165 protein-coding genes, 4 tRNA genes and 4 pseudogenes (1 of these 173 cut by a window edge) are annotated in these 166883 nt (G+C 66.4%); 126 read left to right on the forward strand and 47 right to left on the reverse strand.

Annotated elements, in window-relative coordinates:
* From AC1RIF_RS19310 to AC1RIF_RS19325, 4 genes are all read left to right on the forward strand, one after another.
* Window positions 1-1959 carry the 3' portion of a helix-turn-helix transcriptional regulator gene (locus tag AC1RIF_RS19310; RefSeq protein ID WP_492602978.1) on the forward strand. The gene continues 468 nt to the left of window position 1, outside the view, so 1959 of the gene's 2427 nt are visible here — the last part of the coding sequence; the start codon falls outside the window, past its left edge; its stop codon occupies window positions 1957-1959.
* 144 nt (window positions 1960-2103) lie between these two features.
* Entirely contained in the window at window positions 2104-2910 is an 807-nt protein-coding gene (locus tag AC1RIF_RS19315; RefSeq protein WP_492602979.1) for a phosphatidylglycerol lysyltransferase domain-containing protein, read from the forward strand.
* Between the two features lie 101 nt (window positions 2911-3011).
* Window positions 3012-3788, forward strand: a complete 777-nt coding sequence (locus AC1RIF_RS19320; protein ID WP_492602980.1) for a helix-turn-helix transcriptional regulator — start codon at window positions 3012-3014, stop codon at window positions 3786-3788.
* Between the two features lie 117 nt (window positions 3789-3905).
* Window positions 3906-4904: an ABC transporter substrate-binding protein gene (locus AC1RIF_RS19325; RefSeq protein WP_492602981.1), complete on the forward strand. Its 999-nt coding sequence runs from the start codon at window positions 3906-3908 to the stop codon at window positions 4902-4904.
* A 56-nt stretch (window positions 4905-4960) separates the two neighbouring features.
* Here the strand turns inward: AC1RIF_RS19325 and AC1RIF_RS19330 are convergent, their stop codons facing one another.
* The 6 genes and pseudogenes from AC1RIF_RS19330 to AC1RIF_RS19355 form a co-directional block, all read right to left on the reverse strand.
* A complete protein-coding gene (locus AC1RIF_RS19330; RefSeq protein ID WP_492603151.1) occupies window positions 4961-5236 on the reverse strand; it encodes a sigma-70 family RNA polymerase sigma factor family protein in 276 nt (91 codons plus the stop codon).
* A gap of 137 nt (window positions 5237-5373) precedes the next feature.
* Window positions 5374-5808: pseudogene (locus tag AC1RIF_RS19335) on the reverse strand (sigma factor); the annotation flags it as partial.
* On the reverse strand, window positions 5756-6076 hold the full coding sequence (locus tag AC1RIF_RS19340) for a carboxymuconolactone decarboxylase family protein (protein WP_492602982.1): 321 nt from the start codon (window positions 6074-6076) through the stop codon (window positions 5756-5758). The pseudogene AC1RIF_RS19335 and the gene AC1RIF_RS19340, both read right to left, overlap by 53 nt.
* A 93-nt stretch (window positions 6077-6169) precedes the next feature.
* Complete coding sequence (locus AC1RIF_RS19345; protein ID WP_492602983.1) at window positions 6170-6637, reverse strand: SRPBCC family protein; 468 nt, start codon at window positions 6635-6637, stop codon at window positions 6170-6172.
* A gap of 121 nt (window positions 6638-6758) precedes the next feature.
* Window positions 6759-7097 (reverse strand): hypothetical protein, encoded by a 339-nt coding sequence (locus AC1RIF_RS19350; RefSeq protein WP_492602984.1) that lies wholly within the window; start codon window positions 7095-7097, stop codon window positions 6759-6761.
* 157 nt (window positions 7098-7254) lie between these two features.
* Window positions 7255-8172, reverse strand: coding sequence for a poly(ethylene terephthalate) hydrolase family protein (locus AC1RIF_RS19355; RefSeq protein WP_492602985.1), 918 nt, complete (start codon window positions 8170-8172; stop codon window positions 7255-7257).
* Between the two features lie 95 nt (window positions 8173-8267).
* Here AC1RIF_RS19355 and AC1RIF_RS19360 point away from each other — a divergent pair, with 95 nt between their 5' ends.
* Complete coding sequence (locus AC1RIF_RS19360; RefSeq protein WP_492602986.1) at window positions 8268-8933, forward strand: DUF6891 domain-containing protein; 666 nt, start codon at window positions 8268-8270, stop codon at window positions 8931-8933.
* Between the two features lie 4 nt (window positions 8934-8937).
* Here the strand turns inward: AC1RIF_RS19360 and AC1RIF_RS19365 are convergent.
* Window positions 8938-9219 (reverse strand): annotated as a pseudogene (locus AC1RIF_RS19365) (6,7-dimethyl-8-ribityllumazine synthase); the annotation flags it as partial.
* 49 nt (window positions 9220-9268) lie between these two features.
* On the opposite strand from AC1RIF_RS19365, the gene AC1RIF_RS19370 reads away from it, so the two are divergent.
* Together AC1RIF_RS19370 and AC1RIF_RS19375 are read left to right on the forward strand one after the other, a co-directional pair.
* On the forward strand, window positions 9269-9571 hold the full coding sequence (locus AC1RIF_RS19370) for a hypothetical protein (protein ID WP_492602987.1): 303 nt from the start codon (window positions 9269-9271) through the stop codon (window positions 9569-9571).
* A 45-nt stretch (window positions 9572-9616) separates the two neighbouring features.
* On the forward strand, window positions 9617-10132 hold the full coding sequence (locus tag AC1RIF_RS19375) for a hypothetical protein (RefSeq protein ID WP_492602988.1): 516 nt from the start codon (window positions 9617-9619) through the stop codon (window positions 10130-10132).
* A gap of 158 nt (window positions 10133-10290) precedes the next feature.
* Here the strand turns inward: AC1RIF_RS19375 and ccsB are convergent, their stop codons facing one another.
* From ccsB to AC1RIF_RS19410, 7 genes and pseudogenes are all read right to left on the reverse strand, one after another.
* Complete coding sequence (gene ccsB / locus AC1RIF_RS19380) at window positions 10291-11259, reverse strand: c-type cytochrome biogenesis protein CcsB (RefSeq protein ID WP_492602989.1); 969 nt, start codon at window positions 11257-11259, stop codon at window positions 10291-10293.
* A gap of 333 nt (window positions 11260-11592) precedes the next feature.
* On the reverse strand, window positions 11593-12108 hold the full coding sequence (locus AC1RIF_RS19385; protein WP_492603145.1) for a GntR family transcriptional regulator: 516 nt from the start codon (window positions 12106-12108) through the stop codon (window positions 11593-11595).
* A 48-nt stretch (window positions 12109-12156) separates the two neighbouring features.
* Window positions 12157-12378 (reverse strand): annotated as a pseudogene (locus AC1RIF_RS19390) (GntR family transcriptional regulator); the annotation flags it as partial.
* Complete coding sequence (locus tag AC1RIF_RS19395; protein ID WP_492602990.1) at window positions 12375-13436, reverse strand: ABC transporter ATP-binding protein; 1062 nt, start codon at window positions 13434-13436, stop codon at window positions 12375-12377. The pseudogene AC1RIF_RS19390 and the gene AC1RIF_RS19395, both read right to left, overlap by 4 nt.
* On the reverse strand, window positions 13433-14206 hold the full coding sequence (locus AC1RIF_RS19400) for an ABC transporter permease (RefSeq protein WP_492602991.1): 774 nt from the start codon (window positions 14204-14206) through the stop codon (window positions 13433-13435). The genes AC1RIF_RS19395 and AC1RIF_RS19400 overlap by 4 nt, the downstream gene beginning before the upstream one ends.
* Before the next feature lie 110 nt (window positions 14207-14316).
* Window positions 14317-15204 carry an ABC transporter permease gene (locus tag AC1RIF_RS19405; RefSeq protein ID WP_492602992.1) on the reverse strand — a complete coding sequence of 296 codons (888 nt, stop codon included), beginning with the start codon at window positions 15202-15204 and terminating at the stop codon, window positions 14317-14319.
* Window positions 15205-16353: an ABC transporter substrate-binding protein gene (locus AC1RIF_RS19410; RefSeq protein ID WP_492602993.1), complete on the reverse strand. Its 1149-nt coding sequence runs from the start codon at window positions 16351-16353 to the stop codon at window positions 15205-15207.
* Between the two features lie 301 nt (window positions 16354-16654).
* Here AC1RIF_RS19410 and tmpA point away from each other — a divergent pair, with 301 nt between their 5' ends.
* Together tmpA and AC1RIF_RS19420 are read left to right on the forward strand one after the other, a co-directional pair.
* Window positions 16655-17758: a 2-trimethylaminoethylphosphonate dioxygenase gene (tmpA, locus tag AC1RIF_RS19415; RefSeq protein WP_492602994.1), complete on the forward strand. Its 1104-nt coding sequence runs from the start codon at window positions 16655-16657 to the stop codon at window positions 17756-17758.
* Window positions 17755-18312, forward strand: a complete 558-nt coding sequence (locus tag AC1RIF_RS19420; RefSeq protein ID WP_492602995.1) for an HD domain-containing protein — start codon at window positions 17755-17757, stop codon at window positions 18310-18312. The genes tmpA and AC1RIF_RS19420 overlap by 4 nt, the downstream gene beginning before the upstream one ends.
* Before the next feature lie 1213 nt (window positions 18313-19525).
* Here the strand turns inward: AC1RIF_RS19420 and AC1RIF_RS19425 are convergent.
* Window positions 19526-20920, reverse strand: a complete 1395-nt coding sequence (locus tag AC1RIF_RS19425; RefSeq protein ID WP_492602996.1) for a DUF6301 family protein — start codon at window positions 20918-20920, stop codon at window positions 19526-19528.
* A gap of 831 nt (window positions 20921-21751) precedes the next feature.
* Window positions 21752-21922: pseudogene (locus AC1RIF_RS19430) on the reverse strand (HNH endonuclease); the annotation flags it as partial.
* Between the two features lie 419 nt (window positions 21923-22341).
* Between AC1RIF_RS19430 and AC1RIF_RS19435 the strand changes: the two are divergent.
* On the forward strand, window positions 22342-23121 hold the full coding sequence (locus AC1RIF_RS19435; RefSeq protein ID WP_492602997.1) for a DUF4231 domain-containing protein: 780 nt from the start codon (window positions 22342-22344) through the stop codon (window positions 23119-23121).
* 706 nt (window positions 23122-23827) lie between these two features.
* Here the strand turns inward: AC1RIF_RS19435 and AC1RIF_RS19440 are convergent.
* Together AC1RIF_RS19440 and AC1RIF_RS19445 are read right to left on the reverse strand one after the other, a co-directional pair.
* Entirely contained in the window at window positions 23828-24937 is a 1110-nt protein-coding gene (locus AC1RIF_RS19440; RefSeq protein WP_492602998.1) for a transposase, read from the reverse strand.
* 897 nt (window positions 24938-25834) lie between these two features.
* Window positions 25835-25987, reverse strand: a complete 153-nt coding sequence (locus AC1RIF_RS19445; RefSeq protein WP_492602999.1) for a hypothetical protein — start codon at window positions 25985-25987, stop codon at window positions 25835-25837.
* A gap of 99 nt (window positions 25988-26086) precedes the next feature.
* On the opposite strand from AC1RIF_RS19445, the gene AC1RIF_RS19450 reads away from it, so the two are divergent.
* Window positions 26087-27040 (forward strand): hypothetical protein, encoded by a 954-nt coding sequence (locus tag AC1RIF_RS19450; protein WP_492603000.1) that lies wholly within the window; start codon window positions 26087-26089, stop codon window positions 27038-27040.
* Between the two features lie 445 nt (window positions 27041-27485).
* Entirely contained in the window at window positions 27486-28739 is a 1254-nt protein-coding gene (locus AC1RIF_RS19455; RefSeq protein WP_492603001.1) for a tyrosine-type recombinase/integrase, read from the forward strand.
* A 58-nt stretch (window positions 28740-28797) separates the two neighbouring features.
* Here AC1RIF_RS19455 and AC1RIF_RS19460 read toward each other — a convergent pair whose 3' ends face one another.
* A complete protein-coding gene (locus AC1RIF_RS19460; RefSeq protein WP_492603002.1) occupies window positions 28798-29205 on the reverse strand; it encodes a helix-turn-helix domain-containing protein in 408 nt (135 codons plus the stop codon).
* 223 nt (window positions 29206-29428) lie between these two features.
* On the opposite strand from AC1RIF_RS19460, the gene AC1RIF_RS19465 reads away from it, so the two are divergent.
* From AC1RIF_RS19465 to AC1RIF_RS19550, 18 genes are all read left to right on the forward strand, one after another.
* Window positions 29429-29701 (forward strand): helix-turn-helix domain-containing protein, encoded by a 273-nt coding sequence (locus AC1RIF_RS19465; RefSeq protein ID WP_492603003.1) that lies wholly within the window; start codon window positions 29429-29431, stop codon window positions 29699-29701.
* Between the two features lie 79 nt (window positions 29702-29780).
* A complete protein-coding gene (locus AC1RIF_RS19470) occupies window positions 29781-29942 on the forward strand; it encodes a hypothetical protein (protein WP_492603004.1) in 162 nt (53 codons plus the stop codon).
* Window positions 29939-30619: a lambda exonuclease family protein gene (locus AC1RIF_RS19475; protein WP_492603005.1), complete on the forward strand. Its 681-nt coding sequence runs from the start codon at window positions 29939-29941 to the stop codon at window positions 30617-30619. The genes AC1RIF_RS19470 and AC1RIF_RS19475 overlap by 4 nt, the downstream gene beginning before the upstream one ends.
* A gap of 2 nt (window positions 30620-30621) precedes the next feature.
* Window positions 30622-31254 carry a hypothetical protein gene (locus tag AC1RIF_RS19480; protein WP_492603006.1) on the forward strand — a complete coding sequence of 211 codons (633 nt, stop codon included), beginning with the start codon at window positions 30622-30624 and terminating at the stop codon, window positions 31252-31254.
* On the forward strand, window positions 31255-31965 hold the full coding sequence (locus tag AC1RIF_RS19485) for a 3'-5' exonuclease (RefSeq protein WP_492603007.1): 711 nt from the start codon (window positions 31255-31257) through the stop codon (window positions 31963-31965).
* Between the two features lie 73 nt (window positions 31966-32038).
* Window positions 32039-32263: a hypothetical protein gene (locus tag AC1RIF_RS19490; protein ID WP_492603008.1), complete on the forward strand. Its 225-nt coding sequence runs from the start codon at window positions 32039-32041 to the stop codon at window positions 32261-32263.
* Entirely contained in the window at window positions 32260-32484 is a 225-nt protein-coding gene (locus AC1RIF_RS19495) for a hypothetical protein (protein ID WP_492603009.1), read from the forward strand. Before AC1RIF_RS19490 ends, AC1RIF_RS19495 begins: the two co-directional genes overlap by 4 nt.
* A gap of 784 nt (window positions 32485-33268) precedes the next feature.
* Entirely contained in the window at window positions 33269-34192 is a 924-nt protein-coding gene (locus tag AC1RIF_RS19500; RefSeq protein WP_492603010.1) for a hypothetical protein, read from the forward strand.
* Window positions 34189-34503 (forward strand): hypothetical protein, encoded by a 315-nt coding sequence (locus tag AC1RIF_RS19505; RefSeq protein ID WP_492603011.1) that lies wholly within the window; start codon window positions 34189-34191, stop codon window positions 34501-34503. Before AC1RIF_RS19500 ends, AC1RIF_RS19505 begins: the two co-directional genes overlap by 4 nt.
* A gap of 256 nt (window positions 34504-34759) precedes the next feature.
* Complete coding sequence (locus AC1RIF_RS19510; RefSeq protein ID WP_492603012.1) at window positions 34760-35011, forward strand: hypothetical protein; 252 nt, start codon at window positions 34760-34762, stop codon at window positions 35009-35011.
* Between the two features lie 364 nt (window positions 35012-35375).
* Window positions 35376-35696, forward strand: a complete 321-nt coding sequence (locus AC1RIF_RS19515; protein ID WP_492603013.1) for a hypothetical protein — start codon at window positions 35376-35378, stop codon at window positions 35694-35696.
* Window positions 35693-36541 carry a hypothetical protein gene (locus AC1RIF_RS19520; RefSeq protein WP_492603014.1) on the forward strand — a complete coding sequence of 283 codons (849 nt, stop codon included), beginning with the start codon at window positions 35693-35695 and terminating at the stop codon, window positions 36539-36541. The genes AC1RIF_RS19515 and AC1RIF_RS19520 overlap by 4 nt, the downstream gene beginning before the upstream one ends.
* A complete protein-coding gene (locus AC1RIF_RS19525; protein ID WP_492603015.1) occupies window positions 36538-36690 on the forward strand; it encodes a hypothetical protein in 153 nt (50 codons plus the stop codon). Before AC1RIF_RS19520 ends, AC1RIF_RS19525 begins: the two co-directional genes overlap by 4 nt.
* Window positions 36687-37034: a hypothetical protein gene (locus AC1RIF_RS19530; RefSeq protein ID WP_492603016.1), complete on the forward strand. Its 348-nt coding sequence runs from the start codon at window positions 36687-36689 to the stop codon at window positions 37032-37034. The genes AC1RIF_RS19525 and AC1RIF_RS19530 overlap by 4 nt, the downstream gene beginning before the upstream one ends.
* A complete protein-coding gene (locus tag AC1RIF_RS19535) occupies window positions 37027-37293 on the forward strand; it encodes a hypothetical protein (RefSeq protein ID WP_492603017.1) in 267 nt (88 codons plus the stop codon). The genes AC1RIF_RS19530 and AC1RIF_RS19535 overlap by 8 nt, the downstream gene beginning before the upstream one ends.
* Before the next feature lie 480 nt (window positions 37294-37773).
* Window positions 37774-38019: a hypothetical protein gene (locus AC1RIF_RS19540; RefSeq protein ID WP_492603018.1), complete on the forward strand. Its 246-nt coding sequence runs from the start codon at window positions 37774-37776 to the stop codon at window positions 38017-38019.
* Window positions 38016-38207, forward strand: a complete 192-nt coding sequence (locus tag AC1RIF_RS19545; protein ID WP_492603019.1) for a hypothetical protein — start codon at window positions 38016-38018, stop codon at window positions 38205-38207. Before AC1RIF_RS19540 ends, AC1RIF_RS19545 begins: the two co-directional genes overlap by 4 nt.
* Before the next feature lie 16 nt (window positions 38208-38223).
* Window positions 38224-38430, forward strand: a complete 207-nt coding sequence (locus tag AC1RIF_RS19550) for a hypothetical protein (protein ID WP_492603020.1) — start codon at window positions 38224-38226, stop codon at window positions 38428-38430.
* A gap of 830 nt (window positions 38431-39260) precedes the next feature.
* Here the strand turns inward: AC1RIF_RS19550 and AC1RIF_RS19555 are convergent.
* Entirely contained in the window at window positions 39261-40187 is a 927-nt protein-coding gene (locus tag AC1RIF_RS19555; protein ID WP_492603021.1) for a DNA-processing protein DprA, read from the reverse strand.
* 292 nt (window positions 40188-40479) lie between these two features.
* On the opposite strand from AC1RIF_RS19555, the gene AC1RIF_RS19560 reads away from it, so the two are divergent.
* Together AC1RIF_RS19560 and AC1RIF_RS19565 are read left to right on the forward strand one after the other, a co-directional pair.
* Complete coding sequence (locus tag AC1RIF_RS19560; protein WP_492603022.1) at window positions 40480-40746, forward strand: hypothetical protein; 267 nt, start codon at window positions 40480-40482, stop codon at window positions 40744-40746.
* Window positions 40747-41104: 358 nt separating this feature from the next.
* The gene (locus tag AC1RIF_RS19565) at window positions 41105-41389 is read left to right on the forward strand and encodes a hypothetical protein (RefSeq protein ID WP_492603023.1); all 285 of its coding nucleotides are present in this window, start codon (window positions 41105-41107) and stop codon (window positions 41387-41389) included.
* A 51-nt stretch (window positions 41390-41440) separates the two neighbouring features.
* Here AC1RIF_RS19565 and AC1RIF_RS19570 read toward each other — a convergent pair whose 3' ends face one another.
* The gene (locus tag AC1RIF_RS19570; protein WP_492603024.1) at window positions 41441-41935 is read right to left on the reverse strand and encodes a hypothetical protein; all 495 of its coding nucleotides are present in this window, start codon (window positions 41933-41935) and stop codon (window positions 41441-41443) included.
* Between the two features lie 210 nt (window positions 41936-42145).
* Between AC1RIF_RS19570 and AC1RIF_RS19575 the strand changes: the two genes are divergently transcribed.
* Genes AC1RIF_RS19575 through AC1RIF_RS19605 form a run of 7 tightly spaced genes read left to right on the forward strand, consistent with a single transcriptional unit; the run spans window position 42146 to window position 44884 of the window.
* The gene (locus AC1RIF_RS19575; protein WP_492603025.1) at window positions 42146-42535 is read left to right on the forward strand and encodes a hypothetical protein; all 390 of its coding nucleotides are present in this window, start codon (window positions 42146-42148) and stop codon (window positions 42533-42535) included.
* Window positions 42536-42585: 50 nt separating this feature from the next.
* A complete protein-coding gene (locus AC1RIF_RS19580) occupies window positions 42586-43104 on the forward strand; it encodes a hypothetical protein (RefSeq protein ID WP_492603026.1) in 519 nt (172 codons plus the stop codon).
* Complete coding sequence (locus AC1RIF_RS19585; RefSeq protein ID WP_492603146.1) at window positions 43104-43559, forward strand: DUF4326 domain-containing protein; 456 nt, start codon at window positions 43104-43106, stop codon at window positions 43557-43559. The genes AC1RIF_RS19580 and AC1RIF_RS19585 overlap by 1 nt, the downstream gene beginning before the upstream one ends.
* Window positions 43556-43831 (forward strand): hypothetical protein, encoded by a 276-nt coding sequence (locus AC1RIF_RS19590; protein ID WP_492603027.1) that lies wholly within the window; start codon window positions 43556-43558, stop codon window positions 43829-43831. The genes AC1RIF_RS19585 and AC1RIF_RS19590 overlap by 4 nt, the downstream gene beginning before the upstream one ends.
* 26 nt (window positions 43832-43857) lie before the next feature.
* Window positions 43858-44100 (forward strand): hypothetical protein, encoded by a 243-nt coding sequence (locus AC1RIF_RS19595; RefSeq protein WP_492603028.1) that lies wholly within the window; start codon window positions 43858-43860, stop codon window positions 44098-44100.
* Window positions 44101-44117: 17 nt separating this feature from the next.
* Window positions 44118-44414, forward strand: a complete 297-nt coding sequence (locus AC1RIF_RS19600) for a hypothetical protein (protein WP_492603029.1) — start codon at window positions 44118-44120, stop codon at window positions 44412-44414.
* A gap of 2 nt (window positions 44415-44416) precedes the next feature.
* Window positions 44417-44884, forward strand: a complete 468-nt coding sequence (locus tag AC1RIF_RS19605; RefSeq protein WP_492603030.1) for a single-stranded DNA-binding protein — start codon at window positions 44417-44419, stop codon at window positions 44882-44884.
* A gap of 77 nt (window positions 44885-44961) precedes the next feature.
* On the opposite strand, the gene AC1RIF_RS19610 is transcribed toward AC1RIF_RS19605, so the two are convergent.
* Window positions 44962-45414: a hypothetical protein gene (locus AC1RIF_RS19610; RefSeq protein ID WP_492603031.1), complete on the reverse strand. Its 453-nt coding sequence runs from the start codon at window positions 45412-45414 to the stop codon at window positions 44962-44964.
* A 190-nt stretch (window positions 45415-45604) separates the two neighbouring features.
* Here AC1RIF_RS19610 and AC1RIF_RS19615 point away from each other — a divergent pair, with 190 nt between their 5' ends.
* The 45 genes from AC1RIF_RS19615 (at window position 45605) to AC1RIF_RS19835 (ending at window position 78066) form a co-directional block, all read left to right on the forward strand.
* Window positions 45605-46156 carry a hypothetical protein gene (locus AC1RIF_RS19615; RefSeq protein ID WP_492603032.1) on the forward strand — a complete coding sequence of 184 codons (552 nt, stop codon included), beginning with the start codon at window positions 45605-45607 and terminating at the stop codon, window positions 46154-46156.
* A 191-nt stretch (window positions 46157-46347) separates the two neighbouring features.
* Window positions 46348-46629 (forward strand): hypothetical protein, encoded by a 282-nt coding sequence (locus tag AC1RIF_RS19620; RefSeq protein WP_492603033.1) that lies wholly within the window; start codon window positions 46348-46350, stop codon window positions 46627-46629.
* Complete coding sequence (locus AC1RIF_RS19625; RefSeq protein ID WP_492603034.1) at window positions 46626-47429, forward strand: alpha/beta hydrolase; 804 nt, start codon at window positions 46626-46628, stop codon at window positions 47427-47429. Before AC1RIF_RS19620 ends, AC1RIF_RS19625 begins: the two co-directional genes overlap by 4 nt.
* Window positions 47426-47695: a hypothetical protein gene (locus AC1RIF_RS19630; protein ID WP_492603035.1), complete on the forward strand. Its 270-nt coding sequence runs from the start codon at window positions 47426-47428 to the stop codon at window positions 47693-47695. The genes AC1RIF_RS19625 and AC1RIF_RS19630 overlap by 4 nt, the downstream gene beginning before the upstream one ends.
* Before the next feature lie 39 nt (window positions 47696-47734).
* A complete protein-coding gene (locus AC1RIF_RS19635; RefSeq protein WP_492603036.1) occupies window positions 47735-48196 on the forward strand; it encodes a WhiB family transcriptional regulator in 462 nt (153 codons plus the stop codon).
* Complete coding sequence (locus AC1RIF_RS19640; RefSeq protein WP_492603037.1) at window positions 48193-48756, forward strand: RNA ligase family protein; 564 nt, start codon at window positions 48193-48195, stop codon at window positions 48754-48756. Before AC1RIF_RS19635 ends, AC1RIF_RS19640 begins: the two co-directional genes overlap by 4 nt.
* A complete protein-coding gene (locus tag AC1RIF_RS19645; protein WP_492603038.1) occupies window positions 48753-48923 on the forward strand; it encodes a hypothetical protein in 171 nt (56 codons plus the stop codon). The genes AC1RIF_RS19640 and AC1RIF_RS19645 overlap by 4 nt, the downstream gene beginning before the upstream one ends.
* On the forward strand, window positions 48920-49198 hold the full coding sequence (locus tag AC1RIF_RS19650) for a hypothetical protein (RefSeq protein WP_492603039.1): 279 nt from the start codon (window positions 48920-48922) through the stop codon (window positions 49196-49198). The genes AC1RIF_RS19645 and AC1RIF_RS19650 overlap by 4 nt, the downstream gene beginning before the upstream one ends.
* A complete protein-coding gene (locus tag AC1RIF_RS19655) occupies window positions 49198-49395 on the forward strand; it encodes a hypothetical protein (protein WP_492603040.1) in 198 nt (65 codons plus the stop codon). The genes AC1RIF_RS19650 and AC1RIF_RS19655 overlap by 1 nt, the downstream gene beginning before the upstream one ends.
* Entirely contained in the window at window positions 49392-49844 is a 453-nt protein-coding gene (locus AC1RIF_RS19660; protein WP_492603041.1) for a RusA family crossover junction endodeoxyribonuclease, read from the forward strand. Before AC1RIF_RS19655 ends, AC1RIF_RS19660 begins: the two co-directional genes overlap by 4 nt.
* A gap of 73 nt (window positions 49845-49917) precedes the next feature.
* On the forward strand, window positions 49918-50154 hold the full coding sequence (locus tag AC1RIF_RS19665; protein WP_492603042.1) for a hypothetical protein: 237 nt from the start codon (window positions 49918-49920) through the stop codon (window positions 50152-50154).
* Window positions 50151-50438 carry a DUF6378 domain-containing protein gene (locus tag AC1RIF_RS19670; RefSeq protein WP_492603043.1) on the forward strand — a complete coding sequence of 96 codons (288 nt, stop codon included), beginning with the start codon at window positions 50151-50153 and terminating at the stop codon, window positions 50436-50438. Before AC1RIF_RS19665 ends, AC1RIF_RS19670 begins: the two co-directional genes overlap by 4 nt.
* A complete protein-coding gene (locus tag AC1RIF_RS19675) occupies window positions 50438-50653 on the forward strand; it encodes a hypothetical protein (RefSeq protein ID WP_492603044.1) in 216 nt (71 codons plus the stop codon). Before AC1RIF_RS19670 ends, AC1RIF_RS19675 begins: the two co-directional genes overlap by 1 nt.
* 222 nt (window positions 50654-50875) lie before the next feature.
* Complete coding sequence (locus AC1RIF_RS19680) at window positions 50876-52099, forward strand: hypothetical protein (protein ID WP_492603045.1); 1224 nt, start codon at window positions 50876-50878, stop codon at window positions 52097-52099.
* Between the two features lie 76 nt (window positions 52100-52175).
* Window positions 52176-52526, forward strand: a complete 351-nt coding sequence (locus tag AC1RIF_RS19685) for a hypothetical protein (protein ID WP_492603046.1) — start codon at window positions 52176-52178, stop codon at window positions 52524-52526.
* The gene (locus AC1RIF_RS19690) at window positions 52523-52723 is read left to right on the forward strand and encodes a hypothetical protein (RefSeq protein WP_492603047.1); all 201 of its coding nucleotides are present in this window, start codon (window positions 52523-52525) and stop codon (window positions 52721-52723) included. The genes AC1RIF_RS19685 and AC1RIF_RS19690 overlap by 4 nt, the downstream gene beginning before the upstream one ends.
* 53 nt (window positions 52724-52776) lie before the next feature.
* Complete coding sequence (locus AC1RIF_RS19695) at window positions 52777-53319, forward strand: hypothetical protein (protein ID WP_492603048.1); 543 nt, start codon at window positions 52777-52779, stop codon at window positions 53317-53319.
* Between the two features lie 353 nt (window positions 53320-53672).
* Window positions 53673-53993, forward strand: coding sequence for a hypothetical protein (locus AC1RIF_RS19700; RefSeq protein ID WP_492603049.1), 321 nt, complete (start codon window positions 53673-53675; stop codon window positions 53991-53993).
* Between the two features lie 122 nt (window positions 53994-54115).
* Window positions 54116-54189 (forward strand) — tRNA-Trp (locus AC1RIF_RS19705).
* Between the two features lie 2 nt (window positions 54190-54191).
* A tRNA-Leu gene (locus AC1RIF_RS19710) sits at window positions 54192-54265 on the forward strand.
* A gap of 155 nt (window positions 54266-54420) precedes the next feature.
* Window positions 54421-54493, forward strand: a tRNA-Ile gene (locus AC1RIF_RS19715).
* Between the two features lie 276 nt (window positions 54494-54769).
* The gene (locus AC1RIF_RS19720) at window positions 54770-55276 is read left to right on the forward strand and encodes a hypothetical protein (RefSeq protein ID WP_492603050.1); all 507 of its coding nucleotides are present in this window, start codon (window positions 54770-54772) and stop codon (window positions 55274-55276) included.
* Window positions 55273-56556: a PBSX family phage terminase large subunit gene (locus tag AC1RIF_RS19725; RefSeq protein WP_492603051.1), complete on the forward strand. Its 1284-nt coding sequence runs from the start codon at window positions 55273-55275 to the stop codon at window positions 56554-56556. The genes AC1RIF_RS19720 and AC1RIF_RS19725 overlap by 4 nt, the downstream gene beginning before the upstream one ends.
* A 20-nt stretch (window positions 56557-56576) precedes the next feature.
* A complete protein-coding gene (locus tag AC1RIF_RS19730) occupies window positions 56577-58301 on the forward strand; it encodes a phage portal protein (RefSeq protein WP_492603052.1) in 1725 nt (574 codons plus the stop codon).
* A gap of 14 nt (window positions 58302-58315) precedes the next feature.
* Window positions 58316-60163, forward strand: a complete 1848-nt coding sequence (locus tag AC1RIF_RS19735) for a phage minor capsid protein (protein WP_492603147.1) — start codon at window positions 58316-58318, stop codon at window positions 60161-60163.
* Window positions 60160-60408 carry a hypothetical protein gene (locus tag AC1RIF_RS19740; protein ID WP_492603053.1) on the forward strand — a complete coding sequence of 83 codons (249 nt, stop codon included), beginning with the start codon at window positions 60160-60162 and terminating at the stop codon, window positions 60406-60408. The genes AC1RIF_RS19735 and AC1RIF_RS19740 overlap by 4 nt, the downstream gene beginning before the upstream one ends.
* A 129-nt stretch (window positions 60409-60537) precedes the next feature.
* Complete coding sequence (locus AC1RIF_RS19745) at window positions 60538-61218, forward strand: hypothetical protein (protein ID WP_492603054.1); 681 nt, start codon at window positions 60538-60540, stop codon at window positions 61216-61218.
* Between the two features lie 84 nt (window positions 61219-61302).
* The gene (locus AC1RIF_RS19750) at window positions 61303-62163 is read left to right on the forward strand and encodes a major capsid protein (RefSeq protein ID WP_492603055.1); all 861 of its coding nucleotides are present in this window, start codon (window positions 61303-61305) and stop codon (window positions 62161-62163) included.
* A gap of 71 nt (window positions 62164-62234) precedes the next feature.
* Window positions 62235-62645, forward strand: a complete 411-nt coding sequence (locus AC1RIF_RS19755; RefSeq protein ID WP_492603056.1) for a hypothetical protein — start codon at window positions 62235-62237, stop codon at window positions 62643-62645.
* A complete protein-coding gene (locus AC1RIF_RS19760) occupies window positions 62645-62971 on the forward strand; it encodes a hypothetical protein (protein WP_492603057.1) in 327 nt (108 codons plus the stop codon). The genes AC1RIF_RS19755 and AC1RIF_RS19760 overlap by 1 nt, the downstream gene beginning before the upstream one ends.
* Window positions 62972-62973: 2 nt before the next feature.
* The gene (locus tag AC1RIF_RS19765; RefSeq protein ID WP_492603058.1) at window positions 62974-63303 is read left to right on the forward strand and encodes a hypothetical protein; all 330 of its coding nucleotides are present in this window, start codon (window positions 62974-62976) and stop codon (window positions 63301-63303) included.
* On the forward strand, window positions 63300-63737 hold the full coding sequence (locus AC1RIF_RS19770; RefSeq protein ID WP_492603059.1) for a minor capsid protein: 438 nt from the start codon (window positions 63300-63302) through the stop codon (window positions 63735-63737). The genes AC1RIF_RS19765 and AC1RIF_RS19770 overlap by 4 nt, the downstream gene beginning before the upstream one ends.
* 2 nt (window positions 63738-63739) lie before the next feature.
* Window positions 63740-63949, forward strand: coding sequence for a hypothetical protein (locus AC1RIF_RS19775; protein ID WP_492603060.1), 210 nt, complete (start codon window positions 63740-63742; stop codon window positions 63947-63949).
* Between the two features lie 2 nt (window positions 63950-63951).
* Window positions 63952-64461 carry a phage tail tube protein gene (locus AC1RIF_RS19780; protein ID WP_492603061.1) on the forward strand — a complete coding sequence of 170 codons (510 nt, stop codon included), beginning with the start codon at window positions 63952-63954 and terminating at the stop codon, window positions 64459-64461.
* 81 nt (window positions 64462-64542) lie between these two features.
* A complete protein-coding gene (locus tag AC1RIF_RS19785; protein WP_492603062.1) occupies window positions 64543-65073 on the forward strand; it encodes a DUF7426 family protein in 531 nt (176 codons plus the stop codon).
* A gap of 376 nt (window positions 65074-65449) precedes the next feature.
* A complete protein-coding gene (locus tag AC1RIF_RS19790) occupies window positions 65450-70084 on the forward strand; it encodes a hypothetical protein (RefSeq protein WP_492603063.1) in 4635 nt (1544 codons plus the stop codon).
* 1 nt (window position 70085) lies between these two features.
* Window positions 70086-70898 carry a hypothetical protein gene (locus AC1RIF_RS19795; RefSeq protein WP_492603064.1) on the forward strand — a complete coding sequence of 271 codons (813 nt, stop codon included), beginning with the start codon at window positions 70086-70088 and terminating at the stop codon, window positions 70896-70898.
* Window positions 70895-72409: a Gp37-like protein gene (locus tag AC1RIF_RS19800; RefSeq protein ID WP_492603065.1), complete on the forward strand. Its 1515-nt coding sequence runs from the start codon at window positions 70895-70897 to the stop codon at window positions 72407-72409. Before AC1RIF_RS19795 ends, AC1RIF_RS19800 begins: the two co-directional genes overlap by 4 nt.
* Before the next feature lie 10 nt (window positions 72410-72419).
* Window positions 72420-73151 carry a peptidoglycan recognition protein family protein gene (locus tag AC1RIF_RS19805; RefSeq protein WP_492603066.1) on the forward strand — a complete coding sequence of 244 codons (732 nt, stop codon included), beginning with the start codon at window positions 72420-72422 and terminating at the stop codon, window positions 73149-73151.
* Window positions 73151-73339, forward strand: coding sequence for a phage holin (locus AC1RIF_RS19810; protein ID WP_492603067.1), 189 nt, complete (start codon window positions 73151-73153; stop codon window positions 73337-73339). The genes AC1RIF_RS19805 and AC1RIF_RS19810 overlap by 1 nt, the downstream gene beginning before the upstream one ends.
* A 71-nt stretch (window positions 73340-73410) precedes the next feature.
* Window positions 73411-73827, forward strand: coding sequence for a hypothetical protein (locus AC1RIF_RS19815; protein ID WP_492603068.1), 417 nt, complete (start codon window positions 73411-73413; stop codon window positions 73825-73827).
* Window positions 73828-73966: 139 nt separating this feature from the next.
* A complete protein-coding gene (locus tag AC1RIF_RS19820) occupies window positions 73967-76189 on the forward strand; it encodes a DUF7257 domain-containing protein (RefSeq protein ID WP_492603069.1) in 2223 nt (740 codons plus the stop codon).
* 2 nt (window positions 76190-76191) lie between these two features.
* Complete coding sequence (locus AC1RIF_RS19825) at window positions 76192-77208, forward strand: phage tail fiber repeat family protein (protein WP_492603070.1); 1017 nt, start codon at window positions 76192-76194, stop codon at window positions 77206-77208.
* On the forward strand, window positions 77205-77849 hold the full coding sequence (locus tag AC1RIF_RS19830) for a hypothetical protein (protein WP_492603071.1): 645 nt from the start codon (window positions 77205-77207) through the stop codon (window positions 77847-77849). The genes AC1RIF_RS19825 and AC1RIF_RS19830 overlap by 4 nt, the downstream gene beginning before the upstream one ends.
* 10 nt (window positions 77850-77859) lie before the next feature.
* Window positions 77860-78066, forward strand: a complete 207-nt coding sequence (locus tag AC1RIF_RS19835; RefSeq protein ID WP_492603072.1) for a hypothetical protein — start codon at window positions 77860-77862, stop codon at window positions 78064-78066.
* A 163-nt stretch (window positions 78067-78229) separates the two neighbouring features.
* On the opposite strand, the gene AC1RIF_RS19840 is transcribed toward AC1RIF_RS19835, so the two are convergent.
* Window positions 78230-78580: a hypothetical protein gene (locus AC1RIF_RS19840; protein ID WP_492603073.1), complete on the reverse strand. Its 351-nt coding sequence runs from the start codon at window positions 78578-78580 to the stop codon at window positions 78230-78232.
* A 144-nt stretch (window positions 78581-78724) separates the two neighbouring features.
* Between AC1RIF_RS19840 and AC1RIF_RS19845 the strand changes: the two genes are divergently transcribed.
* Together AC1RIF_RS19845 and AC1RIF_RS19850 are read left to right on the forward strand one after the other, a co-directional pair.
* Complete coding sequence (locus AC1RIF_RS19845; protein ID WP_492603074.1) at window positions 78725-78922, forward strand: hypothetical protein; 198 nt, start codon at window positions 78725-78727, stop codon at window positions 78920-78922.
* A gap of 54 nt (window positions 78923-78976) precedes the next feature.
* Complete coding sequence (locus AC1RIF_RS19850; protein WP_492603075.1) at window positions 78977-79138, forward strand: hypothetical protein; 162 nt, start codon at window positions 78977-78979, stop codon at window positions 79136-79138.
* A 16-nt stretch (window positions 79139-79154) separates the two neighbouring features.
* Here AC1RIF_RS19850 and AC1RIF_RS19855 read toward each other — a convergent pair whose 3' ends face one another.
* Window positions 79155-79994 (reverse strand): DUF2637 domain-containing protein, encoded by an 840-nt coding sequence (locus tag AC1RIF_RS19855; RefSeq protein WP_492603076.1) that lies wholly within the window; start codon window positions 79992-79994, stop codon window positions 79155-79157.
* A gap of 147 nt (window positions 79995-80141) precedes the next feature.
* Here AC1RIF_RS19855 and AC1RIF_RS19860 point away from each other — a divergent pair, with 147 nt between their 5' ends.
* Window positions 80142-80393 (forward strand): helix-turn-helix domain-containing protein, encoded by a 252-nt coding sequence (locus AC1RIF_RS19860; protein ID WP_492603077.1) that lies wholly within the window; start codon window positions 80142-80144, stop codon window positions 80391-80393.
* A gap of 28 nt (window positions 80394-80421) precedes the next feature.
* Here AC1RIF_RS19860 and AC1RIF_RS19865 read toward each other — a convergent pair whose 3' ends face one another.
* Window positions 80422-80841 carry a hypothetical protein gene (locus tag AC1RIF_RS19865; protein ID WP_492603078.1) on the reverse strand — a complete coding sequence of 140 codons (420 nt, stop codon included), beginning with the start codon at window positions 80839-80841 and terminating at the stop codon, window positions 80422-80424.
* Between the two features lie 251 nt (window positions 80842-81092).
* On the opposite strand from AC1RIF_RS19865, the gene AC1RIF_RS19870 reads away from it, so the two are divergent.
* Complete coding sequence (locus AC1RIF_RS19870) at window positions 81093-81389, forward strand: hypothetical protein (protein WP_492603079.1); 297 nt, start codon at window positions 81093-81095, stop codon at window positions 81387-81389.
* Window positions 81390-81603: 214 nt separating this feature from the next.
* Here the strand turns inward: AC1RIF_RS19870 and AC1RIF_RS19875 are convergent.
* Window positions 81604-81677, reverse strand: a tRNA-Gly gene (locus AC1RIF_RS19875).
* 160 nt (window positions 81678-81837) lie between these two features.
* Here AC1RIF_RS19875 and dcd point away from each other — a divergent pair.
* The 9 genes from dcd (at window position 81838) to AC1RIF_RS19920 (ending at window position 92641) form a co-directional block, all read left to right on the forward strand.
* Complete coding sequence (gene dcd / locus AC1RIF_RS19880) at window positions 81838-82425, forward strand: dCTP deaminase (protein ID WP_492603080.1); 588 nt, start codon at window positions 81838-81840, stop codon at window positions 82423-82425.
* Window positions 82426-83187: 762 nt separating this feature from the next.
* A complete protein-coding gene (locus tag AC1RIF_RS19885; RefSeq protein ID WP_492603081.1) occupies window positions 83188-84744 on the forward strand; it encodes a sugar transferase in 1557 nt (518 codons plus the stop codon).
* Window positions 84745-84923: 179 nt separating this feature from the next.
* Window positions 84924-85763 carry a glycosyltransferase gene (locus AC1RIF_RS19890; protein ID WP_492603082.1) on the forward strand — a complete coding sequence of 280 codons (840 nt, stop codon included), beginning with the start codon at window positions 84924-84926 and terminating at the stop codon, window positions 85761-85763.
* Window positions 85760-86725 carry a glycosyltransferase gene (locus AC1RIF_RS19895; protein ID WP_492603083.1) on the forward strand — a complete coding sequence of 322 codons (966 nt, stop codon included), beginning with the start codon at window positions 85760-85762 and terminating at the stop codon, window positions 86723-86725. Before AC1RIF_RS19890 ends, AC1RIF_RS19895 begins: the two co-directional genes overlap by 4 nt.
* Window positions 86722-87729, forward strand: coding sequence for a nitroreductase family protein (locus AC1RIF_RS19900; protein WP_492603084.1), 1008 nt, complete (start codon window positions 86722-86724; stop codon window positions 87727-87729). The genes AC1RIF_RS19895 and AC1RIF_RS19900 overlap by 4 nt, the downstream gene beginning before the upstream one ends.
* A gap of 17 nt (window positions 87730-87746) precedes the next feature.
* A complete protein-coding gene (locus AC1RIF_RS19905; protein ID WP_492603085.1) occupies window positions 87747-89078 on the forward strand; it encodes an O-antigen ligase family protein in 1332 nt (443 codons plus the stop codon).
* Window positions 89071-90315: an MATE family efflux transporter gene (locus AC1RIF_RS19910; RefSeq protein WP_492603086.1), complete on the forward strand. Its 1245-nt coding sequence runs from the start codon at window positions 89071-89073 to the stop codon at window positions 90313-90315. Before AC1RIF_RS19905 ends, AC1RIF_RS19910 begins: the two co-directional genes overlap by 8 nt.
* A complete protein-coding gene (locus AC1RIF_RS19915) occupies window positions 90312-91634 on the forward strand; it encodes a polysaccharide pyruvyl transferase family protein (RefSeq protein ID WP_492603087.1) in 1323 nt (440 codons plus the stop codon). Before AC1RIF_RS19910 ends, AC1RIF_RS19915 begins: the two co-directional genes overlap by 4 nt.
* Complete coding sequence (locus tag AC1RIF_RS19920; protein ID WP_492603088.1) at window positions 91631-92641, forward strand: acyltransferase family protein; 1011 nt, start codon at window positions 91631-91633, stop codon at window positions 92639-92641. Before AC1RIF_RS19915 ends, AC1RIF_RS19920 begins: the two co-directional genes overlap by 4 nt.
* A 74-nt stretch (window positions 92642-92715) precedes the next feature.
* On the opposite strand, the gene AC1RIF_RS19925 is transcribed toward AC1RIF_RS19920, so the two are convergent.
* On the reverse strand, window positions 92716-94476 hold the full coding sequence (locus AC1RIF_RS19925; protein WP_492603089.1) for a DUF4012 domain-containing protein: 1761 nt from the start codon (window positions 94474-94476) through the stop codon (window positions 92716-92718).
* 167 nt (window positions 94477-94643) lie between these two features.
* On the opposite strand from AC1RIF_RS19925, the gene AC1RIF_RS19930 reads away from it, so the two are divergent.
* Complete coding sequence (locus tag AC1RIF_RS19930; RefSeq protein WP_492603090.1) at window positions 94644-111017, forward strand: amino acid adenylation domain-containing protein; 16374 nt, start codon at window positions 94644-94646, stop codon at window positions 111015-111017.
* A 77-nt stretch (window positions 111018-111094) separates the two neighbouring features.
* Window positions 111095-112525 (forward strand): tyrosine-protein kinase domain-containing protein, encoded by a 1431-nt coding sequence (locus tag AC1RIF_RS19935; RefSeq protein ID WP_492603091.1) that lies wholly within the window; start codon window positions 111095-111097, stop codon window positions 112523-112525.
* Here the strand turns inward: AC1RIF_RS19935 and AC1RIF_RS19940 are convergent.
* Window positions 112493-113008, reverse strand: a complete 516-nt coding sequence (locus tag AC1RIF_RS19940; RefSeq protein WP_492603092.1) for an arsenate reductase/protein-tyrosine-phosphatase family protein — start codon at window positions 113006-113008, stop codon at window positions 112493-112495. The two genes, AC1RIF_RS19935 and AC1RIF_RS19940, sit on opposite strands and share 33 nt — an antisense overlap.
* 91 nt (window positions 113009-113099) lie before the next feature.
* On the opposite strand from AC1RIF_RS19940, the gene AC1RIF_RS19945 reads away from it, so the two are divergent.
* Window positions 113100-114296, forward strand: coding sequence for a DUF7159 family protein (locus AC1RIF_RS19945; RefSeq protein ID WP_492603093.1), 1197 nt, complete (start codon window positions 113100-113102; stop codon window positions 114294-114296).
* 17 nt (window positions 114297-114313) lie between these two features.
* Here AC1RIF_RS19945 and AC1RIF_RS19950 read toward each other — a convergent pair whose 3' ends face one another.
* The 3 genes from AC1RIF_RS19950 to AC1RIF_RS19960 all read right to left on the reverse strand — a co-directional run bounded on the left by AC1RIF_RS19950 (window position 114314) and on the right by AC1RIF_RS19960 (window position 117732).
* Window positions 114314-115597 (reverse strand): YibE/F family protein, encoded by a 1284-nt coding sequence (locus AC1RIF_RS19950; protein ID WP_492603094.1) that lies wholly within the window; start codon window positions 115595-115597, stop codon window positions 114314-114316.
* Window positions 115598-115898: 301 nt separating this feature from the next.
* A complete protein-coding gene (locus tag AC1RIF_RS19955) occupies window positions 115899-117152 on the reverse strand; it encodes a pyridoxal phosphate-dependent aminotransferase (RefSeq protein ID WP_492603095.1) in 1254 nt (417 codons plus the stop codon).
* Between the two features lie 169 nt (window positions 117153-117321).
* Window positions 117322-117732 carry a TIGR03668 family PPOX class F420-dependent oxidoreductase gene (locus AC1RIF_RS19960; RefSeq protein ID WP_492603096.1) on the reverse strand — a complete coding sequence of 137 codons (411 nt, stop codon included), beginning with the start codon at window positions 117730-117732 and terminating at the stop codon, window positions 117322-117324.
* A 58-nt stretch (window positions 117733-117790) separates the two neighbouring features.
* Between AC1RIF_RS19960 and AC1RIF_RS19965 the strand changes: the two genes are divergently transcribed.
* Window positions 117791-119740 (forward strand): prolyl oligopeptidase family serine peptidase, encoded by a 1950-nt coding sequence (locus AC1RIF_RS19965; protein WP_492603097.1) that lies wholly within the window; start codon window positions 117791-117793, stop codon window positions 119738-119740.
* A gap of 88 nt (window positions 119741-119828) precedes the next feature.
* On the opposite strand, the gene AC1RIF_RS19970 is transcribed toward AC1RIF_RS19965, so the two are convergent.
* Both AC1RIF_RS19970 and AC1RIF_RS19975 read right to left on the reverse strand, forming a co-directional pair.
* Window positions 119829-120770 (reverse strand): hypothetical protein, encoded by a 942-nt coding sequence (locus AC1RIF_RS19970; RefSeq protein ID WP_492603098.1) that lies wholly within the window; start codon window positions 120768-120770, stop codon window positions 119829-119831.
* Window positions 120771-121016: 246 nt separating this feature from the next.
* Entirely contained in the window at window positions 121017-124154 is a 3138-nt protein-coding gene (locus AC1RIF_RS19975; RefSeq protein WP_492603099.1) for a (Fe-S)-binding protein, read from the reverse strand.
* A 510-nt stretch (window positions 124155-124664) separates the two neighbouring features.
* On the opposite strand from AC1RIF_RS19975, the gene AC1RIF_RS19980 reads away from it, so the two are divergent.
* Entirely contained in the window at window positions 124665-125291 is a 627-nt protein-coding gene (locus AC1RIF_RS19980; RefSeq protein WP_492603100.1) for a DUF8020 domain-containing protein, read from the forward strand.
* A 72-nt stretch (window positions 125292-125363) separates the two neighbouring features.
* Here AC1RIF_RS19980 and AC1RIF_RS19985 read toward each other — a convergent pair whose 3' ends face one another.
* The 4 genes from AC1RIF_RS19985 to AC1RIF_RS20000 all read right to left on the reverse strand — a co-directional run bounded on the left by AC1RIF_RS19985 (window position 125364) and on the right by AC1RIF_RS20000 (window position 132525).
* Window positions 125364-126686 carry a S1 family peptidase gene (locus AC1RIF_RS19985; protein WP_492603101.1) on the reverse strand — a complete coding sequence of 441 codons (1323 nt, stop codon included), beginning with the start codon at window positions 126684-126686 and terminating at the stop codon, window positions 125364-125366.
* A 155-nt stretch (window positions 126687-126841) separates the two neighbouring features.
* Window positions 126842-128221 carry a S1 family peptidase gene (locus AC1RIF_RS19990; RefSeq protein ID WP_492603102.1) on the reverse strand — a complete coding sequence of 460 codons (1380 nt, stop codon included), beginning with the start codon at window positions 128219-128221 and terminating at the stop codon, window positions 126842-126844.
* Between the two features lie 83 nt (window positions 128222-128304).
* Complete coding sequence (locus tag AC1RIF_RS19995) at window positions 128305-130815, reverse strand: LuxR C-terminal-related transcriptional regulator (RefSeq protein ID WP_492603103.1); 2511 nt, start codon at window positions 130813-130815, stop codon at window positions 128305-128307.
* Window positions 130816-130818: 3 nt separating this feature from the next.
* A complete protein-coding gene (locus AC1RIF_RS20000) occupies window positions 130819-132525 on the reverse strand; it encodes an Hsp70 family protein (protein ID WP_492603104.1) in 1707 nt (568 codons plus the stop codon).
* Window positions 132526-132877: 352 nt separating this feature from the next.
* On the opposite strand from AC1RIF_RS20000, the gene AC1RIF_RS20005 reads away from it, so the two are divergent.
* From AC1RIF_RS20005 to AC1RIF_RS20015, 3 genes are all read left to right on the forward strand, one after another.
* The gene (locus tag AC1RIF_RS20005) at window positions 132878-135472 is read left to right on the forward strand and encodes an IniB N-terminal domain-containing protein (RefSeq protein WP_492603105.1); all 2595 of its coding nucleotides are present in this window, start codon (window positions 132878-132880) and stop codon (window positions 135470-135472) included.
* 148 nt (window positions 135473-135620) lie between these two features.
* Window positions 135621-137510 carry a dynamin family protein gene (locus tag AC1RIF_RS20010; protein WP_492603106.1) on the forward strand — a complete coding sequence of 630 codons (1890 nt, stop codon included), beginning with the start codon at window positions 135621-135623 and terminating at the stop codon, window positions 137508-137510.
* Window positions 137511-137563: 53 nt separating this feature from the next.
* Window positions 137564-139072: a dynamin family protein gene (locus tag AC1RIF_RS20015; RefSeq protein ID WP_492603148.1), complete on the forward strand. Its 1509-nt coding sequence runs from the start codon at window positions 137564-137566 to the stop codon at window positions 139070-139072.
* Here the strand turns inward: AC1RIF_RS20015 and AC1RIF_RS20020 are convergent.
* On the reverse strand, window positions 139056-140861 hold the full coding sequence (locus AC1RIF_RS20020) for a penicillin-binding transpeptidase domain-containing protein (protein ID WP_492603107.1): 1806 nt from the start codon (window positions 140859-140861) through the stop codon (window positions 139056-139058). The genes AC1RIF_RS20015 and AC1RIF_RS20020 overlap by 17 nt on opposite strands.
* 122 nt (window positions 140862-140983) lie before the next feature.
* On the opposite strand from AC1RIF_RS20020, the gene AC1RIF_RS20025 reads away from it, so the two are divergent.
* The 11 genes from AC1RIF_RS20025 to AC1RIF_RS20075 all read left to right on the forward strand — a co-directional run bounded on the left by AC1RIF_RS20025 (window position 140984) and on the right by AC1RIF_RS20075 (window position 147432).
* Window positions 140984-141880, forward strand: a complete 897-nt coding sequence (locus AC1RIF_RS20025; protein WP_492603108.1) for a LysR family transcriptional regulator — start codon at window positions 140984-140986, stop codon at window positions 141878-141880.
* A gap of 53 nt (window positions 141881-141933) precedes the next feature.
* On the forward strand, window positions 141934-142770 hold the full coding sequence (locus tag AC1RIF_RS20030; RefSeq protein WP_492603149.1) for a serine hydrolase: 837 nt from the start codon (window positions 141934-141936) through the stop codon (window positions 142768-142770).
* Window positions 142771-142868: 98 nt separating this feature from the next.
* Window positions 142869-143537 (forward strand): HemK2/MTQ2 family protein methyltransferase, encoded by a 669-nt coding sequence (locus AC1RIF_RS20035; protein ID WP_492603109.1) that lies wholly within the window; start codon window positions 142869-142871, stop codon window positions 143535-143537.
* Window positions 143530-143736 (forward strand): CDGSH iron-sulfur domain-containing protein, encoded by a 207-nt coding sequence (locus AC1RIF_RS20040; protein WP_492603110.1) that lies wholly within the window; start codon window positions 143530-143532, stop codon window positions 143734-143736. Before AC1RIF_RS20035 ends, AC1RIF_RS20040 begins: the two co-directional genes overlap by 8 nt.
* 269 nt (window positions 143737-144005) lie before the next feature.
* Window positions 144006-144155 carry a hypothetical protein gene (locus AC1RIF_RS20045; RefSeq protein ID WP_492603111.1) on the forward strand — a complete coding sequence of 50 codons (150 nt, stop codon included), beginning with the start codon at window positions 144006-144008 and terminating at the stop codon, window positions 144153-144155.
* A gap of 6 nt (window positions 144156-144161) precedes the next feature.
* The gene (locus AC1RIF_RS20050; protein ID WP_492603112.1) at window positions 144162-145184 is read left to right on the forward strand and encodes an iron-containing redox enzyme family protein; all 1023 of its coding nucleotides are present in this window, start codon (window positions 144162-144164) and stop codon (window positions 145182-145184) included.
* Between the two features lie 58 nt (window positions 145185-145242).
* On the forward strand, window positions 145243-145533 hold the full coding sequence (locus tag AC1RIF_RS20055; protein WP_492603113.1) for a DUF6191 domain-containing protein: 291 nt from the start codon (window positions 145243-145245) through the stop codon (window positions 145531-145533).
* Window positions 145534-145719: 186 nt separating this feature from the next.
* Window positions 145720-146088: a cupin domain-containing protein gene (locus AC1RIF_RS20060; RefSeq protein ID WP_492603114.1), complete on the forward strand. Its 369-nt coding sequence runs from the start codon at window positions 145720-145722 to the stop codon at window positions 146086-146088.
* A gap of 58 nt (window positions 146089-146146) precedes the next feature.
* Window positions 146147-146536, forward strand: coding sequence for a cupin domain-containing protein (locus AC1RIF_RS20065; protein ID WP_492603115.1), 390 nt, complete (start codon window positions 146147-146149; stop codon window positions 146534-146536).
* 100 nt (window positions 146537-146636) lie between these two features.
* Window positions 146637-147011 carry a cupin domain-containing protein gene (locus AC1RIF_RS20070; RefSeq protein WP_492603116.1) on the forward strand — a complete coding sequence of 125 codons (375 nt, stop codon included), beginning with the start codon at window positions 146637-146639 and terminating at the stop codon, window positions 147009-147011.
* Between the two features lie 52 nt (window positions 147012-147063).
* A complete protein-coding gene (locus AC1RIF_RS20075; RefSeq protein WP_492603117.1) occupies window positions 147064-147432 on the forward strand; it encodes a cupin domain-containing protein in 369 nt (122 codons plus the stop codon).
* Window positions 147433-147453: 21 nt separating this feature from the next.
* Here the strand turns inward: AC1RIF_RS20075 and AC1RIF_RS20080 are convergent, their stop codons facing one another.
* Together AC1RIF_RS20080 and AC1RIF_RS20085 are read right to left on the reverse strand one after the other, a co-directional pair.
* Entirely contained in the window at window positions 147454-148869 is a 1416-nt protein-coding gene (locus tag AC1RIF_RS20080; RefSeq protein ID WP_492603118.1) for a phytoene desaturase family protein, read from the reverse strand.
* On the reverse strand, window positions 148866-149459 hold the full coding sequence (locus AC1RIF_RS20085; protein ID WP_492603119.1) for a hypothetical protein: 594 nt from the start codon (window positions 149457-149459) through the stop codon (window positions 148866-148868). The genes AC1RIF_RS20080 and AC1RIF_RS20085 overlap by 4 nt, the downstream gene beginning before the upstream one ends.
* A gap of 251 nt (window positions 149460-149710) precedes the next feature.
* On the opposite strand from AC1RIF_RS20085, the gene dnaK reads away from it, so the two are divergent.
* Genes dnaK through AC1RIF_RS20105 form a run of 4 tightly spaced genes read left to right on the forward strand, consistent with a single transcriptional unit; the run spans window position 149711 to window position 153771 of the window.
* A complete protein-coding gene (gene dnaK / locus AC1RIF_RS20090) occupies window positions 149711-151552 on the forward strand; it encodes a molecular chaperone DnaK (protein ID WP_492603120.1) in 1842 nt (613 codons plus the stop codon).
* The gene (grpE, locus tag AC1RIF_RS20095) at window positions 151549-152121 is read left to right on the forward strand and encodes a nucleotide exchange factor GrpE (RefSeq protein WP_492603121.1); all 573 of its coding nucleotides are present in this window, start codon (window positions 151549-151551) and stop codon (window positions 152119-152121) included. The genes dnaK and grpE overlap by 4 nt, the downstream gene beginning before the upstream one ends.
* Window positions 152122-152155: 34 nt before the next feature.
* Window positions 152156-153331, forward strand: coding sequence for a molecular chaperone DnaJ (gene dnaJ, locus AC1RIF_RS20100; RefSeq protein WP_492603122.1), 1176 nt, complete (start codon window positions 152156-152158; stop codon window positions 153329-153331).
* 32 nt (window positions 153332-153363) lie between these two features.
* Window positions 153364-153771 (forward strand): heat shock protein transcriptional repressor HspR, encoded by a 408-nt coding sequence (locus AC1RIF_RS20105; RefSeq protein WP_492603123.1) that lies wholly within the window; start codon window positions 153364-153366, stop codon window positions 153769-153771.
* A gap of 88 nt (window positions 153772-153859) precedes the next feature.
* Here the strand turns inward: AC1RIF_RS20105 and AC1RIF_RS20110 are convergent, their stop codons facing one another.
* Window positions 153860-154114, reverse strand: coding sequence for a hypothetical protein (locus AC1RIF_RS20110; protein WP_492603124.1), 255 nt, complete (start codon window positions 154112-154114; stop codon window positions 153860-153862).
* A 637-nt stretch (window positions 154115-154751) separates the two neighbouring features.
* Here AC1RIF_RS20110 and AC1RIF_RS20115 point away from each other — a divergent pair.
* The 4 genes from AC1RIF_RS20115 to AC1RIF_RS20130 are packed head-to-tail and all read left to right on the forward strand — an operon-like array spanning window position 154752 to window position 159412.
* A complete protein-coding gene (locus AC1RIF_RS20115; protein ID WP_492603125.1) occupies window positions 154752-155966 on the forward strand; it encodes an ABC transporter substrate-binding protein in 1215 nt (404 codons plus the stop codon).
* Window positions 155967-156009: 43 nt separating this feature from the next.
* Entirely contained in the window at window positions 156010-156867 is an 858-nt protein-coding gene (locus AC1RIF_RS20120) for a branched-chain amino acid ABC transporter permease (protein WP_114721551.1), read from the forward strand.
* Window positions 156868-156869: 2 nt separating this feature from the next.
* Window positions 156870-158693, forward strand: coding sequence for a branched-chain amino acid ABC transporter ATP-binding protein/permease (locus AC1RIF_RS20125; RefSeq protein WP_492603150.1), 1824 nt, complete (start codon window positions 156870-156872; stop codon window positions 158691-158693).
* Window positions 158693-159412, forward strand: a complete 720-nt coding sequence (locus AC1RIF_RS20130) for an ABC transporter ATP-binding protein (protein ID WP_492603126.1) — start codon at window positions 158693-158695, stop codon at window positions 159410-159412. Before AC1RIF_RS20125 ends, AC1RIF_RS20130 begins: the two co-directional genes overlap by 1 nt.
* 78 nt (window positions 159413-159490) lie before the next feature.
* On the opposite strand, the gene AC1RIF_RS20135 is transcribed toward AC1RIF_RS20130, so the two are convergent.
* Window positions 159491-160366 carry a TIGR03619 family F420-dependent LLM class oxidoreductase gene (locus AC1RIF_RS20135; RefSeq protein ID WP_492603127.1) on the reverse strand — a complete coding sequence of 292 codons (876 nt, stop codon included), beginning with the start codon at window positions 160364-160366 and terminating at the stop codon, window positions 159491-159493.
* 74 nt (window positions 160367-160440) lie between these two features.
* Entirely contained in the window at window positions 160441-160692 is a 252-nt protein-coding gene (locus tag AC1RIF_RS20140; protein ID WP_492603128.1) for a hypothetical protein, read from the reverse strand.
* Window positions 160693-160841: 149 nt separating this feature from the next.
* On the opposite strand from AC1RIF_RS20140, the gene AC1RIF_RS20145 reads away from it, so the two are divergent.
* The gene (locus tag AC1RIF_RS20145) at window positions 160842-161546 is read left to right on the forward strand and encodes a PadR family transcriptional regulator (protein ID WP_492603129.1); all 705 of its coding nucleotides are present in this window, start codon (window positions 160842-160844) and stop codon (window positions 161544-161546) included.
* 54 nt (window positions 161547-161600) lie between these two features.
* On the opposite strand, the gene AC1RIF_RS20150 is transcribed toward AC1RIF_RS20145, so the two are convergent.
* The 4 genes from AC1RIF_RS20150 to AC1RIF_RS20165 all read right to left on the reverse strand — a co-directional run bounded on the left by AC1RIF_RS20150 (window position 161601) and on the right by AC1RIF_RS20165 (window position 165969).
* Complete coding sequence (locus tag AC1RIF_RS20150) at window positions 161601-162392, reverse strand: IclR family transcriptional regulator (protein WP_492603130.1); 792 nt, start codon at window positions 162390-162392, stop codon at window positions 161601-161603.
* Window positions 162393-162593: 201 nt separating this feature from the next.
* Window positions 162594-163526: a biphenyl-2,3-diol 1,2-dioxygenase gene (bphC, locus tag AC1RIF_RS20155; protein WP_492603131.1), complete on the reverse strand. Its 933-nt coding sequence runs from the start codon at window positions 163524-163526 to the stop codon at window positions 162594-162596.
* Between the two features lie 42 nt (window positions 163527-163568).
* Window positions 163569-164750: an acyl-CoA dehydrogenase family protein gene (locus AC1RIF_RS20160; protein ID WP_492603132.1), complete on the reverse strand. Its 1182-nt coding sequence runs from the start codon at window positions 164748-164750 to the stop codon at window positions 163569-163571.
* A 40-nt stretch (window positions 164751-164790) separates the two neighbouring features.
* On the reverse strand, window positions 164791-165969 hold the full coding sequence (locus AC1RIF_RS20165; RefSeq protein WP_492603133.1) for a 3-ketosteroid-9-alpha-monooxygenase, oxygenase component: 1179 nt from the start codon (window positions 165967-165969) through the stop codon (window positions 164791-164793).
* Window positions 165970-166221: 252 nt separating this feature from the next.
* Here AC1RIF_RS20165 and AC1RIF_RS20170 point away from each other — a divergent pair.
* On the forward strand, window positions 166222-166883 hold a 662-nt coding region (locus AC1RIF_RS20170), incomplete at its 3' end, for an SDR family NAD(P)-dependent oxidoreductase (protein ID WP_492603134.1).

The following is a 166883-nucleotide window of genomic DNA, read 5'->3' on the forward strand; positions in this document are numbered from 1 at the left end:
CGCGAGCGGGTCGGCTCACTTCCCGCGCTGGCGCGGATCGCAACGGTGGTCGCGAAGAACCTCCCGACGCGGTCCGATCGGCGCGAGCTGCTGGCGCATCGAATCGATACCGCGCTGGACCGGTTCGTGCAGTCGACGATTCTCGCGCACCCGGCGGTGGCCGACCCCGATTTCGTCGTCACGGTGGCCACGGCACGCGCCGTCACCATCGAGACGGCTGCCCTGCTGACCGGGGTCGACGATGCTGCGCAACAGCTTTCGTCCCTCGAGGTCGCCGGGATCGTCAAGCGGTGCGAGACGACGACGCACGATTCGTGGGAGTTCGCGCCGCCCGTCCGTGAGCGGCTCCTCGCTCTCCAGGATCGGACTGCTGCGGCCGAGCGTCTGACGTTGATGTCTCGACACGAGTCCGAGCGCGGTCGTGTCGCGGACGCGTTGATCTACGCCGGCGAGGCCCGGAACTGGGACCTGGTGGTGGACCTCATCGACAGGCACTGGGTCAGCCTGGTCGGTGGCCATTTCCGGCTTCTCCGCGAAACCCTCAGCGCGTTACCCGCCGAGTTACTCGACGCGCGTCCCACGATCAAGGCGGGACGCGACCTGTTCAGCCTGCTGGGTGCCCGACCGACGATCCCGATGGATGCACTGCCGAGTGAGCCGAGCGCGCTCGAGCAGCTCGGTGCATCCGACGAGGGGGCGAACGCCCTCAGCATCGGGTGCGTCCAGTCGCTGATGCTGAGGCTCGCCGGCGAGCACGAACGGGCGGCGGAACTGACCCGGCGTCTGGATCATCTGGTTCGGGGGGCGCTCGCGACCCGACCGGACGGCATCCTCCCGCAGCTGCCGATCATGCGGGTGCAGTGGGGAATCACGTACCAGCTCGCGGGTGCCCTCGCCGAATCGACGACCGAACTCCGACTCGCCTATCACGGCGGCCTGTCCGAGGGAGGCGGCTTCATCGCCCGCAACGCCGCCGCGAATGCGGCGATGAACTGGGCGATCATCGGCGATCCACGGCGTACCGAGGACTGGCTCACGCGGGAGGATGCGCAACCTCGCGCCGACGACTGGCTCGAGGCGATGGTGAAGGTGGGCGGTCTCGTTGCGCGCGCCCTCGTTGCGCTCGACCGGCTCGACTTCGCCGCTTGTCGTGGGCACCTCGACGAACTGGGCGAGGCGCCGGAGCGGGAGGAGCTGTGGCCGTTCATCACGTTCGCGCACTGCCGCCATGCGCTGGCGACCGGGCAGGCCTATACCGGTATGGCGATCCTGCAGCGTGCGATCGCGTCGCACGATTCGGTCCTGCACGCCGATTCGCCAGTGGCACAGGGGCTGACCTCGTTGGAGGTGGATCTGCGGCTGGCTCTCGGCGAGGGGAACCGGGCACTGTCGATCCTCGAACCGATCGTCCCCGATCGTTCGCTGCTGGTGGTCGCGGCCGCCCGTACCCACCTGTTGACCGGATCCCCGGCGGCCGCGCTGACGCTGTGCCGCTCGTTCGACCACCAGTTCCCGCGCAACCAGCTCGAGGTGCTGCTGATCGAGGCGGCCGCGCATCACGCGCTCGGCGCGAACGATGCCGCGGCGCGGGCGTGGGATCGCGCATCCGAACTGGCCGACCGAGCGGAGCTGATCGGCACCCTGGCCACGGTGCCTCGGGGGCTGCTGCGGGAGCTGGAAGCGGCGTCCTCCGCCCCGTCGACCGCGGCGGCAGCCTTCCTGGCGTCGGACGCGCCGGAGATCTTCCCGGCCGCGGTGCCTCACGTGGTGCTGACGGAACGCGAGCGGGCGGTGCTCACCGAACTGGCGTCGGAGCGTTCGATTGCCGAGATCGCCAAGAAGCTCTTCGTGTCCACCAACACCGTCAAGACCCAGCTGCGCTCGGTCTACCGGAAGATCGGCGCCCATTCGCGGGAGGAAGCGCTCGAGACCGCCTACCGGAGCGGTCTGATCACCTGAGGGTTCGCGGCGGTGTGGATGTCAGGGGTGGCTGTCACCACCCCTCGGGGCACTATTCGCGGGCAGGGGCTCGACGGACGCTGGGTATCGCGGACATCGACAACTCGTCGATGGACGCCCAGCGACCGAAAGGAACCCGCCGCCATGCCCCGAATTCTCGGCATCACCGTCCCCGACGTGCACGAACACGGGCCGCCGGGTGCAGTCTCGCCCGCCGTCGAGTCCGTCCGGGCGGAGGTCCGGCACCACTGGGCCTTCGCCCGGATCGGGATGTATCTGTTGCTCGCCTCGCTCCCGCTGCTCGCGATCTCGGCGCAGGTGTTCGGCGTCGTGCCGATGACTGCCACCGGTGCGCTGGTGATCATTCCGCTCGCGGCCGCGCTCGCCGTGTTGTGTGTGTTCGCTCCCCACCCGATCGACCGCATCGTCGGCCACGGCCTCGGCTGGGGGATGTTCGCGTGTCTGGTCTACGACGTCTTCCGCCTCGACACGGTGTATCTGCTCGGCCTCTGGGACGACTTCATCCCGAAGATGGGGACCTGGCTCCACTCGGGAACCGACGCCCAGACCGGTGCGATCGTCGGCTACCTGTGGCGCTACCTCGGCGACGGCGGCGGCATCGGCATCGCCTTCTTCCTCATCGCCCTCGCGGTGGGTCTCCAGCACCGGTCGCGCCGCACCGTCCTCCTGTCGTTCGTCGCCGGCGCGGTGTTCCCCGTCTGGGCCGGGCTGATCGGGACGGTTGCGCTGTCGCCGCACGGTCAGCACGAGATGTTTCCACTCACCCCGACGACGATCACACTGTCGCTGATCGGGCACCTGATCTTCGGCCTGGTACTCGGCCTGGGTTTCCTGCGGGCGCGGGCCAGCCTCGGCGCGCACTGGGCGTGGCGGCCGCTGTTCCCGGTGCGGGCACACGCACATACGGGTGCGGGTGCGCACGAACGGTAGCGCCCGTCGGCGGCAAGGCGTGCCCGCGCACGCCTTGCCGCCCACGTGCAGGAGGTGGCCGATCGGCCAGGATGTGCGGGGCGACACCTAATCTGGTTGATGTGACTTCTGCGGACCCTCCAACCCTCACGGCGGGAAGCATCCGCGGCTTCCTGCTGACAACGGAGCGGCACGCGACGCACAGCATCCGCTCGTGGACGATGGAGACTCACGAGTACGACGAACTGATCTGGACCACGGCGGGGGTCATGCGCGTGAGTGCCGCGGGCGCGATCTGGACGGTGCCCCCGCACCGCGCGATCTGGGTGCCGCGCCGACTGCCGCACTCGATCGACGTGGCAGCCGACACGATCCTGCACGCAACGTTCTTCGGGCGCGGCGTCGTGCGGCACCTGCCCGAGGAGGCCGTGATCGTCGAGTTGCTTCCCGCCGTCCGCGAGCTTCTCTTGTTGAACGCGGCGGAGGCGATGCCGGACGGGACCCGGATGCGATTGCAGGAGCTCGTCGTCGAGCTGCTGCGCCCGATTCCGGGCGCCCAGGTGGACCTGAAGATGCCCGAGAGTCGACGACTGCTCTTCGTCGCCGAGAGGATCCTCGCCTCGTTGGCGTCTTCGGACACGACGGAAGATTGGGCACTGCGCGTCGGAATGCCGGCTCGTCAACTCGCGCGCGCTTTCGCGCAGGAGACAGGCCTCTCGCTCACCCAGTGGCGTATCCGCGCGCGGGTTCGAGCGTCCCTGGTGATGCTCGGTTCGGGACAGCCTGTCGCGACCACGGCGCGCCGGCTCGGCTATGCGAGCACGAGCACCTTCATCGACCATTTCCGCGCGGTCGTCGGCACCACCCCGGCCGCCTGTTTCGAGGCGCGGCGAGCCTGAATCGCGGGTGGCGAAAACCGTCATCATCCGACCAGATACCGGCATTTGACTGATCTAGCCTGGAGTCAGGCAAGCCATGCCTAACTACCAGTGTCTCTCCCGGTTGAAGGAATCCTCGTGCCCTCTTCACCTCGCCTGCTTCCGCGTCCTCGCACCCAGTGGGGGCCGCTGCGCCTCGCCGCCGTCGTCGCTGCCATCGGCGTCACCGGTGCAGCCCTGACCGGCTGTGCCACGACCGGCGACGAGCCGACACGGACGGTCGGCGCGGAGACACGCGTCGTCACCGATGCTCTCGGCGAGGTCGAGATCCCCACCGACCCCCAGCGTGTCGTCGCGACCGACTTCTTCTCGTCGAGTGTTCTCGTCGACGTGGGTGTCATCCCCGTCGGCGTCATGCAGGGCATCGAAGAGCCGGGCAGTCGCCCCGAGCGCTACACGGAAGCGCTCGGCGACGTCGAACAGGTCAGCAGCTATGCCGAGATCAATGTCGAGAAGGTGCTCGACCTGGAACCGGACCTCATCATCGTCGACGCGAATTTCCCGGAGTCGGGGACGCTCGACCGTCTCGCGAAGGTGGCGCCGCTGTTCCACGTCGACCTCACAGGATCGTGGTCGGAGCGTGCGCTCAGCGTCGCCGACGCCGTCAACCGTCGCGATCGGGCCGAGGAGCAGCAAGCCGCATACGACGCACGCGCCGCGGCGATCTCGACGACGTACAGGGACCTGCTCGACTCGATGCCGCTCGCGGTCGTCTCGCTCAACACCAACGACGCCACCTGGGCGAGCTACGCGCCGGGAGGATGGCCCACCCCGGCCTGGGTCGACATCGACGCGGTCTTCCGTGAACCCACCGACGGTGAGGCGAAGTCCAGCAAGGAGTGGTCGTGGATCTCGGACGAGCAACTCGAGAAGCTCGGCAACGCCGGGTTCATCGTCGTCCTCGAGCCTCGACAGCTTTCCCGATACGCGGGCTACCGAGTCTGGGAGTCCCTGCCCGCCGTGCAGGCCGGTAACGTCGTCGAGGGCTTCGACTCGCCGGCAACGTCGTCCTTCGAGTGGGGTCAGGACAACCTCGAAGAGATCGAGGAGATCCTCCAGCGGATCACTCGGTTCTGAACGATCCCAGGACGCAGACGAACTCGCCTGCACGAGCGGTACCAGGGAGTCGGTGCTCAGCGGGCGAAGCGGCCGACGCGGATCAGCTTCTGCGGGTTGCGGACGAAGTCGATCGAGGTGACGCGATCGTCGGTGATGCCGAGGGCGACGACGCCGTCCAGGCTGTCGCCGACGAACACCAGCAGCGCCGGGTTGTGGTTGACCGTGGTGGCGCGCATGGTCTTGCGTGGCCCCTGACTTGCGACGGCGGCCAGGAATGCGGCGATCGCGTCGGCGCCGAGGATCGGTTCGAGTGCCGCACGGACGATGCCGCCACCGTCGGCGGTGAGCACGGCGTCCGGAGCGAGGATCCGCAGTAGGCCCTGGAGGTCCCCGGACGCCGCAGCGTCGGCGAAGGCACTGACGACGCAAGTTTGCGACAGGCGGCGGGGTTGCGGCCCAGCACCGTGCCGATCTCGGTGAACGACAGCCCGAACAAGTCGTGCAGTACGAATGCCGCTCGTTCCGCGGGGGCCAGGGTTTCCAGAACGACCAGCATCGCCCACGAAATCGAGTCCGCCAGACTGACGGAATCCGCCGGATCGGAGGCGGTCTCCACCGGTTCCAGCAGCCAGGGGCCGACGTAGCTTTCCCGCCGATTGCGCGCCGAACGCAGAACGTCCAGCGCGAGCCGTGAGGTGGTGGTCACCAGCCATCCGGTGAGGTCGTCGATCTCGGCAAGATCGCTGCGTTGCAGCCGAATCCAGGCGTCCTGCACGACATCCTCGGCTTCGGTCACGCTGCCGAGCAGGCCGTAGGCCACGCCGATGAGGCGTGGTCGCAGGTCGTTGAACTCCGTGGCGGCGGACATGTCAGCTCCACTGGCCGGGGGTGTAGCTGCCTGCCGGGGTGGCCGCGATGACATTCATCCGATTGGCGTCGGTGAACACCGTTGCCTCACGCCAGGCTGCGATCAGATTCAGCCGCACGGAGGTCTCGCCGGCGTGGGCGGCGTCCTTGGTGTGCATGTCGGTGCAGAACCCGCAGCCGTTGATCTGGCTGGCGCGGAGCTTGACCAGTTCCTGGGTCGCGGCAGGCAGCGTGGACTCGCTGATCACCTTGCCCGCCGAGTTGATGTACTTGGCGAACTTGGCGGCGGTTGCGTTGCCGTAGAAGTCGAGACGAGCGTTCATCGTGCGTCCTCCTGATGCGTGTTTCGCGGTCGGTGGGAGGACGAGGCCGGCTCGAAGTATGCGACCGGATGTGACGCAGGTCTCACTATTTCGCTACATGACGGCGACATGCTGCTCGAGCAGGTCGAGATTCTCTCCGCGGTCATCGCCGATCTTGGCCAGCAGGCCGGTGCCAAGAAGCAGCCACGCCAGCGGGTGCCCTCCGGGTTTGCCGGCGAACGCGGGACGGAACCGAATCGTCTCGGTCACGACGAAGCCGCCATCCTTGGGGTCCATGGTGAGTTCCACGTTCTGGCGGACTCCCCGCTGCTTGCCGGTGAACTCGAACACCTTGTTCGGCACGTGCCGAGTGATGGTCCATCGCACGACGTCGAAGTCGCATTCCTCGCCGTGCTTGCTGTCCCAGCTGTGGCCGGCAGTCATTGCGAAATCGGGCGCGAGGACGGTTTCCGTCTTGTGTTCCTCGTACTGCGCCGTCTCGCACGGGTGCGTGAACGCACGCCAGATCAGATCCGGATCGCCCTGCAGCAGTCGCCAGTTGGTGAAGGATGCGTAGCCCATGTCTGCCCCCCATGATCGGCTCGGCCCGGCCATGTACGTACGGGCCCAGGGCGAAGTGTCTCGGACAGGGTAACCGTGCGGCGCGACGGCCTCACCGACGGTAGGTGGCCCTGGGCTGCAATCAGATCGGATCGGTCGACCGATTGGTGGCCGCGGCTGCAGAGGGCTCCTGATCGGAATCGCGGCGCCGGACGAACATGTTCAGTGCTGCTCCGACATTCTCGCGCACGAACGACTCTCGCTCGGCCGCGACGACGGCGCGCATCGTCTCGAGTTCACGTTCGGCGCCGGGAAGGTCGAACACCGCGCAGCCGGCAGCGTTGCGGACAGCCCAATCGTCGTCGGCCCGGGCCAGCTCGATCAGCGTTGCGCGGCATCTGTCGGCGAGGGAATCGTCCTCGATCCGAAGGATCGCGAAGACCCGCACCGCTTCGATCCGCACCAGGTCGTCTTCAGACACGTCGGCCGCGACCGCGAGCAGAAAGGGGGCCAGCAGAGGTCCGTCGCCATCCGTGGGAACCAATGAGTGTAGTGCGGAGAAACGCGTATCCGCGTTCCACTGAGCGAAGTTCGCGGTCACGTCGCGTGCACCTGCCGATTCGGAACTCATGAGGGCCTCACCAACCCTTGACCGCAGTTCCGCCCCACAGTGGATCGGACAACAGTTCCGGTGCCGGGCCGACGAAGGCCCGTGCGGCGTCGGCGTCGTCCGTCAGGGTGAAGCGCAGCCACGCGGTGAGGTACCCGCGGAATCCGCCTCCGTCGGTGGGCCAGTTGTGGCCCACCCCCAGCAGTCGGCCGCGGGCGGCGGGCCCCGGGCTCACGGCGTGATAGGCGGCCTGCGGTATGGCCGTCGAGACCGGATCCTCGGCCCCGGTCAGGTAGAACACCGGACCCGTCAGCCGCGCCACGTCGATCACGTCGACGGGCCGGCTGGCCCACCAGGGATCGGGCAGGTCGAGCACGGCGGTGGAGGTGATCAGACCGTCGGAGTCGGTGCTGGCGTTGATCGATCCGCCGGCGCCCTGCGAATGTCCGACGGCGGCGACGTGGGCGACGTCGATCCGGTCGTGAAAGATGCTCTCCGGGTCGTCGTTCCGTGCCAGAACGTAGCGCGCGGCGGCCAGGATCTCGGTCCCGTCGCCGGTGACGCTGCTGTCGGCGACCACGACGACGAAGCCCCACGAGGCCAGGTGGCGTAGCAACTCCTCGTACTGCTCGTACGTCGCGTAGCTTCCGTTGCCGAAGGTGACCACCGGATGGCGATCGGGGCTGGTGGCGATGTCGGCGGGGTGGAACACCTGGTATCCGGGCACCGCCACCGATGTCACGGCGTGGATGCCGGTGGCCGCGTAGCGCTCGCTGACGGGTAGCCGTTCCGGTGCAGCGGGAGCCGCGGGCGCCGTGGGGCTTGCCGCAGGAACCGACGCGAGGACCGGTGCGGAGAATCCGGACGCCAGCGGCATCGCGATCATCGTCGCGAGGAGCAGTGTCCGGGTGCGTCGAGTGGCGAGGGGCGGTCGTCGTAACGTCACGAACGGACCCTACCCAGTGTCGGCGCAGGAGGAGTCGTAGTCTCCTGGCTGCCGGGTGATTTGCCTGGTTCCGTCAGCTATCCGGAGGTGGCGCCGTGAGCGCGTTGTCCGACCCGAACACGTTCCCGACCTATGCGATCCTGCCCGATCTGCCCCTCGACGAGGACGACCGCGCCGAGCTCGGCCAGCAGATCTGGGCTCAGCTGGTCACCGGTCGAGGCGACGTCGACGACTTCATCGACTTCTACAGCGAGGACTACGACCTCACCGAGGAGCAGCTCGCGGCGGCGTTCGGCGCGCTCCGTGCTGCCCGGCTGCGCCAGCAGGCGGAGATCGGGGCGTACACGTCCAGAACGGTCGCCGCGTTCGAGGAACTCAATGCCAACGGCGTGGTCGCCCGCGTGGACTTCGCCTGCTGTGGCAGCTGCGCATCCGGCGAGATCTGGGGCGAGCGTGACGACAGCCGCCACTGGCAGGGCTACGTGTACTTCCACCAGCAGGACACCGACCGTCTCGTCGAGGACGGCCAGACCTACATCGGTTACGGCGCGTTTCCGCCCGAAACACACGACGAGGCCGCCTACGACGGGCTCAGCGAAGAAGCGAAGGAAGCCCTCTACGCGGCCGATGTGAAGCGCCTACTCGACGACGTGGTGTTTCCCGTCCTGCGGCGACACGGCATCGAACCGGAATGGAATGGCGACCTGGGTACGCGGGTGCTGCTCGAGAACGCCGACTGGTACGCGCCGATCGAGGCGTAGCGCGCTAGGGGCTTTCGACCGTGTCGAGCGCTGTGAGTGTTCGCGCACAGGCCTGCGCCAACTCCCTGCCCTTCTTCTCGAAGTGCGCCCCGAAGAACTCCGCGTGGTCGCTGTGGTCGTGGAAGTGGTGAGGGGTCAGCACCCCGGAGAGCACGGGAACGTCGGTCTCGAGTTGGACGCGCATCAGGGCGTCGATCACGGACGACGACACGAAGTCGTTCCGGTAGATCCCTCCGTCCGGGACGAACCCGACCGCGACGATGGCTCGGGGCTTCCCCGTCCTCGCCCCGTGGCCGACTTTCTCGATGCCGCACATCGCTTTCTGGAGACCGCGCATGCCGGTATCGCGTACCGCGCGCTCCTGGGAGGCGCAGCACGACGCGGAGGTGATGGCGCTGGTGCGGAAGGTCGACGTGTTCGGTCCCAGTACCGATCGACTGGTCCGGTGCCTGGTCGAACGCGGCGACCTACCCACTGCCGCCGACACCGTGAGTGTGCAACGTGAGCTGATCGGTCCGGCGCTGTATGCAGTGCTCGCAGGCGCTCGGCGTCCCAGTCGGGCAGAGCTGGTTGGGCGAGCGGAGCGGCTCCTGCGCGGCTGGCAGTGTCCCGTCTCAGACGGCGACCCCGGCGGCTAGCGGTGGCCGGTCGGGGCGGCACCGACCGATCGTTACCCTTGTCGGGTGAATCATCTCGATGCCGGTTTGCTGGATGCCGATGGACAGCCGGCTCCCCGGGTCCTCGTGATTGCGCACGACGACTATCACGCGGCGCTTGTCGGGACGACGGTCGACGGCCGTCAGTTCTTTGTCACGACTCCGTTCGCCTCGCGGATCGAGGACGCGTCCGGAGCGGAGTTCGCAGCCAGATATCTGTTCGATGCGGATGGCACGCTTGTGGATTCGACGATTGTTCCACTGGGAACTCGACCCGGGGATGGCGTGCTTCCCGGTAGTGTCGTGCACTTCGACGAGCAGCAGAATGCCGTCGAGCGCCTGCTTGCGGAGATTCAACCCGTCGAGTTCGGCGACATTACCGTGGCCCCGTTCTCCGTCACCGTGCACGGGCACGAGTTCGGATTGATTCTCAACGGTCCGGACTCGGAGGACGACCCCGAGTGGTACTGGAATGTCACGGTCGAACCGGGCGACTATATGGCCTTCTACGCCCCGTGGGACGACGGAGAATACGACACCTAGCCCTATCCGCGGTAACGGCCTCGCGAGCGTGGTGAGCCGGTAGGAATCAGTCCCGGTTTCGATAGCGACCCTGGATCGTCCGCGAAATGTGCCAGGAACGAGCCCGGCGGCCGAGGGCGCTCGACGCACCCAACCGTCGTGTCCGGTAGGGACGCCCGCTAGTTGAGTCCCGCGTAGGAGTGCAGGCCCGAGACGACGAAGTTGATGGCGAACATGTTGAACAGTGTGGTGGCGAGGGCGGCGACGTTGATCCATGACGCGCGGAGGGTTCCCCATCCGCTCGTGGCTCGGGCGTGCAGGTAGGCGGCGTAGAGCACCCACGCGATGAAGGAGACGGTCTCCTTCGGGTCCCACCCCCAGAAGCGCCCCCACGCCGCCTCGGCCCAGATCGCGCCACAGATGACCCCGATGGTGTAGAGCGGGAAGCCGACGATGGTGGTGCGGTATGCGACCCGATCGAGCAGTTCCGCGGATGGGAGGCGGTTCGCGACCCATGTGAGCGGGCGGCGGGCGCTGTCGCGCCCGTGAGTGGCGATGACCTGGAGCAGGCTGGAGGTGCCGGCGAACGTGAGGATCCCACACGCGGACACGATGATTGTCACGTGAATCGCGATCCAGTAGGACCGCAACGCAGGCACGACGGGAGCGGCGTCGTTGTACATCGCGGCTGCTGCGATGAACAGCAGCACGACCACCGGTGCGAGTACGAAGACCGTCAGGTTGCGGATCGGATACCGCCGCACGGCGACTAGCCAACACGCGACAGTTGCCGCACACAGGAACAGGGCGTACTCGTAGAGGTTGCCCAGCGGCCACCGGTCGGTCGCCATGCCGCGTAGGACGATTGCCGCCACGTTCAGCGCAAGGGCAACGAGGGTGACCGCGACGGCGGCCCGGCCCGCTCTCTCGCTCCGCGGGCGGATGCTGTCCGCGGCCGGAATCCGCTCAGGCGCTTCCGGGGCGGATGCGCCGACCGCGACCATCGTCCTTGCGTCCGCTGCGACTCGGCGGCGAACGGATGTGCCCGCAAAATCGAAAGTCGAAAGAACCAGAGCGAGAACGTAGATCGTGAACGCGGACGCGGACGCGTAGTCGCTGAACTGCGCAAGTGTGGTGTTGACCGGCATGAGCCCCCCTCGTCACCTATCGGCTACTACGCCGAATAGTAGAGGGTGGCGCATTGGGCCGGGGTGGAACGGTCCGTCGCTGAGCTCACGTGACTCCGGGGTCCGGAGGTGACTGCATTTCACCGGCAGTCAAGCGGCTTCTGGACGTTGCGGTGAGGCGCCGTGGATCGGCAACACATCCCGGCTGGTGTCGAGGCATGCTGGCTATCGCGATATCGTCATCACGCTTGCCGGCGCCTTCGCGCTCGGCCTGGTCTGCGACGCCACCGGCCCCTTCCTGATGAGCCGAATCTCCGACGAGTCACGGCTCCCGCACTTTGCCTTGATCATGTATCACCGGGGTAAGTTGATCCGACTGGTGGCACCTGCCGCGATGGAGTTGCGGACAACGAATGACACCGCAGAACCGGGGTAGAGGTCGATCGAGCATTCGAGCACTGCGCCGGCTGGATCTGTGGTCCGGCGTATTGTCCGGAGCAGTGGCGCCCCGGCCTGCGTGTCGATCAACTCCGCCTCCCGCGATGTCGCTGCGACTGCGTCGATGGAATGCTCTGCATCCGCGAAGACGATGCCCCGTTCCTCCAGTCGCTCGGTGATCGATTCGGTATCGAGATCGATCTCGGCGAGCACAGTCTCGAGCCACGCCGGATAGTAGGTGCTTTCGAGCATGGCAGGGTTTCCGCTCAGCAGGCGCAGTCGCTCGACGTGAAGAGCCTTCTCACCGTCTGCCAGGCCGAGCTTCTCCTGGACCAGCGCGGAGGGGTCCACCAGTGCGGTCTGCAGCGTCCTGCTACTCGGGCGCTCGCCGACTGCAACTGCCCATCGCGAGAAGCTGAGCAGTTCGGTCATCGACTGCACCCGTGGACCATTCCGTACTTGCCGTCGGGCGCCGCGCCTCGATGAGACCACCCCAGTCGCTCGCAGGAACGCGAACGATTGTCGAATGGTTCCGCGAGAGACGTCGTACCGAGCGGCGAGGTCGTTCTCCGAAGGTAGAGCGGCATCGTCGTAGTCGCCGCGCTCGATCTCCGCCCGCAGGTCTGCTGCGATGGACCGGTACAGCGGCGTCGGAGCCGATGCGTTTGCCATCATGTGGTCCTGTCCAAATTTCTGTGTCATGCGATCAGTACGGGCCTGTCGAGTAGTGAAACCGCCACGCGCACACCGGGTTGCAGATCGAAACCTCGATGGCTCGCCACATCCGCAAGCAACTCGGTGCCGTCGGGGCGGACCAGCCGGAGGCGAGTTGTCGCGCCGTAGAACGTCGCGGCCTTGACGATGGTGTCGCCGTTCGGCGCCGCGTCGACCAGAACTGCTTCCGGCCGAGCGAGTACGGTGACCGCGCCGGTCTTCTCGACGGGACCGTCGCAGTCGAGGATCTGGTCTCCGAACCGAACGCGTTGTCCATCGACGACCGTCGCGGACACGTGGTTCATGGTGCCGACGAACTCGGCGACGAACGGTGTCGCGGGCCGTTGGTAAAGCTGGCTCGGGGGTGCGCACTGCTCCATTCGTCCGGCCCGCATCACCGCAACGCGATCCCCGACGGCCAGGGCCTCCTCCTGGTCGTGGGTGACCAGGACGGTAGTGACGCCCAACTCGAGTTGCAGCCGACGGATTTCTTCGCGCAACTGGTAGCGGACCTTGGCGTCGAGCGCGGACAACGGCTCGTCCAGCAGCAGCACTCGTGGCGCAATTGCCAATGCCCGGGCGAGAGCGACCCGCTGTTGCTGACCGCCCGACATCTGGTGCGGGAACTTCGAGGCGTGATCCGCGAGGCCCACCAAGTCGAGCAGGTCGCGGGCGCGGGCGCGGTGTTCGCGACGGTGGCGGCGGCCCCGCAGTTCGAGACCGAATGCGACGTTGTCCTCTGCGGTCATGGTGGGGAACAGGCTGTAGGCCTGGAACACCATTCCCATACCGCGACGGTTGGCGGGCAGTCCCGAGGCGTCGCGACCGTCGACGAGGATCTGACCACTGGTCGGCTGGTCGAAACCGGCCAGCATCCGCAGCGCGGTTGTCTTGCCGCATCCGGACGGACCGAGCAGGGCAATCAGTTCGCCGGGTGCGATGTCGAGGCTGAGTCCGTCCAGCGCGTGGACCGAGCCGTAGGTGCGGGTGACGTCGACGAACGAGATGGAGGAGCCCGTGTCGTCGACTCTGTTCGGGGAAATCATCTGCGTACCTTTCGGTTTCGGTCTGCAATTGCCACGACGACCAGCAGGAGTGCCCAGGTTCCGACCAGACTCAGCAGGGACAGTGCGACCTGAAGTTGGCCGTCGGCGGCGCCCGACTGTGCGAGCCAGACCGGGAAGGTAGGGAAGATCAGGATCTTGGCGAGGGTGTATTCACCCATGACGAGGGCGAAGGTCAGGCATCCGGCATTGAGAATCGACGTGCGCAGGGCCGGTAGCGCGACGCGCCACAGAATTGTCGGCCAGCGCGCTCCCAGGTTCTGTGCAGCTTCGACCAGAACCGTGAGTCGGGAGCCGCGCAAGCCGGCGTCCAGGCTGCGGTAAGTGAACGGCAGCGCCAGCACCACATACATCAGTGCCAGGATCAATGGCAGAGAGTGATCCTGTAGAGCGGTGAACACTGCGGTGATCTCCACGTAGTCACTGGTGTTTCCCCAGCCGAGGATCGAGCGGACCCCGACGACCAGTGCGACCGGCGGGATCACCATCGGTAGTAGCGTGCACACTTCGATCCAGGACCGCATCCGCGGCAGGCGGAGGTGTACCAGCAGCATGGTCGGAACCATGAGACCGAGGGTGATCGCCACGGCCAGCACCCCGAGCGTCAGGGAGGTGATCATCGCGTCGCCGAACCCGGGGGCGGACGTCAGTCGGGTGTAGGTGTCCAGCGTGGGACCGTCGGGGCCGTCGATGGTGAACCAGAATGCCACCAGTGCGGGACCGATGAAGTACAGCGCAGCAGCGCCCAGCACGAGACCGCGCCAGTACCGAATCTGCGGACGTCCGACCCGGTCACTCCGGGGCGACCGTCGTCGGGGTGGGCGCTCTGTCACCGTTCCGGGTCCCGGGATCCCCCTCTCCATCACTGCAACCACGTCGACCTCCTCTTGAGCATGTACTGGTAGAGCACCGTCAGCGGCACCACGACTGCGATCATGACCAGCGCCAACGCGGCCCCGATGTTCTCCTGGCCGACGAGGACGTTCCCGGATACGGCCGCGTCGATCTGCAACGGTGTGATGGCGAGGGTGCCGTTCGTCAGGGCCTCTGCCGTGGCATAGGAAGAGAACGCGGTACAGAAGAGCAGGGCGATGCTGGCCAGGAAGTGCGGGGCGAGCGCCGGTCCCGCGACGTAGCGCCAGTACTGCCAGCCACGAGCGCCGAGCCCTTCGGCCGCCTCTCGCCACTCCGGACGCAAGCCCTCGATTGCGGGGGTGATCACGAGCACCATGAGCGGAATCAAGAAGTACAGGTATACGAACTGAACTCCACTGCGGGTGTACAGATTCAGGTGGAGATCCTCGCTCAACGAGACTCCCCACTGCTCCTGGACGAACGTGGTGACGACGCCGGCATTGCCGATCGCAGCGACGAACAGAAACGCCAGCGGCAGACCGCCGAAGTTCGCGAGCACTGCAGAACTGGTCGATACGAGACGGCGCAGTACGCTGTGCCGGCTGGTGGCGACCGCGTATGCGAGAGCCATGCCGAGAACCGCGGCGAGTACGGCGCAGACCAGGGCGATCATCACGGTGTTCCGCAGACCGTCGAGGTAGGGGCCTTGAAGTGCCGCGACAATGTTTGCGACGCCGAAGGATTCCGCTTCGTCATGGCCTCCCACCCGGAACGCGGAGTATCCGATGACGGTGGTGGGGAGTAGGAAGAACACCGAGAGGCAGCCGAAGAAGGGAACGAGACCGAGCCAGCTCCATACCCGCCGCGAGCGTCCAACTGCCAGTTGTGCGCTCATCTATCGCACCGTGCTCGCCCAGGACTGGGTCAGCGTGGTCTTGGCCGCGACTGCCTGCGCATCGGTTGGATACTCGACAGGCACGTTGACCTCCGGGAGTAGGTCGGACAGCGCGGGGTCGACGGTTCCCGCCGTCTCCATCGCCGGCAGCCGGATCGGCCTCGCGTAGCCGGCGAGGTAGCCGTTCTGGCCTTCGTCGCTGTACAGAAACTCCTGCCAGAGGCGGGCAGCGGCGGGATGCGGAGCGGTGGCGCTGACGGCCTGCGCATAGTAGGAGCCGATCGTCGCATCGTCCGTGACCGCGACGGTCCACTGGACTCCCGACTTCGCGAGATCCTTTGCCTGAGCGGCGTTCAGGTAGTCCCAATCCACGACGATCGGTGTCTCGCCGGACTGAATGGTTGCCGCGGTCGCCTTCACCGGGACGTAGTTGCCGGCCGACTCGAGCCGGCCGAAGTAGTCGATGCCCGGACCGATGTCGTCGAGCGAGCCGCCGTTGGCGAGCCCGGCTGACCACACCGCCATCATCGCCGAGTTGCTCTTGAGCGGATCTCCGGTGAGCGCCACCTTCCCCTTGTACTCGGGCTTCGCGAGATCGGCGAACGAGGTGGGGCACACAGGAACCCGCGCGGCATCGCAACCGATGGAGATGTATCCGCCGTAGTCCGCATGCCAGGTGCCGGTCGGCGACTTGTGCGACTCGGGGATATCGTCCCAGGTCGCGACCTTGTAGGGGGCGTACAGTCCCTCCGCGTCACCGCTGATCGCGTACGCGGTGCCGACGTCGACCGCATCCGGTGCCCGGTCCTGGCCGCGAAGGGTCTTGACCGCGTTGACGACGTCGGCACTGCTGGCTTCCGGGTTGTCCATGGTGACCGTGATTCCGTACTTGGCGGCAAACTTGTCCATCAACTCGCCATAACCGGCCCAGTCGCGTGGAACCGCAATGAGATTCAGGGCACCCTCGGCTTGGGCCGCGGCGATGAGGGCTTCCATTCCACCGGCCTCGGTCGCAGAGGTTGCGGTGGCCCAGGCGGAATTCGATGCCTCGGACTTTGTGGTGCAGCCTGCGGAGGTCAGGACTACCGCTCCCACCGCGGCAACGACCAGGGCGGCTCGTGACTTCTTGTGGATAGTTGCTCTGCGCACGTGTAACTCCAAGGAAGAGAGAGGTTTTCGTTGGCCCTCACGGCCGGGTTGTACAGACTCTCCGTGCGCAAGTTGTATAGCCAAGATATCTCGCACGTATGACGGGTGAACACGTCCTGAATATGACAAGACGACGAATCCTCCTACCTCTGAACCACATGGAAGAATCGTCGGCCCACACTTCACAGTCACCGAACAGCAGGATTCGCCAATCGGAAACCGCCTGTTCACCGACGCTTCGTTGCTCGGTCTCAGTTGCCGTGCAAGGTCCTGAAACATGTATAGCCAAGTTGAGGAAGACATGCAGGTTTCAGTGTCGGTCGTCGACGGTGATCTCCGACTGAACACCCCCGTCAATCGGATCGACATCGCCGCCATCTGGCTGCGGGACACCTGTCAAGGGCCGGACAGTCGAGACTCCAGCAGTGGGCAGAGATTGTTCAACATCGTGGAACTCCCCGCGGACGTGCGTATCGCCGATGCGCAGATCCGCGGGGAGAACGTAGAGATCGAGTTCTCACCCGACGGGCATCGCTCGACATTCGGACTGCGACAGCTACTCTCGAACGCCGGCTCAGGATACGCGGACGCGCGGACCCACGATTCGAAGCAACTGTGGTTGCGTGCGGCGGACCTGCCGCCTGTCGAGCGGGTGACCTGGGAGGCCTACCTTTCCGATCCGTCGCACGCCCTGCAGTCGGTCGTCGACCGCGGCTTCGTGGTGCTCGGTGGCGTCCCGACCGAACCCGGCCAGGTTGTCTCCGTGGCCGAGAGGTTCGGGTTCGTACGAGAGACGAACTACGGCAAAGTCTTCGATGTTCGTGTCGAGGAGAACCCGGTGAACTTGGCGTTCACCGGCCGCGCAATCAGTCCTCACACGGACAACCCCTATCGCGACCCCGTGCCGACCCTCCAATTGCTGCACTGTCTACACAACGCCGCTGTCGGTGGCGAGTCCGGGCTCGTCGACGGTTTCGCCGCGGCAGCCGCACTCCGCGAAACCGACCCCGAATCGTTCGACCTCCTCGCCACCACTCAGGTCGTCTACCGCTTCGGTAGTGGGAGCACTCGCCTGGCTGCGCAGGTACCGCTCATCTCGATCGACTCCCAGCAGCGAATCCGGGAGATCCGGTTCAACAACCGATCGATCGAGGTCCCCCGGATGGCCACGGACCAGCAGCGGCGCTTCTACGCCGCCTACCGAGCCTTCGCCGAGTTGATCTGCGCCCCGGAGGCGCAGCTGGATTTCCAGCTCGACCCGGGCGACTGTCTCATTTTCGACAACACCAGGCTGCTGCACTCCCGTACGGCCTTCGCATCGGCCGGCGGACGGCATCTCCAGGGCGCGTACGCAGATCTCGATGGACTCCTCAGCACCCTCCAGCTCGCAAAGGTGAACCGATGAGCTCGGCATACGACGCGATCGTCACCCTGTTCGAGGGGGAAGGGGGCCGTGACTATCTCGGCGAGCAGGTGTCCATGGCTCAGCACATGCTGCAGACCGGGCGGGTAGCCCGCGAGGCGGGAGCGCCGATCACGGTTGTTGTCGCAGCCGTACTTCACGACGTCGGACACTTTTCCGGCGCAGCAAGCGGACGCGACCTCATGCGGGGAAGCGACAACCATCACGACACCGCGGCCGCCACGTGGCTGTCCCAATGGTTCGACGAAGCAGTGACGGAACCGATCAGGCTGCACGTTGCAGCCAAGCGTTACCTCTGTGCCGTTGACCCGACCTACTACGAGAAGCTCTCCGACGCTTCGAAATACACGATGGCAGTCCAAGGAGGCACGATGAATGCCGACGAAATTGCCGCATTCGAATCGGAACGATTCGCGGAGCAGGCGGTGCAACTGCGCAAGTTCGACGATCTCGGAAAGGACCCGAACGCGCCGGTGGTCACACTGGCCGATTTCCGGACCGACATCGACACTCTCGACAGAAGCCGGCACGGCTGAGTGGCAGTCCACATCCCAGACACCGGGACCGGACACCCGACGCCGGTCCCGGTGCGAGATCGGCCGGGCCGGCGCCGCCAATCGTCCATAGGGGTTCAGGTCGGCTGCATGTCGATCCAGTCCCGGGAACAGGTCTGGATCGACCTGGGTTGTCCACGTCCGGGCCGCCGACGCGAAGAGGGGAAACGCGAATGTGTGCACGCCGGTTCAGACCCCGCTGATGGTTCGTTGAGGGTCGCTTGGCCAGACCGGCCGAGATCGAAGGCGGCGCCATGTAGTCCTCTCGGTCGGCAGGGCTCCACCTCAGAGATCGTCGAACAGGAAACCGTCCGTGAATCACACATCTCCCGACAGATATCCCGTGCCGTCCATTGCGGGGGCCCGGCACTCGGGATTCTAGGGATCTGGGATCTGGGATCTGGGAGCTGGATGGGATTGACCCGTCGGGTCGGTCCAGCCTCGAGAGCAATTGTTGTTGCTGGGTGGTTCCGGTTCAGCGCGGACGTTGATGAGCATCGCCGGGTTGGTCGCTGCTGTCAGCTCGTAGAAAGTCCGTGAGTGCTCCGCGCTGGCGCCCGGTACAGGGAACGCACTCATCCCGTCGAGGATGAATTCCTCAGGCACGACGATCTGGAGACTGCCCATTACACGATGGTGCCTGCATTCGGTTGGCCGATGCGAAAGCGACGCACAATCCGGCCTGCCCGAGTAGATCGTCGAGGCCATCTGAGCGGTGGTTCGAGCCTGTAATCACGATGCCACGTGATTTTCCGGCCGATCGGCCCGTTTCACGGCCCCAATAAGGGAACCCGACGGACGTCCATGGGTGAACACCTAAGAGAAGAAGCGAGAGATGGAGGGATGTTCACCAATGGCGGAGCGTGGTGGGCTGCAAGCGGATTGGAATGGTCTACCGGTCGGTAATCACGCTTGAGGAGGTCTCCAGATCACGAAAGTCTGGAAGAGCTCCAGACTTTGTGAGTCCGGGTGCGCTCGAGTCCGGTATAGGCCACCTTTCCCGGACTGAATGTAGGACTGGTTACCGGGACGCCTGCGCCGGCCGCTGGTCGAGGTCGTCCCGACGCTGTGCCGCGTGGAGGGCGGCGAGGTACGCAGCGGACCTGCCAGCACAGATCACCGCCTGCGCCCAGGAAACCGAGGCACCGCGGCGTGCCGACATGGGGATCGGACAGATGATGGACCTGCGCTCGGTTCATTCTGTAAATCCCAGCCGGATCGTGTCCAGCTTCTGGGTGCCCTGTGGGGCCAGCGCCATCATTTCCAGGTCGGTGGGGGACTCTACGCCGAACTTCCGCAATGCCGCTGTGGTCTCCGCGGCGATCCGGCGGCCCGATTGGAGTGCGGGTGGATACGATCGCTCGAACGGCTCAGCTCCCGGAAGATGAATTTCCAGACCCGCACCTTCGTCGGAGAACCAACCTCGAATGAAGGTTCCGGGCTCCTCGGTCACCCGAAATCCCCACAAAACCGCGGTCGCATACGGAGCGAGCAGCGCCAGGTCATGCGCGAGCGACGGGAACAATTCAGCGATGTAGTCGTCGAGCATCGACAACGTCTCCGCTCGCCGTTCCGGGACCCACCAATCCCGGGTCCCGAAGCGAACTCCGTCGGCACCAGTCGTCACCCGCCAACTCTCCGGCGGGTTCCAGTCGTCACCCCACTTCCACTCCCAGTACTCCAACCCTTCGACGGCCTCCGTCGGCGTTGCGGCGAAGGACAGCCCACTACCGGAGTTCGACAGGGTGTAGGTGACGTTCGCTCCGCGCCAGATCGCCTGCGCGTGAGGACCTCCGACGACAGGCGGTGGACCGAGCAACTCGACGCACGACCGGAGTGCGGCAGCGTAGGCCTCCGGCCTGACTCGCCACGACAGCGACTGGCGCAGAGTCAGTCGCCAGTACTCTCCGAAACCCCACCGGTCGGGATCCATGTAGTCCTCAGTCCGACTGGCATGCAACGAGGCCCGCACTGCGTCCCCGTTCGGTTCGGCGACCAGATCCTCTCGGAACAGGCGTCCTTCCCTGATGTCGATCGGCCACCCGACTGCCTCGAACAACGGATCCAGATCGGAGCGGGACCACGACCCCAAGTGCGCGTTCGCGATGTGCGGTAGCACGGCGAGGAACGGCGCGAAATCAGTGCGCTGCTCATCCTGTTCCCGCCATGTTTCAACCGATCTGTGCGCTTCAGGGCTGAGCAGGCGGTAGTACGCGCTATCCGTCAGACAGTGCAGTTCGACAACCACCTGCGGTAACACCCAGACGAGACTTCCGGTTTCCCCGACGATATCCGAGTCAGGCTCGCTCCACGCCTCGATCAGATCCATACGAAGGGCAGCGAACCCCGTCTGCAACGCGTCGCGCTCCGCATCGTCGACCGAGTTGTTGCTGATAGCCGCGATATCAATTATCACGACATCGAGTTCGGTGGTCGTCGCCGAGTGCACCTTCGAACCACGCAACTCGATCGGGGCGAGCAGGCTCTGCAACTGCTCGATATCGCTGGCCGACCACGACCATTCGAATCGCTCCACCCCCCGCGCTACTCGCATCGCTTCAGCAACATCAAACACGGGCGATTCGCTCACGCGGCGCGACGTTACCATCAGCGACCGATACCCTGACCATGCATAGAAGGACCCCGCGCTCGGCGAATTGCTCGACCAGCAACCGTAATCCCGCGCACCTCTATGCGATGGTGTGCGGGATCTCGCAACTCGGCCTCGCTCTCAAGATGCTGGCGATAGCGCGAGTGAGCGTCAATGGCGCTGGGTGAGCGCTCCTACCTGGCCGACTCTGCGGCGCCCGGTCGTCCGCATCGGAAGAGCCCCGTGGAGTGGTGGGAATCGGTGAGGCACCGCCCAGCTGATCTTGCTGCGTGTCGCTGCCAGCTTCGGGGTGGGTCACCGCGTACTTGGTGCGTTTGCGGAGGAGAGAGATGCGCGGGCTGGCGGCGCGAGAGGTGAGAGTCGTGAGATGGATGGCGAGAGAGAAATGGACGTCCCCTGGTGTTCGTTCGGGGTGTTCACCTATGCCGTATTGCTCCGATCCGCATCCAGGCTGGCCGTGTTGACTGGCCGGTAATCACGCCGAGCGACTCCCTCCGATCACGCGGATTGGGTGGATTCTTGGGAGCGCACAGTCCGCGTGCGGCCCGGGAGATTGCCGAGGCCAACTCGGATGCATTCCGTCCCAAGACCCGGTTAGCGTCAGCTCCGGTCCGTACACCGGCATCGTCCAGGACGTCACCGATGGTGGTCGACGGGCTCGAGCGCGCGCCAGCCAGATCGAGCGTATCGCCCCGATCCCATACGCGCTGGCGGTGCTCCCTGGCCGGCAATCACGTCGAATGGCCTTCCGATCACGCGGACGTGCGATTCACAGGGTGGGGTCAGATCGCGCAAGATCGCGCGCTGCCGCTAGACATCGTCTAGGAGTGCCCGCGGCTGCCACAGCAGTGACACGCCGGCTTCCTCAGCGGTGCGGTCAGCCTTGCGGCCATTGCAGTCCGCGCAGGCGTCGACGAGGTTGCCGAAGGTGTCGCCGCCGCTACGCGGGAACACGTGGTTGACGGTGCGGTCGCCTCCGCCGCCGCAGTACTCGGACCGATAGCCGCTTCCTGGGTAGTCCCCGTACGCCTAGGGGCATGTCGCCTATTTGCGTGGTTCCAGCGATGCCGATCTGTAGAAGGACGGCCGCGTGATAGACGGCCGCGTGTTTGTCGTAGCTGGTTGCGAGGCCGCGCCGTTGTTTGAGCCTGGTGAAGGCACGCTCGATCGCACTGCGGCAGTCCTGTTCGGCGGCAAATCGGTGTTCTGAGGGCGTCGACGGACGGCCCTGGCCGAGTGCTCGAGTGGGAGTCGGTGGCGTCCCAGCCCTATTCGGACCGTACGACCTGGCCCCGTATTCGTCGGGTTGTCCCTCTAGACTGCCCTCTTTGGCCGCCACGACGTGACGTAACAACAGTTGGGCTGGCCGCTGAGATATCTGAGAAATGAAGGGACGGTTCGTGGAGGCGAACGCACAGCAGCTCTTGTCGATCAACTCTGAGATCTTTCAGACGGAGGTTGAGCTAGAGCGCGCCAAGCTGATGCGAAGATGGGTTCGGCTGGCTTATGTCCTGCTGCCGGCGGCTTTCGGATTAGGCTACGTTGCCAATTGGCTCGCTTATGGTCGCATCGACCTCCTGCCGGTAAACGTCGTGCTGGTGCCCTTCGTGTTTGCACTGGTCGTCGCGATCGTGGCGTATTTGGGCTCAGAGATGATGCCCATCTGGCAGATTGAACTGAATTTGTCGGTTCTACGCGAGCGGAAGCGCTTGCTGGCAAGCACACTTCAGCTCACACTGCATCAGATGCAGACAGCGTACAAGGACGACGCTGAGCGCGAGATCGGAATCCTGCGTTCAGCTAGTGCGCGCTATCGCAGGATCCACAACGCGTTTCAGTCGATCATCATCGTCGGCTCGTTGGCAACGACAGCAGTCGCCAGCCTCTCTTTTGGAGCGATTGACACACGCTGGGCTGCAGTTGCACTCAGCTTCTCAGTGGGGATCTCAGCTGGATTTACAGGCTACTTCAAGTTCCGGGAGCGGAGCTACTATCTCCAGGTCACGGCGGACGCGGTTGAACAGGAGTTGACAGCATTCGAACTCGGGATTGGAAGGTTCAGAAACCGCGCTCCCGAGGAGGCCCTGTCGGAATTTGTCACTGAGGTGCATCGTCTCCGCAATGAGCAGAAGCAACGAGAGCAGAATCTCGACCAACCTTCAGATGAAGGGACCGAGTAGAGGGGACTGCGCTGGGTTCGATTGACTCGCGGTGTGTAGTGGTTCCGGGCGCGAGTGGGGCCTGGTTGAGGTCAACCAAAGCCGGGGCAGCCCCCTTCTCGCCGGGTTCATGCTTGCGGCACTGAATCTGCTCCTCCTGCACGACTGGCACAGCAAACGCCGCTGTTTGGATCCGTGGGGGCGGTACCTCGGTGAACCCGAACCAGCTCACACCGCCCGCACACCTCGCCGGTCAGCGCGTGTGCGACGCGTCGCCCCTACTGCGACTATCGATGTGATGCCGGGCAGATAGCCGCATGCCCCGTTCGCGAGATCTCCGGATCTCGCCGATCCGCCTCATCCACCCTCCAGAACATGGCGGCAGACAGCCGCCGTCCACTCAGATACCGCAGCAATTGTCCGGCTGTGAACGGCCGAGCCTGAGAAGGTGACGCGACACAAGCCTGCAACCACCAACCGGGGCGGCAGAGCCGCGGTGGTACTCCAATTGGTGAACACAACGGGCATGAATGGGTGAACACCCTAGAAAGAGAGAGGTGCTTACCTATGCCGTACTGCTCCGGGTCGCAGGCAGACTGGTGGAACTGACTTGCGGGTAGTCACACCGAGTGACACTCGCCGATCACACGGATCAGAGTGAATTCGCCGTCCGCCATTCGATGCGCGAGAGCTTCGCTGTCCGGCCGTTGGTGAGCTGCGACCCCGGTCAGATCCATCGCTCGTACTGGTCTATAGGCATCAATTTTGGGAAGAGCTCGCGCCGCAGATCCCTGATGAGAGATGCGTAGTCGGAGTCGTCGGTCTTCGCAGCGATGTCCAGGCACTGGAAGGCGGCGTTCAACGGATCTTGGTTGACCGCTGTGGAGATGGCGTACATGGCTCGTACGGCGGCGGGTACATAGGCGTCCTTGACGTCGTCGCCGGTGACGGTCGCATCGATAGCCGGGTCGTCTTCGAACGCCTTGTATAGCGCCATCGACTCGTGCTCGCCGAAAGGGTGCGGTAGTGGTCCACCCTTGTCCAGGGCTGTCAGAGCGGGCCGGATCCACTCGATCTCTGCGATACCTGCAGTCGTATATGCGCGGCGGGCAGCCCAAGCCGCGATGCGACGCAGTTTCGGGGGCCGAGCTCGGGTGATTGCATCGGCCAATGGACGGTCGAGACCTGCAATGCCCATCGCGTGGAAGTTGGAGCGGAGTTTCTCCGATGGAGGCCGTCCGCCCCAGCGGATCGCCTCGTCTTTCGCCCACTGAGCCATCTGGTCATATCCGTATTTCAGATACAGGGTGGCGTCGCCGGCCGGATCTGGATCCCACCAGTTGCGTTTGGGGTGCGTGACGATGCTCTGGTCCCATGCTGCGTCGGTCTTGTACAGCCGCAGCATCTCTTGCGGTCGCGTCGTCTTCCAGATCTGGACCAGGTAATGCTCCGTCGGTTCGGTGACGGTCTGTCCGGCGTTGGTGTCGCGTCCGCGGCCGAACACCCGGAATCGGTGCAGGCCTCGTTTGATCGGCAACTTCTGAAAATCCGGAACTCTTTCGCCGTCCAAGGTGAGCACGTATGCCGGTTTGGTGAGGTTGACTGTGGCTTCCTCGATGACGCCCCATGCTCCGGTGTCGCCGACCGCGGTTGGTTCGTCGTCGAGGACATCGACGGTCAGTATGACCGGTCCGTAGGCGATGCCGGTCATGATGGTGGCGAAGTTGGGACCGACTTCGATGACGCTGCCGGTTTCCTCCGGCAGGTACGTCTCCCCGGTGGGTGAGCCCAGCACGAATTGGTGGTGGTCTGCGACGACCGTTCCGAGTTGAGACACGACGAGAACGTATCGCAGGTCTCGCAGGGACGTAGCCCCATAGAGCCAGTGTTCTCGATTCAGGATCGCGGAGAATACCGCGATGTGCGCGAGCTCCCTGCGGGATCGGGCCTGGCCGCCGACGCCGTCCGCAGGACCCCGATCCCAGGGTGTGACCTCGGCCGAATGACGGAGATCCGCTCGAGGCGACAGATCCGCCGGACTGGAGGCCCCCGATGTCGTCAAGATGAGGCGAAGGAGATATCTGAGGTTCTGAGAGTCGTTCGTAGAGAGAAGAGAGAGAGGTGATCACCAATGGTGGTTCGCACCGGGCTGCATGCGGATTGGATCGGCCGACCGGTCGGCAATCACACCTGAAGAACGGCCGGATCACGGAAATCCGGATGGGTTCCAGCCTTGCCGCAACTGTTCGTTGCACCTACTCCGCGTGGTCGGGATCGAACCCGCCACCACTCGATCTGTCCTGGCATCGCTGTCGGTGGGTGCGGAGCTGTGGAGACGGTAGGTAGCACCGTTCTGGAGTTCATCGGAGGCGAAGGACTGCTGCGCGAAGTAGTTGTTCACCCAGATCTCGTAGCCTCTCTGATTCGCAGGGACGCCCTCGAAGTGCGTGGTGTCCGTGCAGACGGCAGGGCCGACGGGATACAGGTTGATGGAGTCGACTTCCAAAGCGGTCGCGTGGATGTGCCCCGAGATCCGGGTGCGGTGCGCCGCTGGCGGCGCCTACTGTCGGCTCATCCGAGCGGGGTTCCCCTCGGCAAGCTGTTCAATGATCGGCCGTCGGAACGCGGAGGCAATGGGGCCCCGCCCGGACGCTACCTGGCACCGGTTCGGCCCTGGTTCGGGTCCAGGGAAACAGAAGCGGTGTCATCTCGTCGGCTATCGGCGGTACACCGGTCAGTCGGATTGCGCCCGTAGGGTGTTGGAGGTGAACAGTACCGAGATCACCGTCGCGACCTGGAACACAGCATGGGCGCCTGCCGACGGCCCGAGGGGGTCGATGGTCCGCCAACGGTTGGCCGCCACCGCCGCGGACGTCCTCGTGGTCACCGAAGGACGCCGGGAACTCTTGCCGGATGGCGGGCACGTTGTCGACGCCGGCGACGACTGGGGGTACCCGCGCAAGCCAGATCGCCGAAAGGTTCTGCTGTGGTCGCGCTGGCCACTCTCCGACGTCGACCGGTTCACTACAGGCGGTGCAGCCGGGCGGGTGGTGACCGCACTGACCGCCGCACAGGCTTTCAGGCGGTCCGCGCGCTCGGCAAGATCCCGAAACCGCGTCAGCTGATCGCTGACCGTGCCTACAACTACGTGCGCAACAAGCGGTTCGCCCTCCCGGTGTGGCAGCTGGGATACACGACGATCTACGACCTGCACGTGAGCCAGACCGGTCTTCACCCGGGCCAGGAGGACACCCGGACGATGTGGGTCGACGGAACTCTCTACCCGACGAGCCTGCCGGACGGCCTGATCGAGATCCCTCCGATCTCCCATGACATGGACCCAGCCGAACGCGCTCGGGCTGACCGGCGCCACAACGCGCGCCAGGCCTATGCGTTCGTGCCCCACGAAGCTCGACAACTCGACGGCACGCGCCGTTACCGGGGCCCGGCGGTTCCTCCCGTGCGTGTCCGATGCGTCAACAACGCCATCTCGATGCGCGCTTCCCACAAGAGTCCGACCACCTCCTGCGTCCGTGGCAAGCCGTGCGGCTGCGGCATCACCGTCACCCTGACCGACGAGGACTTCCCCGATCGCCGCATGCCGTTCCAACATGGCAGCCTTGCATGGGAATCGTCGTACTTTCGTCGGGTCGGAGTCGAGAGCCTGTTTGCTGAACTGAAGACCAACCGGATGGCCGTGCACCGGGGGTACTTTCGAGGCTTCGGTCTCCGCCGATACACGCTCCTCGCCGGATTCACTCTCGCGGCACTGAACCTGCTCATCCTGCACGACTGGCACAGCAAACGCCGCTGTTTGGATCCGTGGGGGCACTACCTCGGCGAACCCGAACCATCCCACACCGCCCGCACACCTCGCTGCACGGTGAGTCTGCGGCCCGTCGACCCGAGCGCGACTGTCGATGTGATGCCCGGCAGATAGCTGCATGCCCCGTCCGCGAAATCTCCGGATCTCGCCGATCCGCCTCGTCCGCCCCAAGGAACACGGCAGAAGACAGCCGCCGTCCACTCAGATACCGCGACAACTATCCGACCGTCAGCGGTCGAAACTATGCACCTAGCGAGACCTTGGCCTGAAACCACCATCTGGGGCGGCGGAGACCGCGCTGGCCCTCCAATTGGTGAACACAACGGGCATGAATGGGTGAGCACCCTATGGAGCCGATGACGGGAATCGAACCCGCGTATTCAGCTTGGGAAGCTGAGATTGCGCAGCATCACGCACCTGGTACCTTGAGAACTGCCAGCACAAGCGCCACGATCTTGGTTCCAGCTACGCAACTATCACGCAGCCGTATAGCGGTGGGGTAGCAACGATCTGCTGTAGCTGGTGCTGTACCTCGGCGCTGCCCGAAAGGAACCAGCCCATGCCCCGCGAATACCTCTCCGAAGCGAAGCCATACCAACGATCAAACGGACTCTGGGTCGCCACCTTCAACCTCGGCGACGACGCCGAAGGCAAACCCCGCCGCATCTCCGTATCCAGCAAGAACTACGCCGAATGCGTCGAGAAGCGCAACAAGCTCAGGCGCAAGATCGAAGACGGCGAAATCGTCTCTACCGGCGTCAAGCTCACCGTCGGGCAGTGGCTCGACCACTGGCTCGATGACATTGCGAAACCCCGGATCCGACCCCGAGTGTGGGAGACCTACCGCAGCTGCATCCGCAACAACATCACTCCGCACATCGGTAAACACAAACTCGACAAACTCACTCCCGCTCATGTCCGGGCAATGCACAAAGCCGTCATCGCTGACGGCAAATCGTCGCGCACTGCAGAGATCGCCCACAACATCCTCTCCAAGTCGCTCATTGACGCAGTACGCGAGGGCGTCATCGCAAAGAATGTGTGCGAGAGAGTCGACAAACCGAAGGTGCTCAGCAAGTCCCGCGGATCGCTCACCGCCGATCAAGCCCGGCGGCTGCTACTCGTTGCCGCCCAAAAGAACGACCCGATGGTCGCGCGATGGGCCGCAGCACTATTTACCGGCGCCCGTCAAGGGGAAGTGATCGGCCTCCAATGGGACCGCATCGACTTCGACCGCAACCTCATTGACCTGTCCTGGCAGCTGCAGCGGATCCCGAAACGGCATGGCTGCGGCAAGCCATCACCCACGACCGGCCTGTTCCCTTGTCGCAAGCCCGCCAACCGGCCGGCGTCATGCCCAGACTCCGAATGGAATGTCGAGCCGGGGTTCGAGATGATCGCGCTCAATGATGGCGCAAAGGCGTTGACCCGACCGAAGACGAAGACATCGATCCGCGTGATTCCGATGGTCCCGCCGCTCGCGGCAGCACTACGTCTCCACCACCAGAAGGCTGCACCGAACCCTTGGGATCTGGTGTGGATCGGCGAGTCTGGTCGACCGCTCGCGCCCCGCGCCGACTACGAAGCGTGGGATGACGCGCTCGCGGCGGCAGATCTTCCCGATGTCCCGCTTCATGCCGCCCGCCACACAACCGCGACACTGCTCCTTGAGGCGGGCGTCGACATCCACATCATCTCGCAGATCCTCGGCCACTCCGCGATCCTTGCAACGCAGGGTTACGCGCATGTCGACCAGACCCTCGCCAGGGCTGCTCTCGATAAGCTGGCTGATCACATCCAACTCGGCGCCTGACCAAACATTAGAGCCCCAACCGTCCTCCGGGATGGTTGGGGCTCTTTCTGTGTTTCGGCTACTTCTTACCCTTGCCGGACTCCTTGCGGGCGCGCAGCCCCTCGACGATCCGCACGACAGCACGCACGTCTTCCTCGTCGAGGTCGGAGACGTCGAGGCCAGCTGACGCTGTCTTCACCTCCGCGGTGATCGAATCTGCCAAGTCGGGGTCCAAGCCGATGAGCTGGAATAGCTCACGCGCTGGGGCGTCGACGGCGAGAGCGGCTTTTGTGAGTGTTGCCGGCGCGATCGCGACGGGTCGCTTCTCGCCGCCCCGCATCTCGTATCCGGCCTCAAGATAGCGCCAGGTGCCGTCGCTGAATCCTGCGCGGCGGGCTGCCTCGCGGATGCTGATGCCCTTGGCTGCCCGAGCGGCTGCGAGCCGCGCACCTAGGGGCCATTGCTCCTCGGCTGCATTCTTTTGCATTGAGGCATCATTGCGCACCTACTGCGCACCTGTCCACATGGCGATTGCGCTGATCGGATGTGCAATGCGCAGTTCAGGGCACCGTTCCTCTTGCGTTCGGATGCGTCGCTGCTACCTCACTGCGCGTCTCTTGCTTGACTGCTGCGCGACATCACGCATACACTGCGCAACATCACGCACTGTTGAAATCTATGTGATCACTGACACAGAAAAGGGGAGATCGATGGCGAAGCTGAAGGCAGTCGCAGACCAGGCCGCGAACGAGGATGCCAACGCCATTCCGCTCGAGTCCGTGAAGCCCGCAGTCATGCAGCTCATGTACTCCGATGCGCAACTCGCGGAGGCGTTCGGAATCTCCAAGTTCACTGTCGAGCGGGCTCGTAAGGCTGGTCAGTTCCCGGCCTACCGCATCGGTCAGCTCGTCCGCGTACACATCGACGATGCCCTTGAGTGGGCGAAGTCCCGCCCGTGGGAACCGAACCGCCACGCCGCATGACCTCGGAAATTAAGATGCCCGACCCACCCGTGCCAGCGGGAAAACAGGGTCGGGCGTGCACGAAAGGAACCAACCAAACATGCCCAACCAGACTACATCCGGCTACGGCCTCACCGACCGGGACATCGACGACGAGCGCGACGACATGAGCGCACTCAGCTTCACCGCAGCACTGTTCGCGATCATCGCCAGCGCCTACCTGATCCCAATGATCTGCATCAACCAGGGATGGCACGCATGACCGCCGCATTGATCAACCTTCCAGACCTCGTGCAGGGCACAGACGAGTGGCTCGACCAGCGCCGCGGAATCGTCACCGCATCCGTCATCGGGAAACTAGTCACCACCAAGACCCTTCAGCCCGCAAACAACGCGGAATCGCGGGGCCTGACTGCACTTCTCGCCGCCGAACGGATCACCGGCTGGTCGGACCCGACGTACGTCAGTGACGACATGCTCCGCGGCATGGAGGACGAGCCGATCGCACGCGCCAAGTACGCCGAGCACTACGCCCCAGTCACGGAAACCGGCCTCATGATCCGCGACGACAACGGGGTCAGGCTCGGATACTCCCCAGACGGACTGGTCGGCGACGACGGACTGATCGAGATCAAGTCGCGCCGGCAGAAGGTGCACCTAGAAACCATTCTCTCCGGGCATCCTCCGATCGAGAATATGGCGCAACTTCAATGCGGACTGCTCGTGTCAGGCCGCGACTGGATCGACTACATCTCCTACTGCGGCGGGATGCCGCTGTGGGTAAAGCGTGTCTACCCGGATCAGGGATGGTTCGACGCGATCACCGCAGCCGTCCGATCCTTCGAGGAGAACGCGGCCGAAATGATCCGACTCTACGAAGAGTCGGTCGCCGGCCTTCCCGCTACTGAACGAACCATCGAACTGGAAATGGTGATCTAGCCATGGATCTCACAGAATCAATTGCCCCGAAGTCTGACCAGCTCAATGCGGAAGACCTTCTCAGTGGTCCGCGCACCGTGCAGATCGAGAGTGTCACCAAGGGTTCTGCCGAGCAGCCAGTGAACATCCACCTCGTGGAGTTTCCGGGTCGCCCGTTTCGCCCCAGCAAGACGGTGCGGCGGATCCTCGTTGCGGCCTGGGGGGCGGAAGCTTCGGCTTATGTCGGCCGGAGGATGTCGCTCTACCGCGACGCGTCAGTCCGTTTCGGCGGCCAGGAGGTCGGTGGAATCCGCGTCAGCCACCTATCGCACATCGACAAGCGCCTCACGCTGGCACTCACGGTGACGCGAGGCAGGCGCGCACCGTACGTCGTCGAGCCGCTACCCGCGGCGCAGCAGACGGAACCTGTCACAGACGCCGACAGCCTCCTCGCTGCCATCGAGGCCGCGAAGACCAAGGAAGCGCTACAGGAGCTGTGGCGGCTGACAACACCACTGCAGGACGAGGACAAGAAGCTCGCCAGGGAGCGGATCTCGGCCCGCGTCACCGACCTTGAGGCGCCCGATCTGGAACTCGGACTAGAGCCCGCTGGAACACCCGACCCGGAACTCCCTACTGAAACGGAGGCAGTCTAAATGAGCTGGACCACCGCGCCGATGGCCGCGTTCGACCTGGAAACAACCGGCCCGATCCCGATGAACGCCCGCATCGTCACCGCACACATCTCCACGATCGACGGCAACGTCATCTCGGGCCGGAACTGGCTCCTGGACCCGCAGCAGGGTATCCCTGAAGGCGCGACAGCGGTGCACGGCATCACCACCGAGTACGCCCGCGAGCACGGCCAGGACTACGCCGAAGGCTACAGCGAGATCCGCCAGGCACTCGCGGCCGCATGGGATTCGGGTAACACCGTCGTCGTGTTCAACGCGTCGTACGACCTGACACTTCTAGACCGTGAGGGCGCCCGGCTCGGCTATCCACCGCTCGAGGTCGGGCTTGTGATCGACCCGTTCGTTATCGACCGAGCGATGGACCCGTACCGCAAGGGCAAGCGCACCCTCGGCGCGACATGCGAGGCGTACGGCGTCCGACTCGATGACGCGCACTCCGCAAGCGGCGACGCTCTCGCCGCGGCACGGCTGGCCTGGAAGATGGCACGCCGTTACCCGCACCTCGCGGGCCTCGACATCATGGCCGAACAGGCGAAGTGGCACGCCGACCGCCAGGCCGACTTCGCGGCATACCTGCGCCGCTCCGGCAAGGACGCGAGTGACGTCAACGGGGACTGGCCACTCCGCGGACAGGCCTCCACATCCGAGCCGGCACAAGCTGCCGTCGCCTAACCACCAGTCTGTCGGGTGGGTTCGTGGTGCCAGCCGCGAACCCACCCATACCCACTAGAGAAGGAGCCAACCCATGCGTGCCCCAGTGCAGGACCTCATCCCCGGTGACCGTGTCCGTCTCGCGCTGCGTGACGGCGACCAGCCCAGCGACTACACGATCGTCCGGACCCGCGAATTTTGGGGAGGCCGAACAGACCTCACACTCCGCGACCGCCGACGAGCATTCGTCCACTCCCTACCAGCACACGAAGCTGCCGCCGGTATCGACCTCATCACCGCCGAAAGGACAGCCGCATGAGTACCCGCAAGGTCCGCAGCCTCGCCGAGATCCGGTTGCCCGAAGACCCCACCTACGTCCTCGCCGAGTACCGGCACCTCCGCGAAGGTGGTGTACCGCACGAAACCGCCTGCGTACGTGTCGGATACACCGCCCTCGGCATGGAGCAGATGTGCCGGCGCAACGGCATCCCCGTCAAAGACTGCGCCCCGAACCTCGATGCTCTCGAGGAGGCAGCATGAAGGCTCACAAGGTTCGGAAGCAGACCTACCGGAACGGGCGCAACTGGAACACTTGCCAGCACTGCGGGAAGCGGAGCTACCCGACGCAGAAGATCGCCAAACACGCTGCTCGTCAGCTCCATGACACACACCGCGGCGCCTACATGTGCGAATCCGGGTCCGGCTGGCACTGCGGGCGCCTCCCTGAAGCCGTCAAAACGGGCGCAACAACCCGCGCAGAATGGTATGGATTCGCTGCATGAGCATCGAACCTCACACAACCAACATCGAACAGCTGGACTTCCAGCCCTCATGCAGCGTCGGCCACGACCACGACAACCAACTCCCCGAATGCCCGGAAACCGCAACCCACTCGGTCACCGGACACGACTGCACCCAACCCGACGCAGACAATGCCGGCTACACCAGCCGACTCATGTGCGACCGCCACACCCAGGCCGCACGAGACTTCGCGGGCCCCCTCCAATGCCGTGAATGCTGTCGCATCCTCGACGCCACAAAGTGGTTCATCCGAATAGAGCCTCTATGAGACTTGACCGCCCACTCCAATACCGGCTTGCCAGAGCCGGACGCGAACCGGCGGACGCGTTGACCACACACGACAGGGACATCCTCTTCCACAACTTGATGAGGGTGTCCCTGTCCGTGCGAGAGATGGCGGAACTGACCCGCTGCACCCCGTACGTCGTGGACCGCATCTGCACCCGCATACGCGACACAGGCGCAATCACCGCCACCGCCGCAGCCGCATAACCCAGGAACCAACCCAGAGAAGAGGCCCGCCATGGCCAAGGACGCCCGGCACTACATCCGCGTCGAAGTCGACATGCCCGACCACCCCAAGTTCGAAGAACTCTCCAAAGCCGAGAAGTTTCTGATCATCGAGGCCTGGTGCTACTGCAAGAAGTACCACACCGACGGAGTGATCCCGCTGCAAAAGTGGCGCAAAATGGCGACGAAACGCCAGCGAACCGCACTCGAAAACGTCGGCATTGTGACGGAAAACGTCGTCGAAAACGTCGCGATCTGTCACGACTTCCTCAAGCACCAGCAGTCCGCAGCCGACACCGCTGAACTGCGGGAACGCCGCCAAGAGGCCGGACGGAAGGGCGGCGAAACGAAGGCGAAACGTCTAGCAAGTGCTAGAGCAAGTGCTAGCGATATTGACGTACCAGAGAAAGAGGAAGAGAAAGAGGAAGTAACTACTGACGTAGTTACTTCGGGGGAGTCTCCTGCAGAACCAGTCACCACCGCGACAGCTCCGCGCAAGCGCTCCGCCGGCACCCGCATCCCCGAAGACTGGCTCCCCACCAAACTCGACGTCGACCGCCTCCGAACCGATGTCCCCGACGTCGACCTGAAAACCGAGACCGCGAACTTCGTCGACTACTGGCTTGGCAAACCCGGCAAGGACGGCGAGAAGGTCGACTGGACGGCCACCTGGCGGAAGTGGATGCGGAAGGCGCAGCAGGACATCACGGCCCGCTCCACCCGCACCAGCCCGAACCGAGGCAGCTACGCCGTCGACGGCCGCCAGCCCACCGCCCGCGAACGCAAAATCGCCGAGATGGAACTCCGGAAAACATCACCTAACCCGGAAATCCTGCGCCGCGGCGGCTTCCACACCGAAGCCGACCGAATCGACACCGCGCACACCGAACTCGCCCGCCCCCAGCTCGTCGCAATCGAAGGGGAACTCATCGCATGAACCGCGACCAGATCATCGAACTCCTCCAGATCGTCGCCAGCTACGACAACAGCAACAGCGACGAATACCGGGAAGCCGCCTGGCACGAAACCGCGCTCGAAGCGAACTGGACCTACCCCGAAGCCGTCCAAGCCGTCCGCAGCCACTTCGCCCGCTCCACCGACTGGCTGATGCCCGGCCACATCACCCAACACATCCGCAGCCGACGCCCCTGGCCCGCACCGCTCCGCGAAGTCCTCGCATTGCCTGCCGCCCCGCCCGCATCAGAAGAACACCGCCGCCGGCTTGTAGTTGGTTGGCGGGAACTGTGAACACACCTGTGGGGAACGCGGGCTGGGTGAGCGCCTCGGAGGGGTTTGGGGTGTGGATGGTCGGGGGAGCGGGTTTCGTGCGTGTGCGTTGAAGCTGGGCGGTAATGCGGGGTGGTTGGGTTCCGGTCGGCGGCGCTGGTTGCGCGTGTTGTGTGCGCAGTGTCGGCCGGAACCTGCATCCAGTGCCGCGTGGTGGATGCGTGACGCATTGCGCGTGATGCTTGCGTGATGATGCGCAGTGGGCTAGTTTTCTGGCATGACCACATTCGTTCCTGCGCTGCTTGCGGAGTTGCCGGCGCGTGAGGCCTTGCTGGAGGACGAAGCCCATCAGCGGAATCGGCAGTCGGCGGCGGATTTCCCGCCCGGCAGCACGGTGTTCCTGACTGGGGATGCCCGCCGCTGGACCGTGGACAGCCGGCATCTGGACGGGAGTCTCGTCCTCGCCCACGTGTTCCAGCGACTCCGTCTCGCAGCTGACCGACTCCATCTGATCGATCCCACTCGCTGAATGCCAGTTCAGCACAACCCGATTGGAACCAACCCAATGCTCGTCTGCGACTGCGGCACCACCGATAAGCGTCACGACTACGGCTGCAAAGGCTGGCGTCAACCCGAGACACCGACAGCCACCTTCCCCGCCTGGGCCCTCGAAGCCCGCACCGACACCCCTGACCCGTGGGGTTGGTCTGCCCGCGGCATCCCCAACCCCGACAAGGAGACCCGATGAGCGCCCGATGCAACGACAACGGTGGCCAGAGGTTCGGCGCGGGGCATGTCTGCCTGTGCGTTCGTGAAGCTGGACACCCACTCGACAGCGCCCGACCGCACGGCTGCGTCTGCGGTGCGCCGTGGGCCGACAAGGAGACCCAACGATGAGCGACGCAAACCGTGAGCGGCTGATCGACGTGACTGTGACCGCGATCGAGGATGCGATCGGCGACCTCACTCGCGGTCGCGAAGCCGCCGAGTACATCCTCGGCGCGATCCTCGATGCCATGTGCCCCGAGATCGCCACGACCGACCTGCCCGCTGGCGTCGTGTGGGGCCGCGACGGGCAGCACGTCGCCGGGCGTGTCCTCGTCGTCCACCCGAACGGCAACCGCGAGCACGTCGCGACGGTCCGGTACGGCACAGACGAAGACGCGGCTGTCGCCGTCGGCCACATGCTCGACGCGATCGGAGGGAAGCGATGACCGACACGATCACGCCCGAGTTGGCACACCGCGTGCTCGACGTGCTCGAGCAGTCCCCGCACATCGGCCCGGACGGCAGCCTTTCGGCGCTGTTCAAGGTCCGAGATGCCGTGAAGGCCTGGGAGGGTGAGTCTGCCCGCGAGGGACGGGATCGCATGGTCGCAGCGTTCCTATCCGCTTCGTATCACGACGACGATCAGATCCCGTTCCTCGCTGACAACTGGATTCGGGCTGGACGAGCCGCCCGTGAGACCGCCGAGTGGCTGATCGCGGAGGCGGTACACCAGGAGCGGGCCCGGCTTGCGGCTGATGGGCGTCTACTCCCCGAAGGCGGGACGGTGCTCACGGCCGACGAGGCCGACGACGTTCGCACCTTCATGCGCTGGGCCGCTGGCCGCAACAACGGCATGGAGCACCCAGACGAGGCTGCGTACCGGATCCGCGTGAAGTTCGGGCTCTACGACTCATGGGTGCCTGCCCCGGCCAGCGGAGATAGCGAGGCGACGTGCCTGCTCTGCGGTGGAGATGAGCATCCGCGAGGGCTAATGCGGTGGAGAGACGCTGACGGCGAGGCCCACTGGGTCCACCCCGAGTGTTACCCGATTCCGCCTGCTGCGTCTGTCCCGGACAGTGGGCCGGATGGCACACCCGAGAAGCCCTGGGAGACATGGCAGGACGTGCCGGAAGGCGTGCCCGTTCAAGCACCCGGTATGTCCACCGACTCGCTCACCAAGGAGGGAAGCGAGACGATCCACCGCTTCAGGAGTGGTTATGCCTGTTGCAACCGTCTCGACGCAGCGAAGTTTGATGGCCCGTTTGTGCGTGTGGACGGAGACCAGGCATGACGACCGCGGAGCTCCGACTGATCGCGTCGGAACTGAACGAGATCGCCGCATCCCTACCGCATCTGGGCGAACTGGCACGCGCAATCGAGCACATCCACGACGCCGTGACCAACGTCGAGAGCTTCATCACGTACTTGGAGGAAGAGTGAGCACCGCGAAACAGGACCCCATCGCGATCGTCACGAAGGCGCTGGGCGACAAGATCATGCACACCAACGGATCCGGCGACCGGAACCGGGCCTACGCCGCGCATGTGGTGGCTGCACTCACCAACGCCGGCAAACAGATCGTGGAGCTGCCAGAGGGGATTCCGGACGATGACGGGCAGGTGTGGTTCGACGAGTTCGACGTCCGCGTCGACTGCACCGGGACGAGCCGGCCGTACGAGGTGTGGGTCGGTGGCCGATCACGCTCCGCAGCTGGGCTCGAGCATCTGGCGGCCGAGTACCTGGCTGCTGCTCGTGTGGCGGAGGGCGGTGGACGCGGTGAGTGAGTGGACGCGCATCACCTGCCAGCAACGCGACACCATCTACTACGACTCCACTGGCTGCGCTCACCTCCACCCGCTCCGTGGGCATAGCGACCTCGGTGGCGCGTTCGGCGATCCCCGTGTCGAAACCATCTGGGGCGACCCAGAGACCGGGGCGGAGGTGCTGAAGGACGTTCGGCATCCCCGCTACGAGTGGGACTCCCAGGGAGGCGACAGGGAGCCCTGCGAGCACTACGAGCGGAAGGGTGGTGGGCAGCCGTGAGTGAGCGAACCCCTCCACCCTGGTCGCCTCGGATTGGTGAGGTCCACCGCGACTACAACGGGCACCTTTGGATCGGCACGACAGACATGGTCGCGTGGGTCGGCCGGAAACGCGGCGGACCGTGGGCATGGCTGAAGGAACGACACCAGAAAGCGCAGGCCAAGGCCGGGGTAGGCGGTGGGCAGCCGTGAGCATTCGAGCATCGGGCACCCACGGACCGCCCCGCGTCCGCATTCAAACAAGCAGGAGACCAGCCGTGAGCGTCCACATCTGCTACACCCCGATGAAAGTCACCCACCGCGAGGACATCGGTGAGCGGTGGTGCTTCCACTGCCGGGCCCGCCGCGAGTTCCAGTACACCGTCAGCACGCCGACTAGTCGGGAGTCGTACTACGACCCGACACCATCCATCCGCTGCGGAACATGCCAGCTTCCGGACGCTGATCTATTTCCGGGCCGATACCGAGAGTGGGAGTAGCCGTGAGCCAACGAGACGAATTGATCGAACTGCTCGACTCCCTACCCAACCTCACTGTCGTCATCGACGGATTCGACGATGCAGCCCAGAAGCGAGGCGGTCTGTGGTGCAGCTACGAGACCGCACCAATGACCAGCCGTCAACTGTCGAAGTACGGCCCGATCACCATCCTGCACACGCCGCCGACACCGCACATCGAGGCTGGCCCGGTCACGTTCGGCGACGAAGGATTCGAGGTGTCGGCATGAACCAGCAAGACGAAGCCCAGTCGGTCGACTGCATCGAGGCCTTCGACCAGCTCCCCGTCGGCACCATCATCTGGACCGACACCGACGCTCTGGGGCGGGTACGGGCACTCGCCGACTACTGGCGCCAACGCGACGGGGCAGCAGCACAGTTCGGGCAGACACTCGCAGATACCTTGGACGTACCATGACCACCACGGAGGACCAGTGAATAAGCAGAACCCCATCGTTGGTTACGTCGTCCTAGCGAAGCGGCCCGTCGAGGGTGGGTTCGACCACCAGGCAGTCAGCGCCGTGTGGCCGGACCGCCGGCGCGTAGACGTCACCCGCCGCGAACTGATTGCTGAAGCCACCCACGAATGCCGGACCGGCACCGAATACGTGATCGGCGAAATCAGAAGCAGGGCCAGCTGAAGGCCACAGTATCGCCATGGATGGCTATTGCAGCAGCCTGCAATAGCCATCCATGGCGGGGCACCTGGTTGGCTCGTACGGTGTTGTGCAAGTCTCCAGCAAAGCTGCATGGTCTGGCCAATCCCAGCGAAGCCAGCGTGACACCGCCAGAACGGTGACACTCGCAGCGCCCGCGCGCTTGAGCGCGACCGCAGCCGACTGCGCCTTGTTACCACTCGCCCAAGTGTCATCGACCACAAGAACGTGACCACCGTTCACGAGGCTGGAACAACTCGCCCCGACCGAGAACCGGTCGTCACGTGGATTGTGGTCGCCCATGTCGATCCCCGGGCCAATGCCTAGTAGGAACTTCGACTTGTCAGGGATGCGTGCGGCAACAGCGACGTTCTTGGCAATCTCGACAACTGGATGCTCAGCGCCGGGACGATTCTTTGACGGGACGAATGTTACTGCGTTCCACGGCCGCCCCATTTCCGCTTCAAGGCATGCGGCGTGTAGTTCGATGCCAACACGAGCAGTTAGAACCACACGCGTCTGACAATCCGGAGCAGGCGGCAGCGCCTTGTACCTCTTGAAGTCGTGCGCGGACTGGTGCAGGGAGCCCGGCTGGTTGCCTTGACTGTAGGTCAACGTAACCACACGATCTGCAAGCTCGTCGCCAAACTCTGCCCGGTGGCGGCCACACTTACCGCAAATCTCGGACTTCGCCGGACCAGTGCATACTACGCAGACCCCCTCAGAGCCCGGGCGGTAGGTGTTGCGGTAAAACGCTCCCGCCTTTGACACGAGAAGTTCACTCGCAACCTGCTGGGAGGGCGTGAGGATGGCGGCTACCACGGAGCGCTTGAGATGAGTCCGACAGCGGTCCGCTCGCCAGCGATGATCTGCTCGACATGAGCCACCGCCTGGGTTGCATTGGCTGCAACGTAGACGCCCGGTTGCCCCTGTAGTTTGCGAGCCCACGATGTGGTCTTCAGGACGGACTCGGACAAGATCACTGGTCGACCGTGGGCGATCGCTTCACGGGCCTGGATTCTGGTTCCGCTTCGCTCGCTCGCTTCAACAACCACGGTTGCAACCCCATATGCGCTCATAGTCGCGTTTCGCGCGGGGAAAGACCATCGGGTGGGTGAGAAATCAGGCATGAACTGGCTAATCAGCATGCCGGAACTGGCGATTGCGCGCTGGAGTCCGGAATTGGAACGGGGGTATTGGCGGCTGATCCCGTTTCCAAGGACGGCCACAGTCCTACCACCCGCTTCTAGGGCGGAAGTGTGGGCGGCCGTATCGATACCCTCAGCCAGACCTGCCACAACGGTGACGTCGTAATTCACCAGCATGCGCGCGACGTCCGCTGCGAACCTCAGGCCGGCAGTTGAGGCATTGCGGGAACCGACCACTGAAACAGCTAGGTCATGGTCGATCCGGAGTCCTTCGGTGAACAGGATGGGGGGCATCTGATGCACGGAGCGCAACTGCTCGGGGTATGTCGAGTCCATGAAGGTGTGGAACTCGAATTTCGCGGACTTCCACGAAAGGTACTCGCCTATCGCCTCACGCAGTGCCTGGGACGGCTCGTCGTCGTCGAAGAGCGTTCCAGGGAAGTAGGAATGCCACACTTCCGTCGCGCTTCCCCGCTCTGCAACAAGATCGCAAATCTCATGCCACTTCAGCTTCTCGGGCTGCACGCGCAGCAGTGCGACGAGTGTCGCACGCTCGTTGTCGTCCCAGCGCTCCTCGGTGCGGTCGCCTCCCATCACGACCTCCTCGCACACATCGATCCGACTATCGAACACAGGTTCGATAGTCCCATATCCGTATGACAAGTTCGAGGCTAGACAGGCGCCTCTGGGCGCAAGTACACCACCATCTGCCGCAAGTTGCATGGGTCACAGAATAGAGACCTTCGAAACCGGCAGGTCTGATTGGCTCAATTTCACCTAACGGACCGGCCTGCCTGCCGCAGCCGCGCGACCCCGCCGGGTCGGTCCGGCCGATCCTGTCGGTGCCTGCGTTTAGGTTCTCGGCACATCGATCTGGAGGTGTCGGGTGACCTATCAGTTTCGTAGTGCGGATCGAGTCGAGTTCATTCCTGACGAGGACGGGCAGCGTGAGCATCAAGGGGTGTTCTACTTCGTGACGATGGTCGACGGTGAGGCACTGTTGATCGGTACCCCTGAGGCTTGTTGCAGTGGCCCGACCGCGCCGTTGGAGAAGCTGCGGCTGGTGGAGAAGTTCGGGGAGTTCACGCGGGAACCGTTCGTGGATGAGGAATCAGTGATGGGCGACGACCGGGGCGACGACTTCTACGCCTAGCTTCTGCGCAGTGGTTGCGTGATAACGCGCAGTGGATATGATGGTGTGACGGCCTGCCAGGGTCGCAACCGAAAGGAACCATCATGCACAACAGCCTGTTTCGAGTCGTCTCATGAGTCGGCCACGCACCCCGGAACCATCCCGCCTCGACCTGCGGCGCGAACTCGCAGTGATGCGGCGGGTCGTCAACACCCAGGCCCGGCACAAGGGGGCCGCGTGAACCTGTCTGACGCTGCCACAATGCAGCTCGCCACCTCCACAGCTCTCGCTGACCCGGAACTGCCGGCGGGGGAGCGTGACCACCTCCAAGAGTTGCACGACACCGCCAGCCTCATCCTCAACGCCGAGGCTGCAAAGGGTGAGCCCGCTGCCGCGGAGGTTCGCCGACATCAGGGGTTGGCTCGGGCGCGCGCAACGGCCCGCCGGGTTGAGCACCGCCTCCACATGGAAAGGCGCGCTGATGGCTAAGCACTCATCCGAAGACCGAAACCGGCTGCACTTCTTCAACACGGGCGCCTTCTACCTCGAACTGCATCCCGAGCTGTCCTGTGGTCGAACGCCAGTCAGTCACGCGCGGCCCGGCGAGTTCGACGATCAACTCGTCGAGCATGTGCAGCAACGTCTGGATCTGATCGCGGCATAGCGAACTGCACCCCAGGGTATTTCGTCCCTGGGGTGCAGTCGACTCTGCAGCTTAGTTCACGATCTCGAACCCAACGGCCTCGTAGCAGTTCTGGAACTCGCTGCCGCCCTCGAATCCGTCGATCAGGCGGGCGAGGTCGTACTCGTACTGCGAGGTTACGATCTTGCCCTTGTGTGGGCCGCTGAACTTCTCATGTGCCCAAGGCAGCAGTGCCCGTCCGCCGTCGACCGAGGCGAGGTGAATGCGGTCGACCAGCGATCCGCGGTAGAAGATGTCGGCGATGACGATCCAGACCTTCTCGTCGGGTAGGTTCTCGGCCCAATCGAAGCTTCGTGCGGGAGTCGGATTGCTATCGCGCTCGTCGAGGTCGAGTCCCCATGCGATCGAGATGTCGATGTCAGCGTTGAAGATCGCCAGGTTGCCGTGGGCGTCGCTGTCATTCCGGCCCTTGTAGCTCGGCCCGGTGCCGGCGCCCCAGCAGGCGATGTGATTCCAGTCGTCATTCGTTGAGCTGGTGACCAAGTCGCGGAGTTCGTTCAGCTTCATTTCATTCCTTGTCGGGGAGTGGTGCCGTCCGATTGGCGACATCCAAAGACGTAACGACGCAGGTGGTCGGTTTGTTCCCGTCGTCACACCCCCCTCGGACCGAGACTGCGCGATGCTTGCGTGATTGTGCGTGATCAACTACGTTCGGTTCATGCCTCATGCCAGTGAGGCCAACCATTCTGGAACCAACCCAACCCTTTTGGAGTCCCGATGACTACTGCCACCCTTGCCCTCGACCACCGCGAAGCAACCGCACTCCGCAACCTCGGCATCCCCATCGACCACCGCGACCTGATCATCGACATCAGCTGGGGGAGTGAATGGCGTGACGTCCTCCTCGCCGACGAAGCCGATGTGCCGATCCAGTGGGAAGCCGAATACTCGACCCTCGAGACGATGCAGTCCGGGTTCGGGCGCCGGCAGCTGGAGAACGGCCCCGACGAAACCGCCACCAGCGTGCAGCAGTCCGCGACCGGACTCCTCCCCACCATCGGCGCCAACACCACCCACATCCTCGCCGACCCCGCACTCGACCGAGCCCAAGGCGTCACCCTCCACATCAACGGCTGGGCACTCCACCTGACGGGAGCACTCGCATGAGCAAGGTAGACGTCGACGACACCATCATTCAGGTCAAGCTGCCACTCCCCATGGACGTCGCGGCTTCCATCACCGCCGCGTTCGGGCACCTCTGGCCCAACGGCGGCATCGACACCACCGCCAGCAACCACGGCTACCTCACCATGCGGATCCCGCACGACGACCGCTGCCGAACCAAGCGCGCTGCCACCAAGATCCGCGCCGACAAGACCTACCTCGAATCCGCAACCGAAGCCGAAGTCCGCGGATTCGACAAGGACGGAAGCCTCCGCGCCAGCGCCACCGAGTACATCGCCAACTCCATCGGCGCAGCAGCTCGGGCGATGTTCGAGGACAACCCCGAAGCGGTCAACTACATGGAGATGACCGTTCGGGATCCCGAAACTGGGAATTCCTACGTGATCACCGCAGCGAAGTCGAAGGGCCAGCACCCGAGCGCCCTCCACAAGGCCTGCATCGCTGCCCTTGACGACCTGAAAGCCACGATCGGCCGCGTGCGTGCGCTGCTATCCACACCTGGATTCGATGACGGCGACATGCTCCGCGCCGCACTGGAAGGCAAATGCTGATGCCGATCCGGATCCAGCGCAAGCGGACGAAGGGCTGGCGGATGCCCGAAGGGGCTGTGTACGTCGGACGGCCGACGAAGTGGGGGAACCCGTATGTCGTCACCCCAGTTCACGCATCCGGACCATTCGATGTGGTCCGGGCTGACGGGGTGTTCTGCGCCCAGTCGACCGACCTCGAGGCCGCACGCCGGATCGCGACAGATCGATTCCGTCGAGCGGTCGAGGACGGCTGGGATGGGTTCCCGCGACTGAGCGAGATCCGCGCCGAACTCGCGGGCAAGGACCTTGCCTGCTGGTGCACGCTTTCATCCCCGTGCCACGCGGACGTGCTGCTCGAGATCGCGAACACGTGTCCATGCACGGACATGCAGGCACTGCATGACCGCAGTTTCGGGCCTTACATGCGCTGCAGTGATTGCGGCACCCACTACGACACCGACGGGAGCGTGCTGTGAGCGAGCAGCCGACCCTGATGCAGATTGTGGAGCATGGCTGGCTGCAGGACGACGGTTCGATCGAGTGGACCGAACACTTCCAGTGCCCGGTGCCAGCATCGAACCGCACCCGAATCCTGCGCCGCGACAGTGACTATCCCACCGGAGCCGACGGCTGGAAGATCGTCCCCCTCCACCGGGAATCCACCCACCCAACCCTGTCCCGCTACATGTCCCGCACCGCGTGGGAAGACCTCCGCGCCTACACACCCGACCACAGGAGCGCATCGTGACTCTCCGACGTGACTACAACCTCGGCATGGCATTCATCGCGAGACTGCGGGAACTCGACACTAACCGGCAGTTCTCGGCGATATGCGACCAGCAGGAACTGTTCGAGCGGCGCCGATACATGGACGGTCTCGAACACGGCCGTGAAGGCTGCATCGTCGGGCAGGGAACCAACCCTGTCGCGATAGAACTCCTCCGCCAAGACCCGGACGGCTACTTCGGCCTTGTCCGCCAGTACTTCCCAAGACACCACCACCGAAAGGCCGCATAACCATGCGATCGACGAACGTGCTCACCATCTACGGCGCCTCCGACGACCTCGTCGAACTCGAAGGTGCGATCAGCGAAGAGTTCGAGGCCTACGGGCCATGGGCTGGAGTGCTTGTCGCCCCGAACGGTGACTCCCTCATCATCCGGGCCGAGTTCTGCAAGCCAGGGTCTGATGCTGAATGGACCCTCGCCGTTGAAAACACTGACACGCAGACGGAATGGCCCATCCGATTCGGCGAACGCCCGGACCGTGAATGCGACCCCGCCATCCACATCACCATCCCCGAAGGAACCACCATCAAGGAGCTGTCCTGACCATGGCGAACGACACGATCATCACCGTCATCGGTAACCTGACCGCCGATCCCGAACTCCGCTTCACCCCGGCCGGCGCCGCGGTCGCCAACTTCACCGTCGCGTCCACGCCGCGCAGCTTCGATAAGCAGACGAACGAGTGGAAGGACGGCGAAGCCCTCTTCCTCCGCTGCAACATCTGGCGGGAAGCAGCCGAGAACGTCGCCGAATCGTTGACCCGCGGATCCCGAGTCATCGTCACCGGAGCACTCAAGCAGCGCTCCTACGAAACTCGTGAAGGTGAGAAGCGCACCGTCGTCGAACTCGAAGTCGACGAGATCGGCCCCAGCCTCCGCTACGCCACCGCGAAGGTCAACAAAGCCAACCGCGGCGGTGGGGGAGGACAGTCCAGGCAGAGTCAGCCGTCCGGCGACACCTGGGGCAGCACACCCACCTCGGGCGGGTACCGCGACGACGAGCCACCGTTCTAGTAGGCACGCGATACAGCAAACACTTACGGCGCTGCGAGGAAGCAACATCCCTCGCAGCGCCCACAAGTGTTCCCCCCCTACGTTGCGATGTAGAACTGGTAGTAGCTCCCCGGCACAAAAGTGTTGGCCAACAGGTCGGCAGCGAAGATGCCTGGCGAGCCCCAGCTGTACGCGTTGTATCCGGTAGCGCTCAACTCCAGATGCCCGCCGCTGAGAATTACCGGGTTGAATCCGGGGCCGAGAGCAAAGCAGAAGCTGCCATCTGATGCGGTTGTAGCGGACATCGTCGAGACCGCGGTAGTCCCGTTCATCAAGGTACCGACGACAACCACCCCAGGAACGCCCTCTGCGGGAGGTGGCGGCGGACCGCCTGGAACCCAGGGCGCACCAATGTAGACCGCGCCACACAACTGGGAAGACCCACTTGGGATACCACTGGCCGCCGGCACTGCGTTAGCCGTTCCTGCCCCCGCGATCATGAGCCCGACCGCAGCCACAGTGACGGCAAGCTTCGAGATAATCCTGCGCATCGATCCTCCTGGAATTACCCGACCTGAGCAGTTGGTTCCCGACGAGGTCAATATGTGTGCTGGACGATAGCGCGACGGAGCACCCTTGTTGTCCAGTTCGCGGAAGCAGGACGGATCCACCGATTTGCCCGAACCATCCTGATTGCACTGTTAGTCTCACTCGTTCTGCAACCAACAGAACGAGGGGGACATGAACACTTCGACCACCATCCGACGCGGCCTCGCCACCATGGCACTCGCAGGCGCAGCAGCAGTAGCAATGCCAGGCGCGGCGTTCGCCGTCGAGGCCCCAGCCGTCACCGTCGAGACCGGCGTGAACACTGCCACCTTCACAATTACGGCAACCGCGTCTGACAACGGCAAACAGTGCACCGGGCCGTGGATCCATACCGAGGCCAATGCAACAGCGATTCTGGACAGCCCCACACTCGACGTCGCCAACAAACCCATGAACTGGTTCGTCGGCACACCGGTATCACCGAACGGCCAGAACACCCGGAATCCTGACGGCTCGGACAACTACGTGCACCCCTACGGGGGCGAGTCAGCAGTCGCCAAGATCCCATACATCGCCGATGGCAAGTATGTTGCAGGGTCGATCTGCTTGGAGGTTGTGGACGGCGACATCACATACGCCCTAACCCAAACGGCGTTCACCATCGGCACTCCGCCGCCCGTCGATGGCGGCGGAACTGGCGCCGGCAGCCTCGGCTCACTCTCGTTCGGATCTCTCGGCTCCTAGACCACAGGTGCCGGGCCGCGATGAGAGCGGACCGGCACCAGCGCGTGAGAGGCTACCAACAGGTAGAAGGTTGTTCACAGGGTGGGCCGTAGCGTCCGAACGTGTAAGAACGTTCGGAGGCTGCGGCCTACCGTTGTTTTATGACTGAATCATGTTCTCCCACTGGGCCTCACGACACGCTGGTGCGCGGGTTGGAGCAGCTCGAGCAGCTTGGTCTGATTGAGATGCGTTCGGATCTTCAGGTGACCGCCGCACGCCTGCTGGTGGCGATCGATGATCTCGGCGACATGGTCATCGAAAAGACGGCAGTCCAGCAGCTCGAACGGGACGCTGGCACCAAGTCGGGGCTTGATGAGCTGTGTCGCCTCGTCGGCGTTGATCCTCGCGACGTAGCGTTCGCATTCCGCCAGGATGGAAACGGTGCCTGCTGGGATATGGGTGGCTTCCAGGTGGGCTGTGGTGGTGCTGCGTGACGCGGGGAACGGTCCTCTACGTTGAGGGGACCGGCGCGAACCCGCACGCCGGCCGGAACGACCTGCACCTACTCTCCGCGGTCCGTGAGGGCCTCGACTCGCGGGTGTGGCGGTCGATCAATGTCCGCTATCCGGCCACCTACGGGAACCCCAGCGCCTATGCAGACAGTGTCCGCACGGGTGAGGCGAATCTGATACGGGCGATCCGTGACGACCCGTACCCAGTCGCGCTCGTCGGGTTCTCGCAGGGTGCGACGATCGTCGGGAACGTTGCCCGCGACATCGGCCTCGGCAAGCATCCCGACCTCGACGTCCGCGCTGTCGCTCTGATCGCTGATCCGATGCGGCCCGCCGGCGCAGCATCCGGGAACGTTGTCCCTGGCTACGGCATTGGTGGGGAACGCCCGATCCCGGCAGGGAAGTTCCCTGTGTGGTGGTTGTCGAACCCGCGAGACATGATCGCGTGCGCCGACCACGACTCCCTGATTCGCAACATCGCTGACGTCACCCGGCAGATGGGTCTCGCGGATCCTGCAGCGTGGGCGCGGGACGTGGCAGCGACACTCGCAACCCGTACGTGGCAGAACGCATGGAACGCTGAGCGTTTGTTCGACATCCTCTACCAGGCGAACCGTGTCCGACGTGCCCGTGCCGAGATCCGCGGCTACCTGCCCCGAACAGCAGACAATCCAGCGGGTGGTCAGCATCTCGTGTACGGGTGGCAGCCCATCCATCCCGGCGGCCCGACCTACTGCCAGTGGGTTTCGTGGCAGCTCAAGCAGATTGGCAGTCGCCTATGAGCGAGCTGGCGCGGCATGAGGCTGCGGTCCGAAAGTGTTTGGCGGACATGTATGCCGACGATTGCGCAGCGGCGATCGAAAAGCATGGTGTCCACAACATCTGCGCATGGTGGGCTGAGCTGCTGAAGATTCAGGCGTCAATGGACGCTGCGCTCGAAGCGATGAGCCTCGCCACGTGGACGAGCGCAGCGAAACTAGCGAGACTGCGCGGCAACGAGATTCGAGAACTCCGCGCCGAAATCGAGCGGCTCCGCAACCCCGCGTGATGGTTGCGCAACAATGCGTGATAAGGCATACTTACACGCATGTCATTCGACACACCAAGAACCTCCCGAAACTGGCGCAACCAGGCGCCGTGTCGAGGCATCGCAGGATTTGAACGACCCGACGGCGACCGGCTCTGGCCCAACACCGCCGAAGGGTCCGCCGCCAAAACTGTTTGCGGCACATGCTCATTCAAGGTCGAATGCGCCACCGAGGCGCTCACCGCCGGCACTCCCGTCGACAGCTACGCGAAAACCCCCGCCGATGATGTGATCTGCGCCGGATACGTGTGCCGCGGTGACCACAACACTCGCCGCGCCCTCCTGAAGATTGCTGCGGGCGGCACCATTCGCGTGATGAAGCCCCGGCCCGACAACTGCGTCCAATGCGATGAGCGGATGCGCGGCCCGAAAGACCCTCACGATGGGCGGCCTACACATCACGGGCGCGGGATGTGCGACCGCTGTCACAACCGAAACCGACGCAAGGAGAGCGCAGCATGAGCACCCTCGATTTCAAGGCTTGGCCGAAGACTCCCCGCCTCAACCGCAGCATGGTGATTACTGAGAAGATCGACGGCACCAACGCCTGTGTCATCGTTACTGACGGCGGCAAGGTTGTTGGCGCGCAGTCCCGTAACCGGATCATCACGCCCGACGCCGACAACTACGGCTTCGCCCGCTGGGTGTACGAGAACGCCGGCGCGCTCGCTGACACGCTCGGTGAGGGATACCACTACGGCGAATGGTGGGGATCCGGCATCCAGCGCGGCTACGGCCTGAAGGGTGGCGACAAGCGGTTCTCGCTGTTCAACGTCGACCGCTGGCAGTCCCACGAGGACGAGCTGTCGGCAGTGGACGGGCTCGGCATCGTCCCCGTGCTGCACCGGGGCCCGTTCTCGACGATCGACATTGACGGCAAGGTCGACTGGCTGGCAATGAACGGATCCCAGGCCGTCGACTTCGACCGACCTGAGGGCGTGATCGTCTACCTCCCCGCCGCCCGCTCCTCGTTCAAGGTCCTCATCGAGAACGACCACCTTCCGAAGGGACTCGCAGCGTGATTTCCGCTAAGGCTCGTGGTGACGCGATCCTCGCCACCATGCAAGCCGCACGCAACCACCGAGACAGCACCCGCGCCGTCGACTACACGCCATTCGACGAAGCCCACGCCATCATCGAACGCTTGCAGGCCGACGGCTACCTCACCGAACCCGAGGAGAAGGCGTGACCACCGCGCAGGCCTACGAGCCTGACCCCGAGCTGGACACGCCCGTCCCCGGTATGACGATCGACTTCCTCGGCGGCATGGACTCCGACGCCCCGCACGAGACAGCTGGTGTCCTCCGGATGCAGCGTCACGGCATGAAGGGCCCGCAGATCGCGAAGGCGTTGGGTATCCCGCCGCTTCCGCTGCACGGGATCCTCGAACACGCCCTCGACCAGGAGCAGGCAGCCGCCGACGCGGGCCTCCCCATCCACGACGCACGAATCGAGGTCAAGTGATGGCCGCATCCACCGTGGTCCTCGCCGCGAACCTCGACGGCACGCATGCCGGGCAGTCGATCATGTGGCAGAAACGGCGCTACCGCATCGTCGAAATCGAACAGAAACTCACCTACACCCGAATCGGTGTCGACAGCGTCGCAGGATCAACCACCCTCACCTTCGCACCCAACGACCAAGTGACGGTGGAGAAATGAACTCTGTGACGATCGACCTTCCGTTTCAGCGCCCGCCGCTGTCGATGAATGACAGTGGCGTGTCACGTGGTGCAGCGATGGCGAAGGCCCGGACCATTCGGGATGTGCGTGAAGTGATGGTGCAGCTAGCACGTGCCAACAGGTTGCCGACTGGACTCGACTACGTGACCGTCCAGTTGCACTATCAGCCCCGCGACAATCGTGCACGCGACACCGATAACCTCGTCGCCACACTCAAGCCGCTGGCCGATGGCTTGACACCCACGAAGCTCGTCAAGACGAAGCGCGGCATGAACACGCACGCGGGCTACGGCATGGTGCCCGACGACTCCACCCGCCACATGTCGAAGCCTGAGCCGATCATCCACCCCGCCGTGAAGGGCGAACCGGGACGGATGTGGCTGGAACTCAGTTGGGAGGAAGCGTGCTCAACGCAGTGTGCATCGTGATCCTGTTCGCGGCGGCGTTCGTCTGCTACGGACTCATGTTCCGGGACAGCCGTCGGTTCGGTTGGAGGACAGCATGAGCGCCCCGTTCAAGTCCTCGGCCCGCCTGCGGTTGAAGCCGCGACCGAAGCCGCCCGAACACGAAACTGTCACCCTCCCCGGCAATACCGAACTGCGGTTCCTCAACCTCGACGACCTTCAACAAACCGACGACGGCCGCCTATACCTCGGAGACCCGTCGAACATCCTCGAGTCGAACCCGCAAACCCCGGAACCCGAACCCACCACCATCAACGTCAGGAGCTCACAGTGAGCATCACGGACAAGCTCGCCAACGCCGGCCTTGTGAACCCGACCGTTCTCGAGGAAGCCGAGAACATCATCGGCGGCCAACGGCAGGACGACTACGGCACCGCCGAACGGAACCTCGGCCGCATCGCGGACATGTGGGCGGCGTTCCTCGACATCGAGTTGACGGCCCGCCAGGTCGCCATGATGATGATCCTCCTCAAGGTGTCCCGCGACGCCACGAAGCAGAAGCGGGACAACGTCGTCGACATCGCCGGCTATGCGGCCCTCGCCGACGAGGTGGCCTGATGAAACGCCGGGAGGTTGGTTTCCGTGTCGCGGTAGTGGCCGTCACCGCAGCGTGGGCGCTCGTCCTCGCCACCACCGCTTGGATCATCGCCTCCGCGATCGCCGACACGGTCACAGTCACCGGCTGGCTCGCCGCAGTCGCCGTCACATTCGCGGCCCTAGTTGCCGCCACAGCATGGGAGGAAGCAGGCCGTGAGTATCGCAGCCGCCATTGATCACGCACTCACCCGCAGCAGGCGCCGATGCACCACCGGCGCATGGCTCGACAGCCGAACCGATGACGAACGGGCAGCAATCGAACGTGGCGTCGCCGCGGGACTATCCGCAGCCCAACTCAAGCAGATCTGCGCCGAGGCGGGCTTGCACGTTGGTATGACCAGCTTCCGGGAGCACATGCGCGGCATCTGCCCCTGCACTGGAACCGTAGGAGCCGCCGCGTGAGCCTTGCCGACAAGATCGACAACGCCCTCGACAGTCAGCAGCAGCCTGCGAACAAGGGCAGCATCGACGTCACGAGTGATGGTGCTGCCGTGAACAACGTGGTCGTCACCTCACCGATCCTCGACGACTGGCGCCCGGTGTTCGAGCTGTTCAACCTGGACGCCAGCGTGTTCGAGGTTGTCGATGACACAGTCCGCATGTCCACCTGGCAGCAGTCCGCCCGCACAAAGGACGGCGACCGCGACGCAATCCAGCTGTACTCGTATTCGGCGCGGTTCCGGCGGATCACCAGCGAGAAGATCCCAGACAGCACCATGCGGCAATGGCGTGCCGCCCTGCAATCGATCACCGACCGCCCCACCGCCGCAACCGAAGCGCCGGCAGTCGTCGCCGCCACATACTCGATGAAGATCGCGGACCCGCAGCTCGGGAAGAAGGGCACCGACGAAGCCGTCGAGAACTGGAAGCGAGGCGTCCTCGGGCACTGCGCGGCCATCCGCGGGATGGCTGCTGCGGGGCGGCGGCCGGAGGCGGTCCATGTCGCCTGGATGGGCGACGAAACGGAGGGTGTGTGCAACAACTATGCGAACCAGCCGTACACCGTCGAACTGAATCAGTCGAAGCAGCTTGAGCTGGACTTCGATCTGCGGGTGTGGACGCTCAAGCAGGTCGCCGAGTTGAGGCTGCCGATCTCCGCATCCTCGGTGATCTCGAACCATGGGGAGTGGACCCGCAACGGATCCAAGGATCCGGTCACCAGCCAGGGCGACAACGCCTCAACCTACATCGCCTGCCAGGTGAAGAAGCTGTTCGACGAGATGGCACCGTTCGGTGGCCCGGTGATTGACTGGACCATCGGCGACGGCGACCCCGCCGTGCTGGTGAACCTGTCAGGTGTCGACTGCTACTTCACCCACGGCTACGTCGAGAAGGGCCGTGGCGGATCAACCGAGCTGCGCGCCAAGTCTGCTGTCGAGCGTCAGATCCTCGGCCGCACAGAAACACTCGGATCGGTTCCGTTGTGGTTCTTCGCGCATTACCACCATCTGTACACGAACGAGTTCCAGAACCGCACTCTGTTCGGGACGCCGGCGTTGGAGGCTGAGCGTTCATCGGAGTACATGCTGAATCAGTATGGGGTGTGGTCGAAGCCGGGGATGCTGGGCCTGTTGGTGGGGGAGCACACGTCGCGGTGCTGGTCGGATTTATCCGTCATCTAGCCCATGGCCTTGATTGTCCGGTATCCAGGCTCCGAACTTGACGAAACCGGCACTGCGGCATGTGACGATTGAAGGCATGAGCACCTTCAAGCTTCCGGTCTACAACGTTCGAGTGTGGGACAAAGACTTCAACCTCATCGGCGATGTGACGCAAGGCTGGCGGATTGATGAGCCGACAACCATTGCGGTTCCACTGGATACGCCGATTGGCCAGGCTGTCGCCAACGTCCACAAGGCGTCCACGTACTTGACTGTGGACCACCCTGACCGGGAACACTGGCGCGGCCAGATATCGCAGGTGGAGTGCCGACGACCATTCGGTACCGAGCCGATCGCCATTGCCCAGTTCTCCGACTACGCGCCGTTGATGGCGACGCTGGAAGCCTTCGCGGATCTCACCCGCCGGATCAACGAGGCAACGGCATGACCGGCGAAAAGTTCGTGACCATCATCGTGAAGGTTGACGACGTGACAGTCGAGCAGACTGTGAAACTCCCGTACGGCAAAGGTAATCCGCTGTTCGTTCCACAGACCGTCGACGGCGGAATCGATGAGGCCGCAATGGGTGTGCGCACGATGCTGGTCGCACGGTTCGGCGACATCCGACAGAAGGCCCGACCATGACGAATATTGTTGCGTTCCCGAATGCCTCGGGTGTGCGTGCTGAGGCGTGGGAGTTGCTGCGGGAGACGCCTCTGCAGCTGTTGGAGATCCGGCAGCACATCGCGCCGACGCATAAGCGGGGCCCGGAGGACGGCAGCACGCATGCGAAGCCGTCGTCGCAGCCGCCCGTCGCTCTGGATCCGATCGACGCGATCACCGCTGAAGAGGGTCAGGTGATCATGTGGTCGCGGATCTACGGTTTGAAGCGGGGTACCGTCGGCCAACGCATCCAATACCTGGCGGCCAAGTTCCCTGACATCCCGGACTGGGATTTGGAGAACGTGCTCGAACGGTGGCGACCCATCCGCAACGTGAACCGCCGGCTATGGCCGACCGGGGCGGAACGACAGTGGCTGACCGAGCAAGAGGCCATCAAGTTCGCGAACAAGGATGCCCGCACGTTGCGGCGTTGGCGAGCCGCGCACCCAACACTCGGACGACGCACCGAATCCGGCATCGAATACCACCGCACCATCCTCCGCGACGTGATGGCCGCGATGGAAGTTGCTGCACGGGAACGCATTCAAGCAGTCACAAACGCGCAGGTCGCGGCGTAATGTCCGGTCCCGCGATAGGATAGAGGTATCGCGCTTTTCGCGGGGAAGCCCCGGTAGCGCAGTCGGATTCGCTCGACCAATCGTGTCGGCACCCACCGCCCCCGTCTCCCCAGTCAGGTCGGCCACCTGGGTAGAGACGGGGGCACTCAACGTTTCAGGGAGTGGGCAGTGGCGATGATGCGCTGGTCCTGCTCGCGCGGATGCTGCAATCGAGGAAGTCGAGCGGCAGAGAAGCGGGTCACGAAAAAGTGGCTCGACGAATACGAGAACCGCACAGCCGTTGACTGCCCCTGGAACGGGGATGTTGACGAAGAATGCCCACCATTCACCGCCTGCAACTGCTAGGAGCCCTGTTGAAGCCGTCTGTCGGAAGAATCGTCCAGTACGCGTCGAAGAACGGCGACGGCATCACCTCGCCGGCCATCGTCCTCCGTACCCGTGACACGACGAACCTCGACGTGATCGAACGTTGGGGACCGTCGCCGGATGGAACCCTGTCCAGCAAGGGGCGACCAGCCGACCTGGTCCCAGAGCTTCCGGACGACTACACGGTGGACCTGCTCGTGTGGGGACTCGGCGGCGACTACCGTGAATACGCCGTCCCACACCGCCCGCTGGCGGAAGATGGCACACCCCAGTCGCCACGAACTTGGGCATGGCCTCCGCGAGTCTGAGAGTTGCTGGGGGATGCCCGAGGTGCTGCCGCCTCTCCCGTTATGTCGGTCGGCCCCGGAACCCAGCACGAAATAATCGGTGGCGAAGCCTATTCACGCTCCGCTACCTTCTATTTCGGCAAGGGTGCGTAGCTCAACTGGAAGCAGCGGTCTCCAAAACCGCAGGTTACAGGTTCGAGTCCTGTCGCATCTGCCAATGCCCGCCTAGCCCAACTGGCAGAGGCGTCGCCTTCAGGTGGCGAAGGTTCCCGGTTCGAATCCGGGGGCGGGCACAAGGGTGGAGGCATCCGGTTGGTACCAGGGCAGGTTCCCTAAACGTGCAACCAAACAGCAAGGTCGGTGACGCGGCGATGACATCAAAGCTGAGGACTGAATCTAGCTGGATGCTTAAGAACGAGGCGACGCTACGCGCCTACTCCACCCCAACGCCGTTGTAGCTCAGTGGTTAGAGCGCGTCCCTGATAAGGACGAGGCCGCAGGTTCAACCCCTGCTGACGGCACAACGGCCGGTCGTTCGCTCCCGCACCAGGGAGGGGCGACCGGTTTTCTACTTGCCCACACTCCGGCATCACGCGGGGGTGTGGGTGATCAACTTCCCTCCCCGCTCCCGCACACAGACGCGACCTCCGGCGGACGAAGCCGGGGAGGGAACCAGCATCACCCCGCAACGGGGTTCACGGACGCCAGGAGCGCCGAACACCCCCGAGGGGACACCTATGGCACCACGACCCGGCCGCGGGAAGACCAGCAAAGTCAGCATCGACCGCCGCGAACGCATGGCACTCGCACTCAACATGCGCCGCGAAAGCCACACCTACGAACAAATCGGCGAGGCCCTCGGCATCTCCCGCACCCAGGCCTACAAAGACGTCTCCGAGGCACTGAAGGAAGTCACCGCCGAACCAGCATCCGAAACACTGCAGTTCGAGCTGGACCGCCTCGACCTCATGATGAAGCCGCTCCTCGAAGTCATCAAGGCCGTGGACGTGGTCCGCGAGTTTGAAGGCGAAGCAGTTCGAGTTGCCGATATCGACGAAGATCTGAAGGACCGGGACTTCGACCGGGCGCTCGAGAAGACCATCAAACGGACCGACGCAGCATTGGACCGCATGTTCCGGGCAGTCGACCGGTCCCTGAAGATCCAGGACCGCCGCGCCAAGTTCCTCGGCCTCGACAACGCCCCCGCCCCCGACAACAGTGGCGAGGCACGCGAAGCCCTCGACGAACTGAACGCCGCAATCCTCGGAGCAGCAACCCGACTCCTCAACGAGCAGCCGGAGTGACCGCCCCCGCACCGGGGATGAGCCGCAAACAGATCACGTCCTACGCGCAAGCAACCGGACGCGTCAACATCTTCGAAGGCTCCATCCGCGCCGGCAAAACGTTCTCCTGGCTGTTGCTGCTCCTCTTCAAGGTCGCGAAGGCAGGCAAGCACGGCGCCATCGTCATCGTCGGCAAAAATCGGGACAGCATCTACCGCAACGTCTTCGAACCCATCGAAACCATCGAGGCGTTCGCGGTCTTCGCGAAACACGTCCACTACCGCCAAGGATCACCCACCGCCCGAATCTTCGGGCGCATGGTCCACGTCATCGGCGCCAATGACGCCAAAGCGGAAAACAAGATCCGCGGCATGACCATCCAGCTCGCGTTCCTCGACGAGGTAACCGTGCTGCACATCGACTTCTTCAAACAGCTACTCGGCCGCATGTCCGTGCCCGGCGCCCAAATGTTCGGCACCACCAACCCGGACAACCCCGCGCACTGGCTGAAGAAGGAATACCTCGACCGGATCGGCACCGTCGACGAGAACGGTGAAGATGCCCTCCCCGGCTGGAAGCGCTTCCACTTCACCATCGACGACAACCCGTCACTCGAAGAGGACTACAAGGCGGCCATGCGCCGCGAGTACGTCGGCCTCTGGTACCGACGCTTCATCCTCGGCGAATGGGTATCGGCTGACGGCGCGATCTACGACATGTTCGACGACAACCAGCACGTCGTCCCGCACGATCAGCTTCCGCAGATCCGGGAACTCGTCGCGATCGGAATCGACGTCGGCGCCAACCACCCCACGGCTGGAATCGTCATAGGGCTCGGCTACGACAACCGTCTGTACGCCGTAGCCGAATGGGCACCCGGCAACACCACCGACAGCAACCTTGCCGACAGCCTCGACATCTTCCTCCCGAAACAGCAGGAACATTTCGGGTCCGTCCTCGACGGCGTCTTCGTAGACCCCGCAGCCCTATCCATGAAGCTCGAACTCGGCTCCCGCGGATACACCGTCTACAACGCCAGCAACAAAGTCGTCCCCGGAATCCGCACCGTGTCATCGCTCCTCGCGAACGACCGCCTACGCATCTCGGACCACTGCACCAACCTCATCGCCGAAATCCCCGGCTACGTGTGGGACCAAACCGCCGCAGACGCAGGCGAAGACAAGCCAGTCAAGCTGAACGACGACTTCTGCGACGCCCTCCGCTACAGCATCCAGTCCTCCCGCTTCACCTGGCAGCAGTACATCAACGACCCCATCCCAGACGCTGCCGCAGCCGCGTAGAACCCACGTAGGAGCCGAGAGTGACCCTGCCCGACTCCAACACCGTGTGGCCCCCGAAGCCGTTCGACGACCTCATCGCCGACATCGCCGAGAAGCAGGTGTGGTGGGAAGGGACCGCCGACGGCCTCGCCTCCTACTACGCGCACGGCTCGCAGCACCGAAAGTCCGCAGGCTTCGACACCGGACTGTTCGGCGTCAAGGTGTTCTGGGGGAAGCGGCAGACCGAACAGCAGGTCACGGGGCGAGTGCACCTCCCGATCGCCGCTGACATCGTCGCCACCTCCGCGAACCTCCTGTTCGCTGATGGACCCAAGTTCCTCATCCCCGACGAGAACGCCGTCGACGAACCCGACACCGAAGTGCAAGCAACCAAGTCGAAGGCACAGGATCGGGTCGACCTGATCCTGAACACACCGAACATGCACGCCACCCTGCTCGTCGCGGCCGAAACGTGCGCAGCACTGGGCGGGGTGTGGCCGCGCATCGTGTGGGATGAAACCCTCACGAAGAACGCGTGGATCGACTTCGTTGACCCCGACCATGCGATCCCCGAGTTCCGTTGGGGCAGGCTGGCGGCCGTCACATTCTGGTCTGAGCTGCCGTCGAGGGACAAGGCAGTTTGGCGGCACCTCGAACGGTACGAGCCAGGCAAGATCTGGCACGCCGTCTACAAGGGAACCGACGACAACCTCGGCCAACAGATGGCACTCGCCGACCACCCCGCAACCGAGGGCATCAAAGTCGGCGGCGAAGGCTACATCGACACCGGATCCGAGAACATCGCGGCCGGCTACATCCCGAACCAGCTACCCAACCCGATCTGGCGGACCATCCCCGAACTGAAGCATCTAGGCCGGGCCGACATCTCCGACGACCTCATCCCGCTGTTCGATCAGCTCGACGAAGCGTTCTCCTCCCTGATGCGGGACCTCCGCCTAGGTCGAGCACGAGCATTCGTGTCCGCCAACATGCTCAAGATCGGCAAGGCCGGCGACGGCGCATCGTTCGACAACGACCGCGAGTTGTACGCGGAGCTGGGGAATGTCCCCGGCAAGGACGGCGCATCCAGCCACCTGTTCGAGGTCAAGCAGTTCGCGATTCGTGTGGACGAGCACCTGCGGATAGTTGACGCCATCACGCGGGAGATTCTGCGTCGTGTCGGATACTCACCGTTGACGTTCGGTCTGTCAGAGGGCAATTCGGCGGCGACTGCAACTGAGATCACCGCGAAGACCACGGCATCGAACACGACCCGGACGGGCAAGCATCGACTGTGGGGCAACTGCCTCACCCGACTTGCCCGGACCCTCCTCGAAGTCGACGCCCACATTTTCGGATCGGGTGTAACCGTCGATGAGGATCTCGAAATCCAGTGGCCGGCGGTCCGCGAGTCTGCATACAACCGCGCACTGACCGCCAAGGCGCTCCGGGAAGCGAAGGCGGCATCGGTCAAGACGGTGGTCGCATTGGTGAACCCCGATTGGGACGACGAGTCCGTGGAGAACGAAGCCGAGCGGATCCTCAATGAAGACCGCATCGACCTGGTCGACCCGGCCATGATCGGTGGAGATCAACCGATTGTCGATGACTCCGCCTCCGACGCGGCGATGAAGATCAAGGTCGAGACCCTGGGCACTGCAGTCCGAACCGGTGTAAAGCCGGACGCCGCCGCCGACCTTGTCGGCCTGGGTGACCTCCAGTTCACCGGCGACAAGCCAGTGACTCTTCGTTCCGAGACGGCATAGTAGGGCGGTGAGTGATGCTCGACCCGAGGCAGGTGGCTGGGCTCGCTGAAGCTATCGCCGACCTTTACGCCGACGCCGAACTTGAGCTGCTGGCGACGATCGCGAAACGACTCGCCAATGGCGGGGCTGCACCGCAGTGGGCGACAACCCACCTGCAGGAAGTGCAAGCACTCCTCGCTGAAGCGCGTGGCGTGGTCGCCCGACTCGATCAGGCGGCGAAACCGGAGATTGAGGCTGCGATCCGCACCGCCTACGCGATGGGCGCCGACGCAGCCTCACTCGACGTGGAACGCGTGAGAAGGACACCAGTCACGTTCGCGTCGACCGGAGTGATCGACACCAACGCGGTGACGGCCCTCGCCTATGAGACTGTTTCGGCTTCGAAGTCAGCGCAAAGCTACATCCTCCGCGGCACATTGGATGCCTACCGGTCGGCCGTGGCGGAAGTGACGGGCCGAGTCGCGACAGGCTCGACGACGCTACAGACGGCTACACAGCAGGCACTCGACAGACTCGCATCCGGGGGCATCACTGCCTTCGTCGATAAGGCCGGCCGAAAATGGCAGGCATCTTCTTACGTTGAGATGGCAGTCCGAACAGCGAACGCCCGGTCCCTCCTACGTGGACACAGTGACCGCCTCGCAGCCACCGGCCACGACCTAGTTCTCGTGTCGTCGCATCCGAATCCGGCACCGATGTGCCAGCCGTTCGAAGGCAAAGTGCTTTCCCTGTCGGGCCAAACTGTCGGGGACGTCCTGGTCACCAACGCAGTGACCGGACAACCCATAACGGTCACCGTCACCGCATCGATGGCAGACGCCGAAGCTCGCGGCCTCCACCACCCAAACTGCCGCCACACCCACACCCTGTATGTGCCGGGCGCAAGCGTCCCGAAACCGAAACCGTATGACCCCCAGGGCTACAAGGACGAGCAGAACCAACGCCGCCTCGAACGCGGCGTGCGGGAGTGGAAGCGCCGCAAAGCGGTAGCAACCACCACGGAAGCGAAGCGGACAGCGAACGCGAAGGTCAGCGAATGGCAGACCAAGGCCAAGGAACATGCCGTGCGGACCGATGTTCGTCGCCGCAGCGATCGTGAGCAGATTCGAGTTGGTGATCCCAGCCAGCTGACGTCACCGTCGCCGCTCGGATTCAACTTCAGCCGAAAGCCGAAGAGCTCTGAGCCGTCCGTGGATGTCGTGAAGCCTGAGTTTGGTCCAGGTGTCGGCAGGTCGGCGCAAAAGCGTGCCGTTCGCGACTTCGGGGTGGTTCCTGAGGGCATGCGGGCGATGCTGCGCGATGCGGGCGTCGAGTTGCACGTCGGCAAGTCGACCACCAAGACACGCGTCGGGGCCGACTATGAAGGTCTGAAGACAGGCGACGGGCGGACACTCGACGGCACGTCATTCTTCGACCCCGTAGCGAACCGAATCATGATGGCCGCAGATTCGCCACACGGATCCGTAAACGTGTACGCCCATGAGGCTGGGCACGCGATCGACACGAACCTCCTCAAACGAGCACCAGCACGGGTCTCGTGGCAAGAACAAGGCGCAAGTGACCTCACCGCTGCCGAACGAAAGATGATGCAGAGCGAGTTCGTCATGACGGTTCGGGAGCTTGTCGAAGACCCGTACCTGACCTGGTCTCATGGAGAGATGGTCCGGACGAGCCGGGCCGTGAACGACTACTTCGTCAACGGCAGCCGCGGCACAGCCTTCAGCGGCCGGCAGGAATGGATCGCGGAAGGGATCGCAGCTATGGCGGAAGGCGACGACGTTAGACTGCTAGAGATCTCCGGCGACAGCCGGGCGGTTGACGTGTTCAAGTGGTCGATGAGACGACTGGGGGTGTTCCCATGATCCTGCCAACGCTGGCACTGGGGCGTGGCCGGTACCTGACGTCGCACGGGACGATCATCGGAGCCGTAGTAGTCACCGATCCTGACGAGGTCGCGTTACGTCGCCGTATTGACCCCGAGTACGACGCCGAGCTGAGCGCAGTCCCCGGCGGCGCGGAGCGACTCACCGCCAGCAACCGCGACTACTGGGAAACCGTCGCCACTCGAGGCGGTCACTCACTGCCTGAGCTACTGCAGCAACCATAGATTCGCCTCCGTTGATGAACCCGTAGGTCTCTACACCAACCTCTCGACCCCCGCTGCCACATGGTGCGGGGGTATTCTTATGCCCGCTGGTCGGGCACTACTTCGACTGTCCCAGGAGGACACGAACCCATGCCCGAGGCAGAGAACACCCCGCAGATGATCGAGACCACTGAGCCGGCGCCCACGCCCGTGGAGCCGGCACCGAGCACGGTCACAGCCCCTGCGCCCACACCGGTGTCCAGCGACGAGTCGAAGGTCTACGACCAGGCCTACGTCGAACGACTCCGTGCCGAGGCCGCCGCAGCCCGCGTGAAGGGCAACGAGAAGGCCCAGCAGGCAGCGGAGCAGGCCGCGAAGGACGCGCGCGACACGCTCACGAAGGAACTCGGCAAGGCGCTCGGCCTGGTCAAGGACGACGAAGTACCGAAGCCTGAAGATGTGATTGCGCAGCTCACCGCCGATCGTGAACGCGATCGGGCTGAGCTTGCGGCGCGCGACCAGCGGATCCGCGACTTCCAGGCACGCGACGCACTCAGCGACGCAGCAAAGACCAACGGCGGAGACTTCACCGCCCTCACCGATTCGGCAACCCTGCAGAAGGCCCTCGCCGACATCGACCCCACGGCAGACGACTACACGACCCAGGTGGATGTGGCAGTCAAGGAAGCCATAGCGCGAAACCCGAAGCTCAAGGCCCAGGCGGTCGTTCAGGCATCAGGGATTGAACACGGCGGAACCGTAGCCGCACCCCCGGCGGGTGTCGACGGATTCCGCAAGGACCGCCGCGAATCCCGCGGCCACAACTTCTAGCCACGGAGAACCACTATGGCGAACACCTTTCTAAATCCGAGCGTAATCGCTCAGGCCGCACTCGCAACGCTGTATGAGACCACGGTGGCGGCCCAGCTTGTCCACCGCGACTACTCCAGTGAGTTCGTCGCCAAGATCGGCGATACGGTCACGGTCCGCAAGCCAGCCGTTTTCGAGGCCAAGGAGTTTGATCCGGCCACCGGAATCGAGATCCAGAACGCCACCGAAACCGGTGTGCCGGTCAAGCTGAACCATCACGCCGACACCAGCTTCCAGATCACCTCCAAGGATCTGACGCTGAGCATCGACAACTTCCGCCAGCGCCTTCTGGACCCCGCGATGGAGTCGATCGCGCAGAAGATCGACCGCGACATTCTCGCGTTCCGCTCGGACATCACCCAGAAGATCTCGGGCGCCAAGGTCGGGCGCAAGTGGAACCATCCCGAGTCGCTGATCGACGCGAACACACTACTGAACAAGAAGAATGTTCCGCTGCTCGACCGCCACGCGATCATCGGCCCCGTAACGCAGGGCGAGTGGCTCGACTCGGACATCCTCAAGAACCACAACAGCTCCGGCGACACCGAGGCGCTCCGTGAGGCGCACCTCGGACGCCGACTGTTCGGCTTCGATCCGTACTGGACGCAGAACATCACCGAGCCGACCGGTACCGGCTCCGAGGTTGGTGTCGCATTCCACCGCACCGCTGTCGCTCTCGTTACCCGACCGCTCGAGCTGCCGATGGGCTCCGCAAATGCGGCGATCGAGAACTACAAGGGCTTCGGCATCCGCGTCGTGATCGGCTACGACCAGAAGTACAAGACCGACACCGTCTCGCTCGATGTGCTGTACGGCGTCAAGACCCTGGACCCGAACCGCGCCGTCCTTCTCCAGGGCCTCAAGGCCGACGCCGATGACCCGGCGCCTGCCGGCGGCGGTTCGTAACCCCCTTGTTCGATAGCGGCCCCACCTGACGGCATCGGTGGGGCCGCTGTCGCACCACATGAAGGAGAAGCGTGCACATCTACGCGACCGAGAATCAACTCGGCGAATGGTGCAACCCGATCCCCAGCAACGCGGTCGGACTGTTGCGTGAAGCGTCGATTCTGGTTCGGAAAGCGACCCGCGCTGACGTGTACGAAACCACCCCCGCGGGCTTGCCGGCGGATCCGTTCGTTATCGACGCATTCCGCGATGCCACCTGCAGACAGGTAGCTGAGTGGGATGCCGCAGACCTCGACCCGACTGCCGGCGCCGCTGGCCAGGAGTTGCGTGAGTCGAAGTCGTCGATTGCGGGCGGAACCATCGAGTTCGACACGGCGGGCCAGGCGGAAGCGCGGGCAAGGGCGCTGACGGAGTTGTGTCCGACCGCGGTCGACATCCTGCGCAATGAGGGTCTCGCGTCGTCGCTGCCTGTGGTGGCGTGATGGCCCGGGATCCGTTCGCCCGGTGGTGGCGGCATGAAGTGTTCGTGAAGCGGGTGAAGGGGAGTGGGGCTTACGGGCCTACCTTTCATCCTGCGGTGCCACTGATATCGGCGATCGATGACACGACCCGCATGGTCCGCAACACGGACGGCGTCGAGGTTGTGTCATCGACAACCGTCGCGTTCCCGAACGGGACCGCCCATATTCCACCGGGATCGCTCGTATACCTCCCCGCCAAGTTTGGCGGACGTGAAGCAAAGGTCATCGCCACTGTCGTCGGTGACGGCGGTCTGGCGGCCGATCACCTGCAAGTCAACCTGGAGTAGCGATGGCCCTGCAATGGAACGGCGCCGCGATCGTCGCGAGACAGAAGGCCGCGGCCCGCGAAGGCCTCATGATGGGCGGCGAGGCCCTACTAGCGAACGCTCGAGCCCGGGCTCCGTTCCGTGACGGCCCACTCCGCGCATCCGGGAAAGCCAGCACCGACGGCGACTCCGCAGCAGTGTCGTTCAACACTCCGTATGCGGCACGCCAGCATGAAGAAGTCGGCTGGGCGCATCCCGGCGGTGGTGAGGCGAAGTACCTTGAGAACGCGAAGAACGATTTCGCGGGTGAGTTCGCGCAGATCATTGCGACAGCAGTGAGGGGTGCGCTGTGAGCCTGACTCGTCGTCGCATCATCGACGGCTTAGCCCGGCATCTCGCCGCGACAGGTTTGGTGCTCTATGACCCGGATGGCGACTACCCGCCATCGAGTATGCCGGCGGTGTTCGTGGGGGAGATGCCCGCGAAACCGGATGCCGCTGTTCTGCTGAACGTCTACAACGACAGCAGAGACCGGGATCCCGACCGGGCCAACCCGGACGTGTGGATCCAGATTCGCTGTCGGACAGCAGGGCGGGATCCGCGAACCACGGATGACCTCGCGGACGCGATCTTCACGGTCCTCGACAACAAGAGCCACGTTGTCATGCCCGGCGGCCTCAACGTTGCCCGGATCTTCCGCGAAGTCACCATGACCGCCGAACCAGACGGCAACGACCGCTACAGCCGCCCCGACTCGTACAAACTCCACCTGAACCCAAGCGAGTAGCCATGCCGAACATCAAGGCACCCGACCACTTCCGCGATCCGCATGTGTGCGTCGGCGTCCACACCATCGAACTCGACAACGGTGTCGGATCCGCTGACGGCCTCAACCCCGGCGAGATCGCCAACCTCAAGGGCCGCGGCTTCACACTTTGCGAAGCCCCCACCAAGTGCAAAAGGCCCGCACCCCCCACTGAAACCTCCACAGGAGACTGACCATGAGCACTCCACTGATGCCGCCGGATTCGGCGATGCTCGGCACCACACTTGCCCGCGACTGGGCATTCCAGGTAAACACCGGAGACGTCGACACCCCGGAGTGGGTGTTCGTCAACGGCCTGTCGAAGTTCGGCCCGACGCAGGATCCGACGAAGCAGGACGACGGCGACATCGGCGCCAAGGGCGCAAAGTCCCAGCTGATCACCGCGATCGGCTTCAACATTGAGGTCGAAGGCAAGCGCAAGGGCACCCTCGCGGGCTCGGTACTCACCCCCGATCCCGGCCAGGAGTTCCTGCGGGCCAAGGGCGACGAGATCGGCTACGCCAACATCGCGCACATCCGCTACTGGCGCACCGACAGCCTCCCCGACGCGAAGGAAGGCTACGTCGTCGTCGAGTGGAAGGACGGCGCCGAGGACAAGGAAGGCCTCCAGACCTTCACCTGCACCCTCACTGGTCGTGGTCGCCCGAAGACGATTGCGAAGCCTACTACGCCTCCCGGCCCGTAACAGCTCGGGAATCTCGCCATAGACACCCGGCCACACGAGTTGTGGCCGGGTGATCCCACCTGCCTATAGGAGCCCAGCGCCGTGCGCGACCTACGAGAGCTGTTCGACCCGAACCTCCACCTCCCGATCGGGGGGAAGACGTACACCATCAAGTCCCCGAACGCGGAGGAAGGCCTCCGCCTGCGGATGCTGTTCGCGACGCCCAATGCCCGGTTCACCGACGACGATCAGGTTGCGGAGGTCGCGAAGCTGCTCGGCGCGACATGGGAACCGAACCTTGCCGAGGTGCACGCCTACGACCCCGCCACAGGGCAACCGATCACTGATGACCAGGGACGGCCGGTCACCGAAGAGCAGGACCACGGCAAGTGGGTCGGCGGAGTCTGGTCCGAAATGGTCAACGACGGTGTCGACTGGACCTCCCTTATGCACGCCGGCACCTCAGCCCTCATCTACTACGGGCAGGGCTCCTATCTCGGTGAAATCTACTGGGAGACGGGGCTGTCTGACACCCCGGGAAACTCACTTCCCCCGAAGCCCGCGACGGCGACGGGGGAGCGATCGAGCAAACCGAACCGGCGGAAGCGGGCCAAGAAGCAGCGGAACCGGTAGACGCAACGAGCCTGCCTGGCTACTACGGCAAGGGTGACACGGGCGGCGGACCCGTTGACGCCGCGACGGGACTTCGCCAGTGGTACAACCCTGCGGAAGAAGCAGCCCGTCTCACCGGCGTGAAGGCGCGGACCGTGACGGAAGAGCCTGCAGGGCAACGGATCAGCCTCTCGTGGCGCGACATTCTCGGCGCTTGGGCGTGCCTTGAGAATGACCTGCAAGACAAGGGTATCGACGTCGAGTCCGGGATCCTCCGCGAACGCTCCTGGCGGTGGCTTCACACCCGCATCGTCGATCTAATCGCCCAACCTGATTCCCGACTGCGCATCGCGCTCGCAATCCCAGCAACACACACGCCTGAATAGACGGAGGCCCAATGGCTCTCGACGTTGGAACTCTGTACGCGACACTCACGATCCGTGACGAAGACTTCCAGGCGTCCCTAGATCGTGCCCGAACCGGGATGCAGGGCGTCGGAACGTCCGCCAGCGGCGCGGCGAGCGCGGTTCAGCGCGCATCCGCAACGATGCAGTCGGCGCACGCAGCCCATCAGGCGGCAGCGCAGCGAGTCCAGGCCGCAGAAGCGGCCCTTGAGAAGCTCATGGGGCAATCGAGCCGCACCGCGGATCAGGTCGCCGCAGCAGAGGCGCGCGTCGCCCAGGCGCGAGCCCAGGTTGCGCAGACCACACTGCGGGCGAATGATGCACTCTCCAACCTGAACCGTGAGAACCAGGCTGCCACGCAAGGCACGAACGGGCTCTCCACCGCGCTCGGCAAGGCGAAGGGCGCTGCCGAGCTGATGGGTATCACTATCGGAGCCGCCGGCTCGGTCAAGTTCTTCACGGACGCCATCACGAATGCGCGAGCGCTCGGTGCGCAGACGAACCAGATGTCGGTCCTGTTCGGCGATTCTCAGGGCGCCATCATGGATTGGGGCAAGGAAGCCAACTCGACGTTGCGGATGTCGCAGCGTGAGGCGCAGGGCGCGGCGATTCAGTTCGCGACGTTCGGCAAGGCGGTCGGCAAGTCCGGCCCAGAACTGGCGACATGGTCGAAGGACCTGACCAGGCTGTCCGGCAACCTCGCATCGTTCTACGGCATGGACACCGCGACCGCGGTCGAGGCCATGTCCTCGGCGTTCGCTGGATCCGCGGAGACGATGCGCCCCTACGGCGTACTTCTCGACGACGCCACTCTCCGCAATGTCGCATTCAAAGCAGGCATCACCGAGTCGAACCGCCAGTTGACTTCTCAAGAGAAGATCATGGCGACCTATATCGGCATGAAGCAGCAGCTTGCTCATGTCGACGGCGATATTGAGCGGTCGAACGGCAAGTATGGCGCGTCGCTGAAGGAGCTGAAGTCTCGATACGAGGACAACTCGGCGGCGATCGGCGGGAAGCTGATTCCGATCGCGAATACGATCGTGCAGGCCCTTTCGGGTCCTGGCATGCAGGTGTTCAGCGGAGTGGCCGCCAAGGTCGGTGGGCTCGCTGAAGGGCTTCGTCTTCTGGGCTCGGCGTTCGGAAGTCTGCCGGGTCCGGTGCAGGCCGCGATCGCCGCGCTAGTGGCAGGAAAGCTGGCGTCGTTGGCGCTCGCTCCTGCGGTGGCCCGTGTCGCGGCCTCCGTGACCAGCATGTCTCAGACAGCACGTCTGCAGGGCATGATGGCGATGGATCGCCTCCGTGGCGCGTTTGTGAACGCGGGCCTTGGTGCCGCTGGTTTCAGCCGCACCGCGTCCAGCGCTGGTGGAGCGATGGCTGCTGTCGGTCGCGGCGCTAAGTCTGCGGTCAACGCGCTTGGTGGCCCGTGGATGCTGGGTATCACGACAGGCATTCTGCTGTTGGCGCGGCACGCTCAGAAGTCGCAGGAAGCGAGAGCCCGGCAGGACGAACTCGCGAGTGCCACATCATCCGTCGCGACCATTCTGAACAACACTGGCGGGGAGTACTCCGAGGCTGGGCAGAAGGCCGCTGCGACTGCTCTGGAGACGATCAAGCTCGCCGACGGGTCCAAGACTTTGGCTGTCGCGCTGGCGGACGCTGGCATCAGCGGGAGTCAGGCTGCGCGAGGTCTGGCGGGGATGGGCGACGCCGCGGCGAAGACCCGCGAAGAGATACAGGCGCTGCATGTCAAGCAGCGGGAAGAACTCAGTGGGGCTGCGAAGCTCTGGCAGGAGTTCACCGGCGCGTTCTCTGGTGCGCATCAGGAGCGGCAGTACTGGAATGAGAAGTCGGGGCGGTGGGAAACCGACTACGACACCGAAGCCAAGGAGATTGGTAAGCAGTATGACGCTGCGCAGGAGGCGATTAGGCTCGGCCAGGAGAAGCTGAAGCGTGAGGCGGAATCCGGTGGCGATGTAGTCATCTCGTCGAATGGCACCGCCTACGTGGGTGCGATGACGTCGGCGATGGAGGAGTTCGAGAAGGCGTCGGCGTCCGCGTCCGAGCAGGTCGATATCCTCGCGAAAGCCCTTGCAGGGCTGCGGAATGACAAGCTCACCATCCATGATGCCGAAGCGGCTGTGAATGACGCCATGCGTGGCATGGACGGACTCAAGGGCACTCTCGGTGACGTTGGGTTGGATCCGTTCGGTCAGATTGACACCAGAACGGAGAAGGGCGCGAAGGCGGACGCGGCGGCACGGTCCGCCGCTGAAGCCTATGACCAGCTCGCATCCGCGATCTTCACCGCAACCGGTTCTGCTGAGGCTGTCGAGCGGGCCATGCAGGGCACGTATGACCAGTTCGTGAACAACGCTGCCGCGATGCTCGGGTCCCGCGAACAGGCCATTCAGCTCGCCGCATCGATGGGGTTGATCCCGAAGGACGCCGCAACAGAACTGGGGATCAAGAACGGTGCCGCAACCCAGCAGCTGATCGACGCGATTCAAGGGAAAGTTACTGCTTTCGACGGCACCACATCGACGGTGACCGTTAATGCGCTCACCGAAGACGCAAAGACCGCTCTCGAGGCTGCTGGCTGGTTGATAGAGGAACTTCCGGACGGGAAGGGCTTCACCCTCACCGCCGATGCCGGAGCCGCCCTCGCGGCACTGAACGGTGCCCGCGGAGTAATCGACGGGATTCCTCCGGCTAAGGCGATCACGATCGATACGCCCGGGGCCCAGGCTGCAGTCGACAAGCTGGCCGAGGCTGGTGTTCTCACCCGGGTTGACAACGAGAAGCGCATCGTCATCACCGACAACTCAGTCGAAACGATTGTCGCGCTGGCAAAGCTGAACGTCGCGACGACGACCCTCGATGACGGCACCATTGTCATCAGCGACAACTCGGCCGCGATCGCCCAGAACATCAACAACAACCTTAGTGGGAAGCAGACCCACGGCACCCACACAGTCACGATCACCACCCAAGGCAACATCAACATCGCGGGTGCGGCTGTGTCGGGCGCCATCGCTGGGGCAAACAGCAACGCGAACGGCAGCATCACCGAGTACGCCGACGGCGGCATGCGCGGGATCAAGCCGATGGCCTCGCAAGCGCACATCCAGCGCGGCTCTGGACGGGGCCTGGTTCGGTACGCGGAAGGCGAGACAGGCTGGGAAGCCTATATTCCTGGCGCTGAATCGAAGCGTCCACGCGCATTGAACATCCTTGCTGAGACCGCGCGACGGTTCGGCATGGAAGTTGTTTCGCGTGAGACATCAGAGGTATTCAAAGGTGACCCGAAGTCTCTGACGAACCGCACTGACCCGACTGGTTGGCGGGCACTGCTGGGCGGTGACTACAACGGCAAGCTTCGAAGGTTCGGTATCGAGGAGGACCATCCTCTTGTCGATGCTGTTCTGTCCGTTCGCAATATGGTCGCGAATGGTGACTATGACGGCGGTCTGTCCCGCTTCGGGATCGAAGAGGACAGCCCGCTGGTCGACGCACTGCTCCGATACAACGGGGCTGTGTTCGCGGACGGCGGATTCGGCGGGAACGTCGGATCGATGCCGGAGCAGGCGAATGTCAAGGACTGGGCCGCCGGGCGCGACACGGGGATCCCGCTGTCACCGAAGAAGCGCAGCGCAGGTCTAGGTGGTGCTGGTGAAGCACTGTCCCGTCTCGGCGTCGGGGCGGCTGGTGGCGCGCACATGCTCGCCGCGCTACTCGGCGGCGGTGGGCTCGACACCGGATCCACATCGATCCCTGGCATGGATGCACAGGCCATCGAGGAGTGGCTGCGGCTACGACTCGCGGAGGCTGCCGGCATCGAGGCCGCGAACCCGAACGCCCTCTCCGCCGACGAACTACAGCAACTGGGCAGGGACATCGAGGATGGGCAGGCTTCCCTGGAACGGGCGCGCACTGATGTAGATCAGGCCCGCGACTCCCTCCACAAGGCGAAGACCGCAGACAAACCGGACGCTGATGCGATCCGGTCTGCTGAGATCCGGATCCGCGAAGCGGAAGCGGACCTGCGTGAAGTAGAGCGCAAGAACGCGCGCCTCGCGGAGCAGAAGGCCAAGGCGGGCGACACCCCGAAGGCTGCAGACAAGCCAGAGTTCAAGGACTGGGCGAAGGAGCAGCTGTTCGGCGCCGCTCCGATGGCCGAAGAGGATCGCACGAAGCTCCGTGAATCCATCGAGGATGGCGTGTCGGCGCAGGAGAAGGCCGACTTCGCAGTCGAGAAGGCGCAGGCGGCGTTCGACAAGGCGAACAACAACAAGGACTCGACACCCGCGGACAAGCGGGCTGCTGAGTTGGCGTTGGAGGACGCGAACCGGCAAGCGCAACGCCTCCGGGATGACAATGCCGCCCTTGCCTCGAAGTATGCCGGCGCCTCCGCACCCGCATCCGGTGGTGCCGTGGGTGATCTGCAGCAGCAGATTCTCTCCGCCCTCGGCTTGCAGCAGCAGACCGGGCAGCCGATCACCGTCCATGTCGGCTTGGTGTCCAACGGGACCGTACAGATCAACGACCCGCAGGAACTGCTGAAACCGCACTTCGGTGGCAGCCCCGGAAATTCGATCGCGGACGCGTTCAAGGCAGTAGGAGCCTAACTTGAGTGGAATCCGTTACGAGTTCCTTGGCGTAGACGGAGCCCTCTGGAAGTTCAACGATCCCACCTGCCCAATCCGGTTGGCGAAGACGCCAACCGGATTGGGTGGTGCGCCGTTCAAACATCAGAGGGTTGCGAACGCCCGCCAGCCCGGCGCCGACTGGGTTGGCCGAGATGACGAACCGAATGTTATTGGCCTGGAGGTCACTCTCGGCCCGATGGAGCCGGGCCCGCCGGCGCAGCAGGTGTTTCGTGATTGGCGGCGGTCTCTCGGCTATGGGGATGAGGTTGGGGAGTTCCGTGTCTGGGTATCGGACGATGAAATCTATCGGCAAGAGGTGCGATACGAGGAGCCGTCGCCGGATCCCGAATTGGACCTTCTGGACGATATCGGGTGGATGCGCGACCGCGTGAAGCTGTCGTCGGACCTGTCGTGGTGGCGGGGGCTGCCCTGGGAACGTGAGTTCCAGGTGGCCCAGTGGCCAACGATTGAACTGTTCAACGGCGGCGATGTGGATTCGTGGCCGTTCTTCAGGCTCGAAGGCCCCGGGCAGTTCGATGTCGGTATCGGTGAGATCGTTCGCCTACCGGCTGTCGGGCCAGGTTCCGGCTGGTTGATCGAGACCAACCCCGACAGCCCCTACATCCGCGATCTCAATGGCGTGGACAAGTGGCCCCTTGTCGGGCTGCAGCGGTTCTCGAACCCCGCACCCAGGTTCTCGAGGACGCCACTGACGTTGTCCGGCTTAGCGACTGGCCCCGGCACAAAGGCCACGATCACACTCCCGCAACTCTTCAGAAGGGGGACCGGTTGATATCAAACACGAAGAGTCCTCCCGCTTTCGATATCAACGTCTACTCAGGCGACTATTCGCAGTTTAGGCCTCTCGGCCCGTACATCCGGTCGAAGTTCCAGTGGAAACGGAACGTTGCTACCGCCGCCACGATTCAGGTGAAGATCTCCCATCCGTTGGCGCAGCGACTCATGCAGTGCAAGGTCGATGTGGTTCCGATCCGCACTTTCTACAACGGCAAGGTGTGGGACGGCCGTGTGATGTCGTGCACGGTGGAGGGCGAGCCAGGCCGCGAAATCGTGACCGCCACATGCATTTCGAACATGCGGTGGCTTCAGTCGATCCTGGGATGGCCAGCGCCACTGCTGCCAGAGTATGTGCAGTTCCCCAAGCGGGACACCATGATCGGCCCTGTCGATTTCGTGACGAAGTACTTCATCGCGAAGAACTCGGCCCGGCTGAACAAGCCGGTGTACGTGAAGGTTCCGCAGTTCGGGAACCAGATTACTTTGCCGCCGATCCCGGACCGCATCAAGAGTCTCGACGACTTCCTCGCGTTCCTCGCGGAGATCGACCTCTGCGCCATGAGTACGCGGATGACGCCGCTGGATGAGCTGTTCGAGACGAGTCTCAAGAACTCTGATTCGGAGATCATGTGCAACCTGTGGTTGCCGGGAGACCCGGATCCGGGACCGATCTTCAACACCGATTCGCTGGGCCGCCTGCAGAACATTTTCGATCTGTCCGGCGACAACTTCATGTTCTTCACGAACCCGAACAACATCCTCAACCTCGTCAAGCCTGAGACGTACGGCAAGGCGCACGATCCGTGTTACATCGTGGACTCGCGGAAGAAGCGGGACCGCAGGTGGATGCAGTGGACCACCCAGTCGGGGCAGATTGTCTCCTACACGCGGACGATCACCCATCCGACCGCGCACCAGGTCGTGACGGGCGGGCAGTCACCCCAGTGGATCAACGAGATGGTGCGGATCGTCACCGACGGCCTGATCGCGTTGGCGCTGACCGTGTTCGGTGTTCCGTTCCTAGCGCCGTCGGTGGGCGGCATGTTGGACGACATCTTCGGCGCGTTCAACAAGTACACGGACCCGGTGTTGGCGGCGCAGCTCGGCCGACACGGCTTCGGTGAGGCGTATGTGAATGCGCAGACAGCGTTCACGATCGACTCACTGACTGCAGGCCTGCAGGGGCTGAAGGATCATGCCGGGCGCGACTCGGTGAAGATCAAGGTCCGCGATGGTGGTTCCACCGGTAAGGGTTTCGAGTTCGGCGCCGACGATGGTTCTGGCCGCCGCTACGACATCGGCGACATCATGACGTTCGACGACCGCGGCACCCGGATCACCGACTATGTGTCGTCGGTTGAGATCGAGGATCAGCGGGGCGGCTTCTGCATGGCAGAGGTGACCATCGGCGATGACGAGCCGGTGAAGGATCCGTTCCTCAAGTTCGTGGACCGGTTCAAGGAGTTCGGCGCGATCAGTCGCGTCGTCGCAACATCAACACGCTAGGAGTGCGACAGTGGCGCAATACAAGGCTGACGTCGACATCTACACCAGCAACGACAGCGGACCACGTAACACTGGGTCCCTGGCATGGATCATCGTTCACACCACCGAGAACAGTCGCGACACGACGGCGCAGAACGTAGCCCGGTATCAGCAGAGCCCCAGCGCTGGTGGCTCGTACAACGTGCTCGTCGACCGATTCGGCACCTCGGTCCGCTCGAACGACGACAACTACATCCCGTGGGCCGCGGGTTCTGTCCAGGCTAATGGCCGTGGCCTGCACATCTCTGTCGTGGGCCAGGCCGCCACGTCCCGCGAGGTATGGCTCCGCGACTACGACAAGGCACTTCGCAAGGCGGGCGAGGTCATCGCAAAGTGGTCGCAGGACTACGGCATCCCACTCGCTCGCCTGAACGCCACTCAGCTCAAGGCGGGTTCGAAGGGCATCGCCGGGCACAACGAGTGCTCGCAGGTGTTCGGTGGCTCGGACCACTGGGATCCCGGGCCGGGCTTCCCCTATGACGTTGTCATCCGCCACGCGCTCGAACTGATCAATGGCACCAACCCGTCCAAGGAGGACGACATGGCATTTACCGATGAGGACCGCAGGATGCTCCGCGAGGTGTGGGACCAGCTGCGGGGACCTGGCGCGCAGGGCTGGGCGCAGCTGGGGAAGAACAAGAAGGGCGAGAATCTGTCGCTGGTCGACTCGTTCGCGAAGCACGTTGTGAAGGCGGACATCTGATGTGGACACCTTCTGAGGCTCAGCGCGCCTACTTCTATCGGATCGCGCTGGCTGTGCTGGCGGTACTGCTCGGCTATGGGCTGATCGGTTCGGGCGATGTCGCGAATCTGACGCTGCTGGTCGGCGCGGTGTTGGGCGTGCCTGTGGCGGGTCTGGCTGCCGTGAACACTCCGACGAAGCCCGAGTAGCGCCACGCGTCTGAGGGACGCCGGCCGCCTATCGATGGTGGCCGGCTTCCCGTGTTTGGAAGGGGGTCCGCATGGTTTCGGACTCGTTCACGTGGGGCCATGCTGTGACCCTGTTGTCTGCTGTGATCGCGGTCGCCGGTGTCTTGTACGGGGCTCGCGCGAACCGCAGGAACGCTGTCGACTCGAACAAGCTGGCCGATCGTCAGCAGTACACGGAAGACCTGCGGAAGGACTTCGATGCTCGGCTTGATCAGCAGCGTAAGGACTTTGACCTGCTGCTCCAGCCGATGCGGGATTCGATCGAGACGCTGACGGGAAAGGTCGCGACTCTCGAGGGGCTGTTGGACGCGAAGGAACGCGCACTTCGTGCGGCTGTCGGCTTCATCCGCGAACTACTCACATGGGTAGCAACCCATGTCCCTCATCTCACGCCGCCTGGTGTCCCCGAGCCTTTGGCTGACGAGGTTGACCCGCGGCGAGTCACCTAGAAGGACGTCTATGGCTACGCCTGCTGATTATGCGAAGGCGCTCAAAAAGTTTGAGGGTAAGGAACTCTCGTCGGATCCGAAGGAGAAGTACCGCCAGATTTTGGGGACGGATAGCGGTCTCCTGGATCAGATTCCGGGCGTGATTCCGTCGATTGAGTGGGTTGTCGAGAAGGTTGATGAGCTGATCCGCAGTCTGGTGCGTTCGTTGACGGGGATCGTGAACGGAACCCTGCAGGACATCGAGTCTTGGGTGCTTGGGCTGCCGGTGATCGGCGACATTTTCGCGGTGATCAAGAAGGTGTTGACGGGTGATGGCGATATCGAGTTGCCGCCGATCCTGCAGGGCGCCCGCAATGTCGTGGTCGGGATCGAGACGGTGCTGAACCAGATCGGCGAGATCTTCCATGGGCTGCTCGTGGTTCCGATCAACAGCATCGTCGCTCGGGTGGCGGACTGGTTCAACGGCCTGGTGGGTTGGCGGAAGTCGACGAACGAGTCTGTGGCCCAGACTGAGAACAATGTCACCAACGCGACAACGCAGATCCGTTCGCTGACCGGGGATCTGGGTGTGGTTGAGGAAGAGGTCAAGTCCCGCGCCAAGTACGTGGATGTTCCGAACAACCTCCCGATGTGGCAGTCGCTCAACCCGCTGGAGGATGTCACGTTCCCGCGGATCCTGCTCGACAGCGCACCGAAGTGGGTGCGTGATCGGACGATGGACGGCCCGAACGCAGCACTAGGCACCCACTTCCACGGGCTCGAAAAGTCCGACGCGCCGTTCCACAACACGACGAAAGATGTGCTGCACCTGGGGTTCATTCGCGCGCCACGGAGGCGCGTCTACAACCGGGTGGGGTTCATCGTCGACGCGGTCACGAACCCGTGCGCGCTGTACGTCGCCGTGTACCGGGTGACCGATGCCGGTCTCGAGATCGAGTGGACGTCCGGCAACATCTCCGGGCTGATCGGCCAGACTAAGTCGGAGGTCCGCCTGGATCTCACTGAGGTCGACACCATCAAGGACATCTCGGTGCAGGGCGGCGACTATCTGGCGGTTGGGATTCTGCAGACCGGTTCGGGGAATGTTCGGCGGCTGGCGTCGGTGGCGATGGATCCGATTGCCGTGCCGTCCGCATGGGCGATCTTCCCATCGAAGATCAATGCCACCCGTGAGACCTCGGTGATTCCGCAGACCGTGTCTGTGCAGCAGACGTCGTTCGAGTTCGACTCGGTGATGTGGATGTGTCTCGGGCAGCGGATCGACGACGGCCCCGCCGACTTCGTCAACTACAGCGATACCTTCGACCGCCCGAACTCGGATTCGTTGGGCCGGAACTGGACTGTCCGCACGGCGGCCGGCGGCAACATCGGGGTCTCGGGCGGGGCTGCTGTGGTTACGGGCGGCCAGGACGGCGAGCGGACTGCTCTGTGGGCGTACCCGCTGAACTACGACGATCAAGCCGTGTCGGCGGAGATCGGGTCTCCGGCCTCGGCGCGGATGTCGTACCTGGTCTGTCGCGCGAACGCTGGATTCACACGGGGTGTCGGGATCGAGTTCATCAAGACTGGTATCCAGTTGTCCCGACTTACTGGTGTCAACACGTGGGCGGCGATCCCGAACACATCGGTGACGGTGTCCCTGAAGGCAGGTGATGTTCTCGAGCTTCGTGCGCGGGGTTGGACGTACACGGTCCTGCTGAACGGCAACGTGATCCGCACATGGCAGGACTCGGGCACGTCGAAGCTCACGCAGCGGGGCAAGGAGTACCGCTTCGTTGGGTTGGGAATGTTCCGGGGGTTGTGGTCGAACTCGACCGCGATCCAGTCGTGGAAGGCTGCGGATATTCCCTTGCCGCAACCAATCCGGCTGTCGGCGATCCTCGCGAGCGACACCCCTGTCGCCACGAGCTCCGAGTATGTGGCGCTGACCGCGTTGAAGCGCGCACCGGGAACTCGCACCGTGGTGAACCAGTACGGGCAAATCGAGATCCCCGCACCAGGTGTCATCACCGGTATCGAGGCGGTCGTGCATACCGCGGGTAGCGAGATGGTGGCGGCGTACACGGGCACTGTTGGTGCGACGCCCGAGGTCTCGTTTCAGTCTGTGGCGCGGGCGAGTGTGTCCGGGTTGACGGAGCATTCCCTCGACAGTCGTGTCGGGCCGGGGTCGGTGGTCGAGATGGCCGCGCGTTTCCCCAACCCGAATCCGGGTGCCCGCACCGTCCTCGGCGACTCAGCAGGGGAGAAGACACATTTCACGGTGTGGTTCCAGCCCGACGAAGAACTGGACGAATGGTCGCCGCCGGCATTTCCCGGACCGGAGCTCTTCCCGGGCGCCGACCTATACCCACAGGAAGGATGATCATGACGACGTACGAACCCACGGTATGGGTGAACGGGAACGTCGGTGACACCGCGATCACCGCTGACCGACTGAACAAGATTGAGCAGGGCATCTCCTCCGCGCACGATGAGATCGAGGGGAAGTCGCCGGCCGCGCACACCCACACGACCGGACAGATCACCGGCCTGCAGGACGCGCTCGATTCCCGCGCACCCGATTCGCACACCCACACACCCGATCAGGTGACCGGGCTGCAGGCCGCGCTCGACGGGAGAGCACCGGCCACGCATGGCCATGGCATCGAACAGGTGACCGGCCTGTGGAACGAGCTGTCCGCCCGCGCGCCGACCATGCACTCCCACACGCTCGGTCAGGTGACCGGGCTGCAGCAGGCACTCGATGCACGGCCAGCGCTGGTCTCCGATGGCCAGGGCGGGATGGTGATCCCGACCGCGAACATCCCGGCGAAAGCGCTGCACACGACGAAGATCGTCGGTTCTCAGGCGGCGATGCTGGCGCTGACTCCAGAGCAGGTGCAGGAAGGTGACCTGGCCAAGCGCACCGACCTCGGCGGCGTGACGTTCGTCCTCGGCGCTGATCATCCGTCGCAGCTGTCGTCGTGGATCCAGATTAGTTCCACTGGCGGCGCGGTCGATTCGGTCAACGGTCAGGTCGGCGTCGTGGTCCTCGGCAAGGGCGATGTCGGCCTGGACCGGGTCGACAACACCAGGGATGACGAGAAGCCGGTGTCGGGGCCGCAGGCAGCGGCCCTCGCGGAGAAGGCACCTAAGGACATCTCGAACACGGACATCAGGTACACGTCGCCGTTCGGGGACTGGACGAATCACACCGCACCGAAGTACCTCGCGAGAGAAGTTGATGTCCTCTGGGACCGAAAGACGCTCCTGTGCGGCGGCGTCCCGCCTCGCACGGGCAGTGAGACGGAGGGCCCGTATCCGCGGAAGCCACGGGGAGGGGACGTGTACCTGGACCTGGCGACTAGCAAGTACTACGAGTACGTGGAGGAACCGGAATGAGTGGAACATGGGTGGAGAAGGGGACCCTCGGCAGCGGAGGCGGATCGGACGCGTTCGTCGCAGAGAACGAGCCGATAGAGGACGGCGGCCCCCTCCCACCGGCGTCCGCTACAGGTCCTGGCGGGACGGCGGCTGGATACGGAGCCGTGTCTGAAAATGGAGGCATCGCGTTCGGGATTAGGTCAAAGGCGGGACCCGGCGCTGCAGCGGTGGGCAACTCTGCGACTGCGGGGGAATACTCAGCAGTGTTCGGCCCGCACTCGAGCGCAACAGCGGTCGGATCCGGTGCGTTCGGCTACTTTGCCCGGGCCACCGGCATTTACGCGTTCGCGATGGCACCGGGCAGTCTGGTCTCTGGCATGGTATCCACTGCAGCTGGCGCGTTCGTGTATGTGCCACACGACAACTGTTTCGTGTTCGGCGCCGAACTCGACGCCGAAGGCAATCCGACGGGAGAGGGGGCTTATAGCACTGACCCGAACCAAGTCGTCCTGGGCACCGATGCGCACAGCGTGATCGTTCGCGGCGACCTTGTCCTCCGGTCCCCGAACGGATCCTTCTTCGCAGTCAAGGTAGACGACGCCGGTGCGCTGTCCACCGCGCCGGTCACGCTCGGCCCCAAACCCACTCCCCCTGAGTAGGAAGCGAATCATGGAACTGACCATCACGATTCCGACCGAATCCGAGTCCCGCGTCCTCGACACCATGTGCCGCGCAGCCGGGCACTCGCCATGCGCCGATCAGACGGCGTGCACGCAGACACAGCTGCTGTCGACGCTGACCACGCGCGTCACCGAGCACGAACGGTTCCATGCGAGGCAGGCCGCGGCCGCCGGCGTGCCGCCACTGACGCTGTAGACAATGGCCCCCACCCGCGAGGGTGGGGGCCATTTCTGCGTTCACAGGAACCACACACCCGCACGCCACGTCCAACCACACATGGACGAACTCTGGGACATCGCCCTCTGGCAAGCCGAACTCGACCAATGGTTCATCGACCAAGATGTCGAACCGCCGTGACCTAGACCTCGACGAAACGGTGCCCGAACTCCACGTCCGGAAGCGCGCACAGCTCGTCAGCCGAGGCGAACGGCGACGCTGCTGCCAACCGAAGCGCACCTTCCGCGGTCAATGCAACCACGGTGAACGACTCATCCGACTGATAGGTCGCGTGCTGACTCATCCCGCCCTGTGCGTTCACATCGAACACGAGGTGTCGCCCGAACCCGTCGATGAAGTATGTGACTCGGATCAGTCCCTCGCCGTTGCGTCGATCCTTGGGTGGCTCCACGTGCTCGACCCGCCACCCCAGTGGCAGCAACTCGCTGAACGGGCAATTCTTCACGAACTCGTGAGCCCCGAATGCATCCATGACAGCCTCCCGAATGTATGGCCGGACGCCCCACTCAAAAGGGGGGACGAGTGAGGCGTCCGGGACGGCTGCCGCCGGCTTCCCTCCGTCAGCAACCGTCCCGAGGCTAACACGGCACTCGAACACCTGTGCGAAAATAGGGGGGTGCCCAGATACGAACGCGCACCCAAGCACTGCCCACACGGGCATCGGCTAGGACCCAACCGCGTCGTCGTCGGCTGGATCAACTGCGGCTGCACCACCCGCGGCGGACACCGCACCTACGAATGCCGAACCTGCGGCGTCATCCTCTACATCCCCGACCACCACGGGCCCCTCGACTTCGGCGACAGGTGGTGCTGACCACACCCCGCCATCGACTACCGTCCCAAGTTGGCTCCACCGAGGAGAACACCCATGCAGATCGGCCACAAAGTCCGCATCAACGCACCCGGCGCAACGTCCGTCTTCACCATCACCGACGAAGACAACAGCCGCTACATCATTGAGGCGGTCGAGGATGCGCCAGGCCGCTACCCGTTCCCCATGAGACCCGAAGACCTCACGCCAGCGGAGTAGCCCCGCCCTGGATCGGTCACTTACTCATCGCCTCCACATCCCGCCGCACAGTCGTGTCCGAGCAGCCCAGCAGTCGCGCGATAGGCCGGAACTCCATCCCCGACTCCACCAGTCGCATCACCTCAGCACGACGCTCACTACGCGACAACTTCGGAGTGGACGCTGCGGCAGTCGGGCCAGGAGCTGGTGGCCCCGCATCTGCGACAGGGGAGACCTCAACATCGCCCCGCACCGCAACAGGCCGCGACACCACAACATCGCACGCCACCGCCGCGACAGGAGCGACGGGCGCTACAGGCTCGCCTTCGACTGGGCCGCGCCGCGGCACATCAACAGCAACCATCAACTCTGAGTTGACCGCTGCCTCAGCCTCCACTGCCGCGACACCAGCTTCCGCGACATCATCATCACCGCTGGTCACCGCCGATGCCGCAGGTGCAACATCCTGGTCCGCGACCACCTCATCCGCAACATCGCCACCAGTGTCGGCCACCGCTGTCAGCTGCGACCTCCGACGCATCTGCACCGCCAAATGCGGTGCAACAAGAAGGCAAAGTGGCGGCACCACCGCGACAGCAGCACCCGCAACAGAAGGCAACGGACCCGTCGGCAGAAGATGCGCAGCAGCTGCCGCGACAACAGAAACCGCCGTCGCGGCCGACAACAACGCCCACGCATACCCGCGACCACCCCGCGCGACGGCCCCAGCTGCCATCACTGCCAGGCCATCCACCGCGACAGGCCACAGCAGCGACATGACACCGCCATACCCGGCACGGCCCGCCAACGCAGCCAACTGCCCGTAGCTGAGGACGAACGCGACACCCGCGATCCCGTCGACGATCCACTCATCCATCGACCGCGACACCCTCACAACACGCCCCCTGTCACAAACAGACCACAGGTCACAGATGTAACCACGACACGGCTGAGGCTGTCTACGAAAAAGTGACCGAACGTCACACGTGTGCAAAAATCCCCGCAACACACGAGCGGGGAAGAGGTGAGAACAATCGACGCAGGCGGAACCGTCCCCGAGTTCGACCTCACCGACCGCATGAGAAAAGCGCTCCGCCACCGCGGCCAAACCGCCGGCGACATAGCCGAATACCTCGACGTCGCCCGCGAAACCGTCGCCCGCTGGCTCAACGGAACCCGCACACCATCAACCCAGACACTCCGCCTCTGGGCAATGCACACCGGAGTCGACTACGACTGGCTCGTCACCGGGACGCCATCCACGCCCGAGACGTAGAACCGCCACCGGCGAAAGCTGGAACTAATCACGCATCAACGGTGATCCCCGACCGCATCTCGTCCTCGTCGAATGTGCCGAGCTTCAGCCCGCCAACGGTCACCTCATAGAACCGCTCGCCAGCCGTCACGTCAGCGATCGTGAAGCTGTACGTGCAATTCCCGACTTTCATGAGACCGCCGTCCAGCCATTCGCGCTTTGGGATCCCGAGAGTTGTCTGGCCGATCAGCTCGCCGGAACCGTTGGTGACGCGGACTTCGTCCTGTGCCCTCAGCTGTCCATTCGCGGAAGAGCAATTCTGGCCATCGGGACTGATGTTCGAACTGGTTGTAGCGATCACACCTTGCGCGTCAAACGCCTTCGGCTGGGGATCGTTTGAGCAGCCGGCAATCGAGGCCGCGGCAACTGCCGCTGAGAGTGCTGCGACGTAGCGGGTGGTGTCGGCCATGAATGTGATCGTGCCATCGAGCAGTGACAGTCACGGCAGATTCGGGCGGATGCGACACGCTTCACACGTTTACGACACGCCGTCGTTGACTGGGAGCTTGTCCGCAATACCTACTGGTTCGAACGTTTGTGCGATACGCTGCCCAGTCACCGGGACCGAAGGCAGACCCGGAACGCAAGAAAAGCCCGGTAGGTGCTGTCACACCTACCGGGCACGGAAACCCCCTCACCTGCAGGAAAAGAGGTTTACCAGTGAACGAGTGTAACCCGCTGTCACTGTCTCCGACCGAGGTTGCCCAAGCCCACGACCTGGGCTGCGGCATCGGCAGAATCGAGTCGAACACCGGCTTGGTGATCGAGGCCACGTTGATGCACTTCCCGGCCGAATGCGGCGACCCCGCCTACTCGATGCTCGAACTCGACATCACGACTGACCAGTGCGGACGCATCGGACTTGACCCCGAGCTTGCCCGCCGGCTCCACTGGGAACTCGGCAATTGGGTCGCGAAGCTCGATGCCCTCGAAGCGCAGTCGCCGCGCCTGAATTGAGGACACGCGACCGCGTGAAGATCGGCGAATGAGGGTCCGCTATTGGTGGGCCCTCTTCGCTATGCCGTGGGGATGCAGCGCCGCAGCAGTGCTGTACCTACGCCAGTCGGAAACTGCGATTGCTGTAGTTGCTGCTGTACCAGCCGATTTCGGCGCGCTATTGTGGCGTCAGCCAGGTGCGCGTGCTGTGCAGTTCAGCGACTGTTTCGATTCGTGGAGCCGATGACGGGAATCGAACCCGCGTATTCAGCTTGGGAAGCTGATGTTCTACCATTGAACTACATCGGCATGCAGGGGTTATACCGTGATCCGAGGATCCGGCCCTTGCAAGCGGCAACTGTAGCAGAAGCGTCCGCGTGTGTGTTCGATGCGGCTCGGTGGCGTGGTGGCGAGGAGTAATCGTCGAGGTCCGCGCCCGTCACGATGGGCGCCCCGGTAGCCTCTTGCTGTGCTGCTCTCAGATCGTGACATCCGTGCCGAGATTTCCTCCGGACGACTGGGCATCGACCCGTTCGATTCCGAGATGGTGCAGCCCTCCAGTGTCGACGTCCGGCTCGACGGTCTGTTCCGCGTCTTCGACAACACCAAGTACACGCACATCGACCCTGCGCTCCGTCAGGACGAGTTGACGTCGTTGGTCGAGCCGACGGCGGGGGAGCCGTTCGTGCTCCACCCGGGGGAGTTCGTCCTCGGATCCACCCTCGAGGTGTGCACCCTGCCCGACGATCTGGCCGGCAGGCTCGAAGGCAAGTCGAGTCTCGGGCGTCTCGGCCTGCTCACTCACTCCACCGCGGGATTCATCGATCCCGGATTCAGTGGGCACATCACTCTCGAGCTGTCGAATGTCGCCAACCTGCCGATCACGCTGTGGCCGGGTATGAAGATCGGTCAGCTATGCCTGCTGCGCCTCACGAGCGCCGCGGAGAACCCCTACGGCAGCTCGACTGTCGGGTCGAAGTACCAGGGGCAGCGCGGGCCGACCCCGTCGAAGGCGTACCTGAACTTCGCCACGCATCCGGGCGGCCGTACGCGCTGATATGCGCGCCCTCGGCGGCCCCCTGCCGAGCGCCGTTGGGATAGTTGAAGATTCAGGCATAGGCGCTGGGTGTGCCGGGTGTGTGCGCGAATCCGGCAGCCAGCTCCGCCCACCTCGGTGTGAGATGCGACACATTGACATACCGTTCGGTTCGCGCTGGCGAGGGTCATTTCGGCCGCCCAGGTGAATCAATCAAGACGTCCGTCCGGGCCGGCGTGGGCCTGGTCATGTCGCCGTGCGGCGGGGGGTGGGCGCGCCGGTGGTGGCCGAAAGGGCTCCAATGAGGCACTGGGTGCGAATGGTCTTCGCAGGTCGACTCGGTTACCCGAGAGTAGTACTGCGGTACCAGTAGTTGCTAAAAGGTCAGTCTCCCCGTTAATTTCGGGTAGGGACTTTGTTCCCTGGTGCGTCGACATTGTGGACGTTCGTCCAAATCATCGAGTCCGTGAACCGGACGAATGCCCAACTCTTGCAGTCGGTCTCTACGACTTTTGGCGAGCATCGGGCCGTGCTAGAACGATTCCGTACAGCAGAGGGTGCAGGGCAGATTTGCACCCGATGCGCATCTGTACCAGGGGTGAATTCACGACCTTCGCGGGCTCTCGAGCGTGCGGAGCGGGGATGATCCCGAGCCGGTGTCGTCGCCTTCGTGCGCCGGGCCGGGGGGACTGGGCAGATGATGCGGACTGTGCGTCTCGGCGATGTCGAGCGCGCAGTTCGGGCTCGACAACAGATCGACCCGTCGGGGGTCATGTCATGTGAATGGTCGATGGAGGTGAAGGCGTGACGGCTTCGCGTTACCTGGAAACGGGAGCCGAGGTGGGGTTGGATGAGGGTCCTGTTCCGCTTCGACTGGTGGATGAAGCTTCTCCGCAACATAATTCGCGCAGCCTTTGGCAGCACTGCTACGTCAGTCGGCTGCGGATGGTCGACGCGGCCATCGTGGGACTGGCCGTAGCGGCGGCGCAGATCGTTCGATTCGGAACAACCTCCGAGTCGGTAGCTGCCGGAACCATCTCGGGGCTCAGCTACACGATGATGTCCGTGGCACTGGCCGGTCTGTGGATCGCGATGCTCGCGATCCATCGCACCCGGTCGACCCGGGTCATCGGTGCCGGTGCCGAGGAGTATCGCCGAATCGTCGCCGCGACGTTCCAGCTCTTCGGCCTGATCGGCATCGTCAGCCTGCTGTTCCGTGTCGACATCGCCCGCGGATACCTGGCGATCGCCTTTCCCGCCGGACTGGCCGGCCTGCTGGCCGGTCGGTGGGTCATGAGGAAGGTAGTCGCCTACAAGCGGGCGAAGGGCGACTGCCACACTTCGGTGCTCGTCGTCGGCAGCCAGCAGTCGGTACTGACGATGACGCGAAACTTCGAGCGTGAGTCCTCGTCCGGCTATCGCGTGGTCGGTGTCTGCATGCCGGGTTACGGCTATCGCGACGACGAGCACGTGGTGGTCGACGGCCGCGAGATCCCGGTGCTCGGCAACGAGTACTCGGTGGTCGACGCGCTGCGCGACTGCGGCGCCGACACCGTGGTCGTCACCGCCACCGAGCAACTCGGACACGACGGAATCCGCGGTCTCGTGTGGGATCTGGAGCCGCTGAACGTCGACCTGGTGGTGGCGCCCGGTGTCGTGGACGTCGCCGGACCGCGTCTGGTGATGCGCCCCGTCGCCGGCTTCCCGCTGATCCACGTCGAGAAGCCGCGGTACCACGGCGCGAAGCGCTTCGGGAAGACCGCATTCGACTTCTGCTTCGCGTTGGCTGCGCTGATCCTGATCTCTCCGGTGATGCTCGTCGCCGCGATCGCGGTCAAGGCCACCAGCAAGGGGCCGGTCCTCTACAAGTCGGAGCGCATCGGGCTCAACGGTCGACCGTTCCCGATGTTGAAGTTCCGCACCATGGTCGACGGCGCCGACAAGCAGGTCGCGGCATTGCTCGGCCAGAACGAGGGCGCCGGTGTCCTGTTCAAGATGAAGGACGATCCCCGCATCACGCCGGTCGGAAAGTTCCTGCGCAAGTACAGCCTCGACGAACTCCCACAGTTCGTGAATGTCCTGCGCCGTGAGATGAGCGTGGTCGGACCTCGTCCGCCGCTGCGCCGGGAGGTCGAGGCCTACGACGGCACCGTTCGCCGGCGGATGCTCGTCAAGCCGGGCCTGACCGGTCTGTGGCAGGTCAGTGGTCGCAGCGACCTGTCCTGGGATGAAACTGTGCGACTTGATCTTTCATACGTCGAGAACTGGTCGATGATGCAGGACATCCTCATCGTCGGGAAGACCGTCCGTGCCGTCACGGCCGGCAGCGGCGCCTACTGACGTCGAGGACCTCGAATCTCGGGACCCATCAGTTCTGAATCAAACCCGAAGCTCGAGAGGGTCGGATGAACACAACTCAGGGCTGGCCTGACGGGATCGCGGACGGACGACGTCTGCTGGTGGCAGCTTCAACCGGCGGCCATCTCGATGAAATGATCAGGCTCAGTGACAGTTTGAACATGAGTGACGACTCGGTGTGGATCACCTTCGATACACCCCAGAGTCGTTCTCTCCTGGCAGACCGGCAGGTGCACTACCTCGACTACGTTCGACCACGGGACGTGGGAGCGGTCGCGCGGGGCGCACGTTCGGTCAATACTCTCCTCCGCCGCGACAAGGCATTCGACGGCGCGATCAGCACGGGATCGGGTATCGCGTTGAGTGTGTTGCCGACGACGCGACTGCGTGGCATCCGGTCCGTGTACGTCGAGAGCGCGTGCCGGTTCGACGGGCCGTCGATGTCGGGTCGGATTCTCAGCCGGATACCGGGGCTGACATGCCTGTCCCCAGGACCGGCGTGGTCGGACCGCTGGACTGCCGGCCCCTCGGTGTTCGGCAGGTACGAGGTCCACTCCGTGGAGCGTGCACCGAATCCGCGAATGCTGGTCAGTCTCGGCACGATTCGTCCCTATCGATTCGATTCGTTGATCGATTCCGTGTCCCGGACCGGGATGGCCGGCGCGGAGACGACCTGGCAGGTCGGTGTCACCGATCGGGACGATCTGTCGGGGACCGTGGTGCCCGAGTTGTCCACCGGTGACTTCGAGCGGTTGATCGACGAGAGCGACGCCGTGATCACGCACGCTGGCATCGGCAATGTGCTGCGGATCCTCGACCGGGGCAAGCTGCCGATCGTCGTTCCCCGGCGGAAGAGTCGTGGCGAACACGTCGACGATCACCAACTGGAACTCTGTAAAGCACTGAATCAGAAAGGAATCGGAGTGGTCTGTGATCCCGAGGACCTCACGGCCGCATCGATCGAGACTGCGATGTCCAGCAAGGTTGTGAGGGTGGCGTGAACGACACGAGCGTATTCATCAGCTGGATCAAGTTCCATGGCCGTAGCGCGGAGCTCGCGACCCGGCTCGGCTCCGTCCCGGTGTTCATGGAATCCCGGTGGCCGAAGGCCCCTGCGCCCCTGCGATACCTGGAACTGGCAGTCCGCACCGCACTTCTGCTGCGGAAGGGCCAGTGGTCCGCGGTCATCGTCATGTTGCCGCCGGCGCCTCTGCTGCTGGTCGCGAAGCTGTTCAAGAAGCGTGGAACGCCTCTGGTTGCCGACATGCACACGGGCGTGTTCTCCGACCCCAAATGGAAATGGGCCCTGGGGCCCTCGATGAAGATCATCGGTCGCGACTTCGCGATCGTCACCAACTCGGAACTCGTCGACGTGTGTGCGGACCACGGCGTGCGCGCCTTCGCATTGCACGATGTCGTCGCGAGCAAGTCCGTCGACCCGGGCGGTGTCGCGGATACCGATCGCACCGTGCTGTGCCCGCTCGCGTACGCCTCGGACGAGCCGATCGCCGAGATGATGGAGGCCGCGCGGTCGCTGCCGGACGTCACGTTCCTACTGACCGGCAATGCCCCGGAGAACGTCCGCTCGGGGGCACCGTCGAACGTCGTGTTCACCGGATACCTGTCGAATGCCGACTACGACGACACGATGCGGCGTGCGGGCGTCGTGCTCGCGCTCACGACCCGGGACCACACGATGCAGCGGGCCGGCTACGAGGCGCTGATGTGGGGCGTTCCCGTCGTGACCTCCGACTTTGCGCTGTTGCGAGACTACTTCGGGGAAGCGGCACTCTACAGCGACTGCTCGGCGACCGACATCCGCGACAAGGTGATGCACGCTTTCGCCGAGAATGCAGAGTTGCGGGTCAGGTCCGCGGAGGTCCTCGAACTCCAGATTCTCGAACAGGATCGCCAGATCGGGAACGTACGAGGGATTCTCGAGCGCCCGGTGGGTACGCGGTGAAGGCCCGAGCCTGGCTGGCATCGCGTCCCGAACTGCGTCGGGCACGTGACCAGGTGTTGCTCGCCGGCTCGTACTGGAGCGACTGGGCACGCTTCCGCGCACATTCCGGGATGGCCGATCGGGGCGCCCGCGGGATCCGCGCGCAGATCGTGATGGATGCTCATCGCCTCGAGAAGGGGCTGGCGCTCCCCGAGCCACGAGTGTGGTTCGGCCGCGAGGTGATCGAGCGACTGCTCGACAACACCGAGCGCTACTGCGCGGCACACCCGGTCGACGAGGTCGACGAGTACATCGTCGACGCGGCGATCGGCGCCTTGACCGAGTACTTCCGGACGAACGACGTCTCGGGTACCACCTCGCCGGAGTGGGCCCGATCGGCGGCCGATCGGGCCGCCAAGCTGCTCGCGAACCATCCGGCGCGCTCCGAGGCCAATGTCGGCGGTGTGGTGCCGATCGGCCCGTCCGCCTTCGACGCCAGTGGCGTCACCGCGGAAGCCTTCACGCGTTTCACGCGCTCGCGCCACAGCATCCGCAACTACGCTGCGGACGGTCCGGACCGCCGGACGATCGTCGAGGCGATCGCGCTGGCGGGGACGTCCCCGTCGGTCTGCAACCGTCAGGGTTCGCGGGTGCGGATCTTCGAGCGGGGTCCCGCTGCGGACGCGGTGCTCGCGCACCAGAACGGCAACAAGGGATTCGGCCACACCGCCAGCCATGTGCTCGTCGTGACGCAGGACATCGAGGCCTTCGTCGCGCCGGGCGAACGCAACCAGGCGTTCGTGGACGGCGGGATGTTCGCCATGACGCTGATGTATGCGCTGCACGCTGCGGGTATCGGCTCGTGTGCGCTCAACTGGAGCCGGACCGCCGCCGACGACAAGAAGCTTCGATCCACCTTGGATCTTCCGGCGAACGAGGTGGTGGTCACCCTGATGGTGGTCGGTCTCCCGGCCCCGGATGCTCTCGTCGCCAAGTCCCCGTCTCGTCCCGGCATCGTCCGTTGACCGAGGTCGGCAGCGACATGAACCGCGAAGTCGTCTCCTCCGCGCCGCCACCGGCCGCGGTGGAAGCGATCACACCGCCGGCCGAACCGTCCCTCTCACGGACCGAAACGTGGGTCGTCGCCTTTGCACTGGCAGCGGTCCCGACGTCGGCGGGCAGTGCCCGCGGACTGATCGTGCCCGGACTCCGCTTGTCGGAGGTCCTGACGGTGGCACTGGGCGTCTGGTGCGTCGTGCGCCTCGGAAGCCGGATGCGGATGTCGGGGCCCGCTTTCGGCGCGGTGTTCGCGTTCACGGCGGGCAGTGTGGTGGCGGGACTGCTCGCAGCATCGCACCGATCGGATCTTCCGATGTCGCTGCTGGTGCAGGACTCCGTCGGCGTCGCGCAGTACCTGATCCTGTTCGTCGTCGCCTTCAACCTCGCGGGATTCGCCCGTGTCGTGGAACGATTCGTCGAGATCCTCATCTGGGCCGGCGGTGCGATGGGCGTCATCGCCGTGTTGCAGCTCGCCGGATTCCAGCCGAGCCGGGACCTCGGAACCTTCGTCACCGGCAACCTCCACATCGCCGACCCGCTGCTGTGGAAGGCTCCGCGCAGCTTCGGCCTGTTCTACGCCTGGCATGCGCTGGGCGGATACCTCGCGCTCGTCTTCATCCTCGGCATTGCGGTCATGGCGGGCACTCTCGGGACAGTCCGCGGTCGCCGGCTGCTGTGGTTGCCGATCGGCGCCGTTCTCGCCGGCCTGCTCACGACCCTGACCTTCGCGCCCATCGCGATCGGACTCGGCGGCGCCGCCGCGGTCACCTTGTGGCGGCACAAGCTCTCGCACCTACTCATCGCGAGCTTCGTGTTCCTGATCGTGTTCTTCGAGACCGAGGTGGGGCAGGAGCTGAACTCGCGGGTCATCGCGCAGAGTGCGAACAGTGGTGGCGAGCTACCGCAGACGATCGCGTATCGGCTCAACGTGTGGCAACGAGACTTCCTCCCCCTGATCGGGGAGAACTTCTGGACGGGCTACGGTCCGACCTCGGAGGCCGATGCGGTCTTCGCCTACCCGGAGTCGATGTACATCGCCGTGCTGCTGCGTGGCGGTGTTCTCCTGCTGCTGGCGCTCGCCGTGCTGATGATCGTTGCCGTGGTCGTCTCGTACCACGGCTCGAAGGTCGCCTCGGCGGAGTGGAGCGCCGCCGGTTCGGTCGCGACCGCGACGATGGCAGCCATTCCGTTCCTGTTGTGCGCGATGATCATCCATCCGTACCTCAACGATGCCGGGATCTCGCAGCTGTTCTTCGTGTTCCTCGGCATCTCGGCGGCCGCGGCCGCGGCACAGAAGCGCCGCCGGGATGAGTGACGTCGGAACCGCGACACGGTCCCGGATAGCCAAGGTCGTCACGCTCGGATCCTCGGTCGGTGCGCAGACCTGTGCGAGTCTGGCGTCCCTGCTGTTGGCCGTGGTGGTGGCCCGATCCCTGGACCAGGCGATGCTGGGCATCTTCTCGCTGATCAGCGCCACCCTCGTGATCATGCTCGGCGTCGTGCGGGCACTCTCCACCGAGCTGATCGTCTTTCGGGACTCGATCGCCGAGCGTGCATACGGGGACAGCCAGTACGACGGTTGCACCACCGCGAACCTGATCCTGGGCTGCGTCGGCGGAATCCTCGTCGCGGCCACGGCCGTGGTGTTCCGTGAGCACGCGCTGTCATTGCTCGTCGCAGGCGCTGTCGTACCGGCGTCGATCCTGCAGGACCACTGTCGCTTCGTCCTCATCCACGAGCGGCGTTCGACGACTGCGTTGATCGTCGACCTGGTGTTCTTCGCAGTGCAGGCAGTCGGACTCGTCGTGGTGGCCGGCTCCCCGAACCTCGCTGTCTATCTGTTGCCGTGGCTTGTCGCGAGTGTCGTGGCGGGCGGGTTGGGACTCTGGTTGTGTCCGGTTCGGATTCGGCCCGCGGCGGGCCTCCGGTGGATTCGGGTCACCTGGCCGGGTGGGCGCGCCTATCTGGCGGACTTCGTCACCACCAACGGCGTGAGCCAGTCCGCGATGTACATCGTCTCGCTCTTCGGGGGCGTGGCCGCGGCCGGTGCACTGCGGGGAGCGCAGATCCTGCTCGCGCCGCTGCAGTTGGTGCTGCGTGGCGGTCTGGTCGCGCTGGGGTCCGAAGCGTCGCTCCTCGCGAAGCAGCAGCGGTACCGAGGACTGTTCCTGCTTGCCTGCGGGTACTCGGCCGCAGGTGCGCTCGGGTCTGCTGTGGTGGTGCTCGCGATGTACCTCGCGCCGGACCGGCTCACCTCTGCCCTGCTCGGTGACACGGCCGACGCGGCGATGACGGTACTGCCGTTCGCCGGCGCAGCATCTGCCGGACTGTGTGTCGCCATGGGGGCCGGCCTCGCCCTCCGGTCCGTCGGGATGATCCGGAAAGTGGTTCGGGTCAAGCTGATTCTGGCGCCGATCTCACTGGTGCTCGTGGTCGTCGGGAGCTGGACCGCCGGGGCGGCGGGATCACAGGCCGCGCTGGCCGCGGCCGAGACCGGGCGTGCAGTCGGCAGTTGGCGGGAGTTCGCACTATGGAACAGGGGACGGAAATGATTGCCGAAACACGGAATCGGGGCGGCCGGGTCGCACGACAGCTGGCGCGGAATCTCGCGGGCAGGCTCCGCGGCTCGGGACTGTGGTACCGCGCGATCTGGAACCACGACCGAGTGGTCACCGCGCTGGTGCACCGGGCCGATCCCGCGCCGGCCGGTACGCGGGACTCGACCGTACTGATCGCCGCGACCGGGCACGGGAACATCGGGGACCAGGCCATGCTCGAGTCCTTCCTCGACAACACCCCCGGCAGCATCACCGTCGTTCTGAATTCGATCTCTGCAGCGACGATTCCGGACCGACACGTCGATCGCGTCACCGTGGAGTGCCTGCCTCGTCTGATCGACGGGAACCCGCTGTCCCGAACGCGAGACATGGTGCGGTTCGTCCGTATCGTGAGGGCCTCCGGACATGTCAGCGTTGTCGGCGCAGACCTGATGGACGGTCTGTACAACCCGACGGGTTCGATCTCGCGGAGCAGTTGCCTACGGAGCGCAGTGGATCTCGGCGCGTCGGCGCGGATCGTCGGATTCAGTTGGTCGGCCGACGCGCATCGGTCGGCGATCCGGGCACTGCGCGAAGCGGGACCCTCGGTCCAGTGCATGGCGCGCGAACCGCTCAGTGCCGAACGACTCCGTGCATGCGGGATCGCCGGCGTCGAATCGGTCGCGGACACCGTCTTCGCTCTCGGCGGTGAGGAGGCCTACGAACCCTTCACGAGGTGGGCGGATGCGCTCGGGTCGGACCGCCGGATCGCGCTGGTGAACATGAGTGCGCTCATCGGTGCCCGGTCGGACCAGGTGTCCGACTATCGCCTGATCGTCTCCGAACTCGACCGCCGTGGCTTCGCGATCGTGATGCTGCCGCACGTCATCCGCGCATCCGGCGACGACAGTGCGGAGATCTCCAAGCTTCCTGTCGCGGAGCTGGTCCCGGAGGCTCTCGTGATCGACGAACTGTTGTCGCCGTTGCAGATCCGTGGTCTGGCGGCGCGGGCCGATCTGGTGGTGACGGGCCGGATGCACCTGGCCATCATGAGTATCAGCCAGGGCGCCGTTCCGATCACCCTCGGCACGCAGGGCAAGGTGGAGGGTCTGTACCGGCTCTTGCGTATCGGCAACCTCGAGGTCGCCCCGGATCCGGGGTTCGGGAAACGGGTGGTGGCGGAGATCGGGCGGATCGATCCGCAACTCGGCGAGCTCCGTGTCCGCCTGGTGGAGGATCTGCCGGCGGTCCGCGCGCTCGCGGCGCGCAACTTCGGTTCCGGCGCGGGTCCGGCCGATTCGGTCGCCTCCCTGGATGCAGGGATGGTCCGATGACCCAGACGGTCGAGAAGGCGACCCGCGTCGGGTGGGTCGACGTCGCGAAGGGCGCCGCGATCCTCCTCGTCGTCGTGCACCACACGATCATCTTCCTCGAGGCCGTCGGCTTCCCGATGGGGCCGATCGTCAAGGCCAACAATGTGCTCGTGACGATCCGCATGCCGCTGTTCTTCATCGCGGCTGGACTGTTCGCCCTCAGCCCGATCTCGGGAACCTGGCGTGCGTTGTGGTCGCGGAAGATCTCGCTGTTGTTGTGGGTGTACGTCGTGTGGTCGGTCGTCCGCTTCGCCCTCTTCTCGGTCGTCCCCTGGCCGCTGGACTCGAGTGGCGCGGGAACCTTGTCGAGCCTGGTGTCGATCTTCGTGCTGCCCTCCGGCGGCCTGTGGTTCGTCTATGCCCTCGCCCTGTTCTTCGTGATCGCGCGTGCCACCCGGTCCCTTTCCCCGTGGATCCTGTTGACGGTCAGCGGAGTCCTCTCGGCCGTCGTCGGGTCCGGCCTGATCTCGTCCGGCGTGTACGAGTGGGACAGCATGGCCACCTACCTGGTCTTCTTCCTTGCCGGATGCCACCTCCGTGGGCGGATCGTGGCCGCCGTCGATCGCATCACGGTGCCACTGACCTGCGGGTTGGTGGCGGTCTTCGCGGGCGCATCCGTGGGTTCGTATCTGTTCGACCTGCAGGACGTCCCGGGTGTACGCCTCGCGACCAGCGTCGTCGGCGTGACAGGGGCTCTCGCGGTCGCGCGACTGGTCGCCGACTCGCAGATCGGCCGGCAGCTGCAGTACCTGGGGCGGAACACCTTGCCGATCTACCTCATCCACTACCTCGCGATCGCCGGCATCGTCGTCGTGCTCCCGACGTTCGGTGGGGGTTCGCTTGCGGTGTCCGCTGTACTCGTGCTCGTCATTTCGGCAGTTGCCGTGTCGATCTCGCTCGGCCTCTACCGCGTGACCAAGGACGTGCCCGGACTCTACGACGCTCCCGCATGGTTGAGCCGACGGTGAAGGCGTCGGCTGGGGATGCCCGCTCCGAGCAGACGAGAAGGCTCGGGGCGGGCACTGCAGTCGTCTACCGCGGACTAGTCGCACCGCGGGACGTCGGTGGTGACCGTGACCGGGGCGACGAGCGGTTGCACCGGAACGGTCGCGGGTCCCGCGACGGTGGGTTCCGTCAGCTCGAAGGTCACGGTGCGGGTCTCTCCGCGGGGGATCTGGATGTCGACCGTGTAGACCGGGTGGCCTTGCTCGCGACCGGTGAGAGCGAACAGCGATCCCTTGTCGCCGGAAGCCCGCTTCAGCGTGGATCCCTGGGTGCCATACAGCGACAACAGCATTCGGGCCGTACCGCTCTCGGCGCCGGTGTTGTTGTCGACCATGCCGGCGACGTAGTCGGGCAGCGCGGCATCGGGGGTGTCGTTGCCGAGCACGACGGTGACGGTCGACTGGCGGGTATCGCTCTCACACGACCCCGCGGTGTAGCTGATGTCGCGGGTCAGGTAGTAGTCGAGCTTGTTGCCCGCGGCGTTGTTGACGATCACGTTCGCGTAGGGCGCAGGGTCGTCGGGGACGACGTGCCCCAGCGGCGTCTGCGCGATGACCTCCTGCTCGTCGGGATGCGTGCTCCAGACAGCGATGCGACGCTCGGACACGGCACGCCCCAGTGCTTCGAGCAGAGCGGTCGGGTTCTTCACGTTGCCGGTCATCTTCGCGACCACACGTCCAGCGAGTTCCTGCAAGTAGGCCTTGCGTGCGGCGTTGTCGTCCGCGAACCGGATGTAGGCCGTGGACTCGGTCAGTTCGACGACGTTGTCCGCATCGACGATCTCGCCGTCCGCCATCGTGATCGGGCCGATGGCACCGAGCACATAGCTCAGGGCCACGGGATCGGTGGCGAGCACACCGTCGACGACAGATCCGCTTTCCTGCGCCCAGATCGACTGCCAGATCCGGCCGGCGTAGGGAAAGTGCGGGCTGAGGTTGGCGTTGCGCCAGTCCGTCGTGGGCCGGTGGCGGCCGTAGAGGTCGGCGTAGTCGGCCCCGAGATCGATCGGCTGCTGCTTCAGCGAGATCTCCTTGTTGGCGGCCAACTCGTCTACCCGCACGGCGCCGTCCTTCGCCTGCAGAACGGCGAATCCTCCCATCAGACCGCCGGTTCCACGCGCTTCGGCGTTGGTCTGGAAGGCGAGGAAGTAGCTCCGATCACCTTCGCCGCCGAGCATCCGCGGCAGAAGCTGGGCCGCGGTACGGGTATTGGACAGGATCCCGGACAGCTCCCGTACCTGATCCTGCAGCTGAGTGCGTGCGTCCTCGACTGCACCGATCGGCGACGACGCCTCGATCTCGGCGGCACTGCTCGAGATCTTTTGTGCAGCCGCGGCGGAAGCGTCGAGAGCCGGCAGGGCGGAGCTGAGCGAATCGAGGTTCACGCGCCCGCCGGACCCCACGAGCAGACGGGGTTCGAGAGCCGATCCGGCGTCGACCGCGCTCGGCAGGACGTCGCGAGTGAGGTCGCGGACGACGTCGGCGATCTGTTGCACCGATCCGAACGTTCCGCCGACGAACGGGACGGACTCGGCGACGGTCCACGGAAGCGAGTGGGTGGCGTCGGCGGCCGCCGACGCATGTTCCTGTGCCCGTCCGATGGCAGCGCGCGCGGTGGCCGTGTCACCGTCGAGCAGGGCGGTCTTCGTGATGGACGCCTGATCGCTCGCGGCGAGGAGGTCGGACCGGACCTGCACGGTCGTGTAGGCCAACCAGCCGCCGCCGACGAGAAGTACCGCCGCAGCGACGCCGGTACCGACGACGATCGGACGGCGGTGGAGGGGTCGAGGTTCGGACACCGTGTTGAGCTCCTGTCGAACATGTTGCAGGACGGGACTTGTCGCGATTCGCCGTTGAGCGAGACTGATTCGGGGTGTGGGGAACAACCTAGCCACACCCACCGATGGCCCACAACTCCAGTGGAATTCGTGAGTTCGCCGCACGCTCGTGCGCGGGGGGAGGAATTGTGACGAATCTTCCTGATTGGCAGCCTGATCGCGACGGCATGAGCGCGCGTTTTCCGCTCTCCGCCGCGCAGCGGGGTGTCTGGTACGCGCAGCAGCTGGACGCCGAAACCCCCTATGTGATGGCGCACTACGTCGAGGTGCGGGGGAAGCTGGACGTCGAGTTGCTCGAGCGGGCGACAGATCGCGCGAGCCGCGAGCTGCAGTCCCCAGTGCTTCGTCTGTGCGAAGTGGACGGCGAGCCAATGCAGTTCGTCCACCACGATCTGGACGACAGGCTCTCCTTCGTGGACCTGAGCGCGGCGGCGGACCCGGTGAGCGCGGCTCACGCGTGGATGGACCGCGATCGGTCCAGTCCGCTCGACATGGTGGCGGACCGCGTGATCTCCGCAACTGCACTTCGGTTGGGGCCCGAGCACTTCTACTGGTACGGCAAGGTTCACCACGTCGCGCTCGACGGATTCGGCGCTACCAACCTGATGAACCGGATCGCCCAGTTGTACACGCTGGGGGCGAGAGGGGAGGCAGCTCCCGCCTCCGCCGCCTCCGGTCTCGACGTGCTCTTCGAGCTGGAGCGGGACTATCCTCGGTCACGGAGATTCGCGATAGACGAGGCACACTGGGCGAGTCGACTGCTCTCGCTTCCGGAACCTGTCAGTCTGTCCGCCAGATCGTTTCGCCCACGGCCCGCCGCGATACCGCTCGTTGCGAGTACGCGGATCCGTGCCGTGCAGCCCCGCAGCGGATTCGTTGCTCCGGTCGTGATCGCCGCGTGGGCCTTCTATCTCGCTCGCATGACAGGGCGGGACGACATCGTCCTCAGTCTCCCGGTCTCCGCACGGACAACCGCGACGATGCGTCGCTCCGGTGCCATGATCGCGAATGTCGTTCCGCTCCGGGTCGTGATCGGACCCGATGCAACGGTCGACGATCTGGTGTCGACCGTGTCCGTCGAACTGACAGGGGCCATGCGGCACCAGCGGTACCGGTTCGACGGCTCTGCGGGTGCGGCGCTGCGATCCTTCGGCCCCGTCGTCAATCTCATGCTGTTCCGCCGCGAGATCGAACTCGGAGATGCGCTGGGAGAGTTCCATGTCCTGTCGACCGGCCCGGTCGAGGACCTGTCTCTGAACGTGTACGACGGGGTCCCCGGCGAAGCGGTGAGGGTCGATCTCGAGGCCAACCCGGCGTTGTACACGAGGAGCGAACTCGGTAGGCATCTCGAGCGATTCGAGGCGCTCCTCGAACGGTTCGAAACCGCGCCGGGGTCCACGCCCGCCGCAGATCTGGTCCTCGGCACCGCTGACGACCCGGTGCACGTCGCTGGGGGTGTCGCCGAGAGACCCCGCCCACTGGCCGGCCTGCTGCACGATGCTGCACGGCGCGATCCGTCCGCTGTGGCGGTCGAATCCGGATCCGTCGCACTGACATACCGAGAACTCGACGACCGGGCGGCGAGCCTCGCGCGCATGCTTGTCGATCGAGGGGCAGGGCCGGAATCATCGGTGGTGCTGGCGCTGCCGAGATCGATCGAACTCATCGTGGCGGTGTGGGCGGTGGCGAGGACCGGGGCGGCTTTCGTGCCCGTGGATCCGGAACTACCGGCCGATCGGCGGCGCCGCATCGTCGCCGACTGCGGCGCCGTGCTCGGACTCACCGTGCGATCGGTCGAGGTTGCCGAGGGCCCGGAGTGGATCCGCTTGGACGACACGGGGACCGCCGGAGGCTCGCAGGCACGGCCGGCACCGCTCGCCGCATCCGAAGACCGGCCCGGCGCCGAGGTGCGGGTCGACAATGTCGCGTACCTGATCTACACCTCCGGCACGACCGGTCGGCCCAAGGGCGTGGCGGTCACCCATCGGGGCCTGGCGAGCCTGGCGCGGGAGGTGCGTTGCCGGTATCGCGGTTCGGCACATGCCCGCGTACTGCACTCCGCTTCTCCGGGTTTCGATGCGGCGGTGCAGGAATGGCTGCTCGCATTCACCAGCGGTGCAACGCTGGTCCTGCTCCCGGCGGGTGTGATCGGCGGCCCGGAGCTCGCTGACTTCCTGCGTGAGCGAAGGATCTCGCACTTCGTCTCGTCGCCGGCGGTGCTGTCCGTGACCGATTCCTCGGATCTCGATGCGCTCGAGGTGGTCGATGCGGGCGGGGACCGCTTTCCGGTCGGGCTCACCGACGGATGGGCGGACGGGCGGTTGATGCTCAACGCCTACGGGCCGACGGAGACCACCGTTCTGGCCACGCTTTCCCGACCGCTGCAACCCGGATCGGATACGCCGATCGGCACACCGGTGCGGGGGACCTCGGTCGTGGTCCTGGACCGGCACCTGCGGGCAGTGCCCGTTGATGCGGTGGGTGAGCTCTACATCGGCGGGGTGGGGCTGGCCCGGGGATATCACGGACTTCCCGGTGCGACAGCGTCGCGGTTCGTCGCGGATCCGTGCGGAGGGCCGGGTGCCCGGTTGTATCGCACGGGTGACCTGGTCCGCTGGACCGAGGAAGGCGAACTCGAGTTCGTCGGGCGCGCCGACACACAGGTACAGATTCGGGGATTCCGGGTCGAACTGGGGGAGATCGAGGCCGTCTTCGAGAGGCACCCCGCGGTGGCACTGGCGGTGGCCGTCGCCGGCCGGGGTGCGGACGACGAAGCGGTGATCGCGGTGCACATCCTGCCGGACAGCCCCGATGCGCTCGACGTGGACGCGGTCCGCCGGCACGTGGCCGCCGAGCTGCCGTACTACATGGTCCCCAACAGGATTCACATCCTCGCCGACGTTCCCGCGACGGTGAACGGCAAGGTGGATCGGCGCGCACTTCCGTCCGGGGCGGGCCCTTCGGCCCGGGCCGGTTCCGAACCTGTCCGTACGCCCACCGAGGCGACCGTCGCCGAGGTCTTCGCAGATGTACTCGGAGCGCCGGTCGTCGGCCGCGACGACGACTTCTTCGCGTACGGCGGGCATTCCCTGGCAGCCACACGGGTCGGATCTCGCCTGGCCGCCGTGTCGGGAGTCGCGCTGAGTGTTCGCGACATCTTCGACAATCCGACGGTCCGCGCGCTGGCGGCCCGCATCGATGCTGCCGTCGACGAGGTGAGCGAGGCCCGGCCACCGCTCGAGGTGGGCGTGCGACCGGACGTGCTGCCGCTGTCGTCCGCGCAGTTGCGGATGTGGTTCCTGGCGAGGCTGGACCCGGAATCGTCGGCGTACCACGTCCCGATGGCGCTGCGGGTCCGCGGCGGCATCGACATCGGCGCGCTGCGCACCGCCTTCGCGGATGTGGCGACGCGGCACGAGGTGCTGCGAACCGTCTACCCCGAAAGCGGCACAGGACCTGTCCAGTCGCTCGTCGAGGTGGAGCGTGCCGTTCCGGAACTGCGTCCGGTCGACATCACCGCTGACGAGCTCGACACCGCCCTCCGTGACCGCACCCCGTTCGTGATCGATGTGCGAACCGATCCTCCGGTTCGCGCAGTGCTCTATCGACTGGCCTCCGACGACCACGTGCTGGCGATCGGTGTCCACCACATCGCCGCTGACGGGTGGTCGGTGGCGCCGTTGGCCGACGACCTGTTGGTTGCCTACCGCGCTCGGGTCGGTGGTGCCGCACCGCAGTGGGATGCCCCGGTGATCCAGTACGCGGACTATGCGCTGTGGCAGCACTCGATGCTGGGCTCGGCGGACGAGCCGGGAAGCCTGCGAGGGCGGCAGCTCGATTACTGGCGTGGGGCACTGTCCGGTGCCCCGGCCCGATCCGGGCTACCGTTCGATCGGCCACGGCCCACTCAGCCGACGGCGACCGGGGCGAGCGAGCGCGTCGTGGTGGGGAACGGAACCGTCTCGCGGCTACAGGCATTCGCGTCCGCGAACGGTTCGAGCCTGTTCATGGTCGTGCACGCGGCGTTCGCGGCGCTGCTGTCCCGCGTGGGCGACGGAGACGACATCGTCATCGGGACGCCGGTCGCGGGTCGTGGCGCGGCGGAGTTGGACCGTGCGGTCGGCATGTTCGTCGAGACCGTACCGCTGCGCACGAGGATCGATTCCGACGAGGCCTTCTCCGACCTGGTGATGCGTGTGCGGCGCGTGGGGCTCGACGCCTTCGCGCACACCGATCTGCCCTTCGAAGACCTGGTCGACGAGCTTGCGCCGGAGCGTGTTCCGGGTGAGCATCCGGTGTTCCAGGTGGTTCTCGCATTCCAGAACCATGTCCAACCGTCCGTCGAGGTGCCGGGCCTCGACGTGGAAGTGCTCGATGTGCCAGCCACCGCCGCACGGTTCGAGCTCGAACTTGCAGTCGACCGAGTTGCAACCGGCGAACTGGCCCTCACCTTCACCTATGCGGCCGAGTTGTTCGACGCGCGAACAGTACGTGCGTTGGCCGCTGCGATGCTCCGGATCCTGGATACCGCGGCGGCCGATCCGACTGTGCTTGTCGGCGATATCGATCTGGGCACCGATGTGCCCGGCCGGGTGTCCGATTGCGCGGAGCGGGTGAACCGCGACGCCGTGTCGCTGGTGACGCTGTTCGAGGACCGGGCGCGGCGCGCACCGGATTCGATCGCGCTCGTCGCGGGTGACGAGCGCCTCACCTATCGCGATGTCGATCTGTGCTCCAACGCGCTGGCCCGCCGGTTGATCGCGGCGGGCGCCGGTCCCGAGCAACTGGTCGCCGTCGCGACGCCCCGGGGCGCCGCGACGGTGGTGGCCCTGCTCGCGGTGCTGAAGACCGGCAGTGCCTACGTCCCCCTGGATCTCGAGCATCCCGCGGGCCGGCTCCGCTTCGTGCTGGAGGATGCGCGCCCGGTGTGTGTAGTGACGACGGTCGAGGTGTGCGGACGACTGCCCGCGAGTTCGGTTCCCGAAGTGCTGATCGATCCCGCCGCGCGGGACGCCCGCCCCGTGTCACGCCGGCCGCGGCCGGACGAGGCCGCCTACGTGCTGTACACGTCGGGAACCACCGGCCACCCCAAGGCGGTCGTCGTCAGTCATGGAAATGTCACCGCACTGCTCGACGCCGCGGGCCGCCGCATCGACGCCGGTGCGACCGACGTGTGGACGATGTTCCACTCGTACGCCTTCGACTTCGCCGTCTGGGAGATGTGGGGCGCACTCGCGCACGGCGGCACTCTCATAGTGGTCGATCCGTTCGTGGCCCGCAGTCCGGAGGATTTCCGCGCACTGCTCGAACGTGAGCGCGTCACGATCCTCGACCAGACCCCCACCGCATTCCACGAGCTGATCCGGACGACGCCGACGTTGCCGGCGTCCGTCCGATGGGTGATCTTCGGTGGCGAGGCGTCGGATGTCCCGAGGCTGCGGTCCTGGTGGCGCTCCGCCGGACCCACCCGCCCGCGGATGGCCAACATGTACGGAATCACCGAGACGACGGTGCATGCGACGTTCCACGACCTCGACGCCGAGTTGGCTGCCCACCCGACAGGTGTCGGTAGCCCCATCGGCAGTCCGCTGCCCGGGCTGGATCTGGTGATCCTCGATGCGCGTCTTCGCCCGGTCCTGCCCGGCGTCGTCGGCGAGATCTACGTGCGCGGAGCGCAACTGGCCCGAGGCTACCTGCGGCGTCCCGGCGTGACGACGTCCCGGTTCGTGGCCGATCCCTGGGGCGCGCCCGGCGACCGCATGTACCGAACCGGCGATCTGGCCCGCCGACGGTCCGACGGGGTTCTCGACTTCGTCGGCCGCAGCGACGACCAGGTGAAGGTCCGGGGTGTGCGGATCGAGCTCGGCGAGGTCGAGAGCGTGTTGCGCCGACGCCCGGAGGTGGGTGACGCAGCCGCCGTTCTGCGTCGGACGGACTCGGGCGGCGAGATCGTCGCATACGTCAGCGCGGCGGCGGACAACCGTGTCGATCCGACGTCGGTCCTGCGCGAGCTACGAACCGAGGTTCCTGCGTATCTGGTCCCGGCCGAAATCGTCGTCGTGGACCGGATGCCGGTGACCGTGAACGGCAAGCTCGATCGGAACGCCCTGCCCGCACCCCTCCCGCGGCAGAATCCGGTGCAGTCCGCCCGGTCGGCGGTGGAGCAGCAGGTCGCCGGTGTGCTCGCCGACCTTCTGGGCGGCGTTGTTCCGAGGTCGGGCGAAAGCCTGTTCGAGGTGGGCGGAAATTCCCTGATCGCGGCGCGGGTCGCGGCCCGGCTCGGCGCGATCACGGGTCGCAGGATCGAGGTCCGCGACGTGTTCGAGCATCCGACGGTGGCCGGTCTCACCCGGCTTCTGGACCGCGACGGAAATCCCTGGCCGGCACCCGTTGCCGGGCCGCGTCCCGATCGGATCCCGCTGTCCCCGGCGCAGTATCGCCTGTGGCTCGTCAACCGGATGTCACCCGGCTCGGCTGCCTACAACCTGCCGATAGCGCTGCGCCTGGGCGCGGCCGCCGACCTCGAGGCACTGCGGCTCGCCGTCGCCGACGTCGTCGCACGCCACGAGGCGCTGCGCACGATCCACCCCGTCGACGAAGCCGGACCGTACCAATCGGTTGTGCCGGTCGAGGACGTCCCGGTCGCGTTCGCGGTCCACGTGACCGACGACCCGGTCGCGGCCGCCGCGGTGGTGGCCGGCGGTGGGTTCGACCTCACGACGCAGCTGCCGTTCCGGGCCGTGCTCTGCGAGAACCGAATCCGCCGAGGGGATGACATCCTGGCGCTGGTCGTGCACCACATCGCCGCGGACGGGTGGTCCTTGCGCGTCCTCGCACAGGACCTGGCGGCCGCGTACGGCGCGAGGTCCGCCGGACGAACGCCGACCCTCACGCTTCCGGCGGTGCAGTATCCGGACTTCAGCCTGTGGCAGCACCGGGTCCTCGACGGCGACGGGACGGGAACCTCGCTCGCGGCCGAGCAACTGGCCTACTGGATGCGGGCCCTCGATGCTCTCCCCGAGGAGGTCACGTTCCCGACGGACCGGCCGCGACAGGCCACCGCATCCGGAGCCGGGGCGACCGTGACATTCGCGCTCGGCGCCGAGGTGTGGGACCGGGTCGCCGCAGTGGCCCGCGCCCACGACGCGACGGTGTTCATGGTTCTGCATGCGGCGCTGGCCCTGCTGCTCAGCCGATTCGGTGCGGGGCAGGATGTTCCGATCGGTACCCCGGTCGCCGGGCGTGGTCACGGCGACCTCGACGACGTGGTGGGGATGTTCGCGGGCACACTGGTGCTGCGGGTGCGGGTCGATGCCGGCGGCGACTTCGCGCAACTGCTCGACGGGGTGCGGTCGGCGGACACCGAGGCGTTCTCGCGCAGTGACATTCCCTTCGACCGCCTCGTCGAGGAGCTGGGGTACCCCCGGTCGCTCGCCCGGCATCCGCTGTTCCAGGTTGCGTTGTCGATGGAGGACCGGGTCGTCGCGGACGTGCCGGGCCTGGACGTCGTCGAGGAGCTGAACCTGCCGACCGTCGCCAAGTTCGATCTGCAGCTGACCGTGACGCCGACCGCGGGCTCCGGCGCCGAGTGCAGGATGGACTACGCGACGGACCTCTACGACGAGAGGACCGTTCGCGGGTTCGCGGACGTCTTCGTCCGTGTCCTGACCGCGGTCACGACCGACCCGACGTCGCCGCTCGGCGGCCTGGACCTGCTCGGTCCGGAACCTGACGTACTGCGCGGGCGGTGCGCCACCCCGAGGCGCGGTCTCGCGGAGATCCTCGAGGCCGCGGTCGCGGTGAATCCGGACGGGGTCGCGGTGCGTGGTGGCACCGACGAGCTCACCTATCGGGAACTCGACCGGCTCGCGAACCGCCTGGCGCGAGCTCTTCACGAGAGAGGCTGGGGGAGTGAGGACGTGGTGGCGGTGGCGCTGTCGCGTTCGCTCGATTCGGTGGTCGCGCTGTGGGCGTGCGCCAAGGCCGGTGTCGTGTTCGCGCCCGTCGACCCGGCGGCACCGCGGGCACGGATCGCGCGACTCCTCACCGAGGCGGGTGCGGTCGGCGGCATCACCGTCGACCGCCACCTCCCCGCCCTGCCGGAACTCGATGAGTGGATCTGCCTGGACGACACCGCCGTCCGGGTGCGACTGGACGAGTTGTCCGCTGCACCCCTAGGCGACGTGGTCGGCCGATCCCGGCTCGATCACGGGGCGTACCTGGTCTTCACGTCGGGCTCGACGGGCACGCCCAAGGGGGTCCTGGTGACCCAGCGCGGACTCTGCACGTTCGCAGAGGAGCAGCGCGAGCGCTACTCGGTCGACGTCCACAGCCGGGTACTGCATTTCGCGCCGACGACCTTCGACGGTGCCCTGTTGGAGATCCTGCTCGCGGCGCCGGCGGGCGCGACGCTCGTGGTAGCGCCGACCGAGATCTACGGTGGACCCGACCTGGCGGCGTTCCTGCGTCGTGAAGGAGTGACACACGCCTTCGTCACCACCGCGGCGTGGGCATCGGTCGGTGTCGATCCGCGGACGCTACCGGATCTGCGCACCCTGATCGTCGGCGGTGAAGTACTACCGGTGACGGTGGTGCGGGACTGGGCGTCCGGCCGCCGGATGTTCAACGCCTACGGGCCGACCGAAGCCACCATCGTGTCGACGATCAGTGATCCTCTGGCACCCGAGGGTCCGATCACCATCGGCGGTCCGGTCCGAGGCACGGAGGCGCTCGTCCTCGACACCCGACTGCGGCCGGTTCCGGTCGGGGCGACAGGCGAGTTGTACCTCGCCGGCAACCAGTTGGCGCGGGGCTACCACCGGCGAACCGCGGCCACCGCGGCCAGCTTCGTCGCTCACCCCCGGGACACCGGTGTGCGCATGTACCGGACGGGAGATCTGGTGCGCCGCAGCACCGATGGCATCGTCTTCGTCGGGCGTGCCGACCGTCAGATCAAGCTCAGAGGGCACCGCATCGACCCGGCCGAGGTGGATGCCGTGCTGACCGCCCACACGGGGGTCCGGTCGGCGGCGACGGTCACGACGCCGGGTTCGGCGGGTGAGCGGATTCTCGTCTCGTACATCGCGGCCTCGTCCGACGTCGAACTCGAGGACGTGCGCACGGCGCTGCGCCGGACGCTGCCGGCGCCGCTCGTGCCGACAACCGTGATCCGGGTGGACGCGCTGCCGTTGACGGTGAACGGGAAGGTCGACTACGCGGCGCTGCCGGCGCCGGTGCTCGACGTCGGGGCGGGCCGTGAGCCGGCAGGGCGGTGGGAGATTGCCGTCGCCGGAGCATTCACCGAGGTTCTCGGGGCACGCGTCGAGGGCGTCGACACCGACTTCTTCCTCTCGGGGGGAAGCTCTCTCGGGGCCACGCGGCTGGTCGGCCGGCTGCGTGATCAACTGCCCGTGCACATCTCGGTGCGGGATGTCTTCGAGCACCCCACGGTCGAGGCGCTCGCCGCTCGGTTGGCGGAGGCGCCGCAGGCCGGTTCCATTGCTGTGGCGCCGCCGCGGCCGGACGTCGTCCCGCTGTCACCGCCGCAGCAGCGACTGTGGCTGCTCGACCGCCTGGATCCCGGGTCTGCCGTCTACAACATCGCGTTCGGCCTGCGGATGCGTGGCAGCCTCGATACCGAGGCCCTGACGACGGCGATCGGTGACGTGTACGCGCGGCACGAGATCCTCCGGACCTCCTACCCCGCAGACACACACGGACCCAGTCAGCGTGTGCATCGTCCGGGGCCGGTGGACCTCGAGGTGCGCGAGGCGGCCGCGGACGAGTTCGAGGCCCGGGCCGGCGTCCTGGCCGCGGAAGGCTTCGACCTCGCCGCCGCACCGCCGGTCCGTACCGTACTGCTGCGCGCTGCCGCGGACGATCATCTGCTGGTGGTCGTCGTCCACCACATCGCGTTCGACGGATGGTCGCTCGCACCGCTCGCCGGGGACGTCGCGCACGCGTACTCCGCGCGCTGTGTGAACGAGGCGCCCAGGTGGGACGCCGCGCCCGCCCAGTACGCGGACCACACCCTGGGACGGATCGCCCTGCTCGGTGTGCCCGAGGATTCCGATTCGACGGCTGCCCGGGAACGGGACCACTGGCGCGGGGTCCTACGGGGGCTGCCGGCGCTTTCCACGCCACCAACCGACCGCCCACGACCCGACCGCTCGACCTTCCGGGGCGGGTTGCACCGGAAACGTCTCGCCGCGGACCGGCACCGGGCGTTGCTCGACCTGGCACACGAACACGGAGTCAGCCTGTTCATGGTCGTGCACGCAGCACTGGCCGTGGTACTCGCACGGCTCGGCGCCGCGCGGGACGTCGCGATCGGCACCTCGGTCTCGGGTCGAGGTGCACCCGAACTGGACACCGCCGTCGGCATGTTCGTGAACACCGTGGTGCTGCGCAGCCGGATCGATCCGGCGATGTCGCTGCCCCGGCTCCTCGCGGAGATTCGGGACGGCGACCTCACCGCCTTCGACCACTCGACCCTGCCGTTCGAGCAGGTGGTGGAGGCGGTCGACCCGCCGCGCGTGGAGGGTGCGCACCCGCTGTTCCAGGTGTTCCTCGCGTTCCAGAACCTGCCGGCGGTGACCGCGACACTGGACGAGGTAGCCGTGGACATGGTCGATCTGACTCCCGAGTCGGCACGGTTCGATCTGGAGTTCTCGGTGACGGACGACCGGGATGATCGAGATCGGCCGGTCGGTCTCTCTGTTGCTCTGGGCTATTCGGCGGATCTCTTCGACGAGTCGACGGCGGCGAACCTCGTGGAGACCCTCGAACAGGTTCTGGACGCGTTCGTGGCGGATCCGCACTGCGTCGTCGGCGACATCGAGTTTCCCGGCGAGATCGCCCGGAACTCGGGTGGCAGTGCGCCGACGGCCGTTCTGCTGCCCGACGTGTTCTCGGCGGGGGTCGCGGCGGGACGTCATGCGACGGCGCTTCGTGCGGACGGCTGGGAGACGAGCTACGCGCGCCTCGATTCCCTCTCCAATCGGATTGCCCGCGAACTGATCCGCCGCGGGGTGGGGCCGGAGACCGTGGTGGCGCTCGTGTTCGGGCGTTCACCGGAGTGGGTCACCGCCATGTGGGCGGTGAGCAAGGCCGGCGGCGCGTTCGTCACGATCGACCCCGAGTACCCGCCCGCCAGGATCGAGTACCTGCTGGCGGACAGCGGTGCCGCGATCGCCGTTGCGGACGTCCTGCCGGACGAACCCCTGGGCACGGCCGAGTGGGTGACGATCGACGCCCTCGTGGGGGCATCGCAGGCCCCGGTCACCGACGGCGACCGCGTCCACCCGTTGCGTGCGCAGCACCCCGCGTACATCGTCTACACGTCGGGTTCCACGGGCCGCCCCAAGGGCGTCGTGGTGTCGCATGTCGGATTGAGCGCACTGGCCGCACTCGCCGTGACGCACTACGGCGTCGGCCCGGATTCAGTGGTCCTGCAGAACTACTCGGCAAACTTCGATGCCGCGCTGTTGGAGGTGATCCTGGCTCTGGGATCGGGGGCGACGCTGGTGTTCGCCCCGCCCGGACGATTCGGTGGAACCGAGTTGACGCGGCTGGTGCGGGAGGAGCGGGTCACACACCTGCTGTCCACGCCGTCCGCGCTCGCGACCGTCGATCCCACCGGTCTGCCGGGGCTCGAGACGGTCGCGGTCGGCGGCGAGCTGTGTCCGCCCGAGCTGGTGCAGGAATGGGCTGCCGGGGACACCCGCTCGATGGTCAACGCGTACGGTCCGACCGAGGCCACCGTGGTCGCGACGGCGGCACTGGTTCGGCCCGGGCGGTCCGTGGGAATCGGGGCACCCGTTCCGGGAACCGGCGTCATGGTCCTCGACGGCCGCCTGCGACCCGTCCCGCGTGGGGTGATCGGCGAACTGTATCTGGCAGGAACCGGGCTGGCCCGCGGCTACCTCGGTGACCTCGCCGTGACCGCATCCCGGTTCGTGGCCGATCCCTACGGTGCGCCCGGCGAGCGGATGTACCGCACCGGCGATCGCGTGCGTTGGGGCCGTCGAGGCGGTCTGGAGTACATCGGGCGCACCGACAGCCAAATCAAGGTCCGGGGATATCGAGTCGAGCCGGGAGAAATCGACAGCGTGCTCGTCGGCCATTCCGGGATCGCGCTCGCGCGCACCGTACTCGAACGGGACGTCCTGGTGTCGTACGTGGCTGCGCGCACCGGCGAGAACCCGGATCCGGCGGAGGTCAGGAAGTTCGCCGCCGCGGTCCTGCCGAAGCACCTGGTGCCCTCGCGTGTGGAGGTGCTCGACGAGATCCCGCTGACCGGCAACGGGAAGCTCGACGTGTCGGCGCTACCGGGTGGACGGCGAGGAATCGAACACTGGGTCGCAGCGGGTGATGCCCTCCAGCAGACCATCGTCGAGGCCTTCTCGGACGTGCTCGCACTGCCTGCGGTCAGCGTCGACGGCGACTTCTTCGCCCTGGGCGGCAGTTCGCTGTCCGCCACTTCCGTGGTTGCCCGGATCCAGGCGGCATCGGGTCGCCGGATCGCCGTGCGGGACCTGTTCGACCATCCGACCGCGAGGGGCCTGGCGATTGCGCTGCGCGACAAGGGTACAGCGTCGGTGCATCCGATCCCACGCTCGCAACCGCGAGGTGGTGACCGGATCCCGCTGGCGCCCCAGCAGCGTCGACTGTGGCTGGTCAATCGCCTGGATCCCGGGTCGACGGAGTACAACATCAGGTTCGGTCTTCGTGTTCGGGGCCGGCTCGATCGTGCGGCACTGAACCTCGCCGTTGCCGATGTGGTGGAACGCCACGAGACCCTCCGGACGGTCTACCCCGACACTGCCGACGGCCCCCACCAGGTGATACTCGCGTCCTCGTCGGTGTCGATCGTCGATCGTGACGTAGTGCCGGCGCCGAGGGCGTTCGACCTCACCAGCGAGACACCGTTGCGGATCGCCGTGATCTCCGAGGACGTCGACGTGGCCCTGCTCGTCGTGGAGTTGCACCATATGGCAGCCGACGGGTGGTCGATGGGGCCGTTCGGCCGCGATCTGGTCGACGCGTACCGCTCTCGGTCCGCGGGGCGGGCGCCGTCGTGGACACCGCTGGTCGTGGGGTACGGCGATTACAGCGTGTGGAGTACCGAAATGCTCGGATCCGAGGACGATCCGGAATCGGTGGTCGCGCGTAGCCTCGACTACTGGGTCCGCGCCCTCGACGGCATGCCCGAGCGGCTGCCGCTGCCGTGGGATCGGCTCCGATCGGGGCCGCCGACACACCGCGGCGCCACGGAGCGTCGCGAGTTCTCCACCGACTCGGGGTCACTCATGGACCTGGCGCGGTCGCACGGCGTCAGCCAGTTCATGGTCGTGCACGCGGTATGGGTGGCCGTGCTCGCCCGGTACGCGGGCATCGCCGACGTCGCGGTCGCAACGCCGACCGCCGGTCGCGGTCCGCGTGAACTCGACGACATGGTGGGCATGTTCGTGGGCACGATCGTGCTGCGTACCGACGTCGACACCGATGCATCGTTCGGGGAGCTCCTCGCAGTGGTGCGTGACGCGGATCTGGGCGCCTTCGCTCACAGCGAGGTGCCGTTCGACCGCGTGGTCGAGGCGATGCGTCCCGGTCGCGTCACCACGCACCACCCCCTCGTGCAGGTGATGCTGACGTTCGGCGCGGAAGCCGGGGCTTATCCGGAGGGGCTGTCGGGCAGCGCAATCGAACCCGTCGAACTCGACTCCGATGCCATCCGGTTCGACCTCGAGCTCGACGTGACGCAGGGTGCGACCGGGCTCGACGTCCGGCTCGGCTACGCGACCGACGTGTTCACAGCCCGTACCGCCGCACGGCTGGTCGACGCTTTCGGCCGGATGCTCGACGCCGTCCTCGCCGATCCGACGATCGCTGTCGGCGACGTCGACCTGGGCGGCACGTCGGTGGCGGGCGGGCGATCGCTCGCTGTGACGGACTCGCCAGAGGGCACGCTCCCGGCGATGCTGCGGGCCGCGGCAGATGCGCACCGCGAGCGGGTCGCGGTGCGGTGCAACGGGGTCGACCTGTCGTACCGCGACCTCGATGATTGGTCGGACCGCGTGGCAGGGAGCCTCGTCTCGCGGGGTGCCGGTCCGGAGACCGTCGTCGCGCTGGCCTTCGACCGATCGGTCGAGTTCGTGGTCGCGATGTGGGCGGTGGCGAAGTCCGGCGCCGCCTTCCTGTCGGTGGACCCGCGCCATCCGGCTGCACGAATCGCCTTGATGCTTGCCGACTCCGGGGCGGTCGCCGGGCTGACGTCCTCCCTGCACGCGGGCGGGTTGCCCGACGAGCCGGGCTGGATCCTCCTCGACCGCGACCTGCCTCCGTCGGCCGGTCCGTGTCACCGGCCAACCGGGGTACACCTCGATCAGATGGCCTACGTCATCTACACGTCGGGCACCAGCGGAGTCCCGAAGGGCACAGCCGTCACGCACCGGGGGCTGGCGAATCTGGTGGCGGAACAGCGTGAGCGGTACGGCATCACACCGGACTCCCGTGTCCTGCAGGTCGCGTCACCCAGCTTCGATGCGTCGGTGTTCGAGCTGATCATGGCAGCGGCCAACGGGGCGACCTCGGTGATCGCCGGCGGGAACGAGTTCGGCGGTGCCGGTCTGCACCGACTGCTGGTCGAGGAGAGAGTGAGTCACGCGGTCGTCACCCCGGCTGTCCTGGAGTCGCTCGAGCCCGGCGGTCTGGAAACGTTGAAGGTCCTGATCAGTGCAGGGGACGTCTGCCCTCCGGAGCAGGTGCGACGGTGGGCTCCGGCTCGTCGATTCTTCAACGCCTACGGTCCGAGTGAGGTCACGATCATGGCGACGGGCACCGGCGCTCTGCGCGAGCTCGAAGCCGGAACCCCGGTCCCGATCGGGGCACCGATCCGCGGGGTCAGGGCAGAAGTCCTCGACAACCGACTCCGTCCGACCCCGCCCGGGGCGATCGGGGACCTGTACCTGGCCGGTCCCGGTCTCGCCCGGGGATACCGCCGGATGCCGCACCTCACCGCGAGCCGATTCGTCGCCGACCCGCACGGCACCGCGGGCGGGCGTCTGTACCGCACGGGCGACCGGGTCCGGGTGGGGACCGACGGAGATCTCCGTTTCATCGGTCGCTCGGATGATCAGGTCCAGGTCGCCGGCGTGCGGGTGGAGCCGTCGGAGATCGACGCGATGCTCGGTGGATACCGGTCCGTGGCCGCCTCGGTGACACTGTTGCGAGGTGAGCGCCTGGTTGCGTACGTGGTACTCGCCGACGGCGTCGACGAGACCGACACGATCGGGAACCTCCGGCGGCAGTTGTCACTTCGGCTACCGCGCAATCTGATTCCCGCTGCGTTCGTCGCCGTCGACGAACTTCCGCTCACCGTCAACGGCAAGGTGGATCGCGCCGCGCTCGCGGACCTGCCGCTTCCCGTCGTGGCGACAGCGGCACCTCCGATCACCGCGACGGAGCGGACCGTGGCGTCGGTGTTCGCGGAGGTACTCGGGGGCGGCTCGGTGGGACGCGACACCGGATTCTTCGACGCGGGCGGAACGTCGCTGGGCGCTCTGCAGGTGGTCACCCTGCTGTCGGCGCAACTCGATCGCCCGGTGCCGGTGTCGCTGATGTTCCCGGATGCAACTCCCGCCCGCCTTGCCGAGTCGATCGAGAGTTCGCCGCACTGGACGTCCGGCGCGTTGGGGAGCGTTCTTCCTCTGCAGACCAACGGAACACGACCTCCGGTGTTCTGCGTGCATCCGGCGGCCGGAGTCGCATGGAGTTACGCCGGCCTGGTGCAGCACCTGGGCGGGGACCAACCCGTGTACGGCCTCCAGGCGCCGGGACTCGATGTCGGCCTGCGGTTCCCGGGAGAGATAGCGGACCTGGCGGCCGGCTACGTCCGAGAGATCCGCCGGATCCAGCCGCACGGCCCCTACTCCCTCGTCGGCTGGTCCCTCGGCGGTGTGATTGCACACGCGATCGCGACCGCGCTGCAGGACAGCGGAGAATCGGTGGCTCTCCTCGCCGCTCTCGACAGCCTCGTCGAGGTGAGCGAGGGCATGGAATCCGCCGGACACGATGTGATCGATCTGCTGGCCGAACTCGAGCCGTCCTTGGACCTCACCGGGGAGCCACAGGACCTCGATCCCGACCGCGCGACCGAACTTCTGCGCCGTGCCGAGAGTCCGTTCGCATTCCTGTCCGCGGCCAGTATCGCTGCCATGCACGAGAACTCGCTACTCGCCAGTAGCTTGGTGCGACGTCATCGCCCGCGCGTATTCACCGGGGATCTCGTATTCTTCACAGCAGCGAAAGACTGTCGGGAAGGCGTCGCCGCGCCTCGGCAGTGGGATGCCTACGTGACGGGGAAGGTGCGGGAGGTGTCTGTCGACTGCACTCACGCCGAGATGACGGCACCGACGGCACTGGCGGTGATCGGTCCGATCCTCGCGGCGGAACTTCGAACCCGGGACCCGCGGGGTCACTGCAGGCCGGAGGTTTCCTGATGACGTGAGAGCGGTACGGGGCCGGAAGAAGATTTTCGAGCAGGCAATGGTCGCCTGATCTGACAGGAGTGTGTGGGGTGGAGATTCAAGACTACGTCCGTATCGTGTTGGCACGGTGGCGGATAATCGTGGCGGTCACAGCAGTGGCGGTGGTTGCGGCGCTCGTCGCATCGCTCGTCGCGACGCCGGTGTATGCGGCCAAGGCCCGACTGTTCGTCTCCACCAGTGGGTCGTCGGTGATGGAGGCCATGCAGGGTGCGCAGTTCTCCCAGCAGCGCGTGACGTCCTACGCGAAGCTGGCGACGGGACAGGAGGTCGTGGAGAAGGCTATCGGCGCACTCGGATTGGACATCGCGCCTTCCGATCTGGCCGCCAGGGTCAAAGCCACTCCGGTGGTCAACACGGTGCTCTTCGACGTCACCGTCACCGACACCGATCCGGTCCTCGCGCGAGACCTGGCCGATGCCGTGGCCGTCGCGCTGACCTCCACCATCGAGAGCCTGGAGTCGGACACGCGCGGGGGAACGCCCGTGGCCAAGGCGAGTGTCGTCGAGGCGGCCAAGGTGCCCGCTGAGCCGATCAGTCCGAAGGTGAAGCGCAACCTCGGGCTCGGCTTCCTGATCGGCTTGTTGATCGGCATCGCCCTCGCCGTCGTGCGCGACCGCCTCGACAACACCGTGAAGACCCGCGAGGTGCTCGATGAGCTTGCCGGCGTCGGCCTGGTGGGTACGGTGCCGTTCGACAAGGACCGGGAAGAGAAGGCCGCCATCGCGTTCCAGGACGGGTACTCGGGCAGCGCCGAGGCGTTCCGTGAGCTGCGCACGAATCTGCAGTTCCTCGAGGTCGACAACCCGCCCCGTGTCATCGCGATCACCAGTTCGCTTCCCGGGGAGGGTAAGACGACGACGGCGATCAACTTGTCGCTCGCGATTGCGGAGGCAGGCTATTCGGTGGTCCTCGTCGACGCGGATCTGCGTCGCCCGCGAATCGCGAAGTACCTCGATCTGATCGGGTCGGTCGGGATGAGCACCGTGCTGGCCGGGCAGGCCGACATCGACGACGTGCTGCAGTCCACGCCGTTCCCGAACGTCTCGGTCCTCGCATCCGGTCCGTTGCCGCCGAATCCGAGCGAGTTGCTCGGTTCCACGCATGCCGAGAAGTTGCTCTCCGATCTACGTTCGCGTTTCGATTTCGTCATCATCGACGCCTCTCCGCTCCTGCCGGTGACCGATGCGGCAGTGTTGGCCGTGAAGGTGGACGGCGCACTGGTCGTGGTGAAGCACGGACAGACCAAGCGTGAACAGGTCTCGCGGGCGATCGGCAACCTGCGCAGCGTGGGCGCGACCGTCCTCGGCACGATCCTGACGATGACGCCGGCAAAGGGGAAGGGGGCGTACGAATACAAGTACTACTACGACTCGGATGCGCCGGTGCAGAAGGTGGAAGCGGCCGCGGCGAAGGTCGAACCCGCGCCGCTAGTGGCGCAGGCGGGGCAGAAGGTCGAGTAGGGCCTGGTCGATCTGGCTGCCGATGTCCCCGAACACGATCGCGCTCCGGCCGATCGGGTCGGGGACGTCGGCGTCGTCGGGTCGGGAAACCGTGCCTCGGACCGACGCGAGTTCGGCGACGGTCGCCGTCCCGGTCGCTCGCGCCAGATGGGCCGCCTCGAGCAGCGTGAACGTGCGCTTGAGTTGACGGGGTGCCATGCGCAGCACTGCATCGCGGTGGGATTCGGTCATCGTCAGGATCAGATCGGCGGTCCCCGCGATCGCGGGGTTCAACTGGCGTGCCACGAATCCGTCGGCGGTACCGCCGAGATTCGAAAGGACCTGTGCTGCTGTCGGTTCCATGGGGCCGCCGACGACAGCGCGGGTCCCGGCGCTGGATGCGGTGAGATCGGTCCGTCCGGTGCGGGCCGACCAGGCGGCGGTGAGCCGCTCTGCGCTGGGGGACCGGCAGATGTTGCCGGTGCAGACGAACAGCAATTGCATGGGGGTGAGTCTAGGCGCGGCTGTATAGACTCGGCTCGTCCAGCACGCGGCTCGCGCGTCGACCGTTGGCGACCACGATCGAAGGCGGCTCATGGGTGGGGTTCTGGGAGTGTCGGTGGGGACCGGCTTCGTTCGTCTGGTGCGGTCCGACTCCTCGGATGGATCCGGCGAGTTCGAACATCAGGCGATCGAGGTGGGTGGGCATGTCGCCGAGGAGCTGGCGGCGCAGACGGTCGGCGTGATCCTCGCGGATGCTGCCGAGTCGGGATCCGCGGTCGGAGTCGGTGTCTCCTACGGCGACGAGGCCCAGGCCGCTGCGCTCGACGCCGCGATGCGACGGCAGGGTGTCACAGGCTTTCGCCTCGTGCCCGAGGCGACCGCGGTGCTCGAGGAGCTGCGGCGCACCGACGGTACGGCGGGGTTCCGGACGGTGGTGCTCTACGACCTCGGCAGTTCGGGACTGACCGTCAGCGTGGTCGACCGATGGACCGGCGCGGTCGCGGCAGCGGAGCGCACCGGAGCCCTGCGCGGCGACGACCTGATCCGACTGCCACGTGAAACATTCGACGGCGTCGCGGTTCCCGCGATCGAGCGCTCGGCAGACCTGATGATCGAACTGATCGTGCAGTCCGGGCACAGGCCGGACGCCGTCGTGCTTCTCGGCGGTGGGGCCCGGCTCCCGGCGGTGCGGGACGTGCTCGAGCGGAGGCTCGGTCTGCCGATCGTGGTACCGGACGCGCCGGAACTGGCGGCTGCCCGGGGTGCCGCGTTGCTCGCGAGCCCGGTATCGGTGATCCGACCGGTGCAGCCGCGACCGTCCACCGCGCGTGGGCGGCACCGGCGTGCGGTCTCGCGGCGTCAGATCAGCGGCGCCGGTATCGCAGGAGCCGCGCTCGTCGTCATCGCCGCTGTGGGCTTCGGGCTGGGATACGGCGGTTCGCTTTTCGGATCGGACGCCGCGGCCACCGCCGACACCAAGACCTCGGTACCGTCGAGTTCTTCGACGACCGCCCCGACCTCGCTTCCGTCGTCCACGCCGCCGTCCGAGGCGCCGACGACGCCGCCGCCCGAGCCGGGCGCGTCGCAGCCGGTCGGTGGCGGCGGGGGTGCCTCGGCACCGCGCGCGCAGGTCCAGCCTCGTCCGGCCGATCCGCCACGCTGGTGGGAGATCCCGGAGCTACCCGAGCTTCCGTCGCTGCCACCGATTCCGTCGCTGCCGCAGCTCCCACAGTTGCCGGTGCCGCCGGTGGATCTGGCACCCCTGCAGCCCCTGCTGCCCCTTCCGTGACTCCGACGTCGCGGCGATCAGCGGGCGTGCCGCCCACCCGCACGTCGCCGCGGTGACGGACCGGCCGGTCGGGGGCGGGCAAGGAGTGCCGCGATCCCGGTCGTGAGGGGGACCGAGAGTGCGAGCGCGATGCCGCCGACCGACGAGCGGACGATCTCGATCGCCACGGCGTCACCGGTCAGGACGTCGCTGACGGGTCCGCCCGCGACGCTGAACAGCAGCAGCAGGGGAAGTGCACCGCCGGCGTACGCCAGCACCAGCGTGTAGACCGTGCTCGCGATGTGGTCGCGTCCCACCCGCATCGCGGAGGTGAAGATGGTTCGTCTGGAAGCGGTCTCGTCCATCGAAGCGATCTCGAAGGCTGCCGACGCCTGCGTGATCGTGACGTCGTTCAGCACACCGAGCGAGCCGATGATGAAGCCGGCCAGGAGGAGTCCGGTGATGCTGACCTGCTGGATGTAGGCCTGTACGTCGGTGTTCTGTTCCTCGGACAGCCCGGTCAGATGCGTCATCCGAATCGCGACGGCGGACAGCACGGCTGCCACGAGCATCGAAGCCAGTGTGCCGAGCAGGGCTGCGCTGGTGCGCAGATTGACGCCGTGCGCCAGGTACAGCACGGCGTACAGGATCGCCGCGCCCGACACGAGAGCGACGGGCATCGCCGGCTTTCCGTCGAGCAATGCCGGCAGGGTGAAGACGACGAGAACGCCGAAGGTGATCCCGAGTCCGAGCAGCGCGCGTGCGCCCCGCCACCGGGCAACCGCGATGATCGCGACCGCGAACGCTGCGACGACGAGTAACAAGGGCAGCCCACGCGCGTAGTCGTTGAACGAGTAGATCGGGGTGCCGGACGAATCCGTCTGTCGGACAAGCCGGATGTGCCCACCGACGCTCAGATTCGGTTGCCCCGGACCGGGCACGATCTCGAGGAGCGTGCGCGTCCCCTCGTTGGGGCCGGAGTCGATCGTCACCACGCTGCGGCGGCAGTCGAACGAACTACCGGTCGGGGGAGGTGTGGGTTCACCCGGAAACGCCTTGCCCGCAGACGGGCTGCCGCACGGTGCGATGTCCTGGGCGACGACGGTACCGGCCTCGGTGGTGACGGCTCCACCACCCGCGTTCTGGAACGGCAGCGGGATCTCGATGTGCTGCTTGCCCGGCCACAGGATCGCGGCTGCCGCGACGACGGCGACGGCGATCGCGACGAGGAGTCCGACTACGACACGGGCAGCGGTCGGGCCCACCGGAACCGGGCCCTCGAAGTGGCCGTGGCCGTGGCCGTGACGGGCGTCGGATGTCATCGGAGGGGCCTCTGCACCGCATCAGGCTAGCGGTGCTGGTGCGAAGCGACGGTGGCGGGGAGCAGGGGGGGTCGTCCCCGCCACCGGTACCTCGTCGCCCAGGGGGGGAGGGGCAAGACGAGGCGCTTAACGGGCACTCGGAGGTGCCAATCGGTCAATCTACCCATATCGCGGCGATCCCGCAGGGTTGGGGTGGCACAGCGTGTCGGGGCATCACACGGCGATGTGGATCACGTTCGGATGCAGGTGCTTCCGACGTTTCGAACGCACCTGGATCAAGCCGACCGACAGGTTTGGATAGCTACTGCTTGTAGCCGGACAGGAAGTTGCCGAACCGCTCGATCGCCACCGCGAGATCCCGCGCCCACGGCAACGTCACGATGCGCAGGTGGTCGTGATCGGGCCAGTTGAAGCCGGTGCCCTGGACCATCAGGATCTTCTCCTGCAGCAGCAGGTCCTGCACGAGCTTCTCGTCGTCGTGGATCTCGTACACGTTCGGGTCCAGCCGGGGGAACGCGTACAGCGCGCCGCGCGGCTTGACGCACGAGACGCCCGGAATCATGTTGAGCCGCTCCCACGCGACGTCACGCTGCTCGAGCAGGCGGCCGCCCGGCAGGATCAGGTCCTCGATGCTCTGGTGCCCGCCGAGCGCCACCTGGATGGCGTGCTGACCGGGGACGTTGGGGCACAGGCGCGTGGACGCCAGCAGATCCAGGCCCTCGAGGAAGCCGGCCGCGTGGTCCTTCGGGCCGGTGATGGCGACCCAGCCGGAGCGGTAGCCCGCGACGCGGTACGCCTTGGACAGGCCGTTGAACGTCAGGCACAGCATGTCGGGCGCCAGCGTGGCCAGCGAGATGTGCTTGGCGTCGTCGTAGAGGATCTTGTCGTAGATCTCGTCCGACAGCAGCAGCAGCTGGTGCCTGCGGGCCAGGTCGACGAGCTGCGAGAGCACCTCAGCCGAGTAGACGGCGCCCGTCGGGTTGTTCGGGTTGATGACCAGCAGCGCCTTGGTCTTCTCGGTGATCTTCGACTCGATGTCCGCGATGTCCGGGTTCCAGTCGTTCTGCTCGTCACACAGGTAGTGCACCGGGGTGCCGCCCGACAGGCTCGTCATCGCGGTCCACAACGGGTAGTCCGGAGCCGGGATCAGGACCTCGTCACCGTCGTCCAGCAGTGCCTGCATCGTCATGGTGATGAGTTCCGAGACGCCGTTGCCGAGGTAGATGTCGTCGACGTCGAGCTCGGGGAAGCCGGGCACCAGTTCGTACCGCGTGACGATCGCGCGGCGCGCGGACAGGATGCCCTTGGACTCCGAATAGCCCTGCGCGTAGGGCAGAGCCGCGATCATGTCGCGCATGATCACATCGGGCGCCTCGAAACCGAACGGGGCGGGATTGCCGATGTTGAGTTTGAGGATCCGGTGCCCCTCGGACTCCAGCCGCGCCGCGTGCGCATGCACCGGCCCGCGGATCTCGTACAGCACGTTCTGCAGTTTGGTGGACTGCTCGAGAGCGCGCTGCGGCCGACGGTTGCGGACGGAATCTGGAGTGCTCACGCAACCATGATTCCACTCGCGCGCAAACGGAAATCGGCCGCCCACGAGAGGCCACCCCGGAGCGGCGTCCGAATCGAGCGTGTTCGCACTGGTGGAGGCACTGATCGTGGGTGTCTGGATGCGTCCGGGTGGCGCTCGCCGGCGCACGTGGAGACGGACACCGCCGGGCTCACGACGCCGACCACGCCCGCCACCGAACCTCGTCGACGGCCACGACCGGGCCGGCCGGACGCATCGATCGGTACTGCGGATACTTGGCGACCAACGCGTCGATCGCGGACCGGCCCTCGCCGCTGCCGCCGGACAGGATCCGTGCAGAGCCGTCGACCCGGACCCACCACAGCCGCGTCCAGTCGTCCTCGTAGTGGTCGACGATCAGGCTCACACGCCCAGTCGCGGTGATGTTCGCGAGCCGGCGCAGCCGCCGGGTGCTCTTGGGTTTGTCGTCGACTGCGGTGTAGATCGTCCCTCCGAGCACCGCGAAGACCACCGGCACCACGTGCGGCGCGCCGTCCTCGGCCACCGTCGCCATGCGGGCGATCAGGGCGTCGGTGAACCGCGGTGGCAGCTGCGCGGGCATGAGGAAACGGTACGTCGCGCGGCGGTGCCCCCGCGATGTTCCTGGTTAGGGTGTGCGCATGACATCTGTCGCTCGGACTGTCGCCCCCTACGGCTCGTGGACGTCGCCCATCGCGGCGATCGACCTCGCGGTCGGCGGCCACCCGGTGGACGCAGCTCGGTTCGTCGGCGACCAGGTGTGGTGGTCGGAGCAGCGTCCCACCGAGAGCGGCCGGACCGCGATCTGCCGACGCGGACCCGACGGTGACCCGGTCGACGTCCTGCCGGTGCCGTGGAATGCCCGCACCCGGGTCCACGAATACGGCGGCGCAGCCTGGACGGTGGCACGCGACTCGGTGCTGGTGTTCGCGGAGTTCAGCGACCAGCGGCTGTACCGGTTCGATCCGTGCGTCGACGTCGCGCCGGTTCCGATCACGCCGATGTCGCCCCCACTGTCCTCGGACCGCTACGGCGACCTCACGATCGTCGGCGACGAGGTGTGGTGTGTCCGGGAGCGTCATGTCAGCGGATCGGTGTTCCGCGACATCTGTGCGGTGCCGCTCGACGGATCGGCCCAGGACAACCCACCCGCGGTGCGGTCGATCGTCGGCGGCTCGGACTTCCTCGCCTACCCGCGATTGTCCCCGGACCGGACCCGGCTGGCCTGGATCGCCTGGAATCACCCGCAGATGCCCTGGGACGGAACCGAACTGCGTGTGCTGACGCTCGCGACCGGTCGGGTCGACGTCCTGCTCGGCGGCGCCGAGGAATCCGTCCTGCAGCCCGAATGGGTCGACGACGCGACACTGCACGTGATCAGCGACCGCAGCGGCTGGTGGAACCTCCACCGCGTTGCGCTCGGCGACGGCACCGCCACACCGATCTGCCCGACGGACGCCGACTTCGGTGCCCCGCTGTGGCAGCTCGGCGCCCGCTGGTACACCGACCTCGGCGACGGCACCGTGCTGACCACCCGCACGGTCGGCACCGACACCCTCGCCCTGCTCGATCCCACCACCGGTGCGCTCCACGACATCCCGCTCGACGGTTTCTCGTCGGTGCAGATCGCGGACGTCGAGGGACGGCAGATCCTGTTGCGCTGCGGGGGAGCTCGCATTGCATCCGGGCTGCGACTGCTCGACCTCGACAGCGGCACACTCACCGACGTACGGCTGTCGGTCGACGACCTGCCGGACATCGCCTACCTGCCCGAGGCCCAGTCCCTGACCTTCCAAGGCCCCGAACGCGAGGTCCACGCGATCGCCTACGCCCCGCGGAACCCGAACTACGCAGCCCCCGAAGGGGAACTGCCGCCGTACATCGCTTTCGTGCACGGCGGTCCCACCGCGCACGTCACACCCGCCGTGCACCTGGTCTACGCCTACTTCACGAGCCGCGGCATCGGCGTCGTCGACGTCAACTACGGCGGCTCGAGCGGGTACGGCCGCGAGTACCGCAACCGGCTCCGCGGACAGTGGGGTGTCGTCGACGTCGAGGACACCGTTGCCGCCGTGCGTGGGCTCGCCGACGCCGGTCTGGCCGATCCCGCGCGCCTCGCGATCGAGGGTGGCTCCGCGGGCGGTTGGACCGTGCTGTCCGCCCTGACCACGTCCGACGTGTTCGCTTGTGGTGTCTCGTATTACGGCGTCGCCGAACTGGTCGAGTTCGTGAAGGAGACCCACGACTTCGAGTCCCGCTACATCGACGGCCTCATCGGACCGCTACCGGAGTCCGCCGACCTGTACGCGCAACGCGCGCCGGTCAACAACGTCGACGGGCTCTCCTGCCCGGTTCTGCTGCTGCAGGGCCTGTCCGATCCGATCGTCCCGCCGTCGCAGGCCGAGCGGTTCCGGAGTGCGCTGCTGTACAAGGGGATCCCCCACGCGTACCTCGCCTACGAGGGAGAGTCCCACGGATTCCGGAAACTCGAGACGATCGTCAGCGCGCGCGAAGCGGAGCTGTCGTTCTACGGACAGGTCCTCGGCTTCGAGACCCCGGGCGTGGCGCGGTTGGAGCTGTGGCGGCCGTAGGGTCGGGTGTCGCCGCAAAGGTTGTGGGAATCCCGCAGGCCGATGCACTGCTGACAAGCCGTGCGGCGCTCACACAACCCCTGCGACGTCACGGGCGCAACGTGGGTTCGACACGTCCCTGCGGTTGCCGGCGGGCGCGATCGACGGCCGCGAGGATGCGCTCGACGACGACGCGAGGTGTCGCCAGTTCGTCCCACACCCAGCGCACCACTTCCCATCCGGCGCCGCGGATCGCATCCTCACGCAACTTCTCCGCCCACACCACGTCTTCGGGGACCCGGCCGTCGGGAGCGAGACGGCCGTACTTCGACCGCCCGTCGAATTCTCCGACGACGCCCTGCTCGGTGAACAGGAAGTCGACCCGACCCAGGAAGCTTCCGTCGGCCGAGTAGAGCGTCGGCTGGCAGTCCGGGATCGGGAGTTGCTCGCGGATCATCAGCACCCGACTCCGCGATTCGCCGACGGACTCGGATCGTCCGTCGAGCAGTCGGAGAACGCCGGCAACCGTGCGCCGGGAGGTTCGGGGATCCGTGGCAGCGAGATCAGCGGATGAGCACAGTCCCGAACGGAGTGCGTGATCGCCCGCGACGACGCCCTGCTCGAACGGCAGCGTTCGTATCAGGTCCACAATCGTGCGCGCGGCCGTGGTCACCCGCAGGCCGTCCATCCGCGTCGACTCGCCGGGGAGCAGCGACGTGCAGTGCACGTGTCGAAGCGCGGTGCGACTGCCGCCGGACTGGCGGTTGCGAGTGAGGTGGACGGTGGACAGCGGGGTGTTCCACATGTCGATGCCGTGCACGATCGCCGCCGACTGGTGGCTCAGCACCGCGTCCGGCGACGCGGCGTCGAGCGTGGCGACGGAACGTAGGCGGTGGCGTTCACGCGCACTCAACACTGCGAAGGTCTCCGCCGAAACGTAGGCGCTGCGCCGGAGTCGGTGCCAGGAACCGTTCCGGCACAAATGCTGCAGATTCCAGTCGGCCGCGCCGCGCTGCAGCGCTTCGGCGCGGCGGATGATGCGTGGATCCATGGCGACATCCTGGCTGGCGGCTCCGTCGACCGAAGCTCGGCGTACACCGCTTCCGAACGGGGTTGTGGACAACGGGAGAGCTGGGGACAACACGTTTTGCCGCAGGGGTTGTCGCGCTGTCGCAAGGGTTGTCGGTACGGAATCGCCGTGCGGTACTCGCACAAACACTGCGGCAACCGGAGGCGGGGGAGCGCAGGAAACGACAGCGCCCCCACCGCGAACGGTGGGGGCGCTGTGGTCAGGCGACTACTTCTTGCGGCCCGGTGCCTTGGCGCCGGCCTTGAAGCCGAGCGCGCCGGGCTTGGCCTGCGGCGGGGGCGGCGTCGATTCCTCCTGCTTCGGCGCGGGCGCCTCGACAGGCTGTTCGGGTTCCGCAGCGGGCTCGGCAGCCGGAGCGGCCGGTGCCGGAGCAGCAGCGGCGGCGGGGGCGGCCTTGCGGGCGCCCGGTGCCTTCGCGCCGGACTTGAAGCCCAGTCCGCCCGGCTTCGCCTGCGGTGCAGGCTTGGCCTCGGTAGCAGGTGCGGCCGGTGCCTCGGGTGCGGCGGCCGCAGGTGCCTCGGCGATCGGAGCCGCAGCCTCGGCAGCCGGTGCAGCGGCCGGAGCCTTCGCACCCGGAGCCTTCGCCCCGCCCTTCATCTGCAGGCCCTTGCCACCGGGAGCCTTGGCCCCACCCTTCATGGCGAGCCCACCGGGCTTGGCGGCCGGCGCGGTGGGGGCAGCCGGTGCCTCGGCGGCAGGTGCCGGTGCGGCAGCCTTCGCGCCGGGTGCCTTGGCCGCACCCTTCATCTGCAGGCCCTTGCCACCGGGAGCCTTGGCCCCGCCCTTCATACCGAGTCCGCCGGGCTTCGCGACCGGAGCGGCCGGAGCCTCGGCGGCCGGAGCCGCAGCCTCGGCAGCCGGTGCAGCGGCCTCGGCCTTGGCGCCCGGTGCCTTGGCGGCGCCCTTCATCTGCAGGCCCTTGCCGCCGGGCGCCTTCGCACCCGGAGCCTTGCCCAGACCCTTCATCTGCAGGCCCTTGCCTGCAGCCGGGGCAGCGGCAGCAGCCGGAGCGGCCTCGGCGGCAGGTGCGGCCTCGGCGACCGGAGCTTCGGGAGCGGGAGCAGGAGCCGCGGCGGCCGGTGCCGCTGCGACCGGTGCCTTCTCGCGCGGCTCGACCTTGATGTTCGCGGTCAGCTGCGCGGGATCGAGACGCGTGACGGTTTCGAGCATCATCTGCGCGACGTCGACGACCTCGACACCCTCGCCCTGGCCCTGCTCCTGTCGGGCGGTGACGCCGTCGGTGAGCATGACGCGGCAGAACGGGCAGCCCGTCGCGATCTTCTTGGGCGAGGTGGTGAGGGCCTCGTCGACGCGGTCGACGTTGATGCGCTTACCGAGCTGCTCCTCCATCCACATGCGGGCACCACCGGCACCACAGCACATGGACCGCTCGCCGTGACGCGGCATCTCCTTGAGATTCGCGCCCGACGCCTCCATCAGCTCACGCGGAGCGTCGTACACCTTGTTGTGACGGCCCAGGTAGCACGGGTCGTGATAGGTGACGTCCTCTTCGAGCTTCGCGACGGGGACCAGCTTCTTCGCGCGCACCAGGCGGTTGAGCAGCTGCGTGTGGTGAACCACCTCGTAGACGCCGCCCACCTGCGGGTACTCGTTACCCAGCGCGTTGAAGCAGTGCGCACACGTGACGACGATCTTGCGCTTGTTGTCCGGGGTGCCGTCGAAGACGGTGTTCAGCAGCTCGATGTTCTGCATCGCGAGCTGCTGGAACAGGAACTCGTTGCCCGCGCGGCGAGCCGAGTCGCCGGTGCAGGTCTCCTCGGCGCCGAGGACCATGAACTTCACGCCGGCGGTCGCGAGCAGCTCGGCGACGGCCTTGGTGGTCTTCTTCGCGCGGTCCTCGTAGGCGCCGGCACAGCCGACCCAGAACAGGTACTCGTAGTCCTCGAAGGAGTCCGCGTCCTGGCCGTAGACCGGGATCTCGAAGTCCATCTCGTTGATCCAGTTGAGCCGGTCCTTGGAGTTCTGGCCCCACGGGTTGCCCTTGTTCTCGAGGTTCTTGAACAGACCCGCGAGCTCGGACGGGAACTCCGACTCGATCAGCACCTGGTAGCGGCGCATGTCGATGATGTGGTCGACGTGCTCGATGTCCACCGGGCACTGCTCGACGCACGCGCCACACGTGGTGCACGACCACAGCGTCTCGGGGTCGATGATGCCGCCCAGCTCGCCCTCGATCGACTCACCGACCAGCGGCCGCTCGGCCTCGGCGCGCGCGGCCTCCGGGATCTTCGCGAGCGCGGCCTCGTTCGGGTTGCCCTCGGCATCGACCAGGCCGACCTCGTCGCCACCCATGTCCTTGCGGCCACCGGCCAGCAGGTACGGGGCCTTGGTGTAGCCGTGGTCGCGCAGCGACATGATCAGCAGCTTCGGCGACAGCGGCTTGCCGGTGTTCCACGCGGGGCACTGCGACTGGCAGCGACCGCACTCGGTACACGTCGTGAAGTCCAGCCAGCCCTTCCACGAGAAGTCCTCGATCCGGCCGGCACCCAGGGTGTCGGTGTCCGGGTCGACGTTCTCCATGTCCAGGGCGCGGCCCTTGGACATCATCGGCTTCGCGGCACCGAGCGCGACGTCGCCGTCGTCCTCACGCTTGAAGTAGATGTTCGGGAACGCGGAGAAACGGTGCCAGGCGACACCCCACGTGATGTTGCGGCCGACGAAGTACAGCCAGATCATGCCGGACATCAGCTTGACGAACGCGAAGATGGAGACCATCACGGCGCTGGCGGGCAGCAGCTTCGCGATCTGCATCGTGAAGAAGTCGGTCCACGGGTTGGCATGACCGGTCATCGCGAGGCGGCCGGCCTTCACCATGATCATGCCGAGGCCCTCGATGAGGACGACGATCTCGACGAAGTAGGCGGGTCCGAACTTGGAGCCGCTGAAGCGGGACAGCCGCGCCGGGATGCGCGGATGGTTGAGCTGGCGGATGACGATCAGCGTCAGGATGCCGACCACCGTGCCGATACCCAGGATCTCGTCCCACAGGTGCCACACCCAGGTGTTACCGAACAGCGGCCAGTGGAACGTGGGATCGAACGTCTGGCCGTAGGCCTCGAACCACAGCAGCGCGCCGCCGAGGAAGCCGATCATCACGAGCCAGTGCGCCCAGCCCACGGTGCGGAACTTCTGCATCCGGGTGTGCGCGATGAACTCGACGATCATCTGCTTGAAGCGCGGGAAGAAGGGTCGCCAGCGATCGGGCGCCGGCTGACCGATCTGCACGGTCTTCGCCATGGTCCAGGCCCCACTCAGGAATGAGGCCCAGCAGACAAGGCTCAGCAGCGCGCCGACGGTGCCCAACGTAATCGTCAGGGCATTCATGTCGATGCCTTTCGTTTCGGGGCAGCACGCGTGCCGCCTGGGGTCAGCCCACAGATCCTAGCGCCCCATAAGTTACCTGCCGGTAACTTGTGAGGAATACTTGTCGGTAACATAGCGCGAAGCTCGGCTTCCTGCATCTTTACTCGCGAAAATCCCCGCAGTCGCGCAGACCGCCCGGTCCGAATGGCGGCGGGGCGGGCTGGGCCCCGGGTCGTTCGAAGGCGGATTCGGTTCACGGTAGGTGGTGCCGGTGTGACGTACGTCGTGTAGGTAGACCTAACTCACGTGGAAGCGATCGGGGCCGAAAGCGATATGGACGTTTGTTCATCTATTCTTCGAAATGAATTAGTGACAATTCCGAGTTCTGCCGGGTTATGCTTCGCCGCGAATCAGAGGGCTTCTCGCGGCTCGTTTGCGCAGGTGGGAGTGTGCCGAGAGTGCTTCAGGGTTCGAATACCTATTCGGTCGGGGGGCCACTCGTGGCAGTCACAGAACGGAAATGACAGCCTTATGAAGTTCACGAAGCTTGCCGCAACATCGGCACTGATGATCGCCGCAATGGGAGTCGGGGCGGGTACGTCGTACGCCGCGCCTGCGCAGGACGCGGTCGGGTACGAGGCACACATCGACGGTGGCGCGGTCGTCACCGTTCTCGACGCCGGTGGATTCCACGTGACGTCCGACGGACGGTTCGTCGAGATCACCAACGACGCCGGCACCGTCCTGCAGGCGCTGCCGCTGTCCTACCGACTCGGTGATCGCGAGTTCTCGATCGCTCCGCTGGTCGAGGGACGGCAGTTGACGCTCACACCCGAGACCGACCCGGCGAAGTCCACCCCGGTCGATGTCGCGGGACCAGCTCTCCCGCCGCTGCCGATCGATCTCTCGATGCTCGACAAGTTGGCCGAAGGCGTCGACTCTGCGGTCACGGTCGGCACCTTGGTCGGCACGATCGTTGGTGCGGTGGTCGGGTGCGGCCTCGCGGGGTCGACCATCGCGGCGTGCCCGGCCGCCATCACGGCGGGTGCCGGCACCGGTGCCGTGATCGGCACGATCCTCGCTGCGGGCCCCGTCCTCGCTTACAACGGCTGGCAGGTGTTCCAGACGATGAACCCCGCTCCGGCGCCCGCGGCCTGACAGGGGCCCGGCAGGACAGAGAAGGAGCCCACCTCCCCGGGGAGGTGGGCTCCTTCTCTTCGGTTCGGTCGGCTACGACGTCCGGAGGCGCATGCCGGGGTTGTCGCGGAGGATCGTGTTGATCGGGGTGGCGAACAGTTCGGGGGTCTGGCCCATGACCGAGCTGACGAAGCCGGCGACCTCGCAGAAGCCGTAGTCGCCGACGGTCGACGCGCTCGAGATGCCGAGTGCGAGGGTGCCGGTGACGATGGTGCCGCCGCTGTCGCCCTGGAGTGCGCAGAGGTTGGTGGCGAATCCGCCGGCGAGCACGCGGGCACCGACCTTGACGTTCTGGTTGGTGGCGGTGACGACTCCGCAGTTGAAGCCCGAGGTGTTGCCTGCCTTGCAGACGGGGGCGCCCACGATGGGGTCGGCGGTGCCGGTGACGGCGACCGGTGCGGCTCCGGGAACCCGCACGCCGTTGTTCGTGAACCGCTGCGCGGATTCGGGGGTGGGGCGGATCACCGAGTAGTCGAGCCGGTCGAGGCTGGTCTTCTCGAAGGATCCGATCATGGGCCCGGATGCGTCACCCGCGTACACCGTCGATGCGGTCCCCGTTCCGGCGGAGTCGCGGCTGGGGTCGCAGTGTCCGGCGCTGATGTTGACGGGTGCGCCGTTGCGGTCGATCGCGTTGAATCCGAGCGAGCAACGCAGCCCGATGCCGCCGCCGGCCGCCACGTACGGGTCGCCGCCGAGGAAGGCGTCGGGCGCGTACTGGGCGGCACCCGGACCCGATGCCTGCGGCTGCAGCGAACCGAGCGCGGGACCGAGTGCGATCCGGGCGGCGCCCTGCAGGAACGGGGGCAGGAGGTCGAACAGGTCGCCCGCGGCATCGTCGGCGCGCAGCACCAGGGTGTTGCCGGCGATGTCCACGGTGATGCCGCGCACGAGATCGGCGATCGCCGACGGCAACGTGTCGATCCACTTGCTCAGCGCGGCGCGGTCGGACTGCAGCTGGATCTCGCTGCGGTCGACGTCCTTGCTCGTGAACCCGGCCTGCTCGACGGCAGCACGCGCGGCGTCGCGGCCGTCGCCGGCGAGCCCGACGATCGGAGTCCCGGACTGGTCGATCCACGCACCCGCGAAGGTGTCGGGGAACTCGTAGCGGGCGAGCGCGGCGAATTCCGCGAGCTTCTGCCCGAGTTCGGATCGTTCGAGGTACTGGTCCGGTGTGAGCTGGAGATCTCGCTGTAGCGCGTCGACGAGTTCGATCGGTAGATGCGCCGCCTGATCCGAGACGCCCGCAGTGGACGACGATTCGGCCGGATCAGCCTGGGCGGCCGCGGTCGCGGGGCCGAGGAGAAGGAGCGCGGCAGAACCGAACACCGCGGCGCGACGTGCGAGCGAGCTTCGCATGTGGGCCTTTCTATTGTGTGCCCCTGCGCCCTGGATCCAGACGTGCGCAGGGATGAGCGCCCGGCGTCAGCGAATGCCCCCCGAGTCGCGTACGACTATATGGGTTCGGTACTGCCGTGCCCACCCGATCCGAGTAATTCCTCGTCGGTAGTTCGTCAGTCGCCGGCAGGGCCGGTACGCACCGACAGACCGGCTCCGAGGCCTCCGCCCGAGGACGCATCCGCCGAGGCGAGCACGTTCCGAATCGGAATACCGAGGTTCGATGTGCCGCCGTCGAAGGCGAGGACGAGATTGGCCTCGGCGCAGTTCGGGGCATCGCTGCTGTTGGACCCGCTCGTGATGCCCAGTGCCAGCGTGCCGGTGACGATCGCCCCGCCGCTGTCGCCGGCGAGTGTGCATGCGGTACCGGCGAAGCCGCTCACGATCCGGCCGCTGCCGTCGCCCATCAGTAGCTCGGCCTGGACGCGGTCGGCCGACACGACGCCGCACGTGAACGACGACGTCTGCCCGGACTTGCAGATCGGTGCGCCCACCACCGGGACGGCCGTGCCGGTCACGGTGAGGGTGCTGCCGCCGGCGCCGCGGACCACAGGACGGTCGAGTCCGGCCCTCATGCCGGCATCGTTGATGCGGATCAGCGAGTAGTCGAGTGCATCCGCGTTCCCGACCTCGGACCGCGCGAACCTACCGACCTCGAGGCTGTCTTCGATGTGCGCGCGGTTCGGCAGGTACACGCCGGCCCCGGAGCCCGGCGCCGGGTCGCAGTGACCTGCGCTGATGTTGACCGCGTTGCCGTTTCGGTCGACACCGTTGAATCCGAAGGAGCAGACGCCGAGTTCGCTGTCGCCGCCGGAGGCCAGTGGCACCGCCGACGTCACGTAGGTGTCACCGCCCATCGGCGCGCGCTCGACCGGAACGGGTCCGAACGACTGGAGTTGGACCTTGACGTTCGCGATGTGGGTCGGAAGGTCGAGGGCGCGCCCGACGGGACTGTTCGCGATGTCGACGACGACCCGGTTGTTCAGGACGTCGATCGACGCGGCACCGATCTGCGACGAGATCTCGCGGGGCAGGTCCGTGACCCACCGGTTGAAGTCGGCGAGGGACTTCTCGAGTCCCTCGGCGGAGACGGGCGACAGGTGCGTGCGATAGCCGTCGCGCGCCGCGACCTGCGCCGCGTCCGTGGTGGTGACGGCGACGACGGGGTGGCCGTCGAGTCCCATCCACGCCCCGGCGAAGTCGTCGGGGCGCTCGGTGCGGAAGTCCTCGGCATACGAACCGAGTTCCTGGGCGCGGGCGGCGCGGTCCAGATACTCCTGCGGGCTGATCTTCAGGTCCCGCCTGATCGCCTCGACCAGATCGGCGGGCAGTTCGTCGGCGGACAACTGGGTCACGGACGATGCGGGGGAGGTGTCGGGGGCGGCCTGTGCGGCGGCGGTGGATGGTCCGAGGAGAAGTAGCGCAGAGGATCCTGCGACGGCGACGCGGCGGGCCAACGAATGGACTGCGGCGCGCGGCGCCGGCGAGGTACGCATTGAATTCCTTCGGGGTCTTCGGGATCAGCCACCAACAATAGGGCAAGGTGCGGTGGGGGCGCCCGGGAACAAAGTCCCGAAGTTCACGATCCCGACGACTCGGCGGAGCCGTGGCCGAGGGCGCGCAACATCGACAGCAGTTCCGATCGGGACTGGGCGCCGAGCCGCCGCCGGATCCGCGCCACGTGATGTTCCACAGTCTTGGGGGCGATGTAGAGGCGCGCGCCGATCTCGCGGTGGGTCAGTCCCAGCAGTAGCAGTTCGGCGACGTCGGCTTCGCGATCGGTGAGTGTGCCGGCCGCGGGCTCGGGCGTGCTGGGCTCGGCGCCGGCGGGTTGCGCTGCCGTCGCATCCCTGAGCGAACGGGCCACCTGCAGCAGGGTCGTCGCGCCCCGGGTGTCCGAGACCCGTAGTGCGGCTTCCCCGGCCAGTCGGGCACCGTCCCACGGCAGCCCGATTCGCTCGAGCGCCCGCGCCGCAGCCTCGACCTCCGGCGCCTCCGCCTCCTCCCGGAGCACGCGGAGCCAGACGCGACCCGCTGCCGCGAGTCCCGCGGCGTACGAACTCACCTCGGCCGACGCGGCGAGGGCACGCGCGTGTGGCAGCAGCTTCGCCGGGTTCTCGCCGAGGATGGCGGCCTGCACGCCGTACCAGTGCAACGAGGCCCCCCACAGGGCGGGCTCGCCCAGGCGCGCCAGCAACGCCTGCGCCTGTCCGACGAGTTGCGTGATCCGTTGCTCGTCGCCGAGCCGCACCGCCGCGAGCCAGAGTTCGCCGAGTGGAAGGAGACTGAACAGGTCCACCGAGTATCCCGCGACGACGGGTTGGGCCTGCGCCCACTGGCGTTGCAGCGCACCGAGATCGCCGTGCCGTCGGGCGAGTCCCACCCGGAGGCCGTGGACGAACAAGGCTTCCCGGTGATGCAGGGGGCGGTCGGCGGGCAGCGCGTCGACGAGCGCTGCGGCCCCGGCGAGGTCGCCGCCGACCATCGCCGTCCAGGCGGCCAGCACGCGGTGCCGGAGTTGGGTGACGCTGCCCGGTGGATCGGATTCGAGGGCCAGACCGAGTACGGATTCCGCGTGCGCGAGTTCGCCGGAATGCAGGCACAGCAGTGCGGTGACCGCGGTCGCACTGTCCGGCAGCAGCCGGGTGTGCGCGCTGGTCGACAGGAGTGACATCGCGCGCGTCAGCGAGTTCATCGCGACCGCACCGGAACCCGCGATGGATTGTGCGAGTCCCTCCGCGACCAGGGCGATGCCTGCGGCTCCCGATGTGGGCGGGCCCTGTGGTCCGACGGCGAGGGCGGCGGCGGCCGCGTCGGGCCGTCCGGCCGCGAGGAGCATCGTCGCGGACACTGGGGTGTCGACACCGGCCCGTGTCGGGCCCAGCCATTCGTAGAGGTCGGCGCTGCGGTCGACCGCACCTCGATAGGCGGCCACACTTGCGGAGATGCGAACTGCAGCGATGAGTTCCGTTGAATCCAGGGAGCCGGTTCGGGTGAGTAGCGAGTCCGCGATCCGTTCCGCGGTGTCCAGATCGCCGCTCAGGGCGCTGACCTCGCAGTGACGGACGGCGAGCCGGTCGGGGTCGGCGCCGGCCCGGACAGCGGCGGTGTACAGGTCGGCCGCCGCTGTCGGCTCCGCCGCGTCCGCGCAGGCGCACACGAATTCGGCCAGTCGCGGATCCTCCAGTCCCGCATCCACGAGGGCCAGGGCGGTCTCCGTGTCGAGTGTCCCGGCATCGAGTCTGGTCGCGAGTAGGCGTTGTTGAAGGTCGCGGACCCGGGTGACACCGGTCGCGACGGCGATGTGTGGGCGCACCGAGGGGAGTACCGAGCCGGCTCGGGTGGCGAAGGCGCTCGCCCGGATTCGGTCGGCGAGATCCTGCCCCCGGTGCGGATCGACGTCGAGTGCAGTACTGATGTCGCTCGCGTCGATGCCGGAACCGTACGAGCACAGTGCGAGTGCGGCGAGCATCTCGGCATCGAGGTGCCGCAGGGCGGTCAGCAGTTGCGATACTGCTGCGGCGCGGACGATGTCGTCGTCGCCCGGAGTGGTTGCCGCGGCGGACAGGCCGGCATCGACGCCCGCGAGTACGCCGCCCGTCGACTCGTGGAGTGTCGACGCGAGCGTCGGGGTCGGCGAGATGCCTCGTCGTCGGGCGCGTTCGACGATCTCGGTGCTGGTCAGCGCGCGCAGGTCGACCACCGTGCCGAGGGACTGGGCGGCGGTGACGAGTGCGTGCAGGATCGGGTCGTGGGGTCGCGGTTCGGTCGCCACGACGACGGTGCGGTCCCCACGTCGCACGAGCTCGACCAGGGCGGTGCGCTCGTCGTCGGGTAGCAGGTGAACGCCGTCCAGTATCAGTGCACCGCTGTTGATTTCAGCTGTGCCCACGGTGGAGTGCACGTCGTCGCCGCGGGCGTCCAACAGTCTGCGGGCCGCCGCGAGGAGGAGTGACTTGCCGCTGCCGGAGTTTCCTCGCAGCAGCACGCAGCCGGGAGTCGCGTCGACGGCCTCGAGGAACTCGCGGGCGCCGGGGACACCCCGGACGAGGTCGTCCGACGCCGATTCGACGGCCTGCGCGGTCCGCATCGACTACTTTCCGATCAGTGCGCCGGTCAACGGGTCGACGACCGCCCCGACGATGCCGCCCACCCCGGTTCCGATGCCGGTCACGGCAGCGCCGAGTCCCTGGCCGATTCCGTTGGCGGCCTTGGCAAATCCGTCACCCACCTCGCCGGGGGTGGGGGCATTGATTCCGGGATTCGGGAGGGCGAATCCGGGAGCGGGGGGCGCGTCGACGGTCGGAGCTGCGGCTGCCCCGGTAGCGGGGTTCTCCGAGGCGGCGGTTCCCGGTGTCGTCGCGGGGGCGCCAGGGGCCGAGGATGCGGCGGCGGGCTGCCCGCCGGTGACGCCGCCGCTCCCGCCGCTCCCGCCACTCCGATTCGCCCCTGCGGTTGCCGTTGTCGCCGTTCCGCTTCCGCCGCCGACGACGTTGACAGCCGACATCTCCGATGCGGTTCCGCCGCTCGTCACTCCGTCCGCCGTCAGGGTGCCCCCGTCCGGCGTCGACACCGGTGCGCCCGGAGTGGATACCGTTGCCGGCGCAGGCGCCGTGCTCATGGCCGTGCCGATCGACAGGCCGCCCGCGGTGAGGATGCCCACCGCGGCTACCGCCGACGCGACGATCGCGAGGCGGCGCCGGGTGCTCGATCGGTTGGGGGAGGCGTGCAATCGCGACGGGAAGCTGGCCGTGACGGGGGCGCGGAAGACGCCGTCGGCGGCGATGCCGTCGTGCTCCACCGGGGTCGGACCGGCGGGGTTCGATGCCGGGGCGTCGGTCGCCAGTTGCGCGGCACCGATCGCCGCGGTGAGCGCGGGAGTCGGCGCGGCGACAACGGTGAGTCCCAGTTCGGACGACACCAGTTCCGCCACCAGGGGGATCGAGCCGCCCCCGCCGGCGAGCAGGACATGGGTGACGTCGGCGATCTCGATCTCGGCCGATCGCAGCGCCTCCCGGATCAACTCGACCGAACTCGACACGGGGCGGCGGATCAGGTCCTCGAGTTCGGACCGCACGAGTCGGACGTCGGTCGTCACGCCGGGCAGGGCGACCGGGATGGCCGTCTCGGTGTCGGTGGACAACCGTTCCTTGGCTGCGGCGCAGTCGGCGCGCAGCACCGACAGGGCTGCGGTGGTCGCAGGATCGAAGGGGTCGAGATCGCCCACCTTGTCCGCGATCGCATCGAGCACGTAGCGGGTGATCAACTGGTCGAAGTGCGCGCCGCCGAAGTCTTCCGAGCGGAGCGGCTTGCCGAGGATCGCCGACTCGGAGCCGGTGCGCACCACCGTGACATCCAGTCCGGAGGCGCCGAGGTCGTAGACGACGACCACGCCGTCGTCGAGGTCACCGCGCGACGATTCGAGCCATCGCACGCAGGCCGTGGCTTCCGTGACCAGCCCGGCCGGGGACAGCCCCGCCCGAGCGAGCGCCGTCTCGAGGGCGCGGACGGTGTATCTGCTCCACGCCGTCGGATGGGTGACGACCACCGTCGCGGACGTCGCCGAATCCGCCAGACAGGCCACCGCGGAGGCGAACAGATCCGCTCCGGCATGGATGCGCCCGGCGTCGTCGAGCAGCCCGACCGGGTCACCGACCCGCTCGACGAAACCCGACAGTGCGGCTTGCCCGACGTCTTCACCCGGCTCCGGGAACACCGCCGTCCCGTCCTGCGACAGGTGCAGGATCGTCGGGCGTGACGACGTGACGGCATCCGTCTCATAGGTGGGCGATCCGTCCATCGTCATGAATGCTGTACCCGAATTGGTCGTTCCGACAGCAACTCCGAGCACGGCGCCCATGCGCTTCTCCCATACGTCAGGGGCGGGTTGCGGCACCGCCGGTGGTATGGCGATTGTCGGCACCGGTGCGTCGATCGTTACGCGAAGCCCGTATTCCCGCCCCAGGTCGGGGGCGATCCCCCTAATCGTCGACAATCCCCTAAGGCGAGCTGTCCTGATCCCCCTGTCCGCGTTCGGGGGGATGTGCCCCGTTCCCGTTCGCCTCCCGGATTCGTAGCGTGTTGACCAATCTCGCCGCAGTGTCCGTTCCGGAACCGCGGTGGCCGGCCTACCGACCGTCAGGAGTTTCCTCATGGCCAGCAACGCAGTTCTCGATTTCATCCTCCGTCTGCTCCGCGATGAGGACGCCGCCGCCGCGTACTGCGCGAACCCGCAGGCCGCGCTCAGTGCGGCGGGACTCGGCGACGTGTGTCATGCCGACATCGTCGCCGTCGCTCCGATGGCGGCCGAGTCCGGTCTGTTCGGCAGTGCGGGCGCTGATCTGGGCGCGATCCTGGCTGCGGGAACCGGTGCGGCGGGCTCTCTCGGTGCAGCCGCCGGCGGCGGCCTCGGCCTGGGCGGTGGCCTGGGCCTCGGCGGTGGCGCGGGACTCGGTCTCGGCGCCGGAGCGGGCCTCGGGCTCGGTGCCGTGGTCGGCGGTGGCCTGGACGGCGGGATCGCGGGTGGCCTCGACCTCGGCGGCGATCTGGCTGCGGCGCTGAGTGCGGCGCTGGCGGTCGGCGGGTCGATCGGCGCGCAGCTCGGTGCCGCCCTCGGTGCCGCGCTGGAAGCTGCCGTGGGGCTCGGTGGCGGTCTGAACGGCGGTCTGGACCTCGGCAGCCTGGCGGACTTCGGTGGCTCGCTGGATCTGGGGGGTGCGCTGGCGGCCGCTCTGAACGGGGCGCTCGGTGGCGTGGTGGATGTGAACGGGTCGCTGGTGACCGACCTCGGTACGGCGCTGGGGGCAGCGCTCGAGGGCGTGACCAGCCTCGACCTCGGTGGACTCCTGTCGGTGGACGGCGGGTTGAGCGCCGCGCTGGAGAGTGCTTTCGCGATCGGCGGTGAGCTCGGTGGGGAGCTGGGTGCCGCTCTCGGCGGACTCTTCGGCGCGGTAATAGAGGCCGGTGCCGAGCTCGGTGGGGGGCTCGGTGCCGGCTTCGAGAGCGCGCTCGGGGCGGCGCTGTCGCTCGGCGGCAGCCTGGGCGGCGCACTGGGCGGTGACATCGCCGGCCAGGTGGGTGCGGCGCTGAGCGGACTGCTCGAATCGGCCCTGTCGATCGGCGGATCCGTCGGTGGCGACCTGGGCGCGGCCCTGGGAGGGGCGCTGGAACTCGGCGGCGCGTTGGACATCGCGAGCGCGCTGAACCTCGACAGCTTCCTCGACCTCGGTGCGTCGCTCGGCAGCCTGATCGGCGGATCGCTGGGCGTGGACGGCGCGCTGACCGCGGACCTCGGTGCCGCGCTGGGCGCCGCGCTCGCCGGTGCCGGCAGCGTGGACCTCGGTGGTCTGCTCGATGCCGGCAGCGTGGACCTCGGTGGTCTGCTCGATGCCGGCGGCAGCCTGACGGCGGCGCTCGAGGGCGCCTTCGGGATCGGCGGTGACCTCGGTGGTGCCCTGGGTGCGGCGTTCGGCGGCCTGCTGGGTGGTGCGGTCGAGGCGGCCGGTGGAATCGGTGGGCAGCTGGGTGCAGGCCTCGACGGTCTGCTGGAGCTGGGTGGCAGCCTGGGCACCGCCCTCGGTGGCGCGCTCGGTGCAGGCGGGGAGCTCGGCGTTGCCCTCGGCGGCGCACTCGAGTCCGCGCTGTCGGTGGGTGGCAGCCTGGGCGTCGAACTCGGTGGCAATCTCGGTGCAGAGTTGACGGCCGCTCTGAGCGGCGCGCTCGAGTCGGCTCTCGGCGCGGGTGGTTCGATCGGCGCCGATCTGGGCGCCGCGATCGGCGGGGCCCTCGACGGTGGACTCGGTGGTGGCATCGACCTCGGCAGTCTGATCGGATCGGGCGGCGACCTGGGTGCGGCGATCAGCGGAGCCCTGGGCGGCGCGCTCGAGGTGGACGGCGCGCTCACCGCGGCGCTCGGGACCGCGATCAACAGCGCGCTGGCGCTCGGTGGCAGCCTGGAGATCGGTGCCGAGGCGGACCTCGGGGGACTGCTCGAGGGCGCGTTCGGTGTCGGTGGCTCGGCGGGCGCCGATCTCGGTGCGGCACTGGGCGGGCTGCTCGGCGGTGGTCTCGACGCCGGTGGTTCCCTGGATCTCGGCGGCATCCTGGCCGGTGACGGCGGGTTCGGCGCGCAGCTCGGCGGTGCGCTGGAGGGCCTGGCGGGTGCCGGAAGTTCGGCCGGCGTCGACCTGGGTGCCGCCCTCGACGCGGCTCTCGGCGCCGGCGGCGGGCTGGGCGGTGCGCTCGGCTCCACGGGTGATCTCGGCGCCGGCCTCGGCTCGACCGGGGATCTGGGCGCGGACCTCGGCGCCGGTCTCGGTGCGGGCCTAGGCGCCGACCTGGGCGCGAGCCTGTCGGGTGCGCTCGGTTCGGTAGCGGACCTGGGCGAGCAAGTCGGTGCGGATCTCGGCGCCGTCGGGCAGATCGGTGGCGGTTTCGGTTCGAGCGGGACCGTCGACGGCGGACTCGGTGCGGGTCTCGGCGGCGCGGCCGACATCGCGGGCACTCTCGCGACCGGCTTCGACGAGGCCCTGCAGGGCGCGTTGGACGCGACCGGCAGCCTCACCGGTGGACTGTCCGAGGTGGTGACGGGCAATGCGTGGTCGTCGATCGACACCGACGCGTTCGGCTCCGCCCACTCGGACGCCGGACTGTTCGCGAACGGCGTCGTCGAGGCGGCGGGCCAGCTGGGTTCCGTGGCCGATCCGGCACCCGCGCACATCGATCTCGGTGACGATCTGCTGCCGTGACCTCAGGACACGACCTGTAACGAACGGGGCCCCGTACGCGCTAATGCGAACGGGGCCCCGGTTCGTATCCAGCGGAGCGGCGGATCAGTCAGCGCGTGCACTGCGGTGCGGGCGGAGGTCGGAACACAGAAGCGGGGCAGCGAAACCCATGGACAGCGCGACCTCGGACACGACCGAATCGGCGACGTCGCCGACGCGGAACCGCGCGGTGCCGGCACACGAGTCCGCCCTCACGGCCCTGCTGGATCGGACCGCCGCGGTCGCGGCGGCCGCGGGCCGGACGGATCTGGTGGATCGTCTGGACCTGGTGCGCACGCGGGTGGTCGATCCCCGGTTCCGTGTCGTGGTGGTGGGACAGCTCAAGCAGGGCAAGAGCCAGTTCGTCAACTCGCTGCTCAACCTCGCGGTGTGCTCGGTGGGGGACGACGAGACCACCGCGGTACCGACGGTGGTGCAGAACTCCGAGAGTGCCTTCGCCGAGCTTCTCGTGGCGGAACCTGGTGGTGAGCCACGCCGGGTGGACGTTCCACTCGCGGAACTGGATTCGGTGAGCCCGTCGACCCCGCGCGCGGAGGGGCGCGAGGTGCTGCGGCTCGAGGTCAATGTACCGAGCCCGATGCTGGCGGACGGTCTGGTGTTCGTCGACACCCCCGGCGTCGGTGGGCACGGAAATCCACACGCGGCAGCCACTCTGGGACTGCTGCCCGCCGCCGACGCGGTTCTCGTCCTCTCCGATGCCAGCCAGGAGTTCACCGAGCCGGAACTCGCGTTCCTGCGTCAGGTGACCGGGCTGTGTCCCGCGGTCGCGTGCCTGATCACGAAGACGGATCTGTATCCGCACTGGCGGCGGATCGTCGAGGCCGACGAGGGGCACCTGCAGCGGGCCGGTCTCGACGTCCCGTTGCTGCCGATCTCGTCGGTGTTGCGTTCGCACGCCCTGCGGCTCGACGACCGGTCCCTGCACGACGAGTCCGGGTTCGACGCCCTCTACGCGTTCCTGCGGGGCCGGGTGATCGAGCACGCCGAGGGCGGGTTGCGTCGTGCGGTGTCCCACGATGTCCACTCGGTGGTCGAACACCTCATGCTTGCTCTCGGCAGTGAGCTTGCCGCGCTGCGTGATCCGGAGAAGGGCGCGGCCGCGGTGGCCGAACTGCAGCGGGCGAAGACGGCCACCGAGGAGCTGCACAAGAAGACGTCACGGTGGCAGCAGACCCTCGCCGACGGCATCGCGGATCTGGCGTCGGACATCGACCACGATCTGCGGGACCGGCTGCGACAGGTGACCCGCGAGGCCGAGCGTGCCGTCGACGAGGGCGACCCCGGCAAGGAGTGGGACGAGCTGGGGGAGTGGCTCGAGGAGCAGATCGCGCAGTCGGTGGGCGACAACTTCGTGTGGGCGCACGACCGGGCACTGTGGCTCGCGGAGGTGGTGGCCGAACACTTCGCGGACGCGGGTTCGGTGGAGATGCCGCAGCTGGACGTCGCCGACCTCGACGGTGTGCTCGAACCGGTGGTCGCGCTGTCGGACCTCGAGTCGGGCCGGATCGGCCTCACCCAGAAGGTCCTCGTCGGGATGCGCGGGTCGTACGGTGGCGTCCTGATGTTCGGTCTCGTCACGACGCTGATGGGGATGACACTGCTCAACCCTATCTCGGTGGGTGCGGGAGTCCTGCTCGGCACCAAGGCATATCGTGACGACCGTGATGCCCGGGTGGTCAAACGCCGAGGCGACGCGAAGGTGGCGATCCGGCGCTTCACCGACGACGTCAGCTTCCAGGTGGGCAAGGAGTCGAAGGATCGGCTCAGGTTGATCCAGCGGTTGCTGCGCGACCACTTCACGGCGATCGCGGAGCAGACGCTCCGGTCGCTCGGCGACTCGTTGCGCGCGGCGCAGGACGCGGCCACCGTCGAGTCGACCGAGCGTGCCGGCCGGGCCGCCGAGGTGGAGCGGCAGATGCAGGTCCTCGGCGAGCTGAAGGAACGTGCGGCACAGCTGCTTCCCGTCGGCGCCGGTGCGGACGAGGAGGTGCCGGCGTGACGGCGTCGACCGCGTTCGAGCGGGCGCGCGCCCTGATCGTGTCGGCGCGCGAGATGTATGCCGACAACCCCGACGCGCGGGCGCAGTTGAGCGAGTGCGCATCCCGGCTGGAACAGCCGCTGCGGGTCGCACTCGCCGGTTCCGTGAAGGCCGGCAAGTCCACGCTGCTCAACGCGTTCGTCGGACAGGACATCGCCCCGACCGATGCGACCGAGTGCACGCGCGTCGTCACGTGGTACCGCGGCGGCACGACCCCGACGGTCACCGCCCGCTACGACGGCGGCGAATCCGCGAACGTGGCCGTGCAACGCCACGCGGGACGCCTGACGTTCGACCTCGGTGACCTCACCGCGGCCCGCGTCGACCGCCTCGACGTGGAGTGGCCGGCCAGTGCGTTGGCGCAGACCACCATCATCGACACCCCCGGCACGTCGTCGCTGTCGAAGGACGTCTCCGCCCGCACCCTCGAGATGTTGACCCCCGAGAACGCGGTGTCCGGGGCCGACGCGGTGGTGTACCTGTTGCGCAGCCTCAGTGCGTCGGACGTCCAGTTCCTGGGCCGGATCGGAGCGCACGTGGGCGGCGAGTCCGGGCCGCTCGGGGTGGTCGGGGTGGTCTCGCGCGCCGACGAGGTGGGGGCGGGCCGGGCCGACGCGATGCACTCCGCCGAGGAGATGGCGGCGCGGTTCACGTCGGAACTCGAGCTCACCGGCCTGTGCCAGGCGGTGGTCCCGGTGGCGGGACTACTGGCCCTGGGCGCTCGCACGTTGCGGCAGAGCGAGTTCGCGGCGTTCGAGGCGCTGGCACAGGTGCCGGGGGAGGACCTGCAGTTGGCGATGCTGTCCGCCGACCGGTTCGTCCGCGACGATGCCCCGCTGCCCGTGGACCCGGCGATGCGCCGTCAGCTCGCGGACCGGTTCGGGCTGTTCGGGATTCGGCTCGCGGTGATGCTCGTCCGGCTCGGGGTGCGGGATTCGCCCAGTCTCGCGGCCGAACTGGTGGCGCGCAGCGGACTCGACGACCTGCGGCAGGTGCTCGACGTGCAGTTCGGCCAGCGGGCCGATCAACTCAAGACGCACTCCGCGCTCGTCGCGCTCGAGCGGGTCCTCGAGGCGCATCCCACCGCGCAGACCCCGAGACTGCTCGACGAGGCCGGACGGCTGCTCGCGGACGTGCACGGCTTCCAGGAACTGCGGATGCTCGGGAGGCTCCGCGGCACCGAGACCGGTCTGCCGAGTGACGACCTGACCGAACTGCAGCGGCTCATCGGCGGGTTCGGCATCGATGCCGCGCAGCGGCTGGGGTTGCCGGCCGACGCCTCGATCGAGGAGGCGCGTGTCGTGTCGCTCGCCGCGGTGCGCAAGTGGCGCGAGCGGGCGGCGCATCCGCTGGTCGACCAGTTCACCGCCCGCGCCTGCCAGGTCGCCGCCCGCAGTGCGGAAGGGGTACTGACCGAACTGGGCGGCACCGGCGGCGCCGGTGGTTTCGGCGGGGCGATGCGGCTCGACATCGACGCCGGGTCGGTGCGTGTGGCGCCGGTCGCGTCTACTCCGCGTCGCTGACCGGACGCAGGAACTCCCCGGCGATGTCGAGTGCGGGCCCGGAACTCTCGCCCGAGACCACCAGCACCGCGAACGCGACGTTGCCGCGGATTCCGACGAACCATCCGTGGGCGTGCGTGCCGTCGCCGAACTCGGCGGTCCCGGTCTTGCCCATGAGCCCGGAGATGTCGGACAGGCTCGTGGCGGTGCCGCTGCGCACCGTCTCGGCCATCATCGCTTTCAGGTCCCGCACGTGGTCGGGGTTCAGTGGCTCCGGTGTGTGGTCGGCGGTCGCGGGCTCCCCGCCGATCAGCTGGGGCAGTGGGGCTCGGCCTCCGGCGATCGCCGCCGCGACCATCGCCATCCCGAACGGGCTCGCCAGGGCCTCGCCCTGGCCGATCGCGGCCTCGACGCGCTGCGCGGGCGTCTGCGCAGACGGCACCGAACCGGTGACGGTCGTCAGCCCCGGTGTCATGTAGTCGATGCCCAGCCCGAACTCGCGTGCCTGCTCCCGGAGCGCGTCGGCGGGCAGGCCGACGGCGAGTCGGCCCATCGTCGTGTTGCACGAGTGCGCGAACGCAGAGTGCAGCGGAACGCGACCCAGATCGAATTCGTTCTCGTTGGGGATGACGCGCCCCTCGATGTTCGCGGTGCCCGGGCAGTCGACGGTGCTGTCCGCGTTCACCGTGCCGCTCTGCAACGCCGCCATCGTGGTGACGGTCTTGAATGTCGAGCCCGGCGGATACAGGCCGGTGAGCGCGATGGGGCCGGACGTGTCGGCGGCCGGGTTCTGCGCGACCGCCAGCACCTGGCCGGTCGTGGAATCGAGCGCGACCAGCGCGGACGCTCGGGGCTCGGTGTTCACGGCCTGCTGGGCGAGGTGCTGGATGCTGGGATCCAGTGTCGTGCGCAGCGCCGTGCCGCCCGGTGGGTCGCCGCCGGTCAGGGTGCCGGCGACGTTGCCGTCGGGCTCGACGGCCTGCACGCGCCATCCTGCCGAATCCTGCTGGCGTGCTTCCCACGTCGCCCGCAGCCCGGCGACCACCGGCGACGTCAGATCCCGGTCGACGGTGAGCAGTCGCAGCTGTTCGGAGAGACGGATGCCGGGGACTTTCTCGAGCTCGGCGCGAATCGGCCCGGCGTCCTCCTGCCGTAGGCTCACCACGTTCACCCGCTCACCGGGTTTCGCCGCCGAGCCGGAGTTGGGCGGGGTGAGTTCGAACCCCGGCACTGTTCGCGCCAACAGCTGCGCCAGTTGCGTCCGCACCGCAGGATCCGTTGACAGCGTGCTCGATTCGATATCGACCACCGTGACTGTCTGCGGCTCCAGCAGCGCCATGCCGTTGGCGTCGAGGACGGCCCGGGTATCGGCGACCGGCGTGTACCGCAGGGCCTGGCCGGGCTGGAGTCGTTCGTTGACCACGGCGGCGGACCACGACACCCGGCGGGTGCCGTCGGTGTTCGTCAACGGCACCGCCGTCGTGTAACTCCATGCCCGCCCGCCACCGAAATCCCAGTCCGACCGGTAGGTGAACCGTGAGTCGTCGGCGCGTTCGACGGTGAACCGGGCCTCGGCGCCGTCGCCCAACCCGTCGAAGGTACGGCGCAGCACGTCGCTCGCGGCGTCGGGATCGTCGGTGAGCGATGCGGCGGCCGCGACGTCCCCGCTGCCGAGGGCGTCGATGAACTCGCGTGCCACCTTCTCTCCGGAGTCGGGACCTCCCAGCACGCCGCACGACGTGAGCGTCAGTGCCGCCGCGAGCGCCAGTGCTCCGCGCTTCCACATGTCCGGCTTCGTCCCGACGGCCATCATCACTCCGCTCGTTCGACTGGATGTCGATTGGGAGCGAAGCACCGAGGACGGCGGTGAGTCCAATATGCTATCGATGTGGGATCGATACTTCATGCATATAAGGCCAGTTCAGGACTGCCGTGAACCTGCTGCTGCACCTCGAATTCTTCATCGCCGTGGCCGAGGAACAACACTTCGGCCGCGCTGCCGCGCGCCTCGGGATGACCCAGCCGCCGCTGAGTCAGGGCGTGAAGAAGCTCGAGCGTGAACTCGGTGTCACACTGTTCCACCGGGGATCGAAGGGCGTTGTCCTCACCGCGAGTGGCCAGGCGTTGCTGCCGGACGCGATCGACCTGGTCCGGCAGGCCGGGCGGTTCATCGACACCGCGCGCCGGCGGCGAGCGCAGGACCGCACGCTCCGTGTCGGCGTGATGCCGAAGGTGCCGACCGCACTGGTTGCGGACCTCGCGACGACGGTCCGATCGGTCGCAGAGTCGGGGCGTGTCGAGGTGAGCATCGCCCCGAGTGCCGACCTCGTCGACCAATTGAGTTCTGGTGCAATCGATCTCGGGGTCATCGAGCATCCTGCCCTGGTGGATCCGCTCACCGGCACCGGCGTGGTGCCGCTGCCGCTGACGCTGCTGGTGCCCGCGTCGCACCCGGCGGCAGCGCAGGACCCGTGCGGACTGTCCCGTCTGACCGGCCTGCGGTTCGCCTCGCCGCCCCGCTCGGACGGTCCGGCCGCGTACGACCTGCTGGGCGACGCGTTCGCCCGGGTCGGGACCGATCTCGACGTCGTCAACGCGCCCGACGACCGCTGGGCACTGGCGTTGGTGGCCGCCGGCCAGGCGTTCGCCCTCACCGCCGACCGCACGCTGTCGGCGCCCGGGGTCGGCCGGGTCCGGCCGGGCGACGACGCGATCCGTTTGCGCCTGCGGTGCCTGCGGTCGGCGTCGGCCGACGTGCCGGACCGGGTGCTCGACGCGATGGCCGCGCGGATCGCCGGCTACGCGGCGGACGGGCAGGTGACGTCGTGACGGGAGCGGCCCGACTGTCGGACGTGTTCGCGGATGCCGCGGTGCGCGGATGCATGCACGCGATCCCGGTGTCGGGCGGACACGCCGATGTGGAGGTCGGGGTCTCGGCGGACCGACCGGTGGTCATGGCGTCGGTGTACAAACTGCCGGTCCTCGTCACGTTCTGCCGCCTCGTCGACGCCGGGGACCTCGACCCGCGCGAACAGGTGACCCTCGATCCCGCAACCCGTACCACCGGCCCGACCGGCGTCTCGCAGATGTCGGACCCGGTGGGCATGTCGCTGCGCGACATGGCGCGGTCGATGATGTCCGTGTCCGACAACGCCGCCGCCGACGAACTGCTCCGGCGGGTGGGCGTGGACCGGGTGAACGAGACTGTGCGCGGCCTGGGGTTGTCGTCGACGCGGATCGTCGGTGGTACCGCGGACATCCTGGAATCACTCGTGGCGGACACGGGGACGCGGTCGCCCGCCGAGGCGTTCGCCCGAATCGGTGACAACGACACCGTCGTGTTCCCGAGCGGTTACGACCCGGTGCTGTCGAGCGCGACCACAGCGCGGGACATGACGGCGTTGCTGTCGACGGTATGGACCGGCGCGATCCTCTCCGCGGAGCAGACGGCGTTCGTCCGCGCCGTGATGTCGAGCCAGGTGTTCACCGCGCGATTGCGCTCGGGTTTCCCGTTCGCGGACGTTGTCGTCGCCGGGAAGACCGGAACGCTCGGTGCGATCCGCAACGAGGTGGGGGTGATCGAGTTCCCCGACGGCGATGCGTTCGCGGTCGCGGTCTTCACCCGGGCTGCGCGCGCGGATGCGCTGTTGCCCAGGGCTGATGCCGCGATCGGTCTCGCCGCGCGCACTGCGATCGCGGACCTGCGGCGGTTGAGCTGATCCGGCCGCCTGTCGGTTCCGTGCAGTGCCTGTGAGTCTCGGCAATACTCGAAGGAGGCGTCGGTGCTCCGGCGTCACGAGGATCGAGGAGGTCCTTCGTGCTTCTCCGATTACCAGGTGTTTATCGTCCGCAAACCGACAGTTTCCTTCTGGCCCAGGCGTTGAACTCCGAGGTCGTGGGTGCCCGTACTCGGATCCTGGACCTGTGTGCGGGTACCGGGGTGCTCAGCGCGCATGCCGCTGCGGCGGGTGCGAAGGACATCACCGCAGTGGACATCGGCCGGAGGGCGGTGGTGAACACGCGAATCAATGCGTGGCTCAATCGAGCTCGCGTGCGGGTGTTGCAGGGTGATCTCACGGCGCCGGTGGATGGCGAGCGGTTCGACATCGTGTTGTCCAACCCGCCCTACGTGCCGTCGGCGACCGACCGATTGCCGACACGCGGTGCAGCGCGCGCGTGGGATGCGGGTTCGAACGGCCGATCGCTGCTGGATCGCATCTGCACGGACGTGCCCGATGTCCTGGCCGACGGAGGAGTGATGCTGCTGCTGCAGTCCGCCCTGAGCGGTCTCGAGAAGACGCAGGTGATGCTCGAGGAGCGGGGCCTGGAGGTCGACATCGTACGCAGCGTGGACATACCGTTCGGTCCTGTGACCATTGCGCGCGAGGACATGCTGCGGCGTCGCGGATTGGTCGAGGAGGGGCAGGACCGCGAGAGGGTGGTCGTGTTCCGGGCGGGGCGGAGGAAGGCGACTCGTCATGGTTGACGGCGCGGGATCCGAGGTGGTCGTGACGGTGTGCCCCGACGGCCCGCTCCTCGTGCGCGGGCCGGTGAGTCTCGTCGACGGCGGCGGCGTTCCGATCGCCAACGAACGCGCGACGATTGCGTTGTGCCGCTGCGGAAGGACGAGTCGACCACCCTTCTGTGACAGCTCACACAAACGGAAGAAACCGCAGAAGCCGTGAAATCTTCTCTGCGTCAACTCGAGTGACGTGGATGTTCTCGAGTCATCGTCGAGTCCGCCCCTCCCGGTGAATCATTCACAGGGCTGTCCACAGGTGTGAGTTCTTTCCTCCACAGGGCCCGCCGGCCGAAATCCTGTCCAGCAGAACGATCCGGTCCCCGGCAGTATGGGGTCAGTGCCCGGAAGACCTTGCGAACGACGACAAGACGGAAACGAGGTTGAGAACGGATGACAACTGGAGGAACGAGCCGCAACGGAGGAACGGGACCGATGACCACACCAGATGAGCGGAAGCGTGTCCCCGCCGAGGACGACGTCCAGTCCGATCCGAGTGGACGCGACACGTGGGCCGAGGAAGGTGGCGCCACGGCGCAAGGGCCGGCGACGGACGACGCGGATTCGAGCGACGGGCAGGACTGATCGCCGATGCCGATGCCGATGCCGATTCCCGAACCACGCGGTCCGGTGAGTGCCGCCCTCGTCGCGGTGCTGTCCGGCACGGACGAACCGGCGACCGTGAACACCGCGGCCCGCGGGTACCGGTGTGAGTCGCCGAACGGCATGATCGTCGACGACGATGCGCAACTGGCGCTGACGCTGCTGTACGAGCTGCATCTGCACGGCGTCGACGGTGCCGACGACCGGCTGGAGTGGGCGCCGGAGCTGATCGCTGCGCGTGCCGAACTCGAGGCGCCGTTCGAGGCGGCGGTCCGTGAACTCGCGCGCCCGCGCGTCGAGGGCGTCGATCCGGCCGACGTCGCGGCAGCACTCTGGGAGATGACCGCGCCCACGGTGGGGCCCGGGTTGTCCGGCTTCATGGCCACGGACGCGACCGTGGACCAGTTCCGGGAGCTGCTCGTCCACCGATCGCTCAACCAGCTACGCGAGGCCGACGTCCACACCTTCGGGATCCCGAGACTCGTCGGGCGGCCGAAGGCGGCGCTCGTCGAGGTGCAGGCCGACGAGTACGGGGGCGGGCGGCTCGAGCGGATGCACTCGCAACTGTTCGCGACGACGATGCGCGAGGTGGGGCTGTCCGACGGCTACGCCCACTACCTCGACGACGTCCCTGCGGTGACGCTCGCCTCGCTCAACGCGCTGTCCTTCTTCGGACTGCACCGGCGCCTGCGGGCCGCGCTCGCCGGGCACCTGTGTGCCGTGGAGAGCACGTCCGCGTTGCCGAGCAAGAAGTATGCTGCCGGGCTGCGTCGGCTCGGTTTCGGCCCCGCGGCCACCCTGTTCTTCGACGAGCACGTCGAGGCCGATTCGGTGCACGAGCAGGTCGTCGTCCGCGACCTCGCCGGCGGACTCGTCGCGCAGTGCCCCGGCCTCGTCGGCGACGTCCTGTTCGGCGCGGCCGCGTGCCTGGCGTTCGACGACCTCGTGGGCGAGCACATGGCCGACTCGTGGGCCCGCGGCGTCAGCTCACTGCGGCCCCGAGTGGGCTGAACACGGGCAGGCGCGGCGCGGCGTCGACCTAGCCGGACGTATGGGTCTGTTGTGGGCGATGACGCTTCCCGGCCTGGCGTGCCTGCTGGTACTGCTGGTCTTTCTCGAGGTGGCGTTCAGCCGGATCACCGGTCGGGGCCTGCTGCCGTGGTTCCGCGACCGCAAGGCCCGCAGCATCGCCGCCGCCGGGTTCGAAGAGGTCGCCGCCCTGTTCCAGGGATCGAAGCATCACGAGTTCGAGCAGCGGCAGACCGCGCTGATGCACCGCGGGGACGAGACCGACGGCGCGCCGCCTCTGATGCGGGTGGACCTCGACTCGGGTGCGGTGCGGGTCAACCGCGAAAACTGAGGACCAGCGTCCGAGTCTCTTCAGCGTCCGAGGTCGGCGAAGCGTCGGGTCGACATCGGCTGGGCGTCCTCCTTTTCTCGTAAAAGTCGAAATTCGGAGCCTTGGTCAAGGCTGGGGGTACGTCGGTGTCGGGTTGGCTCGCTTTCGGGAAGGCTGATCGAAACTCCGACGAAGGGAATTCCAAGAATGTATGTAATCGATCCATCTGATCTCACGGTCGAGCTGGCGGATGGAGAATTTGAACTTCGAATGGGGGAGGTAGGCGATATGATGGTCTGCTACCTCAAGTACCCGGCAAACTCGGATTTCACCGAGGCGTTCTCGGGACTCCCGGGCGGCCGCTGTCAGGCATCGCACTACGGGTTCGTGCTGAGCGGAAAGATCTACACCGACGGCGCCGAGGGGCGCGTCTTCTACTCCGCGGGCGACACCTTCTACTGGGGTCCCGGCCATGTCCCCGGGGCCATCGAGACCTCGGAATGCGTCGAATTCGTTCCGAAGGACCAGTGCCGACATCTGATCGACCACGTGAAGAAAGCAATGTCGGAAAACTGACCCAGACTTTCGGGGGTGTGTGACCGCTCATCCCATTTCTGATTGCACAGGAGAAAGAATGAATTCCGCAAACAAGATCAGTCAGGTTTTCGCCAGCCATGCCGATGCCGAGCCCGAGCAGTGGGTTCCGTTCGCGGGAACGGATCCGAAGTACGGCCCGTTCGAGCAGGGCGAGCTCTACTTCATCCACGGACCCGAGGACATCGCACCGGGCACCGATGCCCTTCTGGTCGGCGTGTGGCGGACGGGACCGTGCGAGCTCGACTGGGCTACGCCGCTCGGTGAGGAAAGCGCTGTGGTCCTCGAGGGCTCGGTGACGATCATCTACAAGGAGACGGGCGAGGAGCGCACCTACAAGAAGGGCGACATCTTCTGTCTGGCCGGCGGCACCGACGCCCGCATGGTGATCCACGAGCCCTTCAAGAAGGTGTTCTCCGTCGCGGTCTGACGGGACGCCACATCGGCCCTGAGGCAGGAAGCGGACAGCTCCTGCCTCAGGGCCGGGGCAGTTTCGCGGTGTCAACGAGAACCATCCGAGAGGAATCACCATGTATGTAATCGATCCGTCCGACCTGCCGATCGTGCTGGGGCAAGGCGAGGTGGAGCTTCGTATGGGGGAGGTGGGCGAGATGATGGTCACCTTCGTCCGCATGCCGGCCGGCGCGGACTTCGAGCAAGCGTTCGCAGGGCTACCTGGCGGGCGGTGCCAGAGCTCGCATTACGGAATGGTGCTGAGCGGCAAGCTTTACACCGATAGCGCCGAGGGCCGGGTGTACTACTCGGCAGGTGACGTCTTCTACTGGGGGCCGGGTCACGTGCCCGGGGCGGCCGAGGCCTCGGAATGCGTTGATTTCGCACCGACAGTCGAGTCGCTTCCCATCATCGAGCATGTTCGAAAAGTACTGTCCGACAGCAGAAACTGATGACCTCGATCGTCGACGCGCGACCGAGAAGGCCTCTCGAAAGGGACCTGCAATGTATGTGATCGATCCCGCTGACCTGACTGTCGAGCTTCAGGATGGCGAGTTCGAACTTCGTATGGGGGAGGTGGGGGACATGATCGTCACCTTCATCCGTATGCCCGCCGACACGAACATGGCGCCCGCCTTCGCGGGCCTGCCCAACGGGCGGTGTCAGTGCCCTCACTATGGAATGGTGTTGAGCGGCAAGATCTACACAGACGGCGCGGATGGTCGCGTCTTCTACTCCGCGGGTGACGCCTTCTACCTGGCGCCGGGCCACGTGCCGGGTTCTGTCGAGGCCTCGGAGATTGTCGATTTCGCGCCGAAGGTGGAGTACCTACACCTGGTTGACCATATCCGCCGCGCGATGTCGGGTAGCTGAGTGGGGTCGAGCTTCGGGCGTCTAGCGGTCGAGACGCCGTAGCGCGGACCGGGCCGCGTTGTATCCGCCCATCCCGTGGACGCCGCCGCCGGGTGGTGTTGCGGCGGAACAGATGTAGACGCCTGGAATGCCCGTTGCATACGGATCGACAGCCACCCGTGGGCGCGTCAACAGTTGCACCGGGTCGTTCGCGCCGGTCGCGATGTCGCCGCCGACGTAGTTGGGGTTGTATGTCGGCATCTCGACGGCGGATCGGGTGAAGCTGCCGACGATGCGGTCGCGGGTGCGGGGGGCGAAGCGTTCGATCTGGCGCAGGATCGCCTCGGTCGCGTCGCCGGTGTACCCGTGTGGCACATGGGCGTACGCCCACACCGGGTGCACGTCGCCGACAGATCGCGACGGATCCGCCAGGTATTGCTGGCCGATCAGGACGAACGGGCGTTCGGGCATCCGGCCACGGTGCAGGTCTCGTTCGGTGGCGACGATCTCCTCGAAGTTCCCGCCGAGGTGGACGGTGCCGGCGCGGCGGCACGCGTCGTCGCGCCACGCAATTCCGCCCTCGACGGCCAGGTCCAGCTTGAACGCCGCCGGGCCGTACCGGTACCGGCGGTACGCGCGAGCCACCCGGGCCGGCAGCAGGTTGCCGGCCACCTCCGCGACACCGGTGGGCGACAGGTCGAGCATCGTGATGTCGGCGCGCGGTAACTCGCCCAGCGAGCGGACGCGTCGTCCGGTCTCGATGCGGCCGCCGTGCGCGAGCAGCAGCGACGCCAGCGCATCGGTGATCGCGCGGGATCCGCCCTTCGCGACGGGCCAGCCGTAGCGGTGCCCGGCGGCGAGCATCATCAGCCCCGCCGCCGACGTCGTAGGCCGGGACAGCGGATAGTAAGCGTGCGCGGCCACGCCGCCGAACAGCGCCCGCGCCTGCTCGGTGCGCCACCGCTTCACCGTCAGCGTCGCGGGAGCGAGCGCGTCGATCCCGAAGCGTGCCATCGAGATCGGGTGTCGGGGCAGGTGCACGACGGGACGCAGCAGTTCGTCGGCCAGGTCGTCGAAGTGCTCGGACAGCGGCGCGAACAGCCGCCGCCAGGCGGGACCGTCGGGCCCCAGCCGGCTCGCGGTCCGTTCGATCGACCGCGTGAACACACCCGACACGGCGTCGTCGAGCGGGTGCGCCAGATCGATCTCCGGATACAGCCATTCGAGTCCGTGTGAGGTCAGGTCGAGCGACCGGAAGAACGGTGACGCCGCCCCCATCGGGTGCACCGCCGAGCAGTCGTCGTGCAGCAGTCCGGGCACGATGCGCTCGGAGGTTCGGGTCCCACCGCCGATCGTGTCGGAGACCTCGTACACGGTCACCGACACGCCCCGCAGCGCGAGCGCCACGGCGGCGGCCAGCCCGTTGGGGCCGGCGCCGACGACGACGGCGTCGCTCATCGGGAGACTGCGATCCTGCCGCCGAGCCACGTGGACGCGGCCGGAGTGAACAGCAGTGCCGTACCCACGGCCACGAGAGAGGCCTGTACGAGCGGCGCCCACGTGGGGACCCGGAGCGCGACGTCTCCGGCGTCGGACAGCAGGCTCCACGCGGCGACGGCGGCCGCGACGGTGAGCGCGCCGACGACGGTGAGCCACGCCCGTGCCCGTGCGCGCCCGGACCGCAGCCACACGATCCCGAGCACGGCCGCCAGGACCAGCAGCATTCCGACGGCCCCCACCCCGAGCACGGTCAGTCCGGCCACCTGGTCGGCCGTGTGCGGATCGGCCGTCGGATTCCGGGTCGTGAGGCCCGTCGAGAGGGCGTCGACGACGGTGTCGTGGTCGGCGGCCAGGACACCGGCCAGGCCCGCGAAGGCGGCGAACGATGCGGCCCACGCCGTGACCGCCGCGGTCATGCTGCGCGGCGCGGAACCGGGATCGGCGCCGAGCGGGTGCAGCGGCGCGACGACGACGTCGGGCCGGGGCGGCCTGGGCCGGTGCGGCGGTGCCGGCGCCGCCGTTGCCTCGTGTTCGCCGGAGATGTCCACGTCCGAATCGTATCCGCGCGCACGGTCCGGTCAGCGGGCTCGGAAAAATCGTCCGGCCGGGAACAAACCCGTGAGGCGGTCCGTTGACCATTTCGAGAACCTGAGCGTGAGGGGCTCAAGTTTTGGATTGACTTCGACCGGAGTCGGGATGCAAACTTGAGTCGGATACGCTCACCTGAGGTTCATCAGCTCAGTGTCGAGAAGAAAACCGCAGCTCGAGAGGCTGCGAAGAAGGAAAGTGAGGGATCACTATGGCTCGTGCGGTCGGAATCGACCTCGGGACCACCAACTCGGTCGTGTCTGTGCTCGAAGGCGGCGAGCCGGTAGTGGTCGCCAACGCCGAGGGCTCGCGCACCACCCCGTCCGTCGTGGCCTTCGCCAAGAACGGTGAAGTGCTCGTCGGTCAGCCCGCCAAGAACCAGGCGGTCACCAACGTCGACCGCACCATCCGCTCGGTCAAGCGCCACGTCGGCACCGACTGGACCGTGGAGATCGACGACAAGAAGTACACGCCGCAGGAGATCAGCGCCCGCACGCTGATGAAGCTCAAGCGTGACGCCGAGGCGTACCTCGGTGAGGAGATCACCGACGCCGTCATCACCGTCCCCGCCTACTTCGAGGACGCGCAGCGTCAGGCCACCAAGGAGGCCGGACAGATCGCGGGCCTCAACGTCCTGCGCATCGTCAACGAGCCCACCGCGGCCGCGCTCGCGTACGGCCTCGACAAGGGCGAGAAGGAACAGACCATCCTGGTCTTCGACCTCGGTGGCGGCACCTTCGACGTGTCCCTGCTCGAAATCGGCGACGGCGTCGTCGAGGTCCGCGCGACCTCCGGTGACAACCACCTCGGTGGCGACGACTGGGACGAGCGCGTCGTGTCGTGGCTCGTCGACAAGTTCAAGGCTCAGAACGGCATCGATCTGACCAAGGACAAGATGGCCCTGCAGCGTCTGCGCGAGGCCGCGGAGAAGGCGAAGATCGAGCTGTCCAGCTCGCAGAGCACCTCCATCAACCTGCCGTACATCACCGTCGACGCGGACAAGAACCCGCTGTTCCTCGACGAGCAGCTCACCCGCAGCGAGTTCCAGAAGATCACCTCCGATCTGCTGGACCGCACCCGCGCGCCGTTCCAGGCCGTGGTCAAGGACTCGGGCATCGCCGTCAAGGACATCGACCACGTCGTGCTCGTCGGTGGCTCCACCCGTATGCCGGCCGTCTCCGACCTGGTTCGTGAGCTCACCGGTGGCCGCGAGCCCAACAAGGGCGTGAACCCTGACGAGGTGGTCGCCGTCGGCGCCGCCCTGCAGGCCGGCGTCCTCAAGGGCGAGGTCAAGGACGTTCTGCTCCTCGACGTCACCCCGTTGTCCCTCGGTATCGAGACCAAGGGTGGCGTGATGACCAAGCTCATCGAGCGCAACACCACCATCCCGACCAAGCGCTCCGAGACCTTCACCACGGCGGACGACAACCAGCCGTCGGTGCAGATCCAGGTGTTCCAGGGTGAGCGCGAGATCGCCTCGCACAACAAGCTCCTCGGATCGTTCGAGCTGTCCGGCATCCCGCCGGCCCCGCGCGGCGTGCCGCAGATCGAGGTCACCTTCGACATCGATGCCAACGGCATCGTGCACGTGACCGCGAAGGACAAGGGCACGGGCAAGGAGAACACGATCAAGATCCAGGACGGCTCCGGTCTGTCCAAGGACGAGATCGATCGGATGATCAAGGACGCCGAGGCGCACGCGGAGGAGGACAAGAACCGCCGCGAGGAGGCCGAGGTCCGCAACCAGGCCGATTCGCTGGTGCACCAGACCGAGAAGTTCATCAAGGACAACGAGGACAAGGTGCCGGCCGACGTCAAGGAGAAGGTCGAGGCCGCGGTCACCGAGGTCAAGACCGCTCTCGCCGGCTCGGACATCGCCGCCGTCAAGGCTGCGGTGGAGAAGCTGTCCACCGAGTCGCAGGCCCTGGGTCAGGCGATCTACGACGCGCAGGCTGCCGACGCCGCCGCGTCCGGTGACGGCTCCGGCCCCGCCGACGACGACGTCGTCGACGCCGAGGTTGTCGACGAGCCGACCGATCAGGACAAGAAGTGACGGCGGAGAACCCCGAGCGCGAACCGGTGACCGCCGACGATCAGGTCGCGGACACTGTCGACGCCGCCACCCCGGCTGCCTCCGAGGAGGCAGCCGGGGCCGGTACGGCCGAGGCAGACGATCTGACCACGATCACCGCCGAACTCGAGAAGGCCAGCACCGAGCTGGGTTACGCGAAGGCGGAGATCGCCAACATCCGTCGTAACGCGCTGGCTCGGATCGATCGGGCCGTCGAGGACGAGCGGGTCGCGGTGGTCGGGAAGTTCCTCGACCTCGTCGACGATCTCGACCGGGCACGCGCCCACGGGGATCTGGAGTCGGGACCGCTGAAGGCGCTGTCCGACAAGCTCGCCGGTGTGCTCGACGGTCTCGGCCTGGAAGGGTTCGGCGCCGAGGGCGACGCCTTCTCCCCGGAGCTGCACGAGGCCGTGCAGATGGAGGGCGACGGTGACAACCCCGTCCTCGGGGCGGTGCTGCGCAAGGGCTATCGCCTGGGCGAACGAGTGCTCCGCACGGCGATGGTGACCGTCACCGACGGTGCGCCTGCAGCCGATGCGGCAGCCGAGTAGATAGACAGACAGCAGTGAGAGGAGGAGACGCCCAGTGAGCCAACGGGAGTGGATCGAGAAGGACTTCTACAAGGAACTGGGTGTCTCTTCCGGCGCCTCCGCCGACGAGATCAAGAAGGCGTACCGCAAGCTGGCCAGGGATCTGCATCCCGACGCCAACCCCGGTGACACCAAGGCGGAGGAGCGTTTCAAGACGGTCAGCGAGGCGCATGCCGTCCTCTCCGACCCCGCGAAGCGCAGGGAGTACGACGAGGCCCGCCGCTTGTTCGCGAGCGGCGGCTTCGGCCCCGGAGCCGGGTACGGCACCGGGGGTGGCGGTTTCGGTGGTGGCGGTTTCGACATCAACGACCTGTTCGGCGGCGGCGGTGGTGCCGCCGGCGGTGACGGCGGCCTCGGCGACCTGTTCGGCGGGCTGTTCAACCGCGGTGGCGGTGGCCGCGCCGCGGCGTCGCGTCCGCACCGCGGCAGCGACGTCGAGACCGAGACCACGCTCGAGTTCCGCGAGGCCGCACAGGGCGTGACGGTTCCGTTGCGCCTGACCAGTCGCTCGGCGTGCACCACGTGCCACGGCAGTGGTGCCAAGCCGGGCACCAGTCCACGGGTGTGCCCGCGCTGCAACGGAACCGGCGTCGTCAGCCGGAACCAGGGTGCGTTCGGTTTCAGTGAGCCGTGCGACGACTGCCGCGGCACGGGATCGATCATCGACGACCCGTGCCCCGACTGCCACGGCAACGGGGTCACCAACCGCACTCGCACCATCACCGTCCGGGTTCCCTCGGGCGTGAGTGACGGCCAGCGGATCCGCCTGGCGGGTCAGGGCGAGGCCGGGCTGCGGGGCGCGCCGTCCGGCGACCTGTACGTCACCGTCCACGTCCGTCCCGACAAGGTGTTCGGGCGCAACAACGACGATCTGACGCTGGTGGTTCCGGTCAGTTACGGCGAACTGGTGCTCGGCACCACACTGTCCGTGCCGACACTGGACGGCCGTGTGGGCGTGAAGGTTCCGGCCGGAACTGCGGACGGACGGATTCTCAGGGTGCGAGGGCGCGGTGTGCCCAAGCGCGGCGGAGGCGCCGGCGATCTGCTGGTCACCGTGAAGGTTGCGGTGCCGCAGAAGCTCGACGATCCCGCCACGGAGGCGCTCCAGACCTACCTGGAGGCGGAGAAGGCCAGCGGATTCGATCCGCGGGCAGGATGGGCCGGCGCCTGACCGGCGTGAACCGATCGAACGGGTGAACCATCATGAGCGACAAGGGACGCAAGGCGTCGGAGGTCCCCGCGGACCCCGATGCGCGGGTGTTCGTCATCTCGGTGGCCGCCGAACTGGCCGGCATGCACGCACAGACGTTGCGTAACTACGACCGGCTCGGCCTGGTCACCCCGCACCGCACCACCGGCGGCGGTCGGCGGTACTCGCCGCGGGACGTCGCGCTGCTGCGCGAGGTGCAGCGGCTGTCCCAGGACGAGGGCGTCAACCTCGCCGGCATCAAGCGGATCATCGAGCTGACCAACCAGGTCGAGGCACTGCAGCACCGCGTCGACGAGATGGCCGCCGAGATCGCCCGCGTCCACGCCAGCTACCGCCGTGACCTGGTGCCCATCCCGCGCAGCAACGCGATCGTCGTCTGGAAGCCGCGCAACCAGCGCTGACCGCGCCGTCCTACGGGCCCCATCCCCTGAACGGGAGTTCACGGCACGCATCGAACCCGATAGCGTGCCGTGAACTCCCGTTCGTGGCTCATACGGGGGCACCGGCGTCGCGCAGGACACGGGTGATCTGTGCGATGAGGGTAGGTCGGCCGTGGATCAGCTGTCGCGCCTTCACCCGGATCACCCGCGAGCGCTCCCACACCATGTCGGCGCGGCCGATGAAGCGACCACCGTCGCGGACCGTCACCTGAGTGTCGGGGCGGGGCAGGCCGGCGCGGACGAGGGCCAGCCGGGTGCGCGTCTCCCACGGCGACTCCGCTCCCTCGTCGGACTCCTCGATCACGCTGCGCAACTGGATGATTCCGCCTTCACCGGCATGTCGTTGCGTGAACTCCGAGAGCGACTCGCGTGTGATTCCCGCCGACTGGTACAGCGCTTCGACGGCTTCGACGGCTTCGACGGCTTCGACGGCTTCGACGGCTTCGGTCGCTCGGTCGAAATCGAGTCGTCGGCCCAGATCGAAGGCGGTACGCAGCGGAACGGCACGAGAATTCCAGTCATCCCGGCACCCTCGCGGCGTGCCCCGACGCCGATCGCACCCAGCAGGCTGCGGAGCCCCCGTCCGTGGACGGCGCCGACCCTGTGGACAACTCGCTGATCGACCCCCGAACGGGAGTTCACGGCACGCTGTCGGCCCGACAAGGTGGCGTGAACTCCCGTTCAGCGGTATCGCGGAGCGTCGCCCTCCCACCTCGCGGCCGGATCGGTTGACGTTACCCACATCACACCCCTATGCTCCCACTCAAGCAAGTGCTTGGTGAATCAAGCAAGTGCTTGATGGGAAGAGCTCGGTGGGCGTAAGTGCAGAGTGACGTGTCGGGGAGTCGCTCAGCAGGGGCTTGCCGAGCTCTTCCATGTCCAGGCAGGCCAAGCGAGCGCTTGGTTCTGTAGTGCGTAGCGGGTGTCCTAGGAGGGCAGTCATGAAGAGTCGGCGTCCAGTGTTCGTCGCGGCAGTTGCCGCGTCGGTCCTGACAGTTGCAGGGTGTGGCGGGGCGGAGTCGGCCGAGGCCGGCGGCGCCGATGCGCCGTACCGGGTCCTCGTCACCGGCGGCATCAGCGCCCAGGGCGTCCTCGCGGCGAACGCTCAGACTTCGATCCTCGCGACCAAGGCCGGCGTCGAGGTGCAGAACCAGGCCGGTGGCATCGGTGGTCGTCAGATCGAGTTGACGGTCGTCGACGACGCCGGTGATGCCACGATCGCGGTCACCAAGGTGCGCGAGGCCATCAACAAGCAGAAGCCGGACCTCGTCCTCAACTCCGGGCCGTCGTCCGTCGGCGCTGCAGTGCTGCCGATCCTCAAGCAGAACGACATCCTCTCGTTCAACGTTGCGCCCACGCCGGATTCGACGGATCCGTCGAAGTTCCCGCTGAACTTCGACCTCGCACCCGGTGCCGGCGACAACGCTCGCGGCATCGTCGGTCACGCGAAGGAGAAGGGCTACGACAATATCGGCGTCATCCACGGCAGCACCGCCTACGGCGAGCTGTTCGGCAAGGAGATGACCTCCGAGCTGGAGAAGTCCGGACTGAAGCAGGCCGGCAACGAGGAGTACGAGGCCACCGCGCTCGACATGACCGCGCAGCTGCAGTCCCTCAAGAACGCCGGCGCCGACGCGATCGCGCTGGATGCGTACGGCGCCCCGCTGGGCTACGTCCTGCAGAGCATGCAGCGTCTGGGCTGGGACGTGCCGCTGATCGGCAACACCTCGGTGTCCAGCACCAATCTCGTCGCCAACGAGCCCCCGAACGGTGTCCTCGGCACGCCCGAGGTGAAGAACCTTGTCTCGCAGGTCTTCACGAGCACCGTGTACGACCCGGACAACGAAGCCGTCAACAAGATGGTCGACACGATGGCCTCGCTGGGCACCATCTCGTCGACGCTGATCATCGCCGACAACTACGACGCGTTCCCGCTCGTGGCCGCTGCCGCCGAGAAGGCCGGCACCACCACCGACGCCGAGAAGCTCGCACAGGCACTCGAGACCGAAGAGGTCCAGAAGAACGCGAAGACGGCCTTCCTGTCTCGCTACAACTTCACCGCCGACAACCACGGCCCGAACCCGACTCAGGACGAGATGGAGTTCATCGCGCCCACCAAGGTCGTCAACGGCCAGTTCGGTAACCCGCAGGCATGAACTCGGTGATCTTCGTTCCGACGACGCACAGGAGGGCACCGCTGTGACGATTCTGTGGTCGGGGCTCGCCCTCGGCGCTGTCTACGTACTCGTCGCGATCGGGTACAACATCGTGTTCGTCTCGTCGAACACCTTCAACTTCGCGCAGGCGCAGTTGATGATGGTCGGCACGTTCGTGGCCTACACGGGCCTGGTGACGCTGAAGCTTCCGGTGCTGGTGGTGGCGGTGATGGCCACCGTGACGGTGATGATCCTCGCCGCGGTCGAGGAGTTGGTCGCGATCAGACCGGTCGCCGATCACCAGAACCAACTGGTGACGACACTGGGCGCGGCGACGTTGCTCAACGGTGCGACGCAGTTGATCTGGGGAAGCGAGCCGCTGACGGTTCCGTTCTTCGGGTCGAACGATCCGATCACCATTCTGGGGGGCCGGACGTATCCGGTCGAGATCGCGCTGCTGGTGCTGTCGATCGTGCTCGTGATCGGTCTCGGTCAGCTGAGCAAGCGGACCATGACCGGCCTGGCGCTCATGGGCGTGTCGGAGGACCGCGAGGCCGCGATGCTGCGCGGCGTCAACGTGCGGCGCATCGCGATGGGCGCGTTCGCGTTCTCCGGTGCGATCGCCGGTGTGCTCGGACTGTTCGTGGGCCCCAAGACGTTCGCGGTCGCCACGCTCGGCGCCGCACTGGCCCTCAAGGGCTTCGTGGCGTTGGCGATCGGTGGCTTCGGTTCGCTTCCCGGCGCGCTGATCGGCGGTCTGACGGTCGGTCTCGTCGAGTCGTTCACAGCGCTGTGGGCGGGTAGCCAGTACAGCAACATCGCGGTGTTCGTGGTGCTGATCGTCGTCCTGATGGTCAAACCGGCCGGACTGTTCGGCACGGTGAAAGAACGGGTGGTGTGACCATGCAGATCTGGCGCACTCTGCGCGGTGTCCCGAGTTGGATCTTCGCGCTCGTGTTCGGCCTTGTCGTGTTCTTCGCGCCGATGCTGGGAATGGATGCGACCAACACGCGTCAGCTCCAACTGGCGTGCATCCTGGCCCTGGTGGTCAGTGGTCTGAACCTGAGCCTCGGCTACGCCGGTGAGCTCGCACTGGGCCAGGCCGCGATGTATGCGGCCGGTGCGTACACGGCCGGGCTGATGTCTCAGGCCGGGCACACCGAGATCCTGGTGCAGTTGGCGGCCGCGGGCGCGGTCGCACTCGCGGTCGGCATCATCACCGGCATTCCCGGTCTGCGACTGGGCAGTTGGTCGCTGGCGATGACGTCGTTCTTCCTGATCCTGTTGGTGCCCGACATCCTCGCCATCTTCGGCGGCAACACCGGTGGCCGAAACGGCCTGTCCGGGATGGAACCGCCGACGCTGTTCGGTCAGGACATCGACAAGAACTTCTACTACGTCGTGGTCGGCGTGACGATCCTGTGGTTCGTGGTGATGCGTAATCTCGTGGTCTCGCGTCACGGCATCGCGTTCCGCACACTCAAGCAGTCCCCGGTGCTCGCGCAGTCCCAGGGCGTGTCCGTGTTCCGGATGAAGCTGCTGGGCTACGCGATCGGCGCATTCCCGGCCGGTCTGGCCGGCGCTCTGTTCGCGAACACCGACCTGTTCATCGCCCCCGAGGCGTTCGGGTTCACGTTCGCCACCGCGGTGCTGGCGGCGTCGATCCTCGGTGGTTCGGCGAGCGTCTACGGTGCGGTGATCGGTGCGGCCATCATGCAGTTCGGGCCCAACCAGTCCACCGCGTTCCAGGAGTACTCGCTGATCTTCTACGGCGGCTTCCTCATCATCGGTGGTGTGCTGCTCTCCGGTGGTCTCACCAAGGTCTTCCGCGGTCTCGCCGGCAGACTCGACCGCAAGGCGGGCATCAGTGTGGCCGGTCGTCCGGAGCCGCGAGATCCCGAGGCGATTCCGCACGTCGATCCCATCGCCGGCGCCACACTCGAGGTCGACGGGATCTCCAAGGCGTTCGGTGGCAACCAGGCGCTGAAGGAGGCGACCCTGCGTGCCGAGCCTGGCAAGGTGACCGCACTGATCGGCCCCAACGGTTCCGGCAAGACGACGATGCTCAACATGATCTGCGGCTTCTACACCGCAGACACCGGTCGAATCGTCATCGGCAACACCGAGGTCCAGAAGTTCTCGTCGAACCGGGTGGCCCGTGAGGGTGTGGCCCGCACGTTCCAGACGCCGAACATCCCCGAGAACGTCACCGTTCTCGAGGCGGTCGCGTCGGGCCGCTACATGACCAACCGGGCCTCGATGCTCTCGGCCGTGTTCCGTCTGCCGAGCTTCCGCAAGGTTGCCAAGGCCGACATCACCGAGGCCGAACGGGTTCTCGAACTCGTCGGAATGTCGCACCTGCGCAACGAGGTTGCCACCTCGCTGCCGCTGGGCATGCGACGAATGCTCGAGGTCGCGCGCGCCGTGATCGCAGAGCCGCGGGTGCTGCTGCTCGACGAGATCGCATCCGGCATGGACGAGGACGAACTCGTACGACTGTCGGTGCTCATCCGTGCTCTGCGTGACGCCGGCGCCACCGTGCTGCTGGTGGAGCACAACTTCCGTCTGGTCCTCTCCCTCGCCGACACCATCGTCGTGCTGGCGCAGGGACAGGTCATCGCGTCGGGCCCGCCCGCGGAGATCGAGCACCACCCGCGCGTGCTCAGCGAGTACCTCGGTGTGGACCCCGACAGCGGCACGGCTACCGAGCTGGAGAAGGTGGAGTGATGAAACCGGTTCTGAGCGTTCGGAATCTGCAGTCCGGTTACGGTGACCTGCGCGTGGTCTGGGACGTCTCCTTCGACGTCTACCCCGGCCAGGTGACGGCACTACTCGGACGTAACGGTGCCGGCAAGACCAGCACCCTGCGTGCGATCTCCGGTCTCAACAAGGTTCACGGCGGCACCATCGAGATGGACGGCCAGGACATCTCCGGTGTCCCCGCCCATCAGCGGGTGCGCCGCGGGATGGCGTACGTGCAGGAGGGCAAGCGCGTCTTCCACAAGCAGACCATCGAGCAGAACCTGCTGCTCGGCGGCTACACCACGAAGAAGCGTCGCACCGCCCTCAAGGCCGAGGTCGAGCGCATCTACGAGATGTTCCCGATCCTGGGCGAGAAGCGGAACCTGTTGGCCGGATCGATGTCCGGTGGTCAGCAGCAGATGCTGGCGATCGGTGCGGCACTGATGGCCGAACCGAAGCTGCTGCTCCTCGACGAGCCGTCGGGCGGCCTGGCCCCCGTCATCGTCAACGAGGTCATGGAGCGGGTGCAGCTGCTCAAGGAGACCGGCCTGGCCGTCCTCCTCGTCGAGCAGGCCGTCGAGGCGGCGATGAGCGTTGCCGACCACGTCACCGTCCTCGACATCGGCAAGGTCGTCATGGACGCGCCGGCGTCGGAGATCGACGACCTCACGGTCCTCAAGGACGCGTACTTCGGTCGCGTCTGACCGACACCACGCACCCCGAGCGGGAGTTCACGGCACACTTCGGAAGCGAGGGCGTGCGGTGAACTCCCGTTCAGTGCGTCAGGACGGTGCGACGGCCTCGTCGGCGAAGCGGCGGACCGCGTCGAGTCGGGCCTGCGGATCGGCCGGATCGGCGCCGTAGAGCCGCCACGGGGCGACCCGGACGCGGGTGACACCGATGTCGGCGAGGGCCCGGTAGCCGTCGATGTCCGAGACGTCGGTGGGGGAGGCGTCGATCTCGAACGGCTCGTTCTCGCGGCCGTACTCGGCACGCAACTCGGTCAGGCGCGTGATGGCGTCCTTCAACTGCGGGGTCCCGGTGTTGACAGAGATCCAGCCGTCCGCGAAGCGTGCCGCGCGACGCAGACCGGGCTCGCTGTGCCCGCCGCCGTAGACGGGTACCGGCAGATCCGGTGCGGGACTGATCATGAGCCGGTCGAAGTCGTAGTGCTTGCCGTGGAACTCGACCCACTCGGGGCCGCGTCCGGCGCACACGGCCCGGAGGATCCGGATGGCCTCGTCGGTGCGGGCGCCGCGGGTGCGCATCTCGGTGCCGGTGAACCGGAACTCCTCCGGAATCCACGACAGCCCGACGCCGACAGCGATCCGGTTGCCCGACATCACGGCCATCGTCGCGACCTGCTTCGCGGTGAGCAGTGGATCGCGCAGCGGCAGCTTGAGCACGTTGGTGTAGAAGCCGATTCGCTCGGTGACGGCGGCCATCGCGGTCATCGCGATGAACGGATCCGGCATCGGCGTCGCGGGTGACCACATGCGTTTGCCGTCGGGCGAATACGGGTAGTCCGCGGAGACGTGTTCGGGGTAGAACACCGAGTCCGGCATGGCGATCGCGTCGTAGCCGCACTCGTCGGCCACGCGCGCCAGTTCGATCAGCTCGGGGGTCGCGATCATCGCGCCCGGCAATGCCCACTTCATTCTTCGAACGTAGGGGACGAATCGACGTGCGCGCCTGGGCGATCCCGGTAGCAGAGACCGGGACCGCCGTCGGATCACTCGAGGCGGCCGGGCACCGGGTAGCTGCGCAGCGACAGGCCGAGCTGCCCGGAGATCGTGAGATCGTCGATGGACTCGCGCAGCTTGTGGCACGTGGGCGTCCACGGACGTCCGACCTCGGTGCGGGACTCGGCGAACTCGGGGCACACCCGGTCGGCATCCTCGAGCCACTGGATGCTGGTGTGGGCCTCGCTGTACTTCTCGACGAGGACTCGGTTGCCGCAGCTGTTGCAGCTGACGCTCTCCATGAACGAACCTCCTGACTCCATGCGTGACGGTAGTCACTGCCGGGTCGTACGTCTGCAGTTCTCCCACGGAGCGGGAGGTGCGCTCCCGGTGAGCGGGCACTTGCTACCGAGCTGTAACCACCCTCTACCTGGGCTGTTAGGCTTCGGCCATGTCCGAAACCGAGCCCGCCAACGGTGCCGTCGATGCCGGCTACCCGTCTCTGCCCGCCACCAGCTGGGCGGTTCTGGGCATGCTCACCCTCGGTGAGGGGCTCACCGGATACGACCTCAAGAAATGGGCCGACTGGAGCATCGGCTACTTCTACTGGAGCCCGTCGATCAGCCAGGTGTACGGGGAGCTGAAGAAGCTCGAGACCGCGGGCCTGGTGGTGTCCGAGATGGTCTCCGAGCCGGGCGAGCGTGGACGTCGCGTCTACCGGATCACCGAGCGTGGGACGCACGCGGTGCGCAACTGGTCGCGGGATGCGCCCGTCGACCAGCCCGTGCTCAAGCACGGTTTACTGCTCCGGCTCTGGATGGGGCACCTCAACGACCCCGAGCATCTCAAGTCGCTCGTCGAGTCCCACATCGAGAACATGAACGCCCTCCGTCAGGGCGCCGAGTTGCACGCCGAACACGCGACGCGCGAGCCGTCGTGGGCGTTCTCGAGGATGAGTCTGAAGTGGGCGGAGCGGTACTTCCGGGCCGAGATGGACCTGGCGCGGCAGATGCTCGACGACATCGACGAGGCCGCAGAGACTTTCGCGCGAGTGCGCGACCGCGACGAACTGGGCAACCCTGTGCCGGAGGTGACCGGTTCCTGGCGTGATGTCGAGGATTTCGTCGAGGGCCTGGAGAAGGGTGGGCAGCTCTGAGCGCCCACCCTTCCTGCTAGCGGCCGGTTCGCCGCATTCCCGAGCTGCCGGGGGTCAGGCGTACTGGAGGCGCGTGCGGGGTGCCGCGGTCGGCATGCTCTGAAGCCGGTTGCGGTGTGCGATCGGGGCCGCGCCGTGGCTGCGCCCGGTGAGAGTCTGCAGGATCGCGTTGGCGGCCATGCGGACCGGCGCGGAATGGCGGTGGTCGAACTTGAGGTGACTGGTGGGTCCGCAGATCGACAGGGCGGCGGTCACCCCGCCGACGGGGCCGATCGGGACGGCGATGATGCCGATCCCGCCGGAGACCTGGCTGACCTCGTACGCGACGCCCATCTCGCGGACCTTGTGCAGTTCGGGCGTGAACTCGGCGAGGCTGTCGGTGCCGTTCGGCGTGTACGCGAGCAGGGCCTTGCCGATCGCCGAGTTGCGTGCGGGGTACCGGCTGCCCACGCGGGTCGGCAACTCTGCGGCGAGGCGCCCGCCGACCTTGTCGAGGTAGAGAACGTCGGTGCCGTCGAGGACACCGAGGTGCACGACGTAGCCGGTGACGCGGTGCAGTTCCTGGAGGATCGGTGCCGCGGCCGAGTGCAGACGATTCTGGTGGACCGCGATCGAGCCGAGTTCCATCAGCCGGGTGCCGAGCTCGTAGTCACGGCCGTCGCGGCGCAGCCAGCGCATCTCGACGAGCCGCTCCAGCGTGCGGTGTGCAGACGAGCGGGGCAGTCCGGTGCGCTTGACGACCTGGGCGAGGGTGAGGCGGCCGGGGCCGTCGAAGGTGTCCAGGATCAGCGAAACTCGTTCGAGAATCGCGGTCGGGGTGGCGTCTGCAGTCGCAGGTGCGGTCATCGATGTCTCCCTCACTTCTGTCGAGCATCGTCGTGAGACCCATCTGACGTGGGTGTTTCGATTAGAAATAATGACACACGATCTGCGATTTGTGAAGTGGATCACCAAGATCGACATACGCCGACAGGGGGAACCCGATCGTCCCTGGTGGGACGGGGTTCCCCCTGCCGGCGGAATGTTCGGTTGTCGCGGGACTCGTGGCTACATCGCCGCGAGCGGCTCGCTGCCGGACCAGTCGTGGCCCCAGTAGCTGTCGGCGGTGATCTCCTCGGACGTGTAGAACGTCTCGTCCACGAGGTGTCCGTCGGTGCCGAACTCGATGTCCCAGCCGCCCGGTGCGCGGACGTAGAAGGACACCATCTTGTCGTTGGTGTGACGGCCCAGCGTCGAGGACACCGAGAAGCCGTCCTTCACGACGCGGTCGAGCGCCTGCCCGACGGCGTCGAGCGTGTCGACCTCGACCATGATGTGCACCAGGCCGGGGGCACCGCCGTGCGGGGCCGGGCACAGCGCGAGGCTGTGGTGGCGCTGGTTGACGCCCAGGAAGCGCACTCGCAGCGGGCCGAACTCCGGCGGGGCCGGGATGCGGAAGGCGCCGCGCGGCAGGAAGCCGAGCACCTCTGTGTAGAAGTCGAACGTGCCGTTCGGGTCCATCGTCGGCAGGACCACGTGGCCGAGGCCCTGTGCGCCGGTGACGAACTTGGCGCCGAACGGGGTGACGACGGGGCTGTGGTCGAGGACCGGGCCGTGGAACACTTCGAGGGTCGTGCCGGCCGGATCCTGGAACGTCACGACCTCCTCGACTCGGCGGGCGTCCGCCTCCTCGAGCGAGAGCGGCTTGACGGCGATGCCGGCGCGTTCGACGGCCTCGGTGACCCGCACGAGTGCGGCATGGTCACGGACCTCCCAGCCGACCGTGACGACCTCGTCGGTCTCACCGGGGACGACGACGATGCGGGCGGCGCGTTCGTCGACGCGCAGGTAGAGGGCATCGGGGTCCGGGCCGGCTCCCTTTGCGAAGCCGAGCACGTCGAACGCGAAGGTGCGCCAGCGCTCGATGTCGTTGGTCTGGACCTTCACGTAGCCCAGCGCGCGGATGTCGGTGCCGAAGCCTCCGACATTGGGGTTCGTCATGGTTGTCTCCGTTGTGAATTCGAGTTGTGGTGATCCAGCGGATCAGATCATCGAGCGCAGCGGACCCTGCGGATCCACACCCAGGCCGCTCAGCGTCGCGGCGTGGTACACGGTGCCGGGGACGTGGATCGCGTGGTGCAGGCCGGCGTGGGCGTCACGCCAGAAGCGCTGCATCGGCTTGTCCATGCGCAGCGCGTTGCCGCCGCAGCGGGCGTAGACCTGGTCGATGGCCGTGACGGCCTGCCAGGCCGCGTTGACCTGGGTCTCGCGACCGAGCGCGCGCTGCTCGAACGTCGGCGTCTTGCCGGCGTCGACCAGATCCCACATGCGATCGACGTTGGCCAGCAGTGAATCCCGGGCCGCACGCAGCTTCGCGGTGGCCTCGCCGACCGCGAACATCGTGTACGGGTCATCCTTGACTGCGGTGCCCTGCGGATTGATCCGCTCGCGCTGGTACTCGTTGGCGTGGTGCAGCACGCCCTCGCAGATGCCGATCGTGGCCGACGTGATGCCGAGCGGGAACATGTTGGACCACGGCATCAGGTACAGCGTCTCGGTGCGCCCGTACTTGCGGACCGCGGTACCGTCGATGACCTCGTCGCAGTCCATGACCCGGTAGTCGGGCACGAAGGCGTCCTTGACGACGACATCCTTGGAGCCGGTGCCGCGCAGGCCCACGACGTCCCACGAGTCCTCGATGATCTCGTAGTCACTGCGGGGAATGATCACGTGCAGCATGCGGGGCGGCATCTGCATGCTGCCGTCCGGGTTGCACGCCATCGCGCCGAGGAACGCCCAGTCGCAGTGGTCGGTTCCGGAGGAGAACGACCACTTGCCGGAGAACTTGTAGCCACCGTCCACCGGTACGCACATGCCGCCGGGCATGTATGGCGACGCGAGCCACGTGTCCTGGTCCTGTCCCCAGACCTCCTGCTGCACCTTGGGATCGGCGAACGCCAGCTGCCACGGGTGCACGCCGACGATGCCGTGGACCCAGCCCGCGGAGGGGTTCAGGGACGCCATGCGCATGACGGTTTCCGCGAACTCGCGCGGATGGACCTCGAGGCCGCCGTGCTCCTTGGGCTGGAGCATCCGGATGGAGCCGGCCTCCTTCATACGCTTGGCGGTGGCGTCGGCAACCTTGCCGATCCGCTCCGCCTCGATGCCCTCGACGAAGATGTCGTCGGCGGCCGCCTCGATGCGGGCCAGGACTTCGTAACTCATGTGTGTTCCTTCGGGTCGGTGTGGTTCTACGAACCGGAGATCAGGAGGCCGAGGCCGAGTTCTCGGCCTTTTTCGCGATGTTCTCCGCGACCTCCTGCTGCCAGCTCGCGACCGCCCGGGTGGTGTCGATCTCGAACTCGAAGCGCTTGGTCATGTCGTCGGTGATGTCCTCGACGTCGACATAGAACTGCTGGTACCAGCGGCGAAGCTGGTAGACCGGGCCGTCCTCCTCGGACAGCAGCGGATTGTCGATGGGCGCCTTGTTCTTCCAGATCTCGACGTCCTGCTCGAAGCCCATCTCGACGCCCTCGGCGAACTGCGCGGCCATGCCGGTCGCTTCCTCGTCGGACAGGCCCGGGAGCTTCTTGACGATCGCGCCGTACTGCAGCACGAACTCGTTGTTGCTGACCGGGTAGTGGCAGTTGATGAGCACCGTCTCGACCTTCTGGCCGTTCGCGTCGGTCTCGAGCCAGTCGATCATGTACGACGGGCCGAAGTACGTCGCCTCCGAGCGCAGTTCCGCGTTGGGGTCGTCATAGCTGGTGCCGGTGACGATGTCCTCGCGGCCCGTGGACTTCATGAACTGCGTCGCGGTGTGGCCCTCGAAGACGTTCTTGAAGTAGCGCGGGAACGAGTAGTGGATGTAGAAGAAGTGCGCCATGTCCACGACGTTGTCCACGATCTCGCGGCAGTGCGAACCCTTGATGCGCAGCGTCTTCCAGCTCCAGTCGGTCCACTCGTCGGAGCCGTAGCCCGCGATGTCGGGGATCGTGACGTCGGCCGGGGGCTTGCTGCCCTGCGGGTCGTTCCAGATGTAGAGCTGGCCGTTCTTCTCGAGCGTGGTCCACGCGCGGGTCTTGGCGAGCGGGGGAACACGGCGGGCGTAGGGGATGTCGGTGCACTTGCCGTTGCCGCCCCAGCGCCAGTCGTGGAACGGACAGGCGATCGAGTCGCCCTTGATCTCGCCCTGGCTCAGGTCACCGCCCATGTGGCGGCAGTAGGCATCGAGGACCTTCAGGTCCCCCTTGCTGTCGGCGAACACGACGAGCTTGGTGCCGAACGCCTCGATCGAGTGGGGCTTGCCGTCCTTGAAGTCCCGGGTGAGACCGATGCAGTGCCAGCCGCGCGCGAAGCGGGTGGGCGCTGCGGCGGCCTCGATCTCGCGGATCTCGTCGTTGTCGGCGGCTGATCCGTTGGTGGGAGCGGTGTCGAGTGACATGTTTCCTCCGTGCCATCAGGGGGCTGTCCTGTGATGCGCCTCATAGAACTAGGCGGCGTGTCGCGCGGGAAGGGGTTCTCCCGCTGGATGGAACACCCCGGAAGTTGTGGTATAGCGGCAGGTCGGGGCGGTCGTCGCGGGGGTTCGGCGGTTGCGCCCCGCGCCCGCGGCGGACCTCCCACCACGCGGGACGGCCTCTGCCTGCCCCCCGGACCGGTTGGTTAGCGTCGCGTCACGGTGAAAGGAATGATCATGACGCGGATGACCGGTAAGACGGTGCTCATCACGGGCGCGGGCAAGGGGATGGGACGCGTCCACGCGGTCCGTCTGGCCGAGGAGGGGGCCGATATCGTCGCGCTGGACCTGCCCGGAGGTGAGTCCGAGTCGGACCTCGCCGAGACCGCACGACTGGTGGAGGAGCAGGGGCGGCGGGTGGTCACCGGCACCGCCGATATCCGTGACTTCGATGCGGTCACTGCTGCGGTGCGGGCTGGTGTGCGCGAACTCGGTCCGCTCGACACCATCGTCGCCAATGCCGGTATCTGCGACAACCCGGGCCCGTCGTGGGAGATCGACGACGCGGTGTGGAACCGGTCCATCGACGTCAACGTGACCGGGACGTGGCACACGGTCAAGGCGGGTGTCGCGGAGATGGATCCGGCGGGCGGTTCGATCGTGATCGTCAGTTCGACGGCGGCGATCAGGGCCGTGCCCGGCGCGTCGCACTACTCCGCGGCCAAGCATGCGATCACGGGGCTGGCCAAGACCCTCGCGAACGAACTCGGCAAGCGGGCCATCCGTGTCAACACCGTTCACCCCGGGGCCGTCGCTACCGCAATGACCCTCAATCCGGCGACGTTCGCCCGGCTGCGACCGGATCTCGACAGTCCCACCGAGGCCGACGTTGCCGAGGT

The organism is Prescottella sp. GW823-FHT02E09 (genome assembly GCF_058797375.1).

Excerpts from the sequence above, each read along its gene's own strand:
- AC1RIF_RS19630 (WP_492603035.1), top strand. The coding sequence starts at position 47,426 with ATGAGCGAGCTGGCGCGGCATGAGGCTGCGGTCCGAAAGTGTTTGGCG.
- AC1RIF_RS19370 (WP_492602987.1), top strand. The coding sequence starts at position 9,269 with ATGCCGGTATCGCGTACCGCGCGCTCCTGGGAGGCGCAGCACGACGCG.
- AC1RIF_RS19405 (WP_492602992.1), bottom strand. The coding sequence starts at position 15,204 with ATGAGCGCACAACTGGCAGTTGGACGCTCGCGGCGGGTATGGAGCTGG.
- AC1RIF_RS19920 (WP_492603088.1), top strand. The coding sequence starts at position 91,631 with ATGACCCAGACGGTCGAGAAGGCGACCCGCGTCGGGTGGGTCGACGTC.
- AC1RIF_RS19585 (WP_492603146.1), top strand. The coding sequence starts at position 43,104 with ATGCCGATCCGGATCCAGCGCAAGCGGACGAAGGGCTGGCGGATGCCC.
- AC1RIF_RS20065 (WP_492603115.1), top strand. The coding sequence starts at position 146,147 with ATGAATTCCGCAAACAAGATCAGTCAGGTTTTCGCCAGCCATGCCGAT.
- AC1RIF_RS19720 (WP_492603050.1), top strand. The coding sequence starts at position 54,770 with ATGGCACTCGCACTCAACATGCGCCGCGAAAGCCACACCTACGAACAA.
- AC1RIF_RS20145 (WP_492603129.1), top strand. The coding sequence starts at position 160,842 with ATGTCCGAAACCGAGCCCGCCAACGGTGCCGTCGATGCCGGCTACCCG.
- AC1RIF_RS20075 (WP_492603117.1), top strand. The coding sequence starts at position 147,064 with ATGTATGTGATCGATCCCGCTGACCTGACTGTCGAGCTTCAGGATGGC.
- AC1RIF_RS19790 (WP_492603063.1), top strand. The coding sequence starts at position 65,450 with ATGGCTCTCGACGTTGGAACTCTGTACGCGACACTCACGATCCGTGAC.
- AC1RIF_RS19910 (WP_492603086.1), top strand. The coding sequence starts at position 89,071 with ATGAGTGACGTCGGAACCGCGACACGGTCCCGGATAGCCAAGGTCGTC.
- AC1RIF_RS19570 (WP_492603024.1), bottom strand. The coding sequence starts at position 41,935 with ATGAAGCTGAACGAACTCCGCGACTTGGTCACCAGCTCAACGAATGAC.
- AC1RIF_RS20055 (WP_492603113.1), top strand. The coding sequence starts at position 145,243 with ATGACGCTTCCCGGCCTGGCGTGCCTGCTGGTACTGCTGGTCTTTCTC.
- AC1RIF_RS19965 (WP_492603097.1), top strand. The coding sequence starts at position 117,791 with ATGACATCTGTCGCTCGGACTGTCGCCCCCTACGGCTCGTGGACGTCG.
- AC1RIF_RS19615 (WP_492603032.1), top strand. The coding sequence starts at position 45,605 with ATGAACACTTCGACCACCATCCGACGCGGCCTCGCCACCATGGCACTC.
- AC1RIF_RS19970 (WP_492603098.1), bottom strand. The coding sequence starts at position 120,770 with ATGGATCCACGCATCATCCGCCGCGCCGAAGCGCTGCAGCGCGGCGCG.
- AC1RIF_RS19395 (WP_492602990.1), bottom strand. The coding sequence starts at position 13,436 with ATGATTTCCCCGAACAGAGTCGACGACACGGGCTCCTCCATCTCGTTC.
- AC1RIF_RS19605 (WP_492603030.1), top strand. The coding sequence starts at position 44,417 with ATGGCGAACGACACGATCATCACCGTCATCGGTAACCTGACCGCCGAT.
- AC1RIF_RS19495 (WP_492603009.1), top strand. The coding sequence starts at position 32,260 with ATGAGTACCCGCAAGGTCCGCAGCCTCGCCGAGATCCGGTTGCCCGAA.
- AC1RIF_RS19480 (WP_492603006.1), top strand. The coding sequence starts at position 30,622 with ATGGATCTCACAGAATCAATTGCCCCGAAGTCTGACCAGCTCAATGCG.
- AC1RIF_RS19655 (WP_492603040.1), top strand. The coding sequence starts at position 49,198 with ATGGCCGCATCCACCGTGGTCCTCGCCGCGAACCTCGACGGCACGCAT.
- AC1RIF_RS19660 (WP_492603041.1), top strand. The coding sequence starts at position 49,392 with ATGAACTCTGTGACGATCGACCTTCCGTTTCAGCGCCCGCCGCTGTCG.
- AC1RIF_RS20015 (WP_492603148.1), top strand. The coding sequence starts at position 137,564 with ATGTATGCCGACAACCCCGACGCGCGGGCGCAGTTGAGCGAGTGCGCA.
- AC1RIF_RS19745 (WP_492603054.1), top strand. The coding sequence starts at position 60,538 with ATGCCCGAGGCAGAGAACACCCCGCAGATGATCGAGACCACTGAGCCG.
- AC1RIF_RS19740 (WP_492603053.1), top strand. The coding sequence starts at position 60,160 with ATGATCCTGCCAACGCTGGCACTGGGGCGTGGCCGGTACCTGACGTCG.
- AC1RIF_RS20115 (WP_492603125.1), top strand. The coding sequence starts at position 154,752 with ATGAAGAGTCGGCGTCCAGTGTTCGTCGCGGCAGTTGCCGCGTCGGTC.
- AC1RIF_RS19505 (WP_492603011.1), top strand. The coding sequence starts at position 34,189 with ATGAACCGCGACCAGATCATCGAACTCCTCCAGATCGTCGCCAGCTAC.
- AC1RIF_RS19465 (WP_492603003.1), top strand. The coding sequence starts at position 29,429 with ATGGCGAAGCTGAAGGCAGTCGCAGACCAGGCCGCGAACGAGGATGCC.
- AC1RIF_RS20140 (WP_492603128.1), bottom strand. The coding sequence starts at position 160,692 with ATGGAGAGCGTCAGCTGCAACAGCTGCGGCAACCGAGTCCTCGTCGAG.
- AC1RIF_RS20000 (WP_492603104.1), bottom strand. The coding sequence starts at position 132,525 with ATGGACGGATCGCCCACCTATGAGACGGATGCCGTCACGTCGTCACGC.
- AC1RIF_RS20030 (WP_492603149.1), top strand. The coding sequence starts at position 141,934 with ATGCACGCGATCCCGGTGTCGGGCGGACACGCCGATGTGGAGGTCGGG.
- AC1RIF_RS19945 (WP_492603093.1), top strand. The coding sequence starts at position 113,100 with ATGGGTGGGGTTCTGGGAGTGTCGGTGGGGACCGGCTTCGTTCGTCTG.
- AC1RIF_RS20135 (WP_492603127.1), bottom strand. The coding sequence starts at position 160,366 with ATGAAGTGGGCATTGCCGGGCGCGATGATCGCGACCCCCGAGCTGATC.
- AC1RIF_RS19885 (WP_492603081.1), top strand. The coding sequence starts at position 83,188 with ATGGTCGATGGAGGTGAAGGCGTGACGGCTTCGCGTTACCTGGAAACG.
- AC1RIF_RS19685 (WP_492603046.1), top strand. The coding sequence starts at position 52,176 with ATGAGCACCTTCAAGCTTCCGGTCTACAACGTTCGAGTGTGGGACAAA.
- AC1RIF_RS19665 (WP_492603042.1), top strand. The coding sequence starts at position 49,918 with ATGAGCGCCCCGTTCAAGTCCTCGGCCCGCCTGCGGTTGAAGCCGCGA.
- AC1RIF_RS19810 (WP_492603067.1), top strand. The coding sequence starts at position 73,151 with ATGTGGACACCTTCTGAGGCTCAGCGCGCCTACTTCTATCGGATCGCG.
- AC1RIF_RS19775 (WP_492603060.1), top strand. The coding sequence starts at position 63,740 with ATGCCGAACATCAAGGCACCCGACCACTTCCGCGATCCGCATGTGTGC.
- AC1RIF_RS19840 (WP_492603073.1), bottom strand. The coding sequence starts at position 78,580 with ATGGATGCATTCGGGGCTCACGAGTTCGTGAAGAATTGCCCGTTCAGC.
- AC1RIF_RS19850 (WP_492603075.1), top strand. The coding sequence starts at position 78,977 with ATGCAGATCGGCCACAAAGTCCGCATCAACGCACCCGGCGCAACGTCC.
- AC1RIF_RS19940 (WP_492603092.1), bottom strand. The coding sequence starts at position 113,008 with ATGCAATTGCTGTTCGTCTGCACCGGCAACATCTGCCGGTCCCCCAGC.
- AC1RIF_RS19455 (WP_492603001.1), top strand. The coding sequence starts at position 27,486 with ATGCCCCGCGAATACCTCTCCGAAGCGAAGCCATACCAACGATCAAAC.
- AC1RIF_RS20165 (WP_492603133.1), bottom strand. The coding sequence starts at position 165,969 with ATGTCACTCGACACCGCTCCCACCAACGGATCAGCCGCCGACAACGAC.
- AC1RIF_RS19760 (WP_492603057.1), top strand. The coding sequence starts at position 62,645 with ATGGCCCGGGATCCGTTCGCCCGGTGGTGGCGGCATGAAGTGTTCGTG.
- AC1RIF_RS19555 (WP_492603021.1), bottom strand. The coding sequence starts at position 40,187 with ATGGGAGGCGACCGCACCGAGGAGCGCTGGGACGACAACGAGCGTGCG.
- AC1RIF_RS19475 (WP_492603005.1), top strand. The coding sequence starts at position 29,939 with ATGACCGCCGCATTGATCAACCTTCCAGACCTCGTGCAGGGCACAGAC.
- AC1RIF_RS19510 (WP_492603012.1), top strand. The coding sequence starts at position 34,760 with ATGACCACATTCGTTCCTGCGCTGCTTGCGGAGTTGCCGGCGCGTGAG.
- AC1RIF_RS20160 (WP_492603132.1), bottom strand. The coding sequence starts at position 164,750 with ATGAGTTACGAAGTCCTGGCCCGCATCGAGGCGGCCGCCGACGACATC.
- AC1RIF_RS19915 (WP_492603087.1), top strand. The coding sequence starts at position 90,312 with ATGATTGCCGAAACACGGAATCGGGGCGGCCGGGTCGCACGACAGCTG.
- AC1RIF_RS20010 (WP_492603106.1), top strand. The coding sequence starts at position 135,621 with ATGGACAGCGCGACCTCGGACACGACCGAATCGGCGACGTCGCCGACG.
- AC1RIF_RS19675 (WP_492603044.1), top strand. The coding sequence starts at position 50,438 with ATGAAACGCCGGGAGGTTGGTTTCCGTGTCGCGGTAGTGGCCGTCACC.
- AC1RIF_RS20040 (WP_492603110.1), top strand. The coding sequence starts at position 143,530 with ATGGTTGACGGCGCGGGATCCGAGGTGGTCGTGACGGTGTGCCCCGAC.
- AC1RIF_RS19735 (WP_492603147.1), top strand. The coding sequence starts at position 58,316 with ATGCTCGACCCGAGGCAGGTGGCTGGGCTCGCTGAAGCTATCGCCGAC.
- AC1RIF_RS20130 (WP_492603126.1), top strand. The coding sequence starts at position 158,693 with ATGAAACCGGTTCTGAGCGTTCGGAATCTGCAGTCCGGTTACGGTGAC.
- AC1RIF_RS19830 (WP_492603071.1), top strand. The coding sequence starts at position 77,205 with ATGAGTGGAACATGGGTGGAGAAGGGGACCCTCGGCAGCGGAGGCGGA.
- AC1RIF_RS20050 (WP_492603112.1), top strand. The coding sequence starts at position 144,162 with ATGCCGATGCCGATGCCGATTCCCGAACCACGCGGTCCGGTGAGTGCC.
- AC1RIF_RS19835 (WP_492603072.1), top strand. The coding sequence starts at position 77,860 with ATGGAACTGACCATCACGATTCCGACCGAATCCGAGTCCCGCGTCCTC.
- AC1RIF_RS19460 (WP_492603002.1), bottom strand. The coding sequence starts at position 29,205 with ATGCAAAAGAATGCAGCCGAGGAGCAATGGCCCCTAGGTGCGCGGCTC.
- AC1RIF_RS20020 (WP_492603107.1), bottom strand. The coding sequence starts at position 140,861 with ATGGCCGTCGGGACGAAGCCGGACATGTGGAAGCGCGGAGCACTGGCG.
- AC1RIF_RS20105 (WP_492603123.1), top strand. The coding sequence starts at position 153,364 with ATGAGCGACAAGGGACGCAAGGCGTCGGAGGTCCCCGCGGACCCCGAT.
- AC1RIF_RS19385 (WP_492603145.1), bottom strand. The coding sequence starts at position 12,108 with ATGACCGAACTGCTCAGCTTCTCGCGATGGGCAGTTGCAGTCGGCGAG.
- AC1RIF_RS19315 (WP_492602979.1), top strand. The coding sequence starts at position 2,104 with ATGCCCCGAATTCTCGGCATCACCGTCCCCGACGTGCACGAACACGGG.
- dnaK (WP_492603120.1), top strand. The coding sequence starts at position 149,711 with ATGGCTCGTGCGGTCGGAATCGACCTCGGGACCACCAACTCGGTCGTG.
- AC1RIF_RS19580 (WP_492603026.1), top strand. The coding sequence starts at position 42,586 with ATGGACGTCGCGGCTTCCATCACCGCCGCGTTCGGGCACCTCTGGCCC.
- AC1RIF_RS19345 (WP_492602983.1), bottom strand. The coding sequence starts at position 6,637 with ATGGGCTACGCATCCTTCACCAACTGGCGACTGCTGCAGGGCGATCCG.
- AC1RIF_RS19815 (WP_492603068.1), top strand. The coding sequence starts at position 73,411 with ATGGTTTCGGACTCGTTCACGTGGGGCCATGCTGTGACCCTGTTGTCT.
- AC1RIF_RS19420 (WP_492602995.1), top strand. The coding sequence starts at position 17,755 with ATGAGCTCGGCATACGACGCGATCGTCACCCTGTTCGAGGGGGAAGGG.
- AC1RIF_RS19595 (WP_492603028.1), top strand. The coding sequence starts at position 43,858 with ATGGCATTCATCGCGAGACTGCGGGAACTCGACACTAACCGGCAGTTC.
- AC1RIF_RS20060 (WP_492603114.1), top strand. The coding sequence starts at position 145,720 with ATGTATGTAATCGATCCATCTGATCTCACGGTCGAGCTGGCGGATGGA.
- AC1RIF_RS19990 (WP_492603102.1), bottom strand. The coding sequence starts at position 128,221 with ATGCGTACCTCGCCGGCGCCGCGCGCCGCAGTCCATTCGTTGGCCCGC.
- AC1RIF_RS19865 (WP_492603078.1), bottom strand. The coding sequence starts at position 80,841 with ATGGCCGACACCACCCGCTACGTCGCAGCACTCTCAGCGGCAGTTGCC.
- AC1RIF_RS19520 (WP_492603014.1), top strand. The coding sequence starts at position 35,693 with ATGACCGACACGATCACGCCCGAGTTGGCACACCGCGTGCTCGACGTG.
- AC1RIF_RS20005 (WP_492603105.1), top strand. The coding sequence starts at position 132,878 with ATGGCCAGCAACGCAGTTCTCGATTTCATCCTCCGTCTGCTCCGCGAT.
- AC1RIF_RS20125 (WP_492603150.1), top strand. The coding sequence starts at position 156,870 with ATGCAGATCTGGCGCACTCTGCGCGGTGTCCCGAGTTGGATCTTCGCG.
- AC1RIF_RS19980 (WP_492603100.1), top strand. The coding sequence starts at position 124,665 with ATGAAGTTCACGAAGCTTGCCGCAACATCGGCACTGATGATCGCCGCA.
- AC1RIF_RS19545 (WP_492603019.1), top strand. The coding sequence starts at position 38,016 with ATGAACCAGCAAGACGAAGCCCAGTCGGTCGACTGCATCGAGGCCTTC.
- AC1RIF_RS19525 (WP_492603015.1), top strand. The coding sequence starts at position 36,538 with ATGACGACCGCGGAGCTCCGACTGATCGCGTCGGAACTGAACGAGATC.
- AC1RIF_RS19975 (WP_492603099.1), bottom strand. The coding sequence starts at position 124,154 with ATGAATGCCCTGACGATTACGTTGGGCACCGTCGGCGCGCTGCTGAGC.
- AC1RIF_RS19960 (WP_492603096.1), bottom strand. The coding sequence starts at position 117,732 with ATGCCCGCGCAGCTGCCACCGCGGTTCACCGACGCCCTGATCGCCCGC.
- AC1RIF_RS19855 (WP_492603076.1), bottom strand. The coding sequence starts at position 79,994 with ATGGATGAGTGGATCGTCGACGGGATCGCGGGTGTCGCGTTCGTCCTC.
- AC1RIF_RS19470 (WP_492603004.1), top strand. The coding sequence starts at position 29,781 with ATGCCCAACCAGACTACATCCGGCTACGGCCTCACCGACCGGGACATC.
- AC1RIF_RS20150 (WP_492603130.1), bottom strand. The coding sequence starts at position 162,392 with ATGACCGCACCTGCGACTGCAGACGCCACCCCGACCGCGATTCTCGAA.
- AC1RIF_RS19985 (WP_492603101.1), bottom strand. The coding sequence starts at position 126,686 with ATGCGAAGCTCGCTCGCACGTCGCGCCGCGGTGTTCGGTTCTGCCGCG.
- AC1RIF_RS19995 (WP_492603103.1), bottom strand. The coding sequence starts at position 130,815 with ATGCGGACCGCGCAGGCCGTCGAATCGGCGTCGGACGACCTCGTCCGG.
- AC1RIF_RS19340 (WP_492602982.1), bottom strand. The coding sequence starts at position 6,076 with ATGAACGCTCGTCTCGACTTCTACGGCAACGCAACCGCCGCCAAGTTC.
- AC1RIF_RS19825 (WP_492603070.1), top strand. The coding sequence starts at position 76,192 with ATGACGACGTACGAACCCACGGTATGGGTGAACGGGAACGTCGGTGAC.
- AC1RIF_RS19610 (WP_492603031.1), bottom strand. The coding sequence starts at position 45,414 with ATGCGCAGGATTATCTCGAAGCTTGCCGTCACTGTGGCTGCGGTCGGG.
- AC1RIF_RS19765 (WP_492603058.1), top strand. The coding sequence starts at position 62,974 with ATGGCCCTGCAATGGAACGGCGCCGCGATCGTCGCGAGACAGAAGGCC.
- AC1RIF_RS19575 (WP_492603025.1), top strand. The coding sequence starts at position 42,146 with ATGACTACTGCCACCCTTGCCCTCGACCACCGCGAAGCAACCGCACTC.
- AC1RIF_RS19490 (WP_492603008.1), top strand. The coding sequence starts at position 32,039 with ATGCGTGCCCCAGTGCAGGACCTCATCCCCGGTGACCGTGTCCGTCTC.
- AC1RIF_RS20045 (WP_492603111.1), top strand. The coding sequence starts at position 144,006 with ATGACCACACCAGATGAGCGGAAGCGTGTCCCCGCCGAGGACGACGTC.
- AC1RIF_RS19905 (WP_492603085.1), top strand. The coding sequence starts at position 87,747 with ATGAACCGCGAAGTCGTCTCCTCCGCGCCGCCACCGGCCGCGGTGGAA.
- AC1RIF_RS19890 (WP_492603082.1), top strand. The coding sequence starts at position 84,924 with ATGAGTGACGACTCGGTGTGGATCACCTTCGATACACCCCAGAGTCGT.
- AC1RIF_RS20070 (WP_492603116.1), top strand. The coding sequence starts at position 146,637 with ATGTATGTAATCGATCCGTCCGACCTGCCGATCGTGCTGGGGCAAGGC.
- AC1RIF_RS19950 (WP_492603094.1), bottom strand. The coding sequence starts at position 115,597 with ATGACATCCGACGCCCGTCACGGCCACGGCCACGGCCACTTCGAGGGC.
- AC1RIF_RS19780 (WP_492603061.1), top strand. The coding sequence starts at position 63,952 with ATGAGCACTCCACTGATGCCGCCGGATTCGGCGATGCTCGGCACCACA.
- AC1RIF_RS19640 (WP_492603037.1), top strand. The coding sequence starts at position 48,193 with ATGAGCACCCTCGATTTCAAGGCTTGGCCGAAGACTCCCCGCCTCAAC.
- AC1RIF_RS19635 (WP_492603036.1), top strand. The coding sequence starts at position 47,735 with ATGTCATTCGACACACCAAGAACCTCCCGAAACTGGCGCAACCAGGCG.
- AC1RIF_RS19485 (WP_492603007.1), top strand. The coding sequence starts at position 31,255 with ATGAGCTGGACCACCGCGCCGATGGCCGCGTTCGACCTGGAAACAACC.
- bphC (WP_492603131.1), bottom strand. The coding sequence starts at position 163,526 with ATGACGAACCCCAATGTCGGAGGCTTCGGCACCGACATCCGCGCGCTG.
- AC1RIF_RS19515 (WP_492603013.1), top strand. The coding sequence starts at position 35,376 with ATGAGCGACGCAAACCGTGAGCGGCTGATCGACGTGACTGTGACCGCG.
- ccsB (WP_492602989.1), bottom strand. The coding sequence starts at position 11,259 with ATGCCGGTCAACACCACACTTGCGCAGTTCAGCGACTACGCGTCCGCG.
- AC1RIF_RS20080 (WP_492603118.1), bottom strand. The coding sequence starts at position 148,869 with ATGAGCGACGCCGTCGTCGTCGGCGCCGGCCCCAACGGGCTGGCCGCC.
- AC1RIF_RS19500 (WP_492603010.1), top strand. The coding sequence starts at position 33,269 with ATGGCCAAGGACGCCCGGCACTACATCCGCGTCGAAGTCGACATGCCC.
- tmpA (WP_492602994.1), top strand. The coding sequence starts at position 16,655 with ATGCAGGTTTCAGTGTCGGTCGTCGACGGTGATCTCCGACTGAACACC.
- AC1RIF_RS19690 (WP_492603047.1), top strand. The coding sequence starts at position 52,523 with ATGACCGGCGAAAAGTTCGTGACCATCATCGTGAAGGTTGACGACGTG.